Here is a 185,231-nt window from a genome sequence, read left to right on the forward strand (position 1 = left end):
GCGATCCGGCGATCCGGCGATCCGGCGATCCGGCGATCCGGCGATCCGGCGATCCGGCGATCCGGCGATCCGGCGATCCGGCGATCCGGCGATCCGGCGATCCGGGGGTAGGGGCGGTGCGGCGGCCCGGGTTTCCGGCCTCTGGCCTTCGCCGTCCGGTCCGGAGGGCTCTTCGTTGGCGTGCGCGCACTGGTGTTCGGCGGGGTTCTCCACCCGTGGGTGGAGAACCCCGGCCTGCGGAGATCCACCCATGATCCACCCCAGCTCCGATCTGCGGAGCGGCCCGTTTCCGTAGCGTCGAAGGCGTCGGCAGCGCTCGCTGTCGGCATCCCCTTCCCGCACATGGAGGCTGTGATGTCCGGGCTCGTCAACGCACTGGTGATCGTGGCCGTGGCCGGCCTTGTGATCGCGCGGCAGTTTCGTGCAAGCCGTATCGACACGGACCGGCGATGGTGGCTCCTGCCCGGGATCCTGGCCGTCATAGCACTGCGTGAGCCCGGCCTGCTCGACGCCCGTCACCACACCCCGGCGGCCCTGGTCCTCGGCGCCGAACTGATCGTCGGCCTGGCCATGGGAGCCGCCTGGGCCTGGACCACCCGCATCTGGGTGGAGCCGGACGGCTCGGTGTGGAGCAAGAGCACCAAAGCGAGCGCGGCCGTCTGGGGCGTCGGCATCGGTGTGCGGCTGGGCCTCTTCGCGGTCGGTGCGCTGCTGGGCATCCACCAGGACAGCTCGGCCCTGCTGCTGGCGCTCGCGGCCACCCTCCTGGTCCGCTCCGGCGTGCTGATCTGGCGTGCGCAGTCCCTGTCCCAGGCTCCCGTCCACGCCACGGCGTACGGTGACCACGTGCCCCGGTCCACGTGGAAGGAGCGCGTGTGACGGAGAACCTCTGGACCCGCTGGCCCTCACGGGAAGCACTGGGCCCCAAAGACCTCTCGCGGCCCAGGCGGCTGCTGGCCTGGGCCGTAAGGCTCCTGGTGCTGGGCGCGCTGCTGTGGGGTGCCTTCCACGACAGCCGCGTCCACGGGTGGGTCGCGCTCGCCGGGGTCGGCGGAGTACTCGCGGCAGGCGGGCTGGCCTGGGCCTTGTTCCGGACCACGCTCGAACATCGGCTGTGGGCGTCGCTGGCACTCGCCCTCATGCTGCTGGGACTGGCGGCCGGGGTGGAGAGCGTCGGATTTCGCTCAGCAGCCATAGTCCTGTGGTGCGGGTGCGCCATCGCAGCACTGGAGCGACTGCCTCTGGGAGCAGCGGTGCCGACGGCCTCGGTCGGATTCGCCGCCTTCGCTGTGGTCAACGACGACCCGGGGCCGACCTCGGCCGCCATCATCGGAGGCCTGGCGCTGGCCGGATACGCACTGCGTCTGGACGCCGAGGCCAGAGGCCATGCACAGCGACTGCTCGCCCAGGAGCGGGCGGCGCGCGCGGCCGAGGCAGAGTCGGCCGCACTCGCCGAGCGTGCCCGCATCGCCCGGGAGATCCACGACGTCCTGGCCCACAGCCTCTCGGCGCAACTCGTGCACCTGGAAGCGGCCCGGCTGCTGATCGAGCGGGGGGCGGACCGCGAACAGGTCCTCGAACGCGTGGTGGCGGCACGCGGAATGGCCCGCGACGGTCTTGAGGAGACCAGACAGTCGCTGTCCGCGCTGCGCGGTGAACTGACGCCGCTGGAGGACTTCCTGACCGACCTCGTCCGTGCGTCCGACGGTGCGGAGGTCACCGTGAAGGGTGAACGCAGACCGCTGCCGGTCGAGGCCTCGCAAGCAGTGCGCAGGGTCGCCCAGGAAGCCCTGACGAACGCCCGCAAGCACGCACCGGGTGCGATGGTCTGCGTGCGGTTGGAGTACAGCCCGCGTGAAGTCACCCTGGACGTGCGGGACTCGGGGGGTTCGCCGGGCGAACTTGCCGAGGCGGGAGGCGGGTACGGTCTGCTGGGCATGCGGGAGCGCGCCGAACTGCTGGGCGGATCGCTCGCTGCCGGACCGGAGAAGGAAGGCTTCGTGGTGACGCTGAAGGTGCCGCTGTGACGGAGGAGCCGGAGCAGAAGCCGGCCAGGGTGGTGGTCGCGGACGATCAGACGGTCGTCCGGGAAGGCATCGTGATGCTGCTCGGTCTCCTGCCGGGAGTCGAGGTCGTGGGAGCCGCAGGGGACGGGGACGAGGCGGTACGGCTGGTCGGCGAACTCGCTCCCGATGTGGTGCTGATGGACCTGCGCATGCCCCGCTGCGACGGAGTGGAGGCGACTCGACGCATCCGTACCGAGCACCCCGGGACGCAGGTCGTGGTGCTCACGACCTACGCGGACGACGAGTCCCTGTTCCCGGCGCTGAAAGCCGGCGCGCGTGGATACCTCACCAAGGACGCGGGCGGGGAGGAGATCGTACGGGCCGTGCACAGCGTGCTGTCCGGGGACGCGGGGCTGTCTCCGAGCGTCCAGCGCAGGCTGCTGGAGCGTCTGTCGGCGCCCGAACCGGAGCCGGCGGAGCCTGCTGCCCCGCCCGACGGGCTGACGACACGGGAGGTGGAGGTACTGGTGCTGATCGCCGACGGGCTCAGCAACCCGGAGATCGCGCGCCGGCTGAGCGTGTCCACCGCGACGGTGAAGACCCACATCAACAACATCTTCTCCAAGACGGGACTCAATGGCCGTGCCCAGGCGGTGCGTTACGCGTACGGGAAGGGGCTGGTACGGCCACCCAGGGGGTGAATCGGCCCGTCGGTCACCTGAAGGGGTGAAGTGCGCGGGGAAGAAGAGCCGGGGATCTTCCCGTTCTGTCCATCCTTGGGCATGCAGTCAAGCAACGGTCGTGTCCGCGTTGACGGGGACGTTCCCGAGAACGGCGGCCCCACGCCACATGCCCGCGAATACCACCGAGGCCAGGGTCGGACGTTCCTCGACACACCAGGAGACGTGCGCTACGAGGACCCGTGGTACGACGCGCTGGCCTCGGGTTGGGGCGAGTCGGCCGGTGTAGGTGCGCCCGTGGCCGAGGTTTCGGAGGCGCGTCGGGAGCGGGAGACCGGAGCCGTGGCGGCGGCGCAGGTCTACCTCGAAGTGCAGCGCAGCGCCGCGTTCCAGGAGGTGCGCAGCCGGTACCGGCGGTTCGTGGTGCCCGCCGTCGCGGGGTTCTTCGTCTGGTACGTGGCGTACGTCGTGACCGCGACGACCGCGCCCGACTTCATGGCGCGGCCGGTGGCGGGCGCGGTGAACGTGGCGTTGCTCGCCGGGCTCGGACAGTTCCTCAGCACGTTCCTGCTCACCTGGGCCTACGCCCGGCACGCACGGCTGCGGCGGGACCGCGCCGCGCTCGATCTGCGCTGGGACACCCAGGAGTTGACGCGTGGGGCGACGGGTGGTGCGTCATGACCGGCGATCACCAGACCCCGGCGTTGCTGCTGTTCAGTGTCTTCGTCGCGGTCACGTTGGGCATCACGACCTGGGTGAGCCGCAACCGGCACGGTTCGGAGGAGGAGTTCTACGTCGGCGGGCGGCTGTTCTCCCCGATGGAAAATGGTTTTGCCATCGCGGGCGACTACATGTCGGCCGCCTCCTTCCTGGGCATCTCCGGGCTCATCGCGCTCTTCGGGTACGACGGCCTGCTGTACTCGGTGGGCTTCCTCGTGGCCTGGCTGGTGGTGCTGTTCCTGGTCGCCGAACTGGTGCGCAACTGCGGGCGGTTCACACTCGCCGACGTGGTCGCCGCAAGGATGAGCGAACGGCCGGTACGGATCGCCGCGGGAACTTCCTCGGTCACCGTGTCCGTTCTCTATCTGGTGGCGCAGATGGTGGGTGCGGGCAGCCTGGTCGCGCTGCTCCTCGGGAACACGGGAGAGGCGGCGCAGTCCTGGGCGGTCATCGGCGTCGGCGCGCTCATGGTCATCTACGTGTCGTTGGGAGGGATGCGGGCCACCACGTGGATTCAGATCGTCAAGGCGGTTCTGCTGCTGGGCGGCACGATCACGCTCACGGTGCTCGTCCTGGTGCGCTTCCACGGTGACTTCGACCAGTTGTTGCGCACGGCGGCCGAGCGCAGCGGGCACGGCGCCGCGTTCCTGGCGCCCGGGTTGAAGTACGGCGGGGACTGGACCGCCCGCTTCGACTTCATGAGCCTGGGGCTCGCCCTGGTGCTGGGTACCGCAGGGCTGCCGCACATCCTGTCCCGCTTCTACACCGTGCCGACCGCGCAGGCTGCCCGGCGCTCGGTCGTCTGGTCGATCGGACTCATCGGCGGTTTCTACCTGATGACCATCGTCCTGGGCTTCGGCGCTGCGGCGATCGTCGGCCCGGAGGCCGTGCGCGGGTCGAACGCGGCCGGGAACACGGCGGTTCCACTGCTGGCACTCGACCTCGGGGGCGGCGCCGACTCCACGGGCGGAACGGTCTTGTTCGCGGTCGTGGCGGCCGTCGCCTTCGCCACTATCCTCGCCGTCGTCGCCGGAATCACGCTCGCTTCCTCGGCGTCGGTGGCGCACGACCTGTACGCCTCATTGCGTCGCCGCCATGCCAAGCCCCGCAGCGAGGTCGCGGTGGCACGGGTGGCTGCCGTGGGCATCGGCGTGGTCGCGATCGCTCTCGGCCTGCTGGCCCGCGACCTGAACGTCGCCTTCCTCGTCGGGCTCGCCTTCGCCGTCGCGGCGTCAGCGAACCTGCCGGTCCTGCTGTACTCGCTGTTCTGGCGGGGCTTCACCACACGGGGCGCGGTGTGGGCGGTGTACGGCGGGCTGCTCCCGGCCCTGGCGCTCGTCGTGCTGTCGCCGGTGGTGTCGGGCAGCCCCGAGTCGCTCTTCCCGGACGTGGACTTCCAGTACTTCCCGCTGCAGAACCCGGGCCTGGTCTCGATTCCGTTGGGCTTCCTGGCAGGCTGGCTCGGCACGGTCACCTCGGCCGAGGTCGCCGACGAGGCCAAGTACGCGGAGACCGAGGTGCGGTCATTGACGGGGGCGGGTGCCGCGTAGAGGGCGGCTTCGCCGCTGTACCACGTATCGGGTCCTGGCTCGCGGCTACGGCGCCACCCAGGCATAGCGGTGTTCCGGGCGGCCCGTGTCGCCGTACTTGAGGGAGAGGTGCAGGCGGCCGGCCTGTTCCAGGTGGCGGAGGTAGCGCTGGGCGGTGGAGCGGCTCAGGCCGGTCTCGGCGGCGACCTCATGGGCCGACAGAGGGTGGTTGGCTCGATGCAGGACGGTGCAGATCAGGTCCGTGGTCGGTTCCGAGTGGCCGCTCGGCAGGCCGGGCGAGGACGGCGCCGGCGCGGTGCGCAGGGCGCCGAAGATGCGGTCGACCTGCTCCTGGCCGGCGATGCCATGGCCCCCGACCCGGTCGACCGTGCGGCGCAGGGCGGCGTACGAGTCGAGGCGCGTGCGCAGCGCGGTGAAGGTGAACGGTTTGACCAGGTAGTGCAGGGCGCCCAGCCGCATGGCGGTCTGCACCGTGGTGACGTCGCCGGCCGCTGTGATCATGATGACGTCGGTGCCGTGGCCCTGCTCTCTCATGCGGTGCACGAGTTCGAGTCCGGTCCCGTCGGGAAGGTAGTGGTCGAGCAGGACCAGGTCGATGTTTCCGCGCTGCACGGCGGCGAGCGCCTGGGCGGCACTGTGCGCGCGGGCGGCCACCCGGTAACCGGGAACCTTTCCCACGTACTTGGCGTTGATCTCGGCGACACGGAAGTCGTCGTCCACCACCAGGACGTCAATCATGGGGCCTCTCTCCGTGGCGGCCAGGCGGGCGTTAAGCCTGTGTTTCGGCTTCGCTGTTGTAGCGCGCGCAGAACGAGCACAACAGGCTTTTGCAAGCAAAAGAAGCGCATGCGCCCACAAGACTGATGCTGTCTCGCCGGTCACCTCTACGGTCCCCGGCCATGAGCGCACACACCAGCCCCGCCATCGAGCTGCGGGGTGCGAGCAAGGTCTTCAAGACCCCGTCGGGAGCCCCGCACACCGCTGTGCGGGAACTCGACCTCACCGTCCGACAGGGCGAGTTCGTGGCCGTCGTCGGACCGACCGGCTGCGGAAAGTCGACCACGTTGACCCTGGTCAGCGGATTGGAAGAGCCCACCCAGGGCGAGGTGCTGGTCGCCGGGCAGCCCGTGCGTGGCGTCGGCGACAAGGTCGGTTTCGTCTTCCAGCAGGATGCGACGTTCCCGTGGCGGACGGTCCTGTCCAACGTCATGGCCGGCCCCCGTTTCCGCGGTGTGCCCAAGGCGGAGGCCAGGCGCAGGGCCCGCGAGTGGCTGGCCCGGGTCGGACTCACCGCGTTCGAGGACCGCTACCCGCACCAGCTCTCCGGCGGCCAGCGTAAACGCGTCGCACTCGCCGCGACCTTCGTCAACGACCCCGAGATCCTGCTCATGGACGAGCCGTTCTCCGCGCTCGACGTGCAGACCAGGGCTCTGATGTCGGACGAGCTCCTCGAGCTGTGGGAGGGCACGGGCGCGTCCGTCGTCTTCGTCACCCATGACCTGGAGGAGTCCATCGCGCTGGCCGACAAGGTCGTCGTGATGACTGCCGGCCCCGCCACCGTGAAGCACGTCTTCGACATCGACCTGCCGCGGCCGCGCAAGGTCGAGTCGGTGCGTCTGGAGCCACGGTTCATCGAGATCTACCGCGAGATCTGGGAGTCCCTCGGTGAAGAGGTCCGCATCACCCGTGAAAGAGGTGCCGCCCATGTCGCCTGACGTTCTCGAGCCGCCGCTGGTCGACACGGTCAAGACGGCGGACCGTGCCCACTCGCGCGCGCGTGCCGCACGCAAGCGCAAGGTCGTCGTCGCAGCGTCCCGCGTTCTGCTGCTGGTGGCCGTGCTCGCCCTGTGGGAGGCGCTCGCCCGAGCCAAGGTCATCGATCCGTTCAACTTCTCGATGCCCACGAAGATCTGGGACCAGATCTACACCTGGGTGACGCACGGGACCGCGCTCGGTTCCCTGGGCGAGCAGATCTGGTACACGCTCTACGAGGCGCTGCTCGGCTGGATCATCGGAGTGGTCACCGGAGTCGTGTGCGGTATCGCGCTCGGGCGGATCACCTTTCTCGCCGACATCCTTGGTCCATACATCAAGGTGCTCAACTCCATACCCAGGATCGTGCTGGCCCCGATCTTCGTGATCTGGTTCGGTCTCGGCCCGGCCTCGAAGGTCGCCTCGGCCGTCGTCCTGGTGTTCTTCCCGGTCTTCTTCAACGCCTTCCAGGGCGCCCGTGAGGTCGACCGCAACCTTGTCGCCAACGCCCGCATTCTCGGCGCGAGCGACCGCAGGGTGACGCTCCAGGTGGTCATCCCGTCCGCCACCTCCTGGATCTTCACCAGCCTCCACGTCAGCTTCGGCTTCGCCCTGATCGGCGCCATCGTCGGCGAGTACATCGGCGCGACCAAGGGCATCGGCCTGCTCGTCGCACAGTCGCAGGGCACGTTCAACGCGGCCGGCGTGTACGCCGCGATGGTCATCCTCGCCGTCGTCGCGCTGGCCGCCGAGGGGCTGCTGACCTTCGCCGAGCGCCGCATCTTCCGCTGGAAGCCGTCGGCCTCCGACAGCTGACCCGTCGTTGAACGACCCCCTCTCCTCCTCTCCCCGCAGCGCCTCTCACAAGGACGTGAACCCGCCATGCGCACAACCGCCAGATACACCGCCCTGGCAGCCGCCGGCCTGCTCGCCCTCGCCTCCCTCACCGCCTGCGCCAACGACGCGGCCGGCACCGCCTCCACCGGCTCCGACAGCAAGGGCGACGGCAAGGGCACGAAGGTCAAGATCATGGTCGGTGGCCTGGACAAGGTCATCTACCTGCCCGCCATGCTCACCCAGCGCCTCGGCTACTTCGACGCCGAGGGACTCGACGTGGAACTGCTGAGCGAACCGGCCGGTGTGCAGGCCGAGACCGCGCTCGTCTCCGGTCAGGTCCAGGGCGCCGTCGGCTTCTACGACCACACCCTCGACCTCCAGGTGAAGGGCAAGGAGGTGGAGTCCGTCGTCCAGTTCTCGCACGCGCCCGGCGAGGTGGAGATCGTCTCCACCAAGGCGGAGGGCGACATCACCTCGCCCAAGGACTTCAAGGGGAAGAAGCTCGGCGTCACCGGGCTCGGCTCCTCGACCGACTTCCTCACCAAGTACCTCGCCGTGAAGAACGGGGTGAAGGTCAGCGAGTTCACCCCGGTCGCCGTCGGCGCGGGGCCGACCTTCATCGCGGCGCTCCAGCAGGGCGCCATCGACGGCGGTATGACGACCGACCCGACCGTGGCGACGATTCTGGACAAGAAGGCGGGCAAGATCCTCCTCGACATGCGGACGCCGAAGGGCTCCGAGGAGGCGCTCGGCGGACCGTATCCGTCGTCAAGTCTGTACATGCAGACGGACTGGGTCAACGGTCACAAGGACACCGTCCAGAAGTTGGCCAATGCATTCGTCAAGACGCTCAAGTGGATGTCCACACATAGCGCGAGCGAGATCGCCGACAAGATGCCGGCCGACTACTCGCAGGGCAACAGCATGCTGTACTCGGTGGCCATCCAGAACACCCTGCCCATGTTCACCAAGGACGGTGTGATGCCCCAGAACGGCCCCGAGACCGTCGAGAAGGTCCTCAAGGCGTTCAACCCGAACATCCAGAACGCGGACGTCGACCTGAGCAAGACCTACACGACCGAGTTCGTGGACAAGGCGACGGGCTGACGGTCGAGTAGGCGGCGGCCCCGCATCCGTATCCCAGGAAGGGGCACGGTTCCTTCCCCCGCCCCCAAGAACCGTGCCCTCAGGCGCGGGTCGCCCACACGTAACGGTGTTCCGGGCGGCCCGCGTCGCCGTATTTCAGGGTCAGACGGGCCCGTCCGGTGCGCTCCAGGAGCTTCAGATAGCGCTGGGCGGTCTGGCGGCTCACCCCGGTCCGGTCGGCGATCTCCTGGGCCGACAGGGGCCCCTCGGCGTTCATCAGGGACTGCCGCACGAGTTCGGCGGTGGTGGGGGAGTGCCCTTTGGGCAGACCGGGCTCCGAGGAGGCGGACAACGCGCCGAAGATGCGGTCGACGTCGGCCTGTTCGGCCTCGCCGCCGCCGTCGAGGGTGCGGCGCAGATCGGCGTACGCCTCCAGCTTGGCGCGCAGCCCGGCGAAGGCGAACGGTTTCACCAGGTACTGCAGGGCGCCCTGGCGCATCGCGGCCTGCACGGTCGAGACGTCCCGGGCGGCCGTCACCATGATCACGTCGGTCTGGTGGCCGCGCCGGCGCATCTCCTGGACCATCTCCAGGCCCGTCTCGTCGGGCAGGTAGTGGTCCAGCAGGACGAGGTCCAGGTGCGGCAGCAGCTCCAGCTGACGCAGCGCGTCGGCGGCGTTGTGGGCCTCGCCGGCGACGTGGAAGCCGGGCACCTTCCCGACGTAGGCGGCGTTGACCCGGGCGACCCTGGTGTCGTCGTCCACGACCAGGACCTCGATCATCGGGACTCCTCCTCGACGGCGCCCTGCGCCGGTGCGGCGAGGGCGGGTTCCAGTTCGGGCTCGGTCAGCGCCTCGGGCAGGACGACGGTGAACTCGGCGCCTCCGCCGGCGGCCTCGCCGACCGTGGCGCTGCCGCCCTGCCGCTCGGCGAGCCTGCGCACCAGGGAGAGCCCGATGCCGCGCTTGCCGTGCGCGGGCGGCTTCTTCGTGGACCAGCCCTCGGTGAAGACCAGCTCGCGCTGCTCCGCCGGGACGCCGGGGCCGGTGTCCCACACCCGCAGTACCGCGGCCCGGCCGTCCGCACGCAATTCGATCTCCACGCGCGCGTGCGGTGTGCCCGCGACGGCGTCGAGCGCGTTGTCCACCAGGTTGCCGACGACCGTGACCAGTCCGCGTGGGTCGATCAGACGGTCGGGCAGCCGGGTCCGGTCGGAGACCCAGAGGGCGACACCGCGCTCCGCCGCGACGGTCGCCTTGCCGACCAGCAGGGCGGCGAGCAGCGGGTCCTCGATCTTCTCGGTCACCTGCTCCGACGTGGCCCGGTGATCGCCGACCACCTCCCCGACGAACTCCACGGCGTCGTCGTACATCTCCAGTTCGAGCAGCCCCAGCAGCGTGTGCATGCGGTTGGCGTGCTCGTGGTCCTGGGCGCGCAGCGCGTCGATGAGTCCGTGCGTCGAGTCGAGTTCGCGGCCCAGCTGTTCCAGTTCCGTGCGGTCGCGCAGGGTGGCCACGGCGCCGCCGTCGTCGGTCGGCATGCGGTTGACGACCAGGACCCGCTGTCCGCGGACGGCGATCAGGTCGGTGCCGGTCACCCGGCCGGCCAGGACGTCGGCCGTGCGTCCCTCGCCCAGCGCCTCGTCGGGCGCCTCGCCCACCACCTCGTCCCCGATGCCGAGCAGGCGCTGCGCCTCGTCGTTGAGCAGCCGGACGCGGCCCGCGCGGTCCAGGGCGACGACCCCCTCGCGGATGCCGTGCAGCATCGCCTCGCGCTCGGCGAGCAGCGCGGAGATGTCGGAGAAGGCCAGGTCGCGGGTCTGGCGCTGGACCCGCCGGGAGATCAGCCAGGCGGCCAGTGCGCCCACGGCGAGGGCGCCTCCGGCGTAGGCGAACAGCCCGGGGATCGCGTGGATGAGGCGGGCCCGCACGCTGTCGTACTCGATACCGACCGAGACCGCTCCGATGATCTTGTCGTCGGCGTCGCGCAGAGGCACCTTGCCGCGGGCCGAGCGGCCCAGCGTGCCGCTGTCGATCTCCATGACCTCCTTGCCGGCCAGGGCCTGGCTGGGGTCAGTCGAGACATGGCCGCCGACCTGCGCGGTGTCGGTGTGCGACCAGCGCGTGCCGTGCAGGTCCATCACCACGACGTACTCGGCGCCGCTGGCCTTGCGGATCCGCTCGGCCTCCCGCTGCACGGGTCCGTCGACCGACGGCTGCGTGCTCTGGAGGTCCTCGGCGATCTGCGGCACCGCCGCGGTGGTCTGCGCGATGGCGAGCGCGCGACGCATCGCCTGGTCGTCCAGCTGAGCGCTGAGCGGGGCGAGGAACAGCCCGGTCGCGAGCACCACGACGCCCGCGGCGATCGCCAGCTGCATGAGCAGGAGCTGCGAGAACATGCGCCTCGGCATTCCGAGACGCAGGCGACGGGCGGGGGGAGTGGGGCTCATACCCAAGAAGGTACGTGGGTGGGAGGGCGCAGCCGTAGGGGTGGGTGAGGTGGATCTCTTGACCGGGTCAAGAGGAAACGGTTCGGCCGTGTCCGCGCGGGGCGTGATCGAACCGTGTGCGAGGGCGGCTCAGCCCGCCGCTGCCGCGCCCGCCAGTTCGTGCAGGGCCACCACGTCCATCCGCGCGGGTGAACCGAGCACCGATGTGCCGCAGCTTTCCGGCCGGGGCGGCTGCGCGGCGCCCTGGGCCACGACGACCTGCCAGTGACGTCCGTCCGTGTGCGCGACGGTCACCTCCCAGCGCGGAGCGCCGCCGGTGGTCCGCACGACGCTCAGCACCTCCGCCGCGTCCTCGCCGGTCGCCGCCCGCACCGCCAGCTCCGCCGCCTGACCGGGCCGTTCCCAGGCCGAGCTCCCGCGGCACCCCTCCACGACGATCCGCCCCTCCTGGACCCCGTGCAGGACCTCCTTGACGGTGTGGGCCTCGGCGCGGCCGTACGCGTACCCGTGCGGCAGGACGAGCAGGGTGGGGGAGAAGCGATGACCCCCCAGATGGGTGACCTCCCAGGCGCCCTGTACCCCCGAGGCGGCGAGCTCCGCGGCCAGCGGACGGCCGAGGAGCGCGCAGCAGCGGTCGCGCTTGCCGTTGGTGCAGACGAGGGCGAGGGGGTCGCCGGTGTGGGGCCGGCCCCGGAGCGCGCTGTCGAAGGTGTGGTGCTCGCCCCGGCCGAGCGCGGCCATGTCGAGGTCGAGCAGCCGCCCGGGGTCGGTGGTCGTGGCGCTGTGCAGCCAGATGTTGCCCGGCGTCGTGTGGGCCGCGTACACGTGCCGTACGGGCGGCGGCATCCCCGGGTCGGCGTGCCGGCCGGGGCGGCGGATGAGCGCGATACGCACGCCCGTGTCCTTCGCCGCCGCCTCCAGGGCGCGGCCCAGCGCCGGGTCGAGGTGGCTCGAAGTGAGTGCATCGGCTCCCCACGGACCGGGCTGCTCCAGCAGGAGCCAGGTCCTGGCGGTGGCCGCGGTGCCGGAAATGGGCTCGTCGAGGTTCCGCGAGACGGTCGCGCACGTACTCACAGAGGTGAGCCTAACCTGACTTGACGGCCGGCGACTTCCCAGCACGCCTGTGGAACGCTGTGGAGTCGCCGGGCCCAGGCTGTGCGTGCGGCCGCGCCCGAGGTCATGCCGCGCCCGAGGTCATGCCGCGCGCGGTCCGGCCGCCGCCGGATGCCTACTCCGGCAGGGGCTGTGGCGGCTTCGGGCCCACGTAGTGGCCGCTGGGCCGCATCCGCAGGGGGCGCTCGCCGTACTCCTCCAGGGCGTGGGCGATCCAGCCCGCCGTACGGGCGACGGCGAAGATCGTCTCGCCGGCCGAGGACTCCATGCCGCTGGACGCGGTGAGGACGGCGAGCGCCAGGTCCACATTGGCGTGCAGCGGCGCATGGCGGGCGGTCGTGGCGACGACGTCCCGGGCGGCGGCGAGGGCGGGTGCGGCTTCGGGAATGTCCTCCAGGAGGGCGAAGAGGGCACGCGCGCGTGGGTCCTCGCCGGGGTAGAGCGGGTGGCCGAGACCGGGAACGCGACGGCCGGCCCGCAACTCCTCCGCGATCACCGGGACCGCGCTGCCGAGGTCGAGCACCTCGAGAAGCATCCGGTGGGCGAGCCCGCTCGCCGCACCGTGCAGGGGTCCCTCGAGCACGCCGAGCCCGGCGGAGACGGCCGCGTAGGCGTGTGCGCGGGCCGAGGCGGCGACGCGCACCGCGAGCGTCGACGCGGCCAGATCGTGGTCGACGAGCAGGCCGAGCGCCGTGTCGAGGACACGCAGGTGCGCCGGTTCGGCGGGGCGTCCGCTGAGCCGGCCCCACAGGCGCCGGGCGAGGGAGCCTTCGTCGCGGTGGGTGGGCCGCTTCGGGGGCAGGGCGGCGACGAGGGTGGGGATCAGGATGCGCGCGGTGCCGAGCACCGCGTCCTCGGACAGGTCGAACCGCAGGGGGTCGACGGCCGCCGCGGCGACGGCGGCGACCCGCAACCGGTCGGTGGGGCCGGTGTGTTCGGGCAGCGCCTCGACCACACGGCGGGCGGCCACCGCGGACGCCTCGGGCGCGGTGAACGTGACCCCGGGGCGCAGCCGGCCCGTCCACAGCCACTCGGCGACCTCTTCGTAGGAATGCCCGGAGGCCAGGTCGACCGCGTCCACGCCTCGGAAGTAGTAGCGGTCCTTGTCGATGAACGTGATGTGTGTGCGTACGGACAGCTCCGCCCCGGATCCCGGACTCCCGCTGCTCTCCCGCCTGTTGCGGCGCGCCAGCGCGCCGACCTCCTCGGGGTCGAAGGTGCTGCCCCGCCCGCCGGGCGTGCGCCTGCTGCTCAACTGACCGCGGCTGACGTACGCGTACACGGTCTCGGGTTTCACCCCGAGCGCCTCGGCGGCCTCCTTGGTGCTCAGCCGTCGTTCGGGGTGGCCGGGGCCGGGTTCTTGATCGCGCATGGGGGTCACCGTATCCACCCCTACGAGGAAGGCCCGGCCTCGCGACGGGGCGAGCCGGGCCGGTTTCTCGGGAGGGCTAGAGGTCCGGAATATCGGCCTTTGCGCGCAGGAGGGTCTCACGCGTGATGACCACGATGCGCTCGTGCTCACCGCGTGAGGCGTCGGAGGGAAGGCCGGGGTCCAGTGAATCCGTGGCGTCCGTGCCGATAACCGCGAAATTGCCGTCGGCAAGTTCAAAAATATCGGGGCAATTCGCTCCGCTCGTGCTTCCTCGAGCGTGCGGAGATGCACCGATCCGACGGATGATCTGACTCACTGTTGCTTCCCTTGGGTCCGTTGGCTTTCGCACGACGACTACGCGGTGCAAGGCGGGCCCTGTGGGGTGCGCTCGTCATCCGGCGGCGTAGGCGACGATCTGGTGGGGTCCTCTACGCGATCAAGCGCGAGTCAACTCCCTGACGTCCCACTCAACTCTCAACTTCATCGGTTCGTTATGGGCCGTGGGTGTGAACTCCGGAAGCGGGGAGCGCGGCCGCGCGCGTGAGCCCTCGGCCTCCGAAGTGCGCCGAGCGTGTCGAGACCGCGCTGCTTTCACGGAGTCGGCGGCTCGCCCACCACCCACCATTCGTCGGTGTCCGACTCCTCGAGTTGTGTCAGGAGTTCGTCCACCATACGGCCGAGTTCCGCTTCGTCCGAGCCGTCCGCAATGGTGGCCCGTTGATGTCTGGTCGCGTACCAGTACTCCCGTACGACGGGATTCTGCAGAATGCCCCGGATGTACCCGAAGAACTCTTCGCGGGAGATATTGCCGATCCGGTAATAAAACAGCGTGTTCGTGTAGAGGGCGTTGGCGTAGATGTACTGACGCCGCTGCTTGGTGGAAACGGGCGCCTCGAAGAGGTCCAGCACTTCTGCCAGTTCGGGGTCGTCGATGGCCTTGCTCAGCAATTCCCAGTGCAGACGTTGCTGGTTGGCCAGGTTGGTGTGCTGCTGGGAGTGGGCGGTGCGTTCCAGGTGTTCCAGGCGCACGCGGAATGCCTCCAGTGCATGACGTTGTGCCGCCATGGTGATCAGAGCACCGGCGGCCATGCCGACGGCCGCCGCGGCGGCTGCACCGAGTCCGCGTACCCCAAACCTCTGTGTGGCCATGTCAAAAACTCCCGATCGGGCGGCCGTGCGCCGGTCGTCGGGGTGCGGGTGGGCGTGACGGGGACCGGCGAGCGGTGGGCGGCGCTTGCCGCCTCCCAGAGTGCCGAGCGGCTCTGATCGGCGGGGGAGGCGGAGGGGAGGCGCACAGAGGGAAGCGAGGGTCGCACGCCAGGGCGCCTTGCCCAAGGTCTGCCCCGCAAATGCTGCTAACAAGCGTTCACTTCGCGGGGTTTCCTCCGGCTCGTATCCTGGGACCGCATTCATTCCTCGCACGCGCGCCCGGCCGCGAGCCGGTGCACGCGCGGCGTTCAGAGAGGTCGCACGTGTCGCACAGCCGCAGTCCGCAGCAGATCCCGGTCGTCGTGCTCGCCGGATTCCTGGGCTCCGGCAAGACGACCCTGCTCAACCATCTCCTGCACCGCAGCGGAGGCAGCCGCATCGGGGCGATCGTGAACGACTTCGGCGCCATCGAGATCGACGCCATGGCCGTGGCCGGCGCGCTCGGCGACTCCACCGTCTCCCTCGGCAACGGCTGCCTGTGCTGCGCCGTCGACGCCAGTGAACTGGACGTCTACCTCGAACGGCTGGCCAGGCCCTCCGCCGGCATCGACGTCATCGTCATCGAGGCCAGCGGCCTCGCCGAGCCGCAGGAACTGGTGCGGATGGTCCTGGCCAGCGACCACCAGGGGATCGTCTACGGCGGGCTCGTCGAGGTCGTCGACGCCGCCGAGTTCGACGAGACCCGCGCGAAGCACCCCGAGATCGATCGGCATCTCGCCCTCGCCGACCTCGTCGTGGTGAACAAGCTCGACCGCGCGCCCGACGCCGACCGCGTCCTCGCGCGGGTCCGCTCGCTCACCGACCGGGCCGCCGTCGTCCCCGCCACCTACGGCCGTATCGACGCCGAACTCCTCTTCGACTGCCGGCCGAGCGAGGAGCGCGTCGGACAGCTCTCCTTCGACGACCTGCACGACCATGCCGGGGACGGTCACGCCGACCACCTCCACACCGCCTACGACAGCCTCTCCTTCCGCTCCGAAGTCCCCCTCGACCCGCGCCGGTCGATGGAGTTCCTCGACAGCAGGCCCGAGGGGCTCTACCGGATCAAGGGGTACGTCGACTTCGGCCCGCACGACCCGGCCAACCGGTACGCCGTGCACGCCGTCGGGCCGTTCCTGCGCTTCTACCCGGAGCCCTGGGCGGCCGCCGACGCCCGTCTCACCCAGCTCGTCCTCATCGGCTCCGGCATCGACACCGCCGCCCTCGCCAAGGAACTCGACGCGTGCACGAGCGACGCCCCGCACGCCGACGAGCACGGCATGTGGGGCGTCCTGCGCTACGTACAGGCCCCCGTCGAGGACGGGGACCTGATGGATCCTCCGGACGAGGCCTAGACCGGCCCGGCCACCACCGACACCGTCTTCGCCAGCGACACGCCCGAACCGTCACGGCGCGGGTCCATCTCCGGGAGGTCGGCCGGCAGGCCGTTCTTCTGTGCCGCCTTGGCCGGGACGGGGCCCGCCCAGGCCAGCGACAGGCAGTCCTCGCCCTTCAGGAACCGCTGACAGCGCACACCGCCGGTCGCGCGCCCCTTGCGCGGATACTGGTCGAAGGGGGTGAGCTTGGCGGTCGTCTGGACGGAGTCGTCCAGGGTTCCGCGTGAGCCCGCGATGGTGAAGACCACCGCGTCCACCGCGGGGTCCACGGCCGTGAACGAGATCACCTTCGCGCCCTCGATCAGCTTGATGCCCGCCATACCGCCCGCCGGACGGCCCTGCGGGCGCACCTGCGCCGCCTGGAAGCGAAGCAGTTGGGCGTCGTCGGTGATGAAGATCAGATCCTCCTCACCGGTGCGCAGCTCGACGGCGCCGACGATCCGGTCGCCGTCCTTGAGGGCGATGACCTCCAGCTCGTCCTTGTTGGTCGGGTAGTCGGGCACGACCCGCTTGACCACACCCTGTTCCGTGCCCAGCGCCAGACCCGGGGACGATTCGTCCAGCGTGGTCAGACAGACCAGCGTCTCGTCGCCCTCCAGGGAGACGAACTCCGCCAGCGGGGCGCCGCCCGAGAGGTTCGGCGCCGACGCCGTGTCCGGGAGCTGCGGAAGGTCGACGACGTTGATCCGCAGCAGCCGGCCCGAGGACGTGACCGCGCCGATCTCCCCGCGCGCGGTGGCCGACACCGCCGAGACGATCACATCGTGCTTGGTGCGCCGGTCGTCCTCGTCCTGGGCGAAGGGCTCGCCGTTCGCCGTGCGGGCCAGCAGGCCCGTGGAGGACAGCAGGACGCGGCACGGGTCGTCCGCGACCTGGAGGGGCACCGCGGTGGCCGTGGCGCCCGAGGACTCCAGCAGGACCGTACGGCGCTCGGTGCCGAACTTCTTCGCCACCGCGGCGAGTTCCGCCGAGACCAGCTTGCGCAGCTCCGTGTCCGAGTCCAGGATCCGGGTCAGCTCCGCGATCTCCGCGTTGAGCCTCTCCTTCTCCGCCTCCAGCTCGATGCGGTCGAACTTGGTGAGCCGGCGCAGCGGGGTGTCCAGGATGTACTGGGTCTGGATCTCCGACAGCGAGAAGTGCTCCATCAGGCGCTCCTTCGCCTGCGCGCTGTTCTCGCTGGAACGGATCAGCCGGATGACCTCGTCGATGTCGACGAGCGCCGTCAGCAGGCCCTCCACCAGGTGCAGCCGGTCACGGCGCTTGGTGCGCCGGAACTCGCTGCGGCGGCGCACCACGTTGAAGCGGTGGTCGAGGTAGACCTCCAGGAGCTCCTTGAGGCCCAGCGTGAGCGGCTGGCCGTCGACCAGCGCCACGTTGTTGATGCCGAAGGACTCCTCCATGGGCGTCAGCTTGTACAGCTGCTCCAGGACCGCCTCCGGCACGAAGCCGTTCTTGATCTCGATGACCAGGCGCAGGCCGTGCGCGCGGTCGGTGAGGTCCTTGACGTCGGCGATGCCCTGGATCTTCTTCGAGCCGACCAGGTCCTTGATCTTGGCGATGACCTTCTCGGGACCGACGGTGAACGGCAGTTCGGTGATGACCAGACCCTTGCGGCGGGCCGTCACCGTCTCCACCGCGACCGTGGCGCGGATCTTGAAGGTGCCGCGGCCGTTCTCGTAGGCGTCCCGGATGCCGGAGAGGCCGACGATCCGGCCGCCGGTCGGCAGGTCGGGTCCCGGGACGAACTTCATCAGGGTGTCCAGATCCGCGCCGGGGTAGCGGATCAGGTGGCGGGCGGCCGCGATGACCTCGCCCAGGTTGTGCGGCGGCATGTTCGTGGCCATGCCGACCGCGATCCCTGACGCGCCGTTGACCAGCAGGTTCGGGAAGGCGGCGGGCAGTGCCACCGGCTCCTGCTCCTGGCCGTCGTAGTTGGGTGTGAAGTCGACCGTGTCCTCGTCGATCGACTCCGTCATCAGGCTCGTCGCCTGGGCCTGGCGGCACTCGGTGTACCGCATGGCGGCCGGCGGGTCGTCGTTGCCCAGCGAACCGAAGTTACCGTGGCCGTCGACCAGCGGCACGCGCATGGAGAAGGGCTGGGCCATGCGCACCAGGGCGTCGTAGATCGACGCGTCGCCGTGCGGGTGCAGCTTGCCCATGACCTCGCCGACGACACGGGCGCACTTCACATAGCCGCGCTCCGGGCGCAGGCCCATCTCGTTCATCTGGTAGACGATGCGGCGATGCACCGGCTTGAGGCCGTCACGGGCGTCCGGTAGGGCGCGGGAGTAGATGACCGAGTACGCGTACTCGAGGAAGGAGCCCTGCATCTCGTCGACGACGTCGATGTCGAGGATCCGCTCCTCGTACGACTCGTCGGGCGGCGGGGTCTTCGTGCTGCGGCGGGCCATCGCTGCCGGCTCCTTGCTGGGGCGTGTGACGGGATCTGACGCGGACCATTGTGGACCGTGGCACTGACAGCGCGGGCGTGGACCCGGCGTGGGCGGTCCGGCCCCGCACGCAGAGGCACCTCCTCCACGGCTGCCCGCAGGCTACGCGATCTCGCTCTCGGCGTATGTCGCCCGGGAACTTCGCGGACCGTCCGCACGCTTGCATACAGTGGCAGGACCGGCAGGAAAACCGCGGTTTCGACGACCGCGTCCGCGATCGGAAGGGACGTACATGCCCATGGGTCACACCGCCACAGCCCAGGCAGGCTCCGGGGGCCTGACAGCGACCGAGCACCGCCTGGCCAACGGCCTGCGCGTGGTGCTCTCGGAGGACCACCTGACCCCCGTCGCGGCGGTGTGCCTCTGGTACGACGTGGGCTCGCGCCACGAAGTCAAGGGGCGTACCGGCCTTGCTCACCTTTTCGAGCACCTGATGTTCCAGGGCTCCGGCCAGGTCAAGGGCAACGGCCACTTCGAACTGGTCCAGGGCGCGGGCGGCTCGCTCAACGGCACCACCAGCTTCGAGCGCACCAACTACTTCGAGACCATGCCCACCCACCAGCTGGAGCTCGCTCTCTGGCTGGAGGCCGACCGCATGGGCTCCCTGCTCACCGCGCTCGACGACGAGTCGATGGAGAACCAGCGCGACGTCGTCAAGAACGAGCGCCGCCAGCGCTACGACAACGTCCCCTACGGCACCGCGTTCGAGAAGCTGACCGCTCTCGCCTACCCGGAGGGCCACCCCTACCACCACACGCCGATCGGCTCGATGGCCGATCTGGACGCGGCGACCCTGGAGGACGCGCGGGCGTTCTTCCGCACGTACTACGCGCCCAACAACGCGGTCCTGTCCGTGGTCGGCGACATCGACCCGGTGCAGACCCTCGCCTGGGTCGAGAAGTACTTCGGCTCCATCCCCGGCCACGACGGCAAGCCCGCTCCGCGTGACGGCGCGCTGCCCGAGGTCATCGGCGAGCAGCTGCGCGAGATCGTCGAGGAGGAGGTGCCGGCCCGCGCCCTGATGGCCGCCTACCGTCTGCCGCAGGACGGCACGCGTGCGTGCGACGCCGTCGACCTGGCGCTCACCGTCCTCGGCGGCGGCGAGTCCTCCCGGCTCTACAACCGCCTCGTGCGCCGTGACCGCACGGCGGTGGCGGCCGGTTTCGGCCTGTTGCGGCTCGCCGGGGCCCCCTCCCTGGGCTGGCTGGACGTGAAGACGTCCGGGGACGTCGAGGTGCCCGTCATCGAGGCCGCCATCGACGAGGAGCTCGCCCGGTTCGCCGCGGAGGGCCCCACGGACGAGGAAATGGAGCGCGCCCAGGCCCAGTTGGAGCGCGAGTGGCTCGACCGGCTCGGCACGGTCGCCGGCCGCGCGGACGAACTGTGCCGGTTCGCCGTCCTGTTCGGCGACCCGCAGCTCGCGCTGACCGCCGTCCAGCGGGTGCTGGACGTGACGCCCGAGGAGGTGCAGGAGGTCGCCAAGGCCCGTCTGCGCCCCGACAACCGCGCGGTGCTCGTCTATGAGCCGACCGCCGCCGAAGCCCCCGCCGACCAGGACGAGAACGAGGAGGCGGCCCGGTGACCGAGCTCGCCACGATGGACTTCCACCCCCAGCCCCGGGCCGGCGAGGCCAAGCCGTGGGCGTTCCCGGCGCCCGAGCGCGCCGCGCTCGCCAACGGTCTGACGGTCCTGCACTGCCACCGCCCCGGCCAGCAGGTCGTCGCCGTCGAGATCCTCCTCGACGCGCCGCTGGACGCCGAACCGGCCGACCTCGACGGCGTCGCCACGATCATGGCGCGCGCGTTCTCCGAGGGCACCGACAAGCACTCCGCCGAGGAGTTCGCCGCCGAGCTGGAGCGCTGCGGCGCCACCCTGGACGCGCACGCCGATCACCCCGGCGTCCGGCTCAGCCTCGAGGTGCCGGCCTCGCGCCTGCCCAAGGGCCTCGGCCTCCTCGCCGACGCCCTGCGGGCACCCGCGTTCGCCGACAGCGAGGTCGAGCGCCTCGTTCGCAACCGGCTGGACGAGATCCCGCACGAGCTGGCCAACCCCTCCCGGCGTGCCGCCAAGGAGCTCTCCAAGGAGCTGTTCCCGGCCACCGCGCGCATGTCCCGCCCGCGCCAGGGCACGGCGGAGACGGTCGAGAAGATCGACTCCGCTGCGGTGCGCGCCTTCTACGAGAAGCACGTGCGCCCCGCCACGGCCACCGCCGTGGTCGTCGGCGACCTCACCGGCGTCGACCTGGACGCGTTGCTGAGCGACACCCTGGGCGCCTGGACGGGCTCCTCGGCCCAGCCGCGGCCGGTGCCGCCGGTGACCGCCGACGACACCGGCCGGGTCGTCATCGTGGACCGCCCCGGCGCCGTCCAGACGCAGTTGCTGCTCGGCCGTATCGGCGCCGACCGGCACGACCGCGTGTGGCCCGCGCAGGTGCTCGGCACGTACTGCCTCGGCGGCACCCTCACCTCCCGCCTGGACCGCGTCCTGCGCGAGGAGAAGGGCTACACCTACGGCGTCCGCGCCTTCGGGCAGGTCCTGCGGTCCGCCCCGGACGGCTCGGGCGCCGCGATGCTCGCCATCAGCGGCTCCGTGGACACCCCGAACACCGGTCCCGCCCTCGAGGACCTCTGGAAGGTGCTGCGCACCCTCGCGGCCGAGGGGCTGACCGACGCCGAGCGTGACGTCGCCGTGCAGAACCTGGTCGGGGTGGCGCCGCTGAAGTTCGAGACCGCGGCGGCCGTCGCGGGCACGCTGGCCGACCAGGTCGAGCAGCACCTGCCCGACGACTTCCAGGCGACGCTGTACCAGCAGCTCGCCGCGACCGGCACGGTGGAGGCCACCGCGGCGGCCGTGAACGCTTTCCCGGTGGACCGGTTGGTGACCGTCCTCGTGGGCGACGCGGCCCAGATCAAGGCGCCGGTCGAGGCCCTCGGCATCGGCGAGGTGAAGGTCGTGTCCGCGGAGTAGTCCGCGGCGCGGTCACGGCGCGGACCCGGCAACGGCACGCGCGTGTAGGGGCCCTGGTCGACGGAAGCGTCACCAGGGCCGCTAAATGTCCGAATTGGGGCGGAGGTTGCCTGTCTGCCCTGTGGGATGCGCTACAAAAACCGGGATTCGTTTGAGGATTGAAACCTGCCCCGCTTAGCTTCGTGCGGGCTGTTCGTCAGGCAGTGCGCCGCAGCCGCGGCACCGGACAGTCATCGCCGAGTCCCCGTACGGCGCGAGCCAGGGGAGCCGGGGACCCACTTGTGAAGTCCCTGGGGTGAATCGGACGCCCGCGCGAGTTGCGAGGGGGCCCGTAGGAGACCTTCCTGCTCCGAACCCGTCAGCTAACCCGGTAGGCGAGAGGGAAGGAAAGGATACCCCTGTCTTCATGGCGATCACCTGCGCCACCGGGAAGCACCGTCGGCCCAGCCGGATGCAGCGGACCACCGTTCGCGCGGCGGGCGTCGCGGCGCTCACCACCACCGGTGTCATGGCCACCGTCGCCTCCACTCCGGCCCTCGCCGCAGAGCCCACGCCCGAGCAGACCGGGCTGATCCCCGTCGTCACGGTCGGCGAGTCCGTCGCCGAGCAGCTCGACGACCAGGTCGCCGTGCAGAAGCAGGCGGCCTTCGAGCAGGCCGCCCGCGAGGCCGCCGCCAAGAAGGCCGTGGAGGAGCGCGAGGCACGCGTGCGTGCCGCCCGCGAGGCCGAGCGCAAGCGCCTCAACGCCTTCGTGCTGCCGATCACCGGCTCCTACGTGTCCACCGGCTACCAGGCCAGCAGCTCCCTGTGGTCCTCCGGCAGCCACACCGGCGTCGACTTCCACGCGGCCAGCGGCACCACCGTGCACGCGGTCGGCCTGGGCACCGTCGTCGAGGCCGGCTGGGGCGGGTCGTACGGCTACCAGGTCGTGATCAAGATGAACGACGGCACGTACACCCAGTACGGTCACCTGTCGTCCATCGAGGTGTCGGTGGGGCAGCAGGTCACCCCGGGCCAGCGGATCGCGCTGTCCGGCGCGACCGGCAACGTCACCGGCGCGCATCTGCACTTCGAGGCCCGCACCACCGCCGAGTACGGCTCGGACATCGACCCGGTCGCCTACCTCCGCGCGCACGGCGTGAACGTCTGACGACGCACGGCGACAGATCGTTCGGCCCCGGCCCTCCCGGCCGGGGCTTTCGTCGTTTTCGAGATCCTGTTGTCCAAAAAATATCCACGGATTCCAGTCCGCCATCGGAAATTCCCGCTGATTGCAATAGAGTCACGGAACACACGTCAATCGTCGACGTTTCACGGGGATTAAGGCGGAGGTCCGTCATGCGTATTCCGGCGCACTCGGTGTGCACGGCCATCCGGGACGACATCGTCGCGGGTGTCTACGAGCGCGGCAGCCGCCTCACGGAGGAACTCCTCGCCCGCCGCTACGGCGTTTCCCGTGTGCCCGTCCGGGAGGCGCTGCGCACGCTGGAGGCGGAGGGCTTCGTGGTCACACGGCGGCACGCGGGCGCGTGCGTCGCCGAGCCGACCGAGCAGGAGGCTGCGGACCTGCTGGAGATGCGCATGCTGCTGGAGCCGCTCGGCGCCTCCCGGGCCGCCCAGCGGCGCACCGAGGCCCATCTGAAGGTGCTGCGCGGTCTCGTCCGGCTGGGCCAGGAGCGGGCCAGGAGGGGCAACAGCGAGGATCTGCGCTCCCTGGGCGGCTGGTTCCACGAGACGCTCGCCCAGGCCTCCGGAAGCCAGGCCCTGACCTCGATGCTCACCCAGCTGCGCCACAAGATCGCCTGGATGTACATCGTGGACGCCCCGGCGGACCCGGTGGAGTCCTGGGGGGAGCACGGCGCGATCGTGGACGCGGTGGCGCGCGGCGACGGGGAGCGCGCGCGTGCGGTCACGGCGCTGCACACCGAGCGCGCGACGGCCGTGCACCGGCTGCGCTTTTCCGGCGGCGTGGAGCGCGTCGACCGTGTGAGGACTTCGCAACCTCCCGTAAACATGACGGGTCTGCGGCATTAACACGGGGGCCGTATACAAAGAGGAGTTAATTCGCGGGGCACTATTTCTGCTGCCCATGAGCGGGAAATTCAAAGGGCTCGCCCGACAATTCGGACGAGCCCTTCGGTGTTGCGGGACGACGACTTTAAGGCAGCGCGCCGTCAGGGTTTTCAGACGGTCTCGGGGAGTTCCTCGAGACCCTCGGCGACCAGCTTCGCGAGCCGGTCGAGGGCAGTGTCCGCGCCCTCGGCCTCGGACGCGAGGACGATCTCCTCGCCGCCCTTGGCGCCCAGGCCGAGAACGGCCAGCATGGAGGCCGCGTTGACGGGGTTGCCGTCGGCCTTGGCGATCGTCACGGGGATACCTGCGGCCGTGGCGGCCCGGACGAAGATGGAAGCGGGGCGGGCGTGAAGGCCCTCGGCCCAGCCGACGTTGACGCGGCGCTCAGCCATGTGATGCTGCCCTTCAGTGTCTCAGGTTGTCTAGACCAGTGTTCCACACGTGAAGCCCGGGAGGGGCGGTCCATGCGTCCCGTCCCGACGTGGTCGTCGGATCGCGGCCTCGATCCGACGTGCGTCCTCCACAGACTGCCTCGCGCCGTTGTCGTACGCGAGCCGTACTCTGGGCCCCATGCAGAGCGCGTCGGACCGGCACGAGTACCCCGCCCACTGGGAGGCCGACGTGGTGCTGCGCGACGGCGGCACCGCACGCATCCGCCCCATCACCGTTGATGACGCCGAGCGCCTGGTCAGCTTCTACGAGCAGGTCTCGGACGAGTCGAAGTACTACCGCTTCTTCGCGCCCTACCCGCGCCTGTCCGCAAAGGACGTCCACCGCTTCACGCACCACGACTTTGTGGACAGGGTGGGACTCGCGGCCACCATCGGCGGCGAGTTCATCGCAACCGTACGCTATGACCGGATTGGCACCGACGGCATGGCCGCCTCCGCGCCCGCCGACGAGGCCGAGGTCGCCTTCCTCGTGCAGGACGCCCACCAGGGACGCGGTGTCGCCTCCGCGCTCCTCGAACACATCGCGGCCGTGGCGCGCGAGCGTGACATCCGCCGCTTCGCCGCCGAGGTGCTCCCCGCCAACACCAAGATGATCAAGGTGTTCACGGACGCCGGCTACACCCAGCAGCGCCACTTCGAGGACGGCGTCGTCCGCCTGGAGTTCGACCTCGAACCCACCGAGCGCTCCGTCGCCGTGCAGCGCGCGCGGGAGCAGCGCGCCGAGGCCCACTCCGTGCGACGGCTGCTGACGCCCGGCTCGGTGGCCGTCGTCGGCGCCGGCCGCACCCCGGGCGGCGTCGGCCGGAGCGTCCTCGGCAACCTCCGGGAAGCCGGCTTCACCGGACGCCTGTACGCCGTGAACAAGGCATTCCCCGAGGACCTGAAGGAACTCGACTCAGTGCCCGCGCACCGCTCGGTGCGCGACATAGCGGAACCCGTCGACCTCGCGGTCGTCGCCGTCCCGGCCGAGCAGGTGCCCGAGGCCGTCGCCGAGTGCGGCGAACACGGCGTGCAGGGACTCGTCGTCCTCTCCGCCGGTTACGCGGAGAGCGGTCCCGAAGGGCGCGAGCGCCAGCGCGAACTCGTCCGGCACGCGCGCGCGTACGGTATGCGGATCATCGGCCCCAATGCGTTCGGGGTGATCAACACCTCCCCCCAGGTCCGGCTCAACGCCTCACTCGCCCCGGAGATGCCCAGGCCCGGCCGGATCGGCCTGTTCGCCCAGTCCGGGGCCATCGGCATCGCCCTGCTCTCCCGGCTCCACCGGCGCGGCGGCGGTGTCACCGGAGTCACCGGAGTGTCGACCTTCGTCTCCTCCGGCAACCGCGCGGACGTCTCCGGAAACGACGTCCTTCAGTACTGGTACGACGATCCCGACACCGACGTCGCCCTGATGTACCTGGAGTCCATCGGCAACCCGCGCAAGTTCACCCGCCTCGCACGGCGCACGGCGGCCGCCAAGCCCCTGGTGGTCGTCCAGGGCGCCGGTTCCGCCCCCCAGGGGCACACCGTGCGGGCGACGCGCCTGCCCCACGCGACGGTGTCGGCGCTTCTGCGGCAGGCCGGCGTGATCCGGGTGGACACCATCACCGAACTGGTCGACGCCGGCCTGCTGCTGGCCCGCCAGCCGCTGCCGACGGGACCGCGGGTCGCGATCCTCGGCAACTCCGAATCGCTGGGGCAGCTGACGTACGACGCCTGCCTCTCCGAGGGGCTGCGTCCGCTGACCCCGCTGGACCTGACGACGGAGGCGTCGGCGGAGGACTTCCACGCCGCACTGGCGCGGGCGCTGGCCGACGAGACGTGCGACGCGGTGGTCGTGACGGCGATCCCGGCGATCGGCGAGGTGTCGCCCGGGGACGGGGAACTCGCCCAGGCCCTTCGCTCGGCCGCGGCCGCGGCGCCCGCCAAACCGGTGCTCGTCGTGCACGTGGAACTCGGCGGCCTCGCGGCGGCGCTGTCCGCCGCGACGAGCACCGCACCGCGCGCCGCGGAGGCCGCCCCACGCGCGCGTGCCGCGACGGGAAACGGCGGGACATCGCAGCCCGCCGCCGTCGAGGCACCCGAGGGAGCCCACCTCATCCCCGCCTACCCCGCCGCCGAACGCGCTGTCCGCGCCCTCGCCGAAGCCGTGAAGTACGCCCAGTGGCGGCGCGAGGCGGCCGACCCCGGCAAGGTGCCCGAGTACGAGGACATCGACGAGAAGGGCGCCGCCGAACTGATCGGCGGGCTCCTCGCGCGCGGGCAGGGCCTCACCCTCGGCACCGAGGAGACCTGCGAGCTGCTCGGCCGCTACGGCATCCGCACCCGCCGGGCGATCCCCGCGCCCACCCCCGACGAGGCCGCGCGGGCCGCAGGCGCCCTGGGCTACCCGGTCGCCCTCAAGGCGACCGCCCCGCATCTGCGCCACCGCGCCGACCTGGGCGGCGTCCGCCTCGACCTGGCCGACGAGGAACAACTGCGCAGGGCGTACGCCGAGTTGACCGAGCTCTTCGGCAGGCCGGAGGAGCTCCGCCCGGTCGTCCAGGCGATGGCACCGCGCGGGGTCGACACGGTCGTCCGCGCGGTCATCGACCCGGCGGCCGGCGCCGTGCTCTCCTTCGGGCTCGCCGGGGCCGCCTCGCAGCTGCTCGGGGACATGGCGCACCGGCTGGTTCCGGTCACCGACCGCGACGCGGCCTCGTTGATCCGCTCGATCCGGACCGCCCCGCTCCTCTTCGGCTGGCGCGGCTCGACGCCCGTCGACACCCCCGCCCTGGAGGAGCTGCTGCTGCGGGTGTCCCGGCTGGTCGACGATCACCCCGAGGTCGTCGCGGTCACACTGGAGCCGGTCGTCGTCGCCCCGCACGGACTGAGCGTCCTGGGCGCGTCCATACGCCTCGCGCCCCCGCCCGCGCGCGACGACCTCGGACCGAGGACCCTGCCGACGTACTGAGGCGAGCGTTCCGGTCGGCGTCGTCCGGGACCGGCCTCGCCGCTTTCCGTTGCTCCGGGAGCCCACGCCCGACGGGCTGTCGCCGCTGGGCCGGCTCCCGGGCAAAGGCTCCCGGCAAGGGCGCCCCGGAAATGCCCCCCGGCGAACGCCCTTCCGCAGTGGTCGCGTTCGAGGCGGACACGGGCGGGCCGGAACCCGTCTCCTGCCTCGTGGCGGCGGACCGGCCGGAGATCGTCAGGGAGCACGTTCTCCGGACGCGCGCGCGGGGCCCGAAACCCGGGCGGCGTCTCGCTCCGCGCGCGCGGCCTCCACAGCGGTGACGGATCGGCCCGCGGACGCCGCCGGCCCACCGAAGCGGTCGTGACCGGTGCCTCGCAGTCAGTGGGTCCCCGTAGGATGGAGGGCATGGCCAAGACCAGTACGACGACCCAGGGGCTGCGCGCGGCGATCGAGCGCAGCGGCTACTACCCGGCCCTCGTGGCCGAGGCGGTGGAGGCCGCCGTGGGCGGCGAGCCGATCCGGTCGTACCTGGTCCACCAGGAGACCACGTTCGACCAGAACGAGGTGCGCCGGCATGTGACCGTGCTGGTCCTCACCGGCAACCGCTTCATCGTCAGCCACACCGACGAGCAGGCCGCCGACACCACCTCCCCGACGCCGTACGCCACGACGTCCACCGAGTCGGTGAAGCTCGGCCGGATCTCCTCGGTCGTCCTCAGCCGCGTGGTCGCCAACCCGGAGTCGTACGCCCCGGGCACCCTGCCGCGCGAGGTCGTGCTGACCATCGGCTGGGGCGCCGTCTCCCGCATCGACCTGGAACCGGCCGCCTGCGGCGACCCGAACTGCGACGCCGATCACGGCTACACCGGCAACTCGACGGCGGACGACCTCAGCCTGCGCGTCAGCGAGGCGGGGGACGGCCCGGAGACGGTGCGCCAGACGCTCGCCTTCGCACAGTCGCTCTCCGAGGCCACCGCGGACGTAACCCGCTGATGGCGCAGTCCACCCACTGGGACTTCCCCGAACCCCTCGCCGTCGGCTCCGCCCCCGTCCCCGAGTACGGCTCCGGCTCCCTCGCCGACCTGCTGCCCACGCTGGCCGCCGGCATGGGCGTACCCGGCACGACCGCGGCGATCGGCGAGCTGGCCCCGGCCGACCGCAACTGCGTCTTCCTGATCGACGGCCTCGGCTGGGAGCAGATCAAGGACCACCCCGAAGAGGCGCCGTATCTGCACGCGCTCCTCGGCAGCTCGCGCGGCGGCACCGGACGTCCGCTCACCGCCGGCTACCCGGCGACCACCGCGACCTCCCTCGCCTCCGTCGGCACCGGTCTCCCGCCCGGCGCGCACGGCCTGCCGGGCTACACCGTGCGCAACCCGGACACCGGCGCGCTGATGAACCAGCTCCGCTGGCAGCCGTGGACCTCGCCGACCGTCTGGCAGCCGTATCCCACGGTCTTCCAGCTCGCCCATGAGGCGGGCGTGCACGCCGCCCAGGTGTCGTCCCCCGCGTTCCAGAACACCCCGCTGACCAAGGTCGCGCTCAGCGGCGGAACGTTTCACGGGCGGCTGACCGGCGAGGAGCGCATGGACCTCGCCGCCGAGCAGCTCGCCGCCGGCGACCGCTCCCTCGTCTACACGTACTACGCCGAACTCGACGGCGCCGGGCACCGCTACGGCGTCGCCTCCGACACCTGGCGCGGTCAGCTCATGTACGTCGACCGGCTCGTCCAGCGCCTCGCCGAGCAACTGCCGCCGCGCAGCGCGCTCTACGTCACCGCCGACCACGGCATGGTCGACGTGCCCTTCGACGACGAGCACCGCATCGACTTCGACGCGGACTGGGAACTGCGCGCCGGGGTCGCCCTGCTGGGCGGCGAGGGCCGCGCCCGCCATGTCTACGCCGTGCCGGGCGCCGAGAACGACGTCCTGACCTGCTGGCGCGAGGTGCTCGGCGAACAGTTCTGGGTGGCCTCCCGGGACGAGGCGATCGCCGCGGGCTGGTTCGGACCGCAGATCGACGAGCGGGTGCACGCCCGCCTCGGCGATGTGATCGCGGCCGCCCGGGACGACGTCCTGATCATCGCTTCCGAGCGGGAGCCCAAGGAGTCGGCGATGGTCGGCAACCACGGTTCGATGACCCCTGCCGAGCAGCTGGTGCCCCTGCTCGAAGTACGCTCCTGACGTCCCGGAACCCTCCCAGAACCGTTTCTGCTCCACCTTCACCGAAAGGCGTTCGACTCCCCATGCCCGAGCTCGTGTTCTTCTCCGGAACCATGGACTGCGGGAAGTCGACGCTGGCTCTCCAGATAGAGCACAACCGCTCCGCGCGCGGGCTGCAGGGCATGATCTTCACCCGCGACGACCGGGCGGGCGAGGGCAAGCTGTCCTCCCGGCTCGGCCTGGTCACCGACGCGGTCGAGGTCGAGGACGGCCAGGACCTGTACGCCTCCCTCGTCGACCACCTCTCGCAGGGCGGCCGCGCGGACTACGTGATCGCGGACGAGGCGCAGTTCCTCGCCGAGGAGCAGATCGACCAGCTCGCGCGCGTGGTCGACGACCTGGACATCGACGTCTACGCCTTCGGTATCACCACCGACTTCCGCTCCAAGCTGTTCCCCGGCTCCCAGCGGCTCGTCGAGCTCGCCGACCGCGTGGAGGTCCTCCAGGTCGAGGCCCTGTGCTGGTGCGGCGCCCGCGCCACGCACAACGCCCGCACGGTGGGCGGGGTGATGGTCGTCGAGGGCGCGCAGGTCGTCGTCGGCGACGTCGACCAGGCGGACACGGTCGGCTACGAGGTGCTGTGCCGACGCCACCACCGGCGCCGTATGACCTCGGCATCGGCCCGGGCGGCAGCCCTGTCGCCGGACGTGCTGCCGGTGCAGCAGGTCTAGGACCGGCTCCGGGAACCGCCCCTCACCGCACTCCCTGGAGCAGGGAGAACCGGGCACCCTCGGGGTCGGCCACGGTCGCCACGCGCCCGTGCGCGCTGTCCCGGGCCGGTTCGAGGACGCGCCCGCCGAGGTCGACGACCTGGGCGAGCGCCGCGTCAGTGTCGGCCACCTCGAAGTACGTCGTCCAGTGCGGCCCCTGGTCCCGGGGCAGTGTGGGCCCCACGCCGTGGATGCCGGCGACCGGGCGGCCGGCGACGTTCAGCGTCACGTAGTCGAAGTCGGCGGACACGGCCGCCTCCTCGTCGTAGCCGAACACCGTCTCGTAGAACTTGCGGACGCCCGCGGTCTCGAAGGTCGTCAGCTCGTACCAGGCGGGGGTGCCGGGCACGCCGTGGATGCCGGTGCCGATGTGGGCCGCGGCCTGCCAGACGCCGAAGACGGCGCCGGAGGGGTCGGAGCCGATCGCCAGGCGTCCGGCGGCGGAGGCGTCCAGGGGGCCGACCCCGATCGTGCCGCCGCACAGCCGGACCGTTTCGGCGGTCGTGTCCACGTCGTCCGAGGCGAGATAGGGCGTCCAGGCGACGGGCAGATGGCGGTCCGGGGCCAGTTGGCCGATCCCGGCCACCTCCTGGCCGTCGAGCAGCGCCCGCATGTAGGGGCCGAGCTGATGCGGACCGGGCTGGAACTCCCAACCGAACAGCCCGCCGTAGAACTCCTGCGTCGCGGTCAATCCGTGCGCCATGAGACTCACCCAGCAGGGTGTACCGGGCGCATACCGAGCGTGTGCTGCGCCGATCGGGCCGGTCGACCCGCCTGCCTCGGTCATCGTCACTCTCTCCTCGGCCACTCCAGGTGGCCGCTTCGCTTCGCCCTCGGAGGATGCCTGATGGGGGGTTTCTCAACGGTTTACGCGCGGTTGTCGCCGTATGTCGATCGCATGTACGGCATGTACTCGACTCCGCACGCCTCGTGATCGGGCCTGTCCGGCCGAGCAGAGTAGCCGGACATGAGCGATGGGGCCACCCCGTGCGCCAGGATGGTGGCCATGAACGCCATCATCACCGCATCGGAACTGGCCGGCGACCTGGCGGGGGACCACCCGCCCGTCGTCCTCGACGTCCGCTGGCAGCTCAGCGTGGCCAAGGCGACCGGGGAGCCGCCGTTCGACGGCCGGGCCGCCTACGAGGCCGGACATGTGCCGGGCGCCGCCTACGTGGACCTGGACCGGGAGCTCGCGGGAGCGCCCGGCGGGGGTGGCCGGCACCCGCTGCCGGACCTCGCGGAGTTCGGCGCGGCGATGCGCCGGGCGGGTGTCTCGGCCGGCCGTCCGGTGGTCGTGTACGACGGCGGACAGGGCTGGGCGGCGGCACGCGCGTGGTGGCTGCTGCGCTGGACGGGTCACCCGGACGTGCGGGTCCTCGACGGGGGGTTGCCGTCGTGGCGCGGCGACCTCTCGGTCGACGTCCACACGCGTGTGGAGGGCGACTTCGAGCCCGCGCCGGGCGCCGCGGGCCTCCTCGACGCGGACGGGGCCGCGGCCCTCGCCCGTTCCGGAGTGCTGTTCGACGCCCGCGCGGGGGAGCGGTACCGGGGTGAGGTCGAGCCGATCGACCGGGTCGGCGGGCACATCCCGGGCGCCGTGTCCGCGCCCACGAACGACAATGTGGGGCCGGACGGCCGTTTTCTGCCCGTCGAGGACCTGAGGGACCGCTTCAAGGCCCTGGGGGCGTCGGACGGCAGCGAGGTCGGGGTGTACTGCGGATCGGGCGTCTCCGGCGCCCACGAGGTGCTGGCGCTGGCGGTCGCGGGGATCCCGGCGGCCCTGTACGTCGGGTCCTGGTCGGAGTGGTCCTCGGACCCGTCCCGGCCGGTCGCCGTGGGCCCCGACCCCCAGTGAGCCGACACGTAAAGGAGGGCCGCACCGAACAGGTGCGGCCCTCCCTCACGTATGTACCGTCGTGCGAACCGAAACCCGCGAACCGGCGGACGCCCCGGGCGAGTTGCGCGAGGGCCGCTTACTCCTGCTTCTTCCGCCGGGTGCCGAACACGATCTCGTCCCAGCTCGGCACCGCGGCCCGGCGGCCCGGACGGACGCCGTCCGCCTCGGCCTGGCGGTCGGTGGCGCCGATGAGACGGTCGCGATGGCTTCCGACGGAACGCGGCATGAGGACGTCCGCGTAGGCGGAACCGGCGGAGGCGGCGGGTGCCGGGGGCTCCTCGGTGACGGGCTCCTGCTCGTCTGGCTCCTCCGCGACGGGCTCGGCCGGGCGCTCCGGGACGACCATGTCGCCCCGGAAACTCGGCACCGCCTCCAACAGGCTGGTCAGCGAGTCGCGTTCCCGCTCGGCCGCGCTCTCCTCGGTCGGCTCGGACGGCAGCGCGGGCAGGCTCGGCCGGTCGAGGGTGCGGTCCAGCGGACGGTCGCGGGGCAGCCGGGCGATACGCGGGACGAAGGGAAAGCTGGGCTCGGGGGCGGCCAGGTCGTCGGACTCGCCGATGAGCGAACGCGCCTCGTCGTCGACGGCCTGGACGAGCCGCCGGGGCGGGTCGTACGTCCAGCTCGCCGAGTGCGGTTCGCCCGCGACCAGGTAGACCAGCAGGACCTCCCAGGTGCCGTCGTCGCGGCGCCACGAGTCCCACTGGACGGTGTCCTTCTCGGCGCCGCGGAGCAACAGCCGTTCCTGGACGGCCTCGCCGAGCTGTGGCCCGGCGTTCTCTCCGGGCCGACGGACCGGAGTCTTCCGGGCCCGCTCGGCCATGAAGGCACGCTCGGCCAGCACGGGGCCCTCGAAGCGGCGCACACGGTCGACAGGGATGCCGGCCATCTGCGCGACTTCTTCCGCGGTCGCACCGGCACGTATACGTGCCTGGATGTCGCGGGGGCGGAGATGGCTCTCCACCTCGATCTCGATCTGGCCGAGGCGGGGACGGTCGCCGCGTACGGCGGCGCGCAGACGCTCGTCGATCGGAAGCGTGTACTCCGTGCTGTCCGCAGCCTTCAGCACCAGCCGTGTGCCGTCATTCGAGACGGCCACGACACGCAGTTCGGGCATGGGGACCTCCCGGGTGGTGCCTGCCGACGTCACGTGCGTCGCTGCTTCCGCTAGTCGAGTGTGGCCTGCCCGGGTGCAGCCTGCCACAACCTTGCCGAGTTGCCCGGCGTGTCGGGCACAGGCCCTGCCTCGCCGTTATGGCACGGTTACCTATTCGCCACGCTGAGTCACCAACACCATCACCCTGTGCAACTGGCTTCCCTTCAGGCGGTCCGGCGAGGCTCCGGACATCCTGGCGGGAGACCGGGCCCAGGGCTCGCAACAGTACTCCATTTGGGCCACGTGCGTGGATTGGCGCGCCACTCAACTTCTGGCAAGAGGTGGGACTTGGCCGCCCCTTGCGGACTTTTTGCGATCTTGAAGGCGGCGTACTTCACGCAATCTCCCGAAGGTTCCCGATATGCGCGAATGGCCTGATTCGAGCGAAGTGGCGGGTGCCGACCGGCCGCGGAGTCCGCGCCCGGAGTGCGCTACGCCCCCAGGACCCTCCGCAAGTAGTCGTTCTGGAACCGGCGGTCGGGATCCAGCCGGTCCCGCAGCGCCGTGAACTCGCCGAAGCGCGGGTAGACACCGGCGAAGTACTCCGCGTCCCGGGTGTTCACCTTGCCCCAGTGCGGCCGGCCCTCGTGCGCGGCAAAGATGCGCTCCGCGGCGGTGAAGTACCCCTGATAGGGCGTGCCCTTGACCATGTGGACGGCGATGTACGCGCTGTCGCGGCCGGAGGCGGTGGACAGGGCGATGTCGTCGGCGGGCGCGGTGCGCACCTCCACGGGGAAGCTGACCCGCAGGCGCGAGCGTTCGACCATGGACTTGAGCTCGCGCAGCGTCTCGGTGACCGCCTCGCGCGGGACCGCGTACTCCATCTCCACGAACCGCACCCGGCGCGGAGAGGTGAAGACCTTGTAGGGGATGTCGGTGTAGGTGCGCGCGGAGAGGGCCTTGCTGGAGACCTGGGCGATCGTCGGGATCGTCGCGGGCGCCGCGCGCCCCACCCACTGGGCCACCTGGAAGACGCCGTTGGAGAGGAACTCGTCCTCGATCCAGCCCGCGACCTGGCTCACCGGCTTGCGCGGGCCGGCGCTGCGGTTGTTGCGCTTGGTGTTGGTGCTGCCGGTGTGCGGGAACCAGTAGAACTCGAAGTGCTCGTTCTCCGCCCACAGTTCGTCGAAGTCGGCGAGGACCTTGTCGAACGGCATCGGCTCCTCGCGCGCGGTGAGCAGGAAGATCGGCTCCACGGCGAAGGTGATGGCGGTGACGATGCCGAGCGCGCCCAGGCCGATCCGGGCGGCCGCGAAGACCTCGGGGTTCTCCTTCTCGGAGCAGGTGAGCACCGAGCCGTCGGCCGTGACCAGTTCCAGGCCCTTGATCTGGGCGGCTATCGACGCCGAGTCGCGGCCGGTGCCGTGGGTGCCGGTGCTGGTGGCCCCGGAGACCGTCTGTTCCATGATGTCGCCCATGTTCGTGAGCGACAGACCCTCGCGCGCGAGGGCCATGTTGAGTCTCTTGAGCGGTGTGCCGGCCTCCACCGTGACGGTCAGGTCGTCACGGTCGATGTTGCGGATACCCGTCAACAGTTGAGGGCGGATCAACACGCCGTCCGTCGCGGCGATCGACGTGAAGGAGTGGCCGCTGCCGACGGCCTTCACCCTCAGGCCGTCCTCGGCGGCCCGGCGCACGGCCTCCGCCAGTTCGTCGACGGAGGCGGGCGTGACCTCCCGCGCGGGGCGGGCGACGACGTTGCCGCCCCAGTTACGCCACGTGCCGTTCTTCCCGCTCGCTGTGCTGCCCAACGGTGCCTCCCCGACCCGGAGCCGGCCTGCTCAGCCGGCGGTACCCCAGGAAACCGACCGCGACCGCGACGGCTCCGGACACCGCCGGAACCCCGTACCCGGCTCGCGCCCCGGCCGCGTCGATGACCCAGCCGGCGATGGCGGAGCCGAGCGCGACCCCGACCGCGAGCCCGGTGCTGATCCAGGTCATGCCCTCGGTCAGTTGTGCACGTGGTACGTGCTCTTCGATGAGGGACATCGTGGTGATCATCGTGGGAGCGATGGCCAGACCCGCAACGAACAGCGCCACAGCCAGAAACGGCAAGTTTCCGACCAGTAGGAGGGGGATCATACTCACGCCCATCATGAACACGCCCAGCAGCCAGCGACGTTCCGGGGCCCCCTTGAGATGCAGCAGGCCGAACACGAGCCCGGCCGCGCACGAACCGGCCGCGTACACCGCCAGGACGATGCTGGCGGCGCCCTTGTGGCCCTGCTCGTCGGCGAAGGCGATGGTGACCACGTCGACCGCCCCGAAGATCGCTCCGGTCGCCACGAAGGTGGCCACCAGGACCTGCAGGCCCGGCGAGCGCAGTGCCGAACCGTCGGCACGCTGCTCGCGCGGGTGCGGCTCGGGCTCGGTGGCCCGCTGGGCGGTCAGCCAGAAGACGCCGACGGCCAGGAAGCACCCCGCCAGCAGCGGTCCGGCCTCCGGGAACCAGACGGTGGACAGACCGATGGAGATGATCGGCCCGAAGATGAAGCACACCTCGTCCACCACGGACTCGAAGGAGTACGCCGTGTGCAGTTGCGGGGTGCCCCGGTAGACGGCCGCCCAGCGGGCCCGGATCATGGCGCCGAGGCTGGGCACGGTGCCGATGCCGGCGGCGCACACGAACAGCGCCCAGTCCGGCCACTCGAAGCGCGCGGCCAGCAGCAGCCCGGCCGAGGCGGCGAGCGCGACCAGCGTCGCCGGGCGCAGCACCCGGCGCTGACCGTGCAGGTCCACCAGACGCGAGATCTGCGGTCCGAAGGCGGCGGCCGCCAGCGCGATGGTCGCCGACAGCGCACCCGCCAACCCGTAGCGGCCCGTGAGCTGGGAGACCATCGTGACCACGCCGATGCCCATCATCGACAGCGGCATCCTGCCGAGGAACCCCGCGGCGGAGAAGCCCTTCGAGCCGGGTGCGGCGAACAGGGCGCGGTACGGGCTGGGCACGGTGGTCTCCGGTGGTCCGGCTCACGCGCGCGTGGCGGCTCGGCGTGGCGTGAGGGAAGGCGGTTCGTCGGGACCCGTTGACGCGTGCGGTGAGTCCGGCGGAACCGGTAAGGCGTGAATGCGGCTCATACAGCTTACGAACTTAGGCAACCCTAACGCACTGGTGTGCGAGGCGCGCCCTCCCGTCCGTCCTCCCGTCCGCCCTGCCGTCTGTCCTGCCGTCTGTCCTGCCGTCCGTCCTCCTGTCCGTCCCCCGCCGTTTTCCGGCTGTCAGGGGCGGGTGGCAGGATCGACTCATGCGAGACGTGCTCGACGCCACCCCCTACGACGCCCTGCTCCTGCTCTCCTTCGGCGGCCCGGAAGGCCCGGACGACGTGGTCCCGTTCCTGGAGAACGTGACGCGCGGGCGCGGCATCCCCAAGGAACGCCTCAAGGAAGTCGGGCAGCACTACTTCCTCTTCGGCGGGGTCAGCCCCATCAACGACCAGAACCGCGCCCTGCTGGACGCTCTGCGCAAGGACTTCGCCGACCACGGCCTGGACCTGCCGATCTACTGGGGCAACCGCAACTGGGCCCCGTACCTCACGGACACCCTGCGCGAGATGGTCGCCGACGGCCGCCGCCGCATCCTCGTCCTCGCCACCAGCGCGTACGCCTCGTACTCCGGCTGCCGTCAGTACCGCGAGAACCTCGCCGAATCGCTGGCCGCGCTGGAGGCCGAGGGCCTCGCCCTGCCGAAGGTCGACAAGCTGCGGCACTACTTCAACCACCCAGGCTTCCTGGAACCCATGATCGAGGGCGTGCTGCGCTCGCTGGCCGACCTTCCCGAGGACGTCCGCGACGGCGCGCACCTCGCCTTCTCGACCCACTCGATCCCGAACGCGGCCGCGGACGCCTCCGGCCCCGTGGAGGACCACGGCGACGGCGGCGCGTACGTGAAGCAGCACCTGGACACCGCGCGGCTCGTCGCCGACGCCGTCCGCGAGCGCACGGGCGTCGACCACCCCTGGCAGCTCGTCTACCAGTCCCGCTCCGGCGCCCCGCACATCCCCTGGCTTGAGCCGGACATCTGCGACCACCTCGAGGAGCGGCACGCGGCCGGCGTCCCGGCCGTCGTGATGGCCCCGATCGGCTTCGTCTCCGACCACATGGAGGTCCTCTACGACCTCGACACGGAGGCCAAGGCCAAGGCGGAGGAGCTCGGCCTGCCGGTGCGCCGCTCGGCCACCGTCGGCGCCGATCCGCGCTTCGCCGCCGCGATCCGCGAGCTCGTCCTGGAACGCGCCCAGGCGGAGAGCGGCGTGAAGGTCGCTCCGTGCGCCCTCGGAGAGCTCGGCGCGAGCCACCACCTGTGCCCGGTCGGCTGCTGCCCCGCCCGCGCCCCCAAGCCCGCCGCCGCGGGCGCCGACAGCCCCTACGCGTGAGGAACGGCGTGACCGACCCCCTGCACACGGAACTGCTCGAACTCGCCCGGGAAGCCGCCCGCCGGGCCGGTGAGCTGCTGCGGGACGGCCGTCCGGCCGACCTCGCGGTCGCCGCCACCAAGTCGAGCCCCATCGACGTGGTCACCGAGATGGACATCGCGGCCGAGAAACTGATCACGGGCCTGATCTCGGAACACCGTCCCGAGGACGGCTTCCTCGGCGAGGAGGGCGCCTCCAACGAGGGCACCAGCGGCATCCGCTGGGTGATCGACCCCCTCGACGGCACGGTCAACTACCTCTACGGCCTGCCCACCTGGGCCGTCTCCATCGCCGCCGAGCAGGACGGCGACACCGTCGTCGGGGTCGTCGAGATCCCGATGCGGGGCGAGACGTTCCACGCCGTGCGCGGCGGAGGGGCGCGGGGGAGAGGCGGCTGGGCGGGCGAGCGGGTCCTGTCCTGCCGTCCGACGGCGCCCCTGGAACAGGCACTGGTCTCCACCGGCTTCAACTACGTGACCGAGGTCCGCGTCCACCAGGCCGACGTCGCCCAGCGGCTGATCCCGCTGGTGCGCGACATCCGGCGCAGCGGCTCGGCCGCGGTCGACCTGTGCGACGTGGCCGCGGGCCGCCTCGACGGCTACTACGAGCGCGGGCTGCACCCCTGGGACCTCGCGGCGGGCGACCTGATCGCCCGGGAGGCGGGCGCGCTGACCGGTGGACGGCCCGGAGAGCGCCCCGCACACGACCTTGCGATCGCTGCCACCCCCGGTGTCTTCGAGCCCCTCCAGCGGCTGCTGGAGGACTTCGGCGCCTGGCACGACTGAGCCGCCCTCGCCCGGACACGCGAAGGGGCCCCGGCGCTGGATTCGCCGGGGCCCCTTCGTCATGCGAACTGCTTCAGACGCTTGTCGCGCCGACCTCCACACCGTGCTCGGCGGCTAGGCGGCGCAGGTCGTCGAGCTCGGCCTGCTCCACCTCGACGAGGAAGTCGTCGCCCTCGTCGCGAGCCCGCGTCAGGTCGGACTCGGTCGCCCTTATGCGCTGCAGAAGTCCTGCGGTGAATGCGTCCATGCTGCGCCCCCTCGTCCTGGGTCGTGGGTCATGGGTCGATGGCACGGGGGTGTGCCGGGTCGGGAAGGGGCGATCACGTCTCCAACAGGTGCCCAGCGCTGCCCTGCCGGGCGGCGACGGTGCCGGACACCCACGCCCACTCTGCGGCAAGTGGATCGCAGCGTGCCGCATGGTGCTGCGGCACATGCAGAGCGTGATCGCGGGGTGTAAAGCCGTCCTCCCCCCGCTCCCTTCCACGGAAACCTCAACCCGACGAGAAAATCTCGCATTCCCGGGCTTCACACCCGTCCTTCATCTCGCTCCCACCGCCTTACCGCCGACTTATGGCCGAAAAGGGCAGGATGGAAGCCCACACTCACCAAGGCCCCTGCTCGCGTGCGCTCACGGAGCGCTACGCGGGTGGACACAGGAAGGACAAGCGACGTGCGCGTACTCGTCGTCGAGGACGAGCAACTGCTCGCCGATGCGGTGGCCACCGGACTGCGCCGGGAGGCCATGGCCGTCGACGTCGTGTACGACGGTGCGGCCGCCCTGGAACGCATCGGCGTGAACGACTACGACGTGGTCGTCCTCGACCGCGACCTCCCCCTCGTGCACGGCGACGACGTCTGCCGCAAGATCGTCGAGCTCGGCATGCCCACGCGCGTGCTGATGCTCACCGCCTCCGGCGACGTCAGCGACCGTGTGGAGGGCCTGGAGATCGGCGCCGACGACTACCTCCCCAAGCCCTTCGCCTTCAGCGAGCTGATCGCACGCGTGCGTGCGCTCGGCCGGCGCACCAGTGTGCCGCTGCCGCCCGTCCTGGAGCGCGCCGGCATCAAGCTCGACCCCAACCGTCGCGAGGTCTTCCGCGACGGCAAGGAGGTCCAGCTCGCGCCCAAGGAGTTCGCCGTGCTGGAGGTGCTGATGCGCAGCGAGGGCGCGGTGGTCTCCGCGGAGCAGCTTCTCGAGAAGGCCTGGGACGAGAACACCGATCCTTTTACCAACGTCGTCCGCGTGACCGTGATGACGCTGCGCCGCAAGCTGGGCGAACCTCCGGTGATCGTCACCGTGCCCGGTTCCGGCTACCGGATCTGATGCGACATGGCCGCGACACCTGCGCCGCCCAAGGCGCCCCCGAAACCCACATGGGATCCCAGGGGCCCGCAGCCATCGCTCCCGTGGCTGCGTCCGACCATCCGGATACGTCTCACGCTTCTGTACGGCGGGATGTTTCTGATCGCCGGCATCGTGCTGCTGTCGATCATCTATCTGCTCGCGGCCCAGGCGCTGAACGTGGGCAGCGACCTACCCTTCAAGATCACCGAGGGCAGCGTCACCAGCGGCACCTGCGATCTGCCCACGAAGGCCACGCCCGAGGTCTTCAACAGCGCGATGAGCGCCTGCGTCAACGAGCAGCGCCAGCACGCGCTGGACAACCTCCTCAGCCGCTCCCTGCTCGCTCTCCTCGGTCTCGCGATCATCGCCTTCGCCTTCGGCTACGCGATGGCCGGACGCGTCCTGTCGCCGCTCGGCCGGATCACCCGCACCGCGCGCGCGGTGGCGGGCTCGGACCTGTCCCGCCGGATCGAGCTGGACGGCCCGGACGACGAGCTGAAGGAGCTGGCGGACACCTTCGACGACATGCTGGAGCGGCTGCAGCGCGCCTTCACCGCCCAGCAGCGCTTCGTGGGCAACGCCTCGCACGAACTGCGCACGCCGCTCGCGATCAACCGCACCCTGCTCGAAGTGCACCTCTCCGACCCGGGTGCGCCGGTGGAGCTGCAGCAGCTCGGCAAGACGCTGCTGGCCACCAACGAGCGCAGCGAACAGCTTGTCGAGGGTCTGCTGCTGCTGGCCCGCAGCGACAACCAGATCGTCGAGCGCAAGCCGGTCGACCTGGCCGAGGTCGCCGAGCAGGCCATCGACCAGGTGCACGGGGAAGCAGCGGCCAAGGGCGTGGTGATCCGGGGCGAGCAGAAGCCCGCGGTCGTCCAGGGCAATGGCGTGCTGTTGGAGCGGATCGCCCTGAACCTCCTGCAGAACGCCGTACGGTACAACGTGCCCGAGGGCGGCTGGGTCGAGGTGACCACCGAGGTCCAGCACGGCCAGGCAGTCCTGGTCGTGTCGAACACCGGGCCGGTTGTGCCGGCCTATGAGATCGATAACCTGTTCGAACCCTTCCGTCGGCTTCGTACGGAGCGGACGGGCAGCGACAAGGGTGTCGGGCTCGGCCTGTCCATCGTGCGGTCCGTGGCGCGGGCGCACGGCGGCCATATCGCGGCCCAGCCGCGTGAAGGGGGTGGGCTGGTGATGCGAGTCACCTTGCCTGTCTGAGATCATTGCGCCGACACCCGCGGGGATGTTCGCTTTGCGCGGAATTTTCTGGGCTCCTACTCGGCTTTCCCGTGTGTGATCGATCACAAGGGCGAATTTCCGGCCATCTACTCTCCGTGATCATGAATGTCGCCGTAAGGCCCGGAAAATCCGGGTTTTCGGGGGTCCTGATCACGGGAAGTACACGGTGAGACGCCTTTGAAGTGCGGCATTCGGACCGTGTACGGTCCCGATCGCCATCCACGCCGATCACTCGTGAGGAGTTCGGTTGGGTGTCGATTGAGTAACAGACCTTGATGTGAGGCAAAATCTCCGCCTCGAGGCGGGCACAAGTCCGGCCTCTCACGCGTTACGTGCGCTGGAGACACCGCAGACACCCAGAGGGGGAGAGGCGAAATGGCTACCGATTACGACACCCCACGCAAGACCGATGACGACGTGGATTCCGACAGCCTTGAAGAGCTGAAGGCCAGGCGGAACGACAAGTCCGCCTCCGCAGTCGACGTCGACGAGTTCGAGGCCGCAGAGGGGCTCGAGCTGCCCGGTGCAGACCTCTCCAATGAGGAGTTGGCTGTCCGGGTGCTGCCGAAGCAGCAGGACGAGTTCACCTGCATGAGCTGCTTCCTGGTGCACCACCGCAGCCAGCTGGCCCGGGAGAAGAACGGCCAGCCGATCTGCCGCGACTGCGACTGAGGACGGGTCGGCCGTGACTGGCTCGACCCCTCCTCGGAAGCGCCGCTTCCCCCTGGGGGGAACGGACAAAGGGCCCTCCCGCGGCCCTCACGGCGTGCGTGACGACGAGCGAGGCTCATCCGGTACGGGAGCGGTCCCTGCAGGATCGGCCTCGCTCGAACCCGCGACCGACCGGGGTGACCGCCCGGTGCCGACGCGGAATGCCGCCCCCGTCGCCAGGCGACGGGCGGCGGTCATCCGGGAGAAGGCCACCGGCCTGGCCCGGGAAGGCGTCCGCAAGGGCGGTGACCGCGCCAGGGCGGGGCTGGCGCACCTGGCCGACCGGGTCATCGAGATCGCCCCGCGGATCCCCGTACGGGACCTTCAGACGCTCCGCAGACAGTTCCCGGGCCTCGGCCCCGAGCAACTCGCGGACAAGCTCGTGACGGGCGCGGCGAACGCCACGTCCACCGTCGGAGCGGGCATCGGGGCGGCGGCGATGCTTCCCGTGCCGCCCGCGATGCCGACCGAACTGGCCGCGGAGATCACCGGGGTCGCGGCGGTCGAACTGAAACTGATCGCCGAACTCCACGAGGTCTACGGCGTGCGACCTCCTGGCAACCTCAAGGACCGCAGTACCGCGTACCTGCGCTCCTGGTCGGGCGAACGCGGGATCGACGTCATGAAACCGGCGTCGGTGAACTCGGCGCTCGGCGGCCAGATGAAGCGCGAGCTGCGCCAGCAGATCATGAAGCGCATGGTCCGCGACCTGCCGAACCTGATGCCGTTCATGGTCGGCGCCGCCGTCGGAGCGGTCATGAACCGGCGGGACACCAGGCGCGTGGCCGCGAAGGTCCGGGCCGACCTGAGGAAGATCCAGGTGCCGTGGGACCAGCTGCCCGAACTGCCGCCGCTGGAGAGACCGGCGGATCCACTGGCCGTCGGGGAGATCCCCGAGAACCCCTTGAACCCCGAGAACCCCGGAGAGCTCGGGGGCTGAGGCCGAGGGGGCCGCTGAGCGCTCCGGCTACGCGGCCGTCTCCCGCGCCGCCTTCAGGGCCTGCGCCAGGCGCTCCGGCTCCCGCGTCGACAGGTACAGATACGGCGTGGGGTCGGCCGGGTCGGTGACCTCCACCTTCAGCGCCGTCGGGATGTAGGCGCGCAGCAGCAGGAAGGCCCGGGTGTCGGCCTTGTACGTGCGCCAGGCGCGCGCCTCCTCCGGGTCCAGGATCTCCGCCTCACCCAGGGCCGTGACCGGGATCTTCGCCTCGCCCGCGATGAGGGAGTCGCCCACCACGCGGATGCGGAGGGAGCCGTAGGAACTGGCCACGACCGCTGCGGCCGCGGTGCCGCCGACCAGGCCGCCGAGCAACGGCAGGGTGCCGAAGGGCAGCAGGATCAGGGCCATGGAGACGCCCACGAGGAACGAGACGAACCACCAGGAGCGGGGGGCGGTGAGGCGTTCTTCGTACGGGGTGGCGGAGAGCTGCATGGAGCCAAGCTTGGCACGGTGTCCGGATACGCCGGACGCGCGGGTAAGGTCTGCGGCTGTGAGTGGTACTTCCCCAGCTCTTGAGCCTCCGGCCGATGCCGTGAAACCCGTTCGGCACCCCGACGCTCCGGCGCCCGGCGAGCTGCTCGGTGCCCACTACGAACACTGTTTCGGATGTGGCGGCGAGCAGACCCATGGGCTGCATCTGGAGGCGCGGGCCGGCGAGGGGGTGACCGTCACGGCCGAGTTCACCGTCCAGCCCGCCCACCAGGGCGCGCCCGGTCTCGCGCACGGCGGGATCCTGGCCACCGCCCTGGACGAGACGCTGGGCTCGCTGAACTGGCTGCTGCGGACGATCGCCGTGACCGGACGGCTGGAGACCGACTTCGTACGGCCCGTGCCCGTCGGCACCACGCTCCATCTGGAGGCCGAGGTGACCGCGGTGGCCAGGCGCAAGATCTACTCGACCGCCACCGGACGGATCGGCGGCCCCGACGGTCCGGTCGCCGTCCGCGCCGACGCGCTCTTCGTCGAGGTCGCGGTCGAGCACTTCGTCAGCCACGGCCGCGAGCAGGAGATCCAGGCCGCCATGAGCGACCCGGACCAGATCAGGCGCAGCCGTGCCTTCGAGGTGAACCCGTGAGCCGTGACTCCCTGAACGTCCTGATCCGGCGTGTCGACCCCGACGTACCGCTTCCGACGTACGAGCACCCGGGGGACGCGGGAGCCGATCTGCGCACCACGGAGAGCCGGGAACTCGCGCCGGGGGAGCGGGCCGTCCTGCCCACGGGTGTGTGCATCGCCCTGCCGGAGGGGTACGCGGCCTTCGTGCACCCGCGTTCGGGGCTCGCCGCACGGTGCGGCGTCGCCCTCGTGAATGCCCCGGGGACGGTTGATGCCGGGTACCGTGGGGAGATCAAGGTGATCGTGGTGAATCTCGACCCGCGCGAGTCCGTGCGGTTCGAGCGCTTCGACCGGATTGCCCAACTGGTCGTCCAGCAGGTCGAGAGGGTCCGCTTCCAGGAGGCGGCGGAACTTCCCGACTCGGCGCGGGCCGCAGGGGGCTTCGGGTCCACCGGCGGGCATGCCGCCGTGGGCGGCGCAAGCGGTACAAGCGGTTCGGCCGCCGAGGGCGGCGCGACGGGTGGGAATCGATACGCTTCGGTCGTATCCGACCGGGAAGGACAGTGACGTGTTCGGACGTCGCAAGAAGAAGGGTGCCGCCGAGGACGCGGCCGGCGAGGCCGAGCAGGTCGTCGACAGTGTCGACACTGAGGCGGACGACGTAGAGGGCGAGGACGAGGGCGCACGCGAGCGTGTGCGGCTCGAGCCCGAGCCGCGGCCCGACGGGCCCTGGGACGACTCGGAGGTGCGCGACCCGGCCGACGGCCGCGTGGACCTCGGCGGGATCTTCGTGCCCGGGGTCGACGGCATGGAACTGCGGGTCGAGGTCGCCGGTGACGCGATCGTCGCGGCGACCGTCGTGCTGCGCGACAGCGCCATTCAGCTGCAGGCCTTCGCCGCTCCCAAGCGCGAGGGCATCTGGGGCGAGGTGCGCGAGGAGATCGGCTCCGGCATCACCCAGCAGGGCGGCATCGTCGACGAGGTCGAGGGTCCGCTGGGCTGGGAGCTGCGGGCCCAGGTGCCGGTGCAGCTGCCGGACGGCAAGAGCGGCTTCCACGTCGTGCGGTTCGTCGGCGTGGACGGTCCCCGCTGGTTCCTGCGCGGGGTGATCTCGGGCCAGGGCGCGGTGCAGCCGCAGGCGGCCGGTCTGCTCGAGAACATCTTCCGGGACACGGTCGTGGTCCGCGGCGAGGGCCCGATGGCGCCTCGGGACCCGATCGTCCTCAAGCTGCCGAACGACGCGCAGATGGTGCCCGAGGGCGTCCAGCAGCAGGAGGAGGGCTCCCGCTTCTCCGGCGGCATGGGCCAGCTGCAGCGCGGACCGGAGATCACCGAGGTTCGATAGTCGGCTGGTCGGCTGGTCGGCTGGTCGGCTGGTGGATCAGGCGGCCCGACCGGGCTGCCTGGTTCGGCGGCGGACCGTGCGAATGAACTGAATGGGCCGTACCCCTCATGGGGTGCGGCCCTTTGGCATGTCTCGTCCCGGGTCTCGTCTCGAGTCCCTTCCCGCGCGAACTCTTGACGGCCTATTGGTCTGGACCTACGGTCTCCGCTCAACGCCTGAGTTCATAAGGGCGCTCTGTGTTCACATACACGAACAAGAAACGGAGCCGCTGTGCGTCGAACCGCATTCCTTGTGACCGTCACCGCCCTCGTCCTGGGCGCTCTCACGTCCCCGAACGCTCCCCGGGCCCAAGCCGCGCCGACCGTCTTCGCCCATCCCGGGGTGACCGTCTCCCGGGCGCAACTGGACTTCGTCCGGGGCAAGGTCGACTCCGCGGCCCAGCCCTGGAAAGGCGCCTTCGATCAGCTGTTGGCGAGCAAGTACGCCAATCTGAGCCGCACCCCCAAGCCCCGGGCGATCGTCGAGTGCGGGCCCTACTCCAACCCCAACAACGGCTGCACGGACGAGCGCGAGGACGCCCTCGCGGCCTACACCGACGCGCTCGCCTGGTACGTCACGCGGGACGAGCGGTACGCGAAGAAGGCCATCGAGCTGATGGACGCCTGGTCCGGCGTGATCAAGGACCACACCAACAGCAACGCGCCCCTGCAGACCGGCTGGGCGGGCTCGTCCTGGCCGCGGGCCGCCGAGATCATCAAGTACACGTACACCGGCGGCTGGGCCGGCTCGGGCCGCTTCGCGAGCATGCTGCGGGACGTCTACCTGCCCGAGATCATCAATGGTTCCCACTCCAACGGGAACTGGGAGCTGTCGATGACGGAGGCCGCGCTCGGCATCTCCGTCTTCCTCGAGGACCGGGCGTCGTACGACAAGGCCATGGCGACGTTCCGCACCCGCACGGCCGCCTATGTCTACCTGGCCTCCGACGGTGAGCTGCCCAAGACCGTGCCGAGCCAGAACCTGAACACCCGGGACAAGATCGTCGCCTACTGGCAGGGGCAGGGCACCTTCGTCACCGGGCTGACCCAGGAGACCTGCCGGGACCTCACCCACACCGGCTACGGCATCTCCGCGATCTCGCACGTCGCCGAGACCAGCCGGATCCAGGGTCAGGACCTGTACGGCACCGACGTCGGCGAACGGCTGCGGCAGGCGCTCGGCTTCCAGGCCAGGTACCAGCTCGGCGCGGCCGTCCCGAGCTGGCTGTGCGGCGGCTCCCTGAACACGGGGCTCGGCCCGGTCACCGAGGTCGGATACAACGCGCTGCACAACCGGCTGGGCATCGCGATGACCAACACGCAGACGCTGACCCTGCAGGGCCGCCCGGCCGGCAGCAACAACCTCTTCGTCGCCTGGGAGACGCTGACCCACGGAGACAATCCAGCGTGAGCTGAAGTGTCTGAGCCGAAGTGCCTGAGCTGAAGTGTCTGAGCCGAAGTGCCTGAACCGATTCGCGTGACCTTCGTGTGAACCGATTCGGGGGGCTCGTCCGATGTAGGGCTGAGGGGCGCGGGTGTTCGTCTCGCCGCGTCAGGGTTGCGTCAAAGGCACCCCTCGCCCCTCGGCTCGTCCCTTATGTCGGAACTGTTGGCCGTAAGGTCGACGCTGCGTACGCAGCAGTTACTGGAAGACAATGAGGCCATGGCACGCGGCAAGCTTCGGATCTACCTCGGTGCGGCACCGGGCGTCGGCAAGACGTACGCGATGCTGTCCGAGGCGCACCGACGGGTGGAGCGCGGCACGGACTGCGTGGTGGGGTTCGTCGAACATCACGACCGGCCGCGCACCGAGGTGATGCTGCACGGCCTGGAACAGGTCCCGCGCCGGGAGCTGCAGTACCGGGGCGGCGTCTTCACCGAGATGGACGTGGACGCGGTCCTCTCCCGTGCCCCGCAGGTCGCCCTGGTGGACGAACTCGCCCACACCAACGTCCCGGGCTCGCGCAACGCCAAGCGCTGGCAGGACGTGGAGGAGCTGCTCGCCGCCGGCGTCGACGTGGTGTCCACGGTCAACATCCAGCACCTGGAGTCCCTCGGCGACGTCGTGGAGTCGATCACGGGCGTACGGCAGCAGGAGACGGTGCCCGACGAGTTCGTCCGGCGTGCCGACCAGATCGAGCTCGTCGACATGTCGCCGCAGGCGCTGCGACGACGCATGGCGCACGGCAACGTCTACAAGCCGGACAAGGTCGACGCGGCCCTGTCCAACTACTTCCGGCCCGGCAACCTCACCGCCCTGCGGGAGCTGGCCCTGCTCTGGGTGGCCGACCGGGTCGACGAGTACCTGAAGCAGTACCGCAGTGAGCACCGGGTGTCGGCGATCTGGGGTTCGCGCGAGCGGATCGTGGTCGGGCTCACCGGCGGCCCGGAGGGGCGCACTCTGATCCGGCGGGCGGCGCGGCTGGCGGAGAAGGGCGCCGGCGGCGAGGTGAGCGCCGTGTACATCGCGCGCAGCGACGGGCTGACCTCGGCCTCGCCGAAGGAGCTGGCGGTCCAGCGCACCCTGGTCGAGGACCTGGGCGGCACCTTCCATCATGTGGTCGGCGACGACATACCGGCCGCGCTGCTCGACTTCGCCCGCGGGGTCAACGCCACACAGATCGTGCTCGGCTCCTCCCGCCGCAAGGCCTGGCAGTACGTCTTCGGGCCCGGGGTCGGCGCGACGGTCGCCCGGGAGTCGGGGTCCGACCTCGACGTGCACATCGTCACCCACGACGAGGTCGCCAGGGGGCGTGGGCTGCCGGTGGCCCGGGGCGCCCGGCTCGGGCGGGCCCGGATCGTCTGGGGCTGGCTGGTCGGAGTGGTGGGCCCGGTGCTGCTGGCGCTGCTGCTGAACACCGTCCACCTCGGCCTCGCCAACGACATGCTGCTGTTCCTGTCGGTGACCGTCGCGGCCGCGCTGCTCGGCGGGCTGCTGCCCGCGCTGGCCTCGGCGGCCGTGGGCTCGCTCCTGCTGAACTACTTCTACACACCGCCCCTGCACAGATGGACGATCGCCGACCCGAAGAACATCGTCGCCATCGTGATCTTCGTCGGGGTGGGCGTCTCGGTGGCGTCGGTGGTGGACCTGGCGGCCCGGCGCACGCACCAGGCTGCCCGGCTGCGGGCCGAGTCGGAGATCCTGTCCTACCTGGCGGGCAACGTGCTGCGGGGCGAGACCAGCCTGGAGGCGCTGCTGGAGCGGGTGCGCGAGACCTTCGGCATGGAGTCGGCGGCGCTGCTGGAGCGGGCGGACGACAGATCGCCGTGGACCCGCGCAGGCCACGTCGGCTTCGGACACCCGGTCGAGCGGCCCGAGGACGCGGACGTGGACGTGCCGGTCGGCGACCACCTGGCGCTGGCGCTCACCGGGCGGGTGCTGCCCGCGGAGGACCGGCGGGTGCTGGCCGCGTTCGCCGCGCAGGCCGTCGTCGTGCTGGACCGGCGGCGGTTGCAGGAGGAGGCCGAGCAGGCCCGGGCGCTGGCCGAGGGCAACCGCATCCGCACGGCCCTGCTGGCCGCCGTCAGCCACGATCTGCGGACCCCGCTGGCCGGCATCAAGGCTGCGGTGTCGAGCCTCAGGTCCGACGACGTGGCCTGGTCCGAGGAGGACCGGGCGGAGCTGCTGGAGGGCATCGAGGACGGCGCGGACCGCCTCGACCACCTGGTGGGCAACCTGCTGGACATGTCCCGCCTCCAGACCGGTACGGTCACGCCGATCATCCGGGAGATCGACCTCGACGAGGTGGTGCCGATGGCGCTCGGCGGGGTCCCGGATCCGGCGGAGAGCGTGGAGCTGGACATCCCGGAGACGCTGCCCATGGTCGCCGTGGACGCGGGACTGCTGGAGCGGTCGGTGGCCAATCTCGTGGAGAACGCCGTCAAGTACAGTCCGGGCGGCGAGCCCGTGCTGGTGTCGGCGAGCGCGATGTCCGACCGGGTCGAGGTGCGGGTCGTGGACCGTGGGCCGGGCGTCCCCGACGAGGCCAAGGAACGGATATTCGCGCCCTTCCAACGCCATGGCGACGCCCCGCGCGGGGCCGGGGTGGGGCTCGGCCTCGCGGTCGCACGTGGCTTCGCCGAGGCCATGGGCGGCACCCTGAACGCCGAGGACACCCCCGGCGGCGGCCTCACCATGGTGCTCACCGTCCGCGCGGCGGCGGGACCGCGCCCCGAACTGCAGACCGTACGACCCGAAAGGCAGGCCTCATGCTGAGCCCGGCTGGGGGGACACCCCAGACCCCCACGAGGGTGCTCGTGATCGATGACGAGCCGCAGATCGTGCGCGCCCTGGTGATCAACCTCAAGGCCCGCAAGTACGAGGTGGACGCGGCGCACGACGGCGCCACCGCCCTCCGGCTCGCCGCCGCCCGCCACCCGGACGTGATCGTCCTCGACCTGGGGCTGCCGGACATGGACGGCGTGGAGGTGATCAAGGGGCTGCGCGGCTGGACCAGGGTGCCGATCCTGGTGCTGTCCGCCCGGCACTCCTCGGACGAGAAGGTCGAGGCGCTCGACGCGGGCGCCGACGACTACGTCACCAAGCCGTTCGGCATGGACGAGCTGCTGGCCCGGCTCCGGGCCGCCGTCCGCCGGGCCGAACCCGCCGGGAGCGGTGAGGACGAGGTGCTGGTGGAGACCGACGAGTTCACCGTCGACCTGGCCGCGAAGAAGGTCAACCGGGCCGGGAAGGACGTCCGGCTGACGCCCACGGAGTGGCATCTGCTGGAGGTGCTGGTGCGCAACGCCGGCCGGCTGGTCAGCCAGAAACAGCTGTTGCAGGAGGTGTGGGGGCCGTCGTATGGGACGGAGACGAACTACCTGCGGGTGTACATGGCGCAGCTGAGACGGAAGCTCGAGGCGGACCCCTCGCATCCCGAGCACTTCGTCACGGAGCCCGGGATGGGCTACCGGTTCGAGCGCTGATGTCACGGGTTCGGCGGTCGGTCGGACGGAGAGTTCGGCAGCGGCTACGGCTCTGTCGGTGAGCCCCGGTACGCTTCAGACATGAGTGCTGTTCCTCGTTCCGAAAAGCCGGTGGGGCGGTTCCGGCGCATGCTCGACCGGCTCTCCTCCTCACAGGAGGACCTGGAGTCCGAGGAGCTGCGCGAGGACGCCGAGACGGCCGGTTGCACGCGGATCGGAGACTGCCAGGACCGGCAGATCGTCACGGTTACTGGTACCTTGCGCACGGTCACCCTGCGGCCGCGCGCCGGAGTACCCGCCCTGGAGGCCGAGCTGTTCGACGGCAGCGCCGCGCTGGACGTGGTGTGGCTGGGCAGACGCTCCATAGTGGGCATAGAGCCGGGGCGCCGGCTCATCGCATCGGGCCGGATCTCCATGAGCCGGGGCCGCCGGGTGCTGTTCAACCCCAAGTACGAACTGAGACCCCTGGGTAGGGAGTAGCCGGTGACGTCGCTCGACAAGCCGACCGAAGACACGACCGCGGAGGACACCGCCGCGGCCGACGCCCGGGCGGTGACCGAGGCCGCCCTGTTCGAGGCGTTCGGCGGCGTGCGGGGCATGGTCGAGACGGTGGTGCCAGGCCTGCTCTTCGTCACGATCTTCACGATCAACAAGGACCTGCACATGTCCGCGATCGCCGCGCTCGCGGTGTCGCTGGTCCTGGTCGTGGTCCGCCTGGCGATGAAGGACACGGTCAAGCACGCCTTCAGCGGAGTCTTCGGCGTCGCCTTCGGCGTCGTCTTCGCGATGATGACCGGCAACGCCAAGGACTTCTATCTGCCGGGCATGCTCTACACGCTCGGGCTGGCGCTGGCGTACATCATCACCACGCTGTGCGGGGTGCCGCTGATCGGTCTGATCCTCGGCCCGGTCTTCAAGGAGAACCTCTCCTGGCGCACCCGCAACCCGGGCCGCAAGGCGGCGTACGCCAAGGCCAGTTGGGCGTGGGGGCTGATCCTGCTCGCCAAGTGCGCGATCCTCTTCCCGCTGTACTGGTGGGCGAACACCGCGCAGCTGGGCTGGGTGCTGGTGGCCCTGAAGATCCCGCCGTTCCTGCTCGCCGTCTGGCTGACCTGGGTCTTCCTCGCGAAGGCGCCCGCGCCGATCGACGTGTTCGCGGAGATGGAGGCGGAGGAGCAGGCGGAGAAGCAGGCGGAGAAGGCTGCCGCGGAGGCCGGGCGGCACCGTCGGGACAGCTGAGGTGCTGGGGGCTGTCGCCCCCAGACCCCCGCCGTCGGCCCTGAACGGGCCTTGTCCTCAAGCGCCGGACGGGCTGGAACTACTCAGCCCGGCGTACCGACAGCAGGTCCTCCAACTGCTCCTCCCTCGCCTGGGCGGCCACGAACAGGAGTTCGTCGCCCGGCTCCAGGGAGTCCTCGGCGGACGGGGTCAGGACCCGGTTGCCTCGGATGATGGTGACCAGCGAGGTGTCCTCCGGCCACTCCACGTCGCCGACCTGGGTGCCGGCCAGCGCCGACTCCTCCGGGAGGGTCAGTTCGACGAGATTGGCGTCGCCGTGGCTGAAGCGGAGCAGCCGGACCAGGTCGCCCACGCTCACCGCCTCCTCGACCAGGGCCGACATCAGACGCGGGGTGGAGACGGCCACGTCCACGCCCCAGGACTCGTTGAAGAGCCACTCGTTCTTGGGGTTGTTGACGCGGGCGACGACGCGCGGGACGCCGTACTCCGTCTTGGCCAGCAGCGAGACGACCAGGTTGACCTTGTCGTCGCCGGTCGCGGCGATGACGACGTTGCAGCGCTGCAGGGCCGCCTCGTCCAGTGACGTGATCTCGCAGGCGTCGGCCAGCAGCCACTCCGCCTGCGGGACGCGCTCGACCGAGATGGCGGTCGGCGCCTTGTCGACGAGGAGTACCTCGTGGCCGTTCTCCAGCAGTTCGCCCGCGATCGAGCGGCCGACGGCGCCGGCTCCGGCAATGGCGACCCTCATCAGTGACCGTCCTCCTTCGGGCCCTCGGAGAACGAGGCCTCGACCTTCTCGACCTCGTCGCTGCGCAGCATCACATGGACCAGGTCGCCCTCCTGGAGGACCGTCTGCGAGGTGGGCAGCATGGCCTCGCCGAGGCGGGTCAGGAACGCCACGCGGACGCCCGTCTCCTCCTGCAGCTTGCTGATCTTGTGACCGACCCAGGACGGGGCGGCGTGCACCTCGGCGAGCTGGACGCCCCCGGTGGGGTCGCGCCACAGCGGCTCGGCGCCCGAGGGCAGCAGCCGGCGCAGCATCTGGTCGGCCGTCCAGCGGACGGTGGCGACGGTGGGGATGCCCAGGCGCTGGTAGACCTCGGCGCGCCGGGGGTCGTAGATGCGGGCGGCGACGTTCTCGATGCCGAACATCTCACGGGCGACGCGGGCGGCGATGATGTTGGAGTTGTCGCCGCTGGAGACGGCCGCGAAGGCGCCGGCCTCCTCGATGCCCGCCTCGCGCAGGGTGTCCTGGTCGAAGCCGACTCCGGTCACACGACGGCCGCCGAAACCGGAGCCCAGTCGTCGGAAGGCGGTGGGGTCCTGGTCGATCACGGCGACCGTGTGCCCCTGTTGCTCCAGGGTCTGCGCGAGAGCGGAACCCACTCTGCCGCAGCCCATGATGACGATGTGCACGACCGTCCTTCCGAGGTCAAGAAGTCAAGAGGTCAATAAAAATCTGACGTGGCTCTGAACAGGGTCTCAGACAGTCGACCAAGCTACACACGCGCGGTCGGCGCAGGGCACCCCCGTGCTGCACAGTCTTCGGGATCAGCGTCGGCTGATGCTCCAGAGGCTGAGGAAGGTAAGGATGCCGAGGCCGACGAGGGTGCCGATGGCTCCGACGAGTTCCGCGGTCGTGTGCAAGGGGAACCTCCGGGGGCGGCTGCGGGCGGGGATTGTCATATAGACATGGCGATCGGCGCGGCCGCGGAATCAGCGGCACGGGCCCGTCCGATTTCACCCGGGAGGCAGACGCGGGAAACCGTCACCCGGCTGAGTCCGGGGGAGGGTGGGCGGTCCCGTGTTCGAAGGCTTACGATCCTCTGTTGTGTCCAAACTGACCGACGTGCCCAAACGAATTCTGATCGGGCGCGCACTGCGCAGTGATCGGCTCGGAGAAACGCTCCTGCCGAAGCGCATCGCCCTACCCGTCTTCGCTTCCGACCCGCTGTCCTCCGTGGCCTACGCGCCCGGGGAGGTGCTGCTGGTCCTGTCCATCGCGGGCGTGTCGGCCTACCACTTCAGCCCGTGGATCGCCCTCGCGGTCGTCGTGCTGATGTTCACGGTGGTCGCCTCCTACCGGCAGAACGTCCACGCCTACCCCAGCGGCGGTGGCGACTACGAGGTGGCCACCACCAACCTCGGCCCCAAGGCCGGTCTGACCGTCGCGAGCGCGCTGCTCGTCGACTACGTCCTCACCGTCGCCGTCTCCATCTCCTCCGGCATCGAGAACCTCGGCTCCGCGATCCCGTTCGTCGTCGAGCACAAGGTGGCCTGCGCGGTCGCCGTGATCGTGCTGCTGACGCTGATGAACCTGCGCGGCGTCAAGGAGTCCGGCAAGCTCTTCGCGATCCCGACGTACGTGTTCGTCGCGGGCGTCTTCATCATGATCGCGTGGGGCGCCTTCCGGGGTCTCGTGCTGGACGACCAGATGCGGGCGCCGACCGCCGAGTACACGATCAAGGCCGAGCACCAGGGCCTGGCCGGCTTCGCGCTGGTCTTCCTGCTGCTGCGCGCCTTCTCGTCCGGCTGCGCCGCGCTCACCGGCGTCGAGGCGATCTCCAACGGCGTCCCGGCGTTCCGCAAGCCCAAGTCGAAGAACGCGGCGTCCACGCTCGCGGCGATGGGACTGCTGGCCGTCACCATGTTCTGCGGGATCATCGTCCTGGCCCTGGTGACCAAGGTCCGGATGGCCGAGAACCCGGCCGTGGACCTGCTGAAGGACGGCGCCGCCGTCGGCTCCGGATATGTCCAGAACCCGGTGATCACCCAGGTCGCCGAGGCCGTCTTCGGCAAGGGCAGCTTCTTCTTCCTCGTGCTCGCCGCCGCCACGGCCCTGGTGCTGTTCCTGGCGGCCAACACCGCCTACAACGGCTTCCCGGTGCTCGGCTCGATCCTCGCCCAGGACCGCTACCTCCCCCGCCAGCTGCACACCCGCGGCGACCGCCTCGCGTTCTCCAACGGCATCGTGCTGCTCGCGGGCGCGGCCATGCTGCTGGTCGTCATCTACGGCGCCGACTCCACCCGCCTGATCCAGCTGTACATCGTCGGCGTGTTCGTGTCCTTCACGCTCAGCCAGATCGGCATGGTCCGGCACTGGAACCGCCTCCTGGCCACCGAGACCGACCAGGCCAAACGCCGTCACATGGTCCGCTCGCGCGCCATCAACACCTTCGGCGCCTTCTTCACCGGCCTGGTCCTGGTCGTCGTCCTCGTCACCAAGTTCACGCACGGCGCGTGGGTTGCCCTGCTCGGCATGGTGATCTTCTACGGGACGATGACCGCGATCCGCCGCCACTACGACGGCGTCGCCGCGGAACTCGTCGCCCCCGAGGGCCCCAGCGACGACAGCGTGCGGCCCTCGCGGGTCCACTCGGTGCTGCTGATCTCCAAGATCCACCGCCCGACGCTGCGCGCCCTCGCCTACGCCAAGCTGATGCGCTCCGACACCCTGGAGGCGCTCACCGTCAACGTCGACCCGGCCGAGACGAAGGCGCTGCGCGCGGAGTGGGAACGGCGCGGGATCGACGTACCGCTGAAGGTGCTGGACTCGCCGTACCGCGAGGTCACGCGGCCGGTCATCGAGTACGTCAAGAACCTGCGCCGGGAGTCGCCGCGCGACGCGGTGTCGGTGATCATCCCGGAATACGTGGTCGGCCACTGGTACGAGCACCTGCTGCACAACCAGAGCGCGCTCCGGCTGAAGGGCCGGCTGCTGTTCACGCCCGGCGTCATGGTCACGTCCGTCCCCTACCAGCTGCAGTCCTCGGAGGCGGCCAAGAAGCGGGCCGGCAAGCGCCAGGAGTGGAGCGCCCCGGGTGCGGTGCGGCGCGGCCCCGCGCAGCAGGGGCAGCCGAAGGAGCCGTCGGGCACGGACGCCAAGAGCTGACCCGCGCTCCGGGCTCAGCGTTCTGAGCTCCGCGCTCGAGCTCCACGTTCCGCCTTCCGCTTGCCGGGCATCGGGCTCCGGCTCGTGGTGAACGGTCGGACGACAGCCACGTAGACTGGTGGGCTGTTGTCCGGCCGTTCCTCGTTCGACGTTGTGGAGTCACCCCGCCATGCAGGCAGAACCGAAGAAGTCGCAGGCGGAAGCGCAGGCGGTATCGCTGGTGGGCGAGGAGTACGAGGTCGAGATCGGCCCCGTCGCCCATGGCGGCCACTGTGTGGCCCGCACCGAGTCCGGCCAGGTGCTGTTCGTCCGGCACGCGCTGCCCGGCGAGCGGGTGGTGGCCCGGGTGACCGACGGCGAGGAGGGCGCCCGCTTCCTGCGCGCGGACGCGGTGCGGGTGCTGGACGCCTCCAAGGACCGGGTCGAGGCGCCCTGTCCGTACGCCGGGCCCGGCCGCTGCGGCGGCTGTGACTGGCAGCACGCGAAGCCCGGCGCCCAGCGTCGCCTCAAGGGCGAGGTGATCGCCGAGCAGCTGCTGCGGCTCGCGGGCCTCACGCCCGAGGAGGCCGGCTGGGACGGCACCGTGATGCCGGCCGAGGGCGACAAGCTGCCGGCGGGCCAGGTGCCGCAGTGGCGCACGCGGGTGCAGTACGCGGTGGACGCCGACGGCAACGCCGGACTGCGCCGCCACCGCTCCCACGAGGTCGAGCCGATCGAGCACTGCATGATCGCCGCGCCCGGCGTCAGCGAACTGGGCATCGAGGAGCGCGACTGGTCCGGCATGGCGTCGGTGGACGCGATCGCCGCCACCGGCTCCCAGGACCGCATGGTGATCCTGGAGCCGAAGCCCGGCGCGCGGCTGCCCCTGGTCGAGCTGAACAGGCCGGTCTCCGTCATGCGCGTCGAGGAGCACGACGGCGGCATCCACCGGGTCCACGGTCGTGGCTTCGTGCGGGAGCGCGCCGACGGCCGCACCTACCGCGTCGGCAGCGGCGGCTTCTGGCAGGTCCACCCGCAGGCCGCCGACACCCTGGTCAAGGCCGTCATGCAGGGCCTGATGCCGCGCAAGGGCGAGATGGCGCTCGACCTGTACTGCGGCGTCGGCCTCTTCGCGGGCGCCCTTGCCGACCGCCTCGGTGACAAGGGCGCGATCCTGGGCATCGAGTCCGGCAAGCGCGCGGTCGAGGACGCCCGGCACAACCTCGCGGCCTTCGACCGGGTCCGCATCGAACAGGGCAAGGTCGAGTCGGTCCTGCCGCGCACCGGCATCACCGAGGTCGACCTCATCGTCCTCGACCCGCCCCGCTCCGGCGCCGGCAAGAAGACGGTCGAGCACCTGTCGTCGCTGGGAGCGCGAAGGATCGCCTACGTCGCCTGCGACCCGGCCGCACTGGCCCGGGACCTGGGGTACTTCCGGGACGGGGGGTACCGGGTGCGGACGTTGCGGGCGTTCGATCTGTTCCCGATGACGCATCATGTGGAGTGCGTTGCCATCCTCGAACCGGTCGCAAAGGGTGCCTGACCTGCGGTTTCATGCGGGCACATTATGTGCGGTGTGGGCTGGAGGCTGTGGAACGACGGCCTGCTCCGAACGAACGGCAGTGTGCGCTGCTTGAGCGGCTCGTGGCTGGTGAGGATCCAGGAGCCTGGGCGCCGGGGGAGTGGCGCTCGGCGCGTGCCCTGCGTGACCGTGGGCTTTTGACGGTGGACAAGGGCGGCGGTGCTGCCCTTGTGGAGGTCACGGAGGCCGGCCGTTTCTATCTCCGTCATGGCCGCTATCCCGACGAAGCGGAGCCTGCTGACCGCGGTGAGCCGTCGGTGCTGGCTGAGTCTCCGGCGCCGTACAGCGAGCGGCCCGTCGCCCGTGCGTGGCGTGCGAAAGCTCGCGAGTTGGTCGAACGGCTCCTCGCCGAAGGGCACGTCCGGTTCGCCCATGCCGATGATGAGGAGATCGCGGAATGGCGGCGCGTCATCAACTACGCGAAACGGCACGGCATGGAGCCGGTGGGCAAGCGCATCGAGAAGGTGCCGTACGGTCTGCTCGGGCTGGAGTTCTTCCTCGCGGAGGGCCCGCATCCCAATGCCCGGATTCAGCGACCGAAGGCGGGCGCGTCGGCGGTCTGGGCCCCCATTCGGCTGGCGTCCCTTCACCCGGTTGTAGCTGCGCTCAAGGACAACGCGAGGCAGTTGGTGATGCCGCCTGCGCTGCGCCGCAGGCCGCTTCTGATGCTTCAGGGGCTGGCCGCCGAGGCGGCGCGGCGAGGGCACGAGGTACGGGAGGTCGGGTCGTCTTACTTTCCGCGTGAGGGCGGGGTGGACGTCGTTGTCGGCGGCTTCGAGTATCCGGTCACCATCAGGCAGGAGTTTCCAGAGTCCACGGATCCGGAGCGGTCCGCGCGTCTGGTCGTAGAGGTCGCGCACGGGCTGACCGGCAGATCCGGCCGCTGGCGGGACCGTAAGAGTCGGACCCTTGAACAGTCTCTGGGGCTGGTTCTCGGGGAGATCGAGGCGCGAGCGGTGGAGGATGCCCGGCGCAGGGAGATCGACTGGGACCATCTGGCCGAGGCCATGGCCCTTCCGGACGCCATGCACCGGCCGACGCTCCGGCTGCCCGACTCGCCGGGTGCTCGGCCCACCCCACCTCACCTCAAGGTCCCTTCATGCCTGCACGCCTCCTGCCCATCCCCGCCGTCGCCGCCGCCCTGGACGTCGACCGCCGCACCGTCTACCGCTTCATCGCTGCCGGCGACCTGCCTGTCGTCGACCTCCGTACCGGACCAGGCCGGTCCCGCGTCCGGGTCCCCGCGGCCGGCCTCGACGAGTTCATCAGCCGCCGCGCCGTCGTACCGCCAGCAGTCCGCCGCTGACCCTGGCCCATCCCAGGCCCGTCACCTCAAACAAGGAGTAGTGCCTCGTACCTACGCAAGTTGAAGTCCGGGAAGTGGCAGGCGACCGTACGCAACCGGGCAGGAGACCGGTTCAGCGAGTCGTTCCCCCTCAAGGCGCAGGCGCGCGCCTGGGGCATCGAGATGGAGACCCAGTTCGCCCGCGGAGGCATGCGCGATCCGCGAGCCGGGGAAATGTCGTTCCGCGAGTGGCACGACCGCTGGTGGAACGCCCGCGTCGTTGAGCCCCACACGTTTCGTGGCGACGCCTCCAATATCAAGAACCACGTCATGCCCTACTGGGCGGACTGGGAGATGCGGGCCATCACCCGCATGGACGTCCAGAGCTGGATCCGAACCCTAATCGAGAAGGGCGCGGGGGCCGCTGCGATCAAGCGGGCCTACAACCTGACGTCCTCCATGATGCGTGCGGCCGTCGATGACGATGTCCTGGCGGTGACCCCGTGCCGCAACATCGAATTGCCCCAGATCGCGGTCAAGTCGCCGCAGTGGTTCACCCTCGACCAGACGCAGAGCATCCCGGACGAACTCCCCGCCGCGTGGCGGACGATGTGCCTGCTCGGCTTCTACACGGGACTGCGCTGGGGAGAACTCTCTGGCCTGCATCGCCACCGCATCGACCAGCGCCGCTCGCGCCTGTTCGTGGTGGAGGTCAACAGCAAGAGCGGCATCAAGGAGTACCCCAAGAGCTCCAAGAGCTGTAGAGAGGTCCCGCTCCCGCCTCACGTCCTGGAAGCCCTCGAACGCCACATCCACCGGCTCGACCGGGATGCCGTGGTGTTCACGACTATCACCAAGGGCCGTGCCGGCCGCCTCCTTGCCGACAGCAATCGGCGTCGGCAGACCTGTTGGCCCCCCGTCGAAGGCGCCTACTACTTCGACACCGACGGCGAGCAGCAACTCGTCCCGCACTACCCGCCGCATTCCATGCGCCACACCTGGGCCTCGCGGCTGGTCCAGAAGGGGGTTTCGCTCTACGAGGTCCAGCACCTCCTTGGGCACGAGAGCTTTCAGACCACCCAGCGCTACGCTCACCTTCAACCGGACGCGCACAAGGCCGTTCTTGGTGCCTGGGAGCGCCTGGACGTTCCGCTCACCATCGCCGCATGAATGATCCTCCGCCCTGTCCCCTCATGGACAGGGCGGAGGCGCTTGCCTGATCAGGGGCGCTGTGCGACCTCCTCTTGGGGCGGCGTCCAGCGCCCCTGGCTGTCGAACGGCCAGGAGTGGGTGTAGAGATCGCCCTGAAGGAGTTCGCGCAGAGCCTCACGGCTGGCTGGAGGATCCGGCGGAGTGGCCAGCGGCGCGGACAGTGGATCAATCCGGTCTGCGTATGCCGCAGCCCATTGCAACCACTCCAGTTCCTCCGCCGCAGCGGACGCGTCGTCGTCTCTCGTACGGGCTGCGCGGCAGAAGGCGCGGATCTCGTTGGCCTGATGCAGTGCCTTCACCTGCTCGACCAGGACGTTCGCTCGATGTCGCTCGACTTGCCGCTCCCGTGCCTGTGCAACTGCCGCGTACCAGCGGCGTCGCTGCTCGGCCTTGCGGAGTTCCTCTTCCCGCTGCTGGCGTTCGGCCGCCGCGGCGCGCTGTTCGAGATCGTGCAGAAGGTGCGCCAGGCGGGACTCCAGTGTCCACCGTGCGCTGTCCCTGTAGGTGTACGAATGCTGGTACCAGCTTCTGGCGGGCGCACCGAGGTCGAGGCGTCCGTTGAAATCGTGATCGTATTGGGGGATACGAGTCCAGGGATTGTGTTGCTGTTGACGGATCTCTTGAGCGGTCGGCTTGTGTGGCACCTTGGTCGTCTGCTCTGTGATCGCGAGCGGGAGAGCGCGTCCGCGGATGACGATGACCACCTTGTGCACGGCCTGGCCCCGATCGAGATCGGTCCGGGTCTCCACCTGGTAGCCGCGGCTTTCCGCCTCGGTCAGGAGCGCGTGCATGATCCGCAGGGCGCGGTCCAGGTGCTCCCGTGACAACTGCAGAGGGATGACCTCGGGTGCCTGGCGGGTGTCCACTACAGTCTTGGACCTGCCGAGGGCCTTGCGCGTCGCCCGGACAAGCTGATGAGGACGGTTCAGAACGTCGGGGACATCGATGGTCGGCACCGGCGGCGGTTGCGCAGCCTTCTCGGCTTCCTCGTCAACCAACGTGAAGACACAGTCACCGTGCTGCCGTCCGGTCCAGCGCAGCTTGAGCTCTCCCGGTACGTGACCGTGATGGAGCGCGTCATAGTAGGCCGCCCGCCACCGCCACCGCCACCGCCACCGCCACCGCCACCGCCACCGGGTCCGGATCAGGGACGGTGAGCTTGCCAGCAGTGGCGGACTGGAGTCGCGCGATCAGCTCGGCTCCGTCGGCAGGAGCGCGCTCGGCCTGTTCGGCATCACCGGCCAAGCGCTCCTTCTCGGCTTGGATCTCCTTGGGATGCTTGCCGTGCTTGATGAAGTAGCGACCGTCCGAAGTCACCACTGCGATGTGCCCGCTACCACGCCAGCTCCGCTTGATCAGCCCACGCTGCTCAAGGGCCCAAGTCGTGTTCGAACTCTTGGGAGCGATGGGCACGGCACTCGACGCTGCAGCGATCTGGCGGAGCATGTCAGCCTGCTGTTCAGTCAGCGTGTACTTCACGAACTTCGGCTCCACCTCGACGAGCTGCGGGCAGACCACCAAGGTAGGGCCGATGAGCAGCCTCGGAGCGCTTCCCGTCAGCCAATGGTGTATGTGGCTTACCGGGTCGAACCCGTCGAGCAGCTTGTCGGCGCTGCTCTTTGGGCTCGGATCCCACCGCGGTAGGTACGTGGGTTGACATGCGCAGATTGCGTTGGGCTCGTTACCTTGTGTCGCGGGGCAGTGCCGAGGTAGGCGGGGGTAGGGATGAGCACGGGGAATGCAGTGTGTCGAACGGCCGCGGTGAACGGGGCGATTGCGTCCGCCGATGCGCTCTTCTCTCTGGAGGGCATCCCAGAAGGAGCTGTCGTACCGGAGCCGGAGGGTGAGGCGGCGACTGAGGCGGCGGTCGAGCGACTCGGTAGCCGGTTTGCCCGACTGGACGGTCAAGTACGGCACGCGCTGAGACGTACCCGAGATCACGCAGGCAATCTGTCCAGCGACCGTCTACAGGGACTCTCGGAGATCGTGCAGAACGCCGAGGACCTCGACGCGACGGACGTACGTATTCTGACAAGGGAGCGGGAACTCCTCGTCGCCCACAACGGCAGTCCCGTACGGCTGCCGGACGTTCTGGCCCTGGCGATGCCCTGGCTGACAAGCAAGGCAGAACAGGCTGATTCAACCGGTAGGTTCGGGATCGGCTTGATGACCCTCCAGTCCCTCTCCCCGCATCTGGAGGTTCACTGCGGGCATTACCGGTTCCGTGTCGGGGATCCGGACATTTCCGTGGCCGAGCCGTTCCCGGTGCCCGACTGGTTGGCGGGCGACACCTGGACGGTTCTGCGCGTTCCTCTGGAGCCGGGTGTGCTCGGTGCGGACGAGGTGGACGCGTGGCTTGCCGAGTGGGGGGACAGCGCGCTGCTCTTTCTCGGTAATGTCGGCAGTGTCACGCACCTGGACGAACAAGGTGGGGTCCGGCACCGGCTGGCGCTCGTCCGAGAGGTCGGCGAGCTGTTCGAGGCCGTGGTGGGCGGGCGGAGCGTCGACGTGGAGACCGGCGAGGCGCGCGCCGGAGACGGGTCCCGGTGGCTGGTGTGCCGTACGACCGTTCCAAGCCCCTCCGGGATCACCCGGTCCCACAAGGCGGCGGGGCCCACCACCACAATCGCTGTGGCTCTTCCTCTCGGACCCGATGACACCGGGCGGATCTACGCCGGTCTTCCGGTCGCGGACACCACTCTGGCCCTCTGCGTCAGCGCCCAGTTCGACCCGATCGCCAGCCGTCAGGCGCTCGACGACACCCCCTGGAACCGCGCACTGAACGAACTGGTAGGCGACCTGTGGACAGCCGCCGTCCTGTGGCAGTTCCGGCGGGATCCAGCACGGGCCTGGCGCGCCATGCCGCTCCCCGACGACATGCGCGACTCCCGTGACCCGGTCGCCGGGCTGGAGCGACTGCTCCTCGACCGTGCCAGGGCGGGTGTGTCCCACGGTCTCGTGCTGGACGTCGCGGGGCAAGGGCCGCTCGGCCTGGATGATCTCGCGGTGGAAGACGAGACGCTGGTTGGTGTGGTCACCGAAGAGGAGGTCTCCCGCGTCGCGGAGCGGACCGCCGTACTGCCCGGGGTGGCGCGGGACGAGGACGGTCGATGGCGTGAGGTGCTGGCAGACTGGGAGAACCACGCCGGTGCGGTTCCCGTAACGGTTGACCTCTACGACGCGTTGCGCCTTCTCGACGACGAAATCCGGTCGCCGCGGGCGAACATCCGCCTCGCCGCGGCGGGACTTTCCGCAGACATGTACTCCTCCTTGCTGTCGAGCCGCTGGCTCGTGGACAGCTCAGGGGGCCGCCACAGTGTGCCCCGGCCTGCGGAAGCTGCGGTGTTCACCGACGCTCTGCGGGGCCTCGGTGCCAGTCTCGGCTTCTCCCGGGAGATCCATCCCGCATTTCTCGCAGGCACCGACGAGGCGCGCTCGGTGAGGGCGTGGCTCCGTAAGCGGGGGGCGCTGCTGACCGACGCGGACGCGGTGGCCGTGATCCGGCGCCTCGCGGCCATCGGCGCGGCCGGGAGCGGCGGCCTGAATGTACTGCAACTGACGGATGACCAGCTCATCGAACTTCGCGACGGGTTCGCAAGCGTGCCGGACTCCGAACGTGAGACCTTGGGGCGCGATGTGGGTCACGCAATCCGGTTGCAGGGGCATCGCTACGACCGGGCCGGAAAACGTGAAGACATCGACGTCGCTCCCGCCAAAGCGCACCTGCCCGCCCGACTGGACAGCTCGGAACGCGAGGAGAGCTTCGCCTTTGCTGCCGGTCGCACGGCCGGGCTAGTGTGGCTGCGGCCCCGGTACGCAGAGGTTCTGCAGCGAGGCGGCGCCGGGATGGGCGCCCGCAAGTTTCTGAGGCTCCTGGGAGCGGAGACCGCGCCCAGGTTGCGCAGGCACCCGGGAGCGCGGGAACGCTTCACGCAGAGCCCGAAGGGGCTGCCGGCGGACGTCATCTCGGGACCTCGGGCACGCACAGATGCCCTGCGAGCTCTGGAAGCGACTTTCACGCTTGACGACTACGAAAGCCCGGACCTACGTGCCGTCGCCTCTGGCATAGCCGCGGAGCAGAACCCGCAGATCCGCAGGCGCAGGGCGGCAGCGCTGTTTCACGTCCTCGGGCGGGCATGGAGCCGCTTTTCCGACCACGATGAGGTGGACGCCGTCTACGACTACTACGCTTGGCAGAACCGGGGCAGGACTGCAGCCTTCTGGCTCTGGCAGTTGCGCGACACACCATGGCTCGACGACAGTAACGGCGCACCGTCTGCCCCGGCCCGACTCTGCATGCGGACCACTGGCACGGTCGCGGTGTACGGGGCGGACGACGAGCGATTCCTCCATCCCGAGATCCAGCAACTGGTCGGCAGACGCAGTGATGTGCTGCGCGCCCTGGGAATCTCTGCGGAGGCCCGCACCGAGGATCTCGTGGAATGTCTGCAGCGCCTGCGCCGACGGGAGGAAGCGGGAGGCGACAGGGATGTGCCCGCAGCGCTGATCCTCTACCAAGCCCTGGCCGAGCGCGCCTTCGGCCGTGGTACAGGCGCCTCGGGGGAGATGTCCCTGGGCTCGGTCCTCCGGGCGTTCGGCGAGGGGAGCGGCCTGGTCCTCACGGATGCCGGCTGGCGCCGACCGAGCCAGTGCCTGCGGGGGGCGCCGCTCTTCGGTCCACTCCGTGTGTTCGCTCCCACGTTTCCGGGCAGCGAGGAGTTCTGGCAACGGCTCGGAGTGCGTGTGCCGAATGTGGACGACGCCACGGCCGTGATCAAGGAGCTGGCACAGCGGGACCGGAAGCAGGCTCGGGACCAGCCGGGCGGGACGACCCAGTCCATCGTCCTGGAGACCCTGAAGATGCTCGCCGCTCTGGGCCGTACCCATCCCGGCACGCTGACGGCCAAGCGCCTGGGACGCCTCCCTCTCTGGACGAGTCAGGGCTGGCGAAGCAAGCGGCCCGTGTACGCCGTCGAAGACCCGGTGGTAGCCGAGGCACTGGGCCGGGAACGCGCAGTGTGGTGCCCGGGAGCCGAACTGGAGCAGTTCCGGCCGTTGGTCGGACCCCTGCGCGTGAGCGAGCTCGCCGCAGAACACGTCACCGTGTACAGCCCTGGCCCGGCCCCGGCGGACCCGGACGCCACAGCGCTGGTCCGGTCAGCCGTCACCCACCTCCGTGAGGACCTGCAGCGCAACGCCGCGAGCGTTGCCCAGTCCCTGGACTGCTCGTGGGACCAGCTGGCTGACCTGACTGTATGCATCGCCCCTCACCTGGCCTGCTGCTTCGATCTTCCGGACACGGGCGAGACGGTGCACGTGCCCGTGGACGCCGGGATCGACTGGTCCTCGGGCACGTTGTACGTCCGTGACACCGCCGCTCTGACACGCACATCCGGAGTGGGCAGGTCGATCGCCGCCCGGTTTCCGGGCAGCCGCCGCGACGTGGCCCTCGCCTGGGGAGCAGCCTGTGACCAGGCCGAGAAGGGCCGTACGGCGGTACAACTGAGCCTTGCCGACGACCAGGTGCGGCGCGACCGGGAAGCGGCGGAGGCCGAACGCGAACGACGGCTCCGGGAACTCGGAAACGAGGTGGACCAACGCCGTACCGCGACCAAAGCGCAGGCCGGCACAGTGGCCGGTACCCCACGGACGGCAGTGATCCTGCCGCCTGCCCTCAGCACGCCACCGCCCGCGGGGCCGTCAGCCCCGCCTGTGCCCCCCGCTGCTCCACCGCGGAGGCTCGTCGACCCCGGCAGGCTCCGGCTCGTCGATCCGAGCGGCATCATCACGCCGCTGAAGCCCTCAGCTGCGGGCGCGCCCAGCGCACGGCCGAGCGGGTACACCTCGGGTACGTCCGCCCTGCCGCAGCCCCGCGCCGGATCGGCGATCCCCCTACAGCACACGCCGCCGCGCCCCTACACGGGTATGGAGCAGGAAAAGGTGGCTCTGGACGTGGTGCGCAAGGCACTCGCCATCGACGACGACTGGCTGCGTGACCTACGGGCCCAGCGTGGCCTCGGTGCCGACGCGGTGGACGCACTGTCGCGGTTCTACGAACTCAAGGCATATAAGGACGCCGAGCCGGACACGGTGCTGCTGACGCCCGCGGAGTTCCAGCGAGCAGCGGAGAGCGACGACTTCTTCCTCGTTATCGTCTCAGGGCTGGAGGCCGGAACCGGTCCCGTCTCCGTACGCATCATCCCGCAGCCGCTCCAGCAACTGACTTGCCGTCCCAGCAGCAGTGTGACGGTCACGGGCATCAGGGGCGCGCACAGCCGGGTGTACCAACTCGACGAGGAGAGATAGGCCAGCTGGCCGTGACGTCCTGGGAACCGGGGGACCACGGGGCGGGCAGGGGCGCAGCGCCTGCAGCATGGCGCGCACGGCACGCTGATCTGTTCACGCCGACTTCCAGGCCGAGACCATGGAGGCCGAGCGCGTGGGGACGCATGAGGGTCGGCTCCAGTTGATCAGCCACGCCAATGGGGGCAGCCTGGCCTCCGACTGATCTCCCCAGGGTCTGCCCGGCGTGCTTGGCGTGGGACGCACGTAACCTACTGCTGTCCCACCTACTCACTTCTCGGCTCTTGCTCTGATCGCTTGCAGATGCGATCTCATCCGGACGTGATCAGTCGATGTCCGGATCGTCGGCCTCTTCGAGGAGACGGGCCGCGAGGTCGTCGGCCCACTCCACGGCCCAAGCGCGGAGAGCAGTGATCGTGGCGTCATCGATCCGATAGGCGGCAAAGGCTTCATCGTCGGTCCACTCGGCGCCCGTGAGGTTCGCCTGCAGATCCTCGCGCTCGAAGCGGCCGCGGGCGTGGCGGCGGCCGAACTCTTCGAGCTCGGCATTGGTCCAGCGGCGGGAGGCTGCGAACACGTCGATCAGGTCGCGGGGCGCTCCGCGGTCGGCGAGGGCGCGGACCTTGGTCCCGATCACGTCCTCCTCCGCGAGGACGGGCCCGTACGGGCTCTGGGCGACCGGCCGCCAGAAGATCTCCTTGAGGATGTCGACTTCACATTCCTGCCCGGTGGCCGGGTCGGTCACGGTGAAGCGGGCGGACAGTGGGGCGGTCTCCAGCGCGTGCACCTTCCAGCCGCGGGCTTCCAGGCCGACGCGGAGCGTGGCGGCGATGTCGGCCATGGGTGCCGGGTTCTCGGTGGCGACATCAAGGTCCTGGCTGGGGCGGTTCACGAGGCGGTGCGCGCGCACAGCGTATCCACCTGTGAGCACCAGTGGATACGGGGAACCGAGCGCGATCACATCCGCCAGGAGCCGCGTGTGCAGCTCCGGCATGTCCGTCACGCGGCTGCCCGGGTGCGGGAGGCGAGCTGAGGGAAGGCGTCCTCCCATACGGCGCGCACGGTGCGACCGACGAGGGTGCGCAGCACTGGCCACAGCTGGAGGAGCAGGTCCCGGTTGAGGTAGCGGGGCAGATCGTCGTGCAGGCCCTCGTGTAGGACGGTGCGGTACAAGCCCATACGCTGGCGCGGCTTGCCCAGGTCGTACGAGGTCATCCCGGACCAGGCCATGTGCAGCGGCAGATCCACGACGCCGTGGGTCGGCCCGTGCAACTCGTCCAGCGACATCGGTAGACGACGGCGGAACTTTTCCCGGTACAGCGCGAGATCCTCGGCGTCCGCGCCCGAAACGTCCCTCGAGGTGGGTGCGGGGTGCTGTGGGCTGGAGGGCATGACTCCATTATGGCGGCCGGAGACGTTGCGAGGGTCATGATGTGCGAGCTGGCGTCCGGCGCGAGCGCGGGCGGATCCCCCCGGTGAGCTGGTTGCCGCCTCGGGGGTCGTCCGTTCAGCCGGTTGATGCGTATGGCGGCAAGCATCTGTAGGACTTTCGAGAGGCGGGGCAGAGGGTCCGCTCGCCTTCGGTGGTTCGCACACCGTGAATCGCTGCGGTGACGGAGTGAAGGAAGGAGTCCAGCACCTCCGTAGTAGATCGGGAATGGCGTCCCGAGAGCGCCTTCCCGCCTGAGGCGGCGGTCAAGGGGGCTCTGGCGGTCTCTTCCCGACCAACATCCGCCCCTCTTTTCCCAGCGGTCACGGAACGCGCCGTCCGTGCCCCTCGCGCGCCCCCCGTGCCCACTGAGCCGGTCGTTTCGCCTCCAAGAAGCTGTGTCTGCGGTGATCCACCGTCCGCGTCCACAGCTTGGAGGGGGGCACGATGCCGGAGGAGTGGATACAGGCTCTCGTGGCGGACTTTGGATCCGAGTGCAGGGAGCGTCTGCGGGTCAGCGACACGGAGGCGTCCATCAGCCTGCCGGTGGCGAAGCTGGTGGAGACATTCGGGGTGCGTTGGAAGCTGAGTCCTCGCCTTCATCCTGAGTACTCCTTGCCCGAGGCCCGGGTGCGTCCGGATTACGCGGTGGAGACATCGGGGCGCATTACCGGCTTCCTCGAGCTGAAGGCCCCGGGGCACGACGTCACGCCCGACGGCTTCACGAAGCGGGACCGGGAGCAGTGGGAGCTGATGCGCCGGCTGCCGAACGTGCTGTACAGCAACGGTCACACCTGGTGCCTGTACCGAGGTGGTTCGCGGCCTCTGCGCACAGTTCGGCTCGAAGGTGATCTGTACCGGTCCGGCAACCGGTTGCATACCGGCGATGCCGACGGAACGGCGTTTCGGGATCTGCTGCGGGAATTTCTCGGATGGCAGCCCCAACGCATCACCACTGTTGGTCAGTTGGTGTCATCTATCGCTCCGCTGTGCCAGTACCTGCGCGAGGAGGTGCTGGAGCAGCTCGCCCTGGAACGCAGAACACCGGACGGTCCTCGCGGCCGGCTGCGTGCCCCCAAGCCGTTCACCGCGCTGGCGCACCACTGGAGCAAGGTGCTCTTCCCCTCCACGGACGGACAAGACCCCGATCATCTCTTCGCCGACCGTTACACCCAGACGATCGCCTTTGCCATGTTGCTGGCCCGGATCGAGGACGTACCGCTCACCGGCCGTAACTTCGCTGACGTCGCACGGGAGTTGAAGGCTGAGAACACGGTCATGGGCCGAGCCCTGCAGCTGCTGACGGAAACGGTGGACGCCGAGTTCGCCCGCCGCATCGACACGCTCGTGCAGGTCATCGACGCTGTCGACTGGGAGGTGATCCGAGCCCGCACGCCCGACGCCCATGTTCATCTCTACGAGGATTTCCTCCAGGAGTACGACCGCGAGCTGCGTAGACGTTCCGGCACGTACTACACCCCGCCTCGTCTCGTGAAGGAGATGGTCCGCTTCACCGACGCCGTCCTGCGCACCCGCCTCGGCTGCGTGGAGGGCTTCGCGGACGGGCAGGTAACGATCGTCGACCCCGCCATGGGCACGGGCACATTCCTCAGCGAGATCATCGACAGGGTCGCCGAAGAACGCTCCCGCCGCGGGGAAGGCTTCCGCGGCGAAGCGGTGGAACAGCTGGCGGGTCGGCTGATCGGCTTCGAGCGTCAGATGGCCGCCTACGCCGTCGCCCAGATGAGGATCACCCAGACCCTCCGCAGGCAGGACACGGACACCCAACTCGGCGATCTGCGACTCCATCTCGCCGACACCCTCGCGGACCCCTACGAGAGGGCCAGCCTCTTCACATTCCTGCCCGATGGCGATCCTCTGGTCGAGAACACCCGCAAGGCGGACTGGATCAAGCGCGAGCAGAAGGTCACCGTCATGATCAGCAACCCGCCGGACCGGGAGAGAGCCGAGGGGGAGGGCGGCTGGGTGGAGAAAGGCCGCGAGGGGGATGACAAAGCACCTCTGCTCGACGCCTTCCGCCTCGGCGGCAGGAACGGAGTGCACGAGAACAAGCTCAAGAACCTATACGTCTACTTCTGGCGCTGGGCCACCTTCAAGGTCTTCGAACAGCACCGTGCCGAGTCGGATCGCGGAATCGTCGCCTTCATCAGTACCGCGGGCTTCCTCAGCGGGCCCGGTTTCCGAGGGATGAGGAAGTACCTGCGGGAGACCTGTTCCGAGGGCTGGATCATCGACCTCAGCCCGGAGGGTATCCAGCCACCGCTGCGGACACGCCTCTTCGAGGGCGTCCAGCAGCAGCTGACGATCGCCGTGTTCGTCCGCAGCAGGGCCGACGCCGAACCTGCCCACATCAGGTACCTCGCCCTGGACGGCAGCACTCGTGAGGAGAAGTACGCGCAGCTCGAGGCTCTCGGGCCGGACAGTGACCAGTGGCGCCCGGTGCGTCAGGACGCCCACGCCCCGTTCACGCCCGCGGCACTCGGAGCATGGGACGCGTATCCCGCATTGAATGATCTGCTGCCATGGACGGTGCCCGGCATCCTGCCCAAGCGTACGTGGGTCTACTCCCCGGACCCCGACACGCTGCGCTCCCGGTGGCGGAGGTTGACTGCCGAGACGGACCTGGCCGAGAAGCGTGCCTTGTTCAGGGAGACCAAGGGCGGCCGTACCGTGGACCGGCCGGTCAAGCCGCTCCCGGGCTCGGTACAGCGAAGGCGGTCGATGCTGGAGGCAGGTCCCGAGTGTCCGGAACCGGTGCCGGTGGCCTTTCGCCCTTTCGATCGGCAGTGGATCATCCCGGACAACAGGGTCCTCGACAGATGCTCGCCGGAGCTGTGGGAGAACCGGGCCGAGGGCCAGATACACATTGTGGAGCTGCACTCCGAACGGTTCGGTGACGGCCCCGCCACTCTGTTCACCGCGCTGATGCCGGACATGCACCACTTCGCCGGCTGGGGTGGTGGCAGGGTGATCCCCTTCCTGCAGAAGGACGGTACCCCCAATGTGACCCCTGGCCTTCTCCAGCACCTTCGTAACTCCTTCGGTGGTCTGCCTGTCTCCGCCGAGGACTTGCTCGCGTACATCGCCGCGATCACGGCGCACCCCGGTTTCCGGTCCCGCTTCGACGACGAACTCACCACCAACGGCGTCCGCGTACCCCTCACCGGTGACGCCACCCTGTGGTCGGAGGCGCTGCACATCGGGCGGAAGGTGATCTGGGCGTCGACCTTCGGAGAGAGGCTCGTGGACCCGATGGCGGGGAGGCCCGGTACTCCGCGAGAGGTCTGGACGACCGCACAGCCGGCGATCACGTATCGGAGACAGGTCGGCAAGTACGAATTACCCGAGAGCTTCGTCCACGATCCCGACCGTCTCGAACTCCACTTCGGCCAAGGCGTTTTCGGTCCGGTGACTCAAGAGATGCGGGACTACCAGGTTAGTGGACAGAACGTTCTCGACGGCTGGTTGAAACGCAGGACGGGACCGCGGTCCCGCAGGGCCGTCAGCGAGCTGGACAACATCCGGCCCGAGCAGTGGCTACCTGCGTGGAGTGAGGAACTCCAGTACGTGCTGGCCGTCCTTTGGCATCTGGTCGAGCTGCAGTCGGCTCAGAACGAGCTGCTCGACCGTGTTCTCATGGCACCGCTGGCCAGTGTCGCCGAGCTGCAGCGTCGGAACGTCTTGCCTGTCCCGGACACCGCCCGTCGTTCCGCTCCCGCACCGCTACAGACCGACCCCATCCCCGGCACGGAGGGAATCGAGGCGCGCGAGCCGCACGCCGTAAGGCCACTCACCGCAGAGAGGAGCTCTGCGGCCGGCGCTCCCACGCGGCCACGGAGGAGCAGGAATTCCGGCGCCACACAGTCGTCCCGCAGAAAACGACAAGATCCGTAGAGCTCTTGATGACGGTGACGCGTCTGCCGCACCGAGGGCGGGTGCCCAGCGGTTGTCCGCCCAGTCGTGACGCTCATTTGACGCTCTGGGCGCCCTCACACTGCTCGGCGAGCCGAGAAAGCTGCTCTGACCTGGGCTTTTCTGTGACTCGCCCAGGCTGACATCTTTTCGATGGCGCATCACGTGGAGTGCGTGGCGGTGCTGGAGCTGGCGGCCAAGGGTCTCTGAACCGGCGAGGGGCCGACACCCCACTGGGGTGTCGGCCCCTCGCCGGTGGGCGTGGGCTTGTGTTGTCGTCCCGTGTCAGCAGTAGAGGTTGCTGCCCGGTGTGGTCCCGAGGATCTGGGTGAACCGCTGGTAGGCGGTCACGCGGCTCTGGACCTGGGCGGGGTTCTTGCCGTCGCACTCCAGCGAGCCGTTGATGCTGCGGATGGTCTGGCCGAAGCCCGCGCCGTTGACCATCGCGTTGTGCGGGGTCATCGTGCCGGGGCCGTTCTGGGTGTTCCAGTACCAGAGCGCGGTCTTCCAGGCCACGGCGGCGTCGTTCTGCACCAGCCAGGGGTTGTTGAGCAGATCGATGCCGAGTGCGTCGCCTGCGGCCTTGTAGTTGAAGTTCCACGACAGCTGGATGGGGCCGCGCCCGTAGTAGGCGGCCTGGCCGGCCGGGCAGCCGTACCACTGGCTCCAGTCGCAGTACGTCGGGTAGTTGGCGGTGTTCTGCTCGACCACGTACACCAGCCCGCCGGTCTCGTGGTTCACGTTGGCGAGGAAGGCGGCGGCCTCCTGCTTCCGCACCGTGTCGCTGCCGGTGTTCGCGAAGCCCGGGTAGGCGCTGAGGGCGGCGGTGAGACCGCTGTACGTGTAGAAGGAGTTCCGGCTCGGGAACATCTGGTTGAACTGCGCCTCGCTCACCACGAAGTTGCCGACGGGCGTGCCGGAGCCGTCGCAGGCGTACGGCTCCCAGAACCAGGTGCTGATGACGGGGTCGTAGCCCGGGTTGTCGTGCTCGGCGATGTACGCCTTGCCGTCGGTGTAGCGGACGATGTTGCCGGTGAAGTACGACTTGCCCGCCACCCAGCTGGGATAGCTGGAACACGCGGCTGCGGACGCGCCTGCGGCCGGAAGGACCACGGGGGTCATGCCTCCGAGGACGATTGCGGTCAGGACTGCGGAGATGCGACGCCTCGACACAGGGTCAACTCCTGGTCATTTGTGGGGGGATGTGCTTCCCACTGAACCGCATTGGTATGTACCAGTCAAGGGTATAGACCAGTCCTTCGTCAGGCCCGGGCCAGGTCCAGGAGGACCTTGGAGGCGACGGTCCGGTCGTGGGCGACGTCGAAGGCGGCGCGGGCCTCGGCGAGCGGGAAGGTGTGCGTCACGATCGCGTCGACGGGCAGGCCCCGGGCCAGCAGGGCGATCGCCTCGTCGAACTCGGCGTCGAAGCGGAACGCGCCCCGCAGCTCCAGCTCGCGGGTGACGGCGAGGTTGCCCAGCAGGGGCACCTCGCCGGGCGGCAGCAGCCCGAGGAGCACCACGGCGCCCCCGCGGCGCACCCGCTCGACGCAGCTTCGCAGTCCCGCGGGCGCTCCGGACGCCTCGATGGCGAGGTCGAACGGGTCCGTCCACGCGCCGTCGCCGGGATCGTCCGCCCGTACCGTGGCGGTGGCTCCGGATGCGGCGGCGATGCCCAGGGGGGTGTCCAGGAGGTCGCTCACGACGATCTCGGCGGCGCCCTTGTGCCGCAGCACGGCGGTGACCAGGCAGCCGATCGGCCCCGCCCCGGTGACCAGGACCCGCTTGCCGGTCACGTCGCCGGCCCGGTGCACGGCGTGCAGGGCCACCGACAGGGGCTCGGCCAGGACGGCGCGGCGCAGGCCGAGTTCCGGCGGCAGCGGGCGGATCTGTGCCGCGGGCACCGTGACGAGCTGGGCGAAGCCGCCCTGGACGTGGGGCGTGCGGGCGGCGCTGCCGAGGTAGCGGGTGTCGGCGCAGATGTTGCGGCGGCCGGCCGTGCAATGGGGGCAGCGGTCGCAGGGTGTGGCGGGGTGGACGGCCACCGGCGAGCCGACGGCGGGTCCTGCGGCCGGTCCTGCGGCGGGTCCCGCGCTCCGTCCCGCGCTCCGTCCCGTGGTTTGTCCGTCTGTCGGTTCCTCGGCCGGTTCCTCGGCCCGTTCCTCGGTCGGTTCCCCGGCCGGTCCCTCGGCGTCGGCGCCCATGGCGGCGATGTGGCCGACGATCTCGTGGCCGAGCACCATCGGCTCCCGCACGGTGAAGTCGCCGACCCGGCCGTGGCGGTAGTAGTGCAGGTCGGATCCGCAGATGCCGCCGTAGGCGACGGCGACCGTCACCTGACCGGGCCCGGGCCGGGCGGGGGAGCGCTGCTCGACCCGGAGGTCCCCTGCTGCATGGACGACGCAGGCTTGCATGGTGGGTCCTTTCGTTACGGCGTTCCGGTACGGCGTTCCCGTCGCGGCGGCCGTCACAGGACGGAGAGCATGCCGCCGTCGACGTAGAGCAGCTGGCCGTTGACGAAGTCGGAGGCGGGGGAGGCCAGGAAGATCAGCGCGCCCACGAGGTCCTCGACGGCGCCCCAGCGGCCGGCCGGGGTGCGCTTGCGGACCCAGGCGCTGAACTCCTCGTCGGCCACCAGGGCGGAGGTGAGCTCGGTGGCGAAGTAGCCGGGGCCGATGCCGTTGACCTGGATGCCCAGCGGGCCGAGGTCGGCGCACATGCCCTTGGTGAGCATCTTCAGGCCGCCCTTGGTGGCGGAGTACGCGGCGATGCCGGGCCGGACCGCCTCGCTCTGCAGCGAGCAGATGTTGACGATCTTGCCGTGGCCGCGGGGGGCCATACGGCGTGCGACCTCGCGTCCCACGAGGAAGGCGCCGGTGAGGTTGGCGTCGACGAGGCGGTGCCAGTCGTCGTCGGTGAACTCCAGGAAGGGGCTGCGGTGTTGGACGCCCGTGTTGTTCACCAGGATGTCGATCGGTCCGATCTCGTCCTCGATGCGGGCGACGCCCGCGGTGACGGCCGCCGAGTCCGTCACGTCGAAGGCGACCGTCCGTACCCGGTCCCCGAAGGCGGCCGTGAGTTCCTCGCCGCCCGCCCGCAGGGCCTCGACGTCTCGTCCGTTGAGGACGACCGTGCAGCCGGCCTCCAGCAGGCCCTCGGCCAGGGCACGGCCGATGCCCCGGCTGGAGCCGGTGACCAGGGCCGTCCGGCCGGTGATGTCGAACAGGGGGTGGCTCATGCCCGGGCCCCCGCCCCCGTGGCGGCGGTCGCGACGCCCGGGGTCGCCGGACTGCCGGGGAGGGGGGTTCGGGCGGGGCGTCCGGCGAGGACGTCGAGGATGTTGTCCACCGCCAGGTCGACCATCGCGGCCCGGGTGGCCTCGGTGGCCGACCCGATGTGCGGCAGCGTGACCACGTGCTCCTCCGTCACCAGCGGCGACAACTCCGCGCCCATCGGCTCCCGTTCGTAGACGTCGAGCCCGGCGGAGTGCAGCCGTCCCTCCCGTACGGCGTGCAGCAGGGCCTCCTCGTCGACGACGCCGCCGCGGGAGGTGCTGACGAGCGTGGCCGTGGGCTTCATCACGGCCAGTTCGCGGGCCGAGATCAGATGCCGGGTCTCCGCGGTGAGCGGCACATGCAGGGACACGACGTCGGACTCGGCCAGCAGCACGGCCAGCCCCACCGAGGTCGACAGGTCGTCGTCGGGGGCGTACGGGTCGTGGTGGAGCACGCGCATGCCGAATCCATGGGCCCGGCGGGCCACCGCGCGGCCGATCTGGCCGTAGCCGATCAGGCCGAGGGTGGCGCCGTGGACGTCCAGGCCCAGGTAGTCGTGCATCCGGAACAGGTCCCAAGAGCCGCCCGCGAGGCTCGCCGTGGCCGCGCCGAGCCGACGGCGGGCGGCGAGGATCAGCGCGAAGGTGAGATCGGCGGTGGTCTCGGCGAGCACGGCGGGGGTGTGGGTGACGACGATGCCGCGTTCCGCGGCGGCGGCCCGGTCGACGTTGTCGAATCCCATGCTCGCCAGCGCGATCACGCGCAGACCGGGGCCCGCCGCGTCCATCAGCGCGCCGTCCACCGGGTCGTTGCCCAGCGCCAGCACACCGCTCACTCCGGGGGCGAGCGCGGCGAGGTCGGCGGGCCCGGGCTTCCCGGTCCCCGGCCGGGCCACCACGTCCGCCGCCTCGGACAGGCGGTGCAGGCCGCGACCGGGCAGGCTTTCACGGGTGGTGAGGACACGCTTTTTCATCATTGTCTCCAGTGACGAGCGATGAATGATCGACCGGGCGGCTGGCTCTGGAAAAGCTAGCCGGGGTCGTCACCGGAAACAAATAGCGGATTTATGTGACGCTATTGGCGATCCTTATCGATCCTTATCGATCCTTATCGATCCTTATCCTCGATCAGTTCCAGGAACAGATCGTGCACCGCCAATGCCGGCTCCGAGAGCGGCTGATTGTCCGACGTCACCAGTGACAGCTTGACCTGGATCACCGGCTCCACGATGCGGCGCACGGACAGGGCGCGGACGTCGAGGATGGCGCGCGCCGCCGACCAGGGCAGGACCGTGGCCCCCAGACCCGCGTCCACGGCGTTGACGAGCGTCAGCGCGGACTCGACCTCGCCCACCACGTTCAGCTGGAGCGACGCCTGCTGGAAGGCGGCGTCCACGACCTGCCGGATGGTGTGGATGCGGCTGGGCAGCAGCAGGGGCACGCGGGTGAGCTCCGCCAGCTTCACCTCGCCCTGTCCCGGCGGTGCCGTCTCACCGGGCGCGCCGATCAGGAACAGGTCCTCCGTGCGCACGGGCTCGAACTGCACGCCCCGCAGCGGGCCGGCCCCGTAGATGAACGCCATGTCCATCCGGCCCGTCATGATCGCCTCGCTGATCACCCCGCCGAAGTTCTCGTTGATGTGCAGCAGTATGTCCGGGTAGCGTTCGCGCACGCTCTTGAGCAGCGGCAACGCCAGCGCCGCGCCCAGGCTGTACGGCGCGAGGCCCACCGACACGCTGCCCGCGGGCGCCCGGCCGGAGACCTCGACGGCGGCGTGCGCGAGGTCCACCTGCCGCAGGATCAGCTGAGCGTGCCGGTACAGCGCCCGGCCCGCCTCGGTCGGTGCGACCCCGCGTTTGCTGCGGATCAGCAGCTGCTGCCCGAACTGCGCCTCCAGCGCCGACAGCTGCTGGCTGAGCGCGGGCTGGGCGATGTGCAGGATGTCGGCCGCGCGCGTGATGCTCCCCGCGTCGATGATCTTGATGAAGGAGTAGAGGCGCTTGGTGTCCATGCGGGGCCTTCCGTGCCGAGCGGAGCCTCATCGTAGGGAGGGGCCCCTGCGAAGCACAGCCCCGCCGGGGCCCGGGTGTGAGCCGGGTCATAGCCGTTCGCGATAACGCCAGACCGAACGGATATTGGCGATCACGCGACGGGCACAATAAGTTGAGCGGAACATCCAGGGCATCCCCATCCCGGAATTACCCTCCCCGTGGAATTCCCTTTCCCGGAGTTCCGCATTCCCGCATTCTCTCCCGGAGGACGTCATGACCCCCATGGTTGATCTCGTCGCCGATCTCGGCGAGGGATTCGGCGCCTACACGATGGGCGACGACGCGGCCCTTCTGGAGATGCTCACCTCCGCCAATGTGGCCTGCGGATTCCATGCCGGCGATCCACGCATCATGGACGCCACCGTCCGGACATGCGTGGCGCAGCAGGTGGCCGTCGGCGCCCACCCGAGCTTTCCCGATCTGGCCGGCTTCGGCCGCCGCGCGATGGACCTCACGCCGGAGGAGGTCCGCACCGACACCCTGTACCAGATCGGCGCCCTCCAGGCGTTCGCCGTCGCGCACGGCACCCGGGTCCAGCACGTCGCCCCGCACGGACGCCTGGGCAACCTGGTCGCCGTGCGCCCCGACTACGCCCGTGCCGTCGTGGACGCCGTGGCCGCCCTGGACGAGTCGCTGATCGTCCTAGCCCAGGACGGCGAGCTCGCCGACGCCGCCCGGGCCCGCGGACTGCGGGTCGGCATCGTCGGCATCGCCGACCGCGCCTACCGCGCCGACGGGACGCTCGTCCCCCGCTCCGAGCCCGGAGCGGTGATCCACGACCCGGACGAGGTCGCCCGGCGGACGCTGCGGATGGTCGCTGAGGGCCTCATTCGCAGCGTCGACGGCACGGACGTCCCGGTGGCGTGCGACACCGTCCTGCTGCACGGGGACAGCCCCGGAGCGATCGCGCTGGCCGGCCGGATCCGCACCGAACTCCTCGCGTCCGGCGTCGAGATCACCTCCCTCGACAAGGTCCTGAGCGGCAAGGGCGCCTGACATGAACGACGCGTCCGACATGAACGGCAACGTCACGATCACGGACTGCGGCGACTCCGCACTGGTCGCCAAGGCCGAGGGCCTGGACGCCGAAGCCGCCTGGCGGCTCGTCCACTCCCTGGCCGACGCCCTGGACGCCGTACGCCTCAGCGGTGTCCACGACGTGGTGCCCACCTATGACGCCCTGCTCGTGGAGTTCGACTGCGCCGCCACCGACCACGAGACCGTCCGACGCGTCCTGGCCCACGAAGCCGCCCGCCTCGGACCGCACCCCGCGCCGCCGACCCCGCCCCGCCGGTTCGTCGTCCCTGTCGTCTACGGCGGCGCGTACGGACCCGATCTGCCGGAGGTCGCCGCGCAACTCGACCTCACCGAGAGCGAGGTCGTCGCCCTCCACTGCGGATCCGACCTCACCGTCCGCTGCCTCGGCGCGCCCGCCGGTGCGCCGATGACCGACGGACCGCCCTTCCCGAAGCCGGTGCCGCGGCTGGCCTCGCCCCGCACCCGCGTCGACCCCGGCTCGGTCGCCGTCGCCGGCCGGCAGGCGGTCATCTGCCCGATGCCCTCGCCCGGCGGCTGGCCGCTCCTCGGCCGCACCCCCGTCCGCATCCTCGACCTGCACCGCGACCCGATCACCGCGTACCGTCCCGGCGACACCTTCCGCTTCCGCCCCATCACGGCCGGGCAGTGGGACGAGTACGCCGGCCTGCCCCTGGCGGACTGCCATGGCTGACACCCTCACGATCCGCACCGCGGGCATCGTCACCGTGCAGGACCTCGGCCGGGTCGGCCGCTCCCGCTACGGGCTGCCCGCCAACGGGGCCGCCGACCAGCACTCGGCGCGCGTCGCCAACGTCCTGTGCGGCAACGACGACCGCGCCCCGCTGCTGGAGATCACGGCCCTCGACTTCGCCTGCACGACCTCCGCCGACATCCTCGTCGCCGTGACCGGCGCCCCCGCAGACGTCACCGTCGAAGGAGTGGCCCGCCCGCAGTGGGAACCGGTCCCCGTACGGGCCGGCGAGACCCTCCGGGTCAGCGGCATCCGGCGCGGACTGCGCGTCTACCTGGCCGTGCTCGGCTCCTTCGAGGCCGACCGCCTCCAGGGCAGCTGCGCCCCCGACACCGTCCTGGGCTTCGGCCCCGCCCTGCGCGCCGGCGACGAACTCGTCCTGCGCGCCACCTGCCCACCCTTGGACCACCCCTTCTCGCGGATCCCGCTGTTCCGCCTGCACGCCCCCGTCCCCGCGTTCCCCGCCGACCGGACCATCGACGTCACCGACGGCCCCGACCGGGCCGAGTTCGGAGACACCGGACACCGCTTGTTCGACGCGCCCTTCACCGTCAGCCCGCGCAGCAACCACATCGGCCTGCGGCTGCAGGGCGAGGTGCCCCGGCGGGTCGCCCAGGGGGAGGTCCTCTCCCGGGGCGTGCCCATCGGCGCCGTCGAAGTGCCGGCCGGGGACGAACTCCTCGTGCTGCACCGCGGCCGCGGCGTCACGGCCGGCTACCCCGTCCTCGCCGTCGTCACCGCCACCGGGCTGTCCGCCCTGGGGCAGGTGCGCCCCGGACAGACCCTCCGCTTCCGCCGTCGCACCCTCGACCAGGCGGTCACCGCCCACCGCTCGCAACGCAACGCCGTCGACGCCCTGCGCACCCGGGTCCGCACGGCTTTCGACACCCTGCGCATCCCTGACACCCCGCACCTCTTCAACACAGGCCCGCCCTAAAGGGGCGCGGGGAACTGCGCGCTCAGCCCCCACCGGCCCGCACAACATACGAAACCGCAACCAACGCCCAAAAAACCCCCGCACCCGCTCCCCGCCCACCCGCTGGAAGCACCCCGCACGGAGCCGAAACGTCCCTCTTCCCCCGTCTCCGCCAGACAGGAGAGCCATGAGCACCGTGGCCGCTCAGCCCGTCCCCAACACCGTCGACCCCAGAACAGCCCGCAAGGTCACCCTCGCGGGATGCGTCGGGATCTTCGCCGAGCTCTACGACAACGGCATCTTCGGCTTCATGGCCGGCACGCTCGCCGCCGTCTTCTTCCCCGGCTCCGACAACGCCATCCAGCTCGTCTTCCTCGGCTACGCCGTCTCCTTCTTCTTCCGCCCCCTCGGCGCGGTCATCTGCGGCCACCTCGGCGACCGCATCGGACGCCAGCGGATGCTGGTCTTCGTCATCCTGCTGATCAGCGCCGCCACCGCGGCCATCGGCGTGCTGCCCACCTACGCCAGCATCGGCATCGCCGCGCCCGCCCTGCTGATCCTGCTGCGCGTCGCGCAGGGCTTCTCCGTCGGCGGCGAGGCATCCGGCGCGATGAGCTTCCTCGCCGAGCACGCCCCGGAGGGCAAGCGCGGCCTCTACACCAGCTACGCGCAGATCGCCTCGTTCCTCTCCCTGCTCACCGGCACGCTGATCGCCGCCGCCATGACCAGCGGACTCGGCTCCGAGCGCATGGAGTCCTGGGGCTGGCGCATCCCGTTCCTGCTCGCCGTGCCGCTCGGCGTCGCCGGCATCTACATCCGCAAGCGCATCAGCGACACGCCCAACTTCACGCGCCTGAAGGAAGAAGACGGCCTGTCCAAGAACCCCCTCAAGGAGGCGTTCGCCTCCGCCGAGCACCGCCGGGCCATGCTGCTGGCCCTGTTCATCCCCCTGATGAACGGCTCCGGCTACTACGTCCTGTTCGGCTACATGCCCACCTTCATGAGCAGCGAGCTGGACTTCGGCAAGGTCCAGGGCCTTCTCGTCACCGCCTCCAGCCTGGTCGCGATCTGTATCGCCATCCCCTACATGGGCCGCCTCTCCGACCGGATCGGGCGCAAGAAGGTCATCGCCGGCGCCGCGATCGGCATGGCCGTCGTCGGCGTCCCCTGTTACCTCCTGATCGGCACCGGCAACGTCGCCCTCGCCGTCGTCGGCGCCTGTCTCATGGCCGTCGTGTTCGCCGGGCACACCGGCGTCATCCACATCCTGCTCGTCGAACTCTTCCCCACCCGGGTGCGCTACTCCGCCTACGGCCTCGGCTACAACGTCTCCTCCGCCCTCTTCGGCGGCACGGCCCCCCTGCTGATGACCTACCTCATCGACCGCACGGGCAACGTCAACATGCCGGCCTTCTACGCCGTCGTCACCGCCCTCGGCACGCTCATCGCCGTGTCCCAGGTCAAGGACCGGGCCCACCTGCCCCTGCGCGACGCCTGACGGACCCCGCCCCGCGCACCCGCACGTCCGTTCTCCCCCCACCCCCAGCACCTCAAGGAGCACATCAGCATGCCCATCTCCGACTACAGGACGGCCCTCGTCACCGGAGCGTCGACCGGCATCGGAGCCGTGGTCGTCGAGCGCCTCGCCAAGCGGGGCCTGGAAGTGCACGCCGTGGCCCGCAACGCCGAACGGCTGGCCGCCCTCGCCGACGCCACCGGCTGCGTCCCGCACGCCGTCGACATCACCGACACCGAGGCGCTCACCGCCGTACTGGACGGCCTGGAGATCGACGTCCTGGTCAACAACGCGGGCGTCTCCCGCACCGGCAACATCCTGACCGCCGACGAGTTCGCCGTCGACGAGCAGATCGCCGTCAACATCCAGGCCGTCCTGCACCTGGTACGGCTGCTCATGCCCGGCATGGTGGAGCGCGACCTCGGCCACATCGTCAACATCAGCTCCATCGCCGGCGTCTACAACTTCGGCGGCAACACGATCTACCACGCCACCAAGGCGGCCGTGCACACCCTCTCCCGGCAGCTGCGGGTAGACGGCTACGGCCGCCGGGTCCGCGTCACCGAGATCTGCCCCGGCCGCGTGGAGACGGAGATCTTCGGCCGCCTCCTCGGCGACATGGAGGCCGCCCGGCGCGAGTACTACGACGGCTACGAGTCCCTCAAGCCCGAGGACATCGCCGACTCCATCGAGTTCGCCGTCGACGCGCCCCGGCACGTCAACATCGGCCATGTCGAGATCCTGCCCACGTTCCAGGTCCCCGGCGGCCTCAACTTCGAGCGCAGGGAGGGCTGATCGCATGCACACGGCCCAGCGAGTACGGCGCATCAACCCCTCGCCCAGCACGGCGGCGGCGCAGCGCGTCCGCGAACTCAAGAGCCAGGGGCTCACCATCCTCGACCTGACCGTGGGCGAACCCGACTTCGACACCCCCGCGCACGTGAAGGCCGCGGCGATCGAGGCGATCGAGGCGGGCGAGACCAAGTACACGCCGGTGAACGGCACTTCGAGGCTGCGCGCCGCGATCACGGCGAAGCTCCGCGAGCGCCACGGCCTCGACGTCACCGACGCGCGGATCACCGTCGGCGGCGGAGCCAAGCAGGTCATCTTCCTGGCCCTGATGGCCACCCTGGACGAAGGGGACGAGGTCATCGTCCCCGCCCCCTACTGGGTGTCCTATCCGGACATGGTCCGTGCGAACGACGGCACCCCGGTCGTCGTCGACTGCCCCGAGACCGACGGCTTCAAACTGACGCCGGAGCGGCTCGAGGCGGCGATCACCGCGCGCACGCGCTGGGTCGTCCTCAACACCCCGGGAAATCCCACCGGATCGGCCTACTCCACCGCCGAACTGCACGCGCTCGCCCAGGTGTTGCTGGCGCACTCGCAGGTCCACGTCCTCACCGACGAGATCTACGACGAGATCTGGTACGGCGACCAGGACGCACCGTCCCTGGCCACCGTCGAACCCCGCCTGGCCGACCGGGTGTTCCTCACCAACGGTGTCTCCAAGACGTACGCGATGACCGGCTGGCGCATCGGCTACGGCGTGGGTCCGACGGATCTGGTGACCGCGATCAACACCCTCCAGTCCCAGACCTCCTCCTGCCCCTCCTCCGTGAGCCAGGCCGCCGCTGCCGCCGCGCTCACGGGACCGCAGGACTTCGTCCGGGACACCGTCCGCGTCTACCGCGCCCGCCGCGACGCGACGGTGAAGCTCGTCAACGACATCCCCCGACTCGGCTGCACCGTCCCGGACGGAGGCTTCTACCTCCTGGTCAACTGCCAGGAGCTGATCGGCCGGTGGACCCCGGAGGGCACCCGGATCGAGAACGACGAGGACTTCACCCGCTATCTGCTCGACAGCCGGCAGGTCGCGGTGATCCACGGAACCGCCTACGGCGCGCCCGGCTACTTCCGCATCTCGTTCGCCACGTCGGCGGACGTTCTCACCGAGGCGTGCGAGCGCCTGGCGAGCGCCTGCGCCGCACTGTCCGCCGAGCCCGCTGCCTCCGCTCCCTCCTCCGTTCCTTCCGTCTGAAAGGCCGTCATGATCCGCGTCAGCACCAAGTTCGAGCGGCCGGAGCCCGCCCTGGTCGAGCGGCTGAGCGCCTTCTCCTCGGCGACCATCCACGAGGCACAGGGCCGACTCGGCGCGCTGGACTCGGCCATCAAGCCGGTCGACCACCGCATGTCCCTGTGCGGCCCCGCCTTCACCGTCCAGTGCGCCCCCCGCGACAACCTCATGCTGCAGACCGCCATCGCCTACGCCCGCCCCGGGGACGTCGTGGTCGTGTCCGCCGGCGCCTACGAGGAGGCGGGCTCCTTCGGCGACGTCCTCGCCAACGCCTGCCAGGCCAAGGGCCTCGCCGGCCTGATCACCGACACCGGCGTCCGCGACACCGAGGACCTGCGCGCCCTGGGCTTCCCGGTCTTCTCCCGCAGCGTGTCCATCAAGGGCACGGTCAAGGAGACCGTCGGCCCGATGTGCGAGCCGATCACCGTCGGCGGCGTACTCGTCCGCCCCGGCGACGTCCTGCGCGCCGACGCGGACGGCGCGGTCGTCGTCCGCCGCGAGAACGCCGCGGAGACGGCCGCCGCCTCGCAGGAGCGGGTCGACGCGGAGGCGGGGTACATCGCCGCGTACCGGGCGGGCAGGACGGTCGCCGAGATGTGCGGTCTCGGACCGCTGCTCGCGGCCAAGGGGTTGGTGATCGAGGACGAGTAGCGGGGGAGGCTCCTGCGGGCCCGTCACCGGTCGACGCGGAACAGGGGCCGCTCCTGCCGGAGCGGCCCCCGCGTCTGCGGCATGATCGGCCGGACAGGTCCTAGGGGGCTTCGCGCACCACGACCGGGCCGAGGACCGTGTCGATGGCCTGCATGAGGTCGGCCTCCAGCTTGACCCCGGCCGCCTTGACGTTCTCGGTGACCTGTTCGGGCCGGGAGGCGCCGATGATGGCGGCGGAGACGTTGGAGTTCTGCAGCACCCAGGCCACGGCCAGCTGGGCCAGGGACAGTCCGGCCTGCTCGGCGAGCGGCTTGAGCTGCTGGACCCGCTCCAGGACGTCGTCCCGCAGGAATCGGCCGACGAAGGTCGCGCCGCCCTTCTCGTCGGTGGCACGGCTGCCGGCCGGCAGCGGGGCGCCCGGCGCGTACTTGCCGGTGAGGACACCCTGGGCGATGGGCGACCAGACGATCTGCCCGAGCCCCAGCTCCTCGCAGGTCGGCACGACCTCGTCCTCGATCACCCGCCACAGCATCGAGTACTGCGGCTGGCTGGAGACCAGCGGGATGTGCAGCTCCCGGGCGAGCGCGTGGGCGCTGCGGATCTGGTCGGCGGTCCACTCGGAGATGCCGATGTAGTGGGCCTTGCCGGAGTGGACCACGTCGGCGAACGCCTCCATGGTCTCCTCCAGCGGCACCGACGGGTCGTAGCGGTGCGCCTGGTACAGGTCGACGTAGTCGGTCTGCAGCCGCCGCAGCGAGTTGTCGATCGACTCCATGATGTGCTTGCGGCCCAGGCCCTGGTCGTTGGGTCCCGGGCCCGTCGGGAAGAAGACCTTGGTGAAGATCTCCAGGCCCTCCCGCCGCTCGTCCTTCAGCGCCCGGCCGAGGACGGACTCGGCCCGGGTCTGCGCGTAGACGTCGGCGGTGTCGAAGGTGGTGATCCCCGCGTCGAGGGCGGCGCGCACACAGGCGAGTGCCGCGTCCTCCTCGACCTGGGAACCGTGGGTGAGCCAGTTGCCGTACGCGATCTCACTGATCGTCAGACCGCTGCGGCCGAGTTTGCGGAATTCCATGGTGCGACCCTACTTACGGTCCCGCTGTTGCGGCGGTTGCCGGCTGGGAGCGATCCTCCGGGGCTGCGGGCTCAGGCCGCGCCCACGGTCTCCGTCTTCTCCGCCTTCTCCGTCTGCTCCGAGTTCTCCGCCGTCTCCTCCTCGTCGTCGTGCCTGCCGGTGGCCTTGCGGCCGGGCAGCACGGCGATGACGATCACGGTTCCGGCGGCCATGATGATCGCGCCGATCAGGCTGGTGTGGGCGATGGCGTGGGCGAAGGACTCCTGGACCGCGTCGACCAGGGACTGGGCCTGCTGGGGTCCGCCGTTCGGATTCTTCGCGACCTGCTCGGCGACCGCCAGGCCGCCGCCCACCGAGTCCTTCGCGGTGTCCAGCGCGGCGGCCGGGAGGTGGCCGCCGACCAGGTCGGTCAGCTTGTCCTTGTAGGACGTGGCGAGCAGCGAACCGAGGATCGCGATGCCGAGGGAGGCGCCGAGTTCCAGCGCGGTGTCGTTGGCGCCGCCGCCCACACCCAGCTCGGACTCGGGGAAGGAGCCCATGATGGTGTCGGTGGCCGGGGCCAGGCTCAGACCGATCGCGAAGCCGAGCATCAGCAGCGATGCGAGGAAGTCCGTGTACGTCGAGCCGGACTCGATCTGCGTGAGCAGGAAGACGCCCGCGGTGCCGATCACCATGCCCGCGCCCACCACCGGCTTCACGCCCAGCTTCGGGGCCAGCCGCCCGGTCACCGCCGCGCCGACGAAGACCGCTCCGGCCAGCGGCAGCAGCCGTACGCCGGTCTCCAGGGCGTCGTAGCCGAGGACGAACTGCAGGAACTGGGTGGAGTAGTAGATCGAGCCGAAGGTGCCGAAGAAGAAGAACAGCACCGCGAGCATCGAGCCGCCGAAGGGGCGCTCGGTGAACTTGCGCACGTTCAGCATCGGGTTCGGGTGCTTCAACTCCCAGGCCACGAAGGCCAGCAGGCCCACGCCGGCGACCACGGCCGCGGTGATCGGGCCGGCGCCCCAGCCGAAGTGCGGGCCCTCGATGGTCGCGTAGACCAGGGATCCGACCGAGACGATCGACAGCAGACCGCCGACGTAGTCGATGCGGCCCATGCCCTCGGCCTTGGAGGGCGGTACCAGCAGCAGCGCGCCGAGCACGCCGAGGACCGCGATGGGGGCGTTCATCAGGAAAGTGGAGCCCCAGGCGTGGTCCTCCAGCAGCCAGCCGGCGGTCAGCGGGCCGACGGCGATGGCGAGGCCGGAGGTGGCGCTCCAGGCGGTGATGGCCTTGGCGCGCTCGCCCTTCGGGAACATCGCCACCAGCAGCGACAGGGTGGCCGGCATGACCACCGCCGCGCCGACGCCCATGATCGCGCGGGCCGTGATCACCAGGGAGGTCTCGTCGACCAGTCCGCCCATCACCGAGCCGCCCGCGAAGATCAGCAGGCCCAGGACGAGCGCGCCGCGACGGCTGTACTTGTCGCCGATCGAGCCCAGCACCAGCATCAGCGCGGCATACGGGACGGTGTAGCCGTCGATGACCCACTGCAGGTCGCTGCTGGACAGGCCCAGGTCCCGGGTCATGTCCGGCGCGGCCACGATCAGTGACGTGTTCGCCATGACGACGATCAGCAGGCTCAGGCAGAGCACCAGCAAGGCCCACCAGCGTCGTGGGTACGGCTCCGTCAGCTTCTCGGCGGGTGTGTTCACAACGAGCGGCATCGCAAGACTCCTCGGGCCACGGCAGGACGGGCAGTTATTTGCCCACTGGTGTGCAGACTAGTTTATTGCCCATCCGTGTGCAACTATCGAACGGCCCTCCCGCCCGTCGACCGGAGGCCCCGACATGACCAGCGCATACGTCGTAGAAACCGCAGAAATCGCAGGAACCGCAGGAACCGCAGAAGCTGCAGGAACCGCAGAAGCTGCAGGAACCGCAGAAACCGCAGGACGCAGTCGGACCCGCCGCACGCGGGCCCGCATCCTCGAGGCGGCCAGGCGGCAACTCGGCCGCGACCCCGACAGCAGCCTCACCGACATCGCCGAAGCCGCCGGCGTGGTGCGCCGCACCGTCTACGGCCACTTCAACGGCAGGGCCGCGCTCGTGGAGGGGCTGGTGGAGGACGCCGCGCAGGCGCTGCGGCAAGCGGTCGCGGCCCGAGGGGATCCCGTGTCGGACGCCGGCACAGCGCTGGCGCGCTTCGTCCTCGCCGTGTGGCCCGTCGGCGATCGCTACCGCACGCTGCTCCGGCTCGCCCCTCAGGATCTGGGGCCCGAGCGGGTCGCCGAGATCCTCGCCCCCGCGCGGGACGCGGCGGCGGCGATCATCGCGAAGGGGCAGCGGCAGGGCGCCTTCCAGACCGGCGTTCCGCCCGGTCCGCTGAGCCGGGCACTGGAGGGGCATCTGCTGGGGCTCCTGGAGTGCGTGAACGCCGGGACCTGGACCGACGACGGCACGCGCACCGCGACCGCCGCCCTGATCGCGATGGGCGTGGACGGCGACCTCGCCGTCGCCTGTGTCCGAAGACTCGGCCGGCCCGAGCGCTTCGGCGCCTAGATCTCAGACGCGCATCCCGACCCACATCCCGAGCGCATGCCGAGCGCATTCCGAGCCCCCGAGTACATCCCGAGCACTTCCCGAAGAGAGCACCCATGCACGAGTCCCGGTCCCAGTCCCAGTCCTGGTCCTCCCGGTCCCGGTCCCAGCTCGATGGCGAACTCGCCGACGAGCCGTACTACAGCGATGCCGTGTACGTGAGCCCGCCGGCGCCGCGGAGGCGGCGCCGGATCATCGCCGCCGTGTCCCTCGCGGCGCTGCTGATCGGCGGCGTCGCCGTCGACCGGGTCGCCGCGGCGCGTGCGGAAAGCCGTACGGCCGAGGCGTTCCAGGAGGGCATGGGAACCGCTGATCGGCCATCGGTGCACGTCAGCGGCTTTCCTGTGCTGACCCAGCTGGCCGACGGCACCCTGCGGCACGTCGACCTCACCGCCCATGACATACCTGCCGACGGATCGACGCGGCCCCTGCCGGTGACGAAGCTGACCGTCGGCCTCGACGATCTGAAGACCTCGGGGAGCGCCGACGAGGCCCATGCCCGAAGCGTCGAGGCGACCGCGTTCCTCTCTTATGAGGACGTGTCCGCCGCGCTCGGCGTGGAGGTGTCGCGGGGCGACGAGCCGGGGCGGATCAACGCGACGGCCACTCTGCCGCTCGTCGGCGATGTGACCGTGAGCGCGGCCGTCTCCGCGGCGGGCGGCAACCGCATCGCCTTCGAGGACGTCCGTGCCGTCCGGGGAGAGCTGATCCCTCCCCTGAAGGCGTTGCTCGACAAGGCTCTGGACGAGCCCGTCCCGCTGCGGAACATGCCCGAGGGGCTGGGTCTGAAGTCGGTCACGACCACGGGGGACGGGATCGACGCCGTCTTCGTCGGCCACTCGGTCACCTTCCGCCCGAGCGCGCCGTCCACCGTGTGAGGGCGTGCGTCGCCGGAGGCGGGGCGAGGCCAGAGGACAGGGCGAGGTCAGGCGAGGTCGGGCAGGGGGCGGCGGGCGACCTCGTGGGCGTCGTCCGGCGGGACGCCCAGCATGCGCAGGACCATTTCGGCGAGGTTCACCGCGGCTTCGTCGCCGTCCAGGTCCGGGCGGGCGAACCGCAGCTCCACCAGGGACAGCAGGGTTCCGCCCAGCGCGGAGAGGGCGACGACCGGCTCGACGTCGGTGAAGCGACCGGAGGCGATGCCGACCTGGAGATCGCGCAGCGCGCGGGTCGCCAGGCCGTTGTCCGAGTGGAGCCGGCCGAGGCCGCGCAGCCGCAGCACCTGCATCAGTTCCGGGTGGGAGTCGGCCATGCGAGCGCTGAGCCGGAAGCCGGCCGCGACGAGTTCCGCGGGGTCGTCGATCCCGCTCAGCCGCTCGTCGAAGGTCTGGCCGAACTCCTCCAGGGCGTCCACCACCGCCGCCTCGAACAGCTCCGTCTTGGACTCGAAGTGGTTGTAGAACGAGCCGAAGCCGACGTCGGCGCGCTCGGCGATGGCCTGGATGCTGGCGCCCGTGTCGCCGGTCTCGGCGAGGATCTGCCGGGCCGCGCGGACGAGCGCCCCGCGAGTCTCGGCGCGACGCCGTTCGAACCGGTTGCCGGGCAGGGCTGACGTAGGCATGCGCAGAGTGTAACCGCGTGACGATGGCGATAGCAGTCCTGATGAATTCATCATTTCCTGCCGTGAACATCTTGACGACGGAACTGTCACACTTGATGATTTCCTCATTACGGCGATGTTGCTCGGAGGGCACGATGTCTGAAACCCGCGTCAACGGGGCCGATCTCAAGACGGCCCACCAGGACCTCCACAGCGAGCAGGGCGCCCTGCGCGGCGAGCATCCGGGCCGGTCCCGGAATCCCGTGATCAAGGTGGCGGACCTGGCCTGGCTGGAGTTCGAGAAGCCCGACCTGGACCGGGCCGAGGTCTTCGCCCGGGACTTCGGCTTCCAGATCGCCGCGCGCACCGAGCAGGAACTCTGGCTGCGGGGCACCTTCGCGGGCTCGCCCTGCATGGTGATCCGACGCGGTCGTACGTCCCGTTTCATCGGCCCGGCGTTCCGCGCGGCCGAGCGGGCCGACCTGGACCGACTGGCCCGCGCCACCGGTACCGACGTGCGGGACGCGGACGTGCCGGGCGGCGGCAAGGCGGTCGGCCTGCTAGACCCGTCCGGCTTCCCGGTGCGCGTGGTGCACTGCGCCGTGCCCCTGCCCGAACTGCCCGGACAGCGGCCGCTGCCGCTCAACTCCGGCACCGATCACCGTCGTACGAATGCCGCCCAGCGCCCGCCCCGCGAGCCGTCCCGCATCCAGCGACTGGGTCATGTGGTGCTGGAGACACGGGTGTTCGCCCGCGCCCTGGACTGGTACCTGGACACCCTCGGGATGATCGTCTCCGACTTCCTGTTCCTCGACGGGCAGCGCGGTCGTGGTCCGACGATGGCCTTCGTCCGCTGCGACCTGGGCGGTGTCCCGGCCGACCACCACACGCTGGCCATGCACCTGGGGCCGGGCAACGGCTATGTCCACTCCGCGTACCAGGTCACCGACCTCGACTCGATCGCCGCCGGCGGCGAGTACCTCGACGAGCGCGGCTACCGGCGCAGTTGGGGCATCGGCCGGCACATCCAGGGCAGTCAGCTCTTCGACTACTGGCGCGACCCCGACCACTTGATGCTCGAGCACTTCGCCGACGGCGACCTGTTCTCCTGCGAGGTCGAACCCGGCTGGGCGCCCATGTCGACCAGCGGCCTCGCCCAGTGGGGCCCGCCGGCCACCCGCGACTTCCTCGGCGCCACGCCTTCCCCCGCCAGACTCCGCGAGGTGCTGCACGCCCTGCGCGGTGACAACGAACTCGACCCCGCCCGGCTGCTGGGCCTGCTGAAAGCCGTGAACTCATGAGCACCAACGTCCTGCGCACTGCCGACCGTTGGTGGGTGGTGCGCGACACGCGCGCCGTCCGTATCGACACCAAGGCCGTCACCACCGCCGAGCTGCTGGCCGACCGGGCCGCTGTCGACGAGGCCGCCGGCTCCGGCGAGGCAGGCACCCCCGTCGCCGACCTGGCCGCCCTCTCCCCGGTCACCACGCCCTGCCGGGTGGTCGCCCAGATGGTCAACTACCGTAGCCACGCCCGTGATTCGGGCTTCACCGGCGACATCCCGCCCGCCTTCTTCCGCAAGGCGTCCGGCTCGGTCGGCGGCCCGGCGGACGCCGTCGTCCGTCCCTCCCATGTGAAGTTCCTCGACTACGAGATCGAACTCGGCCTGGTCATGGGCGCGTCCCTGCCCATCGGCACCGTGGTCGAGGAGCGGGACCTGCCCTCCTACGTGGCCGGGCTGGTGATCACCGATGACGTCAGCGCCCGTGACGTCCAGCTGACGAAGACGCAGTTCTACGAGAGCAAGTCGTACCCGACCTTCACGCCCACCGGCCCGTATCTCACCCTGCTGGAGCCGGAGGAGTTCACCCGACTCCTCGACCTGCGGCTGAAGTTGAGCGTCAACGGCGAGCTGCGCCAGGACCGCACCCTCGCCGACATGATCGTCCGGCCCGCCGAGGCGCTGACCCTGCTGGCCCGCTTCCAGACCCTCGCCCCCGGCGACCTGCTGCTCACCGGCACCCCCGGTGGCACGGCCCTCAAGGCCCCGCCCAAGCCGGTGGAGAAGATCGGCGCGCTGCTGCCGCCCGCCGTGAAGTGGAAGGCGTTCTTCAAGAGCCAGGCGCGCAACCCGCACTACCTGCACGCGGGAGACGTGATCACGGCGACGATCTCGACCCCGGACGGTCGGATCGACCTCGGCCGCCAGTGCACGCCCGTCACGGACGCGCAGCAGGACCCGAGGTGAGCCGCACATGACCGCCGAACAGCACTCGTCGGACCTGCCGGTCGTCCCCGTCGTGATCATCGGCGCCGGACCGGTGGGCGTGACCGCCGCCCTCCTCCTCGCCCGACGTGGAGTCCGCAGCCTCGTCCTGGAACGCCACCACGACGTCTATCCGCTCCCGCGCGCCCTCGTCGCCGACGACGAGGTGCGCAGGATCCTCCAGGCCGTCGGCGTCGGCGAGGAGTTCGCGGCCATGGCCCGCCCGGGCAACGGGCTGCGACTGCTGGACGCCCGGCACCGGGTGATGGCCGAGTTCCGGCGCTCCGGGCACGGGCCGCACGGCTACCCGCAGACCAGCATGTTCGAGCAGCCCGCACTGGAGCGCGTGCTGCGCGACGCGCTGGCCCGGCGCCCGGAGTGCGAACTGCGCGGCGGGGCGGAGGTCACCGGCATCGGGCCGGACACCGAGGGCCCGGTGCGCGTGACCTACCGCGACGACGCCGGTGAGCATCACCTCCGGGCCGACGCGGTCCTCGGCTGCGACGGAGCGAACGGCCTCACCCGCGAGGCCATCGGCGCCGCCTGGGAGGACCTGCGCTTCGAGGAGCGCTGGACCGTCGTCGACGTGCGGACGACAGCCGACGTCCGCTGCTGGGAGGGGGTCGACCAGGTCTGCGACCCGGACCGGCCGGCGACCTTCATGCGCGTCGGAGAGGACAGCTACCGCTGGGAGTTCCGGCTGCGCGACGGACAGGAGCAGCCGGTCCGCGAACTGGTCGCGCCCTGGCTGCCACGCTCGTACGACGGGGACTTCGAGGTCGTCCGCGAGACGGCGTACACCTTCCGGGCGCGTATCGCCGACCGGTGGCGCAGCGGACGGGTCTTCCTCCTCGGCGACGCCGCCCATCTCACCCCGCCGTTCATCGGCCAGGGGCTGTGCACAGGGCTGCGGGACGCCCACAACCTCACCTGGAAACTCGCCCGCGTACTCCGACAGGGCGGCGACGAACGGCTGTTGGACACCTACGAGAGCGAGCGCAAGCCGCACGCCCGGCATGTGATCCGGCTCGCGGTCGCCATGGGCTGGGCCATGACCGGCGGCCAGGACGGCGCCGCCGCGCTGCGCCGCAGACTCCTGGCCGTGGCCTGCCGCATCCCCGGCCTGACCACGGCGGCCGGCGGGAACCTCAGCCCGCCCCTGACGGCGGGGCCGCTCGTCCGGCGCGGTGTCCGCCGCGGTCTCGTGGGCACCCACTGTCCACAGCCCTGGGCCGACGCCGGCGGACGGCCCACCCGCCTCGACGAGCTGCTCGGCGACGCCTTCACCGTCCTGACCGCCGCCGAACCCTCGCCCTCGCTGCGCGCGCTCGCCCAGGGGCTCGGCGTCCGGGCGGTGCCCGTGAGCGAACTCGGCGACGACGGCACGCTCGCCGCCTGGCTGCGCGCCGGCCGGGCGGCCGCCGTACTGCTGCGCCCCGACCGCGTGGTCATGGACATGGTCCCGGCCGGGGGCCGTGACTTCACGGACACCGCGGCCTGGGCGGCCCTTCTGCACACCGCGCGCAGCCCCCTTCCTTCCCCACCGACAGCCGAGAAAAGCCTGCCGAGGAGCGCCGCACGATGACGAGGCCGGACCCCTTCACGATGCCCGACGCGCAGGCCGTCGAAGGCAGCCGCATCATGGACTTCGCCCGCCGCGTCGGGCTGGACGGCACCGACTACGCCGCCCTGCACCACTGGTCGGTGACCGACCTGGAGGGCTTCTGGAGCGCGGTGTGGCAGTACTTCGGCGTCGACGCGGACGCCCCCTACGAGCGGGTGCTGGAGGAGGAACGGATGCCGGGCGCCCGGTGGTTCCCCGGCGCTGCCCTCAACTACGCCCACCACGCCCTGCGGAACCTCGCGGACGACGACGCGGCGATCATCGCCCTCGACGAGACGGGCTCCGGGTACGAGGTGTCCGGGCGGCGGCTGCGCTCCCAGGTCGCCTCCGTCGCCGCCACCCTGCGCGACCTGGGCGTCGGCGAGGGCGACCGGGTCGTCGGGTACCTGCCCAACACCCCGCACGCCGTCGTCGCGTTCCTGGCCGCCGCGAGCCTGGGCGCCGTCTGGTCGGTGTGCGGGCAGGACTACGTGCCCAGGGCGGCCGCCGACCGGTTCGCCCAGCTCGAGCTGACCGTCCTGGTCGCCGCCGACGGCTACCTCTTCAACGGCGCCGCCCACGACCGCCGTGACGCCGCCCTCGAACTGGCCCGTGCGCTGCCCACCCTGAAGGCGACCCTGCTGGTCGGCCACGTGGACCTGCCGCTGGCACGCCGCCTGGGCAGGCCCGAGCCCCTCTCGTCGCAGCAACTCGCCACCGCCGCCGAGTCGTTGGCGGCATTGGTGGTCGACGGACTGCTGGCGACGGGTTCACGGCGCGCCTGACCCCGAGCGCGCCCGACCCCCACCCCGATCGCGCCCGACCCCGATCCGGGGAGGCTACTGCTTGGCCCTCACCAGCCCGGCGTCGTACGCCATGATCACGGCCTGGACGCGGTCGCGCGCCCCGATCTTGGCGAGGACCCGTCCGACGTGCTTCTTCACCGTGGACTCGGTGAGGACGAGCCGTTCGGCGATCTCGGTGTTCGTCCAGCCCTGGCCGACGGCCACCAGGACCTCGCGCTCGCGGTCGCTGAGGGCCCGCAGCCGGGGGTCCTCCGGGGCGGGGGCGTCGGCCGGCGCCAGTACCTGGTGGGCGTAGGCGTCCAGCAGACGGCGGGTCAGCCGGGGGGCCACGACGGCGTCGCCGGTCGCGACCGCGTGGATGCCGGCCACGAGCTCCTCCGGACGGGCGTCCTTGAGCAGGAAGCCGCTGGCTCCGGCCCGCAGGCCGTCGTACGCGTACTCGTCCAGATCGAACGTGGTGACGATGAGGACGCGGGTGCGGCCGCCGGCGGCGATGATGCGGCGGGTGGCCTCGATGCCGTCCATGCCGGGCATCCGGATGTCCATGAGGACGACGTCGGGACGCAGTTGCGCGGCCAGCCGGACGGCCTCGGCGCCGTGCTCGGCCTCGCCCACCGCCTCCAGTCCGGGCGTGCCCTCGATGAGCATGCGGACGCCCATGCGCTGCAGGGGCTGGTCGTCGGCGATCAGCACGGTGGTCATGGCAGCTGTTCTCGCTGTTCTCCTGGCGCCGACGGGGACGACGCGGCCGGGGCGGCAGGTGCGGAAGGGACGGAGGGCGTGGAAGGGGCGGGAGAGGCGGAGGGGGTGGAGGGCGCGGAGGGTGCGTCGAGGACGACGTCCACGAGCCAGCCGTGGCCGGTGTCGCGCGGGCCGACGACGACGGTGCCGCCGTACATGGCGGCTCGCTGGCGGATGCCGACGAGGCCGTGGCCGGGATCGTCGGCACGGTCGTCCCGCGTTTCCGGCCTCGCCCGCGGGGGCGCTCCCGGCGGGGCGCCGGTGTCGGCGACCCGGATCCGCACCTGCCCCGCCTCGACGGCGATGACGACCTCGGCGGTCGTGCCGGTCCCCGCGTGCTTGAGCGTGTTGGTCAGCGACTCCTGGACGATGCGGTACACGGTGAGCTGCACGCCGTCGCTCAGCGCGTCCAGATCGCCCACGGTCCGGTAGGTCACCGGCAGTCCCGCCGCCCGCACCCGCGCCACCAGGGCATCCAGATCGCGGATCCCCGGCTGGGGGCTGAGCATCCGCTCGCCCTCCGGTTCCTCGCGCAGGACGCCCAGCACCCGGCGCAGCTCGCTCATGGCCTGGCGTCCGGTGTCGCCGAGGATGCGCAGGGCCTCGACGGACTGCTCGCCCCGGTTGGCGGCGAGGGTCGCGGCGCCGTCGGCGACGCTCACCATGACGGAGAGGTTGTGGCCGACGATGTCGTGCATCTCGCGCGCGACCCGGGACCGCTCGGCGGCGGCGGTGAGCCGGACCCGCTGCTCCTGCTCGATCTCCAGCCGCCTGGCCCGGTCCTCCAGAGCCGCCAGGTACATCCCGCGGATCCGGAGGGTCAGACCGAGGGTGACGGCCGCCGTCACCGTGCCCAGCATGAAGAAGCTGCCGAGCAGCGGACGCTCGATCGGGACCAGGACGAACGCGGCCAGCAGCAGTTCGACGGCGGTCAGCGCGGCGGCCCAGCCCAGCACCCGGAGCGAACCCTTCCGGGCCAGCGTGTACAGGGCGATGAGGGCCGAGAGACCGGTCGGCAGCCAGATGCCCAGCGACCACTGGACGACCGACACCAGCGCGATCACGAAGTACGTGACGGCCGGCGCCCTGCGCCGCCACCACAGCGGAACGACGAGCGCGGCGACGAACGCGAACAGGACGCCGGCCGGCACCTGGGCACGGGCGTCCGCGTCCCGGAAGGGAGAGTCGCCGTCGCCCCAGATCAGGTTGGGCACGGTGACGGCGACGACGAACAGCACCACCGCTGTGTCGAGCAGCCACGGATGCCGGCGGTCCAGCCGCTGCCGACGGCTCTGGTCGCGCAGCAGACGTCCCAGCAGCGGGTGCGCCCACGCGGCGTCGAACGCGGGGGACGGCCGGTCGGCCGTCCCCCGTCCGGTGTCCGCCGGCGCTCCCGCACGGTGCGCAGTCATGGACGCCATTGTCCTCGCGCCCAGGTCAGACGTCGGTCCGGACGAGCCGGAAGGCCGCCCCCGCGAGGGTCAGCGCCACCCAGCCGGCGAAGACCGCCAGGCCGGCCCCGGGGGAGAGGGCGTCCGAGGACTGGTGGAGGGCGTAGACGGCCGACCCCGCGTTGCTCGGGAAGTAGGGGCTGAGCGTGTCGTACCAGGAGTCCGGCAGCAGCGAGGCCAGGCCGGGGAGGATCAGCAGCACGCCGACCAGGGCCGCGATGGCTCCCGCGGAGGAGCGGATCAGCACGCCCAGGGCCACGCCGAACACCGCCACCAGACCGAGGTAGACACCGGCGCCGGCCAGGCTGCGCAGCACTCCGTCGTCGCCCAGGGCGAGCGAGATGCTCTCGCCGTCCAGGCCCGGAGTGCCCAGCAGGAAGGCGGCCAGCGCGCCGACGGTGGTCAGGACCAGGGCGATCGGCCCGATCACGGCGGCCTTGGACCACAGCACGGGCAGTCGGCGCGGCACCGCCGCGAGGGTGGAGCGGATCATGCCGGTGGTGTACTCGCCCGCGGACAGCAGCACCCCGAGGACGCCGATGGCCAGCGACGCGAAGGTCACACCGGTCAGGGCCAGACTGACCGCATCGCTCTCACCGCCGGAACCCGGACCGGGCGGTCCGTCGTTCACGACGCCGGGACTGTAGGTGTAACTGGCGATCGCCCCGAAGAGGATCAGCAGGACGACGGCGACGCCCAGCGTGATCCAACTGGAGCGCAGCGACCAGAACTTGGCCCACTCCGAGCGCAGCACCCGGACGCCGGTCACCTTGTAGGGCGTCGTGCGGGCAGCAGTGGAGTCGGGGGCAGGGACGGGGGCGAGGCCGGTGACGGTCATCAGGCTGCCTTTCGCTCGGTGCTGTCGGCCGGAGCACTCTGGTACTCGACGGCGTCGCGGGTGAGGTCCATGAACGCCGCCTCCAGGGAGACGGACTGCGGGGTGAGCTCGTACAGCGCCACACCGTGCTGGGCGGCGATCACGCCGATCTCACGGGCGTCCCGTCCGCTGACCAGCAGTTCCTCGGCGGAGGAGGAGCTGATCGTGACGTCCGGGCCGGCCAGCAGCGCACGCAGTCTCACGGCCTCGGCGGTGGCGACCTTCACGCCCCCGCCGCCGGCCTCCCGGGTGAAGCCGTCGACGGTGGTGTCCGCCAGCAGCCGGCCGCGTCCGATGATCACCAGATGGTCGGCGATCAGCGCGGTCTCGCTCATCAGGTGCGAGGAGAGCATCACGGCCCGGCCCTCGTCGGCCAGCCCGCGCAGCAGGTTGCGCACCCACAACACGCCTTCCGGGTCGAGGCCGTTGACCGGTTCGTCGAGCATGACGATCGCCGGATCGCCGAGCAGCGCCGAGGCGATGCCGAGCCGCTGTCCCATGCCGAGCGAGAAGGCGCCGACGCGCTTGCCTGCCACGCTGGTCAGCCCGGCCAGCTCGATGACCTCGTCCACCCGGCGCCGCGGAATGCCGTGCGTGTACGCGAGCGCCATCAGATGGCTGAACGCGCTGCGCCCGGGGTGCACGGACTTGGCCTCCAGCAGGGTGCCGATCTCGTGCAGCGGCGCGGAGTGCCGGGCGTAGGAGCGCCCGTTGACGGTGACCGAGCCCTTGGTGGGGGAGTCCAGCCCGACGATCATCCGCATGGTCGTGGACTTGCCCGCACCGTTGGGCCCGAGGAAGCCGGTCACCTCACCGGGCTTGACGGTGAAGCTCAGCTTGTCGACGACCGTCTTGTCGCCGTACCGCTTCGTCAGCTCACGCGCTTCGATCATGGGAGGGCCTGGCCTTTCCTGCCTGGGACTCGGCCGCGGAGTGCGCCGCGGTGCCTGCCCTCGAAACTACGAGCGCCGCGGGCCGGGACCCTGGGACCGCAGGGGAATCTTCGGCGCCCGGGTGGTACCGCGGTACCAACCGCGTCCGTCGTCGCGTCATCCTCGGGTCGCATCCGGGTCGCATCCGGGTGGCTTCTGCGGGGCCCTGGGTCGCCCTCGTGGCGAAGATCCGCCAGAATGGACGCCCGTTCGTCCGTACCGAACCACCGAGGTTTTCCGTGACCCACTCCGTGGCCCGCGAGCCGCAGCGGCGCAATTCGCGGTCCAACCGGGCTCGCATCCTGGCCACGGCACGTCAGGAGCTCGGCCGGAATCCGGACGTCACCCTGGAAGAGATCGCACGGGCCTCCGGCGTCGTACGGCGCACCCTCTTCGGTCACTTTCCCGGCCGGGCGGCGCTGTTGGAGGCGCTCGCGGAGGAGGCGTCCGAGGCGCTGCGCGCCGTGCTGGCGGTCGCGGCGCGTCCCGAGGACCCGGCCGAGCGGGCGCTCGCGGTCTTCGTGCAGTCGATATGGCCGGTGGGGGACCGCTACCGGCTGCTGCTCGCCCTCGCCCAGCGCGACCTCGGCATCGAGCGGGTGGCCGACATCCTCGCCCCCGCCCGCGACGAGGTCACGTCCATCCTGGCGCGGGGCCAGCGCACCGGCGTCTTCCACACGCAGTTGCCGCCCGCCGTGCTGAGCGCCGGGCTGGAGGGCATGCACATCGCGCTGCTGGAGGAGGTCAACACCGGCGCGCTGGAGGACGACGGGACGCGGACGGCCGTCGCCACGCTCGTGGCGGCGGGTGTGCCGGAGGGACGGGCCCGGGCCGTGGTCGACGACGTCCTGTCGGCGGCGGGCACGGGGCAGGACGCCGGTGCCGATGCCGGCGCGGGCACAGGCACAGGCACAAAAGACTGAGGCGATCGAGCGGCCCGGATAGCCGGGCCGTCCGATCGCGTCCATCCCGCAGGGGGAGTACTCAGCCGCGTTCGCCCGACGCGTCGACGATCGCCGTGGAGACGCGGGTCGCCGTGCCGATCACCGTGCCCTTTGCGACGAACGGTCCGCCGGATGCCTTGCCGCCCACGTAGTAGTCCAGACCGGCCACCCACCGGACGCCCCGATAGGCGTAGGTGTCCGGATCCAGCAGGACCTGGATGGCGTTGGCTGCGAAGGATTTGTCGCGGAAGTTGCCGTCGATGCCGATGGCGAGGACGGTCCGGCCGTCGCTGTCCGTCACCTCGACCGGCTCGGTCACCCCGTCCAGGCCCATGATGATCCGGTAGATCGTGTGCGCCTTGTCGGGCGGCAGGACGGTGCTTGCGGAGAGGATCTCCAGGATCTCGTTGAAGTCGCGCTGTGCCTGGGTCAGCCGCGAGGCGTCGACCACCCGGGTGGGGATGGACTTCTTCAGGATCATCCGCAGGGCGGCGTCGGGGTCGTCGGGGAGCGCGGCCACGAGGGTGTCCGTGTCCTGGGGTGAGAGCATCTCGGCGCTGCCACCAACGGCGATATGCCGTGGGGCGTCGGGGCCGGTCTGTTTCGAACTCGGAAGCGTGAATTTTTCGCCGTCGTAGCGGATCCACCGTGTGGTGTCCAATTGCCTCGTCGGCGTGGGGGCGCACGGGTTCCCGGGGTTGGGTGACAGGGCGAGGAAGCCGACCTCGCTGTACATGTCGCCGCTGCTGACGGACAGGCACGACCAAGCGTCGAACTGGACGTTCTGATACACCCACTGGTTCGGCCGGGTCGAGGAGGCGGACCCAGGCGTCGTCGGCGAAGAGTGGTCCGGTCGCAGGGGCAGCGTGGACAGTGACACCGCGGCCACCACCGCGGCGACCGCCCCCAGGGTCCTGAGCCGCCGGCCGGTGCGGGATCCGGCGCGCAAGCCGATGCGGAAGCGCCGGGGCTCGGCGATCTCGTCCAGCAGTCGCTGCCGGGCGGGGGTGAGCCGGGCGTGGTCAGGTACGGGAGCGTCGGCCCGCAGGGACCGCACCGCTGTCATCTCATCCATGGCCGATCATCTCCGCGACGTCGTGTACGAGGGTGGGGTCGACTCCGCCGAGGGCGTGGCGGACCTTCTTGCGGGCCCGGTTCAGGCGCGAGCGCACCGTGCCCACCGGGATGGACAGCGCCTCGGCGACCTCCTGGTAGCCGAGGTCGGCCCAGGCGATCAGCAGCAGGACGTCCCGGTCGCCCCGGGACAGCCCGGCGAGCGCCCCGGCCAGCGGGCCCTGCACCGCGTGGGCGGTGACCCGGCTGTCGCTCCGGTCGGTCCAGGAGGCCGCCACCGGGTCGAGACCGGTGCGGGCGAGCGCCCTGAGGGCCCGGACCTCGGCACGGCGCTGCTTGCCGATGAGGTTCGCGGCGATGCCGTACAGCCAGGGACGGGCGTCGGGCCGGTCGCGGTCGTAGCGCTTGCGCATCCGGAACGCGCTCAGGAACGTGTCGGCGGTGATGTCCTCGGCCGCCTCATCGCCCAGCCGGCGGGCCGCGTACCGGTGGATCACGGCCGCGTGCCGTCGGTAGAGCTCGCCGAAGAGCTCCGGTCGGTCCAGGGAGTCGGCGATGAGGCGGGCGTCGTCATCGGGTCTGGCGGGTGGGCTGTTCACACGGTCTCCGTGTCTGCCGTCGATGGGGTGTCACCTCGTCGACGGGGTGACACCCCTCATTACCCGCAGCCTCCGAAAGGGTTCACGGGCGGGACGGGAGTCAGGGAGACGGCCGGTCAGTCGACGACGGCGGACTGCGGCTGGGGCTGGGGCTGGGGCTGGGGCTGGGACTGAGGCTGCGGCTGGGGCTGCGGCTCGCGCTGCGGTTCGGCCGCCGCGTCCGGTTCGGCCTCTGCGCCCCGTTCGGTCCCTGCGCCCCGTTCGGTCCCTGCGCCCGGTTCGGCCGCCGCGCCCGGTTCGCGCTCCGCTTCCGTGGTCGCGCCCGGCAGCAGACCGCTCAGGGCGGCGCACTGCTCGGGGCCCATGACGTGGGCCAGCGCCTCGGTGACCGTCTCGGCGAGCGCGCCGGACGCCTCCCGCAGCAGACGGCGGGCCTTGTCCGTGAGGGCGACCTCGACGCCGCGCTTGTCGCCGCAGACCGACTGGCGGGTGACGAGACCGGCGTGCTGAAGGCAGGCGATCTGGTAGGTCAGACGGGTCTTGGGGCGGCCCAGCAGCTCCGCGACGCGGGTCATACGCAGGCCCTCCCGGGGCTGCTCCGCCAGCAGGCACAGGATCAGGAACTCGTCGTGCGAGACGTCCAGCCGCTCCTTGACCACCGAACGCAGCCGCTGCTCCACCGCCCCCGTCGCGGCCAGCAGCAGCATCCAGCCGCGCAGCTCGGGTGGCAGCAGGCCGGCGCCTGCACCCTGCGCGGACGGACAAGGGGGCAGCTCGGCGGGGGTGTCAGCGGGCTCTGCCATAGCTCTGAGTGTATCCGTAGTCCAAATTTGCATGACCTTGCGAGATCTGGTTGTTCAGATTTGGATTACCGGCTAGCGTGGTCCTTCAGCAGTGTCATCCAAATTTGGACCATTGATCGCACCATCAAGGAGAACCGCCATGACCGTCGCCGTCGAAACCGGACTGTGGAAGCTCGACGCGGGCGCCTCGACCGTCGCCCTGAGGCACAAGACGATGTGGGGCCTGGTCACCGTCAAGGGCGTGTTCACCGGCGTCGGCGGCGCGGGCGAGGTGGGAGCCGACGGGGCCGCCACCGGCACGCTGACCCTGGACGCTGCCTCCCTCGACACGAAGAACGCCAAGCGGGACACGCATCTGCGCGGCGCGGACTTCTTCGACGCCGACAACCACCCCCAGATCACCTTCGCCGTGCGCACCGCCGAACTCGGCGCCGACAAGGCCGTGAAGGTGTCCGGTCAGCTGACCGTCCGCGGCATCAGCCGACCGCAGTCCTTCACCGCGCGACTGACCCAGGCGGACTCCGACGCGGTCACCCTGGACGCCGAATTCACCGTGGACCGCGACCAGTTCGGCCTGGGCTGGAACCAGATGGGCATGATCCGCGGCCTGACCACCGTCACCACCACGCTCCGCTTCACGCGCTCCACGACCGCCTGACGGACGGTCACTTCATGTGCGGTGACTGGCACTTGACACTGACGCACCGTCAGGACGACGGCGTACGTCACGACGTGCGCAGCGCGGGCCCCACGTCCGCACTCGACAGCGTCTGCGGCGTCGCCGTGAAGGCCCGCAGCCGGATCCGCACACCCGGGCGAGGCAGGCGGAACTCCCCTGCGGGCGGCCGGAGTTCATAGACGGCCACGGTGTGGGCGGAGAGGGTGCGGGGGCCCTTCGCGATCGTCCAGTACGAGTCCATGCCCTGGCCGGTGGTGAGTGTGAAGTGGGGCGCCAGGTCGCTGTCACCGGTGTTCTCCACCCGAAGCGTCATCGACGACACGGCAGTTGACGCGGTGCCCTTCGCGGTGCCCTTTGTGGTGCTCGTCGCGGTCGTCCTCGCGGTGGGCGACGTGGCATGCCGGACCGACGTGATGCGCATGTCCAGCGGGGGCGTCCCCGTCGCCGCCGCCGTCGCGCTCGCCAGGGCCGGGACGACGACCAGCACGGCCGCGGCGATCCGCGCCGGACGCCGACGCGCTCCCGCCGACCACCGAGGGCGCGGCTGCCAGGCCCCGGCGAACTCCGACAGGGGCACGGTGACCGCGGTCGCCAGCCACAGCGGCGTCATCATCAGGTAGTAACCGTCCTGCGAGCGTGTCGCCAGGAAGAAGGCACACCAGGGCAGCACGGCGGCCGCCGGACCGAGCCGCCGCACGAACAGCACGAACAGCGCCAGCAGCCCCGCCGCGAGCAGCATGCTCGCGCGGCCGTACCAGTCGAGCCGGTCGCTGCCGTCCGTGAGATACAGCGAGATGCCCACCAGACCCTGACCATGGATCACCGCGCCCTGGGTGAGCGGCAGCGCGATCCCGCCGAGCCAGGTCCCGGGCTCGTGCACGATGAAGTACGTGTTGATCAACAGCCATACGGCGCCCGCGACCCCGGCGAGGCGCAGAAGCACGCCTGCCGCGCCCCGCGGGCCCAGCTCACCGCGGCGCACCGCATAGAGCCCGGCCAGCAGGAACGGCGTCACGAACCAGGGAAGCTGCTGTGCGGCGCACGCCGCGCCCAGGCACGCGGCCCGCGCGATCCCGGCCCCGCCGAGCCGTCCGCCCCGCCCGATCCGCGGCCAGCGCACCACCACCGGGATCAGCAGCGCCAGCGCCAGGATCGCCGGGTAGCCCTGCCGTCCGTACATCGGCAGGAACGAGAAGCCGAGGCACACCATCGTCGCCGCCGGCCGCCACGGCGTCGACAGCATCCGCCAGAGCACCACGGCGCCGACGACGAGCGCGCCGGTGGCCATCGCCGTCGCCGGGGCGCCGCCGTGCCCGATCCACAGCAGCGGCGCGGTCAGCAGCGGGGCGAGCGGGGGATAGCCGTACGTGTAGTCGTAGCCGCCGCCCATCGTCGGGGTGAGCGCGATGCCGTGGCCGAAGAGCCAGGGCCAGGGCTGTCCGTAGACGGGGTCGCCCGCGACGAGCGCCCGGGCGGCCTGGGTGGTGAGGACCGCTTCGTCACCGCCCTTGTGGTTCATCGCCCACGCGCACAGCACGAGCGTCACACCGGTCGCCAGCACCCACAGGTCGACGCGGGCCAGGGTACGACCCCGCCGGACCACCAGGGCGAGCACACCGCAGAGGAGGATCGACGCGTAGCAGACCGAAATGGCCGCGGCCACGGCGAGGCGGTGACCGGCCGCCTGTGACCAGATCGTGCGGGTGCCGATGAAGAGGCTGACGGCGGCGAGCAGCGTCAGGACGCGATGCCACTGCTCGGGAGGTCCCTCGCCGGCGGACACCGCCGGGGCCGGCTCTCGGGCGGGTGTCACCAGCGGTGCTTCTGCCAAGTACACGGTTTCGCAACGTAATCGGGGCTGGTGAACGAGGTGCGCTCGGGCGGGAAGAATCCGGTGTGGCGGGGGTAAGAGACGACTGCGCGACAACCGAAGCGGTGGCGGTCCGTGTCGCTGTTGGGCCGAACGGGTGACTTGGCGTAAGAATTGGCTGGTGCAGGCATTGAAGGCGAGTCAGTTCGGGGGGTGCCGGTGAACCGTTACGACGTCACCGATGAACAGTGGGAAGGGCTCGCTCAGGTAGTTCCGTTGCGCGGCCGGGACGCGTGGCCGTCGGCGGTGGACCATCGCTCGCTGCCCGCCGCCGAGCCGGAGAGCCGGCGCCGCTTCGTCGTGCTGCGGGTCAACGTCTTCGCGGACGCCCGCGAGGTCGCCGAGACACTGATGGCGGGCATCCCGGTGCTGCTCGACCTGACGGGCGCGGAGACCGACACCGCCAAGCGAGTCCTGGACTTCTCCACCGGAGTCGTCTTCGGCCTGGCCAGCGGCATGCACCGGGTCGACCGCAACGTCTTCCTGCTGACCCCACCGGGCACAGAGGTGAGCGGGATCATGGAGGGGGCGGGGGCTCCTAGGGTCTGAGGCGGTAGGCGGTAGGCGGTAGGCGGCAGGCGGCGGGCGGCGGGCGGCGGGCAGAGGGCAGAGGGCAGAGGGCAGAGGGCGACGTTCCAGGCCGGGCTGCCGCCGGGCTGCCGCCGGGCCGACGTCGGAGCGCCGCCGGGCGCCGGCGTAGGACCGTCGCTGTGTTGGCGTAGGACCGTCGTCGTGCTGGCGTCGTGCTGGCATAGGACGGGCGTCGGACCGCTGCTGGGCCGGCGGCCTGACCGGCTCGGCGCGACCGGCTCGGCGCGCCGGGTTCGCCGGGACGGGTTCGCCGGGGCCGGCTGACTGGCGCGGTCGGTTCGCCGGGGCCGGTCAGGCGTGCGTGATCGCCGCGCGTGGACGAGGGGGCGGCGGCCGCGGTGGTCGGCGTAGGCGATCGGCGTAGGCGATCGGCGTGGGCGGTCCCCATGGGGGACTGCCAGAGCGGTCGCCTCGCCCATGGGGACCGGTTCGCCGCGACCGGTCCGCCGAGGCCGGCTCATCGTGGGCCGACTCGTCCTCGTCCGTTCCTCGTGGGACGCGGCGCTCCGCGACCCGTTGGCCAAGGGACCGGCTCGTCCTGGTCGCCCGATCGTAGGAAGCTTGCCCGGGCGGAACGGTTCGGCTGGCGGCGGAGTCCTACGGTCCGGATATGCCCTCGCCGTTCGCCTCTTCCGCGCCCTTACCCCAACCCCCCACCACGCCCGACGGCGCGCCGCCCGGGACCGCCTCGCCCACCGTGCCCGCACAGGCGGCCCCTGTGGAGGAACAACGGGCCTCGCCCGCAGCCGGTGTGCCCCGCGCGGTGCCCGCGCAGGTGCGGTACGTCCGGCCCTGCGTCACCGAACTGCGGCTCTCCGCCTTCGCGGCGCACCTGCGTGCCCGGTTCCCACTGGGCGCCGTCACGCTGTTCGTCGGGGCCAGCGGGAGCGGCAAGAGCAGCGCGCTGCGGGCCTACGAGGCGTTGGCGCGGCTCGGAGGCGGGGCCCCGCTCGGCGAGGTGTTCGCCGATCCGGTCGCCTGCGTGCCCCAGGGCGCGCGGCCCGACGCCCAGCGCCGCCGGGGTTTCCGCATCGGGTGCACGGCGGACGGACCCGGCGGGCCGGTCCGGCTCGACGTCGCCGTACAGGCCGAACCCGAGCTGCGCATCGTGGGGGAGCGGCTGAGCGCGGGCGGCGTCGTGCTGCTGGAGACGGCGCTGCGCGATCCCGGGCGGCGCTCGGTGCAGGCCGCCTGGCACACGGGCGGCCCCTCCCCGGTGACCCGCGCTCCGCTGCCCGACGACCGGCTCGGCACCGCGCTGCTGCCGCTGCGCGTGGCCGGCAAGACCGACGGACAGCGGCAGGTGCTCGCCGCCGCCGAACAGATGGTGGTCGCCCTGCGGTCCGTGTTCGCCTGCGATCCGCAGCCCGACTGGATGGGCGCCCCCGTCCCCACCGGCTCCGGCCGACTGCTCGCCGGCTGCGACAACCTCGCCGACGTCCTCTGGCGCACCCGCGAGGAGTGCGGACGGCGGCACGCGCAACTGGTGGCCGCGCTGTCCGCCGGCTCCGGCGGATCCACTCGGCCCGCCGGACCCGTCGTGGACCTGCGCGCCGAGCCGCTGACCGACGGCACGGTCCGCGCGCTGCTCCACCGGGCCGACGGCACCCGCACGGAGCTCGCCCGGCTGGGATACGGCGAACTGCGCTACGTAGCCCTCGCGCTGGTGCTGCTCACCGGCCCGGGCGTCCTCGACGTGGACCCGGCCGGCGAGGTGCCCGCCGCGATGCAGACCCTCACCCTGCTCGCCGACGGCCTCGACCGGGGCCTCGACGCGACGCAGCACGCCGAACTGCTGCGCCTGGCGGTCCGGATGGCCGAGCGCGGGCACATCCGCTGCGTCGGCGCGGTCAGCGACGGCTCCTTCGCCGCCCGGACGGACGGAGTGACGGTGGTACACCTGGGGTCGTGACTGAACAACACCTCGACGTGGCGAAGCTGCAGCGCAGACTGGCCGAGTTCGCTGCCGCGCGGAACTGGCAGCCCTTCCACACGCCCAAGAACCTCGTCGCCGCGCTGAGCGTGGAGGCGTCCGAACTGGTCGAGATCTTCCAGTGGTTGACGCCGGAGGAGTCGGCCCGGGTGATGGACGACCCCGACACCGCCCACCGGGTGACGGACGAGGTCGCCGACGTGCTCGCTTATCTGCTGCAACTGTGCGAGGTGCTCGGGATCGATCCGCTGGCGGCGCTGGACGCGAAGATCGACCGCAACGAACGCAGATTCCCGGCGCCGTAGCGGAACATCGTTCAGGAGCCGTCGTTCAGGAGCCATGGAGCCGTCGTTCAGGAGCCGGACGATCCGTTTTCACTCTCCGGAGTCAACAGGCGGACCGAAATCGATTTGTTGTCCACAGATTTCGGTCTTCCTCTGGCTTTTCGCCCCACAGGCCTTCACTCTGGGTAGTGGACAAGGGTGTTCGGGCGGACGTGCGAGCAGCACGTCGGGACAGACGGGGGCGGCGCATGGACGCGGTGCGGCTCATCCTGACGAGCAGGCGCGCGCTCGCGGGCAGCAGCCAGGCGACGGAGATACTCACGGAGGTGTGGCAGGCGCAGGCCCTGGCGCAGGCGATCGGCAGTCGTCTCGCCGTCTCGGGCCCGCCCGAACTGCGCGGCGAGGCACTGGGACTGACCGAGCTGGCGGGCCGAGGCTGCGGTGTGCTGGGCGCGCCGGACCTCGACCCCACGGAGCTCCTCGCCGCCCGACTGACCGAGCTGGACGACGCCCGCCGGGCCCTCATCGACCTGGGCGGTCTGCTGGGCGAGGTAGGCATCGCCCTGGTCGGCCTGGCCAGCTCGGCGGACGACCAGGGCACGTACTGGAAGTGCATGGAGGCCATCGACGCGGCCGACGAATCCAGAGACCGGGTCCTGGAAATGCTACGCAAACTGACCGCAAGAGAGGAACGAGAACAGAGAGAGGCCGCCGTACCGGAGAGATGAACCGAGCCGACGCCGAAGCGGCTGAGGGTGTCGGATTGCGCGTCGGACTGCGTAGCGGACCGCGTGTCAGATCGCGTGTCAGATCGCGGTGCCCTCTTCCCTTGGCGTGCGCTGAGGAACGCCGGTTCCGGTCGACTGGAAATCCGCGTCCAGCGCCGAAAGATCCGCGTTCAACGCCGCCATCAGCTCCTCCATCTGCTGCAACAACCCCTTCGGCTGGGCTGCGTAGGCCCCGCCCTGCTGCGGCACGGTCTCTTCGGACATGACGGCCTCCTCGGCCCTGGCCCCCCTTGAGGAGGGCCGATGCGGGTGACGTCCCGGCGCTGACCAGCCGGGCACGGGCGCCGGGCGGTCCGGCTCCGCCCCGGCCAACGATCACCGCGAGGGCGGGTCACTGGCCCGGGCAACCCCCCACGCACGGCACAAGCCTTTTTCACCCGACCGGGGAGGCGCGGGGGCCGGGGGACCGGTGGGGTTGACGGGGCGGCCGGGGCGGACGACATGCAGGATGGGGGCATGGATCTTCGTATCTTCACCGAGCCCCAGCAGGGCGCGACCTACGACACCCTCCTCACCGTGGCCAAGGCCACCGAGGACCTCGGGTTCGACGCCTTCTTCCGGTCCGACCACTATCTGAAGATGGGCGATGTCAGCGGGCTCCCGGGCCCCACCGACGCCTGGATCACGCTCGCCGGCCTCGCCCGCGAGACCAAGCGCATACGCCTCGGCACACTGATGACGGCCGGCACCTTCCGGCTGCCCGGCGTCCTCGCCATCCAGGTCGCGCAGGTGGACCAGATGTCCGGCGGACGCGTCGAACTCGGCCTGGGCGCGGGCTGGTTCGAGGAGGAGCACACGGCGTACGGCATCCCCTTCCCCAAGGAGAAGATCGGCCGCCTGGAGGAGCAGCTGGAGATCGTCACGGGCCTGTGGGCCACGGAGCTCGGCAAGACCTTCGACTTCCACGGGTCGTACTACGACCTCACCGACTCGCCCGCGCTGCCCAAGCCCGCGCAGGCGAAGATCCCGGTGCTGATCGGCGGCAACGGCGCGACCCGCACGCCGCGACTGGCCGCCCGGTTCGCCGACGAGTTCAACATGCCGTTCGGCTCGGTCGAGGACAGCGAACGCCAGTTCGGCCGGGTGCGGGCCGCCGCGGAGGAGATCGGCCGCGAAGCCGACGCGATCACCCTCTCCAACGCCCTCGTCGTCTGCGTCGGCAAGGACGACCAGGAGCTCGCCCGGCGCGCCGCCACGATCGGCCGCGAGGTCGACGAGCTGAAGACCAACGGACTGGCCGGCTCCCCCGCCGAGGTCGTCGACAAGATCGGCCGCTATGCCGAGGCCGGCTCCCGGCGGATCTACCTCCAGCTCCTCGACCTGCACGACCTGGACCACCTGGAACTGATCTCCGCCCAGGTGCAGACGCAACTCTCCTGAGGCGAGGCCGGCGTCTCGAGGCGAGGTCGGCCGACGTCCCTGAGACGAGGTGGGTGTCTTGAGGCGAGGTCGACCGGCGGAGCATCCCGGTCCGGACATCGTTGTCCGCGCCGCCACGCGCCGCCGATCATCTGTGACACGGCTGTGACCGGAGGTATGGCTTCCGTCACAGTCGGCCCGTCCGAGCCCTGATGAGCTGGCCGGATGCGCAGACCCCGTGGTTTCGGCCCTGTCCGCCCCGCCCTCCCTGCCGTCGCCGCCGTGCTGCTCCTCGCCTCGGCGGCGACGGCCTGCGGAACGGAACGCGCGGACACGACCGGTGGAGTCGGCGCGGCGTCCGCGGCGCCCAGGACCCTGGTCACCGACCCACCGGTGGACGGCGTACGGATCACCTCGGTCAGCATCCCCACCGCCTCCCCGGCCCGCGACGCCACCTCCACCCCCGCCCCGTCCCGGTCCCTGGGCTTCGTCCACGCGGACCCCCTTCCCACGGACTCGGGCATCTCCGCCGTCTACGAGATCACCAACGACGGCTCGGAGTCGCTGACGTACACCGTGCTCTTCACCTTCACGACCAGCGGCGGCGAGGTCATGAGCAGCAAGCGCGAGACCGTGCGAGCGGTCGGAGCGGGCAGGACCGTGCGGGGAACCGTCGAACCGGGCGTGCTCGCGCCGGGCGCCTCCCCGGTGACGACGGCGAAGGTCGCCGAGGTGACCAAGGTCCCCGCGGCCGAGGCGCCGGCCGACGCGGACGTCTGCCCGTCCTCCGGGATTCGCCTCACGGCCGACGAGGGCGACGCGGCGATGGGCCTGCGCGTCGTCGGACTGCATCTGGAGAACTGCGGCAAGAAGAACTACTCCCTCGACGGCTACCCACAACTGAGCCTCCTGGACGAGGATCGCCGCCCGGTCAAAGGCGTGCAGATCCTCCAGGGCGGCGACAGCATTTCCACCGGAACCGGTTACGACGACCCGCCCAGCCCGCTCACCCTGAAACCCGGTGAAACCGCTGTATCCGGTCTGATCTGGCGTAACACCACCGAAGCCGGTCTCGACGCCGTGACCGTGCCGTACGTCCGCGTCCGCGCGAAATCCGGTGCCGCACCCGTCGTCGTCACGCCCCACCTCGACCTCGGCACCACCGGAAAGCTGGGCGTCGGCGCGTGGAAACGGGCGGATCGGTAGGAAAAAAATTCCGCGTCCCCGCGCACCGTTTCTCGGTACGTTGGAGAGGCGCGCGAGCGCACGACCAGCGCTTTCGCTCCTTCCGAACCCTTCGAGGCAACCACCGTGTTCCTGACGATCAGCACCACAGGCACCCCCGAACGCCCCGCGACCGACCTGGGCTTCCTGCTGCACAAGCATCCCGACAAATCGCAGGCGTTCTCCACCTCCTACGGCCGGGCGCACGTCGTCTACCCCGAGGCCGATGCCGAGCGCTGCACGGCGGCGCTGCTCCTGGAGGTGGATGCCGTGGCGCTGGTCCGGCGCGGCAAGGGCAAGGGCCGCGGCGGCGCTCCCGACGCCGCCCTCGCCCAGTACGTCAACGACCGCCCGTACGCGGCTTCCTCGCTGCTCGCGGTCGCGCTCAGCGCCGTGTTCTCCAGCGCGATGCGCGGAGTGTGCGCCGCGAAGCCCGAACTCCCCGCGCAGACACGGCCGTTGCGCGTGGAGGTGCCCGCACTGCCCGCCCGCGGCGGCCCCGACCTCGTACGCGCCCTCTTCGAGCCGCTCGGCTGGACGGTGAGCGCCGAACCGGTGGCCCTGGACACGGAGTTCCCCCAGTGGGGCGACTCGCGGTACGTGAGCCTGGTCCTGGAGTCGCAGACGCTCACTCTCGCCGAGGCTCTGCGCCACCTGTACGTCCTGCTGCCCGTCCTCGACGACGCCAAGCACTACTGGGTCTCCTCCGACGAGGTCGACAAGCTGCTGCGCGCCGGTGAGGGCTGGCTGCCCGACCACCCCCAGCAGAAACTGATCACAAGCCGTTACCTGTCCCGCCGCTGGTCACTGACCCGGCAGGCGATGGAGCGGCTGGAGCTGGTCCGGCTCGCCGAGGCCGACGACAGCGAGGTCGAGGAGATCGACAACGCGGTCGCGGCGGAGGCCGAGACGGAGGAGCGCCCGACCCCGCTGGCCGTGCTGCGCCGTGAGGCGATCGTCACGGCGCTGACCGGGTCCGGGGCCGCCCGTGTCCTGGACCTCGGGTGCGGCCAGGGCCAGTTGGTGCAGGCGCTGCTGAAGGACCCGCGCTTCACCGAGATCGTCGGCGTCGACGTCTCGATGCGCGCGCTCACCATCGCCTCCCGCCGCCTGAAGCTGGATCGCATGGGGGAGCGACAGGCCTCTCGCGTCCAGCTCTTCCAGGGCTCGCTGGCCTACACCGACACCCGTCTCAAGGGCTACGACGCCGCCGTCCTCAGCGAGGTCGTCGAACACGTCGACCTGCCGCGGCTGCCCGCCCTGGAGTACGCGGTGTTCGGCTCGGCCCGTCCGAGGACCGTCCTGGTGACGACCCCGAACGTCGAGTACAACGTGCGCTGGGAGACCCTCCCGGCAGGCCACGTCCGGCACGGCGACCACCGCTTCGAGTGGACCCGCGAGGAGTTCCGCACCTGGGCGTCCGGGGTGGCCGAACGGTACGGCTACGACGTCGAGTTCGTCCCCGTGGGCCTCGACGACCCGGAGGTCGGCCCGCCCACCCAGATGGCCGTGTTCCAGATGCAGCCCCCGAACTCCACCAAGTCCGCTCGTTCCACCCCGTCCACGAATTCCGCGAAGCCCACGAACGAGAAGGAGGCGAAGGCAGCATGACCGAGAATCAGGTTTCCATGAAGCAGGGCCGCGTGCTGCCCGTCACCGACCTCTCCCTCGTCGTGCTCATCGGCGCGTCCGGGTCCGGCAAGTCCACCTTCGCCCGCCGGCACTTCAAGCCCACCGAGGTCATCTCCTCCGACTTCTGCCGGGGTCTGGTCTCCGACGACGAGAACGACCAGAGCGCGACCCGGGACGCCTTCGACGTCCTGCACTACATCGCGGGCAAGCGGCTCGCGGCCGGTCGGCGCACGGTGGTCGACGCGACCAGCGTGCAGCAGGACGCGCGCCGTCAACTCGTCGACCTGGCGAAGAGTCACGACGTGCTGCCCATCGCCATCGTGCTGGACGTGCCGGAGGAGGTGTGCGCCGAACGCAACGCGGGCCGCAGCGACCGTGCCGACATGCCCCGCCGGGTCATCCAGCGCCACACCCGCGAACTCCGCCGATCCCTGCGCCACTTGGAGCGCGAGGGCTTTCGCAAGGTGCACGTCCTGCGGGGCGTCGAGGACGTCGAGAACGCCTCGGTCGTCACCGAGAGGCGCTTCAACGACCTGACCCACCTCACCGGCCCCTTCGACATCATCGGCGACATCCACGGCTGCGCCGTCGAACTGGAGTCCCTGCTGGGCAAGTTGGGCTATGTCGACGGCGCGCACCCGGAGGGCCGTCAGGCCGTCTTCGTCGGCGACCTGGTCGACCGGGGCCCGGACAGCCCGGGCGTCCTGCGCCGCGTGATGTCGATGGTCGGGTCCGGCAACGCCCTCTGCGTCCCCGGCAACCACGAGAACAAGTACGGCCGTCACCTCAAGGGCCGCAAGGTCCAGCACACCCACGGCCTCGCCGAGACCATCGAGCAGATGGCGACGGAGACCGATGAGTTCCGCGCCGAGGTGCGCGAGTTCATCGACGGACTGGTCAGCCACTACGTCCTCGACGGCGGCAAGCTGGTGGTCTGCCACGCCGGTCTGCCGGAGAAATACCACGGCCGCACCTCCGGCCGGGTCCGCTCGCACGCGCTCTACGGCGACACCACCGGCGAGACCGACGAGTTCGGCCTGCCGGTGCGCTACCCGTGGGCGGAGGACTACCGGGGCCGGGCGGCCGTCGTCTACGGTCACACCCCGGTCCCCGAGGCCACCTGGCTCAACAACACCATCTGCCTCGACACCGGTGCAGTCTTCGGCGGCAAGCTGACCGCGCTGCGCTGGCCCGAGCGCGAGCTGGTCGACGTACCGGCGCAGCAGGTCTGGTACGAGCCGGCGAGGCCGCTGAAGTCGGAGGCGCCGGGCGGACACGACGGCCGTCCGCTGGACCTGGCGGACGTCAACGGCCGGCGCATCGTCGAAACCCGTTACGAAGGACAGAACCGCGTCTCGATCCGTGAGGAGAACGCGGCCGCGGCCCTGGAGGTGATGAGCCGCTTCGCGGTGGACCCGCGCCTGCTGCCGTACCTCCCGCCGACGATGGCCCCCACGGCCACCTCGCACGTCGAGGGCTACCTGGAGCACCCGGCGGAGGCGTTCGCGCAGTACGCCGCGGACGGTGTCGCACGGGTCGTGTGCGAGGAGAAGCACATGGGCTCGCGGGCGGTGGCCCTGGTCTGCCGGGACGCGGAAACAGCGCGTAAGCGGTTCGGCGTGGACGGTCCGACCGGCTCGCTCTACACCCGCACCGGCCGCCCGTTCTTCGACGACGAGTCGGTGACGGAGGAGATCCTCGACCGGGTGCGGACGGCGGTGGGCGAGGCCGGTCTCTGGGACGAACTCGGCACGGACTGGCTGCTGTTGGACGCCGAGTTGATGCCGTGGTCGCTCAAGGCCGCCGGGCTGCTGCGGTCGCAGTACGCGGCCGTCGGCGCCGCGTCCGGGGCGGTGTTCCCGGGCGCGCTGGCCGCACTCCAGGGCGCGGCCGACCGGGGCGTCGACGTGTCCGACCTGCTCGCGCGCCAGCGTGAACGGGCCGAAGCGGCAACGGCGTTCACCGACGCCTACCGGCGCTACTGCTGGACCACGGACGGCCTGGACGGCGTACGCCTGGCCCCGTTCCAGATCCTCGCGGTCCAGGGCCGCAGCCTCGCGGACCTGCCCCACGACGGCCAACTGGCGCTGCTCGACCGGCTGGTGGAGCACGACCCGACCGGCCTGCTGCAGACCACCCGGCGGCTGTACGTCGACACGGCCGACCCCGAGTCGGTCCAGGCCGGCGTCGACTGGTGGCTGGAGATGACCGGCCGGGGCGGCGAGGGCATGGTCGTCAAACCGCTGGGCGCGCTGGTCCGCAGCCAGGAGGGCCGCCTGGTCCAGCCCGGCATCAAGTGCCGGGGCCGCGAGTACCTCCGGATCATCTACGGCCCGGAGTACACCCGTCCCGACAACCTCACCCGCCTGCGCGGCCGCTTCCTCAACCACAAGCGCTCGCTCGCGATCCGCGAGTACGCGCTCGGCCTGGAGGCACTGGCCCGGCTGGCGGAGGGCGAGCCGCTGTGGCGGATCCACGAGGCGGTGTTCGGGGTACTGGCCCTGGAGTCGGAACCGGTCGACCCCAGGTTGTGACCGGGACCGGGACCGGTCCCGGTAGCGCGGGGAGGACGGCTTCAGCCGGCCAGCCGCAGGGCCGTCCCCGCCCTCCCCACCCGCACCGTCTGCCCCCATGTCAGCTCCACCGCGTCGCTCTCGATCCCGTCCCCGAAGGCGATGAGCCGCTCCGACTCGACGGTGAGGGTCAGCCGTCCACCGGCCGCCAACTCGCCCGCGACCAGCGAGGTACCGGTCGCGGGCGACGGCCACGCCTCCCGCACGAACCACACCAGCCGCTCCTCGGTCGGGCCCGGCAGCCGCAGACCGCCCTCGCCCCCGGCGCCGCCGCCCCGCTCCTGCCACACCGACCGGATCCAGCCGGTCGCCCCCGTACCCGTGCCCACCAGCACCCCGGAGGATGCCTGGGCCTCGACGACACCCCTGTCGTCGTCGAGGCCCAGGCGGTAGCGGGCGGTCTGGTGGCCGGGGGCGCCCAGATAGATCTCGTTGAGGGCCAGCAGCCGCTGTGTGTCGTCGGCGACCGCCTCGACCATGGTCAGCTCGGTCATGCCGGTACCGGCCGCGAGCACGGAGGGCAGGAGCACCCGGGCGTCCCCCGGCCGATGGCGGACCAGGACGCCCGGATTGCGGCCGGGATCCGTGTCGATGCCCACCACCGGCTGTCCGGCAAGGTACTTGGCGACGTTCGCCACGAGTCCGTCCTGGCCGACCACGACGACCACGTCCTCGGGAGCGAAGAGAAAGCGGTCCAAGTCCGCCCGCTCCAGCCTGGTCTGACGCCATGTCAGAGGAATGGCGGCCGTCACCTCAGCCAGCGCCCGCCTCGTCCGACGGTGGCGCTCGGCGACCTCCTCGATGTCCCGGCCCCGCGAGGAGAGGAAGAAGGCGGCCTGGCCGTGCGTGCCGTGCCGCGCCACCAACTCCTCGTACTCCGTGGTGCGATGGACCAGCACGGCCCGCGGGGCGAGACTCATTCCCGTTCCCCGCCGCCGAGCCTCGACAGAAGCCCGGTCAGGACGTCCGGCGAGATCGTCACGCTGTCGATGTGCGGCAGGTTCTCCGCGAGCCGCGTCCCGGTGAGGGCGTGCAGGGTCGCCACGTCGACGTCCCCGTGCACCCGCAGCCAGGCCGCCTGCGCCTGGGCCCGTGCCTCGCCGACCTCGCGCGCCGCCTCGGCCTCGGCGCGGGCGAGCCGGACCGTACGGGCCGCCTCGGCCTGGGCCAGCCGCTCCGTGCGCTGCGCCTCGGCGTCCCCCAGCCGCACCTGCTTCGAGGCCTCCGCCTCCGCCAGCTTCACCGCCCGCGTGGCCTCGGCCTCCGCGAGCCGCACGCTCCGACTCGCCTCCGCCTCGGCCCGCACCTTGTCCGCGGCGGCGTTCTCCTCCGCCTCGCGACGGGTGTTCGTACCGCGCTGCTCGACCAACTGCTCCTCACGGCGGGCCAGTTCGATCTTGCTGGCCAGTTCGTTCTCGGCGATCGTCCGCTCCCGCTCGACCGCCACCGCCCGCCGCTCGTACGTCGCCCGGTCGGCCTCCTGCTGGATCTGCTCCCGGGCCGGCGTGCGCAGCGCCCGCTCCACCTCCGGCTCCGGACGCAGTGCGACGACCCGGACGGCGACGATCTCGATGCCGGTGGACGGCAGCCGCGGCTCCGCCGCCAACCCCGCCGCGACCCTTTCCCGGACCGCCGTCACACCGTCCACCAGCGCGGACGACAGCGACGTACGCGCGAGGACGTCCAGCGCGTGCTGCTGCGCCGTCTCGGTCAGCAGGGTGGCGAGCTGCTCCAGGGGAGCGCCGCGCCACACCCCGGTGTCCGGATCTATGGAGAAGTCGAGGCGGGCGGCGGCCACGGCCGGATCGCTGATCCGGTAGGTCACGGTCGCCTGCACCGTCACATCCTGGAAGTCGACCGTGCGGGCGTGGAAGGTCATGGCCAACTCGCGGTCGTCGACCGGCACTTCGGAGAGCGCGGCGCTCAGTGAGCGGAACCAGAAGCTCAGCCCCGGCCCGTCGTGCACCAGCTTGCCCGAGCGGTGGTGGCGCACGTGCGCCGTCGGAGCGCCGCGCAGATGGCGCCAGCCCAGGCGCCGGGTGATGTCGGCCATGAAGGGACCCCCCTCGTTCTCGTTTTTCGTCACTACGACGATAAGAAGACGATAGTCATGGAGGTCTTTGTCGTCAAGGGGACGAGAAGGCGCTCGGAAACAAGGCTGTGCGGAAACGGTCCGACAGTGGGTGAATGCGGTCTCCGATGGTCAGGATGGAGACATGGGATTCCATGTCGACTCCGAGGCCGGGCGGCTGCGCCGCGTCATCCTGCACCGGCCGGATCTCGAGCTCAAAAGGCTCACCCCCAGCAACAAGGACGCCCTTCTCTTCGACGACGTGCTGTGGGTACGCCGGGCGCGCGCCGAGCACGACGGGTTCGCCGACGTGCTGCGCGACCGCGGCGTCGCCGTCCACCTGTTCGGCGATCTGCTCACCGAGGCCCTGGAGATCCCGGTGGCCAGAGCGCTCGTCCTGGACCGCGTCTTCGACGAGAAGGAGTACGGAGTGCTGGCCACCGACCACCTCCGCGCCGCCTTCGAGACCCTCCCCGCCCCGGAGCTGGTGGAGGCCCTCGTCGGCGGCATGACCAAGCGGGAGTTTCTGGAAGCGCATCCCGAGCCGACCTCCGTGCGCTTCCACGTCATGGACCTCGACGACTTCCTCCTCGACCCCCTCCCCAACCACCTCTTCACCCGTGACACCTCCGCCTGGATCTACGACGGCGTCGCCATCAACGCCATGCGCTGGCCGGCCAGACAGCGCGAGACCGTCCACTTCGAGGCGATCTACCGGCACCACCCCCTCTTCCGCGACGAAACGTTCCGCGTGTGGTCCGAGGGGCAGGCCGACTATCCGTCCACCATCGAGGGCGGAGATGTGCTCGTCATCGGCAACGGCGCCGTGCTGATCGGCATGAGCGAGCGCACCACCCCGCAGGCCGTCGAGATGCTCGCCCACAAGCTGTTCGCCGCGGGCTCCGCCGAGAGCATCGTGGCCCTCGACATGCCCAAGCGGCGCGCCTTCATGCACCTCGACACCGTGATGACGATGGTCGACGCCGACGTCTTCACCCAGTACGCGGGCCTCGGCATGCTCCGCTCGTACACCATCGAACCGGGCGTCGGCGAGAAGGAGCTGAAGGTCACCGACCATCCGCCGGAGCATATGCACCGTGCGATCGCCGCCGCCCTCGGTCTCAGCGAGATCCGTGTGCTCACCGCCACCCAGGACGTCCATGCGGCGGAGCGTGAGCAGTGGGACGACGGCTGCAACGTCCTCGCCGTGGAACCAGGTGTCGTAATCGCTTACGAGCGCAATGTCACCACCAATACCCACCTGCGCAAACAGGGCGTCGAGGTGATCGAGATCCCGGGCAGCGAGCTGGGTCGGGGGCGGGGCGGGCCGCGCTGTATGAGCTGTCCGGTCGAGCGGAGCGCCGTCTAGACGGAGGGGTGCGAAGGGGTGTCTGTTCGTACGGGTGCCTTACGTACAGGTGTCTGTATAAAAATGCCGAGTTTCGTATAGACTTCCGAGGGTCCCTGTCACTGCAGTCACCGTCATCTCGCACTGCATTTCGTCACCGCACTTCTGGAGCGCCCCCATGGCGACAGTCCCGACCGCCCTCGCCGGCCGCCACTTCCTCAAGGAGCTGGACTTCACCGAGGAGGAGTTCCGCGGCCTGCTCGAACTGGCCGCCGAGCTGAAGGCGGCCAAGAAGGCCGGGACCGAGGTCCAGCACCTGAGCCGGAAGAACATCGCGCTGATCTTCGAGAAGACCTCGACGCGCACCCGCTGCGCGTTCGAGGTCGCCGCCGCCGACCAGGGCGCCTCCACCACGTACCTCGATCCCTCCGGCTCGCAGATCGGCCACAAGGAGTCCGTGAAGGACACCGCGCGCGTGCTGGGCCGGATGTACGACGGCATCGAGTACCGCGGGGACAGCCAGCGCAAGGTCGAGGAGCTCGCCGCGCACGCGGGCGTCCCCGTCTACAACGGTCTCACCGACGACTGGCACCCCACCCAGATGCTCGCCGACGTGCTGACCATGGTCGAGCATTGCGAGAAACCGCTTACGGACATCGCGTTCGCCTACCTCGGCGACGCCCGCTTCAACATGGGCAACTCCTACCTGGTCACCGGCGCCCTGCTCGGCATGGACGTCCGGATCGTCGCCCCGAAGGCCTACTGGCCGGCCCAGGAGGTCGTCGACCGGGCCCGCGAGCTCGCCGTCACCAGTGGGGCGCGTGTCACGCTCACCGAGTCGCTGGCGGAGGGCGTGCTCGGCGCCGACTTCGTCGCCACCGACGTATGGGTCTCCATGGGCGAGCCCAAGGAGGTCTGGGACGAGCGGATCGCCGCCCTCGGCCCCTACGCGGTGACCATGGACGTCCTGCGCGCCACCGGGAACCCCGAGGTCAAGTTCATGCACTGCCTCCCGGCCTTCCACGACCTCGACACCAAGGTCGGCCTGGAGATCCACGAGCGCCACGGCCTGGACTCACTGGAAGTGACGGACGAGGTCTTCGAGTCGGCCCACTCGGTCGTCTTCGACGAGGCGGAGAACCGTCTGCACACCATCAAGGCCGTACTGGTCGCCACCCTCGCCTGACCGCGCTCCGGCCGGAAACCGGTCCCACAACGAACTCTCGCAACGTGATCTCACAACGCGGTCTCACACTGCGGTCTTGCAACGTGGTCTCACAGCGAACGCGGACGCCACTGCGGCGGAACCGCGGTCAGCCTGAACCACACCGCCTTGCCCTGGTCCGTGGGCCGGTGCCCGCAGGACGAGCTGAGGGCGCGGATCAGCAGCAGCCCGCGCCCGTGCTCCTGCCAGGGGTCGGGCTCCTCGCCGGACGGCCGGGTGAGATCGCCGGGGGGCACCGGGTCGGGGTCGTGCACCTCGACCTGGCAGCCGGTCGGCTGCAACTCCACCACCAGCTCTATCGGGGCGTCCCCGGCGGTGTGCTCCACGGCGTTCGCCACCAGCTCGGCGGTGAGCAGCTCCGCGGTGTCGCTGTCCGCCCCGTGCTTCAGCTCGGCCAGCGCCGTACGGACCAGGGCGCGCGCCACCGGCACGGCCGCGGCGGAGTGCGGCAGTGCGATACGCCAGGAGGCGGCCGAATCGGAGGGGCGATCGTGCAAGGCGAGTCCGTTCATGGCGCAGGTTCCTGTGATCGACATCAGGCGGTCCTGCTTTCAACTTTAGGAATGGTACGGCGGCCTCCGGCAAGGCGCTCAGTGGGTGCCGTACGGGACCTTCGGTCCCGCTACCGGATGGCTTACCCGGGTGAACGGTCCCCCTCGCGCACCTGATCCCGTTGTTACCGCGTTATTGACGACCGGTGACGTGTGTGACGGGGGCATGTTGTGCGGTGACATGCCATGCAGTGACATGCGGTTACACAGCGATTCTGCCCGGCCGGACTATCGCGCAGTCCTGACGACAGTCACAAGAGGGTGATAACTTCGAGGGTGACTGTCGAGGAGGCCGCCCTGATGAGTCCCTTCACCGGCTCCGCCGCCCATACCTCCGACTGGCGTCACCTGCGCGTCGAGCAGGCCGACGGCATCGCCACCGTCACTCTGGCCCGTCCCGAGAAACTCAACGCCCTCACCTTCGGCGCCTACGCCGACCTGCGCGACCTGCTCGCCGAGCTGTCCCGGGAGCGATCGGTCCGCGCCCTGGTGCTGTCCGGCGAAGGCCGAGGCTTCTGCTCCGGGGGAGACGTCGACGAGATCATCGGCGCCACCCTCGGCATGGACACCGCCCAGCTCCTCGACTTCAACCGGATGACCGGCCAGGTCGTGCGGGCCGTACGGGAGTGCCCGTTCCCGGTGATCGCGGCCGTGCACGGAGTCGCGGCGGGCGCCGGCGCGGTCCTCGCCCTGGCCGCGGACTTCCGGGTCGCCGACCCCAGCGCACGCTTCGCGTTCCTCTTCACCCGCGTCGGCCTCTCCGGCGGCGACATGGGCGCCGCCTACCTCCTGCCCCGGGTCGTCGGCCTCGGCCACGCCACCCGGCTGCTCATGCTCGGCGAACCGGTCCGCGCCCCCGAGGCCGAGCGGATCGGCCTGATCAGCGAGCTGACGGAGGAGGGCCGGGCCGACGAGCGCGCCCAGGAGCTGGCCCGCCGCCTGGCCGACGGCCCCGCACTGGCGTACGCCCAGACGAAGGCGCTGCTGACGGCCGAACTGGACATGCCGCTGGCGGCAGCGGTCGAAATGGACGCCTCCACCCAGGCTCTGCTCATGAACGGCGAGGACTACGCCGAGTTCCACGCGGCGTTCACGGAGAAGCGACCTCCCAAGTGGAGGGGGCGGTGAGTGTGCCGACTCGAGGGACGACGAACCGGCCCCTGCGAGTCGCGATCATCGGCGGCGGCCCCGGCGGCCTCTACGCCGCGGCGTTGCTCAAACGACTCGACCCGTCCCGGGAGACAACCCTCTGGGAACGCAACGCTCCCGACGACACCTTCGGTTTCGGGGTGGTCCTCTCCGACGAGACCCTGGGCGGCATCGAACACGCCGACCCGGTCGTCTACGCCGCTCTCCGACAGGACTTCGTCCGCTGGGACGACATCGACATCGTCCACCGAGGCGCCCGCCACACCTCCGGCGGACACGGCTTCGCCGCCCTGGGCCGGCGCAGGCTCCTGGAGATCCTGCACGAACGCTGCCGCTCCCTCGGCGTCGACCTGCGCTTCCACACGGAGGCGCCGTACCCCGCCTGGCTGGCGGAGGAGTACGACCTCGTCATCGCCGCGGACGGCGTGCACAGCACCACCCGTGAGGCGTACGCGCACGTTTTCCGGCCCCGTGTGGTCAGCCACCGCTGCCGTTACATCTGGCTCGCCGCCGACTTCGCCTTCGACGCCTTCCGCTTCGAGATCGCCGAGACCCAGCACGGCGTAATGCAGCTGCACGGTTACCCCTATGGCACCGACGCCTCCACGGTGATCGTCGAGATGCGCGAAGACGTCTGGCGGGCAACCGGTTTCGACGAACTCGACGAGCGGGAGTCGGTCGAGCGCTGCGCCAAGATCTTCGCGGACGCGCTCGGCGGACGTTCCCTCAAGTCCAACAACTCCACCTGGACCACGTTCCGCACGGTCGTCAACGAGCGTTGGTCGCACGACAACATCGTCCTGCTGGGCGACGCCGCGCACACCGCCCACTTCTCCATCGGCTCCGGCACCAAGCTTGCCGTCGAGGACGCGCTCGCACTGGCCGCCTGCCTGGAGGAACACCCCGATCTTCCGACGGCGTTGACCGCCTACGAGGAGGAGCGCAGGCCCGTCGTCGCCTCCACCCAGCGGGCCGCCCGCGCCAGCCTGGAGTGGTTCGAGAACCTCGACCTCTACCTCGATCAGCCGCCCCGGCGGTTCGCCTTCAACCTGCTCACCCGCAGCCGCCGCGTCACCCACGACAACCTCCGGCTGCGCGACCCGCACTTCACCGAGGCCGTGGAGCGGGAGTTCGGCTGCCCGCCCGGGACGCCCCCGATGTTCACGCCGTTCCGGTTGCGCGGTCTGACCCTGCGCAATCGCGTAGTCGTCTCGCCGATGGACATGTACTCGGCGGTGGACGGCCTCCCCGGCGACTTCCACCTCGTCCACCTGGGCGCCCGTGCCCTCGGCGGGGCCGGACTGGTGATGACCGAGATGGTGTGCGTGTCCCCCGAGGGACGCATCACCCCCGGCTGCACCGGCATCTACACCGCCCGGCAGGCCGACGGGTGGCGGCGGATCACCGACTTCGTGCACGAGAGGGCACCGGGCGCGGCGATCGGTGTCCAGCTCGGCCACTCCGGACGCAAGGGCTCCACGAAGCTGATGTGGGACGGCATGGACGAACCCCTGCCCGACGGCAACTGGCCGCTCGTGGCAGCCTCCCCGCTGCCGTACAGGCCCGACAGCCAGCTGCCCCGCGAGCTCACCCGAGCCCAACTCACCGACCTGCGCGAGCAGTTCGCGACCGCAGCCGCACGGGCCGCCCGCTCCGGGTTCGACCTGCTCGAACTGCACTGTGCACACGGCTACTTGCTGTCCGGCTTCCTCTCCCCGCTGACCAACCGGCGCACGGACGCCTACGGAGGCTCACTCGACAGGCGGCTGCGCTTCCCGCTCGAGGTCTTCGACGCGGTCCGCGAGGTGTGGCCGGCCGAACGGCCGATGACCGTCCGCATCTCGGCCACCGACTGGGCGCAGGGCGGGACTTCGGCCGACGACGCCGTCGCGATGGCCCGCGCCTTCGCCGAGCACGGTGCCGACGCGATCGATGTGTCGACCGGACAGGTGGTGGCCGAGGAACAGCCCGACTTCGGACGCTCGTACCAGACGCCGTTCGCGGACCGCATCCGGCACGAAGCAGGCGTCCCGGTGATCGCGGTCGGCGCGATCTCCTCCTGGGACGACGTCAACTCGCTGATCCTGGCGGGCCGCACCGACCTCTGCGCACTCGCCCGGCCCCACCTCTACGACCCCAACTGGACCCTGCACGCGGCCGCCGAGCAGGGCTATGCCGGACCGGGCGTGGACTGGCCGGCCCCCTACCGGGCGGGCAGCCGACCCCCGCGCGCCGGACGCACGGACACGCCCAAACCCCGTCTGAGGCTCACGAGTTGAGGCCCTACCCGGCCTTCTCCGAGGTCGTTGCGCTCACACCGGCCCCCGTGCCGTCAGCCCCCGTGCCGCCGGCGCCGCGTACACCGCGTCCGCCGACTCATGAGCAGGCTCACACCCCGGCGAACTCCGCCCCCGCGTCCCGCAGTCGCTCGTGCAGCCCCTGGAACACGGCCGCCGACCGGGTGCCCGGCCAGTTCGCCGGCAGCAGACGGGCAGGCAGGCCCGGGTCCGTGTAGGGCAGGTGGCGCCAGGAGTCCAGGGCGAGGAGGTAGTCGCGGTAGGCCTCCTGCGGCGGAGTGTCCGGCCGCTGCTGCCAGGCGTGCAGCACGCGCGCGTGGCGGTCGAGGAACGTCTCGTGCTCCTTGGCGATCGCCGCCAGGTCCCACCAGCGGGCGACGGCCTCGACGGTCGGCGCGAAACCGAGGTGCTCGCCGCGGAAGAGGTCGACGTACGGGTCGAGGCGCAGTCGGCGCAGGGTGTGCCGGGTCTCGTCGTGCAGCCGCGCCGGCGCGATCCACACCCCGGGCGCCGCCGTACCGAAGCCCAGCCCGGCCAGCCGGGACCGCAGCACGTGCCGCTTCTGCCGCTCCGACTCCGGAACGGAGAACACCGCCAGCACCCAGCCGTCGTCCGCGGGGGGCGCCGTGGCGTAGATGCGCCGGTCGCCGTCGTCGAGCAACTGCCGTGCCTCGTCGGAGAGTTCGTAGCCGGCCGCGCCCTGCGCCGTACGCGCCGGCAGCAGCAGCCCGCGTCGCTTGAGTCTGGACACCGAGGAGCGTACGGAGGGCGCGTCGACACCGACGGCGGCGAGCAGCCGGATCAGCTCGGCGACGGGCACCGGGCCCGCTGCGAAGCGGCCGTACGCGCCGTAGAGCGTGACGATGAGAGACCGAGGTGCGGGCTGATCGGACACGTTGATCATCTTAGGTCTTCGGCATCAGTGCTGGTCACCATTGGTGTAACCGCTTGCGCGCAACCTGAATCTCTGCAGCTTCCCGGTCGCGGTGCGCGGCAGCGCGTCCAGGAGGACGAACTCGCGCGGACACTTGTACGGTGCCAGTTCCTCCTTGAGGAAGGCGCGCAGCGCCTCAGTGTCACGTCGGGCGCCCTCCCGCAGGACGGCGAACGCCACGACCGCCTGCCCCCGGCGCTCGTCGGGGCGGCCCACGACCGCCGCCTCGACCACGTCCGGGTGGCGCAGCAGCGCCTCCTCGACCTCGGGACCGGCGATGTTGTACCCGGCCGAGATGATCATGTCGTCGGCGCGGGCGACGTAACGGAAGTAGCCGTCGGCCTCGCGGACGTAGGTGTCGCCGGTGATGTTCCAACCGTCGCGCACGTACTGCTGTTGTCGCGGGTCGGCGAGGTAGCGGCAGCCGATCGGGCCGCGCACGGCGAGCAGTCCGGGCTCGCCGTCGGGTACGGGTGCGCCGGCCGCGTCCTGCACGCGCGCCTGCCAGCCCGGGACGGGGACGCCGGTGGTGCCGGGGCGGACGTGCTCGTCGGCGGCGGAGATGAAGATGTGCAGCAGTTCGGTGGCGCCGATGCCGTTGATCAGCCGCAGTCCGGTCCGTTCGTGCCAGGCCTGCCAGGTGGCGGCGGGCAGGTTCTCACCGGCGGAGACGCAGCGCCGCAGCGACGACACGTCGTGGGCGCCGACGCCGCCGGGTTCGCCGAGGTCACCGAGATCGCCCAGCATCGCGCGGTATGCGGTGGGCGCCGTGAACAGCACGGTCACCCGGTGCTCGGCGATCGCGGGCAACAGTTGCCGAGGGCCCGCCTGCTCGAGCAGCAGCGCGCTGGCGCCGGCCCGCATCGGGAAGACGACGAGTCCGCCGAGGCCGAAGGTGAAGCCGAGCGGGGGACTGCCGGCGAAGACATCGTCGGGAAGCGGTTTCAGCACATGCCGCGAGAAGGTGTCGGCGATCGCCAGCACATCCCGGTGGAAGTGCAGACACCCCTTCGGACGGCCGGTCGTGCCGGAGGTGAACGCGATCAGCGCGACGTCGTCGGAAGCGGTTTCGACAGCTTCGTACGGCTCGGTCGGCGCCGGGCGGTTCAGCAGGTCGTCGTCGGCGTCACCCCCGTACGTGGTGATCCGCAGCCCGGGTATGTCCGCCTTGGCGAGGTCGTCGACAGCTCTGATGTCGCACAGAGCGTGCTGCACGTGCGCGATCTCGCACATCGTGCGCAACTCGTTCGGCCGCTGTTGAGCCAGGACGGTGACCGCGATCGCGCCCGCCTTCAGCACCGCCAGCCAGCAGGCCGCGAGCCATGGCGTGGTGGGCCCGCGCAGCAGCACCCGGTTGCCGGGGACGACCCCGAGGCCGCCGGTGAGCACATGCGCGATCCGGTCGACACGGGCGCGCAGCTCCCCGTACGTCCAGGACGGTCCGGCGAGGGTGTGGAACACGGGTCGGTCGGGAGCGGCACGGTCGAGCAGCTCGGCGGCGCAGTTCACCCGTTCGGGGTAGTCCAGTTCGGGCAGCTCGAAGCGCAGCTCGGGCCACTCGCCGGGCGGCGGGAGGTGATCGCGCGCGAAGGTGTCGACGTGGGCCGAGACGTTCATGGGCGTTCAACCCCTTGCCTGGAGGGACTGTCCGGCTGGGCGTCGTAGCAGGCTCGCGCAACGAGCGTATCGCGTCGGTGACGACAGTCAACGGTACGCGATACCGTCGGGGGGCGGACGACAGTTACGGCACAGACGTACGGCAGCCGGCCCAGCTACGACAGACCCGCACGGCAACCACGCACGGCAACCACGCACGGCAGACACGCACGGCAGAGGGGACAGGCGATGCCCGCATTCTCGCTCGAACCGGCACAGACCGCCTGGTGTGCGGAGCTGCGCACACTGGCCGCCGACCGACTGCGCCCGCTCGCCGAGAAGGGTGAACCGGGCCGCGTCAACCGTCCGCTCGTGGCCGAACTCGGCCGGCTCGGCCTGTTGGCCCGGCTGTTCACCTCCGGCGCAGTCGACCTCTGTCTGATGCGCGAGTCCCTCGCGTACGCCTGCACGGAGGCGGAGACCGCGCTGGCGCTGCAAGGCCTGGGCGCGCATCCGGTCCACGCGCACGGCACCCCCGCTCAGCGGGAGCGTTGGCTGCCGGGTGTCGCCGACGGCAGCGCGGTGGCCGCCTTCGCGTTGAGCGAGCAGGGCGCGGGCTCGGACGCGGCGGCGCTGTCGCTGGCCGCCGAGCGGGACGGCCCGGGCGGCTCCGGCTGGCGGCTCACCGGTGAGAAGTGCTGGATCTCGAACGCGCCTGAAGCCGATTTCTACACCGTTTTCGCCCGCACGACCCCCGGGGCGGGATCCCGTGGCGTAACCGCTTTCCTCGTTCCCGCCGACCGCCCCGGTCTCACCGGCTCCGCCCTCGACATGCTCTCCCCGCATCCCATCGGCGCCCTCCGTTTCGACGCCGTACCGGTCACGGTGGACGATGTGCTCGGCGAGACCGACCGCGGCTTCCGGGTCGCCATGGGAACGCTCAATCTGCTCCGCCCCAGCGTCGGCGCCTTCGCCGTCGGCATGGCGCAGGCCGCCCTCGACGCCACCCTCGCCCACACGGCCGAACGGGACGCCTTCGGCGGCAAGTTGATGGACCTTCAGGTGGTCGCCCACCAGGTCGCCGAGATGGCTCTGCGCACGGAAGCGGCCCGTCTGATGGTCCACGCGGCGGCGACGGCGTACGACAGCGGCGCGCCGGACGTCCCGAAGCGCGTCGCGATGGCCAAGCTGCTCGCCACCGAGACCGCGCAGTACGTCGTGGACGCGGCCGTCCAACTCCATGGCGCACGGGCGCTGCGCCGCGGTCATCTCCTCGAACACCTCTACCGCGAGGTGCGCGCGCCACGGATCTACGAGGGGGCCAGTGAGGTCCAACGCGGCATCATCGCCCGGGAGTTGTACACGGAGCGCGCCGAGCACGCGGAGCACGCGGAGCACGCGGAGCACGCAGAGCCTGCCGAGCAAGTCGACCTGGAGGCCAGGTGACCACCCAGCGCGTCAACCCGCCCGAACTCTCCCCGCCCACCGGCTTCTCCCACGCCGTCGTCGCCACTGGCGGCCGCATCGTTTTCCTGGCCGGTCAGACCGCGTTGGACGTCGACGGAAAGGTCGTGGGGGAGACGCTGCCGCAGCAGTTCGCGCAGGCGCTCGCCAACCTGCTGGCCGCGCTGACGGCGGCGGGCGGCAAGGCGTCGGACCTGGCGCGCGTCACGGTCTACGTCACGGACGTCGCCGCCTATCGGGAGCATGCCGCCGAGCTGGGCCGAATCTGGCGGGAGTCGGCGGGCCGGGAGTACCCGGCGATGGCAGTCGTCGGGATCGTACGACTCTGGGACGAGCAGGCCCTCGTCGAACTGGACGGGTTCGCAGTGCTGGACCGGTGAGGTGACCTGCCGGCCGGGCCTGCCGACCGGGGTCGGTGATTGGGATCAGGCCGCGACGGCCAGCCGGGGCGCGGTCACCCGGTGCGGGTCCACGACGCGGCCGTCGGGGAGGAGCTCGCCCGAGTCGTCGAAGACGATCGTGCCGTCGCACATCAGGTTCCAGCCCTGCTCGGGGTGGGCGGCGACGACGTGCACGGGGTGAGCGTCGGAGAGCTGGTGGGAACACATGGCGCACCTCCACGTCGGTGGGGTCGGCCGTCCGGTCGGCCCGCATGGATAGACCATGCGCCCGCGCCGGAGCCATCGCCAGGGGGTGCCCGAAAGCGTGACAGCACCAGGACAACTCCAGGACCGTTCGTCGACCACCGGTGCGGACTCGCCACCGAAGGAGTGACGGTCACCGTCCGGAGTGCGTCCGCCCGGTACCAGTGGAGGCCCCCACAACAGGAGGTTCTTCCATGTCGTTGCGCCCTGTCCTGTCCGCGGCCGCCGGTGCCGCCCTGCTCCTGCTGGCCGCCCCGGCGGTCACCGCCGTCGCGGCCCCGACGGAGTCCGTCACCGTCGACGAGGTCGGCCGTATCGCCTCCGACGGCACCGTGACGCTGTCCGGCACGTACCGCTGCACCGGCGGCACGGGTCCCGTCTTCGTCAGCTCCTCCGTCCGGCAGAACTCCGGGAACAACCGGCACGGCGTCGGCGGCACCCGCGCTGTGTGCGACGGCGCCGAGCACGCCTGGAAGAACACCGGCAAGGTCGCCCCGGACGCCCTCGTACCCGGAGCGGCCCACGTCGAGGCCACGCTGCTGGAGCTCAGCCCCGAGGGCGGCCTGCCCCTGCCCCGCTTCCACGCGGTACAGGAGCGGGACATCACGCTCGCCGAGGGCTGAGCGGCGGGACCGGGGCGCGGTGTCGTCCGGCACCGCGCCCCGGTCGGCGGACCCTTCGCGGCCGGGGAAGGGTCCGGTCAGGTCTCGGCGAGTCCGTAGCGGGCGTGCAGGCGGGCCAGTGGGGCGGGCGCCCACCAGTTGGTCCGGCCCGCGAGGTGCATGAGGGCGGGAGCCAGCAGGATGCGGATCACGGTCACGTCCAGCAGGATGGTGACGACCATGCCGACGCCGACGATCTTCAGCGGGACCACGGGCGATGACGCCTGCCCCAGGAAGACCACGATGATGAGCGCGGCGGCCGAGGTGATCAGGGGAGCCGTGCGGCGCACCGCGGCCTCGATGGCGGCGGAGTTGTCCCCGAGTGTCAGGTAACTCTCCCGGAACGCGGAGAGGAGAAACACCTCGTAGTCCATGGAGAGCCCGAAGGCGATGGCGATCACCAGGATGGGCATCATGATGTCGGTGGTGCCGACCGGTGTGAACGCGCCGACGAGACCCTGCAGATGGCCGTCCTGAAAGATGAAGACCATGGCGCCGAGGGCCGCGGTCATGCTCAGTCCGGTGAGCAGGAGCGCTTTCAGCGGCACCAGGACGCTGCCGGTGAAGGCGAACAGCAGGACGAACATGGACAGGGCCACCCACAGGACCGCGAGCGGCAGACGATCGGCGAGCGCACTCCTGGTGTCCTGCAGCAGGGCGACCCCGCCACCCAGCAGCGGTGGCACGGGCGCGGACACGTCGCGCACGGCTTCCAGCGAGCGCAGAGCCCGGTCGCCGTCGGAACGGTCGCCGGCCAGCGTGACCCTGAGCCAGGTGTCGGAGCCGTCGGTGTAGGAGCGTGTGGCGGACGGAGCCGACGGCAGCCGGCCGCCATGCGTGTAGGCGCCGGTCGCGCCTTCGACGTGACGTACCCCGGGGACACGGGAGAGGGCGCGCGCGTAGTCCCCGGTGCCGGCCGAAGCCTGTCGGCTGTCCGCCGCGCCGGGGAGCACCACCGCGATCTGGGGAGCGGACAGCTGCGGGAAGTCCTCGCGTACGCGGTCGGAGGCCGCCCTGACCGCGGTCCCCGCGGGAAGTGCCCGGTCGTCCGGGAAGCCGAAGGACACTCCCGGGAACGGCGCGGCCAGCGTCACCAGCAGGACTGTCACCGCCACAGCCACCAGCGCCGGGGCTCGCCGTACGAGCCGGGCACTGGCGGACCACACCCAGTTCGTGGCCTTTTTCGCGCGCCCTTCGCCGTCGCGGGTACGGGGTGTGGTCCCGGTCTGCAGCCGACGGCCCAACAGGGCGAGCGCGGCCGGCAGGACCACCCCGGTGGCCAGCGCGGACAGCAGCGTCACGATGATTCCACCGAAGGCCACGGTCCTCAGGAACATCGTCGGGAAGACGAGCAGCGCGGCCAGGGACAGCGAGACCGCCACCGCTGAATACGCCACGGTCCGACCCGCTGTGACCATCGTCGTCCGCAGCGCTGCCCCCGTGTCCGCACCGGAGTCGAGCTCACTCCGGAAACGCGTCACCATGAACAGGCTGTAGTCGACGGCCAGGCCGAAACCGAGAGCGCTGGCGATGTTGAGGGCGAAGACGCTGACCGGTGTGAGCGTCGCCAGTGTGCCGAGCAGCGCCGCGGTCGTCGTCACGGACAGCACGCCGACGAGGACGGGAAGCAGTGCCGCCAGCAGGCTGCGGAAGACCAGGATCAGCAGGAGCAGCACCAGTGGCGCGGTCAGCAGTTCGGCCCGGATCAGGTCGCGATGGCTCTGCTCCTGCAGTGCCTCCAGAACCGCGGAGGATCCGGCAGCCGCCACGGTGACCGGCCCGTGCCGACCGAGGACGGACGGCAACAGGCGCGCCACGGCCTCGCTGACCTCTTTCTCGTCCCCTCGGTATTTCACCGCGATCACGGCGCTTCGGCCGTCTCGGGCGCGCATCGCCGCGCGCATCGCCGGATCGCCGCCCCAGAATGAGGAGACGTAATGGACCGGAGCCGCGCGTCGTACGGTCCCGGTCAGCTCCTGGCCCGCCGTCGCAACGTCCGGCGCATTGACCGGCTGCTTGCTGTCGCGAGGTTCCACGAGCAGAAGTACGTCGGGGCTGCCGGCGCCGAACTTCGCGCCCAGGATGCGCTCCGCCCGGACCGAAGCGGCTGACGGCGGATACATTCCACCGGCCATGAGCCGGTCCGACGTCAGCACTGCGACCAGGCCGGAGAGCAGGACGCACAGGGCGGCGACGGCCAGAACGGTACGGGCACGGAAATGAGAAAATCCGACCATATTCTTCATGCCGATCGCGTTATTTCGGGAATTGGGAGGATCGGCACAGTACCACCGACGACGGCGGACTCATCGCGAGGAAATCGCATGGATCTGCTGCCGGTTGACCAGGGAAACGTCTCTTCTTTCCTCCAGTCTTTTCGCCGGGATATTCCCTTTGTCGGGAGCCGTTTTCTTTATCGGGGCAACAGTCCGCTCACGCCGTGTCCTCCGTCCGGAGCGGGGCGTTGGTGGATCAGACCCAAGATCGTGAATCGACTGCGACAAGGAGAGCCCGGACTGTGTCGGTTTCGCTCCCTGAACCTTCCGGTGTCGCCGACAGGGATTCGGCCTGTTCGGCCCTGCCGCCGCACCATCCCGTAGCGCGACTGCGCCGCCTTGCCCACGACCGGCCCCACGACATCGCCTACCGTTTCATCGGCAGCCACGGCGGAACCGTGGACGAACCCCTCACCTGGACCTACGCGGAACTGGACCGCCGGGTCCGCGCCGTCTCCGCCGCACTTCAGTCACGGTGCGCGCCAGGGAGCCGGGCCGCGCTGGTGTGCCCGCAGGGTCCGCAGTACGTCACGGCCTTCCTCGCCTGTCTGTACGCGGGAGTCGTCGCCGTCCCCCTCTGCGAGGCCGACGCGGTGGGCGGCACCGACCGGCTGTCGTCGGTCCTGCCCAGTTCCGGCGTCCAGGTGGTCCTCACCGACGACGCGGGCGGCGAGGACGTCCGCCGCCTGCCTGCCGGCAACCCGCGGCTCACCGGGTACGAGGTGATCCGGACCGACCAGGTGCCCGGGGACAGGTCCGACGACTGGCTGCCCGTCGACCTGGCTCCGGAGACGGTCGCCTACCTCCAGTACACCTCCGGGTCGACATCCGCCCCGCGCGGCGTGCAGATCACGCACGGCAACATCGCCCGGGCCGTGGCCCAGGTACGTACCGCGTTCCGGGTCGGCCCGTCGAGCGTCGCCGTCAGCTGGCTGCCGCTCTACCACGATCTCGGCCTGATGCTGGGTGTCCTGGGGCCGCTGGGGCTGGACGCCTCCTGCGTCCTGATGGGGCCGGCCGACTTCATCCGCAGACCTCTCACCTACCTCGGCGCGATCAGCCGGTGGCGCGGCACCATCACGTCCGGGCCGTGCTTCAACCTCGACCTGTGCGTGGACCGGGTGCGCGGAGCCGCCCTGGACGACCTGGACCTGTCCGCTCTGCGCGTCCTGGGCAACGGCGGCGAACAGGTCAGGGCGTCGGCCCTGCGCCGCTTCTCCGAACATTTCGCCCGGTGCGGCTTCCGCCCCGAAGCGCACACCCCGTCCTACGGGCTTGCCGAGGCCACCCTGGTGGTCACCTGCGTGCCCCTGGACGAGGCGCCCCGGGTGCTCGTCTGCGACCGGGAGGCGCTGGCCGGCGGAGACGCGGTCGCGGCGGACGCCGGCACGACGCCCGACCGGGTCGTGGAACTGGTCAGCTGCGGAGCACCCGTGGACCAGCGTGTCTGCGTCACCGACCCGACCGGCCGGGTGCTGCCCGACCGCCGAGTAGGAGAGATCTGGACCTGCGGCGGGAACGTGAGCCCCGGCTACGCGGGAGATCCCGGCATCGGGACCTTCCACGACCGGCCCAGGGACGTGGACGACGACACGGACGGCGCCTGGCTGCGCAGCGGCGACCTCGGTTTCCTGGCGGACGGTCAGCTGTACGTGACCGGCCGGGTCAAGGACGTCGTCATCATCAACGGCCGCAACCACTGGCCCACCGATCTGGAGGCCACCGTCGAAGACGCCGTGCCCGCCTTCCGGCCGAACCGGATCGCCGCCTTTCGGTTCGACGTCACCGGTCGCGAACGCCTGGTCATGGTCGCCGAAGTGGATCCCAGGGCCGTACGCGAGCAGCAGATGACGGACACCGTCGTGGAGCAGGCCGTGCGCACGGCGCTGCTGGTGCGGCACGGCGTCGAACTGCACGAACTGGTTCCCGTGCAGCCGGGCAGTCTGCCCATGACCAGCAGCGGCAAGCTCCGGCGCGGGGCGTGCCGGGAAGCGTACGCATCGGGTCGGCTGCTCCGGGCTGCCGTCCTCGGGTAGCTCCCCTCCGCAGTTCCCGTCACCCGGCGGGCGGGCAGCAGCTCGCGCGGGCCGACCGGCGAACCGTCCATCTCACCACCTGTATCCCCTCATTCGGAGCAATCAGTAGTGATCGCGCTTGTGTTCCCCGGGCAAGGCTCCCAGCACCGCGGGATGGGAGGGGAACTCTTCGCACGGCTCCCGGACCTCACCGCCCAGGCCGACGACGTCCTCGGGTACTCCATCGCGCAGTTGTGCCTGAGCGACCCCGACGGGCGGCTCGGCGACACCCGATACACCCAGCCCGCGATGTACGTCGTCAACGCCCTCGCCCACCGGGACTGGTCGGAGCGGCACGACGGCCCGCCCGACTTCCTGGCGGGCCACAGCCTGGGGGAGTACAACGCCCTCGAAGCCGCCGGCGTCTTCGACTTCGCCACCGGCCTGCGCCTGGTGCGGCGGCGTGCCGAGCTCATGTCCCGGGCCGTCGGCGGCGGCATGGCCGTGGTCATCGGTCTCGGCGCCGACGACCTCGCCGACGTCCTGGCGCGTCGCGGAGGCGACGACATCGACGTCGCCAACCACAACACCGCCGACCAGCTGGTCATCTCGGGCCCGGCCGAGAGCATCGCGCGGATCGGCCCGCACCTGTCGGCGGCCGGTGCCGACTGCCGCACGCTGCCGGTGAGCGGCGCCTTCCACTCCCGCTACATGCGGGACGCGGCGGACGCCTTCGCCGGCTTCGTCGCCGGATTCGAACTGGCGCCGCCGCGGATCCCGGTGATCGCCAACACCACCGCCGCACCGCACCACGAGGACATCGGCGCCGAACTGGCCCGACAGATCGCCGCCCCCGTGCGCTGGGCCGACTCGGTGCGCCGTCTGCTCGACGCGGGAGTGAACGACTTCCAGCAGGTCGGGCCGGGTACGGCGGTCATCGGGATGGTGCGGGCCGTCCGAGCGGCCCAGCCGGGCCGTCCCGCCCGCGCGCGAGCGCCGCTGGACGACGAGTCGTACGTCCGGCTCCTCGAACGCGATCTCGTGCACGCTGTGCGGGACATGCTGGCGACCACCGGCCGGCAGAACGCCGCGGTCACCTCGGCATCGGTGCTCGCCGCGCTCGGCTTCGGCTCCGTACAACTCATCGAGTTCTCCGGCCGCCTCAGCGATCGCCTGGGGGCCGATGTGACGCCGTCGGTCTTCTTCGAGCACCAGACGGTGGGCGCGCTCGCCCGCCATCTGGCGTCCGCACACAGGGACCGGATGCCGCAGGTGTACCCGGCCGACCCGGCGGCCGACGAGACGCACTCGGCGGTCGGCGAGACGCATCCGGCGGTCGGCGAGACGCATCCGGCGGTCGGCGAGACGCATCCGGCGGTCGGCGAGACGCACCTTGCCGCTGGTGAGACGCACCTGGCCGTCGGCGGCGCGGAGTCGGCGCGTCCCTTGCCGTCGACTCCGGTCCCCGTCCCGTCGCCCCGCCCCGTCGACAGGCCGACCGCGGCCGCCGCGGGCGAGCCGATCGCGGTGATCGGCGTCAGCGGCGCCTTTCCGGGCGCCGACGACCTCCCCACGTTCTGGGAGAACCTGCTCGCCGGACACGACGCCGTCGGCGAGGTCCCGGCCGACCGCTGGGACTGGCGGGCACTCGACGGCGGACCCGACCACCTGTCCGAGCAGGCGGCGCCCCGGCGCTGGGGCGCCTTCCTCCGCGACGCGGCCGCCTTCGACTGCTCCTTCTTCGGGATCTCCCCCGCGGAAGCGCTGCTGATGGACCCACAGCAACGGCTGTTCCTGCAGACCGTCTGGCACACCGTGGAGAACGCGGGCTACCGTCCCTCCGACCTGGACGGCAGTCGCACGGGCGTCTTCGCCGCGGTCAGCGGCATGGACTACATCGAGGCGCTGACCACCGCCGGCATCCCGGTCGAGGCCCGAACGGCCACCGGGCTGGCGCACTCGGTACTCGCAGGCCGTGTCTCCTACCTTCTGGGACTGCGCGGTCCCAGCGAGCCGGTGGACACCGCCTGCTCGTCCTCCCTGGTGGCCCTGCACCGTGCCGTGCGCAGCATCCGGCTCGGTGAATGCGACCAGGCCATCGCCGGAGGAGTCAACGTCCTCGCCGCACGGAGCGGCTTCGTCGCCTTCAGCCAGGCCGGAATGCTCGCCCCGGACGGCCACTGCAAGACCTTCGACGCGACGGCCGACGGATACGTCCGCGGCGAAGGCGTCGCCGCCGTCCTCCTCAAGCCGCTCGTCCGGGCCGAGGCCGACGGCGACCACGTCCACGCGGTCATCCGGGGGAGCGCGGTCGGACACGGCGGCCGGACCGCCTCGCTCACCGCCCCCAGCCCGGACCGTCAGGCCGACGTGATCGTCGCCGCCTGGCGGGAGTCCGGCCTGGATCCCTCCACCGCCGGGCTGATCGAAGCCCACGGAACCGGCACCGAACTCGGTGACCCGGTCGAGATCGAAGGACTGCGACAGGCGTTCCGGACGCTGTACGACGACTGGGGCCTGGCCGATCCCGACGAACCGCACTGCGGCATCGGCTCGGTGAAGACCTCCATCGGTCACCTGGAGGCCGCCGCGGGCATGGCCGGGCTGGTCCAGGCCGTACTCGCGATCCAAGGCGGCCGACAGCCCGCCCTGCGCGGCTTCACCACCCCCAACCCGCACCTCCGGCTGGCCGGTTCCCCCTTCCGGCTGCTGGACCGGACCCGCACCTGGCCCCGTCCCGTCGGGCCCGACGGTCGCGCACTGCCCCGCCGCGCCGGAATCAGCTCGTTCGGCTTCGGCGGCGTCAACGCCCACGTGGTGCTGGAGGAGTACCTTCCGACGACTCCGCAATCACGGCTGCAGCCGCAGCCGCAGCCGCAGCCGCAGTCGCAGGCACATGCACAGGTGGACGGCCGGGCATACGTCGTGCCGTTGTCCGCGCGTACCGCCGTCTCGCTGCGCGCCCAGGCCGATCGGCTCGCCACGCGGCTGCGTGCCGCTCCGGCGCCCGACGACGTCCCGGCGTACGGCCTGGTGGATCCCGCGGACCTCCCCGACCTCGCGGCCACCTTGCAGACCGGGCGGGAGGCCATGCCGCACCGGCTGGCGGTCGTCGCACAGAACCTCGCGGAACTGCGGGCCGGTCTCGAAAGCTTCTGCCGTGACGACACCGAGGCCCCGGGCGTCCATACCGGCATCGCCACGGACGCCCTCGCCGACCTCGGAGCGGATCCGCCCGGCGCGGCCTACCTCGCCGGGCTCACCGCGGGCGGCAGGCTCGACCGGCTCGCCCAGTTGTGGACGTCCGGCGTCGATCTGGACTGGGCCGTGCTGCGTCCGGCGGGTCCGCACCGCCGACTGCCCCTGCCCGGCTACGCCTTCGAGCGGCGCCGGTTCTGGCCCCGGCCGCAGCCGAGCCACGCGGCCGCCCGGGCGCGCCCCGGCCAGGGCGACGGCACGCCCCCGTCGGCAGACCCCTCCTCGGCGCACACCGGGGACGAGGTCGCCGAGGCGCTGCTGGACGAGTTCGCCGAAGTGCTCAAGTGGGACCGGACCGAGATCCACGTGGACACCCCGTTCGAGCGGCTGGGCCTGGACTCGGTCACGGTGCTCCAGCTGCGCCGACGCCTGGAGCACCGGTACGGCCCGCTGTCCACCACGGTCTTCTACACCTACAAGACCCTCCGTGAACTGGCCTCCTATCTCGCCCGACAGTCCGGCGCCCCCGCCCCCACCCCCGCTCCAGCCCCCGCCACCGTCACCGTCACACGTGCCGGCCTCGTCCCGCCGACCGAGCGGACGCGGCCGGAACCTGCCGGCTCCGCGTCGGGCCTCGACATCGCCATCGTCGGCATGAGCGGCCGCTACCCGGGCGCCCGCACCGTGGCCGGGTTCTGGCGCAATCTGCTGGGCGGCGTGGACTCGGTCCGGGAAATTCCCCTGGACCGGCCGGGTTTCCGCCGGTACGCCGAACTGGCGCGGGAACGACACGGGGACGACTGGCCGCGGTGGGGCGGCTTCCTGGACGACGTCGACGCCTTCGACGCCTCGTTCTTCCACATCGCCCCCGTGGAGGCCCGCTTCCTCGACCCTCAGCAGCGGCTCTTCATCGAGACGGCCTGGGAATGCGTCGAGGACGCCGGTTACCCGCCCGCCGCCCTCGCCGATTCCGCCGCGGGCGACCGCCGGGCGCCGGTCGGCGTGTTCTGCGGCGTCACCTACAACAACTACCAGCTGTTCGGCGCCGAGGCGGTCGCCCGAGGCGAGTGGGTGGCGGTCGAGTCGCAGACGTTCTCCGTGGCGAACCGGGTGTCGTACCTGATGAACTTCGGCGGTCCCAGCCTCACCGTCGACACCGCCTGCTCCTCGTCCCTGTACGCGGTGCACCTCGCCTGCGAGAGCATCCGGCGCGGCGAGTGCGACGCGGCGATCGCCGGAGGCGTGAACCTCTCCCTCCACCCGACGAAGTACATGATGCTGCAGGAGGCGGGGTTCCTCGCGAGCGACGGCCGGTGCCGGGCCTTCGGCGCGGGCGGCGACGGCTATGTTCCGGCCGAGGCCGTCGGCGCCGTGCTGCTCAAGCCGCTCGCGCGGGCACTGCGCGACGACGACCACGTCTACGCGGTCGTCAAGGGGTCGGCGGTCAACAGCGACGGCCGGACCCTGGGCTACAGCGTCCCCAACCCCGTCGCGCAGACCGAACTGGTCCGGGCGGCCATGAAGTCGGCGGGCGTCACCGCGGACACGATCGGCTATGTCGAGGCCCATGGCACCGGCACCAGCCTCGGCGACCCCATCGAACTGCGCGCGCTCACCGACGCGTACGCCCCGGCGGGCAGGGCCGGTCAGTACTGCGCCGTCGGCTCGGTGAAGTCGAACATCGGCCATGCGGAAGCGGCGGCCGGTATCGCCCAGCTGACGAAGACGGCGTTGCAGCTGCGGCACCGCACGCTGGTCCCGACCCTGCTGCACTCGGACCGCACCAACCCCGAGATCCCCTTCGAGGAGACTCCTTTCCGGGTCCGGGAGGAATGCGGCTCCTGGGAGCCGCTGCGAGACCCCGAGGGCACGCCGCTGCCGCGCCGGGCGGGCATCAGCTCCTTCGGCGCGGGCGGCGTCAACGTCCATCTCGTGCTGGAGGAGGCGCCCCGGCAAGCCCCTCGGCGCCGGCCCGACCGCCGCCCCCGGATCCTCGTGCTGTCCGCCGACGATGGGACCGCGCTGCGGCGGTACGCCGTACGGCTGCGGACGTTTCTGACCGACTGCACGAACGCCCCCGAAGACGACGCCGAGGAAACCCTCACTCTGCTCGACCTGGCCTACACCCTGCAGTGCGGACGGAGTGCCCTGTCCCATCGGCTGGCATTCGTCGCCACCGACCGGAACGAGGCGGTCCGCGCCCTGGACGCCTACCTGGACGGCGACGTCCGGCTGGACGGCACGGTCGGGCACCCGGCGGTGCACACAGCTGTCGCACCGCGCCGGCCCCGGCCGGCGGCGGACGGCGAACTGATGGGCCTCGCGCAACGCGCGCAGTGGGACGACATCGCCCGCACCTGGGCGCAGGGCGCGTCCTGGACCTGGCAGGAGATGTACACGGCCGACGAGAACCCACGCCGGACGCCCGCTCCGCTGTACCCCTTCAGCCGCGATCGGTACTGGCTCGACGACGGGCGGCCGGACATCCCGACGGCGAGGCAGCCCGGCGGCGCACCCGACTCCGGCATGGCCGCCGCGCTGGCCGCCCTTCCGGAGAGCGAGCGGCACTCCTTCCTCGTCGAGCAACTCCGGGCGGAGCTGGGGCGGTTGCTCCAGTACTCCCCGGGCGCCCTGCCCGACCCCGACCGCGGTTTCGTCGAACTCGGCCTGGAGTCCGTCTTCGCCGTCCAGCTCGGTACCCGGATCGAGGAGGAACTCGGCGTACCGATGTACGCGACCGTCACGTTCGACCACCCGACCGTCACGGAGCTGGCCCGGTACCTGCTGGAGAAGATCGGTTCGGGTACATCGGGTACATCGGGTACATCGGCTGCATCGGGTATGTCAGGTACGTCGGGCTCCGCGGTGACCACGGCGCCGGGCGTGGGGCGGTCGCCCGCCGCCGAGCTCCCGGAACCGCGGTTCGAGAAGACGTTCTACGAGGGGACCTGGGAAGCGGCCCCCCTGTCCGGCCCGGCGGGCGGCCCCGCCGTCTGGTCGACCGGGGCGGTGGTCCTCGACACGGACGACGCACTAGCCCGGGCACTGGCCCGGCAGCTGCGCGATCAGGGCTCGGACGCCCCGGTGATCCTGGTCCGGCCCGGAGAGACCTACGACCGCACCGGTGACGACGAGTACGTCGTACGGCCGGGACAGGACACGGACCTGACCCGGCTGGTGCGGGACCTCGCCGCCCGGCCGGGCGGGGTGCCCGGGGTGTTCGTCCACCGCTGGGCGTGCGGCGCCGAGGCGGCCGCCCCGACACTCGACGCACTCCTCGACGCGGGTGTCCGCTCGGTGTTCCCACTGGTCCGCTGCCTCACCTCCCTGCCCGACCCGGTGCGGCTGCTGGTGCTCGACGAGTACACCGAGAGCGAGGGACCGCGACCGCTGGTGGAGGCGTTCGGAGGGTTCGCGCGCTGCGTACGGCACGAGAGCCCACGGCTGACGTGCCAAGCCCTGTCCGTGGCCGGAGACACCGCCGATGCCCTGCCCGGACCGGCGCGGGTCATCGAGGCGTGCGGCGCCGAGCTCGGCGTCCCGGATCCTCCCACCGAGGTCCGCCACGGTCCCGGCGGCCGCTTCGTGCGGCGGATGCGGGCCCTCCTCCCGGCCGCTGGGAAGCCGCGGGCGGTCCGGCTCACCCCGGACGGCACCTACCTGATCACCGGCGGCCTCGGGGCGCTGGGCCTGGTGTTCGCCGCACACCTGGCCGGGCGCGCTCCCGGCTGCACCGTGGTCCTCGTCGGCCGGTCGGCGCCGGATCCCGGGCAGCGGGAGGCGATCGACCGGATCGCGGCGATCGGCGGCACCGTCGAACACGTCGTCGCGGACGTGGGCCGCGAGGACGACGTACGCCGCCTGCTGGCGCGGGTACGGAGCCGGCACGGCGGACTCGACGGCGTCATCCACGCGGCAGGCCGCATCCAGGACGCTCTGGTGACCAACAAGACCGCGCAGGACGTGGACGAGGTCCTCGCCGGGAAGCTCGCCGGCGCCGTCCACCTGGACGCCCTCACCCAGGGCGACGACCTGGACTTCTTCATGATGTTCTCGTCGCTCACCGCACTGACCGGCAACGCCGGACAGAGCGACTACGGCTACGCCAGCGCCTTCCTCACCGCCTTCGCCCGGCACCGAGAGCTGCTGCGGGTGCGCGGCGAACGCCGCGGCCGTGCCATCGCGGTCATCTGGCCGTACATGCGGGACGGCGGGATGCGGATCGATGCGGCGACCGAGGGCTACCTGCTGCGCCGCCACGGCCTGGCCCCCGTGGACACGGACCTCGCCACCGAGGCGTTCGACGCCGCCCTGGCCACCGGCGGACCGGAGTTCGGCGTGCTGTGCGCGGACCTCGGAAGGCTCGCCCGGACGCTGCCGATCCTGAACGCAGAGAACGCAGAGAACGCAGAGAACGCAGAGAACGCACAGAACGCAGAGAACGCAGAGAACGCAGCAAACACCGAGAACGCAGCGAACGCCGAGAACGCCCAGGACTCCGCCGGGCCGGACGCCATGCGGGCGGACTCGGCGGACGAGCTGCGGAACGCGCTGACCGACGAGCTGAAGGAGCTGGGGTTGTGACGCTGCATCAGGAGGATCTGCTGCAGCGGTCCTTGACAGCCATCCGCGCCCTGCGCGCCGAACTCGCGCAGGAGCGCTCCGCCAGGCGACAGCCGATCGCCGTGGTGGGCATGGCCTGCCGCCTGCCCGGCGGCGCGGACTCGCCGGAGCGCCTCTGGGACCTGCTGGACCAGGGCCGGGACGCGGTCACCGAGGCCCCGGCCGACCGATGGCCGACGGAGCTGTACTACTCCGCCGACCCACAGGCCCCGGGCCGGATGTACACCACCAGCGGCGGATTCCTGACCGGGGACGTCGACGCGTTCGACGCGGGCCTGTTCGGTGTCTCGGCACAGGAAGCGGCCCAGATGGACCCGCAGCACCGGCTGCTGCTGGAGACCGGCTGGGAGGCGCTGGAAAGCGGCGGACTCCTCGCCGAACGGCCGGACTCGCGGCGAGTCGGCGTCTTCGTCGGCATGTCGGGCTCCGACCACTCCCGGGTGCCCGTCCCGCCCCAGGCGGTCGGACCGTTCACCGCCACCGGCATCGCCCCGAGCATCGCCGCCGGGCGGATCGCCCACACACTGGGGCTGCGCGGACCGGCCCTCGTCGTCGACACCGCGTGTTCCTCGTCGCTGGTGGCCGTCCATCTGGCGGTGCGGAGCCTGCGGCTGGGCGAGTGCGATGCCGCACTGGCCGGCGGGGTCAACCTGTTGCTCGCACCCGAGCCGTACGTCGCTCTGTGCAAGATGGGTGCGCTGTCCCCCACCGGAAGGTGCCGCACCTTCGACGCCGCCGCCGACGGCTATGTCCGGGCCGAGGGCTGCGGCCTCGTCGCTCTCATGCGGCTGTCCGACGCCCGTGCGGTCCGGGCTCCCGTGCTGGCGGTGGTCCGCGGCTCCGCCGTCAACCACGACGGCAGGGCCGGTGGGGTGACCGTGCCCAGCGAACGGGCCCAACGGGAGCTGCTGCGCGAGGCGCTGCGGGACGCCGGAGCCGACCCGCACGAGATGGGCTACCTGGAGACGCACGGCACCGGGACGCCGCTCGGCGATCCGATCGAGATCCGCGCCGCCGCCGACGTCCTGTGCCGGGACCGGCCCGCGTCCCGTCCGCTGGTCCTCGGCGCGCTGAAGTCCGCCATCGGACACCTGGAACCGGCCGCCGGCGTCGCGGGGCTGATCAAAACCGTGCAGGTACTGCGGCACGGCCGGATCCCGGGCAACCTCCATCTGACGGAGCCCAACCCGCGGCTGGGCGCGGACAGTCTTCCGGTGATCCTTCCCGACCGGTCACTGACCTGGCCGGCGGGCGGGCGCGGACGGATCGCGGGAGTGAGTTCCTTCGGCTTCAACGGAACCAACGCCCACGTGGTGCTGGAGGACGCGGAGACCGCGGCCCCGGAACACGATGGTGCCGCCCCCCTGCCGCGGCGCAGGGCGCAGCTGCTGCCGCTGTCGGCGGCCGGACCCGACGCCGTGCGCGACCTCGTGCGCCGGCTCGCCGACTGGGCCGCCGCCCACCCCGACGCGGATCCCGCGGACATCGCCCACACCCTCGGATCCCGCCGCCGCCACTTCCCCTACCGTGCGGCACTGGTCACCACTGCCTGCGGCGCCGCGCTCGGCGCCGAGCTGCATGCCCTGGCAGCCCGTCTCGTACCGGACCGGCCCTGCCGATCCGGTCGGCACACGGCCCTGTTCCTCGACGCGGACCTCGTCCAGGCGGCGGAGCACACCGCGCAGTTGTCCGCCGTCAGCCCGGGTTTCCGGGCCGCACACGAGGAATGCCTCGCCCGGCTGCGGGCCACCGCGGCGGGACCGGCAGCCGCGGTACTGGCAGTCGCCGCACCGGATCCGCGCACGGCGGCGGACCCCGACCGGACGTCCCGGCTCGAACCGCTCCCGGCCGACGTGCTCCGCTTCACCTACCAGCTCGCACTGGCCCGGCTGCTGGCCGACCGGTGGGGCATCGCCCCAGCCGCGGTGGGCGGCCGCGGCCCGGGCGCACTGGCCGCCGCCTGCGTCGCCGGGATCATGGACGTACCGGCCGCCGGGGCGTACCTCGCGGCCCGCCGCGGTGCGGGCCCGCCGCCCACCGCCACTCTGGCCCCGCCCCGGCTGCGCTTTCTCACCGGCCCCGGGCCGGCGGCGAACGGCGGGCGACCGACCGATCCCGGTTACTGGCTCTCGGAAGAGACCCGAGCGGGTGCCGGTCCCGAGGAAGGACCGGACTCCGTCCGCGCGGTCCTCGCCCCGCTGACGGACAGCGGCTACGCCACGTTCGTCACCGTCGGCCCGGCACCGGCCCCGGCCGCAGCCACGGCCCTGGCCCCGGCCGCAGCCACGGACGTGTCCGGTGAGCCGTCGGACGTCCTGTGGTGGACGATCACCCGGACGACCGCGGTCGGCGACGCGGCCGGTGACGCGGCCCGCGATCCCGGGAGCGGACCGGAGCTGTGGCCGCGGCTGCTCGAGGGCCTCGCATCGGCCTATCGAGCCGGAGCCGCTGTCACCTGGGACGGGGTGCACGACGGTGAGCGCCCCCTCCGGCTGCCGTTGCCCACCTACCCCTTCCAGCGCAGCCGCCACGCCCCGCCGGTGCCGCGCGCCGACGGCTTCCGGGCCGCCGCCGCGCATCGACCCGACGGGGCCGCCCCCCTGCCCACCGGTCCGACGGCGCTCAGGCAGGTACGGTCCCCGCTGCCCGACCGGCAGTTCGAGACCGTTCTCAGCCGGCGACTGCTGCCGGCGCTGGCCGACACCGGCGGGGTTCTGCATCTGGGCCACTACCACGACCTGCTGACCCAGGTCGCCCGTGAGCTGGGCGGGGCCTCGTCGTACGAGCTGCGCGAGGTGGTGTTCGCCCACGCGCTGCGGTTCGCCGACGAGCGCCGTTCGGTGCAGATCGTCGTCGAGGACGAGGTCGAGGTCGAGGACGAGGTCGAGGACCGGGCCGACCGCGACGACCATGACGGCTGGCGCGCCTTCACCGTGCACAGCGTCGTCGACGGGGAGACGCGCTGGCACAGGCATGTGCACGGCGAGTTCCGCATCCGTCGTCCCTCCGCGACAGCGCCCGAACTGTCCGAGCAGGACCGCCGGGTGCTCCGCGAACGACTGCCCGTCCACACCCGAGGTGACGACTTCTACCGGGACCTGCGCAGACGCGGTGTGGCACTGGGCAGTTCCGTCATGTGTGTCGAGGAGGCCTGGTCGAGCGACGGCGAGGTCCTTGCCCGACTGCGCGCCACCGGACCGGACGGGCCCCACCCGAACATCACCCCCGGTGACTCGGCGCGCCTGCATCCCGGAGTGCTGGACGCCTGCGCCCAGCTGTACGTCCTCGCCGCGGGCGAACGCCTCCCCGCCGATGCCGCGTTCATCACCTCCTCGCTGGCCCGGTTCGGCCTCGACAACACGCCCGGTCCCGGCGGCCAGCCGCTGTGGGCGCACTTCAGCCTGGCCGAACCGGCGGACGGGCGGAGCCTGGTGGGCGGCTACCGGCTCTTCGACCACACAGGGCGGCGCCTGCTCGCCGAGTGCGATGGAGCGGAGGCCCGCCTCCTGCCCCCGGACGTCGTCGCTCATCAGGTGCGCGATCACGTGAGGACGGCGGCCACCGAGGCAGAGACGGACCGGGCCGCACCCGATGGGCCGCGACGCCCCGACACCGTGCGGCGGCTGCGGCATGCCGAGCCGGACCAGAAGCCGGAGATCCTCGTCGCGTACCTGACCGACGTGCTGGCGGACCTGGTCACCGTGGACGCGGAAGAGATGCGCGAGCATGCGGTCGCCGACCTCGGAATCGACTCGCTCGCCGCCCTGGAACTGCGTCGGCGACTGTCCGCGGATCTCGGCGCCGACGTACCGCTGGACGTACTGGTGGACGGCCCCACGGTGGGCGAACTGGCCGCCCTGCTCGCCGCCCTGCCCGCCTTCCGACCGGCTCCCGCGGCCGGCGCCCCAGCAGAGGCAAGGGACCCGGAGCCTGGCGGGAAACGGCACTCCGCCCCGGTGTCCGGCGACCCGGCCCGCTGGCTCCGACACCACAGACTCAGCCAGAACCCCCGGGTCCGGTTGTTCTGCCTTCCCTACGGCGGACGCGGCGCGTCCGTCTTCCGCACCTGGGCGGCCGTGCTACCGGACGACATCGACGTCTGTCCGGTGCAGTTGCCGGGCCGGGAGGACCGCTGGCAGGAACACCTGCTGGAGGACTGCGAGGAAGCCGTGCGCCTCCTCGCCGAGGCACTGGACCGGTACACCGACCGCCCCTTCGCGTTCTACGGGCACAGCATGGGCGCGCTGCTCGCCTATCGGCTCGCCCACGAGTTCGGCACGCTCCGGGGCGGGCCGCTGCGGCATCTCTTCGTCGCGGCCTTCACCTCGCCCTCGCTCGGCCCCAACCCCTTGGCGACACGGATCGCGGAAGCCCACCGGTCCCTCGGACACTCCGCGCCGGATGCGTTCGAGGGGGATCTCGAGGGGGACTTCGAGAGCCTGGGACGCGCTGTGCGGGAGTGCCTCGGCGAGGAAGCCGGGCAGCAGTTGACGGGCGTGCTGGATCCCGTCGGCCGCGCCGATCTGCGCATCGTCCACGGGTACAAGCCGTCGACGGCTGGAGCGGACCTTCACGCGCCCGTCACGGCGCTGCACGGACGCCGGGACCCGCTGGTCAGCGAGGAGGGCATGAGCGCGTGGAAGGCAGTGACGACGGGCGACTTCCGGCTGGAGACATTCCCCGGGGACCACTACTTCTGCCATCCGGACCAGGAGCGGACCGCAGTGCTCTCCTTGCTCCGCGACCAGCTGTGCTGAGCTGCCCGTGGGGACGGTCCTCAGCCGGTGCGGGGAGCCGGTCAGGCACTGCTCCCCGCTGCCATGCGGGCCGCCGCGTCGTGGACCAGTCGTGCGTGCAACTGGAGCATCTCCACCAGATCGGCGGAGTCGCCGGTCAGCTCCCGCTGCAGGAACAGGCCGTCGGCACCGGCCATGGCATAGGTGGCGAGGTTGCGTACGGCCTTCTCGTCCAGGTCCGGGAACAGAGTCCGGATGAATTCGGTCGTCTTCCGGCAAGCGATGTCGCGCATCTGAAGGAACACGGTGCGCCCGCGGCGCTCGGCAGGGCACCGCACCAGGCCGAGCATGAGGCCCAGGCGCAGGAAGTCGGGCGCGGCGACAAGCGTCCTGGTCACGTTCGCCGCCATGAATCCGACCTGTTCGAGCGGGGTGCCCGGCGCTGTGCCCGGTGCTGTGCCCGGTGCTGTGCCCGGGGACTCCAGTGCCGCGAGCCAGGTCGTGAAGCCGCGTTCGACGACCGCGGCGATGAGGTCGTCCTTGTCCTTGAAGTGCCAGTAGATCGAACTGGCGGGCAGTCCGCACTTGGCGCTGACCGCCGCGATGGACGTGCCCTCGTACCCGCGCTCGCCCGCGATCTCCACGGCGGCGTCGAGGATGCGCTGCCGCGACTGGGCTCCGTTCGCCCGCTGCGTGCGCGGCGCCTGCGGCTTGGTCATCCGACACCCTTCTCCTGCCCGTGCTTCGGCACTTGCTCCGCTCCGGCGTCGAACCTACTGTCACCGTCGCGCCAACCGTCGCAAACGTCTCGTAAGAGGGAAAATCGTCATTATAGGGTTTATCGGTGAGGTGGCCGGGTGAGTGAGACGAGAGCCGAGGACGGCGCCTACGACGTGGCCGTGGTCGGCTACGGGCCGACGGGCGTCACGGCCGCGAACCTGCTGGGCGCGATGGGCCTCGACGTCGTCGTCCTGGAACGCGACGCCGAGGTGTTCTCCCGCGCCCGTGCCATCTCCACCGACGAGGAGGTGCTGCGGATCTGGCAGCGCGTCGGCCTGGCCGAACGGCTGAAGCAGGACATGCTGGCCGAGCGGCCCGTGGAGTTCGTGGACGCGCGTGGCCGTACCTTCATCCGGGCCCGCCCCACGCCGCGCGGGCACGGCCATCCGCCGCAGATGTTCCTCTACCAGCCCGCGCTGGAGCAGGTCCTGCGCGAGGGCGTGGCCCGCTACCCGAACGTGGAAGTGCTGCTCCGGCACGAGTGCCTGCGGGTGCAACAGGACGCGGAAGGCGTCGACCTGACGGTGGCCGAAGCCGAAGCCGAAGCCGAAGCCGAAGCCGAAGTCGACTCCGACTCCGACGCCGACGCCGAAGCCGACGCCGACTCCGATTCCGTACGACGTCTGCGCGCCTCCTACGTCATCGCCGCCGACGGCGGATCCAGCCCGATCCGATCGCAGCTCGACGTGGGCTACGAGGGGCGGACGTACGAGGACCGCTGGGTGGTCGTCGACACCGAGATGCTCAAGCCGTGGCCGGACCACGACCGGCTGCGTTTCCGCTGCGACCCCGCGCGCCCGGCGGTCGACTGCCCGACCCCGCTCGGCCATCACCGCTGGGAGTTCCCCGTCCTGCCCGGCGACGACGAGACGTACCTGACCACCGAGGAAGCCATCCACGCGATGGTCGGGCGGTACGGGATCGGCAGGGACAGCATCAAGATCCTGCGGGCCACCGTGTACAGCCACCACGTCCGCTTCGCCGCCCGCTTCCGGGCCGGCAGGGTCTTCCTGGCGGGCGACGCCGCGCACGCCATGCCGCCGTGGATCGGCCAGGGCATGGCCGCCGGGGTGCGGGACGCGGCCAACCTCTGCTGGAAGCTCGCCGCCGTGCTGCGCGGCGAACTGCCCGAGACCGTCCTCGACTCCTACGAGGCCGAACGCAAACCGCACGTCAAGGAGGTCACCGAACGGACGGTGTTCGTCGGCCGGATCATCACCGAACGGCGGCGTCCGGTCACCCGGCTGCGCGACACCGTGCTTCCGGTCCTGAGCCGTGTGCCGGGCCTGGCCCAGTGGCTGCAGGACTCCCACTGGATCCCCGTCGCCCGCTACGGCACCGGCCTCCAGGCCGGCCCGCGCACCCGCGGGTCCGGCCGCCAGATCCCGCAGCCCTGGGTCACCGCACCCGACGGGGCACGCGTACGGCTGGACGACGCGCTCGACGGCGGCTGGCTGCTGCTGCACGCGCGTACAGCCACCCCCCAGCCGCTGTGGGACGTCCCCTCGCTCACCGTCACACCCGCAGGATCCCGCCCCGGGGAGGGCACCCTCGTCGACAGCGACGGCGTTCTGCTGTCCTGGCTCGCCGAACACCGCGCGGCCACCGTCGCCCTGCGCCCCGACGCCTACGTCTACGCGACCGCCCCCACGGGCGCCCCCTTGCCGCCGCCCCCGCCCGGATTCGTCCCGACACCGTCCCACCGGCGCCGCAGCACCCCGTCGGACCCGCATTCGTGCAGGTGAAGCCAGGTGCGGCGGCGCCCTTCAGTCGTGCGCTCAGATGTCCCGGAAGATCTCGATCTGCGCCCCGATGGAGTTCAGCCGCTCCGCCAGGTCCTCGTAACCGCGGTTGATGACGTACACGTTGCGCAGCACCGACGTGCCCTCGGCCGCCATCATCGCCAGCAGGACGACCACGGCGGGGCGCAGGGCCGGCGGGCACATCATCTCGGCGGCCCGCCAGCGCGTCGGCCCCTCGACCAGCACCCGGTGCGGGTCGAGGAGCTGGAGCCGCCCGCCGAGCCGGTTGAGGTCCGTCAGGTAGATCGCGCGGTTGTCGTAGACCCAGTCGTGGATGAGGGTCTTGCCCTGCGCGACGGCCGCGATGGCCGCGAAGAACGGGACGTTGTCGATGTTCAGGCCGGGGAACGGCATCGGATGGATCTTGTCGATCGGCGCCTCCAGCTTGGAAGGCCGGACCGTGAGGTCCACCAGCCGGGTGCGACCGTTGTCGGCCGGGTACTCCGGCGTGCGGTCGTGGTCGAGGCCCATCTCCTCCAGGACCGCCAGCTCGATCTCCAGGAACTCGATGGGCACCCGGCGCACCGTCAGCTCCGACTCCGTGACGACGGCGGCGGCCAGCAGGCTCATGGCCTCGACCGGGTCCTCGGAGGGCGAGTAGTCCACGTCGACGTCGATGTTGCGCACGCCGTGCACGGTGAGCGTGGTGGTGCCGATGCCCTCGACCCTGACGCCGAGCGCCTCCAGGAAGAAACACAGGTCCTGGACCATGTAGTTGGAAGACGCGTTGCGGATAACGGTTACACCGTCATACCGGGCGGCCGCGAGCAGCGCGTTTTCGGTAACCGTATCCCCGCGCTCGGTCAGCACGATGGGCCGGTCCGGGCGGACGGCGCGGTCGACGATGGCGTGGTACTGCCCCTCCGTCGCCGCGACCTCGAGTCCGAATCGGCGCAGCGCGATCATGTGCGGCTCGATGGTCCGTGTGCCCAGGTCGCAGCCGCCGGCGTACGGCAGCCTGAAGTGGTTCATGCGGTGCAGCAGCGGACCGAGGAACATGATGATCGAACGGGTGCGCACGGCGGCCTCGGCGTCGATGGCCGCCATGTCCAGCTCGGCCGGCGGCACGATCTCCAGATCGACGCCGTCGTTGATCCAACGCGTCCGTACACCGATGGAGTTGAGGACCTCGAGCAGGCGGTAGACCTCCTCGATACGGGCGACCCGGCGCAGCACCGTGCGCCCCTGGTTGAGCAGCGAGGCGCACAGCAGGGCGACGCACGCGTTCTTGCTGGTCTTCACGTCGATCGCGCCGGACAGCCGGCGGCCGCCCACCACTCGCAGGTGCATCGGTCCCGCGTAGCCCAGAGAGACGATTTCGCTTTCCAGGGCTTCACCGATTCGAGCGATCATCTCAAGGCTGATGTTTTGATTGCCCCGCTCGATGCGGTTGACGGCACTCTGGCTGGTTCCGAGCGCCTCGGCCAGCTGTGCCTGTGTCCAGCCCCGGTGCTGCCGGGCGTCACGGATGAGCTTGCCGATGCGTACGAGGTAGTCGTCTGCCATGTGGCTGAGGTTATCTCAGATATGAGATCGCACCTCTTGGGGGGTCCGTTCGGGTGACGTCCCGTCAACGCCGTTTGGCGTTACGGGTGCGGCGCCATCCGAAAGGTCCGGGCAAATCAACCGATGTCGTACGACGTCCGGTGCTGCTGTGCGTATGGCGCGGACCGTGCCGTCCGCCGCCTGTGGTGATCGACCACGACCGTCGGCCGATGTTCAGCCGCACGCCGGGGAGGATGCGGAAACTCTTGCGGAAGGTGAGGGGCATCGGGTCTCCATCGTCGGGAGCCTGTTCGCTCTTGTCCCGGCTACCCCGACATGGCGGGAGCATGGCACCCGGAGCGCGGAATCAGGCTTTCGCCGGGAGTGGCAGCGAGCCCGGGCATGACCATTCAGCCCTCGTGTACTAGAGTTATCTCGACATCGAGATATCTGCCGAGGCGCACCGCAGCCGCCACCCTGGTAAGGGTTACCTAACTTAGCCTGACCTCAGCGGATCGGCCAAGCCCGCGTGGCGGCAGGATGCGGTGGTACGCGCACATCAATGAAGGAGACTGTCGTGTCGGCGAACAGCTTCGACGCCCGTAGCACGCTCAGCGTGGGCGACGAGTCGTACGAGATCTTCCGGCTGGACAAGGTGGAAGGCTCGGCTCGCCTTCCGTACAGCCTGAAGGTGCTGCTGGAGAACCTGCTCCGCACCGAGGACGGCGCGAACATCACCGCCGACCACATCCGGGCCCTCGGCGGCTGGGACTCGCAGGCGCAGCCCAGCCAGGAGATCCAGTTCACGCCGGCCCGCGTGATCATGCAGGACTTCACCGGCGTGCCCTGTGTCGTGGACCTCGCCACCATGCGTGAGGCCGTCAAGGCCCTCGGCGGCGACCCGGACAAGGTCAACCCGCTCTCGCCGGCCGAGATGGTCATCGACCACTCCGTCATCGCCGACAAGTTCGGCACGCACGACGCCTTCGCGCAGAACGTCGAGCTGGAGTACGGCCGCAACCGTGAGCGCTACCAGTTCCTGCGCTGGGGCCAGACCGCGTTCGACGACTTCAAGGTCGTCCCGCCGGGCACCGGCATCGTCCACCAGGTCAACATCGAGCACCTGGCGCGCACGATCATGGTCCGTAACGGCCAGGCGTACCCCGACACCCTCGTCGGCACCGACTCGCACACCACCATGGTCAACGGCCTCGGCGTCCTCGGCTGGGGCGTCGGCGGCATCGAGGCCGAGGCCGCGATGCTCGGCCAGCCGGTCTCGATGCTCATCCCGCGCGTCGTCGGCTTCAAGCTGACCGGTGAGCTCACCCCCGGCACCACCGCCACCGACCTCGTGCTGACCATCACCGAGATGCTCCGCAAGCACGGCGTGGTCGGCAAGTTCGTCGAGTTCTACGGCGAGGGCGTCGCCGCCACCTCCCTCGCGAACCGCGCCACCATCGGCAACATGTCGCCGGAGTTCGGCTCCACCGCGGCGGTCTTCCCGATCGACGGCGAGACCATCAAGTACCTCAAGCTCACCGGCCGCTCCGAGCAGCAGCTCGCGCTCGTCGAGGCGTACGCCAAGGAGCAGGGTCTCTGGCTGGACCCGGCCGCCGAGCCGGACTTCTCGGAGAAGCTGGAGCTCGACCTCTCGACCGTCGTTCCCTCCATCGCCGGCCCGAAGCGCCCGCAGGACCGTATCGTCCTCGCCAACGCCGCCGAGCAGTTCAAGAGCGACGTCCGCAACTACGTCGCCGACGACGACGAGGCGGGCAAGGAGTCCTTCCCGGCCTCCGACTCCCCGGCCGCCTCCAACGGCGTCCCGTCGAACCCGGTCACGGTGACCGCCCCCGACGGCTCCACCTACGAGATCGACCACGGCGCGGTGACGGTCGCGGCCATCACCTCCTGCACCAACACCTCGAACCCGTACGTCATGGTCGCCGCCGCGCTCGTCGCGAAGAAGGCCGTGGAGAAGGGCCTGACCCGCAAGCCCTGGGTCAAGACCACCCTCGCCCCGGGCTCGAAGGTCGTAACCGATTACTTCGACAAGGCGGGCCTCACCCCCTACCTCGACAAGGTCGGCTTCAACCTCGTCGGCTACGGCTGCACCACCTGCATCGGCAACTCCGGCCCGCTGCCGGAGGAGGTCTCCAAGGCCGTCAACGACCACGACCTGGCCGTGACCTCGGTCCTCTCCGGCAACCGTAACTTCGAGGGCCGGATCAACCCCGACGTCAAGATGAACTACCTGGCCTCCCCGCCGCTGGTCGTCGCGTACGCCCTCGCGGGCTCCATGAAGGTGGACATCACGCGTGACGCGCTGGGCACGGACCAGGAGGGCAAGCCGGTCTACCTGACCGACATCTGGCCCACCGAGGCCGAGGTCAACGACGTCGTGGCGAACGCCATCGGCGAGGACATGTTCTCCAAGTCCTACTCCGACGTCTTCGCGGGCGACGCCCAGTGGCAGGCCCTGCCGATCCCCGAGGGCAACACCTTCGAGTGGGACCCGCAGTCGACGTACGTCCGCAAGCCCCCTTACTTCGAGGGCATGACGATGGAGACCACCCCGGTCTCGGACATCGCCGGCGCCCGCGTCCTCGCCAAGCTGGGCGACTCGGTCACCACCGACCACATCTCCCCGGCCGGTGCGATCAAGGCCGACACGCCCGGCGGCAAGTACCTCACCGAGCACGGTGTCGAGCGTCGTGACTTCAACTCGTACGGTTCCCGCCGTGGCAACCACGAGGTCATGATCCGCGGTACGTTCGCCAACATCCGCCTGCGCAACCAGATCGCGCCGGGCACCGAGGGCGGCTACACCCGCGACTTCACCCAGGCCGACGCGCCCGTGTCGTTCATCTACGACGCCTCGCGCAACTACATCGAGCAGGGCATCCCGCTGGTCATCCTGGCCGGCAAGGAGTACGGCTCCGGCTCCTCCCGCGACTGGGCCGCCAAGGGCACCGCCCTCCTCGGCGTCAAGGCCGTCATCACCGAGTCGTACGAGCGCATCCACCGCTCGAACCTCATCGGCATGGGCGTGCTCCCGCTCCAGTACCCGGAGGGCGCGAACGCCGAGTCCCTCGGACTCACCGGCGAGGAGACCTTCTCCATCACGGGCGTCACCGAGCTCAACAACGGCACCACCCCGCGCACGGTCAAGGTCACCACCGACACGGGCGTCGAGTTCGACGCGGTCGTCCGCATCGACACCCCCGGTGAGGCCGACTACTACCGTAACGGCGGCATCATGCAGTACGTGCTGCGCAACCTGATCCGCAAGTAGGCGATCCGGTACGGCAGTCGGGCCGCACTCCCCGCTCCGGGGGGTGCGGCCCTTCGCGTGCCCCTACCCCTGCACCCGGCTACACCCAGCCCCGCTGAGCGGCCCGTACCCCCAGCTGAAAACGGCTCGCCGCCCCCAGCCGGTCCTGCACCTCGCTCACCCGTCGCCGCAGGGTCCGAAGACTCACCCCCAGATGACGGGCCACCGCCTCGTCCTTCATCCCGGCCGCCAGCAACCGGATCAACGTCCGCTCGCCCTCGGAGAGTTCACCCTCGCCGACGCCCTGGCCGAGTGGCGTCGCCTGCTGCCAGGCCAGGTCGAAGAGCTTCTGCAGCGCATCGGTCACCGCCGAGTGCCGCACGACCGCGGAGCAGTAGCCGCCCGCCTCGAACGAGGTCAGCGGAAGCATCGCCCGACGCCCGTCGACCAGCAGCAACTTGACCGGCACCGAGGGCAACACCCGGGCCTGCTCGCCGAGTTCGACCATCTTCCAGGCGTGGAAGAGGACGTCGGGATCCTCCAGGGCGGTCGCCGCGTACACCGTGCGGTACACGATCCCGCGGCTGAGCAGATCGGACTGAAGGTCCAACTGCGGGGTGCGCGGGGCCAGATACGGGGGAGTGTCGAAGACGCACACCTCGTGCTCGGCGCGCGCGTACAGCTCCTCCAGCCGGGCCGCGTTGGCGCCCTCCCCGGACACCACCTCGACCAGCCGGGACGGCTCCTCCCGCAGCAGCCCCGCCTCGTACGAGGTCGCCATCTCCTCGGCGGTGGCGGCGAGCAGCTCGGACTCCGTCTCCCGCTGCCGGATCAGCGCGCGGATCGCCACCCGCGGGTCCACCGCGCGTAACCCGCCCATGGAGTCGGGCGGTTGCAGCAGACCGAGCTCCAGCAGCCGGTTGCAGGACTCGCGGACCCGGCCCGGAGAAGCACCGGTCAGCAGCGCCCAGCCGGCCGCGCCCGCGTCGGGTTGATTCAGGACCGCCTGGTACACCAGCTCGTCGAAAGCAGAGACCCCCACCGCGGCCCAAGGGCTCGCGGCAGGGGTCCGCCCCGCAGTGCCATATGCCGTGTTCACCATGACTCGGCACGCTAGAGGATCTTTGTTAAGACCGAGGCACACGCGACGGGAGTTGCTTCGGTGGTTACTTCAGGCCGAACGCCCGCAGCACGGTCTGGTCGATCGCGTTGCCGGCCCGGTCGGCGGCGCGCACCCGCAGAGACACCGACTCGGCGCCCTTCGCGGCCTTGAACCCCGCCTTGCTGTTCTTGACCCGCACTTCCTTCCAGGAGGTGCCGTCGTCGAAGGAGACCCAGGCCTTCAGACTGCTCGCCTTCACGCTCCCCAGCTGGTCGGCGACGGGCAGAGCGACCTCCAACTCCCGCTTGCTGTCAGCGCGGTTGAGGAGATCGAGCCCCTTCGGGGCGATGCCGACGGTGAGCAGCGGCAGTGCCGACGAGGTGTCGGTGTGCGCCGAGGCGAAGGTCCACTCGGTGTGCGTGCTCGTGGAGTACTTGGCCCAGGCCGCCCGGCGCTGCACATCCAGGTCGAAGCGGTAAGAGGCCTTGTCCGCCGCCACATTGAAGACGCCGTACCCGCCGAGCAGCGAGTCGCCGACCAGTTGCCCGTCCGCGTAGAGCTTTCCCTTCGCGGTGTTGTCGGTGCCGTCGATGTAGCCGTAGTGGCCCGGCGTGGAGTCGGTCAACTCCGCCACCGACATGGTGAGTTTGTCGCCGGTGCGCTCGGAGAGGCCGTACTCCTCACTGGTTCCCGGGCGGATGGCCTGGCGCAGCCAGTTCTCCGTCGTCCTCTCCGTGCCCGCCTCGGTGAAGGTCCGCAGCGGGCTCCACTGGCCCCTGAACGTGTTCCAGTTCGGATAGACAACGTGCCAGGTACGGGTGTCGGGGTCGACGTAGTAGTACTCGTCGCGTTCCGTGCCCAGCTGCGTGTAGACGCTGCTCTCGATGCCGAAGAGCTGCCAGGGGCGGAAGGTGTACAGGGCGTCCGCGCCGATCTCGCCGGCCGTCGCACCGTAGTAACGGGCGTGCCGCTTCACCGTGTTGGACTTGTCCAGGCTGTACGTCTGGTCCGCGGAGATGGAACCGCTCTGCGCGACGAGCACGTTGTAGACGTACGGACTGACCGGCGTGCCGCTCAGCTTCAGTGTGACCTTCTTGCCGGTCTTCAGCAGGCCGGTGAGCTTCGCGCCCTCTTCGCCAGTGGCGATCATCAGCGGGACGGTCGTCGCGCGGTCCACGGCCTCGATCCAGAAACCGGGCTTGTCGCGGTACACGATGAGGTAACCCGCCCCGGCCTTGGTCGCGTTGTCCAGAGCGCTCTGTGCGCGATCCGTGGCGCCCACCTTGACGACGGCGACCTTGCCCTTGACGTCGAGCCCCGCGAAGTCGGCCTCGGTACCGCCGCCCGCGTCCACCGCCCGGACCTTGTGGTCACCGCTGATCTTCAACGGGAAGTCGTTGTACGTCTGGGAGTAGTAGAGCGAGGACAGCTCGGTCTTCTCCGGGCTGGTGACGCTCGCCGTCAACTCCTTCTCGTACAGCCGGAACTTGGCGGAGAACTCCAGGGAGCCCTGGGTGACCTGCTCGGTCGGCGACACATAGACGTGGTCGGTCCAGAAGCCCTGGCTGTAGGTGAGCCCCCAGGCGTTGCCCGGCCCCTCGCGGTGCACATTGGTGCTGAAGCCCTTGAACTCGGAGTCCTGCTTGGTCTTCGGCTTGATCTCCACCGCCTTGCGGGCGTCGAGGACGACCTCCGTGTCCCCGCCCACCTTGATCTCGGGGCTGGACACGACCGAGGTGCCGACGGCCGTCCCGCCCGCGTCACGGTCCGGGATCCAGGTCGAGATCGCGTAGGTGCCGGCCGGGACCTGCCAGGTCCAGCCGGTGCCGAGGAAGCCGTACTCGTCCGGGTAGGCGCTGTTCAGCTCCATGAGCGTGTAGATCGAGCCTCCGGTGGGAGCCTTGCCGTCGCGGCCCAGGAGGGAGACCTTGAGGTCGTGGGTCTTCGGCGCCTTCTCGAAGCCGACGGCCGTGGTGACCTCGATGCCGTCGGCGGTCGCCGTGACGTGGCCCGTGTACCGGCCCTGGGCCTGCGCCGCCGGGTCGACCGTGACCGGGACCGTGGCGGTGCCCTTGGCGGGGACGGTGACCGTAGCGGCACCCGGGGCGGCTGCGGCGAGGGTGGACGAGATCGTCAACTCCACCGCCTTGTCAGTGGTGTTGGTGTACGTGATGTCCTTGCCGACGACTTCCGTGTCGCCGTCCTCGAACTTGCCGAAGCTCAGCGCCGAGGTCGCGAACACGCCCTGCCCGACGGCCCGTACGGCGTCGACCCGGCCGTCGCCCTGCTCGAACACGGAGTTGACGTCGTTCGTCTTCGCGGTGCTGGCCAGGGACTGCTTGATCTGCTCGCCCGTCCAGTCCGGATGGGCCTGCGCGACCAGCGCCGCCGCACCCGCGACATGCGGGGTCGCCATCGACGTGCCGCTCGCCGTCGTGTAGTAGTCGTCGACGGGCGTGCCGCCGGGCATGCTGGTGCCGGCGGCGCGGGCCGCGGTGATGGCCACGCCCGGCGCGGTGATCTCCGGCTTGACCGCGGAGTCGCCGAGGCGCGGACCGCGGCTGGAGAACGAGGCCAGCTTGTCGGACTTGTCGACCGCGCCCACCGTCAGAGCCGAGTCGGCGATGCCCGGGGTGCCCACGGTCTGCTCGCCCGGGCCCGCGTTGCCCGACGCGATCACGAAGAGGGTGCCGGTGGACGCGGACAGCTCGTCGACGGTCTCACTGAGCACGTCGGAGGGGCCGGTCGCCGTACCGCCCAGCGACATGGAGACGATCTTCGCACCGGAGTGCGCCGCCCACTCCATGCCGCTCAGGATCCAGGAGGTCTGGCCACGGCCGTCGTTGCCCAACACCTTGCCGATCAGCAGCTGCGCGCCCGGAGCGACCCCCTTGCGCCTGCCGTCCGAGGCGGCGCCCGAGCCGACGATCGTGGACGCGACGTGGGTGCCGTGGCCGTGGCCGTCCTGCACCGCCTGGTCCGGTACGAAGCTCTGCGACTCGGCGATCTTCCCGGCCAGGTCCGGATGCCCGGCGTCCACCCCCGTGTCCAGGACCGCGACCTTCACGCCCTTGCCGTCGTAGCCGGCCTGCCACACCTCGGGCGCGCCGATCTGCGGCACGCTCACATCGAGGGACGCCTTCACCTGAGCGTCCAGCCAGATCTTGTCGATACCCTCACCCAGCTGCCGCGCCGCCTTCGCGGTGGGCTCGGTGCCGAGGACCGGGGCGATGTCCGCCCAGAAGGCGGTCGACTTCTTCGCGCTCAGCGCGGCGCCGTCGATCCCGGGCAGCGCGAGCGTCCGGCGCGCACCCTCAGGAGTCGCGCTGCCCTTGCTGTACGTGGCGATCACGGGGGTGGCGCCGGTCTTCGCGTCCGAGTAGCCCTGACTCACCAACTGGGTGACGTTGAACAGGGCGGCGTCCAGGCGGCCCGCCTTGATGAGCGGGATCGCGTCCGTCGGCAGGACGCTGACCTCGCCGTTCTTCTCACTGGACAGGAAGGTGGCGGCCTCGCGGCCCTTGCCGCGCCGGACGTCGACGGCGTTCTTGCCGTCCGCTCCCGTGGTGAGGGAGACGGTGTCGCCGGTGATGAGGGTGACGGTCTGGGTGCTCGTGGCGCCCTGTCGGGTGTCGGGTGTGGTGACACTCTGCGGGCTGGTGGTGCCCGGCTCGGTGGCCGGGGACCCGGGACCGGCCGCCGCGGGCGCGATCGCGCCCGCGACCATCCCGGCCGCGCCTGCCACGGCCCAGAGGGCATGGAGTCTTCGCATGGGTGGACGTCCTCCCCTGAACGCTGAAAACGCTTCCGGCCTGGTGAGCGGAAGCCAGTGATCAGAGTGGGCGCTGCACGGAAAGGGGCTCAAGGGATTCGTGTGGCCAGGGAGTGCCAATGCTCGCATTGGCCAAGGGAGTTGACGGTCGGCGATGCTGTTTCGGCCAAGGCATCGAACTCTGTCGTGCGCGACGATCGACGGTGCCGTACGCGTGGATCGGTGGTTTCCGCACGAGCCGACCGGATGTTTCCATAAGCGTTCACGACGGTTTCCGTACGCGTAGCGGACGGGTGCCGTCCGGCCGCGCATGCCGGGTCCCACGGCTTGGGCTCAGTCGGAACACAGGGTTCCCTCAGTTGACCGGGACAGAATCCGGACATGACTGGCACCCACGGGCTGCGATCCGGCCGCGTTCGCGTTCTGATCGTCGACGACGAACCCGCGCTCACCGAAGTGCTGTCCGTGGCCGTCTCGGAGGCGGGCTGGCACCCCTATCCGGTGCCGGACGGACAGAGCGCGCTGCGCGAGGCGCGCCGCTGCGCCCCGCACGCGGTCGTTCTCGACGGGATGCTGCCCGACCTGGACGGCATCCAGGTACTGCGCCGCCTGCGGTACGAGAACCCCGAGCTGCCCGTCCTCATGCTCACCGCCCGCGACGCCGTCGAGCACCGCCTCGACGGACTGGAGAACGGCGCCGACGACTACGTCACGAAACCGTTTTCACTCCAGGAAGTCGTGCTGCGGCTGCGCGGACTGCTGCGCCGCTCCGGCGCCGAGCGGACCCGCACGGACGACTCCGTCCGCGTCCTCGGCGACCTGATGATGGCCGCCGAGTCCAGAGAGGTGCACCGTGACGGTGCCCGGATCACCCTCACCGCCAAGGAGTTCGACCTGCTCAGCGTGCTCATGGAACACCCGCGCCAGGTGCTGAGCAAGGCGCAGATCCTCGACCGGGTGTGGAGCAGTTGCTTCGACGGCGGCGGAAACCTCGTCGAGGTGTACATCTCCAGTCTGCGCCGCAAGATCGACCGTGGACGCGCGCCCATGATCCACACCGTGCGCGGGCTGGGATACGCCATCAGGCCGGTGGAGGACGGGAGATGAGCACGCGCGGAGGACCGGAGACGAGCGCCCGCAGCGGCCCGGAGACGAGCATCCGCAGCGGCCCGAGGGCGGGCGCGCACGGTGGACCGGCGGCGGGTGAGCGTGGGGGTCCGGAGGCGAACGTCCGCAGCGGCCCGGCGGCGGGCGTGCGCGGGGAGCCGGAGGCGTACGTCCGCAGGCTCGGGGGCCGTTCCCTGCGCACCCGACTCCTGATCTTCATCACCGCCATCCTGGTCGCCGTCTGCGCGACGATGGCCGTCACCACGGTCTTCGCCCAGCGCGCCTATCTGCTGGGCAATCTGGACGACCGGGTCACCAATGCCGCGGAGCGCAGCGTCGGCGGTGCCTCGCTCCACCCGGACCTCACCGGCGACCTGACCTTCCTCAACGAGAGCGGCCACCCCGCGGGGATGCTCGCCGCCCGCCTCGACACCGACGGCGGCGTCCTCGCGGCGGCCACCGTCGGCCAGGACGCCCCGCCGCAGAACCTCACCGCCGCACAGACCGCGGCCCTGTCGGGCATCAGGGCCGACAGTTCCTTCCATACGAGAACGGTTCCAGGCCTCGGCACCTACCGCATCACCGCCCTCGACGACAACGGTGTCCGGGTCCTCACCGGCCTCCCGATGGACGACGTCCAAGACATGATCAGCGGCCTGGTGGCGATCGAAGCGGTCGTCGCGGCGGCCGGGCTGACCGCGGCCGGCTGTGTCTGCGCGGTGGTCATACGACGTCAGCTGCGCCCTCTCGGCAGGGTCGCCGCCACCGCCGTCGAGGTCTCGCACGCCCCGCTGTGCCGCGGCGAGGTAACCGGTCTCACCCGGGTTCCCGAACGAGACACCGATCCCGGCAGCGAGGCCGGCCAGGTCGGAGCAGCCCTCAACCGCATGATCGACCACGTCGAATCCTCGCTCGCCGAACGCCAGCGCAGCGAGGAGGTCGTGCGCCGCAGCGAGGAACGCATGCGGCGTTTCCTGGCCGACGCCAGCCATGAACTGCGCACACCGCTCGCCTCCATCGCCGGATACGCGGAACTGATGAACCGGGGAACGGACCGCATCGAACCCGGTCTTGCCTGGCGGCGGGTGACGGCGGAATCTGCGCGTATGACAGGCCTGGTGGAGGACCTGCTGCTGCTCGCGCGGCTCGACGAGGGCAGGCCCCTGCAGTCCTTCGAAGTGGACATGGCCGCGCTGACCGCCGAGGCGGTGTGGGACGCCCGGGCCGCGGGCAGCGGTCACGACTGGCAACTGGAGCTGTGCCTCGACGAGGCGCCGCTGGTTCTCGGCGACGAGGCGCGGCTGCATCAGGTGGTGGCCAACCTGCTGGCCAACGCACGTGTGCACACACCTGTGGGCACCCGGGTCGTGGCCGTGGTGGAGGCACGCCGGGGGATGTGCGTGGTGCGCGTCCGGGACGACGGACCCGGCATTCCGGCCGACCTCCTCCCGACGGTCTTCGAACGCTTCACCCGCGCCGACGCCTCCCGGGCCCGCGCCACCACAGGCAGCGGCGCGGGGCTCGGCCTCGCCATCGTCGCGGCGATCACGGCGGCCCACGGCGGCCACATCGCCGTCCACAGCGAACCGGGCCGCACCGAGTTCCTCCTGGAACTGCCGCTTGCGGGGGAGACAGGAGCGGACACCTTGACCTGGAGCCCGCAGGTGTCGGTGCGATGAGATGACGAACCGGCCTGCCGTGGACGTGTGTGCTCCGCGGCGAGCAGGAAACACCGTGGAACGGGCGGCCGGAGGGAAACGACAGGAGAAACAGACGCAGGCGGTGCGATCGACAACGTGAGCGGGTCCGTCTCGTGCCGCCGCCCCGAGCGGCCGAGCACGGGTCAGACATCCGCCACCAGGAGCCGGTAGCCGACGTCGATCGCGTCGAGAGCGAGCAGGTCGGCGTGCCGTTCGTGCCAACGGCCGGTCGCCAGATCGTCCTCCAGCGCGGCCAGACCGGGCGCGAGGGCGTCCTCGCCGGACTGGGCGAGCATCGAGATCCCGGCCCGCACCTGCGGGTCGAGGTAGGCGTGGGGCCGCCGCCAGTAGGCCGCACCGAATCCGTCGGTGCAGTCGTGCGGCACCGGGACGATCTCCTGACGCGCCCCGCCGAGCAGAGCGGCCAACCGCTCGATCGGAACGGCACGGCTGTCGTCGAAGGCAGCGGCCTGCGGAAGGTACTCACGGACGAGCCAGAGCCGCTCACGGTAGATCGACTGGTCCCAGGTCAGGACGACGACCCGACGCCGGGCGACCCGGCGCAGCTCGGCGAGCCCGGCCTCCGGATCGGTCCAGTGATGAACGGTCAGCACCGCCATGACGGCGTCGGCGGCGTCATCGCGCACCGGAAGCCGCTCGGCGACCGCACGCACGACGGGCGCGGCCCCCGGCGGACGCTGTCCGATCATGACCTCGCTGGGCTCGACGGCGAGAACCGTCCCCGGCGGTTCGTAGGAACCGGTTCCAGCCCCGACGTTGATCACGCCGACGGAGTCTGCGAGCGCGCCGCGAACGCGCGCGGCGATCCGGGCATCGGGCCGCCGCGTCCGGCCGTAGGTCCCACCGAGCGAGTCGTAGACGGCCATGTCCCTCAGTATGCGCAGCGGCCGCCGCACCATGCTTCGCTGAACGCGCCTCTTCAGCTTTCCCTCAGCTTCCGCTCGCAGAGTCATCACGCCCGGCAGTCCGCCACGGACGTGCCAACGATGAAGGGAGCCAGCGGAGATGACCGATTCCACCACCGGGAAACTGGAACCGCAGGCGGAACCGCAGCACGGCACCGGTCGACGCGCTCACGCCGATCGCCGAAACTTCATGCGCAAGGTTTTCCTCGCCAGCGGCGCCACCGCCGTCGCGACCATGGGCGGCGCCGGCGCCTGGGCCGCGATGGCCGACGACACCACCGCCACGGCGGACGCCATCGCTTCCGCCTCCCCCAGCGGAGCGCCCAGCGGCGGACCGGGCGGCGGGGCCGGCGGCGCGATGCCGACCGAGGGCATCACCGAGGAGTTCTTCGGCCTCACCACCGACGGCAAGCGGATCGACGACCTGTACACGATCCACTCGCAGAAGGTCACCACCGCCCCGGTGATCGCCGCCGCCAAGGCCTTCCTCGCCGGACTGAGCGACAGCGAGAAGTCCGACGCGCAGTTCGCGATCCACTCCACCGAATGGCGGCTGTGGAGCAACACCGACGCCTACTCCCGGCAGGGCGTTTCCATCGCCGACCTCTCCGACGAGAAGAACGCCCTCGGCGAAGCCCTGCTGAAGGCCGCACTGAGCGCCCAGGGACTGGAAACAACGCAGCTCACGCGGAAGATCAACAAGGCGGCCTGCGAGGCCGTCAACAACACCCAGTACGCCGAGGCCTACTACTGGACGATCATGGGCACGCCCTCCGCCACCGAGCCGTGGGGCTTCCAGTTCGACGGCCACCACCTCGTCGTCAACTACTTCGTCCTCGGAGACCAGGTCGTCATGAGCCCCTGTTTCTGGGGTTGTGAGCCGACCTCCATGGAGATCGACGGCACGAAGACCGAGGTGATGCAGCAGGAGATCAAGGCCGCGCTCGCCGTCGTCAACTCCCTGGACTCCACCCAGCAGTCGACGGCGATCCTCAAGTCCGACAAGGACAACGACGAGATCACCGCCGGCGCCTTCACCGACAACGCGGTCGTCGAGTACAAGGGCATCCTCGCCACCGAGCTCACCCCCGCCCAGCGCAAGTCGCTGCTCACGCTGGTCGAGCTCTTCGTCGGCAAGGCCAAGGACGACGTCGCCAAAATCCAGCTGTCCGAGATCAAGAAGCATCTCGGCGAGACCTACTTCGCCTGGATGGGCGGTACAGCCGCCGAATCCGCTTTCTACTGTCGTATCCAGAGTCCCGTCATCTGGATCGAGGTCGACTGCCAGTCGCCGTTCGCGTTCGGCTCGCTCTACGGCGAGACCAATGGCGGCGACCCGACCCAGCAGCACCTGCACTGCGTGGTCCGCACGCCCAACGGCAACGACTACGGCAAGGAACTCCTGCGCCAGCACCTTCTGACGTCGCCGCACCACCACTGACGGACGGACCCGCACAGAAGCGCCGTACAGGCCCGTTTACAAGTGGGCCGTACGGCGCTACCTTCCGCCACAGGTGAAGTGGGAGCGCTCCCACATCGGCTCGCGCCCGGTGGACCGGAACCCGCCGGGCATGCGCCGGGGACGCTCCCGCTTCGCGCATCCGCAACCGCATCCGCAACCTCACCCGCACCCGCAGTGCCTCCACGCATGCACGGTCCGTACACGGAAGGCGGATTCATTCGCCATGTCATCTGTCATGATCACGCCAGAACCCAAATCCAGGTTACGCACCCGAGCCCTCCTCCTCGTCCTCCTGGCCCTGCTGGCCACGGTCCCGGCCCTCGGCCTGATCGTCACGACCGGCGGCAAGGCCGAGGCTCACGGCACCCCCATGAAGCCCGGCAGCCGCACCTTCCTGTGCTGGCAGGACGGACTGACCGACACCGGTGAGATCAAGCCGGTCAACCCGGCCTGCAAGAACGCGCAGCAGGTAAGCGGTACCACACCGTTCTACAACTGGTTCTCCGTGCTGCGCTCCGACGGCGCGGGCCGCACCCGCGGCTTCGTGTCGGACGGTCAGCTGTGCAGCGGCGGCAACGCCAACTTCACCGGATTCAACGCGCCGCGCAGCGACTGGCCGCTCACCCACCTCACCTCGGGCGCGACCGTCGACTTCTCCTACAACGCCTGGGCCGCACACCCGGGTTGGTTCTACGTCTATGTCACCAAGGACGGCTTCGACCCGACCCGGACCCTCACCTGGGACGACATGGAGAACCAGCCCTTCCTCTCCGTCGACCACCCGCCGCTCAACGGCAGTCCGGGCACGGTCGAGGCCAACTACTCCTGGACCGGCCAACTCCCGGCCAACAAGTCCGGACGGCACATCATCTACATGGTCTGGCAGCGCTCCGACAGCGCCGAGACCTTCTACTCCTGCTCGGACATCGTCTTCGACGGGGGAAACGGAGAGGTAACCGGTATCCACGAACCGGGCAACCCGACCGAGCCCGTCCCCGGCACATGCACCGCCACCCGCAGGACGACCAACAGCTGGAACGGCGGCTACCAGTCCGAGGTGACCGTCACCAACTCCGGCGACGTCCCGATGCTCGGCTGGATGGTCGACTGGACGCTGCCGACCGGCCAGTCGGTGGTCAGCCTGTGGAACGGCAACGCCACTTACAACGGACAGGCGGTGATGGTCCATAACGCCGACTGGAACGGCTCGTTGAGTCCGGGTCAGAGTGCGACGTTCGGATACGTCGTCTCCGGCTCGGGCGGTGACAGTGCCATAAGCCTTCCCTGTCGGGTCGGTTGAGCGACAGCCGCTCTGGGCGGACCCGGTGGGCAGCGAGCCGTGCGCCCACCGGGTCCGCGAGCCGGGCCGGCCCCAAGGGGGGAATGGGGCGGTCCGGGGTGTCCCCGCCCGGGCGATGCCACGGGTCGGGAGGTGCATGTGCGCGACAACGTTGTCTCGATGACGCATGCCGACTCTATCGGCTCAACCCGTGTAGTGGCCAACCGAGTTGGCGAGCATCGGCCGAAAACGCGTTGCCCGGTACTAGCGCGGTCGCATACCGTCCTGCCCATGGGAACTCTGTGATCGCCCCCCGCCCGACCGCGTAGAGCAAGGCTCCGCCATCGCGCACTGTTTCCGCTGCAGCACACAGCACAGCTGTAGCGCACAGCAACAGAGCGCAGCGCAGTTGTAGAGCAACGCTCCGCCGTCGTGGCGCGCCGATTCCTTTTCGAATCCGTTCCATCGGCCTTTTCCCGCTTGGCCGAGAACAGGGGCTTCCCCATGCGTGCGCCAACCTCTTCGCCGTCCTCGAGCCGATCCCTGGCAGACCGGCCGACCTCGCTCGCCCGCACCTCCCATGCCTCCCACTCCTCCACCTCCGCACAGCTTGCCCTGCACGGCGTCACCAAGCGCTACGACGATCGCACCGTGCTCGACCAGGTCTCGTTCAGTCTCGCCCCCGGCGAGAAGGCCGGCGTCATCGGTGACAACGGGGCCGGAAAGTCCACGCTGCTCCGTCTCCTCGCCGGCGACGAACGTCCCGACATCGGGGAGGTCACCGTGGTCGCGCCGGGCGGAACCGGTTACCTCGCCCAGACCCTGGGGCTGTCCCCGAAGGCCACGGTCCAGGACGCCGTCGACCTGGCGCTGACCGAGCTGCGCGCGATCGAGGCGGCGCTGCGGCGCACCGAGGCCTCCCTGTCCGAGACGGCCGAGGGCGTCGAACTCGACGCTGCCCTGGCCAGGTACGCCCGACTGACCGCGCGTTACGAGGCGCGCGAAGGCTACGGCGCGGACACCCGCGTCGATACCGCGCTGCATGGACTCGGTCTGCCGGGACTCGCCCGGGACCGGCGTCTGGGCACGCTCTCCGGCGGTGAACGGTCACGGCTGGCGCTGGCCGCAACGCTGGCGTCCCGCCCGGAGCTGCTGCTGCTCGACGAGCCGACCAACGACCTCGACGACCGGGCCGTCGGCTGGCTCGAGGATCATCTGCGGGCCCATCGTGGAACCGTTGTCGCGGTCACCCACGACCGGGTGTTTCTGGAACGGCTTACCACCACTGTCCTGGAAGTGGACGGGGGCCGTGTAACCCGCCATGGAAACGGTTACGCCGGTTACCTCGTCGCCAAGGCTGCCGATCGCCGTCGGCGGCAGCAGCAGTACGACGAGTGGCGGGCCGAGCTCGACCGCAGCCGCCGGCTGGCCGAATCCAACGTGACGCGCCTGGACGCCATCCCGCGAAAGTCGGCGAAGGCCGGCTTCGGTCATGGCGCTTTCCGTGCGCGGGGTCGCGCTCACGGCGCGATGAGCCGGATCCGCAATGCCAAGGAGCGGACCGAGCGGCTCACCGCGCGCCCAGTGTCGCCGCCGCCGGATCCGCTGACCTTCGCCGCCCGCATCGACACCGCGGGCAACACCGGCGACAGGCCGGCCGCCCTGCTCGACGGCGTGTCCGTGGAAGGCCGGTTGGCCGTGTCGGCACTACGGCTCGGCGCTGCCGAACGGCTGCTGGTCACCGGCCCCAACGGCGCGGGCAAGAGCACGTTGTTGCGCGTCCTGGCCGGTGAACTGCGGCCGGACACGGGAACGGCGGACGTTCCCGGCCGGGTCGGTCACCTGCGGCAGGAGGGGGTGCCGTGGCCGCCCGGGCTGAGCGTGCTGGCCGCGTTCGCCCACGGCCGCCCCGGCGACCGGGACGAACACGCCGACCGGCTGCTCTCGCTCGGCCTGTTCGAGCCTAGCCAACTTGGGCTGCGCATCGGTGAGTTGTCGTACGGGCAGCGACGGAGGATCGAGCTCGCCCGGCTGGTGAGCGAGCCGGTGGACCTGCTTCTGCTGGACGAGCCCACGAACCACCTCTCGCCGTCCCTGGTGGAGGAGTTGGAGGAGGCGCTGACCGGCTACGCGGGGGCCCTGGTGCTGGTCACCCACGATCGACGGATGCGCGCGCGGTTCACCGGTTCGCGGCTGGAGCTGAACGAGGGGGTCGTTGCCGCCGGCGGGCGGTGAAGTGAGTCGGGCCCGGCGTGAAGTGAGTCGGGCCCGGCGTGAAGCGGGTCGGGCCCGGCGGCGAAGTGAGTCGGGCCCGGTCTCAGCCGGTCAACTGCTGGGGCAGCCAATGGAGTTGTCGTCTCACCTGTTCGCCCTCGCCGCCCTCGTGCCCGTTGAACGGATACGCGTGGATCTCCTTCCGGGGATCCACGCCGCTCAGCTCTCCGTACCGGTTGAACGCGGCGTACGCCCCACTCGGCGGACAGACCGTGTCGCGCAGGCCCGTGCCGAAGTGGGCCGGGGCGTGGGCACGGCGGGCGAAGGAGACGCCCTCCACGTAGGAAAGCGTGCGGTAAGCGGCTTCTTCAGTGCCGCGGTGGACGGAGAGGTACGCGGCGATCTCACCGTACGGACCCGCGTCGGTGAGGTCGAGGGCACGCCGGATGCCGCACAGCAGCGGGGCCGTGACGAGGACGGCGGCCAGGTCGGGGACGAGGCCCGCGACCGCGAGGGCGAGTCCGCCGCCCTGGCTGTTTCCGACGGCGACTGTGCGGGCGGGGTCGACGCCGGGCAAGGTGCGGACCGCCGTCACCGCACGCACCGCGTCCGTGATCAGACGGCGATAGTGGTAGTCCTGCGGAGCGAGGAGACCGCGGACGGCCGGCCCGGGGCCACCGGGCGCGGCGGAATGCGGGTCGGGCGTGACGCCCCCGTCGCCGTACTGGTCGCCCTGGCCGCGATTGTCCATCAGCAGATGCGCATACCCGGCGTTCACCCAGGTCAGCCGCTCATGGGGGAGGCCGCGGCCGCGTCCGTACCCGATGTACTCGACAACTGCCGGAAGCGGTTTCCGTACGCCGGACGGGCGGCTGAACCAGGCCCGCACCGGATCCCCCGCGAAGCCCCGGAACGTCACGTCCCAGGTCTCTGAGAGACGGAGACCGGTTTCGACGGGATGCGCCGACACCAGTGGGTCCCGCTGGTCGGCCTCCTTCAGGGTTCCACTCCAGAACACGTCGAAGTTGGCGGGCTCGGCAGGCTCGGGGCGGTGGTGTTCCAGCTCCGGCAGTGGCAGGTCGAACGCGGGCACGGGCACACCTCTCAGGGGTCGCGGCCGATCGATCGTTGCGTAGATCATCCAGAAATTTGCGGAGGACGGTAGCACTCGACTTCCCCGTTCTACCCCGCCCGGGAGGGATTCCAACGCCCCACTACGTCCCACCAGTCCACCGTGCAGCACCCATTGACAGCGCTTTCCGTGTGCCCTTACGTTGCCGCAGAGTTACCGGTAAGGGCACGAAAGTTTCGAGATGACGCGCTGAGAGTCGAGCGTTTCGAAGAACGCCCCGGGAGGCCAGAGGATGAGCACCTCCACCACATCGGCCCCGTCCGCAGGAACCCAGGACCCGCCGCCGAAGACCCGGCACGGTCCCGCGCGGCCGGTCGTACGCCGCAGCTGGCGGCGTGCGCTGCGCCGGGACTGGCAGCTGTACTCACTGGCCGTGCTGCCGCTGCTGTTCTTCCTGGTCTTCCGTTACCTGCCGATGATCGGCAATGTGATCGCCTTCCGCCGCTTCGAACCGGGAGGTTCGATCCTGGGGGAGCAGTGGGTGGGGCTGCGCTATGTGCGGATGTTCCTGACCGACCCCACCTTCTGGCAGGTCTTCCGCAACACGTTGTGGCTCGGTGCGCTGACGCTGGTGTTCTGTTTCCCCATACCGGTCGTCCTGGCGCTGCTGCTCAACGAGGTACGCCGACGTTCGCTGAAACGGTTCGTGCAATCGATCTCGTACCTTCCGCATTTCCTGTCGATCGTGATCGTCGCGGGCATCACGATGCAGATGCTGGCCACGGACGGCCCGGTCAACCACGTCCTGGGCCGGCTCGGCCAGGATCCGATCCGCTTCATCCAGGAACCCGGATGGTTCCGCACGGTCTATGTCGGCTCGGAGATCTGGCAGACCGCCGGCTGGGGCACGATCCTCTACCTCGCCGCGCTCACCACGATCGACGAAGACCTCTACGAGGCCGCCCGCATCGACGGAGCGAACCGCTGGCGGCAGATCTGGCACGTCGCCCTGCCCGGGATCCGCCCCACCATGATCACGCTGCTGATCCTCAACATCGGCACGTTCATGGCGGTCGGTTTCGAGAAGGTCCTGCTGCTGTACAACCCGTTGACGTATCCGACGGCCGACGTGGTCTCCACCTATCTCTACCGAGCCGGCGTCGAGTCCAACAGCTTCAGTTACGCGGCAGCGATCGGCCTGTTCGAAGCGATCATCGGCCTGGTGCTGATCACGAGCGCCAACCAGTTGTCACGTCGCACGACGGGGACGAGCCTGTGGTGAGCCTCCTGACCTCCCGTGCGCCGCGTCCGCGCACGTCCGTGAACCAGCCCACGCGTGGGTACCGCGTTTTCCAGGGCGTCAACGGCGTGATCCTCACCCTGGTAGTGCTGGTGACCCTCTATCCCTTCGTCAACATCGTCGCCCGGTCCTTCAGCGGCGAACGCCAGATCCGTGCCGGTGAAGTGACCCTGTTGCCGAAGGGGTTCAATCTCACCACTTACAGAATCGTTTTCCAGGACTCCATGTTCTGGCGCAACTACGGAAACACCGTGCTCTACACGGTCTTGTCCACCGTCGTCGCCATGGTGCTGACGACCTGTTACGCCTACGTCCTGTCGAAAAGAAACCTCAAGGGACGGGGCGTTCTCGTCGGCGTCGCCGTGTTCACCATGTTCTTCACGGGTGGACTGATTCCCAACTACGTCCTGGTCACCAGCCTCGGTCTGAAGAACTCCGTCTGGGCGATCGCCCTGCCCAACGCGATCAGTGTCTTCAACCTGCTGGTGATGAAGGCGTTCTTCGAGGGCTTGCCGACCGAGCTCGAGGAGGCCGCGGAGATCGACGGGCTGAGCACGTACGGCATCCTGCTGCGGATCGTGCTGCCGCTGTCCAAGGCGGTCATCGCGACCATGGTGCTGTTCTACTCGGTGTCCTTCTGGAACTCCTGGTTCTCGGCGTACCTCTACATGGACCGGACCGAGCTCATGCCGGTCACCGTCTATCTGCGCAACATCATCTCGGGTGCCACCACGGGCGGTAACGCCGGTGCCGGAGTCGAGCAGCTCAGTCAGGTCGGAGCGAACATCCAGGCGGTCACGATCGTGCTGACGTCGCTGCCCATCCTCTGCGTGTACCCGTTCGTCCAGCGCTACTTCGTCTCGGGCGTGACCCTCGGCGCGGTCAAGGGCTGAGAGCCGTACCTCTTACGGAACAAGGGAGTATCCGTGAAGAACGCAGGTCAGCTGTCACGACGCCAGATCCTTTCCGCCGCGGGCTTCATCGGCCTCGCCACGCTCACCGGCTGCGGCAGCGGCGACGACGGAGGGGACTCGGACTCCAAGGACCTTTCCAAGAAGCAGAATGGAGCGATGAAGGAGTACCGCGCCGGTCAGCAGTTCAAAGCGTCGAAACCGCTTTCGTTCTCCGTTCTGCACAACAACAGCCCGAACTATCCGATGAAGGACAGCTGGCTGTTCTGGAAGGAACTCACCCGGCGCACCGGTATCACCCTGAAGCCGATCGCCGTCCCGCTCAGCGACTACGAGAAGAAGCGCAGTGTTCTCATCGGCTCGGGCGACGCCCCGTTCCTGATTCCCAAGACGTACCACCCGTCGGAGGCCGCCTTCGTGTCGTCGGGCGCGATCCTCCCGGTCAGCGAGTACGTGCACCTGATGCCCAACTTCCAGGACAAGATCAAGAAATGGAAGCTGGAGCCGGAGATCGACTCCATCCGGCAGTCCGACGGCAAGTACTACCTCCTCCCCGGTCTGCACGAAAAGGCCAAGTCCGGCTACTCGATGTCCTTCCGCACGGACGTGCTCGACAAGCTCGGTCTGAGCCTGCCCACCACCTGGGACCAGGTCTACGACGTCTTCAAGGCGATCAAGGCCGAATACCCGGACCGCTACCCCTTCACCGACCGCTGGAGCACCAACACCCCCTTCCCCGCAGCGGCGTTGCTCAGCTACCTGGGCCAGGCCTACGGAGTGAAGGCAGGCTGGACCTACGACAACATCAGCTTCGACTCGAAGGCGGGGGAGTTCGTCTTCACCGGTGCCACGGAGGGTTACCGGCAGATGGTCGAGTTCCTGAGAAAGCTGGTCGCCGAGAAGCTCATGGACCCGGAGAGCTTCACCCAGACCGACGACGACGCGGTGCAGAAACTGCTGGGCGAGAAGTCCTTCGCGATCAGCGCCAATCCGCAGGAACTGGTCCAGAACTACCGCTACAACCTGGAGAGGCAGGTCAAGGGCGCAAAGATCGAGATGGTGCCGGTGCCGCTCGGCCCGGCCGGCCCGGTGGTGATGGGCGGCGTCCGGCTGGAGAACGGGCTCATGATCTCCACCAAGGCCCTCAAGAGCGACACCTTCGTGGCGATGATGCAGTTCGTCGACTGGCTCTGGTACTCGGACGAAGGCCAGCGATTCTCCAAATGGGGTGTCCAGGGAACCACCTACACCTACACCGACGGCCAGTACAAGCTGGAACCCGGCATCAGCCTCATGGGCTCCGATCCGGACGCCCCGAAGGACATGCAGAAGGACTACGGTTTCTACAACGGCGTCTTCACCTACGGCGGCAGCTGGGCACTGGTCTCCTCCTCCTTCAGCCCGGACGAGAAGAAGTTCCAGGACGCGATGGCTCAGCGCCGACAGCTGCCCATCGACCCGGCCCACCCGCTCCAGTCCGTGGAGCAGGAGCAGGCCTCGCTCTGGGACACCCCGCTCAGGGACCACGTCACCCAGAACATGCTCAAGTTCGCCCTCGGCAAGCGGCCACTGTCCGAATGGGACGACTACGTCACCGAGCTGAAGGCCAAGAACATGGACCAGCTCGTCGGCCTGCACAACAAGGCGCGTGAACGCTTCAAGAAGGAAAACGGGTGATCCGCGTCCCCGCCGACCCGACGGGCCGGCTCTCCGACGCCTGGCGGCTGTGCGTCGGCACCGGCCGCCTCGAACTCGCCCTGCGCCGCGACTACCAGGACTCCCTCGCCGTGCTTCAACGCGACATCGGTTTCCGGTACATCCGCGGCCACGGCCTGCTCAGCGACGGCATGGGTGTACACCGCCCGTACGACCACGAGGGCGCGCGCCGTATCCACCACTCCTTCACCTACGTGGACCAGGTCGTCGACGCGTATCTGGCCGCCGGCCTCCGCCCGTTCCTCGAACTCGGCTTCATGCCGAGCGAGTTGGCCTCCGGAACGCAGACCGTCTTCTGGTGGCGCGGCAATGTCACCCCGCCCCGTTCCCACCGGGAGTGGGCCGACCTGGTGCGCGCCACCCTCGCCCACCTCGTCGACCGCTACGGCCTCGACGAGGTCCGCAGCTGGCCGATCGAGGTGTGGAACGAGCCCAACCTGATCGACTTCTGGCAGGACGCGGACGAACAGGCGTACCACCGGCTGTACGAGGTCACCGCGCACGCCGTGAAAGAGGTGGACGCCGGTCTCCAGGTCGGGGGCCCGGCCATCTCCCCCGGTGCCGACGACTGGCTGGACAGGTTCGCCGAGTTCGCGGAACACCGGGACGTGCCCGTCGACTTCGTCTCGAAGCACGCCTACACATCAGGCCCCGCGCAGCACGTACCGTTCGGCGTCCACCAGACGCTGGCCCCGGCCTTCGGCCTCCTCGACCAGTTCGCCACGCCCCGCGACCGTCTCAAGGGCACCCGGCTGGCCGAACTGCCGGTGCACATCACGGAGTTCAACTCCTCCTACCGTCCCGACAACCCCATCCACGACACCGCTTTCCACGCCGCCTACCTGGCCCCGGTGCTCGCGCACGGCGGCGACCACGCCGACTCGTTCTCGTACTGGACGTTCAGCGACATGTTCGAGGAAACCGGTGTCCCCACAGCCCTCTTCCACGGCGGATTCGGACTGCTCACCCACCGGCAGATCAGGAAACCGACCTACCACCTGTACGCCTTCATGGCTCGCATGGGCCCCGACCTGCTGGCCCGCGGCGACGACCACCTGATCACCCGCCACCCCGACGGCCGGGTCACGGTCCTGGCCTGGGCACCTGTCGACCCGACCGGCCGGACGCCCGGCCCCGACCGGCACACACTGCGCCTGTCCCTTCCGGTCGCGGCCCGAGAGGTCTTCGTCCGCCGGTCCACCGTCGACGAGGAGCACGGAAACGCCTACACCGCCTGGCGGCGCATGGGCAGCCCGCGCTCGCCGAAGCCCGGACAGCTGGACGTCCTGCACGAGGCCGCCGAGCCCGCCCGCAGCCACCGGCGGCTGCCCGTGCGGGAAGGCCGCGCCGAGCTGGACCTCACCCTGGCCCGCCACGAGATCACCCTCGTCGAGCTCACCCCGGTCGCCGACGAGACCCCGCCCTGGTGGGACGAACGACGACTGCTCGGCAGGACAGCGTCATGAGCAACCAGGCGGTCTGCCTCGTAACCGGTTTCTCTCGTTACCGCCGCTGCAACCGCTGCAACCGTTGCAACCGCTGCACCCGGTCGGCGGAGAGGAAGTTCTCATGAGCACCGTGGACACCGTGGGATTCGGCACCGGCCTGCTCTCCCGCGTCGCCGCCCTCCTGCACACCCTCCTCATCGTCGAGGCCCTGCTCCTGGCGACGGCCGCCCCCGGTCTCGTCGGTCTGCTCTTCGTGGGCCCAGACCCGGCCAACCTCCCCCTGGCCGCCCTCTGCCTGCTGCCGCTCGGTCCGGCAGCCTCCGCCGCGCTGTACGCCCTGCACCACCGCAGCCGCGACCTCACCGACCTGCACCCGGCCCGCGCCTACGGGCGGGGCTGGCGTCTCAACGCCCTGCCCGTACTCAAGCTCTGGGTGCCCCTGCTGGCCTGGCTGACCGTGATCGCCTTCACCCTCACCCACTTCGCCGCGACCGGACTGCCCGGCTGGTGGGCGGTGCTCCTCGGGGTCATCGGTGTGGCCTCCCTGCTCTGGGGGGCCCACGCGCTCGTCCTCACCTCGTTGTTCACGTTCCGCGCCCGCGACACCGCCCGCCTCGCCGCGTATTTCCTGCTCCGCCGAGGCGGCGCCACCCTCGGCGCGGCCTCCCTGCTCGTCCTGGCCGGCGGACTGACCGCCCTGCTGACGGAGGCCCTGCCCGCTCTGCTGGCCGCACCGCTGCTGCTTTCCCTGCTGCAGTCGAGCCGCACGGTGATCGTCGAGACCCAGGAGGACTTCACCGCATGACCGCGCCCGACACCGGAAACGACGGCCGACTCCCGCGCACCGGCAAGATCCCGTACGGCGGCGACTACAACCCCGAACAGTGGCCGCAGGACTTCCAGGACGAGGACCACCGCCTCTTCACCCAGGCCGGCATCGACACGCTCACCGTCGGAGTCTTCATCTGGTCGCTCACCCAACCCGCCGAGGACGTCTACGACTTCACGGTTCTCGACGGCATCCTCGACCGCGCCGCCGCCGAAGGCCGACAGGTCTGCCTCGCCACCGCGACCGCCGCACTCCCGCCCTGGCTCGCGAAGAAGTACCCCGAGGTCAACCGCACCGACTTCGAGGGCCGCCGCCACCGCTACGGCCAACGGCACAACTTCTGCCCCAGCTCGCCCGCTTACCGCAGACTGTCCACGGCCCTGGCCGACCGCCTCGGCGAACGATACGCAGCACACCCGGCGTTGCTGGCCTGGCACATCAACAACGAGTACGGCGGCGCTTGTTACTGCGACCTGTGCGCCGACGCATTCCGAGTCTGGCTGCGCGACCGGCACGGCACACTCGACGCCCTCAACGACGCCTGGTGGACGACGTTCTGGTCGCACCGCTACACCGACTGGGACGAGATCGAGCCGCCGAGCGCCCTCACCGAGCACTGGCGCGGCCCCGACCACACCGCCTTCCAGGGCATCACCCTCGACTACCAGCGCTTCATGACCGACGCCCTGCTCGGCTGCTTCATCGCGGAGAAGAAGGCCATCCGCGTCCACGACCCGGACACGCCCGTCACCACCAACCTCATGGGCGCCTACCGCCCGCTCGACTACCACCGCTGGGCGCCCCACCTCGACTTCGCCTCCTGGGACAACTACCCGCCCCTCGACGCCCCGCCCACCCGTCCGGCTCTCGCCCACGACCTGATGCGCGGCCTCAAGGACGGTGCCCCGTTCTGGCTGATGGAGCAGACCCCGTCGACCACCGCCTGCCGGGACGTCAACCCCCTGCGCCGCCCCGGTGAGCTCCGCCTGGCGACCTGGCAGGCCATCGCCCATGGCGCGGACGCAGCTCTGTACTTCCAGATGCGTGCCTCACGCGGTGCCTGCGAGAAGTACCACGGCGCGGTCATCGGCCACGAGGGCCGCGACGACACCCGGGTCTTCACGGAAGTCTCCCACTTGGGAAGGGAGTTGAGCGAGCTGGGCGCGGTCACCCTCGGTGCCCGGACCCCGGCCCGCATCGCTCTCCTCTTCGACTGGGACAGCTGGTGGGCCCTGGAGATCTCCGACGGCCCCTCGCGACTGGTCCGCTACCCGGACGTCGTGCACAGTTACTACCGTGCCGCCCGCGAGGCCGGCGCGGACGTGGACGTCGTGGCGGTGACCGCCGATCTCACGGCGTACGACGTGGTCCTCGCACCGGTGCTCCACCTGGTCAAGGGAGATCTGGCGGCCCGCCTGGAGGCGGTGGCCCGACGTGGGGGAACCGTTCTCACGACGTTTCTCACTGCTCGGTCCGATGAGCACGACCGTGCTTTCCTCGCCGACGTCCCCGGCCCGCTCGCCCCCCTCATGGGCATCCGCGTCGACGAATGGGACGCACGGCCGGAAGACGTCGTACAGCCCGTGGAACTGGGGGAGCTCACCGCTCAGGCGCGTCTCGTCTTCGAGATCGTGCAGCTGCGCGGCGCCGAGGCTGTCGCCGTTTACGGTACCGATTTCTACGCGGGCACCCCGGCCGTGACCCGCAACGACTTCGGTGCGGGAGAAGCGTGGTACGTGGCGACAGCCCTCGACCAACCCGGCGTCGACCATGTCGTGCGCCGCGTCCTCGCCCGCCACGATCTGGTGGGCCCCTACGCCGACCACCGCACCGTCGAGACCGCCACCCGCGTCGCCCCCGACGGTGCCTGCCTCCTCTTCCTGCTCAATCACGACGTCCGACCGGCACACTTGTCCGCTCACGCCACCGCCACCGACCTCGTCACCGGCAAACGGCTCGACCAGGGCGAGGCGCTGACGCTGGACCCGCTGGGCGTGGCCGTCCTGCGACTTCAATAGATCGTGCGCCCTTGCTCATCCGGGACTCCGGACTTGCGCAGGAAATAGCTGTTCACCTGGTCCCGCCACTCCCGTGCGCTGCGCACCTGCTCCTCGTACCGTTCCGCCACGCGTGCATACCACGCCGGTTCCACCAGGTCCGCGAGGCCCGCCCACACCCGGCGGGCCTCCTCTGCTTCCTCGACGCCCTCGAAGTGCGTGTCGTAGATGTGCTGGACAACCGTTTTCCCACTCCTCAGCACATGCCCGTACGGCACGTGGTGGAAGAACAGCAGCAGCTCGTCGGGGCACGAGTCGGGCGACTCGTACAGCTCGGCCCATGCCTTGGCGTACTGCGCCGCGTATCCGGTGCCGGTCACCGCGCTGCGGTCGACGCCGACGCCGTCCCGGTCCGCGAAGTGGTACGTCCCCCAGGGGCTGTACTCGTAGCCGTCGACACCGGGGCCGTAGTGATGTCCCGGCTGCACCATGAAGCCGACGCCCAGCGGGGCGGTGTACTTCTCGTACGTTCGCCAGGAGCCGTGCAGCACCGTGCGCAGCCCCTCGACCAGCCGCTCGGGGGCGGACGGGAAGGTGAGCGCGATCCACTCGTCCAGGATCCGACGCGCATCGGCGTCCGGCTGCCAGGCGAGTCGGCCGAAGGTGTAGAGGTTCGCTTGGGCCAGCGGATGCCCGGTCCAGAACGGGTCGTCGCCCACGTTGGACACCGCCACCAGCCCGCCGCGCGCCAACTCGCCGACCGCCGGGCCCTGTTCGCCGTCCGGCCGGAAGCGCAGCACCTCGCTCCACATCGGCCCGAGCCAACACACGTGCCGCTGCTGCCCGGTGTACTCCTGCGTCGCCTGTACCTCCAGGGCGACCCGCGTTCGCGGCAGCGCGCCGAGGACCGGTGACACCGGCTCGCGTACCTGGAAGTCCATCGGCCCATGCTTCACCTGGAGCACCGCGTTGGCGGCGAACTCCCCGTCCAGCGGGGCGAAATGGTCGTAGGCGGCCCGCGCCCGGTCCGTCGAACGATCCCGCCAGTCCTGGCGGTGGTCGTACACGAACGCCCGCCAATGGACCGTGCCGCTGTACGGGGCGAGAGCGGAGGCCAGCATGTTCGCGCCGTCCGCATGCGAACGGCCGTAGGTGAACGGGCCAGGCTGGCCCTCCGAGTCGGCCTTCACCACGAACCCGCCGAAGTCGGGGATCGCCGAGTACACCCCGCGCACGGCCTCCGCCCACCAGCCGCGCACCGACTCGTCCAGCGGATCGGCGGTGGAGAGTCCGCCGAGCACGATCGGCGCGGCGAAGGTCACCGACAGATGTGTGCGGATCCCGTACGGTCGCAACGCCCCTGCGATCCGGGCGACTTCGTCGATGCGGTCCGTGAGGAGGTGCGCCTCGGTCGCGTGCACGTTGACGTTGTTGACCGACACGGCGTTGATCCCGCAGGCCGCGAGCAGCCTGCCGTATGCCCGTACCCGCTCCAGTCGCCCACGGGCCTGTCCGTCCTGCCAGAACAGCGAGCCGCCGGCGTACCCACGCTCCACCTGGCCCATGACCGGATGCACGGCCACGTTGTCCCAGTGGTCCAGCATCCGCAATGCGGTCGCAGGGCGGTGCACCTCGCGCTCCCGCGCACCCCGGAAAGCGTCCTCACCGAGCCGCACGACGTGGAACAGCCCGTACAGCAGCCCGCGTTGACCGCATGCCGTGACCGTGGTCGTTCCGCCGGAACGCTCGAAGACGAAGCCCTCGTCACCGAGATCCCCGAGATCACCGAGATCACCGAGATCCCCGAGATCGCTCACGTCGTGGCGATCGCCGGCCTCAACAGGGATCCCGGCGGCACCGGCCACACGCAGCACGAGGTCGTACGGGGCACCCGAGGCGTCCCGTACGACCTCTCCGCCGAACTTCCCGCCAGCGTAGGCCAGTTCACCCTGCACCGTGTCCACCAGTGGCCCCGAGCCGTGGATCAGTGTCCGCCGGGCCCCCACCGGCCGGAACGCTTCCGGCGGCAGCCAGGCGGGGTCGACCCCCTCGGGCAGGACGGGCACGGTGATCGGCATGGTCCCTCCAGCGGTGCGGGCTTGCCCAGGACCCGCCCGCTCGTAGTCGATCGTGATCGGCCGTGATCCCTGGGCATGGCCGGACGAGCTTCTAGGCGACGGCCGCTCCGGTGCCGCGCGCGGCACCGATGAGGTCGGTGAGCCCGGCGTCGTCGTACACGGAAATGTCGACGTAAGCGCCTTCCGGGATGTCGAAGTCCTCGACCTCGTAGTCCAGCACCGCCGTGGTCCCGGGCGGGCTGAACGTGCCCAGGCTGTGGCTCGTGCCCCCGGATGTGTAGCTCACCTTGACGTAGAAGGTGTCGCTGTCGTTGGCGGTGTCGTACACCCACAGCTTCTCGTCGTTCGGATGGAACTCCACCTTGCCGACGAAGGAGCCGGAGTTGATCAACTCCAGCTTCACGGCGTAGCCGCCGGCGTCGTTCGCGAAGTAGGTGTTGTCGAACGGGTCGGTCAGGTTGCCGCCGCTGCACGGGCAGTTGTCGGTGTCGTAGTAGTACGCATGGAACGTCGGGTTCGGGCTGTACGCCTGGGCCGGAGCCGCCGTGGCGAGAAGGGCCCCCGCTCCCAGCGCCGCACCCGCGAACAGTCCGGTGACCCGTCTGATGATGCTCATAACCGCTTTCCCCCTCCATCACGGACTGCCCGACGCGCCTGTGGGCAGCCTGATGATTTTGGAACACCGGTGACGCCCGGTACACCAGGCCATCGCTGTTGGTTACCAGATCATGACAACAGCTCGACCTCCGCCAGGCGCGCTTCGCTGTCGAGGACCAGTCGGTAGTGCCCGTACGCGCCAGGCCGGGCGATCGTGAAGACCCGTGTCTGCCGGTCCCATCGGAACATGTCCCCGGAGCTCGACGCCGAGCGCCGGTCCAGATCGGTCCACGTCAGTCCGTCTGCGGAGCCCTGAAGGGTCCAACTTCCCGGAGCCTGCGTGTGATCGGCGGACGTCAGCGTGTACTGCACCGCCTTCGCACCCGCGCCGACCGGCAGGTCGAGTGTCCCGGAAACCGTTTCCTGCGTCGCCGACGTGTCGTCGAACAGTGCGCCCGCGCCCTTGAGCACGTCCTCGCGTGGTGTCGGTGCCTTGTCGTCCTGGGTGATCGAGACCGGAGCAGCCGTCTTGCCGGTTCCCCAGGCCGACGGTCGCGGTCCCATGTCGAACTCCAGGACGCCGCCCTTCGCCAGGAGCGTGTGGGGGAGCGAAGTCGACGTCCAGGAACGGCCGTTGACTTTCAGCCCCTGCACATAGACGTTCTTCGCGCTGTTCTTCGGGGCCTTCACCACCAGATCCTTGCCGTTCTCCAGGTGCACGGTCGCCTTGGTGAACAGCGGTGAGCCGACGGCGTATTCGCCGCTGCCCATCACCAGCGGGTAGAAGCCGAGGGCGGAGAACAGATACCAGGCCGACTGTTCGCCGTTGTCCTCGTCGCCGTGATAGCCCTGTCCGATCGCGCTGCCGGTGTAGAGCCGGGCGAGCACCTCGCGGGACTTGGCCTGGGCTTTCCAGGGCTGCCCGGCGGCGTCGTACATATAGATCGCGTGATGGGCGACCTGGTTGGAGTGCCCGTACATGCCCATCCGCACGTCCCGTGCCTCCGTCATCTCATGGATGACCCCGTTGTACGAGCCCGCGAACTCGGGGGAAGCGGTTTCCGGGGTGGCGAAGTAGCTGTCGAGTTTCTTCGCCAGACCGTCGCGGCCGCCGTAGAGGTTGGCCAGACCCCGGCTGTCCTGCGGGGCGGTGAAGGCGTAGCCCCAGCCGTTGGTCTCGGTGTAGTCGTAGCCCCATACGCGCGGGTCGTAGTCCTCCGAGGTCACACGCCAGCCGCCCTGCTCGTCCTTCCCCTGGAAGAACCCGGCCTTCGCGTCGAAGAGGTGGACGTAGCCCTGCGCGCGGTTGAGGAAGTAGTCGGCCTCCTCCTGGTAGCGCTTCTCGCCGGTCTGCCGGTACAGGGCCTGGCCCATGCGGGCGATGCCGTAGTCGTTGAGGTAGCCCTCCAGCGCCCACGAGAGGCCCTCGTGCGTGGCCGTGCTCGTGTAGCCGAGGAAGGGAGAGGTGGCCATGCCCTTGCGGCCCACCCCCGAGTCCGGAGGCACGACCGTCGCGTTCTTCAGGGCGGCCTCGTACGCCGCCTTCGCGTCGAAGCCGACGCCCTTGACGAACGCGTCCGCGAAGGCCACGTCCGACGAGGTGCCGGTCATCAGGTCCGCGTAGCCGGGTGAGGACCAGCGCGACGTCCAGCCGCCGTCCTTGTACTGCTGCACGAAGCCGTCGGTCAGCACACCTGCCTGAGTGGGCGTCAGCAGGGCGTAGGCCGGCCAGGTCGTCCGATAGGTGTCCCAGAAACCGTTGTTCACATACACCTTGCCGTCGACGATCTTCGCGCCGGTGTGCGTCGGAGTGTCGGGACCCTGCATCGGTGAGAAGGGCGACGCGTACTGGTGCTTCGAACCGACCTTCTCGAAACCGGAGTTGGGGTACAGATACAGCCGGTAGAGGCTGGAGTACAGCGTGGTCAGCTGATCCTGGCTCGCACCCTCGACCTCCACCGTGCCCAGGAGCTTGTCCCACTGCTGCTGGGCACGCGAGCGGACCGTGTCGAAAGCGGTTCCCTCCGGGATCTCCTGGCGGAGGTTGTCACGGGCCTGGTCGACGCTGATGAGCGAGGTCGCCAGGTGCAGGGTGACCGTACGGTCGGCGCCCGCATCGAAACGTAGGTAACCCTTTACCCCACTCGACGCCCCGTCCGTCACCGGCGCGTCGAACTCCCCGTACACGAAGAGCCGGGTCGCTCCCGTCGACAGCCCCGACTTCACGTCCGAGTAACCGCTTACGACTCCGGCTTCCTCGTCGAGCGTCAGCCCCGCCTGATCGGTGACGTTGTCGAAGACGACGCTCGCGTCCGCACCCGGGTAGGTGAAGCGCAGGGCGGCCGCGTGGTCGGTCGGTGCCATCTCCGCCGTGAGACCGTTCTCGAAACGTACTCCGTAGTAGTACGGGCGGGCGGTTTCGTTCGCGTGCCGGAACGGCAGCGCCCGGGCCGTCCGGCCGGTGTCAGGAACGCCGGCCGCGGCGGACGGCATCACCTGGAACGTCTGGCGGTCGCCCATCCACGGACTCGGCTCGTGACTCGCGCTGAACGCCTGGATCGTCGGCAGGTTGTCCGCGTTGTTGGCGCGGGCGTAGTCGTACAGCCAGCCCAGCGAGGACGCGTTCGTCACCGGGGTCCAGAAGTTGAAGCCGTGCGGCACGGCTGTCGCGGGAAACGTGTTTCCGCGCGAGAAGCTTCCGCTGGAGTTGGTGCCGCGCGTGGTCACCGCGTAGTCCGACAGATGCGCCTTCTCCACCTCCGGGGCGGCCGTGCGCAGCGCGATGTCGTCCACCCAGCCCCGGAACCGGGCCGGTCCGCCGGGGGAGTCGTAGGCCACGAGGATGCGGTCGACCGTCTTCCCGGCCGCCACCGCCCCGATCCCCGACACCACGTCGTTCCACTGGTTGACGTACAGCACCTTGGCGGCCCCTTGCCCGCGGGGCGACACCGGGAAGCCGTACTGATCGCTCGCCCCCAGGCCGCTCAGATACGTTCCGTCCGTGAACGCCAGATCCACGGAAACGTTTGTGGCGGCGTAGTCCCGGTCGCCTTCCGCCATCGAGGGGAAGATCCGGTACGCCAGCTGCGTACGCGAGCCCACCCGGACGTTCACGTCGAAGACCTTGTTGTACGAGTACGCCCGGCCGGAAGCGGTGTGCCGGCCGGCGTAGCGCAGTGCCCGCCGCCCGGTGAAACCTGCGCCTGCCTTCGCGGTCGGCGAGCCGCTCGGGCCGCGGTCGACGACGGTGAGCATGTCCGGCGGAACGGGCCCGTCGCTCCCGCCCGTGCCGAACCGCACGTCGGCGAGCTGCAGGATCCCGGCACCATGATTCTTGGTGACCTCCAGCCGGTAGTGCCGGTACTCGGCCGGGGCCGCGACACTGTACGTGCGGGTCTGGAACCGCTCGGGGAAGGACTCCCCGGAGCGGGTGTCCAGGGGTGTCCAGGCGGTGCCGTCCGTCGAGCCCGACAGCGTCCAGTCGGCCGGGTCGCGCTCGGCGAAGTCATTGGCGGAGGTGAGCGCGTAAGCGCTTACGCGCACAGGTTCCTCGAGATCGAACTCCACCCACCCGGTGGCGGCGAACGTCAGCCACTTGGTGCTCGCCTCGCCGTCGACGAGGTTGTCCTTCACCTCGCCGCCGGCCGCGTTCTCCGCGCTCGCCCGGACGTCGGTGACCCGGTCGGTCACCTCGCCCGGGAGCCCGCCGCCGTAGCCGCCGTCGACCCCCGAGGCGCGCTTGCCGCCGCCGGGCGTGGTGTCGACCGTGCTCAGCCAGTCGGGGGCTCGTTGGCCGGCTTCGAAGGACGAGGCGAAGCCCCGGCCGGGGAAGGGGACCGGCGACGGCAGCGCCACCGCTGTTTCCGCTGTGCCGACCGTCATGATCAGAGCAGCCGTGACCCCGGCCGCCCGCAACCGTCCGAACCGCTGCATGCGTGAGCACCCTCCCCGCGCGCCGACAACGCCTCGGACAACGTTGTCCTCCTGGTTGCGCAGGAATCAGTAGGGAGCCAAGTGGACAGTGATGTCAAGGATGTTGATTGCGCCAGACGGGGCTCATGTCATGCAATTTTCCGGCAAGGTGCCCACCGGTCCTTCATATTTCCGGGAGGTCTCAACTCGGAAAAGACCAACGGCCAACCTTGCATTCGATCTTGCTCCGTCGACCAGGAGTGGACTATACCTGTCGGCAATTCATCGTCGAAGCGTCGATACATCCGTCCGCCGAGATCGTCGTAACCGTCGAACCACGTGATCCGCACGACCCTGCTTGACCTGACCGCGGTGCCGGGAAGGATCCGGTGCACCGCCTGAGTCCTGGAGAAGGCGAGGACTTGAGCATGGGATCCCACACCGAGAACAACGGCTCTGAGAACAACGGCTCCGCTGGTGTCGGCCGCAGAGACCTGATCAAGAGGTCGGCGGCACTGGGCCTGATCTCCGTCCCCACGATGGGCTTTCTGTCTGCCTGCGCCAGCAGTGGCGGGGGCGACGAGGACAAGGCCGCGGCCGGGAAGAAGACCGCGAAGAACCCGCTCGCGGTCAACGAAACCGCCCAGCTGGAATTCGTCCTGTTCGACGGCGGTTTCGGCAAGGAGTACGCCGAGGACGCCGTGAAGATCTACGAGAAGAGCTTCCCGAAGGCGAAGGTCAAGTTTTCGGCCACCCAGAAGATCCAGTCGACGCTGCAGCCCCGTTTCAACCAGGGCACCCCGCCGGACCTGATCGACAACTCCGGCGCCGAGCAGATGGACATGGGCGTCCTGGTCGGCAAGAGCCAGCTGGCCGACCTCACCCCGCTCCTCGACGCCGCCTCCTACGACGACCCGAACAAGAAGGTCCGCGACACGCTGCGCCCCGGCATCGTCGAGATGGGCCAGTTCGACGGCGACCCGGTCTGGATCATGTACTACGCCTATACCGTTTACGGCGTCTGGTACTCGCAGAAGGCCCTGGACTCGCTCGATGCCACGTACCCGGAGACCTGGGACGAGATGCTCGCGGTCTGCGAGAAGGCCAAGAAGAAGGGCATGGCAGGCTGGACCTATGCGGGCAAATACCCCTACTACATCCCCTTCTCGCTGTACCCGATGATCGGCAAGGTGGGCGGCCGTGAGGTCCTCGACGCCATCGACAACCTGGAGCCGAACGCCTGGAAACACCCTGCGGTGAAGGCGTGTTTCGACGCCTACTACGAGCTTTACAAGAAGGGTTACATCCTCCAGGGCACCCCGGGCCTGGACCACATCCAGTCGCAGACCGCGTGGGCCAAGGGCAAGGCCCTGTTCATCCCCAACGGCTCCTGGGTGGAGAACGAGTCGGCGAACGTCATCCCGAAGGACTTCGATCTGGCCGTTTCCGCGCCCACCGGCATCGACTCCTCCGACAAGATGCCCTTCGGCACCATCTGGGCCTCCGGCGGCGAGCCGTTCGTCATCCCGGCCAAGGCGAAGAACGCGCCGGGCGGCATGGAACAACTGCGCATCATGCTCAGCGAGGCGTCCTCGAGGAACTTCACCTCCAAGGTCAAGTCGCTGACCGCGTACAACGGCGGCACGGACGGCATCACGCTCACCCCGGGCCTGAAGTCGGGCGTCGCCGCGCTGGACAAGGCCGGCGACAACGTGGTGAATCCGCGTATGCAGGACTGGTACGTCCAGCTGCAGAAAGAGAAGATCGGTGTTTCCGGTCTCGGCGAGATGATGGCGGGCCGGCTCACCCCGGCCGAGGCGATCAAGAAGATCCAGGGATACGCCGACGAGGCGGCCAACGATTCGACGATCAAGCATTACAAACACCAGTGACGGCGAGAATCACGGCGAAGCGGCCATAAGCAGGCGAAGCAGCGACATAAGCACCGGAGTGGTGATGCAGCACGGCAAGTACCGGTTCATCGTGGGGTTCCTGGCGCTGCCCCTGGGACTGTACGCGCTCTTCGTGGTGTGGCCGTTCATCCAGTCCATCTACTACTCGTTCACGGACTGGACCGGTCTCAGCCCCGAATTCAAGATGGTCGGCCTGGACAATTACCGGAGGATGCTGGACGACGAGATCTTCTGGAAGTCCTTGCAGCACAGCTTGATGTTCGCGCTCGTGCTGCCGCTGGTGACGATCAGTCTGGCGCTGTTCTTCGCCTTCATGATCAATGTCGGTGGACGGAGAAGGAAGGGCGGCCCGGCGATCTCCGGCGTCCGGGGCTCTTCCTTCTACAAGATCGTCTACTTCTTTCCGCAAGTGCTCTCGATCGCCATCGTCGCGCTGTTGTTCGCCTTCGCGTACAACCCGGACAGCGGTGCGATCAACTCGTTTCTGCGGGGGATCGGGCTGGACGCCATCCAGCCCCTCTGGCTCGGCGACCCGGACCTCGCACTGTGGTGCGTGATGGCGGTGCTCGTCTGGTCGACGGTCGGTTTCTTCGTCGTCCTGTTCTCGGCGGGCATGGCCTCCATCCCGGCCGATCTGTACGAGGCCGCGCTGCTGGACGGCGCGAGCCGGGCCGCGACGTTCTTCCGCATCACCCTGCCGCTGCTCTGGGACACCGTGCAGTCGGGCTGGGTCTACATGGGCATTCTCGCGCTCGGCGCGGAGTCGTTCGCGGTCGTGCAGATCATGACGACCGGGCCGGGCGGCCCCGACTACTCGACCACCGTCATGGTCCTGTACGTGTACCAGAAGGCGTTCCGTGACGGGCAGGCCGCCTACGCCACCACCATCGGCGTCGCCCTGCTCATCGTGACGCTGGCCTTCGCCGCGGTCGTGCTGCGACTCGGACGGCGCGAGCGGCTGGAGTACTGACGATGAAGACGACCGAAACCCCCGCGCCCCTGCCGGCCGAGTCAGGCTCCGGCGTCCGCATCACGAAGGTCGACCCGTCCCCGGGAAAGCCGCAGCCGGAGAAGAAAACGGAAGGAAAAGCCCTCAACGTCTTTTCCCACGGCATCCTGATCGTCTGGGCGATCATGGTCGTGCTGCCGTTGCTCTGGGCGGTGATGACCTCTTTCAAGGACGACAGCTCCATCTTCGGCTCGCCCTGGTCGCTGCCGGACAAGCTGCACTTCGACAACTGGTCGCGGGCCTGGACCGAAGCCAACATGAGCGACTACTTCCTCAACACCGTTCTGGTGGTGGGCGGTTCACTCATCGGCACGCTGGTCCTGGGCTCCATGGCGGCCTACGTCCTGGCCCGCTTCGACTTCCCCGGTAACCGGTTCATCTACTTCCTCTTCATCGGCGGCATGAGCTTTCCGATCATGCTGGCGCTGGTCCCGCTGTTCTACGTCGTGAACAACATGGGGCTGCTCAACACCATCCACGGCCTGATCCTCGTCTACATCGCCTACTCGCTGCCGTTCACGGTGTTCTTCCTGACGGCCTTCTTCCGCACGCTGCCCACGTCGGTGGCGGAGGCGGCCTTCGTGGACGGCGCCTCGCACAGCCGTACGTTCTTCCAGATCATGCTGCCGATGGCCAAGCCCGGCCTGATCAGCGTCGGCATCTTCAACTTCCTCGGCCAGTGGAACCAGTACATGCTCCCCACGGTCCTCAACACCGACCCCGACAAGCGCGTCCTCACCCAGGGCCTGGTCCAGCTGGCGGTCAGTCAGGGCTACAAGGGCGACTGGTCGGGCCTGTTCGCGGGCCTGGTGATGGCGATGCTGCCGGTGCTGGCCGCGTACATCGTCTTCCAGCGCCAGGTCGTGCAGGGTTTGACCGCGGGGGCGATGAAGTAGCGACGCGTCGGGGGTCGGCGGCACACGTCGAGTGTGCCGCGGAGGCACGGCGGACGAGGCCGGGCCCCGGCCCTACGGGTGTGGGGCGAGCGGCGTGGGGCGACTCGGAAGTCCGCCCGGACTCGGCCGAGTCCGGGCGGACTTCGGCCGGGGTCTTCGCCCGCTCCCCCCCCCGCGCCCGCTCCCCCCGCGGCCCATGCGGCCGCGGCCCCGGCCGTCCCGGTGGGCCCCCAGCGCCGGACCGCCGCGCAGCACGGCGTGCCATTCGCGCTCCCGAGATCCTCAGCGCTCCTCCGCGCCCCTTCGCCCACCCGCCTCGCCCACCGGCCCGCCCCCGCACGGCATCGACGCAAGGCCATGCCGCCCGCACCCTCGCCGTCCTGTCCGGACCACGCGGCCCGCGCTCTCGCCGCTCTGTCCGCACCCTCGCTGCCCCGCCTTGCCCGCACCGCGCCGGCCTGGGTCAGCGGGCCCTCGCCGCCCCGTCCCGACCAAGTCGGCGGCCGACACCCTCACAGTCCCCGTCCGGACCACCTCGGCCGTTGTCCTCGCCGTCCCGTCCGGACCACCTCGGCCGTTGTCCTCGCCGTCCCGTCCGGACCACCTCGGCCGTTGTCCTCGCCGTCCCGTCCGGACCACCTCGGCCGTTG

General features: G+C 70.5%; 140 protein-coding genes, 2 pseudogenes and 1 riboswitch. Of the genes and pseudogenes, 87 read left to right on the plus strand and 55 right to left on the minus strand.

All coding sequences use genetic code 11. From position 1 onward, the window contains the following. Positions 1–354 precede the first annotated feature (354 nt). The 5 genes from ACWD4O_RS00400 (at position 355) to ACWD4O_RS00420 (ending at position 4,956) form a co-directional block, all read left to right on the plus strand. On the plus strand, positions 355–879 hold the full coding sequence (locus ACWD4O_RS00400) for a DUF1453 domain-containing protein (RefSeq protein ID WP_451275926.1): 525 nt from the start codon (positions 355–357) through the stop codon (positions 877–879). Beyond that, a complete protein-coding gene (locus ACWD4O_RS00405; RefSeq protein ID WP_451275928.1) occupies positions 876–2,027 on the plus strand; it encodes a sensor histidine kinase in 1,152 nt (383 codons plus the stop codon). Before ACWD4O_RS00400 ends, ACWD4O_RS00405 begins: the two co-directional genes overlap by 4 nt. Continuing rightward, entirely contained in the window at positions 2,024–2,707 is a 684-nt protein-coding gene (locus tag ACWD4O_RS00410; RefSeq protein WP_451275930.1) for a response regulator transcription factor, read from the plus strand. The genes ACWD4O_RS00405 and ACWD4O_RS00410 overlap by 4 nt, the downstream gene beginning before the upstream one ends. Before the next feature lie 81 nt (positions 2,708–2,788). Continuing rightward, positions 2,789–3,367 (plus strand): DUF485 domain-containing protein, encoded by a 579-nt coding sequence (locus ACWD4O_RS00415; protein WP_451275932.1) that lies wholly within the window; start codon positions 2,789–2,791, stop codon positions 3,365–3,367. Beyond that, entirely contained in the window at positions 3,364–4,956 is a 1,593-nt protein-coding gene (locus tag ACWD4O_RS00420; protein ID WP_450945468.1) for a solute symporter family protein, read from the plus strand. Before ACWD4O_RS00415 ends, ACWD4O_RS00420 begins: the two co-directional genes overlap by 4 nt. A gap of 45 nt (positions 4,957–5,001) precedes the next feature. On the opposite strand, the gene ACWD4O_RS00425 is transcribed toward ACWD4O_RS00420, so the two are convergent. Continuing rightward, positions 5,002–5,694 (minus strand): response regulator, encoded by a 693-nt coding sequence (locus ACWD4O_RS00425; protein WP_451275935.1) that lies wholly within the window; start codon positions 5,692–5,694, stop codon positions 5,002–5,004. A 161-nt stretch (positions 5,695–5,855) separates the two neighbouring features. On the opposite strand from ACWD4O_RS00425, the gene ACWD4O_RS00430 reads away from it, so the two are divergent. From ACWD4O_RS00430 to ACWD4O_RS00440, 3 genes are all read left to right on the plus strand, one after another. Then, a complete protein-coding gene (locus tag ACWD4O_RS00430; RefSeq protein WP_351909573.1) occupies positions 5,856–6,671 on the plus strand; it encodes an ABC transporter ATP-binding protein in 816 nt (271 codons plus the stop codon). Beyond that, positions 6,661–7,524, plus strand: coding sequence for an ABC transporter permease (locus ACWD4O_RS00435; protein ID WP_358804459.1), 864 nt, complete (start codon positions 6,661–6,663; stop codon positions 7,522–7,524). Before ACWD4O_RS00430 ends, ACWD4O_RS00435 begins: the two co-directional genes overlap by 11 nt. A 66-nt stretch (positions 7,525–7,590) precedes the next feature. After that, complete coding sequence (locus tag ACWD4O_RS00440; protein ID WP_451275938.1) at positions 7,591–8,652, plus strand: ABC transporter substrate-binding protein; 1,062 nt, start codon at positions 7,591–7,593, stop codon at positions 8,650–8,652. A gap of 79 nt (positions 8,653–8,731) precedes the next feature. On the opposite strand, the gene ACWD4O_RS00445 is transcribed toward ACWD4O_RS00440, so the two are convergent. From ACWD4O_RS00445 to ACWD4O_RS00470, 6 genes are all read right to left on the minus strand, one after another. Further along, positions 8,732–9,412, minus strand: a complete 681-nt coding sequence (locus ACWD4O_RS00445) for a response regulator (RefSeq protein WP_351909579.1) — start codon at positions 9,410–9,412, stop codon at positions 8,732–8,734. Then, complete coding sequence (locus ACWD4O_RS00450) at positions 9,409–11,079, minus strand: sensor histidine kinase (protein WP_451275941.1); 1,671 nt, start codon at positions 11,077–11,079, stop codon at positions 9,409–9,411. Before ACWD4O_RS00450 ends, ACWD4O_RS00445 begins: the two co-directional genes overlap by 4 nt. 129 nt (positions 11,080–11,208) lie before the next feature. Further along, positions 11,209–12,153, minus strand: a complete 945-nt coding sequence (locus ACWD4O_RS00455; RefSeq protein ID WP_451275943.1) for a sucrase ferredoxin — start codon at positions 12,151–12,153, stop codon at positions 11,209–11,211. Positions 12,154–12,307: 154 nt separating this feature from the next. After that, positions 12,308–13,564: a citrate/2-methylcitrate synthase gene (locus ACWD4O_RS00460; protein WP_451275945.1), complete on the minus strand. Its 1,257-nt coding sequence runs from the start codon at positions 13,562–13,564 to the stop codon at positions 12,308–12,310. A 76-nt stretch (positions 13,565–13,640) separates the two neighbouring features. Further along, on the minus strand, positions 13,641–13,880 hold the full coding sequence (locus ACWD4O_RS00465; RefSeq protein ID WP_351909587.1) for a hypothetical protein: 240 nt from the start codon (positions 13,878–13,880) through the stop codon (positions 13,641–13,643). Positions 13,881–14,155: 275 nt separating this feature from the next. After that, a complete protein-coding gene (locus ACWD4O_RS00470) occupies positions 14,156–14,713 on the minus strand; it encodes a DUF6082 family protein (RefSeq protein WP_451275947.1) in 558 nt (185 codons plus the stop codon). A 323-nt stretch (positions 14,714–15,036) separates the two neighbouring features. Between ACWD4O_RS00470 and ACWD4O_RS00475 the strand changes: the two genes are divergently transcribed. Beyond that, a complete protein-coding gene (locus ACWD4O_RS00475) occupies positions 15,037–16,107 on the plus strand; it encodes a CobW family GTP-binding protein (RefSeq protein ID WP_451275949.1) in 1,071 nt (356 codons plus the stop codon). Here the strand turns inward: ACWD4O_RS00475 and ACWD4O_RS00480 are convergent. Continuing rightward, on the minus strand, positions 16,104–18,560 hold the full coding sequence (locus ACWD4O_RS00480; protein ID WP_451275951.1) for a DNA gyrase/topoisomerase IV subunit A: 2,457 nt from the start codon (positions 18,558–18,560) through the stop codon (positions 16,104–16,106). The genes ACWD4O_RS00475 and ACWD4O_RS00480 overlap by 4 nt on opposite strands. Before the next feature lie 277 nt (positions 18,561–18,837). Here ACWD4O_RS00480 and ACWD4O_RS00485 point away from each other — a divergent pair, with 277 nt between their 5' ends. From ACWD4O_RS00485 to ACWD4O_RS00500, 4 genes are all read left to right on the plus strand, one after another. Next, positions 18,838–20,181: a M16 family metallopeptidase gene (locus ACWD4O_RS00485; protein WP_451275953.1), complete on the plus strand. Its 1,344-nt coding sequence runs from the start codon at positions 18,838–18,840 to the stop codon at positions 20,179–20,181. Further along, a complete protein-coding gene (locus ACWD4O_RS00490) occupies positions 20,178–21,566 on the plus strand; it encodes a M16 family metallopeptidase (protein WP_351909597.1) in 1,389 nt (462 codons plus the stop codon). Before ACWD4O_RS00485 ends, ACWD4O_RS00490 begins: the two co-directional genes overlap by 4 nt. Before the next feature lie 224 nt (positions 21,567–21,790). After that, positions 21,791–21,958: riboswitch (cyclic di-AMP (ydaO/yuaA leader) on the plus strand. Positions 21,959–21,972: 14 nt separating this feature from the next. Further along, a complete protein-coding gene (locus ACWD4O_RS00495) occupies positions 21,973–22,716 on the plus strand; it encodes a M23 family metallopeptidase (protein WP_451275956.1) in 744 nt (247 codons plus the stop codon). Between the two features lie 188 nt (positions 22,717–22,904). Next, positions 22,905–23,600, plus strand: a complete 696-nt coding sequence (locus tag ACWD4O_RS00500) for a GntR family transcriptional regulator (protein WP_451275958.1) — start codon at positions 22,905–22,907, stop codon at positions 23,598–23,600. Positions 23,601–23,749: 149 nt separating this feature from the next. On the opposite strand, the gene ACWD4O_RS00505 is transcribed toward ACWD4O_RS00500, so the two are convergent. Beyond that, positions 23,750–24,031 carry an HPr family phosphocarrier protein gene (locus ACWD4O_RS00505; RefSeq protein ID WP_451275960.1) on the minus strand — a complete coding sequence of 94 codons (282 nt, stop codon included), beginning with the start codon at positions 24,029–24,031 and terminating at the stop codon, positions 23,750–23,752. 178 nt (positions 24,032–24,209) lie between these two features. Here ACWD4O_RS00505 and ACWD4O_RS00510 point away from each other — a divergent pair, with 178 nt between their 5' ends. The 4 genes from ACWD4O_RS00510 (at position 24,210) to ACWD4O_RS00525 (ending at position 29,919) form a co-directional block, all read left to right on the plus strand. Beyond that, positions 24,210–27,026 carry a bifunctional acetate--CoA ligase family protein/GNAT family N-acetyltransferase gene (locus ACWD4O_RS00510; RefSeq protein ID WP_451275962.1) on the plus strand — a complete coding sequence of 939 codons (2,817 nt, stop codon included), beginning with the start codon at positions 24,210–24,212 and terminating at the stop codon, positions 27,024–27,026. Positions 27,027–27,422: 396 nt separating this feature from the next. After that, positions 27,423–28,019 carry a DUF5998 family protein gene (locus ACWD4O_RS00515; protein WP_351909669.1) on the plus strand — a complete coding sequence of 199 codons (597 nt, stop codon included), beginning with the start codon at positions 27,423–27,425 and terminating at the stop codon, positions 28,017–28,019. Beyond that, positions 28,019–29,209, plus strand: a complete 1,191-nt coding sequence (locus ACWD4O_RS00520) for an alkaline phosphatase family protein (protein WP_451275964.1) — start codon at positions 28,019–28,021, stop codon at positions 29,207–29,209. Before ACWD4O_RS00515 ends, ACWD4O_RS00520 begins: the two co-directional genes overlap by 1 nt. 62 nt (positions 29,210–29,271) lie before the next feature. After that, positions 29,272–29,919 carry a thymidine kinase gene (locus ACWD4O_RS00525; RefSeq protein WP_351909609.1) on the plus strand — a complete coding sequence of 216 codons (648 nt, stop codon included), beginning with the start codon at positions 29,272–29,274 and terminating at the stop codon, positions 29,917–29,919. A 22-nt stretch (positions 29,920–29,941) separates the two neighbouring features. Here ACWD4O_RS00525 and ACWD4O_RS00530 read toward each other — a convergent pair whose 3' ends face one another. Beyond that, positions 29,942–30,745 (minus strand): VOC family protein, encoded by an 804-nt coding sequence (locus ACWD4O_RS00530; protein WP_451275966.1) that lies wholly within the window; start codon positions 30,743–30,745, stop codon positions 29,942–29,944. Positions 30,746–30,964: 219 nt separating this feature from the next. Between ACWD4O_RS00530 and ACWD4O_RS00535 the strand changes: the two genes are divergently transcribed. Then, positions 30,965–31,816 carry a sulfurtransferase gene (locus ACWD4O_RS00535; RefSeq protein ID WP_451275968.1) on the plus strand — a complete coding sequence of 284 codons (852 nt, stop codon included), beginning with the start codon at positions 30,965–30,967 and terminating at the stop codon, positions 31,814–31,816. Positions 31,817–31,934: 118 nt separating this feature from the next. Here ACWD4O_RS00535 and sepH read toward each other — a convergent pair whose 3' ends face one another. The 3 genes from sepH to ACWD4O_RS00550 all read right to left on the minus strand — a co-directional run bounded on the left by sepH (position 31,935) and on the right by ACWD4O_RS00550 (position 35,960). Next, positions 31,935–32,972 (minus strand): septation protein SepH, encoded by a 1,038-nt coding sequence (gene sepH / locus ACWD4O_RS00540; protein ID WP_451275970.1) that lies wholly within the window; start codon positions 32,970–32,972, stop codon positions 31,935–31,937. Between the two features lie 470 nt (positions 32,973–33,442). After that, the gene (locus ACWD4O_RS00545) at positions 33,443–34,762 is read right to left on the minus strand and encodes a D-arabinono-1,4-lactone oxidase (RefSeq protein WP_451275972.1); all 1,320 of its coding nucleotides are present in this window, start codon (positions 34,760–34,762) and stop codon (positions 33,443–33,445) included. Beyond that, the gene (locus ACWD4O_RS00550) at positions 34,722–35,960 is read right to left on the minus strand and encodes an MFS transporter (RefSeq protein WP_451275974.1); all 1,239 of its coding nucleotides are present in this window, start codon (positions 35,958–35,960) and stop codon (positions 34,722–34,724) included. Before ACWD4O_RS00550 ends, ACWD4O_RS00545 begins: the two co-directional genes overlap by 41 nt. 296 nt (positions 35,961–36,256) lie before the next feature. Between ACWD4O_RS00550 and ACWD4O_RS00555 the strand changes: the two genes are divergently transcribed. Both ACWD4O_RS00555 and ACWD4O_RS00560 read left to right on the plus strand, forming a co-directional pair. Beyond that, the gene (locus tag ACWD4O_RS00555; protein WP_451275976.1) at positions 36,257–37,384 is read left to right on the plus strand and encodes a ferrochelatase; all 1,128 of its coding nucleotides are present in this window, start codon (positions 36,257–36,259) and stop codon (positions 37,382–37,384) included. A gap of 8 nt (positions 37,385–37,392) precedes the next feature. After that, positions 37,393–38,208 carry an inositol monophosphatase family protein gene (locus ACWD4O_RS00560; protein ID WP_351909623.1) on the plus strand — a complete coding sequence of 272 codons (816 nt, stop codon included), beginning with the start codon at positions 37,393–37,395 and terminating at the stop codon, positions 38,206–38,208. 73 nt (positions 38,209–38,281) lie between these two features. Here the strand turns inward: ACWD4O_RS00560 and ACWD4O_RS00565 are convergent, their stop codons facing one another. Next, complete coding sequence (locus tag ACWD4O_RS00565) at positions 38,282–38,455, minus strand: hypothetical protein (RefSeq protein WP_351909625.1); 174 nt, start codon at positions 38,453–38,455, stop codon at positions 38,282–38,284. Between the two features lie 423 nt (positions 38,456–38,878). Between ACWD4O_RS00565 and ACWD4O_RS00570 the strand changes: the two genes are divergently transcribed. From ACWD4O_RS00570 to ACWD4O_RS00585, 4 genes are all read left to right on the plus strand, one after another. Beyond that, the gene (locus ACWD4O_RS00570; RefSeq protein ID WP_003993508.1) at positions 38,879–39,532 is read left to right on the plus strand and encodes a response regulator transcription factor; all 654 of its coding nucleotides are present in this window, start codon (positions 38,879–38,881) and stop codon (positions 39,530–39,532) included. Positions 39,533–39,538: 6 nt separating this feature from the next. After that, a complete protein-coding gene (locus ACWD4O_RS00575; RefSeq protein ID WP_451275979.1) occupies positions 39,539–40,771 on the plus strand; it encodes a sensor histidine kinase in 1,233 nt (410 codons plus the stop codon). A 396-nt stretch (positions 40,772–41,167) separates the two neighbouring features. Then, positions 41,168–41,464, plus strand: a complete 297-nt coding sequence (locus ACWD4O_RS00580) for a DUF4193 domain-containing protein (protein WP_003993510.1) — start codon at positions 41,168–41,170, stop codon at positions 41,462–41,464. Between the two features lie 13 nt (positions 41,465–41,477). Then, positions 41,478–42,443, plus strand: a complete 966-nt coding sequence (locus ACWD4O_RS00585) for a hypothetical protein (protein ID WP_451275981.1) — start codon at positions 41,478–41,480, stop codon at positions 42,441–42,443. 27 nt (positions 42,444–42,470) lie between these two features. Here ACWD4O_RS00585 and ACWD4O_RS00590 read toward each other — a convergent pair whose 3' ends face one another. Further along, positions 42,471–42,935 (minus strand): DUF3093 domain-containing protein, encoded by a 465-nt coding sequence (locus ACWD4O_RS00590; RefSeq protein WP_450945443.1) that lies wholly within the window; start codon positions 42,933–42,935, stop codon positions 42,471–42,473. A gap of 58 nt (positions 42,936–42,993) precedes the next feature. On the opposite strand from ACWD4O_RS00590, the gene ACWD4O_RS00595 reads away from it, so the two are divergent. The 8 genes from ACWD4O_RS00595 (at position 42,994) to ACWD4O_RS00630 (ending at position 51,107) form a co-directional block, all read left to right on the plus strand. After that, complete coding sequence (locus ACWD4O_RS00595) at positions 42,994–43,578, plus strand: PaaI family thioesterase (RefSeq protein WP_351909633.1); 585 nt, start codon at positions 42,994–42,996, stop codon at positions 43,576–43,578. Further along, a complete protein-coding gene (gene dut, locus ACWD4O_RS00600) occupies positions 43,575–44,126 on the plus strand; it encodes a dUTP diphosphatase (protein ID WP_451275983.1) in 552 nt (183 codons plus the stop codon). The genes ACWD4O_RS00595 and dut overlap by 4 nt, the downstream gene beginning before the upstream one ends. Before the next feature lies 1 nt (position 44,127). Next, positions 44,128–44,904, plus strand: a complete 777-nt coding sequence (locus ACWD4O_RS00605; RefSeq protein WP_351909637.1) for a DUF3710 domain-containing protein — start codon at positions 44,128–44,130, stop codon at positions 44,902–44,904. Positions 44,905–45,174: 270 nt separating this feature from the next. Next, positions 45,175–46,353, plus strand: a complete 1,179-nt coding sequence (locus ACWD4O_RS00610; protein ID WP_451275986.1) for an alginate lyase family protein — start codon at positions 45,175–45,177, stop codon at positions 46,351–46,353. Positions 46,354–46,605: 252 nt separating this feature from the next. Beyond that, positions 46,606–49,158 (plus strand): ATP-binding protein, encoded by a 2,553-nt coding sequence (locus tag ACWD4O_RS00615; protein ID WP_451275988.1) that lies wholly within the window; start codon positions 46,606–46,608, stop codon positions 49,156–49,158. Next, the gene (locus ACWD4O_RS00620; protein ID WP_451275990.1) at positions 49,152–49,868 is read left to right on the plus strand and encodes a response regulator; all 717 of its coding nucleotides are present in this window, start codon (positions 49,152–49,154) and stop codon (positions 49,866–49,868) included. Before ACWD4O_RS00615 ends, ACWD4O_RS00620 begins: the two co-directional genes overlap by 7 nt. A gap of 81 nt (positions 49,869–49,949) precedes the next feature. Continuing rightward, positions 49,950–50,348 carry an OB-fold nucleic acid binding domain-containing protein gene (locus tag ACWD4O_RS00625; RefSeq protein WP_358795597.1) on the plus strand — a complete coding sequence of 133 codons (399 nt, stop codon included), beginning with the start codon at positions 49,950–49,952 and terminating at the stop codon, positions 50,346–50,348. A 3-nt stretch (positions 50,349–50,351) separates the two neighbouring features. After that, positions 50,352–51,107, plus strand: a complete 756-nt coding sequence (locus tag ACWD4O_RS00630; RefSeq protein ID WP_451275992.1) for a DUF3159 domain-containing protein — start codon at positions 50,352–50,354, stop codon at positions 51,105–51,107. Positions 51,108–51,186: 79 nt separating this feature from the next. Here ACWD4O_RS00630 and ACWD4O_RS00635 read toward each other — a convergent pair whose 3' ends face one another. After that, positions 51,187–51,855 carry a potassium channel family protein gene (locus ACWD4O_RS00635; protein ID WP_351909649.1) on the minus strand — a complete coding sequence of 223 codons (669 nt, stop codon included), beginning with the start codon at positions 51,853–51,855 and terminating at the stop codon, positions 51,187–51,189. Next, positions 51,855–52,523: a potassium channel family protein gene (locus ACWD4O_RS00640; protein ID WP_351909651.1), complete on the minus strand. Its 669-nt coding sequence runs from the start codon at positions 52,521–52,523 to the stop codon at positions 51,855–51,857. Before ACWD4O_RS00640 ends, ACWD4O_RS00635 begins: the two co-directional genes overlap by 1 nt. A gap of 415 nt (positions 52,524–52,938) precedes the next feature. Between ACWD4O_RS00640 and ACWD4O_RS00645 the strand changes: the two genes are divergently transcribed. From ACWD4O_RS00645 to ACWD4O_RS00660, 4 genes are all read left to right on the plus strand, one after another. Next, positions 52,939–54,999 carry an APC family permease gene (locus ACWD4O_RS00645; RefSeq protein ID WP_451275995.1) on the plus strand — a complete coding sequence of 687 codons (2,061 nt, stop codon included), beginning with the start codon at positions 52,939–52,941 and terminating at the stop codon, positions 54,997–54,999. Positions 55,000–55,168: 169 nt separating this feature from the next. Beyond that, a complete protein-coding gene (locus ACWD4O_RS00650) occupies positions 55,169–56,521 on the plus strand; it encodes a class I SAM-dependent RNA methyltransferase (RefSeq protein ID WP_451275997.1) in 1,353 nt (450 codons plus the stop codon). 182 nt (positions 56,522–56,703) lie between these two features. Further along, positions 56,704–57,930, plus strand: a complete 1,227-nt coding sequence (locus ACWD4O_RS00655) for a hypothetical protein (RefSeq protein WP_451276707.1) — start codon at positions 56,704–56,706, stop codon at positions 57,928–57,930. Then, entirely contained in the window at positions 57,927–59,015 is a 1,089-nt protein-coding gene (locus ACWD4O_RS00660) for a tyrosine-type recombinase/integrase (RefSeq protein ID WP_451275999.1), read from the plus strand. Before ACWD4O_RS00655 ends, ACWD4O_RS00660 begins: the two co-directional genes overlap by 4 nt. 50 nt (positions 59,016–59,065) lie before the next feature. On the opposite strand, the gene ACWD4O_RS00665 is transcribed toward ACWD4O_RS00660, so the two are convergent. Beyond that, entirely contained in the window at positions 59,066–60,055 is a 990-nt protein-coding gene (locus ACWD4O_RS00665; protein ID WP_451276001.1) for a hypothetical protein, read from the minus strand. Between the two features lie 79 nt (positions 60,056–60,134). Further along, positions 60,135–60,536 (minus strand): hypothetical protein, encoded by a 402-nt coding sequence (locus tag ACWD4O_RS00670; RefSeq protein ID WP_451276003.1) that lies wholly within the window; start codon positions 60,534–60,536, stop codon positions 60,135–60,137. A 246-nt stretch (positions 60,537–60,782) separates the two neighbouring features. Here ACWD4O_RS00670 and ACWD4O_RS00675 point away from each other — a divergent pair, with 246 nt between their 5' ends. After that, positions 60,783–65,363 carry a sacsin N-terminal ATP-binding-like domain-containing protein gene (locus ACWD4O_RS00675; protein WP_451276005.1) on the plus strand — a complete coding sequence of 1,527 codons (4,581 nt, stop codon included), beginning with the start codon at positions 60,783–60,785 and terminating at the stop codon, positions 65,361–65,363. A 322-nt stretch (positions 65,364–65,685) separates the two neighbouring features. Here the strand turns inward: ACWD4O_RS00675 and ACWD4O_RS00680 are convergent, their stop codons facing one another. Both ACWD4O_RS00680 and ACWD4O_RS00685 read right to left on the minus strand, forming a co-directional pair. Then, complete coding sequence (locus ACWD4O_RS00680) at positions 65,686–66,354, minus strand: nucleotidyl transferase AbiEii/AbiGii toxin family protein (protein WP_451276007.1); 669 nt, start codon at positions 66,352–66,354, stop codon at positions 65,686–65,688. Between the two features lie 5 nt (positions 66,355–66,359). Beyond that, positions 66,360–66,752: a hypothetical protein gene (locus ACWD4O_RS00685; RefSeq protein WP_451276009.1), complete on the minus strand. Its 393-nt coding sequence runs from the start codon at positions 66,750–66,752 to the stop codon at positions 66,360–66,362. Between the two features lie 685 nt (positions 66,753–67,437). On the opposite strand from ACWD4O_RS00685, the gene ACWD4O_RS00690 reads away from it, so the two are divergent. Then, positions 67,438–70,704 carry a type ISP restriction/modification enzyme gene (locus ACWD4O_RS00690; RefSeq protein WP_451276011.1) on the plus strand — a complete coding sequence of 1,089 codons (3,267 nt, stop codon included), beginning with the start codon at positions 67,438–67,440 and terminating at the stop codon, positions 70,702–70,704. Between the two features lie 303 nt (positions 70,705–71,007). Here ACWD4O_RS00690 and ACWD4O_RS00695 read toward each other — a convergent pair whose 3' ends face one another. The 5 genes from ACWD4O_RS00695 to nac form a co-directional block, all read right to left on the minus strand. Then, a complete protein-coding gene (locus tag ACWD4O_RS00695; RefSeq protein WP_451276013.1) occupies positions 71,008–71,895 on the minus strand; it encodes a glycoside hydrolase family 19 protein in 888 nt (295 codons plus the stop codon). 89 nt (positions 71,896–71,984) lie between these two features. Next, the gene (locus ACWD4O_RS00700) at positions 71,985–73,133 is read right to left on the minus strand and encodes an L-idonate 5-dehydrogenase (protein ID WP_451276015.1); all 1,149 of its coding nucleotides are present in this window, start codon (positions 73,131–73,133) and stop codon (positions 71,985–71,987) included. 53 nt (positions 73,134–73,186) lie between these two features. Next, the gene (locus ACWD4O_RS00705) at positions 73,187–73,957 is read right to left on the minus strand and encodes an SDR family oxidoreductase (RefSeq protein ID WP_451276017.1); all 771 of its coding nucleotides are present in this window, start codon (positions 73,955–73,957) and stop codon (positions 73,187–73,189) included. After that, positions 73,954–74,967 carry a 2-hydroxyacid dehydrogenase gene (locus ACWD4O_RS00710; RefSeq protein WP_451276709.1) on the minus strand — a complete coding sequence of 338 codons (1,014 nt, stop codon included), beginning with the start codon at positions 74,965–74,967 and terminating at the stop codon, positions 73,954–73,956. The genes ACWD4O_RS00705 and ACWD4O_RS00710 overlap by 4 nt, the downstream gene beginning before the upstream one ends. A 134-nt stretch (positions 74,968–75,101) precedes the next feature. Further along, complete coding sequence (gene nac / locus ACWD4O_RS00715) at positions 75,102–76,004, minus strand: nitrogen assimilation transcriptional regulator NAC (RefSeq protein WP_451276019.1); 903 nt, start codon at positions 76,002–76,004, stop codon at positions 75,102–75,104. A gap of 253 nt (positions 76,005–76,257) precedes the next feature. On the opposite strand from nac, the gene ACWD4O_RS00720 reads away from it, so the two are divergent. The 7 genes from ACWD4O_RS00720 to ACWD4O_RS00750 all read left to right on the plus strand — a co-directional run bounded on the left by ACWD4O_RS00720 (position 76,258) and on the right by ACWD4O_RS00750 (position 82,993). After that, positions 76,258–77,040: a LamB/YcsF family protein gene (locus ACWD4O_RS00720; protein WP_451276021.1), complete on the plus strand. Its 783-nt coding sequence runs from the start codon at positions 76,258–76,260 to the stop codon at positions 77,038–77,040. Position 77,041: 1 nt separating this feature from the next. Next, positions 77,042–77,773 (plus strand): 5-oxoprolinase subunit B family protein, encoded by a 732-nt coding sequence (locus ACWD4O_RS00725; protein WP_451276023.1) that lies wholly within the window; start codon positions 77,042–77,044, stop codon positions 77,771–77,773. Next, complete coding sequence (locus tag ACWD4O_RS00730) at positions 77,766–78,770, plus strand: 5-oxoprolinase subunit C family protein (protein WP_451276025.1); 1,005 nt, start codon at positions 77,766–77,768, stop codon at positions 78,768–78,770. Before ACWD4O_RS00725 ends, ACWD4O_RS00730 begins: the two co-directional genes overlap by 8 nt. 166 nt (positions 78,771–78,936) lie before the next feature. Further along, positions 78,937–80,247, plus strand: a complete 1,311-nt coding sequence (locus tag ACWD4O_RS00735) for an MFS transporter (protein WP_451276027.1) — start codon at positions 78,937–78,939, stop codon at positions 80,245–80,247. A gap of 69 nt (positions 80,248–80,316) precedes the next feature. Further along, complete coding sequence (locus tag ACWD4O_RS00740) at positions 80,317–81,060, plus strand: SDR family oxidoreductase (protein ID WP_351906867.1); 744 nt, start codon at positions 80,317–80,319, stop codon at positions 81,058–81,060. Positions 81,061–81,064: 4 nt separating this feature from the next. Further along, positions 81,065–82,306, plus strand: coding sequence for an aspartate transaminase (locus ACWD4O_RS00745; protein ID WP_451276030.1), 1,242 nt, complete (start codon positions 81,065–81,067; stop codon positions 82,304–82,306). Between the two features lie 9 nt (positions 82,307–82,315). Beyond that, entirely contained in the window at positions 82,316–82,993 is a 678-nt protein-coding gene (locus ACWD4O_RS00750; protein ID WP_451276032.1) for a 4-carboxy-4-hydroxy-2-oxoadipate aldolase/oxaloacetate decarboxylase, read from the plus strand. Between the two features lie 100 nt (positions 82,994–83,093). Here the strand turns inward: ACWD4O_RS00750 and ACWD4O_RS00755 are convergent, their stop codons facing one another. Both ACWD4O_RS00755 and ACWD4O_RS00760 read right to left on the minus strand, forming a co-directional pair. After that, positions 83,094–84,065 (minus strand): aldo/keto reductase family protein, encoded by a 972-nt coding sequence (locus tag ACWD4O_RS00755; RefSeq protein WP_451276034.1) that lies wholly within the window; start codon positions 84,063–84,065, stop codon positions 83,094–83,096. 71 nt (positions 84,066–84,136) lie between these two features. Next, entirely contained in the window at positions 84,137–85,771 is a 1,635-nt protein-coding gene (locus tag ACWD4O_RS00760; protein ID WP_451276036.1) for an MFS transporter, read from the minus strand. A gap of 124 nt (positions 85,772–85,895) precedes the next feature. Here ACWD4O_RS00760 and ACWD4O_RS00765 point away from each other — a divergent pair, with 124 nt between their 5' ends. Beyond that, on the plus strand, positions 85,896–86,606 hold the full coding sequence (locus ACWD4O_RS00765; RefSeq protein ID WP_451276038.1) for a TetR/AcrR family transcriptional regulator: 711 nt from the start codon (positions 85,896–85,898) through the stop codon (positions 86,604–86,606). A 95-nt stretch (positions 86,607–86,701) separates the two neighbouring features. Next, positions 86,702–87,523 carry an LmeA family phospholipid-binding protein gene (locus ACWD4O_RS00770; RefSeq protein ID WP_451276040.1) on the plus strand — a complete coding sequence of 274 codons (822 nt, stop codon included), beginning with the start codon at positions 86,702–86,704 and terminating at the stop codon, positions 87,521–87,523. Between the two features lie 47 nt (positions 87,524–87,570). Here the strand turns inward: ACWD4O_RS00770 and ACWD4O_RS00775 are convergent, their stop codons facing one another. Then, entirely contained in the window at positions 87,571–88,206 is a 636-nt protein-coding gene (locus tag ACWD4O_RS00775) for a TetR/AcrR family transcriptional regulator (protein WP_451276042.1), read from the minus strand. A 134-nt stretch (positions 88,207–88,340) separates the two neighbouring features. On the opposite strand from ACWD4O_RS00775, the gene ACWD4O_RS00780 reads away from it, so the two are divergent. From ACWD4O_RS00780 to ACWD4O_RS00795, 4 genes and pseudogenes are all read left to right on the plus strand, one after another. Further along, the gene (locus tag ACWD4O_RS00780; RefSeq protein ID WP_451276044.1) at positions 88,341–89,486 is read left to right on the plus strand and encodes a VOC family protein; all 1,146 of its coding nucleotides are present in this window, start codon (positions 88,341–88,343) and stop codon (positions 89,484–89,486) included. After that, on the plus strand, positions 89,483–90,433 hold the full coding sequence (locus ACWD4O_RS00785; RefSeq protein ID WP_451276046.1) for a fumarylacetoacetate hydrolase family protein: 951 nt from the start codon (positions 89,483–89,485) through the stop codon (positions 90,431–90,433). Before ACWD4O_RS00780 ends, ACWD4O_RS00785 begins: the two co-directional genes overlap by 4 nt. A gap of 7 nt (positions 90,434–90,440) precedes the next feature. Then, on the plus strand, positions 90,441–92,036 hold the full coding sequence (gene mhpA, locus ACWD4O_RS00790; protein WP_451276048.1) for a bifunctional 3-(3-hydroxy-phenyl)propionate/3-hydroxycinnamic acid hydroxylase MhpA: 1,596 nt from the start codon (positions 90,441–90,443) through the stop codon (positions 92,034–92,036). Then, a pseudogene (locus ACWD4O_RS00795) lies at positions 92,033–92,803 on the plus strand (AMP-binding protein); the annotation flags it as partial. The gene mhpA and the pseudogene ACWD4O_RS00795, both read left to right, overlap by 4 nt. Positions 92,804–92,893: 90 nt before the next feature. Here ACWD4O_RS00795 and ACWD4O_RS00800 read toward each other — a convergent pair. The 4 genes from ACWD4O_RS00800 to ACWD4O_RS00815 are packed head-to-tail and all read right to left on the minus strand — an operon-like array spanning position 92,894 to position 96,822. After that, entirely contained in the window at positions 92,894–93,562 is a 669-nt protein-coding gene (locus tag ACWD4O_RS00800; protein ID WP_351906889.1) for a response regulator transcription factor, read from the minus strand. Next, entirely contained in the window at positions 93,559–95,013 is a 1,455-nt protein-coding gene (locus ACWD4O_RS00805; protein ID WP_451276051.1) for a sensor histidine kinase, read from the minus strand. Before ACWD4O_RS00805 ends, ACWD4O_RS00800 begins: the two co-directional genes overlap by 4 nt. Before the next feature lie 25 nt (positions 95,014–95,038). Continuing rightward, the gene (locus ACWD4O_RS00810) at positions 95,039–95,890 is read right to left on the minus strand and encodes an ABC transporter permease (protein WP_451276053.1); all 852 of its coding nucleotides are present in this window, start codon (positions 95,888–95,890) and stop codon (positions 95,039–95,041) included. Next, positions 95,890–96,822, minus strand: a complete 933-nt coding sequence (locus ACWD4O_RS00815; RefSeq protein ID WP_451276055.1) for an ATP-binding cassette domain-containing protein — start codon at positions 96,820–96,822, stop codon at positions 95,890–95,892. The genes ACWD4O_RS00810 and ACWD4O_RS00815 overlap by 1 nt, the downstream gene beginning before the upstream one ends. A gap of 278 nt (positions 96,823–97,100) precedes the next feature. Between ACWD4O_RS00815 and ACWD4O_RS00820 the strand changes: the two genes are divergently transcribed. Further along, on the plus strand, positions 97,101–97,784 hold the full coding sequence (locus ACWD4O_RS00820; protein WP_451276057.1) for a TetR/AcrR family transcriptional regulator: 684 nt from the start codon (positions 97,101–97,103) through the stop codon (positions 97,782–97,784). 61 nt (positions 97,785–97,845) lie between these two features. Here ACWD4O_RS00820 and ACWD4O_RS00825 read toward each other — a convergent pair whose 3' ends face one another. The 3 genes and pseudogenes from ACWD4O_RS00825 to ACWD4O_RS00835 form a co-directional block, all read right to left on the minus strand. Continuing rightward, positions 97,846–98,880, minus strand: coding sequence for a hypothetical protein (locus ACWD4O_RS00825; protein ID WP_451276059.1), 1,035 nt, complete (start codon positions 98,878–98,880; stop codon positions 97,846–97,848). Next, complete coding sequence (locus ACWD4O_RS00830; RefSeq protein WP_451276061.1) at positions 98,873–99,478, minus strand: RNA polymerase sigma factor; 606 nt, start codon at positions 99,476–99,478, stop codon at positions 98,873–98,875. Before ACWD4O_RS00830 ends, ACWD4O_RS00825 begins: the two co-directional genes overlap by 8 nt. Positions 99,479–99,786: 308 nt before the next feature. Further along, positions 99,787–100,281: pseudogene (locus ACWD4O_RS00835) on the minus strand (MarR family winged helix-turn-helix transcriptional regulator); the annotation flags it as partial. 139 nt (positions 100,282–100,420) lie between these two features. Here ACWD4O_RS00835 and ACWD4O_RS00840 point away from each other — a divergent pair. Next, positions 100,421–100,939 carry a YceI family protein gene (locus ACWD4O_RS00840; RefSeq protein WP_451276063.1) on the plus strand — a complete coding sequence of 173 codons (519 nt, stop codon included), beginning with the start codon at positions 100,421–100,423 and terminating at the stop codon, positions 100,937–100,939. 67 nt (positions 100,940–101,006) lie between these two features. On the opposite strand, the gene ACWD4O_RS00845 is transcribed toward ACWD4O_RS00840, so the two are convergent. Further along, the gene (locus ACWD4O_RS00845) at positions 101,007–102,797 is read right to left on the minus strand and encodes a hypothetical protein (RefSeq protein WP_451276065.1); all 1,791 of its coding nucleotides are present in this window, start codon (positions 102,795–102,797) and stop codon (positions 101,007–101,009) included. 186 nt (positions 102,798–102,983) lie between these two features. On the opposite strand from ACWD4O_RS00845, the gene ACWD4O_RS00850 reads away from it, so the two are divergent. From ACWD4O_RS00850 to ACWD4O_RS00865, 4 genes are all read left to right on the plus strand, one after another. Continuing rightward, positions 102,984–103,379, plus strand: a complete 396-nt coding sequence (locus tag ACWD4O_RS00850; RefSeq protein WP_450945413.1) for a cell division protein SepF — start codon at positions 102,984–102,986, stop codon at positions 103,377–103,379. A gap of 652 nt (positions 103,380–104,031) precedes the next feature. Further along, positions 104,032–105,333, plus strand: coding sequence for an ATP-binding protein (locus tag ACWD4O_RS00855; RefSeq protein ID WP_451276067.1), 1,302 nt, complete (start codon positions 104,032–104,034; stop codon positions 105,331–105,333). Continuing rightward, positions 105,330–105,659 (plus strand): nucleotide pyrophosphohydrolase, encoded by a 330-nt coding sequence (locus tag ACWD4O_RS00860; protein WP_319343301.1) that lies wholly within the window; start codon positions 105,330–105,332, stop codon positions 105,657–105,659. The genes ACWD4O_RS00855 and ACWD4O_RS00860 overlap by 4 nt, the downstream gene beginning before the upstream one ends. Before the next feature lie 227 nt (positions 105,660–105,886). After that, positions 105,887–106,366, plus strand: coding sequence for a DUF6099 family protein (locus ACWD4O_RS00865; protein ID WP_451276711.1), 480 nt, complete (start codon positions 105,887–105,889; stop codon positions 106,364–106,366). Positions 106,367–106,444: 78 nt separating this feature from the next. Here the strand turns inward: ACWD4O_RS00865 and ACWD4O_RS00870 are convergent, their stop codons facing one another. After that, a complete protein-coding gene (locus ACWD4O_RS00870; protein WP_450945410.1) occupies positions 106,445–106,630 on the minus strand; it encodes a hypothetical protein in 186 nt (61 codons plus the stop codon). Positions 106,631–106,882: 252 nt separating this feature from the next. On the opposite strand from ACWD4O_RS00870, the gene ACWD4O_RS00875 reads away from it, so the two are divergent. From ACWD4O_RS00875 to ACWD4O_RS00890, 4 genes are all read left to right on the plus strand, one after another. Beyond that, positions 106,883–107,806, plus strand: a complete 924-nt coding sequence (locus tag ACWD4O_RS00875; RefSeq protein WP_451276070.1) for an LLM class F420-dependent oxidoreductase — start codon at positions 106,883–106,885, stop codon at positions 107,804–107,806. A gap of 204 nt (positions 107,807–108,010) precedes the next feature. Beyond that, on the plus strand, positions 108,011–108,991 hold the full coding sequence (locus ACWD4O_RS00880) for a DUF4232 domain-containing protein (RefSeq protein WP_451276072.1): 981 nt from the start codon (positions 108,011–108,013) through the stop codon (positions 108,989–108,991). Positions 108,992–109,096: 105 nt separating this feature from the next. After that, a complete protein-coding gene (locus ACWD4O_RS00885; RefSeq protein ID WP_451276074.1) occupies positions 109,097–110,620 on the plus strand; it encodes a 3' terminal RNA ribose 2'-O-methyltransferase Hen1 in 1,524 nt (507 codons plus the stop codon). Further along, positions 110,617–113,175 carry a polynucleotide kinase-phosphatase gene (locus ACWD4O_RS00890; RefSeq protein WP_451276076.1) on the plus strand — a complete coding sequence of 853 codons (2,559 nt, stop codon included), beginning with the start codon at positions 110,617–110,619 and terminating at the stop codon, positions 113,173–113,175. Before ACWD4O_RS00885 ends, ACWD4O_RS00890 begins: the two co-directional genes overlap by 4 nt. Before the next feature lie 41 nt (positions 113,176–113,216). Here the strand turns inward: ACWD4O_RS00890 and ACWD4O_RS00895 are convergent, their stop codons facing one another. Both ACWD4O_RS00895 and ACWD4O_RS00900 read right to left on the minus strand, forming a co-directional pair. After that, positions 113,217–114,134: a hypothetical protein gene (locus ACWD4O_RS00895; RefSeq protein ID WP_451276078.1), complete on the minus strand. Its 918-nt coding sequence runs from the start codon at positions 114,132–114,134 to the stop codon at positions 113,217–113,219. Beyond that, positions 114,131–115,267: an SPFH domain-containing protein gene (locus ACWD4O_RS00900; RefSeq protein ID WP_451276080.1), complete on the minus strand. Its 1,137-nt coding sequence runs from the start codon at positions 115,265–115,267 to the stop codon at positions 114,131–114,133. Before ACWD4O_RS00900 ends, ACWD4O_RS00895 begins: the two co-directional genes overlap by 4 nt. Before the next feature lie 163 nt (positions 115,268–115,430). Between ACWD4O_RS00900 and ACWD4O_RS00905 the strand changes: the two genes are divergently transcribed. Beyond that, positions 115,431–116,654, plus strand: a complete 1,224-nt coding sequence (locus ACWD4O_RS00905; protein ID WP_451276082.1) for an arginine deiminase — start codon at positions 115,431–115,433, stop codon at positions 116,652–116,654. Positions 116,655–116,811: 157 nt separating this feature from the next. Next, positions 116,812–117,819 carry an ornithine carbamoyltransferase gene (gene argF / locus ACWD4O_RS00910; RefSeq protein WP_451276084.1) on the plus strand — a complete coding sequence of 336 codons (1,008 nt, stop codon included), beginning with the start codon at positions 116,812–116,814 and terminating at the stop codon, positions 117,817–117,819. Between the two features lie 89 nt (positions 117,820–117,908). Here argF and ACWD4O_RS00915 read toward each other — a convergent pair whose 3' ends face one another. Next, positions 117,909–118,370: an ATP-binding protein gene (locus tag ACWD4O_RS00915; RefSeq protein ID WP_451276086.1), complete on the minus strand. Its 462-nt coding sequence runs from the start codon at positions 118,368–118,370 to the stop codon at positions 117,909–117,911. A 339-nt stretch (positions 118,371–118,709) separates the two neighbouring features. Here ACWD4O_RS00915 and ACWD4O_RS00920 point away from each other — a divergent pair, with 339 nt between their 5' ends. Both ACWD4O_RS00920 and ACWD4O_RS00925 read left to right on the plus strand, forming a co-directional pair. After that, positions 118,710–119,537 carry an enoyl-CoA hydratase family protein gene (locus tag ACWD4O_RS00920; RefSeq protein ID WP_451276088.1) on the plus strand — a complete coding sequence of 276 codons (828 nt, stop codon included), beginning with the start codon at positions 118,710–118,712 and terminating at the stop codon, positions 119,535–119,537. Beyond that, a complete protein-coding gene (locus ACWD4O_RS00925) occupies positions 119,522–121,837 on the plus strand; it encodes a bifunctional salicylyl-CoA 5-hydroxylase/oxidoreductase (RefSeq protein ID WP_451276090.1) in 2,316 nt (771 codons plus the stop codon). Before ACWD4O_RS00920 ends, ACWD4O_RS00925 begins: the two co-directional genes overlap by 16 nt. A gap of 109 nt (positions 121,838–121,946) precedes the next feature. Here the strand turns inward: ACWD4O_RS00925 and ACWD4O_RS00930 are convergent, their stop codons facing one another. Next, a complete protein-coding gene (locus tag ACWD4O_RS00930) occupies positions 121,947–122,759 on the minus strand; it encodes a PaaX family transcriptional regulator (protein WP_451276092.1) in 813 nt (270 codons plus the stop codon). 15 nt (positions 122,760–122,774) lie between these two features. Continuing rightward, positions 122,775–124,406: an AMP-binding protein gene (locus ACWD4O_RS00935; RefSeq protein ID WP_451276094.1), complete on the minus strand. Its 1,632-nt coding sequence runs from the start codon at positions 124,404–124,406 to the stop codon at positions 122,775–122,777. 228 nt (positions 124,407–124,634) lie between these two features. Between ACWD4O_RS00935 and ACWD4O_RS00940 the strand changes: the two genes are divergently transcribed. Further along, positions 124,635–125,831, plus strand: coding sequence for an acyl-CoA dehydrogenase family protein (locus ACWD4O_RS00940; protein ID WP_451276096.1), 1,197 nt, complete (start codon positions 124,635–124,637; stop codon positions 125,829–125,831). Then, positions 125,828–126,229, plus strand: a complete 402-nt coding sequence (locus tag ACWD4O_RS00945) for a RidA family protein (protein ID WP_451276098.1) — start codon at positions 125,828–125,830, stop codon at positions 126,227–126,229. The genes ACWD4O_RS00940 and ACWD4O_RS00945 overlap by 4 nt, the downstream gene beginning before the upstream one ends. Before the next feature lie 45 nt (positions 126,230–126,274). On the opposite strand, the gene ACWD4O_RS00950 is transcribed toward ACWD4O_RS00945, so the two are convergent. Then, the gene (locus ACWD4O_RS00950) at positions 126,275–126,457 is read right to left on the minus strand and encodes a DUF5999 family protein (RefSeq protein ID WP_451276100.1); all 183 of its coding nucleotides are present in this window, start codon (positions 126,455–126,457) and stop codon (positions 126,275–126,277) included. A gap of 230 nt (positions 126,458–126,687) precedes the next feature. Here ACWD4O_RS00950 and ACWD4O_RS00955 point away from each other — a divergent pair, with 230 nt between their 5' ends. Then, entirely contained in the window at positions 126,688–127,116 is a 429-nt protein-coding gene (locus tag ACWD4O_RS00955; protein ID WP_451276102.1) for a DUF6299 family protein, read from the plus strand. A gap of 77 nt (positions 127,117–127,193) precedes the next feature. On the opposite strand, the gene ACWD4O_RS00960 is transcribed toward ACWD4O_RS00955, so the two are convergent. Beyond that, entirely contained in the window at positions 127,194–129,401 is a 2,208-nt protein-coding gene (locus tag ACWD4O_RS00960) for an MMPL family transporter (protein ID WP_451276104.1), read from the minus strand. 272 nt (positions 129,402–129,673) lie between these two features. Between ACWD4O_RS00960 and ACWD4O_RS00965 the strand changes: the two genes are divergently transcribed. From ACWD4O_RS00965 to ACWD4O_RS00975, 3 genes are all read left to right on the plus strand, one after another. Next, positions 129,674–131,467: a fatty acyl-AMP ligase gene (locus ACWD4O_RS00965; RefSeq protein WP_451276106.1), complete on the plus strand. Its 1,794-nt coding sequence runs from the start codon at positions 129,674–129,676 to the stop codon at positions 131,465–131,467. Between the two features lie 120 nt (positions 131,468–131,587). Next, positions 131,588–139,228 (plus strand): ACP S-malonyltransferase, encoded by a 7,641-nt coding sequence (fabD, locus tag ACWD4O_RS00970; RefSeq protein ID WP_451276713.1) that lies wholly within the window; start codon positions 131,588–131,590, stop codon positions 139,226–139,228. Continuing rightward, positions 139,225–144,024, plus strand: a complete 4,800-nt coding sequence (locus ACWD4O_RS00975) for a beta-ketoacyl synthase N-terminal-like domain-containing protein (RefSeq protein WP_451276108.1) — start codon at positions 139,225–139,227, stop codon at positions 144,022–144,024. The genes fabD and ACWD4O_RS00975 overlap by 4 nt, the downstream gene beginning before the upstream one ends. A 41-nt stretch (positions 144,025–144,065) precedes the next feature. On the opposite strand, the gene ACWD4O_RS00980 is transcribed toward ACWD4O_RS00975, so the two are convergent. Continuing rightward, positions 144,066–144,722 (minus strand): TetR/AcrR family transcriptional regulator, encoded by a 657-nt coding sequence (locus ACWD4O_RS00980; RefSeq protein WP_451276110.1) that lies wholly within the window; start codon positions 144,720–144,722, stop codon positions 144,066–144,068. Positions 144,723–144,860: 138 nt separating this feature from the next. Between ACWD4O_RS00980 and ACWD4O_RS00985 the strand changes: the two genes are divergently transcribed. After that, positions 144,861–146,528, plus strand: a complete 1,668-nt coding sequence (locus tag ACWD4O_RS00985) for a bifunctional 3-(3-hydroxy-phenyl)propionate/3-hydroxycinnamic acid hydroxylase (protein WP_451276112.1) — start codon at positions 144,861–144,863, stop codon at positions 146,526–146,528. A gap of 33 nt (positions 146,529–146,561) precedes the next feature. On the opposite strand, the gene ACWD4O_RS00990 is transcribed toward ACWD4O_RS00985, so the two are convergent. Beyond that, complete coding sequence (locus ACWD4O_RS00990; RefSeq protein WP_451276114.1) at positions 146,562–148,091, minus strand: helix-turn-helix domain-containing protein; 1,530 nt, start codon at positions 148,089–148,091, stop codon at positions 146,562–146,564. 64 nt (positions 148,092–148,155) lie between these two features. Further along, positions 148,156–148,356 carry a DUF4236 domain-containing protein gene (locus ACWD4O_RS00995; RefSeq protein WP_451276116.1) on the minus strand — a complete coding sequence of 67 codons (201 nt, stop codon included), beginning with the start codon at positions 148,354–148,356 and terminating at the stop codon, positions 148,156–148,158. 291 nt (positions 148,357–148,647) lie between these two features. Here ACWD4O_RS00995 and acnA point away from each other — a divergent pair, with 291 nt between their 5' ends. Next, the gene (acnA, locus tag ACWD4O_RS01000) at positions 148,648–151,362 is read left to right on the plus strand and encodes an aconitate hydratase AcnA (protein ID WP_451276118.1); all 2,715 of its coding nucleotides are present in this window, start codon (positions 148,648–148,650) and stop codon (positions 151,360–151,362) included. Positions 151,363–151,441: 79 nt separating this feature from the next. Here acnA and ACWD4O_RS01005 read toward each other — a convergent pair whose 3' ends face one another. Beyond that, on the minus strand, positions 151,442–152,383 hold the full coding sequence (locus ACWD4O_RS01005; protein ID WP_450945364.1) for a helix-turn-helix transcriptional regulator: 942 nt from the start codon (positions 152,381–152,383) through the stop codon (positions 151,442–151,444). Positions 152,384–152,507: 124 nt separating this feature from the next. Continuing rightward, positions 152,508–156,215 carry a S8 family peptidase gene (locus tag ACWD4O_RS01010; RefSeq protein ID WP_451276121.1) on the minus strand — a complete coding sequence of 1,236 codons (3,708 nt, stop codon included), beginning with the start codon at positions 156,213–156,215 and terminating at the stop codon, positions 152,508–152,510. 381 nt (positions 156,216–156,596) lie between these two features. On the opposite strand from ACWD4O_RS01010, the gene ACWD4O_RS01015 reads away from it, so the two are divergent. Together ACWD4O_RS01015 and ACWD4O_RS01020 are read left to right on the plus strand one after the other, a co-directional pair. Further along, positions 156,597–157,322, plus strand: a complete 726-nt coding sequence (locus tag ACWD4O_RS01015) for a response regulator transcription factor (RefSeq protein ID WP_451276123.1) — start codon at positions 156,597–156,599, stop codon at positions 157,320–157,322. A 251-nt stretch (positions 157,323–157,573) separates the two neighbouring features. Continuing rightward, positions 157,574–159,001, plus strand: a complete 1,428-nt coding sequence (locus ACWD4O_RS01020) for a HAMP domain-containing sensor histidine kinase (protein ID WP_451276715.1) — start codon at positions 157,574–157,576, stop codon at positions 158,999–159,001. 164 nt (positions 159,002–159,165) lie between these two features. Here the strand turns inward: ACWD4O_RS01020 and ACWD4O_RS01025 are convergent, their stop codons facing one another. After that, positions 159,166–159,909, minus strand: coding sequence for a class I SAM-dependent methyltransferase (locus tag ACWD4O_RS01025; protein WP_451276125.1), 744 nt, complete (start codon positions 159,907–159,909; stop codon positions 159,166–159,168). A 139-nt stretch (positions 159,910–160,048) separates the two neighbouring features. On the opposite strand from ACWD4O_RS01025, the gene ACWD4O_RS01030 reads away from it, so the two are divergent. From ACWD4O_RS01030 to ACWD4O_RS01040, 3 genes are all read left to right on the plus strand, one after another. Next, a complete protein-coding gene (locus ACWD4O_RS01030) occupies positions 160,049–161,389 on the plus strand; it encodes a DUF3500 domain-containing protein (protein ID WP_451276127.1) in 1,341 nt (446 codons plus the stop codon). 256 nt (positions 161,390–161,645) lie between these two features. Continuing rightward, on the plus strand, positions 161,646–162,710 hold the full coding sequence (locus ACWD4O_RS01035) for a lytic polysaccharide monooxygenase auxiliary activity family 9 protein (protein ID WP_451276129.1): 1,065 nt from the start codon (positions 161,646–161,648) through the stop codon (positions 162,708–162,710). Positions 162,711–163,193: 483 nt separating this feature from the next. Further along, positions 163,194–164,924, plus strand: a complete 1,731-nt coding sequence (locus ACWD4O_RS01040; RefSeq protein WP_451276131.1) for a TlrC/CarA/OleB/SrmB family ABC-F type ribosomal protection protein — start codon at positions 163,194–163,196, stop codon at positions 164,922–164,924. Positions 164,925–165,006: 82 nt separating this feature from the next. Here the strand turns inward: ACWD4O_RS01040 and ACWD4O_RS01045 are convergent, their stop codons facing one another. Next, on the minus strand, positions 165,007–165,996 hold the full coding sequence (locus ACWD4O_RS01045) for an acetylxylan esterase (protein ID WP_451276133.1): 990 nt from the start codon (positions 165,994–165,996) through the stop codon (positions 165,007–165,009). Between the two features lie 271 nt (positions 165,997–166,267). Here ACWD4O_RS01045 and ACWD4O_RS01050 point away from each other — a divergent pair, with 271 nt between their 5' ends. From ACWD4O_RS01050 to ACWD4O_RS01075, 6 genes are all read left to right on the plus strand, one after another. Beyond that, positions 166,268–167,257: an ABC transporter permease gene (locus ACWD4O_RS01050; protein ID WP_451276135.1), complete on the plus strand. Its 990-nt coding sequence runs from the start codon at positions 166,268–166,270 to the stop codon at positions 167,255–167,257. Further along, complete coding sequence (locus tag ACWD4O_RS01055) at positions 167,254–168,168, plus strand: carbohydrate ABC transporter permease (RefSeq protein ID WP_451276137.1); 915 nt, start codon at positions 167,254–167,256, stop codon at positions 168,166–168,168. Before ACWD4O_RS01050 ends, ACWD4O_RS01055 begins: the two co-directional genes overlap by 4 nt. Before the next feature lie 33 nt (positions 168,169–168,201). Continuing rightward, a complete protein-coding gene (locus tag ACWD4O_RS01060) occupies positions 168,202–169,863 on the plus strand; it encodes an ABC transporter substrate-binding protein (RefSeq protein ID WP_451276139.1) in 1,662 nt (553 codons plus the stop codon). Next, positions 169,860–171,368, plus strand: coding sequence for a GH39 family glycosyl hydrolase (locus tag ACWD4O_RS01065; protein ID WP_451276141.1), 1,509 nt, complete (start codon positions 169,860–169,862; stop codon positions 171,366–171,368). The genes ACWD4O_RS01060 and ACWD4O_RS01065 overlap by 4 nt, the downstream gene beginning before the upstream one ends. A gap of 103 nt (positions 171,369–171,471) precedes the next feature. Beyond that, positions 171,472–172,155 carry a hypothetical protein gene (locus tag ACWD4O_RS01070; protein WP_451276143.1) on the plus strand — a complete coding sequence of 228 codons (684 nt, stop codon included), beginning with the start codon at positions 171,472–171,474 and terminating at the stop codon, positions 172,153–172,155. Continuing rightward, positions 172,152–174,197, plus strand: a complete 2,046-nt coding sequence (locus ACWD4O_RS01075; protein WP_451276145.1) for a beta-galactosidase — start codon at positions 172,152–172,154, stop codon at positions 174,195–174,197. The genes ACWD4O_RS01070 and ACWD4O_RS01075 overlap by 4 nt, the downstream gene beginning before the upstream one ends. Here the strand turns inward: ACWD4O_RS01075 and ACWD4O_RS01080 are convergent. From ACWD4O_RS01080 to ACWD4O_RS01090, 3 genes are all read right to left on the minus strand, one after another. Then, entirely contained in the window at positions 174,191–176,254 is a 2,064-nt protein-coding gene (locus ACWD4O_RS01080; protein WP_451276147.1) for an alpha-glucuronidase, read from the minus strand. The genes ACWD4O_RS01075 and ACWD4O_RS01080 overlap by 7 nt on opposite strands. A gap of 91 nt (positions 176,255–176,345) precedes the next feature. Next, positions 176,346–176,870, minus strand: coding sequence for a hypothetical protein (locus tag ACWD4O_RS01085; RefSeq protein WP_451276149.1), 525 nt, complete (start codon positions 176,868–176,870; stop codon positions 176,346–176,348). Positions 176,871–176,980: 110 nt separating this feature from the next. Further along, a complete protein-coding gene (locus ACWD4O_RS01090) occupies positions 176,981–180,784 on the minus strand; it encodes a GH92 family glycosyl hydrolase (protein WP_451276151.1) in 3,804 nt (1,267 codons plus the stop codon). A gap of 407 nt (positions 180,785–181,191) precedes the next feature. On the opposite strand from ACWD4O_RS01090, the gene ngcE reads away from it, so the two are divergent. The 3 genes from ngcE to ACWD4O_RS01105 all read left to right on the plus strand — a co-directional run bounded on the left by ngcE (position 181,192) and on the right by ACWD4O_RS01105 (position 184,581). After that, positions 181,192–182,655, plus strand: a complete 1,464-nt coding sequence (gene ngcE / locus ACWD4O_RS01095) for an N-acetylglucosamine/diacetylchitobiose ABC transporter substrate-binding protein (RefSeq protein ID WP_451276153.1) — start codon at positions 181,192–181,194, stop codon at positions 182,653–182,655. A 64-nt stretch (positions 182,656–182,719) separates the two neighbouring features. Beyond that, on the plus strand, positions 182,720–183,646 hold the full coding sequence (locus ACWD4O_RS01100) for a carbohydrate ABC transporter permease (RefSeq protein ID WP_451276155.1): 927 nt from the start codon (positions 182,720–182,722) through the stop codon (positions 183,644–183,646). Positions 183,647–183,648: 2 nt separating this feature from the next. Then, positions 183,649–184,581, plus strand: coding sequence for a carbohydrate ABC transporter permease (locus tag ACWD4O_RS01105; RefSeq protein WP_451276157.1), 933 nt, complete (start codon positions 183,649–183,651; stop codon positions 184,579–184,581). Positions 184,582–185,231: the final 650 nt, after the last annotated feature.

The organism is Streptomyces sp. NPDC002623 (genome assembly GCF_053592635.1).

Bases quoted from the DNA above. Each gene is read 5' to 3' on its own strand.
- ACWD4O_RS00400 (WP_451275926.1), top strand. From the start codon at position 355: ATGTCCGGGCTCGTCAACGCACTGGTGATCGTGGCCGTGGCCGGCCTT.
- ACWD4O_RS00415 (WP_451275932.1), top strand. From the start codon at position 2,789: ATGCAGTCAAGCAACGGTCGTGTCCGCGTTGACGGGGACGTTCCCGAG.
- ACWD4O_RS00420 (WP_450945468.1), top strand. From the start codon at position 3,364: ATGACCGGCGATCACCAGACCCCGGCGTTGCTGCTGTTCAGTGTCTTC.
- ACWD4O_RS00425 (WP_451275935.1), bottom strand. From the start codon at position 5,694: ATGATTGACGTCCTGGTGGTGGACGACGACTTCCGTGTCGCCGAGATC.
- ACWD4O_RS00430 (WP_351909573.1), top strand. From the start codon at position 5,856: ATGAGCGCACACACCAGCCCCGCCATCGAGCTGCGGGGTGCGAGCAAG.
- ACWD4O_RS00435 (WP_358804459.1), top strand. From the start codon at position 6,661: ATGTCGCCTGACGTTCTCGAGCCGCCGCTGGTCGACACGGTCAAGACG.
- ACWD4O_RS00440 (WP_451275938.1), top strand. From the start codon at position 7,591: ATGCGCACAACCGCCAGATACACCGCCCTGGCAGCCGCCGGCCTGCTC.
- ACWD4O_RS00445 (WP_351909579.1), bottom strand. From the start codon at position 9,412: ATGATCGAGGTCCTGGTCGTGGACGACGACACCAGGGTCGCCCGGGTC.
- ACWD4O_RS00450 (WP_451275941.1), bottom strand. From the start codon at position 11,079: ATGAGCCCCACTCCCCCCGCCCGTCGCCTGCGTCTCGGAATGCCGAGG.
- ACWD4O_RS00460 (WP_451275945.1), bottom strand. From the start codon at position 13,564: ATGCGCGATCAAGAACCCGGCCCCGGCCACCCCGAACGACGGCTGAGC.
- ACWD4O_RS00470 (WP_451275947.1), bottom strand. From the start codon at position 14,713: ATGGCCACACAGAGGTTTGGGGTACGCGGACTCGGTGCAGCCGCCGCG.
- ACWD4O_RS00480 (WP_451275951.1), bottom strand. From the start codon at position 18,560: ATGGCCCGCCGCAGCACGAAGACCCCGCCGCCCGACGAGTCGTACGAG.
- ACWD4O_RS00485 (WP_451275953.1), top strand. From the start codon at position 18,838: ATGGGTCACACCGCCACAGCCCAGGCAGGCTCCGGGGGCCTGACAGCG.
- ACWD4O_RS00495 (WP_451275956.1), top strand. From the start codon at position 21,973: ATGGCGATCACCTGCGCCACCGGGAAGCACCGTCGGCCCAGCCGGATG.
- ACWD4O_RS00500 (WP_451275958.1), top strand. From the start codon at position 22,905: ATGCGTATTCCGGCGCACTCGGTGTGCACGGCCATCCGGGACGACATC.
- ACWD4O_RS00505 (WP_451275960.1), bottom strand. From the start codon at position 24,031: ATGGCTGAGCGCCGCGTCAACGTCGGCTGGGCCGAGGGCCTTCACGCC.
- ACWD4O_RS00510 (WP_451275962.1), top strand. From the start codon at position 24,210: ATGCAGAGCGCGTCGGACCGGCACGAGTACCCCGCCCACTGGGAGGCC.
- ACWD4O_RS00515 (WP_351909669.1), top strand. From the start codon at position 27,423: ATGGAGGGCATGGCCAAGACCAGTACGACGACCCAGGGGCTGCGCGCG.
- ACWD4O_RS00520 (WP_451275964.1), top strand. From the start codon at position 28,019: ATGGCGCAGTCCACCCACTGGGACTTCCCCGAACCCCTCGCCGTCGGC.
- ACWD4O_RS00525 (WP_351909609.1), top strand. From the start codon at position 29,272: ATGCCCGAGCTCGTGTTCTTCTCCGGAACCATGGACTGCGGGAAGTCG.
- ACWD4O_RS00530 (WP_451275966.1), bottom strand. From the start codon at position 30,745: ATGACCGAGGCAGGCGGGTCGACCGGCCCGATCGGCGCAGCACACGCT.
- ACWD4O_RS00535 (WP_451275968.1), top strand. From the start codon at position 30,965: ATGAACGCCATCATCACCGCATCGGAACTGGCCGGCGACCTGGCGGGG.
- sepH (WP_451275970.1), bottom strand. From the start codon at position 32,972: ATGCCCGAACTGCGTGTCGTGGCCGTCTCGAATGACGGCACACGGCTG.
- ACWD4O_RS00555 (WP_451275976.1), top strand. From the start codon at position 36,257: ATGCGAGACGTGCTCGACGCCACCCCCTACGACGCCCTGCTCCTGCTC.
- ACWD4O_RS00565 (WP_351909625.1), bottom strand. From the start codon at position 38,455: ATGGACGCATTCACCGCAGGACTTCTGCAGCGCATAAGGGCGACCGAG.
- ACWD4O_RS00575 (WP_451275979.1), top strand. From the start codon at position 39,539: ATGGCCGCGACACCTGCGCCGCCCAAGGCGCCCCCGAAACCCACATGG.
- ACWD4O_RS00580 (WP_003993510.1), top strand. From the start codon at position 41,168: ATGGCTACCGATTACGACACCCCACGCAAGACCGATGACGACGTGGAT.
- ACWD4O_RS00590 (WP_450945443.1), bottom strand. From the start codon at position 42,935: ATGCAGCTCTCCGCCACCCCGTACGAAGAACGCCTCACCGCCCCCCGC.
- ACWD4O_RS00615 (WP_451275988.1), top strand. From the start codon at position 46,606: ATGGCACGCGGCAAGCTTCGGATCTACCTCGGTGCGGCACCGGGCGTC.
- ACWD4O_RS00620 (WP_451275990.1), top strand. From the start codon at position 49,152: ATGCTGAGCCCGGCTGGGGGGACACCCCAGACCCCCACGAGGGTGCTC.
- ACWD4O_RS00625 (WP_358795597.1), top strand. From the start codon at position 49,950: ATGAGTGCTGTTCCTCGTTCCGAAAAGCCGGTGGGGCGGTTCCGGCGC.
- ACWD4O_RS00635 (WP_351909649.1), bottom strand. From the start codon at position 51,855: ATGAGGGTCGCCATTGCCGGAGCCGGCGCCGTCGGCCGCTCGATCGCG.
- ACWD4O_RS00650 (WP_451275997.1), top strand. From the start codon at position 55,169: ATGCAGGCAGAACCGAAGAAGTCGCAGGCGGAAGCGCAGGCGGTATCG.
- ACWD4O_RS00675 (WP_451276005.1), top strand. From the start codon at position 60,783: ATGAGCACGGGGAATGCAGTGTGTCGAACGGCCGCGGTGAACGGGGCG.
- ACWD4O_RS00680 (WP_451276007.1), bottom strand. From the start codon at position 66,354: ATGCCGGAGCTGCACACGCGGCTCCTGGCGGATGTGATCGCGCTCGGT.
- ACWD4O_RS00685 (WP_451276009.1), bottom strand. From the start codon at position 66,752: ATGCCCTCCAGCCCACAGCACCCCGCACCCACCTCGAGGGACGTTTCG.
- ACWD4O_RS00700 (WP_451276015.1), bottom strand. From the start codon at position 73,133: ATGCAAGCCTGCGTCGTCCATGCAGCAGGGGACCTCCGGGTCGAGCAG.
- ACWD4O_RS00705 (WP_451276017.1), bottom strand. From the start codon at position 73,957: ATGAGCCACCCCCTGTTCGACATCACCGGCCGGACGGCCCTGGTCACC.
- ACWD4O_RS00710 (WP_451276709.1), bottom strand. From the start codon at position 74,967: ATGAAAAAGCGTGTCCTCACCACCCGTGAAAGCCTGCCCGGTCGCGGC.
- nac (WP_451276019.1), bottom strand. From the start codon at position 76,004: ATGGACACCAAGCGCCTCTACTCCTTCATCAAGATCATCGACGCGGGG.
- ACWD4O_RS00720 (WP_451276021.1), top strand. From the start codon at position 76,258: ATGACCCCCATGGTTGATCTCGTCGCCGATCTCGGCGAGGGATTCGGC.
- ACWD4O_RS00725 (WP_451276023.1), top strand. From the start codon at position 77,042: ATGAACGACGCGTCCGACATGAACGGCAACGTCACGATCACGGACTGC.
- ACWD4O_RS00730 (WP_451276025.1), top strand. From the start codon at position 77,766: ATGGCTGACACCCTCACGATCCGCACCGCGGGCATCGTCACCGTGCAG.
- ACWD4O_RS00735 (WP_451276027.1), top strand. From the start codon at position 78,937: ATGAGCACCGTGGCCGCTCAGCCCGTCCCCAACACCGTCGACCCCAGA.
- ACWD4O_RS00740 (WP_351906867.1), top strand. From the start codon at position 80,317: ATGCCCATCTCCGACTACAGGACGGCCCTCGTCACCGGAGCGTCGACC.
- ACWD4O_RS00745 (WP_451276030.1), top strand. From the start codon at position 81,065: ATGCACACGGCCCAGCGAGTACGGCGCATCAACCCCTCGCCCAGCACG.
- ACWD4O_RS00750 (WP_451276032.1), top strand. From the start codon at position 82,316: ATGATCCGCGTCAGCACCAAGTTCGAGCGGCCGGAGCCCGCCCTGGTC.
- ACWD4O_RS00755 (WP_451276034.1), bottom strand. From the start codon at position 84,065: ATGGAATTCCGCAAACTCGGCCGCAGCGGTCTGACGATCAGTGAGATC.
- ACWD4O_RS00760 (WP_451276036.1), bottom strand. From the start codon at position 85,771: ATGCCGCTCGTTGTGAACACACCCGCCGAGAAGCTGACGGAGCCGTAC.
- ACWD4O_RS00765 (WP_451276038.1), top strand. From the start codon at position 85,896: ATGACCAGCGCATACGTCGTAGAAACCGCAGAAATCGCAGGAACCGCA.
- ACWD4O_RS00770 (WP_451276040.1), top strand. From the start codon at position 86,702: ATGCACGAGTCCCGGTCCCAGTCCCAGTCCTGGTCCTCCCGGTCCCGG.
- ACWD4O_RS00775 (WP_451276042.1), bottom strand. From the start codon at position 88,206: ATGCCTACGTCAGCCCTGCCCGGCAACCGGTTCGAACGGCGTCGCGCC.
- ACWD4O_RS00780 (WP_451276044.1), top strand. From the start codon at position 88,341: ATGTCTGAAACCCGCGTCAACGGGGCCGATCTCAAGACGGCCCACCAG.
- ACWD4O_RS00785 (WP_451276046.1), top strand. From the start codon at position 89,483: ATGAGCACCAACGTCCTGCGCACTGCCGACCGTTGGTGGGTGGTGCGC.
- mhpA (WP_451276048.1), top strand. From the start codon at position 90,441: ATGACCGCCGAACAGCACTCGTCGGACCTGCCGGTCGTCCCCGTCGTG.
- ACWD4O_RS00800 (WP_351906889.1), bottom strand. From the start codon at position 93,562: ATGACCACCGTGCTGATCGCCGACGACCAGCCCCTGCAGCGCATGGGC.
- ACWD4O_RS00805 (WP_451276051.1), bottom strand. From the start codon at position 95,013: ATGACTGCGCACCGTGCGGGAGCGCCGGCGGACACCGGACGGGGGACG.
- ACWD4O_RS00810 (WP_451276053.1), bottom strand. From the start codon at position 95,890: ATGACCGTCACCGGCCTCGCCCCCGTCCCTGCCCCCGACTCCACTGCT.
- ACWD4O_RS00815 (WP_451276055.1), bottom strand. From the start codon at position 96,822: ATGATCGAAGCGCGTGAGCTGACGAAGCGGTACGGCGACAAGACGGTC.
- ACWD4O_RS00825 (WP_451276059.1), bottom strand. From the start codon at position 98,880: ATGGATGAGATGACAGCGGTGCGGTCCCTGCGGGCCGACGCTCCCGTA.
- ACWD4O_RS00840 (WP_451276063.1), top strand. From the start codon at position 100,421: ATGACCGTCGCCGTCGAAACCGGACTGTGGAAGCTCGACGCGGGCGCC.
- ACWD4O_RS00855 (WP_451276067.1), top strand. From the start codon at position 104,032: ATGCCCTCGCCGTTCGCCTCTTCCGCGCCCTTACCCCAACCCCCCACC.
- ACWD4O_RS00865 (WP_451276711.1), top strand. From the start codon at position 105,887: ATGGACGCGGTGCGGCTCATCCTGACGAGCAGGCGCGCGCTCGCGGGC.
- ACWD4O_RS00870 (WP_450945410.1), bottom strand. From the start codon at position 106,630: ATGTCCGAAGAGACCGTGCCGCAGCAGGGCGGGGCCTACGCAGCCCAG.
- ACWD4O_RS00875 (WP_451276070.1), top strand. From the start codon at position 106,883: ATGGATCTTCGTATCTTCACCGAGCCCCAGCAGGGCGCGACCTACGAC.
- ACWD4O_RS00880 (WP_451276072.1), top strand. From the start codon at position 108,011: ATGCGCAGACCCCGTGGTTTCGGCCCTGTCCGCCCCGCCCTCCCTGCC.
- ACWD4O_RS00890 (WP_451276076.1), top strand. From the start codon at position 110,617: ATGACCGAGAATCAGGTTTCCATGAAGCAGGGCCGCGTGCTGCCCGTC.
- ACWD4O_RS00895 (WP_451276078.1), bottom strand. From the start codon at position 114,134: ATGAGTCTCGCCCCGCGGGCCGTGCTGGTCCATCGCACCACGGAGTAC.
- ACWD4O_RS00900 (WP_451276080.1), bottom strand. From the start codon at position 115,267: ATGGCCGACATCACCCGGCGCCTGGGCTGGCGCCATCTGCGCGGCGCT.
- ACWD4O_RS00905 (WP_451276082.1), top strand. From the start codon at position 115,431: ATGGGATTCCATGTCGACTCCGAGGCCGGGCGGCTGCGCCGCGTCATC.
- argF (WP_451276084.1), top strand. From the start codon at position 116,812: ATGGCGACAGTCCCGACCGCCCTCGCCGGCCGCCACTTCCTCAAGGAG.
- ACWD4O_RS00915 (WP_451276086.1), bottom strand. From the start codon at position 118,370: ATGAACGGACTCGCCTTGCACGATCGCCCCTCCGATTCGGCCGCCTCC.
- ACWD4O_RS00920 (WP_451276088.1), top strand. From the start codon at position 118,710: ATGAGTCCCTTCACCGGCTCCGCCGCCCATACCTCCGACTGGCGTCAC.
- ACWD4O_RS00930 (WP_451276092.1), bottom strand. From the start codon at position 122,759: ATGATCAACGTGTCCGATCAGCCCGCACCTCGGTCTCTCATCGTCACG.
- ACWD4O_RS00935 (WP_451276094.1), bottom strand. From the start codon at position 124,406: ATGAACGTCTCGGCCCACGTCGACACCTTCGCGCGCGATCACCTCCCG.
- ACWD4O_RS00940 (WP_451276096.1), top strand. From the start codon at position 124,635: ATGCCCGCATTCTCGCTCGAACCGGCACAGACCGCCTGGTGTGCGGAG.
- ACWD4O_RS00950 (WP_451276100.1), bottom strand. From the start codon at position 126,457: ATGTGTTCCCACCAGCTCTCCGACGCTCACCCCGTGCACGTCGTCGCC.
- ACWD4O_RS00955 (WP_451276102.1), top strand. From the start codon at position 126,688: ATGTCGTTGCGCCCTGTCCTGTCCGCGGCCGCCGGTGCCGCCCTGCTC.
- ACWD4O_RS00960 (WP_451276104.1), bottom strand. From the start codon at position 129,401: ATGAAGAATATGGTCGGATTTTCTCATTTCCGTGCCCGTACCGTTCTG.
- ACWD4O_RS00980 (WP_451276110.1), bottom strand. From the start codon at position 144,722: ATGACCAAGCCGCAGGCGCCGCGCACGCAGCGGGCGAACGGAGCCCAG.
- ACWD4O_RS00990 (WP_451276114.1), bottom strand. From the start codon at position 148,091: ATGGCAGACGACTACCTCGTACGCATCGGCAAGCTCATCCGTGACGCC.
- ACWD4O_RS00995 (WP_451276116.1), bottom strand. From the start codon at position 148,356: ATGCCCCTCACCTTCCGCAAGAGTTTCCGCATCCTCCCCGGCGTGCGG.
- ACWD4O_RS01010 (WP_451276121.1), bottom strand. From the start codon at position 156,215: ATGCGAAGACTCCATGCCCTCTGGGCCGTGGCAGGCGCGGCCGGGATG.
- ACWD4O_RS01015 (WP_451276123.1), top strand. From the start codon at position 156,597: ATGACTGGCACCCACGGGCTGCGATCCGGCCGCGTTCGCGTTCTGATC.
- ACWD4O_RS01020 (WP_451276715.1), top strand. From the start codon at position 157,574: ATGGCCGTCACCACGGTCTTCGCCCAGCGCGCCTATCTGCTGGGCAAT.
- ACWD4O_RS01025 (WP_451276125.1), bottom strand. From the start codon at position 159,909: ATGGCCGTCTACGACTCGCTCGGTGGGACCTACGGCCGGACGCGGCGG.
- ACWD4O_RS01030 (WP_451276127.1), top strand. From the start codon at position 160,049: ATGACCGATTCCACCACCGGGAAACTGGAACCGCAGGCGGAACCGCAG.
- ACWD4O_RS01035 (WP_451276129.1), top strand. From the start codon at position 161,646: ATGATCACGCCAGAACCCAAATCCAGGTTACGCACCCGAGCCCTCCTC.
- ACWD4O_RS01040 (WP_451276131.1), top strand. From the start codon at position 163,194: ATGCGTGCGCCAACCTCTTCGCCGTCCTCGAGCCGATCCCTGGCAGAC.
- ACWD4O_RS01050 (WP_451276135.1), top strand. From the start codon at position 166,268: ATGAGCACCTCCACCACATCGGCCCCGTCCGCAGGAACCCAGGACCCG.
- ACWD4O_RS01070 (WP_451276143.1), top strand. From the start codon at position 171,472: ATGAGCACCGTGGACACCGTGGGATTCGGCACCGGCCTGCTCTCCCGC.
- ACWD4O_RS01075 (WP_451276145.1), top strand. From the start codon at position 172,152: ATGACCGCGCCCGACACCGGAAACGACGGCCGACTCCCGCGCACCGGC.
- ACWD4O_RS01080 (WP_451276147.1), bottom strand. From the start codon at position 176,254: ATGCCGATCACCGTGCCCGTCCTGCCCGAGGGGGTCGACCCCGCCTGG.
- ACWD4O_RS01085 (WP_451276149.1), bottom strand. From the start codon at position 176,870: ATGAGCATCATCAGACGGGTCACCGGACTGTTCGCGGGTGCGGCGCTG.
- ACWD4O_RS01090 (WP_451276151.1), bottom strand. From the start codon at position 180,784: ATGCAGCGGTTCGGACGGTTGCGGGCGGCCGGGGTCACGGCTGCTCTG.
- ngcE (WP_451276153.1), top strand. From the start codon at position 181,192: ATGGGATCCCACACCGAGAACAACGGCTCTGAGAACAACGGCTCCGCT.
- ACWD4O_RS01100 (WP_451276155.1), top strand. From the start codon at position 182,720: ATGCAGCACGGCAAGTACCGGTTCATCGTGGGGTTCCTGGCGCTGCCC.
- ACWD4O_RS01105 (WP_451276157.1), top strand. From the start codon at position 183,649: ATGAAGACGACCGAAACCCCCGCGCCCCTGCCGGCCGAGTCAGGCTCC.